General features: G+C 38.5%; 247 protein-coding genes, 3 pseudogenes, 1 riboswitch and 2 other annotated features (1 of these 253 cut by a window edge). Of the genes and pseudogenes, 229 read left to right on the plus strand and 21 right to left on the minus strand.

Annotated features, from left to right (window positions below; all coding sequences use genetic code 11):
• Positions 1 to 285 precede the first annotated feature (285 nt).
• The 3 genes from PV403_RS11075 (at position 286) to PV403_RS11085 (ending at position 2,764) form a co-directional block, all read left to right on the plus strand.
• Positions 286 to 963, plus strand: a complete 678-nt coding sequence (locus PV403_RS11075; protein WP_332084617.1) for an SDR family NAD(P)-dependent oxidoreductase — start codon at positions 286 to 288, stop codon at positions 961 to 963.
• 139 nt (positions 964 to 1,102) lie between these two features.
• The gene (locus PV403_RS11080) at positions 1,103 to 2,017 is read left to right on the plus strand and encodes a phosphotransferase (RefSeq protein WP_332084618.1); all 915 of its coding nucleotides are present in this window, start codon (positions 1,103 to 1,105) and stop codon (positions 2,015 to 2,017) included.
• A gap of 393 nt (positions 2,018 to 2,410) precedes the next feature.
• Positions 2,411 to 2,764 (plus strand): hypothetical protein, encoded by a 354-nt coding sequence (locus tag PV403_RS11085; RefSeq protein WP_332084619.1) that lies wholly within the window; start codon positions 2,411 to 2,413, stop codon positions 2,762 to 2,764.
• A gap of 252 nt (positions 2,765 to 3,016) precedes the next feature.
• Here PV403_RS11085 and PV403_RS11090 read toward each other — a convergent pair whose 3' ends face one another.
• Positions 3,017 to 3,142 carry a hypothetical protein gene (locus PV403_RS11090; RefSeq protein WP_332084620.1) on the minus strand — a complete coding sequence of 42 codons (126 nt, stop codon included), beginning with the start codon at positions 3,140 to 3,142 and terminating at the stop codon, positions 3,017 to 3,019.
• Positions 3,143 to 3,472: 330 nt separating this feature from the next.
• A riboswitch (cyclic di-AMP (ydaO/yuaA leader) is annotated at positions 3,473 to 3,616 on the plus strand.
• Between the two features lie 348 nt (positions 3,617 to 3,964).
• On the opposite strand from PV403_RS11090, the gene ehuB reads away from it, so the two are divergent.
• From ehuB to thpD, 8 genes are all read left to right on the plus strand, one after another.
• Positions 3,965 to 4,819: an ectoine/hydroxyectoine ABC transporter substrate-binding protein EhuB gene (gene ehuB / locus PV403_RS11095; RefSeq protein ID WP_407082973.1), complete on the plus strand. Its 855-nt coding sequence runs from the start codon at positions 3,965 to 3,967 to the stop codon at positions 4,817 to 4,819.
• Position 4,820: 1 nt separating this feature from the next.
• Positions 4,821 to 5,474, plus strand: a complete 654-nt coding sequence (ehuC, locus tag PV403_RS11100; protein WP_213535112.1) for an ectoine/hydroxyectoine ABC transporter permease subunit EhuC — start codon at positions 4,821 to 4,823, stop codon at positions 5,472 to 5,474.
• A gap of 3 nt (positions 5,475 to 5,477) precedes the next feature.
• Positions 5,478 to 6,140 carry an ectoine/hydroxyectoine ABC transporter permease subunit EhuD gene (gene ehuD, locus PV403_RS11105; protein WP_285748455.1) on the plus strand — a complete coding sequence of 221 codons (663 nt, stop codon included), beginning with the start codon at positions 5,478 to 5,480 and terminating at the stop codon, positions 6,138 to 6,140.
• A gap of 75 nt (positions 6,141 to 6,215) precedes the next feature.
• Positions 6,216 to 7,001, plus strand: coding sequence for an ectoine/hydroxyectoine ABC transporter ATP-binding protein EhuA (gene ehuA, locus PV403_RS11110; RefSeq protein ID WP_332084984.1), 786 nt, complete (start codon positions 6,216 to 6,218; stop codon positions 6,999 to 7,001).
• A 43-nt stretch (positions 7,002 to 7,044) separates the two neighbouring features.
• Positions 7,045 to 7,578, plus strand: coding sequence for a diaminobutyrate acetyltransferase (ectA, locus tag PV403_RS11115; RefSeq protein ID WP_213535109.1), 534 nt, complete (start codon positions 7,045 to 7,047; stop codon positions 7,576 to 7,578).
• Positions 7,575 to 8,861 carry a diaminobutyrate--2-oxoglutarate transaminase gene (gene ectB / locus PV403_RS11120; RefSeq protein WP_213535108.1) on the plus strand — a complete coding sequence of 429 codons (1,287 nt, stop codon included), beginning with the start codon at positions 7,575 to 7,577 and terminating at the stop codon, positions 8,859 to 8,861. Before ectA ends, ectB begins: the two co-directional genes overlap by 4 nt.
• 3 nt (positions 8,862 to 8,864) lie before the next feature.
• The gene (locus tag PV403_RS11125) at positions 8,865 to 9,257 is read left to right on the plus strand and encodes an ectoine synthase (protein WP_285748462.1); all 393 of its coding nucleotides are present in this window, start codon (positions 8,865 to 8,867) and stop codon (positions 9,255 to 9,257) included.
• 13 nt (positions 9,258 to 9,270) lie between these two features.
• Entirely contained in the window at positions 9,271 to 10,179 is a 909-nt protein-coding gene (thpD, locus tag PV403_RS11130; RefSeq protein WP_332084621.1) for an ectoine hydroxylase, read from the plus strand.
• Between the two features lie 155 nt (positions 10,180 to 10,334).
• Here thpD and PV403_RS11135 read toward each other — a convergent pair whose 3' ends face one another.
• The 6 genes from PV403_RS11135 to PV403_RS11160 form a co-directional block, all read right to left on the minus strand.
• Positions 10,335 to 11,570, minus strand: coding sequence for a cytochrome P450 (locus tag PV403_RS11135; RefSeq protein ID WP_332084622.1), 1,236 nt, complete (start codon positions 11,568 to 11,570; stop codon positions 10,335 to 10,337).
• 3 nt (positions 11,571 to 11,573) lie between these two features.
• The gene (locus PV403_RS11140) at positions 11,574 to 12,197 is read right to left on the minus strand and encodes a DedA family protein (RefSeq protein ID WP_213535102.1); all 624 of its coding nucleotides are present in this window, start codon (positions 12,195 to 12,197) and stop codon (positions 11,574 to 11,576) included.
• A gap of 45 nt (positions 12,198 to 12,242) precedes the next feature.
• Positions 12,243 to 12,839 (minus strand): hypothetical protein, encoded by a 597-nt coding sequence (locus PV403_RS11145; protein ID WP_213535100.1) that lies wholly within the window; start codon positions 12,837 to 12,839, stop codon positions 12,243 to 12,245.
• A gap of 440 nt (positions 12,840 to 13,279) precedes the next feature.
• Positions 13,280 to 15,100 carry an ABC transporter substrate-binding protein gene (locus PV403_RS11150; RefSeq protein ID WP_332084623.1) on the minus strand — a complete coding sequence of 607 codons (1,821 nt, stop codon included), beginning with the start codon at positions 15,098 to 15,100 and terminating at the stop codon, positions 13,280 to 13,282.
• 43 nt (positions 15,101 to 15,143) lie between these two features.
• Entirely contained in the window at positions 15,144 to 16,661 is a 1,518-nt protein-coding gene (locus tag PV403_RS11155) for an ABC transporter permease (protein ID WP_332084624.1), read from the minus strand.
• 13 nt (positions 16,662 to 16,674) lie between these two features.
• Positions 16,675 to 18,129: an ABC transporter permease gene (locus PV403_RS11160; protein WP_332084985.1), complete on the minus strand. Its 1,455-nt coding sequence runs from the start codon at positions 18,127 to 18,129 to the stop codon at positions 16,675 to 16,677.
• Between the two features lie 143 nt (positions 18,130 to 18,272).
• On the opposite strand from PV403_RS11160, the gene PV403_RS11165 reads away from it, so the two are divergent.
• From PV403_RS11165 to PV403_RS11200, 8 genes are all read left to right on the plus strand, one after another.
• Positions 18,273 to 20,009, plus strand: coding sequence for an ABC transporter ATP-binding protein (locus PV403_RS11165; RefSeq protein ID WP_213535097.1), 1,737 nt, complete (start codon positions 18,273 to 18,275; stop codon positions 20,007 to 20,009).
• A gap of 159 nt (positions 20,010 to 20,168) precedes the next feature.
• Positions 20,169 to 22,985, plus strand: coding sequence for a DUF5689 domain-containing protein (locus PV403_RS11170; RefSeq protein ID WP_332084625.1), 2,817 nt, complete (start codon positions 20,169 to 20,171; stop codon positions 22,983 to 22,985).
• 305 nt (positions 22,986 to 23,290) lie between these two features.
• The gene (locus tag PV403_RS11175; RefSeq protein WP_213535095.1) at positions 23,291 to 24,067 is read left to right on the plus strand and encodes an ABC transporter ATP-binding protein; all 777 of its coding nucleotides are present in this window, start codon (positions 23,291 to 23,293) and stop codon (positions 24,065 to 24,067) included.
• Between the two features lie 35 nt (positions 24,068 to 24,102).
• On the plus strand, positions 24,103 to 25,104 hold the full coding sequence (locus PV403_RS11180) for an aliphatic sulfonate ABC transporter substrate-binding protein (protein WP_332084626.1): 1,002 nt from the start codon (positions 24,103 to 24,105) through the stop codon (positions 25,102 to 25,104).
• Between the two features lie 31 nt (positions 25,105 to 25,135).
• Positions 25,136 to 25,990: an ABC transporter permease gene (locus tag PV403_RS11185; RefSeq protein WP_332084627.1), complete on the plus strand. Its 855-nt coding sequence runs from the start codon at positions 25,136 to 25,138 to the stop codon at positions 25,988 to 25,990.
• Positions 25,957 to 26,802 (plus strand): ABC transporter permease, encoded by an 846-nt coding sequence (locus PV403_RS11190; protein ID WP_442951755.1) that lies wholly within the window; start codon positions 25,957 to 25,959, stop codon positions 26,800 to 26,802. The genes PV403_RS11185 and PV403_RS11190 overlap by 34 nt, the downstream gene beginning before the upstream one ends.
• Before the next feature lie 39 nt (positions 26,803 to 26,841).
• A complete protein-coding gene (locus PV403_RS11195; protein WP_332084628.1) occupies positions 26,842 to 28,200 on the plus strand; it encodes an LLM class flavin-dependent oxidoreductase in 1,359 nt (452 codons plus the stop codon).
• Positions 28,201 to 28,459: 259 nt separating this feature from the next.
• A complete protein-coding gene (locus PV403_RS11200) occupies positions 28,460 to 29,380 on the plus strand; it encodes an EamA family transporter (RefSeq protein ID WP_332084629.1) in 921 nt (306 codons plus the stop codon).
• Positions 29,381 to 29,503: 123 nt separating this feature from the next.
• On the opposite strand, the gene PV403_RS11205 is transcribed toward PV403_RS11200, so the two are convergent.
• Positions 29,504 to 30,496, minus strand: coding sequence for an iron-hydroxamate ABC transporter substrate-binding protein (locus PV403_RS11205; RefSeq protein WP_213535087.1), 993 nt, complete (start codon positions 30,494 to 30,496; stop codon positions 29,504 to 29,506).
• A gap of 197 nt (positions 30,497 to 30,693) precedes the next feature.
• Here PV403_RS11205 and PV403_RS11210 point away from each other — a divergent pair, with 197 nt between their 5' ends.
• The 10 genes from PV403_RS11210 to PV403_RS11255 all read left to right on the plus strand — a co-directional run bounded on the left by PV403_RS11210 (position 30,694) and on the right by PV403_RS11255 (position 46,645).
• Positions 30,694 to 31,137: an NUDIX hydrolase gene (locus PV403_RS11210; protein WP_249717658.1), complete on the plus strand. Its 444-nt coding sequence runs from the start codon at positions 30,694 to 30,696 to the stop codon at positions 31,135 to 31,137.
• Positions 31,138 to 31,294: 157 nt separating this feature from the next.
• Positions 31,295 to 32,056, plus strand: a complete 762-nt coding sequence (locus PV403_RS11215; protein WP_213535085.1) for an AAA family ATPase — start codon at positions 31,295 to 31,297, stop codon at positions 32,054 to 32,056.
• 201 nt (positions 32,057 to 32,257) lie between these two features.
• Positions 32,258 to 33,043: a 2,3-dihydro-2,3-dihydroxybenzoate dehydrogenase gene (locus PV403_RS11220; protein WP_213535083.1), complete on the plus strand. Its 786-nt coding sequence runs from the start codon at positions 32,258 to 32,260 to the stop codon at positions 33,041 to 33,043.
• Positions 33,044 to 33,081: 38 nt separating this feature from the next.
• Positions 33,082 to 34,401, plus strand: a complete 1,320-nt coding sequence (dhbC, locus tag PV403_RS11225; protein ID WP_213535081.1) for an isochorismate synthase DhbC — start codon at positions 33,082 to 33,084, stop codon at positions 34,399 to 34,401.
• Complete coding sequence (locus tag PV403_RS11230) at positions 34,401 to 36,044, plus strand: (2,3-dihydroxybenzoyl)adenylate synthase (RefSeq protein ID WP_332084630.1); 1,644 nt, start codon at positions 34,401 to 34,403, stop codon at positions 36,042 to 36,044. The genes dhbC and PV403_RS11230 overlap by 1 nt, the downstream gene beginning before the upstream one ends.
• A 29-nt stretch (positions 36,045 to 36,073) precedes the next feature.
• Complete coding sequence (locus PV403_RS11235; RefSeq protein WP_332084631.1) at positions 36,074 to 37,054, plus strand: isochorismatase family protein; 981 nt, start codon at positions 36,074 to 36,076, stop codon at positions 37,052 to 37,054.
• Positions 37,055 to 37,067: 13 nt separating this feature from the next.
• The gene (locus PV403_RS11240; protein WP_332084632.1) at positions 37,068 to 44,273 is read left to right on the plus strand and encodes an amino acid adenylation domain-containing protein; all 7,206 of its coding nucleotides are present in this window, start codon (positions 37,068 to 37,070) and stop codon (positions 44,271 to 44,273) included.
• 32 nt (positions 44,274 to 44,305) lie between these two features.
• A complete protein-coding gene (locus PV403_RS11245; RefSeq protein WP_332084633.1) occupies positions 44,306 to 44,512 on the plus strand; it encodes an MbtH family protein in 207 nt (68 codons plus the stop codon).
• Between the two features lie 412 nt (positions 44,513 to 44,924).
• On the plus strand, positions 44,925 to 45,365 hold the full coding sequence (locus PV403_RS11250) for a MarR family winged helix-turn-helix transcriptional regulator (RefSeq protein WP_249717657.1): 441 nt from the start codon (positions 44,925 to 44,927) through the stop codon (positions 45,363 to 45,365).
• A gap of 65 nt (positions 45,366 to 45,430) precedes the next feature.
• Positions 45,431 to 46,645, plus strand: a complete 1,215-nt coding sequence (locus PV403_RS11255; RefSeq protein ID WP_332084634.1) for an MFS transporter — start codon at positions 45,431 to 45,433, stop codon at positions 46,643 to 46,645.
• A gap of 181 nt (positions 46,646 to 46,826) precedes the next feature.
• On the opposite strand, the gene PV403_RS11260 is transcribed toward PV403_RS11255, so the two are convergent.
• Entirely contained in the window at positions 46,827 to 47,366 is a 540-nt protein-coding gene (locus PV403_RS11260; protein WP_332084635.1) for a helix-turn-helix domain-containing protein, read from the minus strand.
• Positions 47,367 to 47,499: 133 nt separating this feature from the next.
• Here PV403_RS11260 and PV403_RS11265 point away from each other — a divergent pair, with 133 nt between their 5' ends.
• The 9 genes from PV403_RS11265 to PV403_RS11305 all read left to right on the plus strand — a co-directional run bounded on the left by PV403_RS11265 (position 47,500) and on the right by PV403_RS11305 (position 56,703).
• Positions 47,500 to 47,739: a PLD nuclease N-terminal domain-containing protein gene (locus PV403_RS11265; RefSeq protein WP_213535142.1), complete on the plus strand. Its 240-nt coding sequence runs from the start codon at positions 47,500 to 47,502 to the stop codon at positions 47,737 to 47,739.
• Complete coding sequence (locus tag PV403_RS11270) at positions 47,736 to 48,641, plus strand: ABC transporter ATP-binding protein (RefSeq protein WP_332084636.1); 906 nt, start codon at positions 47,736 to 47,738, stop codon at positions 48,639 to 48,641. Before PV403_RS11265 ends, PV403_RS11270 begins: the two co-directional genes overlap by 4 nt.
• Positions 48,638 to 49,426 (plus strand): ABC transporter permease subunit, encoded by a 789-nt coding sequence (locus PV403_RS11275; protein ID WP_332084637.1) that lies wholly within the window; start codon positions 48,638 to 48,640, stop codon positions 49,424 to 49,426. The genes PV403_RS11270 and PV403_RS11275 overlap by 4 nt, the downstream gene beginning before the upstream one ends.
• A 114-nt stretch (positions 49,427 to 49,540) precedes the next feature.
• The gene (locus PV403_RS11280) at positions 49,541 to 50,125 is read left to right on the plus strand and encodes a hypothetical protein (protein WP_332084638.1); all 585 of its coding nucleotides are present in this window, start codon (positions 49,541 to 49,543) and stop codon (positions 50,123 to 50,125) included.
• A gap of 91 nt (positions 50,126 to 50,216) precedes the next feature.
• A complete protein-coding gene (locus tag PV403_RS11285; RefSeq protein ID WP_332084639.1) occupies positions 50,217 to 51,326 on the plus strand; it encodes a phosphotransferase in 1,110 nt (369 codons plus the stop codon).
• Positions 51,327 to 51,530: 204 nt separating this feature from the next.
• Entirely contained in the window at positions 51,531 to 52,214 is a 684-nt protein-coding gene (locus PV403_RS11290; RefSeq protein WP_332084640.1) for a response regulator transcription factor, read from the plus strand.
• A gap of 1 nt (position 52,215) precedes the next feature.
• Complete coding sequence (locus PV403_RS11295; protein ID WP_332084641.1) at positions 52,216 to 53,217, plus strand: sensor histidine kinase; 1,002 nt, start codon at positions 52,216 to 52,218, stop codon at positions 53,215 to 53,217.
• Positions 53,218 to 53,416: 199 nt separating this feature from the next.
• Positions 53,417 to 54,100, plus strand: a complete 684-nt coding sequence (locus PV403_RS11300; protein ID WP_332084642.1) for an ABC transporter ATP-binding protein — start codon at positions 53,417 to 53,419, stop codon at positions 54,098 to 54,100.
• Positions 54,097 to 56,703 (plus strand): FtsX-like permease family protein, encoded by a 2,607-nt coding sequence (locus PV403_RS11305; protein WP_332084643.1) that lies wholly within the window; start codon positions 54,097 to 54,099, stop codon positions 56,701 to 56,703. Before PV403_RS11300 ends, PV403_RS11305 begins: the two co-directional genes overlap by 4 nt.
• A 141-nt stretch (positions 56,704 to 56,844) precedes the next feature.
• On the opposite strand, the gene glsA is transcribed toward PV403_RS11305, so the two are convergent.
• Positions 56,845 to 57,783 carry a glutaminase A gene (gene glsA, locus PV403_RS11310; RefSeq protein WP_332084987.1) on the minus strand — a complete coding sequence of 313 codons (939 nt, stop codon included), beginning with the start codon at positions 57,781 to 57,783 and terminating at the stop codon, positions 56,845 to 56,847.
• Between the two features lie 125 nt (positions 57,784 to 57,908).
• Between glsA and PV403_RS11315 the strand changes: the two genes are divergently transcribed.
• Positions 57,909 to 58,808, plus strand: a complete 900-nt coding sequence (locus PV403_RS11315; RefSeq protein WP_332084644.1) for an alpha/beta fold hydrolase — start codon at positions 57,909 to 57,911, stop codon at positions 58,806 to 58,808.
• A gap of 117 nt (positions 58,809 to 58,925) precedes the next feature.
• Here the strand turns inward: PV403_RS11315 and PV403_RS11320 are convergent, their stop codons facing one another.
• Entirely contained in the window at positions 58,926 to 60,575 is a 1,650-nt protein-coding gene (locus tag PV403_RS11320; protein ID WP_332084645.1) for a diguanylate cyclase domain-containing protein, read from the minus strand.
• Between the two features lie 324 nt (positions 60,576 to 60,899).
• Here PV403_RS11320 and PV403_RS11325 point away from each other — a divergent pair, with 324 nt between their 5' ends.
• From PV403_RS11325 to PV403_RS11345, 5 genes are all read left to right on the plus strand, one after another.
• Positions 60,900 to 61,817, plus strand: a complete 918-nt coding sequence (locus PV403_RS11325; protein WP_332084988.1) for a methyl-accepting chemotaxis protein — start codon at positions 60,900 to 60,902, stop codon at positions 61,815 to 61,817.
• 299 nt (positions 61,818 to 62,116) lie between these two features.
• Positions 62,117 to 62,692: a GNAT family N-acetyltransferase gene (locus PV403_RS11330; protein WP_332084646.1), complete on the plus strand. Its 576-nt coding sequence runs from the start codon at positions 62,117 to 62,119 to the stop codon at positions 62,690 to 62,692.
• 84 nt (positions 62,693 to 62,776) lie between these two features.
• Complete coding sequence (locus tag PV403_RS11335) at positions 62,777 to 63,295, plus strand: NUDIX domain-containing protein (RefSeq protein ID WP_332084647.1); 519 nt, start codon at positions 62,777 to 62,779, stop codon at positions 63,293 to 63,295.
• Positions 63,296 to 63,494: 199 nt separating this feature from the next.
• Positions 63,495 to 64,295, plus strand: coding sequence for an SDR family NAD(P)-dependent oxidoreductase (locus tag PV403_RS11340; RefSeq protein WP_332084648.1), 801 nt, complete (start codon positions 63,495 to 63,497; stop codon positions 64,293 to 64,295).
• Between the two features lie 216 nt (positions 64,296 to 64,511).
• Positions 64,512 to 65,063 (plus strand): histidine phosphatase family protein, encoded by a 552-nt coding sequence (locus PV403_RS11345; RefSeq protein ID WP_332084649.1) that lies wholly within the window; start codon positions 64,512 to 64,514, stop codon positions 65,061 to 65,063.
• A gap of 5 nt (positions 65,064 to 65,068) precedes the next feature.
• Here PV403_RS11345 and PV403_RS11350 read toward each other — a convergent pair whose 3' ends face one another.
• Positions 65,069 to 65,962 (minus strand): LysR family transcriptional regulator, encoded by an 894-nt coding sequence (locus tag PV403_RS11350; protein ID WP_213535035.1) that lies wholly within the window; start codon positions 65,960 to 65,962, stop codon positions 65,069 to 65,071.
• A 122-nt stretch (positions 65,963 to 66,084) separates the two neighbouring features.
• Here PV403_RS11350 and PV403_RS11355 point away from each other — a divergent pair, with 122 nt between their 5' ends.
• A complete protein-coding gene (locus tag PV403_RS11355) occupies positions 66,085 to 67,161 on the plus strand; it encodes a branched-chain amino acid aminotransferase (RefSeq protein WP_332084989.1) in 1,077 nt (358 codons plus the stop codon).
• A gap of 81 nt (positions 67,162 to 67,242) precedes the next feature.
• On the opposite strand, the gene PV403_RS11360 is transcribed toward PV403_RS11355, so the two are convergent.
• Complete coding sequence (locus PV403_RS11360) at positions 67,243 to 68,229, minus strand: diaminopimelate dehydrogenase (RefSeq protein WP_332084652.1); 987 nt, start codon at positions 68,227 to 68,229, stop codon at positions 67,243 to 67,245.
• A 329-nt stretch (positions 68,230 to 68,558) separates the two neighbouring features.
• Here PV403_RS11360 and PV403_RS11365 point away from each other — a divergent pair, with 329 nt between their 5' ends.
• The 7 genes from PV403_RS11365 to PV403_RS11395 all read left to right on the plus strand — a co-directional run bounded on the left by PV403_RS11365 (position 68,559) and on the right by PV403_RS11395 (position 75,757).
• A complete protein-coding gene (locus tag PV403_RS11365; RefSeq protein WP_332084653.1) occupies positions 68,559 to 69,461 on the plus strand; it encodes an SDR family oxidoreductase in 903 nt (300 codons plus the stop codon).
• A 316-nt stretch (positions 69,462 to 69,777) separates the two neighbouring features.
• A complete protein-coding gene (locus PV403_RS11370) occupies positions 69,778 to 70,716 on the plus strand; it encodes an NAD-dependent epimerase/dehydratase family protein (RefSeq protein WP_332084654.1) in 939 nt (312 codons plus the stop codon).
• Positions 70,717 to 70,739: 23 nt separating this feature from the next.
• The gene (locus PV403_RS11375; RefSeq protein WP_332084655.1) at positions 70,740 to 71,756 is read left to right on the plus strand and encodes a phosphotransferase enzyme family protein; all 1,017 of its coding nucleotides are present in this window, start codon (positions 70,740 to 70,742) and stop codon (positions 71,754 to 71,756) included.
• A gap of 1 nt (position 71,757) precedes the next feature.
• The gene (locus tag PV403_RS11380) at positions 71,758 to 72,189 is read left to right on the plus strand and encodes an NUDIX domain-containing protein (protein ID WP_332084656.1); all 432 of its coding nucleotides are present in this window, start codon (positions 71,758 to 71,760) and stop codon (positions 72,187 to 72,189) included.
• Positions 72,190 to 72,441: 252 nt separating this feature from the next.
• Positions 72,442 to 74,826 (plus strand): polyprenyl synthetase family protein, encoded by a 2,385-nt coding sequence (locus PV403_RS11385; protein WP_332084657.1) that lies wholly within the window; start codon positions 72,442 to 72,444, stop codon positions 74,824 to 74,826.
• Between the two features lie 191 nt (positions 74,827 to 75,017).
• Positions 75,018 to 75,335 (plus strand): hypothetical protein, encoded by a 318-nt coding sequence (locus tag PV403_RS11390; protein ID WP_332084658.1) that lies wholly within the window; start codon positions 75,018 to 75,020, stop codon positions 75,333 to 75,335.
• Between the two features lie 224 nt (positions 75,336 to 75,559).
• Positions 75,560 to 75,757: a hypothetical protein gene (locus PV403_RS11395; RefSeq protein ID WP_160035332.1), complete on the plus strand. Its 198-nt coding sequence runs from the start codon at positions 75,560 to 75,562 to the stop codon at positions 75,755 to 75,757.
• A gap of 396 nt (positions 75,758 to 76,153) precedes the next feature.
• Here PV403_RS11395 and PV403_RS11400 read toward each other — a convergent pair whose 3' ends face one another.
• Positions 76,154 to 76,699, minus strand: a complete 546-nt coding sequence (locus PV403_RS11400) for an NADPH-dependent FMN reductase (RefSeq protein ID WP_332084659.1) — start codon at positions 76,697 to 76,699, stop codon at positions 76,154 to 76,156.
• Positions 76,700 to 77,102: 403 nt separating this feature from the next.
• Here PV403_RS11400 and nhaC point away from each other — a divergent pair, with 403 nt between their 5' ends.
• From nhaC to PV403_RS11455, 11 genes are all read left to right on the plus strand, one after another.
• Positions 77,103 to 78,470: a Na+/H+ antiporter NhaC gene (gene nhaC, locus PV403_RS11405; protein WP_332084660.1), complete on the plus strand. Its 1,368-nt coding sequence runs from the start codon at positions 77,103 to 77,105 to the stop codon at positions 78,468 to 78,470.
• 253 nt (positions 78,471 to 78,723) lie between these two features.
• The gene (locus tag PV403_RS11410; protein ID WP_332084661.1) at positions 78,724 to 79,305 is read left to right on the plus strand and encodes a GNAT family N-acetyltransferase; all 582 of its coding nucleotides are present in this window, start codon (positions 78,724 to 78,726) and stop codon (positions 79,303 to 79,305) included.
• Positions 79,302 to 80,309, plus strand: coding sequence for a phosphotransferase (locus PV403_RS11415; protein WP_332084662.1), 1,008 nt, complete (start codon positions 79,302 to 79,304; stop codon positions 80,307 to 80,309). Before PV403_RS11410 ends, PV403_RS11415 begins: the two co-directional genes overlap by 4 nt.
• 78 nt (positions 80,310 to 80,387) lie before the next feature.
• Positions 80,388 to 80,816, plus strand: coding sequence for a GNAT family N-acetyltransferase (locus PV403_RS11420; protein WP_332084663.1), 429 nt, complete (start codon positions 80,388 to 80,390; stop codon positions 80,814 to 80,816).
• Between the two features lie 69 nt (positions 80,817 to 80,885).
• Positions 80,886 to 81,356 carry an NUDIX hydrolase gene (locus PV403_RS11425; protein WP_213533583.1) on the plus strand — a complete coding sequence of 157 codons (471 nt, stop codon included), beginning with the start codon at positions 80,886 to 80,888 and terminating at the stop codon, positions 81,354 to 81,356.
• Between the two features lie 98 nt (positions 81,357 to 81,454).
• Positions 81,455 to 81,973 (plus strand): GNAT family N-acetyltransferase, encoded by a 519-nt coding sequence (locus PV403_RS11430; protein WP_332084664.1) that lies wholly within the window; start codon positions 81,455 to 81,457, stop codon positions 81,971 to 81,973.
• Positions 81,974 to 82,046: 73 nt separating this feature from the next.
• Entirely contained in the window at positions 82,047 to 82,907 is an 861-nt protein-coding gene (locus PV403_RS11435) for a GNAT family N-acetyltransferase (RefSeq protein WP_332084665.1), read from the plus strand.
• Positions 82,908 to 82,962: 55 nt separating this feature from the next.
• The gene (locus PV403_RS11440; protein ID WP_332084666.1) at positions 82,963 to 83,469 is read left to right on the plus strand and encodes a DUF6886 family protein; all 507 of its coding nucleotides are present in this window, start codon (positions 82,963 to 82,965) and stop codon (positions 83,467 to 83,469) included.
• Between the two features lie 6 nt (positions 83,470 to 83,475).
• Positions 83,476 to 83,934, plus strand: coding sequence for an NUDIX domain-containing protein (locus tag PV403_RS11445; protein WP_332084667.1), 459 nt, complete (start codon positions 83,476 to 83,478; stop codon positions 83,932 to 83,934).
• A 200-nt stretch (positions 83,935 to 84,134) separates the two neighbouring features.
• Positions 84,135 to 84,674: a GNAT family N-acetyltransferase gene (locus tag PV403_RS11450; RefSeq protein ID WP_332084668.1), complete on the plus strand. Its 540-nt coding sequence runs from the start codon at positions 84,135 to 84,137 to the stop codon at positions 84,672 to 84,674.
• 298 nt (positions 84,675 to 84,972) lie between these two features.
• A complete protein-coding gene (locus PV403_RS11455) occupies positions 84,973 to 85,872 on the plus strand; it encodes an alpha/beta hydrolase (protein WP_332084669.1) in 900 nt (299 codons plus the stop codon).
• Between the two features lie 78 nt (positions 85,873 to 85,950).
• On the opposite strand, the gene PV403_RS11460 is transcribed toward PV403_RS11455, so the two are convergent.
• Positions 85,951 to 87,975 carry an ATP-dependent DNA helicase gene (locus PV403_RS11460; protein WP_332084670.1) on the minus strand — a complete coding sequence of 675 codons (2,025 nt, stop codon included), beginning with the start codon at positions 87,973 to 87,975 and terminating at the stop codon, positions 85,951 to 85,953.
• 324 nt (positions 87,976 to 88,299) lie between these two features.
• On the opposite strand from PV403_RS11460, the gene PV403_RS11465 reads away from it, so the two are divergent.
• The 26 genes and pseudogenes from PV403_RS11465 (at position 88,300) to PV403_RS11595 (ending at position 112,918) form a co-directional block, all read left to right on the plus strand.
• A complete protein-coding gene (locus PV403_RS11465) occupies positions 88,300 to 89,064 on the plus strand; it encodes a creatininase family protein (RefSeq protein ID WP_332084671.1) in 765 nt (254 codons plus the stop codon).
• Positions 89,065 to 89,090: 26 nt separating this feature from the next.
• Positions 89,091 to 89,600 carry a 2,4'-dihydroxyacetophenone dioxygenase family protein gene (locus tag PV403_RS11470; RefSeq protein WP_332084672.1) on the plus strand — a complete coding sequence of 170 codons (510 nt, stop codon included), beginning with the start codon at positions 89,091 to 89,093 and terminating at the stop codon, positions 89,598 to 89,600.
• A 96-nt stretch (positions 89,601 to 89,696) separates the two neighbouring features.
• A complete protein-coding gene (locus tag PV403_RS11475; RefSeq protein ID WP_332084673.1) occupies positions 89,697 to 90,476 on the plus strand; it encodes an alpha/beta fold hydrolase in 780 nt (259 codons plus the stop codon).
• Positions 90,477 to 90,567: 91 nt separating this feature from the next.
• Complete coding sequence (locus tag PV403_RS11480) at positions 90,568 to 91,038, plus strand: DUF4871 domain-containing protein (RefSeq protein ID WP_213533600.1); 471 nt, start codon at positions 90,568 to 90,570, stop codon at positions 91,036 to 91,038.
• A 14-nt stretch (positions 91,039 to 91,052) separates the two neighbouring features.
• Positions 91,053 to 91,853: a phosphotransferase gene (locus PV403_RS11485; protein ID WP_332084674.1), complete on the plus strand. Its 801-nt coding sequence runs from the start codon at positions 91,053 to 91,055 to the stop codon at positions 91,851 to 91,853.
• Positions 91,854 to 91,899: 46 nt separating this feature from the next.
• The gene (locus tag PV403_RS11490; protein ID WP_332084990.1) at positions 91,900 to 92,352 is read left to right on the plus strand and encodes a DUF5662 family protein; all 453 of its coding nucleotides are present in this window, start codon (positions 91,900 to 91,902) and stop codon (positions 92,350 to 92,352) included.
• A gap of 52 nt (positions 92,353 to 92,404) precedes the next feature.
• On the plus strand, positions 92,405 to 92,887 hold the full coding sequence (locus PV403_RS11495) for a hypothetical protein (RefSeq protein ID WP_332084675.1): 483 nt from the start codon (positions 92,405 to 92,407) through the stop codon (positions 92,885 to 92,887).
• Between the two features lie 9 nt (positions 92,888 to 92,896).
• Complete coding sequence (locus PV403_RS11500) at positions 92,897 to 93,193, plus strand: GNAT family N-acetyltransferase (protein ID WP_332084991.1); 297 nt, start codon at positions 92,897 to 92,899, stop codon at positions 93,191 to 93,193.
• A 47-nt stretch (positions 93,194 to 93,240) separates the two neighbouring features.
• Positions 93,241 to 93,678 (plus strand): NUDIX hydrolase, encoded by a 438-nt coding sequence (locus tag PV403_RS11505; protein WP_332084676.1) that lies wholly within the window; start codon positions 93,241 to 93,243, stop codon positions 93,676 to 93,678.
• A 58-nt stretch (positions 93,679 to 93,736) separates the two neighbouring features.
• Complete coding sequence (locus PV403_RS11510; protein WP_332084677.1) at positions 93,737 to 94,192, plus strand: NUDIX hydrolase; 456 nt, start codon at positions 93,737 to 93,739, stop codon at positions 94,190 to 94,192.
• A 72-nt stretch (positions 94,193 to 94,264) separates the two neighbouring features.
• Positions 94,265 to 94,636 (plus strand): hypothetical protein, encoded by a 372-nt coding sequence (locus PV403_RS11515; RefSeq protein ID WP_332084678.1) that lies wholly within the window; start codon positions 94,265 to 94,267, stop codon positions 94,634 to 94,636.
• A 31-nt stretch (positions 94,637 to 94,667) separates the two neighbouring features.
• On the plus strand, positions 94,668 to 96,134 hold the full coding sequence (locus PV403_RS11520; protein WP_213533613.1) for an amidase family protein: 1,467 nt from the start codon (positions 94,668 to 94,670) through the stop codon (positions 96,132 to 96,134).
• A 42-nt stretch (positions 96,135 to 96,176) separates the two neighbouring features.
• Positions 96,177 to 96,740, plus strand: coding sequence for a hypothetical protein (locus PV403_RS11525; protein WP_332084679.1), 564 nt, complete (start codon positions 96,177 to 96,179; stop codon positions 96,738 to 96,740).
• Between the two features lie 97 nt (positions 96,741 to 96,837).
• Positions 96,838 to 98,619 (plus strand): histidine kinase, encoded by a 1,782-nt coding sequence (locus PV403_RS11530; protein ID WP_332084680.1) that lies wholly within the window; start codon positions 96,838 to 96,840, stop codon positions 98,617 to 98,619.
• On the plus strand, positions 98,594 to 100,231 hold the full coding sequence (locus tag PV403_RS11535) for a response regulator transcription factor (protein WP_332084681.1): 1,638 nt from the start codon (positions 98,594 to 98,596) through the stop codon (positions 100,229 to 100,231). Before PV403_RS11530 ends, PV403_RS11535 begins: the two co-directional genes overlap by 26 nt.
• 156 nt (positions 100,232 to 100,387) lie before the next feature.
• Positions 100,388 to 101,326: an ABC transporter permease gene (locus PV403_RS11540; RefSeq protein ID WP_332084682.1), complete on the plus strand. Its 939-nt coding sequence runs from the start codon at positions 100,388 to 100,390 to the stop codon at positions 101,324 to 101,326.
• 21 nt (positions 101,327 to 101,347) lie between these two features.
• Positions 101,348 to 102,259 (plus strand): carbohydrate ABC transporter permease, encoded by a 912-nt coding sequence (locus tag PV403_RS11545; RefSeq protein WP_213533891.1) that lies wholly within the window; start codon positions 101,348 to 101,350, stop codon positions 102,257 to 102,259.
• Between the two features lie 128 nt (positions 102,260 to 102,387).
• Positions 102,388 to 103,938, plus strand: a complete 1,551-nt coding sequence (locus PV403_RS11550; RefSeq protein WP_332084683.1) for an ABC transporter substrate-binding protein — start codon at positions 102,388 to 102,390, stop codon at positions 103,936 to 103,938.
• A 215-nt stretch (positions 103,939 to 104,153) separates the two neighbouring features.
• A pseudogene (locus tag PV403_RS25300) lies at positions 104,154 to 106,702 on the plus strand (beta-mannosidase).
• A gap of 12 nt (positions 106,703 to 106,714) precedes the next feature.
• Positions 106,715 to 107,557 (plus strand): pentapeptide repeat-containing protein, encoded by an 843-nt coding sequence (locus PV403_RS11565; protein WP_332084686.1) that lies wholly within the window; start codon positions 106,715 to 106,717, stop codon positions 107,555 to 107,557.
• A gap of 394 nt (positions 107,558 to 107,951) precedes the next feature.
• Positions 107,952 to 109,055, plus strand: coding sequence for a hypothetical protein (locus PV403_RS11570; protein ID WP_213533627.1), 1,104 nt, complete (start codon positions 107,952 to 107,954; stop codon positions 109,053 to 109,055).
• Positions 109,056 to 109,328: 273 nt separating this feature from the next.
• Entirely contained in the window at positions 109,329 to 109,910 is a 582-nt protein-coding gene (locus PV403_RS11575) for a hypothetical protein (RefSeq protein WP_332084687.1), read from the plus strand.
• A 273-nt stretch (positions 109,911 to 110,183) separates the two neighbouring features.
• The gene (locus tag PV403_RS11580) at positions 110,184 to 110,357 is read left to right on the plus strand and encodes a DUF2281 domain-containing protein (protein ID WP_213533631.1); all 174 of its coding nucleotides are present in this window, start codon (positions 110,184 to 110,186) and stop codon (positions 110,355 to 110,357) included.
• A complete protein-coding gene (locus tag PV403_RS11585; RefSeq protein ID WP_213533633.1) occupies positions 110,354 to 110,731 on the plus strand; it encodes a type II toxin-antitoxin system death-on-curing family toxin in 378 nt (125 codons plus the stop codon). Before PV403_RS11580 ends, PV403_RS11585 begins: the two co-directional genes overlap by 4 nt.
• Positions 110,732 to 111,024: 293 nt before the next feature.
• A complete protein-coding gene (locus PV403_RS11590) occupies positions 111,025 to 111,753 on the plus strand; it encodes a DinB family protein (RefSeq protein WP_213533635.1) in 729 nt (242 codons plus the stop codon).
• Between the two features lie 325 nt (positions 111,754 to 112,078).
• Positions 112,079 to 112,918, plus strand: a complete 840-nt coding sequence (locus PV403_RS11595) for a phosphotransferase family protein (RefSeq protein ID WP_213533637.1) — start codon at positions 112,079 to 112,081, stop codon at positions 112,916 to 112,918.
• Between the two features lie 609 nt (positions 112,919 to 113,527).
• Here PV403_RS11595 and PV403_RS11600 read toward each other — a convergent pair.
• Positions 113,528 to 113,788 carry a hypothetical protein gene (locus tag PV403_RS11600; protein WP_213533639.1) on the minus strand — a complete coding sequence of 87 codons (261 nt, stop codon included), beginning with the start codon at positions 113,786 to 113,788 and terminating at the stop codon, positions 113,528 to 113,530.
• A 308-nt stretch (positions 113,789 to 114,096) separates the two neighbouring features.
• Here PV403_RS11600 and PV403_RS11605 point away from each other — a divergent pair, with 308 nt between their 5' ends.
• The 45 genes and pseudogenes from PV403_RS11605 to PV403_RS11825 all read left to right on the plus strand — a co-directional run bounded on the left by PV403_RS11605 (position 114,097) and on the right by PV403_RS11825 (position 148,177).
• Positions 114,097 to 114,516, plus strand: a complete 420-nt coding sequence (locus tag PV403_RS11605) for a hypothetical protein (RefSeq protein ID WP_213533641.1) — start codon at positions 114,097 to 114,099, stop codon at positions 114,514 to 114,516.
• 225 nt (positions 114,517 to 114,741) lie between these two features.
• Complete coding sequence (locus tag PV403_RS11610) at positions 114,742 to 115,242, plus strand: HEAT repeat domain-containing protein (protein WP_213533643.1); 501 nt, start codon at positions 114,742 to 114,744, stop codon at positions 115,240 to 115,242.
• A gap of 225 nt (positions 115,243 to 115,467) precedes the next feature.
• Positions 115,468 to 116,049, plus strand: a complete 582-nt coding sequence (locus PV403_RS11615) for a DJ-1/PfpI family protein (RefSeq protein WP_213533645.1) — start codon at positions 115,468 to 115,470, stop codon at positions 116,047 to 116,049.
• Between the two features lie 274 nt (positions 116,050 to 116,323).
• Positions 116,324 to 116,668 (plus strand): annotated as a pseudogene (locus PV403_RS11620) (cupin domain-containing protein).
• 228 nt (positions 116,669 to 116,896) lie between these two features.
• The gene (locus PV403_RS11625; protein ID WP_213533895.1) at positions 116,897 to 117,442 is read left to right on the plus strand and encodes a GNAT family N-acetyltransferase; all 546 of its coding nucleotides are present in this window, start codon (positions 116,897 to 116,899) and stop codon (positions 117,440 to 117,442) included.
• A gap of 165 nt (positions 117,443 to 117,607) precedes the next feature.
• Positions 117,608 to 117,991 carry a hypothetical protein gene (locus tag PV403_RS11630; protein WP_213533647.1) on the plus strand — a complete coding sequence of 128 codons (384 nt, stop codon included), beginning with the start codon at positions 117,608 to 117,610 and terminating at the stop codon, positions 117,989 to 117,991.
• A gap of 193 nt (positions 117,992 to 118,184) precedes the next feature.
• Positions 118,185 to 118,319, plus strand: a complete 135-nt coding sequence (locus tag PV403_RS11635) for a hypothetical protein (protein ID WP_283771291.1) — start codon at positions 118,185 to 118,187, stop codon at positions 118,317 to 118,319.
• A gap of 98 nt (positions 118,320 to 118,417) precedes the next feature.
• Positions 118,418 to 118,873: a hypothetical protein gene (locus tag PV403_RS11640; protein ID WP_332084688.1), complete on the plus strand. Its 456-nt coding sequence runs from the start codon at positions 118,418 to 118,420 to the stop codon at positions 118,871 to 118,873.
• A 239-nt stretch (positions 118,874 to 119,112) separates the two neighbouring features.
• On the plus strand, positions 119,113 to 119,361 hold the full coding sequence (locus tag PV403_RS11645) for a hypothetical protein (RefSeq protein WP_332084689.1): 249 nt from the start codon (positions 119,113 to 119,115) through the stop codon (positions 119,359 to 119,361).
• A gap of 363 nt (positions 119,362 to 119,724) precedes the next feature.
• Positions 119,725 to 120,120 carry an ASCH domain-containing protein gene (locus tag PV403_RS11650; protein WP_332084690.1) on the plus strand — a complete coding sequence of 132 codons (396 nt, stop codon included), beginning with the start codon at positions 119,725 to 119,727 and terminating at the stop codon, positions 120,118 to 120,120.
• 208 nt (positions 120,121 to 120,328) lie between these two features.
• Complete coding sequence (locus tag PV403_RS11655; RefSeq protein WP_332084691.1) at positions 120,329 to 120,712, plus strand: hypothetical protein; 384 nt, start codon at positions 120,329 to 120,331, stop codon at positions 120,710 to 120,712.
• Between the two features lie 265 nt (positions 120,713 to 120,977).
• Positions 120,978 to 121,604 (plus strand): Type 1 glutamine amidotransferase-like domain-containing protein, encoded by a 627-nt coding sequence (locus tag PV403_RS11660; RefSeq protein ID WP_332084692.1) that lies wholly within the window; start codon positions 120,978 to 120,980, stop codon positions 121,602 to 121,604.
• Positions 121,605 to 122,454: 850 nt separating this feature from the next.
• Entirely contained in the window at positions 122,455 to 123,006 is a 552-nt protein-coding gene (locus PV403_RS11665) for a hypothetical protein (RefSeq protein ID WP_332084693.1), read from the plus strand.
• A gap of 98 nt (positions 123,007 to 123,104) precedes the next feature.
• Positions 123,105 to 123,872 carry a nucleotidyltransferase gene (locus PV403_RS11670; RefSeq protein WP_332084694.1) on the plus strand — a complete coding sequence of 256 codons (768 nt, stop codon included), beginning with the start codon at positions 123,105 to 123,107 and terminating at the stop codon, positions 123,870 to 123,872.
• Between the two features lie 190 nt (positions 123,873 to 124,062).
• Positions 124,063 to 124,875 carry a DUF2785 domain-containing protein gene (locus PV403_RS11675; protein WP_332084695.1) on the plus strand — a complete coding sequence of 271 codons (813 nt, stop codon included), beginning with the start codon at positions 124,063 to 124,065 and terminating at the stop codon, positions 124,873 to 124,875.
• Positions 124,876 to 125,108: 233 nt separating this feature from the next.
• Positions 125,109 to 125,666 (plus strand): shikimate kinase, encoded by a 558-nt coding sequence (locus PV403_RS11680; RefSeq protein WP_332084992.1) that lies wholly within the window; start codon positions 125,109 to 125,111, stop codon positions 125,664 to 125,666.
• Between the two features lie 164 nt (positions 125,667 to 125,830).
• A complete protein-coding gene (locus PV403_RS11685) occupies positions 125,831 to 126,541 on the plus strand; it encodes a nucleoside deaminase (protein WP_332084696.1) in 711 nt (236 codons plus the stop codon).
• A gap of 488 nt (positions 126,542 to 127,029) precedes the next feature.
• Positions 127,030 to 127,161 (plus strand): VOC family protein, encoded by a 132-nt coding sequence (locus tag PV403_RS11690; protein WP_332084698.1) that lies wholly within the window; start codon positions 127,030 to 127,032, stop codon positions 127,159 to 127,161.
• A gap of 30 nt (positions 127,162 to 127,191) precedes the next feature.
• Positions 127,192 to 127,416: a VOC family protein gene (locus PV403_RS11695; protein WP_332084699.1), complete on the plus strand. Its 225-nt coding sequence runs from the start codon at positions 127,192 to 127,194 to the stop codon at positions 127,414 to 127,416.
• 27 nt (positions 127,417 to 127,443) lie between these two features.
• A complete protein-coding gene (locus tag PV403_RS11700; protein WP_332084701.1) occupies positions 127,444 to 127,935 on the plus strand; it encodes a GNAT family N-acetyltransferase in 492 nt (163 codons plus the stop codon).
• A gap of 209 nt (positions 127,936 to 128,144) precedes the next feature.
• Positions 128,145 to 128,735 (plus strand): hypothetical protein, encoded by a 591-nt coding sequence (locus tag PV403_RS11705; protein ID WP_332084702.1) that lies wholly within the window; start codon positions 128,145 to 128,147, stop codon positions 128,733 to 128,735.
• Positions 128,736 to 129,094: 359 nt separating this feature from the next.
• Positions 129,095 to 129,400, plus strand: a complete 306-nt coding sequence (locus PV403_RS11710; protein ID WP_332084703.1) for a hypothetical protein — start codon at positions 129,095 to 129,097, stop codon at positions 129,398 to 129,400.
• 129 nt (positions 129,401 to 129,529) lie between these two features.
• Complete coding sequence (locus tag PV403_RS11715; protein ID WP_332084704.1) at positions 129,530 to 129,769, plus strand: hypothetical protein; 240 nt, start codon at positions 129,530 to 129,532, stop codon at positions 129,767 to 129,769.
• Positions 129,770 to 129,978: 209 nt separating this feature from the next.
• Positions 129,979 to 130,620 carry an HAD family hydrolase gene (locus PV403_RS11720; RefSeq protein ID WP_332084705.1) on the plus strand — a complete coding sequence of 214 codons (642 nt, stop codon included), beginning with the start codon at positions 129,979 to 129,981 and terminating at the stop codon, positions 130,618 to 130,620.
• 1,097 nt (positions 130,621 to 131,717) lie between these two features.
• Complete coding sequence (locus tag PV403_RS11725) at positions 131,718 to 132,329, plus strand: lysozyme inhibitor LprI family protein (protein WP_332084706.1); 612 nt, start codon at positions 131,718 to 131,720, stop codon at positions 132,327 to 132,329.
• A gap of 237 nt (positions 132,330 to 132,566) precedes the next feature.
• Complete coding sequence (locus PV403_RS11730) at positions 132,567 to 133,100, plus strand: DinB family protein (protein ID WP_332084707.1); 534 nt, start codon at positions 132,567 to 132,569, stop codon at positions 133,098 to 133,100.
• 158 nt (positions 133,101 to 133,258) lie between these two features.
• Positions 133,259 to 134,254, plus strand: a complete 996-nt coding sequence (locus PV403_RS11735) for a phosphotransferase enzyme family protein (protein WP_332084709.1) — start codon at positions 133,259 to 133,261, stop codon at positions 134,252 to 134,254.
• A 221-nt stretch (positions 134,255 to 134,475) separates the two neighbouring features.
• On the plus strand, positions 134,476 to 135,108 hold the full coding sequence (locus tag PV403_RS11740; protein WP_332084711.1) for a hypothetical protein: 633 nt from the start codon (positions 134,476 to 134,478) through the stop codon (positions 135,106 to 135,108).
• Positions 135,109 to 135,276: 168 nt separating this feature from the next.
• Positions 135,277 to 135,669: a hypothetical protein gene (locus PV403_RS11745; protein ID WP_332084713.1), complete on the plus strand. Its 393-nt coding sequence runs from the start codon at positions 135,277 to 135,279 to the stop codon at positions 135,667 to 135,669.
• Between the two features lie 244 nt (positions 135,670 to 135,913).
• Complete coding sequence (locus tag PV403_RS11750; RefSeq protein ID WP_332084715.1) at positions 135,914 to 136,333, plus strand: GNAT family N-acetyltransferase; 420 nt, start codon at positions 135,914 to 135,916, stop codon at positions 136,331 to 136,333.
• A 252-nt stretch (positions 136,334 to 136,585) separates the two neighbouring features.
• Positions 136,586 to 137,401: a histidinol-phosphatase HisJ gene (gene hisJ / locus PV403_RS11755; protein WP_332084716.1), complete on the plus strand. Its 816-nt coding sequence runs from the start codon at positions 136,586 to 136,588 to the stop codon at positions 137,399 to 137,401.
• 271 nt (positions 137,402 to 137,672) lie between these two features.
• Complete coding sequence (locus PV403_RS11760) at positions 137,673 to 138,392, plus strand: metallophosphoesterase family protein (RefSeq protein WP_332084718.1); 720 nt, start codon at positions 137,673 to 137,675, stop codon at positions 138,390 to 138,392.
• A 231-nt stretch (positions 138,393 to 138,623) separates the two neighbouring features.
• On the plus strand, positions 138,624 to 139,118 hold the full coding sequence (locus PV403_RS11765; protein WP_332084719.1) for a DinB family protein: 495 nt from the start codon (positions 138,624 to 138,626) through the stop codon (positions 139,116 to 139,118).
• A 245-nt stretch (positions 139,119 to 139,363) separates the two neighbouring features.
• Positions 139,364 to 140,140, plus strand: a complete 777-nt coding sequence (locus PV403_RS11770) for a class I SAM-dependent methyltransferase (protein WP_332084720.1) — start codon at positions 139,364 to 139,366, stop codon at positions 140,138 to 140,140.
• A 177-nt stretch (positions 140,141 to 140,317) separates the two neighbouring features.
• A complete protein-coding gene (locus tag PV403_RS11775) occupies positions 140,318 to 140,950 on the plus strand; it encodes a CPBP family intramembrane glutamic endopeptidase (RefSeq protein ID WP_332084721.1) in 633 nt (210 codons plus the stop codon).
• Between the two features lie 25 nt (positions 140,951 to 140,975).
• The gene (locus tag PV403_RS11780) at positions 140,976 to 141,437 is read left to right on the plus strand and encodes a DinB family protein (protein WP_332084723.1); all 462 of its coding nucleotides are present in this window, start codon (positions 140,976 to 140,978) and stop codon (positions 141,435 to 141,437) included.
• 205 nt (positions 141,438 to 141,642) lie between these two features.
• Positions 141,643 to 142,662, plus strand: a complete 1,020-nt coding sequence (locus tag PV403_RS11785) for a serine hydrolase domain-containing protein (protein WP_332084725.1) — start codon at positions 141,643 to 141,645, stop codon at positions 142,660 to 142,662.
• Positions 142,663 to 142,812: 150 nt separating this feature from the next.
• Positions 142,813 to 143,235, plus strand: coding sequence for an NUDIX domain-containing protein (locus PV403_RS11790; protein WP_332084727.1), 423 nt, complete (start codon positions 142,813 to 142,815; stop codon positions 143,233 to 143,235).
• A gap of 34 nt (positions 143,236 to 143,269) precedes the next feature.
• The gene (locus PV403_RS11795) at positions 143,270 to 143,836 is read left to right on the plus strand and encodes a histidine phosphatase family protein (protein ID WP_332084728.1); all 567 of its coding nucleotides are present in this window, start codon (positions 143,270 to 143,272) and stop codon (positions 143,834 to 143,836) included.
• A gap of 99 nt (positions 143,837 to 143,935) precedes the next feature.
• On the plus strand, positions 143,936 to 144,607 hold the full coding sequence (locus tag PV403_RS11800; RefSeq protein WP_332084729.1) for a hypothetical protein: 672 nt from the start codon (positions 143,936 to 143,938) through the stop codon (positions 144,605 to 144,607).
• 203 nt (positions 144,608 to 144,810) lie between these two features.
• Positions 144,811 to 145,380, plus strand: a complete 570-nt coding sequence (locus tag PV403_RS11805) for a 2'-5' RNA ligase family protein (RefSeq protein ID WP_332084730.1) — start codon at positions 144,811 to 144,813, stop codon at positions 145,378 to 145,380.
• Between the two features lie 213 nt (positions 145,381 to 145,593).
• The gene (locus PV403_RS11810) at positions 145,594 to 145,728 is read left to right on the plus strand and encodes a hypothetical protein (RefSeq protein WP_332084732.1); all 135 of its coding nucleotides are present in this window, start codon (positions 145,594 to 145,596) and stop codon (positions 145,726 to 145,728) included.
• Positions 145,729 to 145,926: 198 nt separating this feature from the next.
• On the plus strand, positions 145,927 to 146,433 hold the full coding sequence (locus PV403_RS11815; protein ID WP_332084733.1) for a GNAT family N-acetyltransferase: 507 nt from the start codon (positions 145,927 to 145,929) through the stop codon (positions 146,431 to 146,433).
• Positions 146,434 to 146,666: 233 nt separating this feature from the next.
• Positions 146,667 to 147,509, plus strand: coding sequence for a CPBP family intramembrane glutamic endopeptidase (locus tag PV403_RS11820; protein ID WP_332084736.1), 843 nt, complete (start codon positions 146,667 to 146,669; stop codon positions 147,507 to 147,509).
• Between the two features lie 326 nt (positions 147,510 to 147,835).
• Positions 147,836 to 148,177 carry a cytoplasmic protein gene (locus PV403_RS11825; protein ID WP_332084738.1) on the plus strand — a complete coding sequence of 114 codons (342 nt, stop codon included), beginning with the start codon at positions 147,836 to 147,838 and terminating at the stop codon, positions 148,175 to 148,177.
• A 150-nt stretch (positions 148,178 to 148,327) separates the two neighbouring features.
• Here PV403_RS11825 and PV403_RS11830 read toward each other — a convergent pair whose 3' ends face one another.
• Positions 148,328 to 149,020, minus strand: a complete 693-nt coding sequence (locus tag PV403_RS11830; protein WP_332084740.1) for a class I SAM-dependent methyltransferase — start codon at positions 149,018 to 149,020, stop codon at positions 148,328 to 148,330.
• A 163-nt stretch (positions 149,021 to 149,183) separates the two neighbouring features.
• Here PV403_RS11830 and PV403_RS11835 point away from each other — a divergent pair, with 163 nt between their 5' ends.
• From PV403_RS11835 to PV403_RS12075, 50 genes are all read left to right on the plus strand, one after another.
• Positions 149,184 to 149,723 (plus strand): GNAT family N-acetyltransferase, encoded by a 540-nt coding sequence (locus tag PV403_RS11835; protein WP_332084741.1) that lies wholly within the window; start codon positions 149,184 to 149,186, stop codon positions 149,721 to 149,723.
• A 67-nt stretch (positions 149,724 to 149,790) separates the two neighbouring features.
• A complete protein-coding gene (locus tag PV403_RS11840; protein ID WP_332084743.1) occupies positions 149,791 to 150,381 on the plus strand; it encodes a hypothetical protein in 591 nt (196 codons plus the stop codon).
• Positions 150,382 to 150,688: 307 nt separating this feature from the next.
• Entirely contained in the window at positions 150,689 to 151,162 is a 474-nt protein-coding gene (locus tag PV403_RS11845; RefSeq protein ID WP_332084744.1) for a GNAT family N-acetyltransferase, read from the plus strand.
• A gap of 73 nt (positions 151,163 to 151,235) precedes the next feature.
• Positions 151,236 to 151,511 (plus strand): SunI/YnzG family protein, encoded by a 276-nt coding sequence (locus tag PV403_RS11850; protein ID WP_332084993.1) that lies wholly within the window; start codon positions 151,236 to 151,238, stop codon positions 151,509 to 151,511.
• 142 nt (positions 151,512 to 151,653) lie between these two features.
• Positions 151,654 to 152,199: a DUF6933 domain-containing protein gene (locus PV403_RS11855; protein WP_332084745.1), complete on the plus strand. Its 546-nt coding sequence runs from the start codon at positions 151,654 to 151,656 to the stop codon at positions 152,197 to 152,199.
• 324 nt (positions 152,200 to 152,523) lie between these two features.
• Entirely contained in the window at positions 152,524 to 153,270 is a 747-nt protein-coding gene (locus tag PV403_RS11860) for a class I SAM-dependent methyltransferase (protein WP_332084746.1), read from the plus strand.
• A gap of 450 nt (positions 153,271 to 153,720) precedes the next feature.
• On the plus strand, positions 153,721 to 154,050 hold the full coding sequence (locus PV403_RS25305) for a DUF5694 domain-containing protein (protein ID WP_442951756.1): 330 nt from the start codon (positions 153,721 to 153,723) through the stop codon (positions 154,048 to 154,050).
• A gap of 245 nt (positions 154,051 to 154,295) precedes the next feature.
• On the plus strand, positions 154,296 to 154,955 hold the full coding sequence (locus PV403_RS11865) for a class I SAM-dependent methyltransferase (protein WP_332084747.1): 660 nt from the start codon (positions 154,296 to 154,298) through the stop codon (positions 154,953 to 154,955).
• A gap of 292 nt (positions 154,956 to 155,247) precedes the next feature.
• Positions 155,248 to 156,285 carry an alpha/beta fold hydrolase gene (locus tag PV403_RS11870; protein WP_332084749.1) on the plus strand — a complete coding sequence of 346 codons (1,038 nt, stop codon included), beginning with the start codon at positions 155,248 to 155,250 and terminating at the stop codon, positions 156,283 to 156,285.
• 236 nt (positions 156,286 to 156,521) lie between these two features.
• The gene (locus tag PV403_RS11875; RefSeq protein ID WP_332084751.1) at positions 156,522 to 157,130 is read left to right on the plus strand and encodes a rhomboid family intramembrane serine protease; all 609 of its coding nucleotides are present in this window, start codon (positions 156,522 to 156,524) and stop codon (positions 157,128 to 157,130) included.
• A 239-nt stretch (positions 157,131 to 157,369) separates the two neighbouring features.
• A complete protein-coding gene (locus tag PV403_RS11880) occupies positions 157,370 to 157,903 on the plus strand; it encodes a GNAT family N-acetyltransferase (protein ID WP_332084752.1) in 534 nt (177 codons plus the stop codon).
• Positions 157,904 to 157,975: 72 nt separating this feature from the next.
• Positions 157,976 to 158,500: a GNAT family N-acetyltransferase gene (locus tag PV403_RS11885; protein ID WP_332084754.1), complete on the plus strand. Its 525-nt coding sequence runs from the start codon at positions 157,976 to 157,978 to the stop codon at positions 158,498 to 158,500.
• A gap of 324 nt (positions 158,501 to 158,824) precedes the next feature.
• Complete coding sequence (locus tag PV403_RS11890; protein ID WP_332084756.1) at positions 158,825 to 159,733, plus strand: AraC family transcriptional regulator; 909 nt, start codon at positions 158,825 to 158,827, stop codon at positions 159,731 to 159,733.
• Positions 159,734 to 160,127: 394 nt separating this feature from the next.
• Entirely contained in the window at positions 160,128 to 160,664 is a 537-nt protein-coding gene (locus PV403_RS11895; RefSeq protein ID WP_332084757.1) for an AAA family ATPase, read from the plus strand.
• A 115-nt stretch (positions 160,665 to 160,779) separates the two neighbouring features.
• Positions 160,780 to 161,526: a class I SAM-dependent methyltransferase gene (locus PV403_RS11900; RefSeq protein ID WP_332084758.1), complete on the plus strand. Its 747-nt coding sequence runs from the start codon at positions 160,780 to 160,782 to the stop codon at positions 161,524 to 161,526.
• 233 nt (positions 161,527 to 161,759) lie between these two features.
• Positions 161,760 to 162,116, plus strand: coding sequence for a VOC family protein (locus PV403_RS11905; protein ID WP_332084759.1), 357 nt, complete (start codon positions 161,760 to 161,762; stop codon positions 162,114 to 162,116).
• Positions 162,117 to 162,312: 196 nt separating this feature from the next.
• Positions 162,313 to 163,188, plus strand: a complete 876-nt coding sequence (locus PV403_RS11910) for an alpha/beta fold hydrolase (RefSeq protein ID WP_332084760.1) — start codon at positions 162,313 to 162,315, stop codon at positions 163,186 to 163,188.
• A 59-nt stretch (positions 163,189 to 163,247) separates the two neighbouring features.
• On the plus strand, positions 163,248 to 163,706 hold the full coding sequence (locus tag PV403_RS11915) for an NUDIX hydrolase (RefSeq protein WP_332084761.1): 459 nt from the start codon (positions 163,248 to 163,250) through the stop codon (positions 163,704 to 163,706).
• A gap of 97 nt (positions 163,707 to 163,803) precedes the next feature.
• Positions 163,804 to 164,421, plus strand: a complete 618-nt coding sequence (locus tag PV403_RS11920; RefSeq protein ID WP_332084762.1) for a nucleotidyltransferase domain-containing protein — start codon at positions 163,804 to 163,806, stop codon at positions 164,419 to 164,421.
• 47 nt (positions 164,422 to 164,468) lie between these two features.
• The gene (locus PV403_RS11925) at positions 164,469 to 165,359 is read left to right on the plus strand and encodes a GNAT family N-acetyltransferase (protein WP_332084763.1); all 891 of its coding nucleotides are present in this window, start codon (positions 164,469 to 164,471) and stop codon (positions 165,357 to 165,359) included.
• Positions 165,360 to 165,410: 51 nt separating this feature from the next.
• The gene (locus PV403_RS11930; protein ID WP_332084764.1) at positions 165,411 to 165,842 is read left to right on the plus strand and encodes an HIT family protein; all 432 of its coding nucleotides are present in this window, start codon (positions 165,411 to 165,413) and stop codon (positions 165,840 to 165,842) included.
• Between the two features lie 78 nt (positions 165,843 to 165,920).
• Entirely contained in the window at positions 165,921 to 166,382 is a 462-nt protein-coding gene (locus tag PV403_RS11935) for a GNAT family N-acetyltransferase (RefSeq protein ID WP_332084765.1), read from the plus strand.
• A gap of 173 nt (positions 166,383 to 166,555) precedes the next feature.
• Entirely contained in the window at positions 166,556 to 167,062 is a 507-nt protein-coding gene (locus tag PV403_RS11940) for a GNAT family N-acetyltransferase (RefSeq protein ID WP_332084766.1), read from the plus strand.
• A 21-nt stretch (positions 167,063 to 167,083) separates the two neighbouring features.
• Positions 167,084 to 167,497 carry a 3-hydroxyacyl-ACP dehydratase FabZ family protein gene (locus tag PV403_RS11945; RefSeq protein ID WP_332084994.1) on the plus strand — a complete coding sequence of 138 codons (414 nt, stop codon included), beginning with the start codon at positions 167,084 to 167,086 and terminating at the stop codon, positions 167,495 to 167,497.
• Positions 167,498 to 167,681: 184 nt separating this feature from the next.
• On the plus strand, positions 167,682 to 168,047 hold the full coding sequence (locus PV403_RS11950) for a WapI family immunity protein (RefSeq protein WP_332084767.1): 366 nt from the start codon (positions 167,682 to 167,684) through the stop codon (positions 168,045 to 168,047).
• A gap of 71 nt (positions 168,048 to 168,118) precedes the next feature.
• Complete coding sequence (locus PV403_RS11955) at positions 168,119 to 168,649, plus strand: AAA family ATPase (RefSeq protein ID WP_332084769.1); 531 nt, start codon at positions 168,119 to 168,121, stop codon at positions 168,647 to 168,649.
• A gap of 198 nt (positions 168,650 to 168,847) precedes the next feature.
• The gene (locus PV403_RS11960; RefSeq protein ID WP_332084770.1) at positions 168,848 to 169,021 is read left to right on the plus strand and encodes a hypothetical protein; all 174 of its coding nucleotides are present in this window, start codon (positions 168,848 to 168,850) and stop codon (positions 169,019 to 169,021) included.
• A 124-nt stretch (positions 169,022 to 169,145) separates the two neighbouring features.
• Positions 169,146 to 169,346: a YrvL family regulatory protein gene (locus tag PV403_RS11965; RefSeq protein ID WP_332084995.1), complete on the plus strand. Its 201-nt coding sequence runs from the start codon at positions 169,146 to 169,148 to the stop codon at positions 169,344 to 169,346.
• Positions 169,347 to 169,394: 48 nt separating this feature from the next.
• Positions 169,395 to 169,604, plus strand: a complete 210-nt coding sequence (locus tag PV403_RS11970) for a hypothetical protein (RefSeq protein WP_332084771.1) — start codon at positions 169,395 to 169,397, stop codon at positions 169,602 to 169,604.
• Positions 169,605 to 170,243: 639 nt separating this feature from the next.
• Positions 170,244 to 170,549, plus strand: coding sequence for a MerR family transcriptional regulator (locus PV403_RS11975; protein WP_332084772.1), 306 nt, complete (start codon positions 170,244 to 170,246; stop codon positions 170,547 to 170,549).
• 105 nt (positions 170,550 to 170,654) lie between these two features.
• On the plus strand, positions 170,655 to 172,310 hold the full coding sequence (locus tag PV403_RS11980) for an amidohydrolase (protein WP_332084773.1): 1,656 nt from the start codon (positions 170,655 to 170,657) through the stop codon (positions 172,308 to 172,310).
• A gap of 39 nt (positions 172,311 to 172,349) precedes the next feature.
• A complete protein-coding gene (locus PV403_RS11985) occupies positions 172,350 to 173,612 on the plus strand; it encodes an MFS transporter (protein ID WP_332084774.1) in 1,263 nt (420 codons plus the stop codon).
• Positions 173,609 to 174,388: a GntR family transcriptional regulator gene (locus PV403_RS11990; RefSeq protein WP_332084775.1), complete on the plus strand. Its 780-nt coding sequence runs from the start codon at positions 173,609 to 173,611 to the stop codon at positions 174,386 to 174,388. The genes PV403_RS11985 and PV403_RS11990 overlap by 4 nt, the downstream gene beginning before the upstream one ends.
• Positions 174,389 to 174,547: 159 nt before the next feature.
• Positions 174,548 to 175,966 carry an aldehyde dehydrogenase family protein gene (locus PV403_RS11995; protein WP_332084776.1) on the plus strand — a complete coding sequence of 473 codons (1,419 nt, stop codon included), beginning with the start codon at positions 174,548 to 174,550 and terminating at the stop codon, positions 175,964 to 175,966.
• Positions 175,967 to 175,997: 31 nt separating this feature from the next.
• Positions 175,998 to 176,753, plus strand: coding sequence for a sulfite exporter TauE/SafE family protein (locus PV403_RS12000; protein WP_332084777.1), 756 nt, complete (start codon positions 175,998 to 176,000; stop codon positions 176,751 to 176,753).
• A 29-nt stretch (positions 176,754 to 176,782) separates the two neighbouring features.
• Positions 176,783 to 177,919 carry an alanine dehydrogenase gene (ald, locus tag PV403_RS12005; protein ID WP_332084778.1) on the plus strand — a complete coding sequence of 379 codons (1,137 nt, stop codon included), beginning with the start codon at positions 176,783 to 176,785 and terminating at the stop codon, positions 177,917 to 177,919.
• A gap of 23 nt (positions 177,920 to 177,942) precedes the next feature.
• A complete protein-coding gene (locus PV403_RS12010; protein ID WP_332084779.1) occupies positions 177,943 to 179,298 on the plus strand; it encodes an aminotransferase in 1,356 nt (451 codons plus the stop codon).
• A 711-nt stretch (positions 179,299 to 180,009) separates the two neighbouring features.
• Positions 180,010 to 180,513, plus strand: coding sequence for a GNAT family N-acetyltransferase (locus tag PV403_RS12015; protein ID WP_332084780.1), 504 nt, complete (start codon positions 180,010 to 180,012; stop codon positions 180,511 to 180,513).
• Between the two features lie 300 nt (positions 180,514 to 180,813).
• Entirely contained in the window at positions 180,814 to 181,623 is an 810-nt protein-coding gene (locus tag PV403_RS12020) for a GNAT family N-acetyltransferase (RefSeq protein ID WP_332084781.1), read from the plus strand.
• 153 nt (positions 181,624 to 181,776) lie between these two features.
• Positions 181,777 to 182,721 carry a phosphotransferase enzyme family protein gene (locus PV403_RS12025; RefSeq protein ID WP_332084783.1) on the plus strand — a complete coding sequence of 315 codons (945 nt, stop codon included), beginning with the start codon at positions 181,777 to 181,779 and terminating at the stop codon, positions 182,719 to 182,721.
• 853 nt (positions 182,722 to 183,574) lie between these two features.
• On the plus strand, positions 183,575 to 184,915 hold the full coding sequence (locus tag PV403_RS12030) for an MBL fold metallo-hydrolase (protein ID WP_332084784.1): 1,341 nt from the start codon (positions 183,575 to 183,577) through the stop codon (positions 184,913 to 184,915).
• A 15-nt stretch (positions 184,916 to 184,930) separates the two neighbouring features.
• Complete coding sequence (locus PV403_RS12035; protein ID WP_332084785.1) at positions 184,931 to 185,143, plus strand: DUF3006 domain-containing protein; 213 nt, start codon at positions 184,931 to 184,933, stop codon at positions 185,141 to 185,143.
• Positions 185,144 to 185,523: 380 nt separating this feature from the next.
• Entirely contained in the window at positions 185,524 to 186,426 is a 903-nt protein-coding gene (locus PV403_RS12040; protein ID WP_332084786.1) for a serine hydrolase domain-containing protein, read from the plus strand.
• Between the two features lie 218 nt (positions 186,427 to 186,644).
• Complete coding sequence (locus PV403_RS12045) at positions 186,645 to 187,244, plus strand: dienelactone hydrolase family protein (protein WP_332084788.1); 600 nt, start codon at positions 186,645 to 186,647, stop codon at positions 187,242 to 187,244.
• A 431-nt stretch (positions 187,245 to 187,675) separates the two neighbouring features.
• Complete coding sequence (locus tag PV403_RS12050; RefSeq protein WP_332084996.1) at positions 187,676 to 188,485, plus strand: serine hydrolase domain-containing protein; 810 nt, start codon at positions 187,676 to 187,678, stop codon at positions 188,483 to 188,485.
• Between the two features lie 109 nt (positions 188,486 to 188,594).
• Positions 188,595 to 189,491 (plus strand): phosphotransferase, encoded by an 897-nt coding sequence (locus PV403_RS12055; RefSeq protein ID WP_332084789.1) that lies wholly within the window; start codon positions 188,595 to 188,597, stop codon positions 189,489 to 189,491.
• A gap of 501 nt (positions 189,492 to 189,992) precedes the next feature.
• Positions 189,993 to 190,388 (plus strand): YobA family protein, encoded by a 396-nt coding sequence (locus PV403_RS12060; RefSeq protein WP_213533654.1) that lies wholly within the window; start codon positions 189,993 to 189,995, stop codon positions 190,386 to 190,388.
• Positions 190,389 to 190,462: 74 nt separating this feature from the next.
• Positions 190,463 to 191,359 carry an effector binding domain-containing protein gene (locus tag PV403_RS12065; protein WP_213533656.1) on the plus strand — a complete coding sequence of 299 codons (897 nt, stop codon included), beginning with the start codon at positions 190,463 to 190,465 and terminating at the stop codon, positions 191,357 to 191,359.
• Positions 191,360 to 191,576: 217 nt separating this feature from the next.
• Complete coding sequence (locus PV403_RS12070; RefSeq protein WP_332084790.1) at positions 191,577 to 192,410, plus strand: inositol monophosphatase family protein; 834 nt, start codon at positions 191,577 to 191,579, stop codon at positions 192,408 to 192,410.
• Positions 192,411 to 192,478: 68 nt separating this feature from the next.
• Positions 192,479 to 192,949: an NUDIX hydrolase gene (locus tag PV403_RS12075; RefSeq protein ID WP_213533659.1), complete on the plus strand. Its 471-nt coding sequence runs from the start codon at positions 192,479 to 192,481 to the stop codon at positions 192,947 to 192,949.
• Here the strand turns inward: PV403_RS12075 and PV403_RS12080 are convergent.
• Positions 192,946 to 193,503, minus strand: coding sequence for a 2'-5' RNA ligase family protein (locus tag PV403_RS12080; protein ID WP_213533661.1), 558 nt, complete (start codon positions 193,501 to 193,503; stop codon positions 192,946 to 192,948). The two genes, PV403_RS12075 and PV403_RS12080, sit on opposite strands and share 4 nt — an antisense overlap.
• A gap of 288 nt (positions 193,504 to 193,791) precedes the next feature.
• On the opposite strand from PV403_RS12080, the gene PV403_RS12085 reads away from it, so the two are divergent.
• From PV403_RS12085 to asd, 36 genes and pseudogenes are all read left to right on the plus strand, one after another.
• Positions 193,792 to 194,262, plus strand: a complete 471-nt coding sequence (locus PV403_RS12085) for a hypothetical protein (RefSeq protein ID WP_213533663.1) — start codon at positions 193,792 to 193,794, stop codon at positions 194,260 to 194,262.
• Positions 194,263 to 194,419: 157 nt separating this feature from the next.
• Positions 194,420 to 194,986: a GrpB family protein gene (locus PV403_RS12090; protein WP_249717403.1), complete on the plus strand. Its 567-nt coding sequence runs from the start codon at positions 194,420 to 194,422 to the stop codon at positions 194,984 to 194,986.
• A 42-nt stretch (positions 194,987 to 195,028) separates the two neighbouring features.
• Positions 195,029 to 195,301: pseudogene (locus tag PV403_RS12095) on the plus strand (HAD family hydrolase); the annotation flags it as partial.
• Positions 195,302 to 195,323: 22 nt separating this feature from the next.
• Positions 195,324 to 196,082, plus strand: coding sequence for a methyltransferase domain-containing protein (locus PV403_RS12100; protein ID WP_213533664.1), 759 nt, complete (start codon positions 195,324 to 195,326; stop codon positions 196,080 to 196,082).
• Between the two features lie 146 nt (positions 196,083 to 196,228).
• Positions 196,229 to 196,441, plus strand: a complete 213-nt coding sequence (locus PV403_RS12105) for a hypothetical protein (RefSeq protein WP_213533665.1) — start codon at positions 196,229 to 196,231, stop codon at positions 196,439 to 196,441.
• A gap of 184 nt (positions 196,442 to 196,625) precedes the next feature.
• On the plus strand, positions 196,626 to 197,171 hold the full coding sequence (locus tag PV403_RS12110; protein WP_213533667.1) for a GrpB family protein: 546 nt from the start codon (positions 196,626 to 196,628) through the stop codon (positions 197,169 to 197,171).
• A gap of 28 nt (positions 197,172 to 197,199) precedes the next feature.
• Positions 197,200 to 197,697 (plus strand): GNAT family N-acetyltransferase, encoded by a 498-nt coding sequence (locus PV403_RS12115; RefSeq protein WP_332084793.1) that lies wholly within the window; start codon positions 197,200 to 197,202, stop codon positions 197,695 to 197,697.
• A gap of 157 nt (positions 197,698 to 197,854) precedes the next feature.
• Positions 197,855 to 198,340 carry a GNAT family N-acetyltransferase gene (locus tag PV403_RS12120; protein WP_332084794.1) on the plus strand — a complete coding sequence of 162 codons (486 nt, stop codon included), beginning with the start codon at positions 197,855 to 197,857 and terminating at the stop codon, positions 198,338 to 198,340.
• Between the two features lie 310 nt (positions 198,341 to 198,650).
• Positions 198,651 to 199,217 carry a hypothetical protein gene (locus PV403_RS12125; protein WP_332084795.1) on the plus strand — a complete coding sequence of 189 codons (567 nt, stop codon included), beginning with the start codon at positions 198,651 to 198,653 and terminating at the stop codon, positions 199,215 to 199,217.
• 44 nt (positions 199,218 to 199,261) lie between these two features.
• Positions 199,262 to 199,654, plus strand: a complete 393-nt coding sequence (locus PV403_RS12130; protein WP_332084796.1) for a group-specific protein — start codon at positions 199,262 to 199,264, stop codon at positions 199,652 to 199,654.
• A gap of 239 nt (positions 199,655 to 199,893) precedes the next feature.
• Positions 199,894 to 200,877, plus strand: a complete 984-nt coding sequence (locus tag PV403_RS12135) for a LacI family DNA-binding transcriptional regulator (RefSeq protein WP_332084797.1) — start codon at positions 199,894 to 199,896, stop codon at positions 200,875 to 200,877.
• 203 nt (positions 200,878 to 201,080) lie between these two features.
• Positions 201,081 to 202,331 (plus strand): MFS transporter, encoded by a 1,251-nt coding sequence (locus PV403_RS12140; protein ID WP_332084798.1) that lies wholly within the window; start codon positions 201,081 to 201,083, stop codon positions 202,329 to 202,331.
• An 11-nt stretch (positions 202,332 to 202,342) separates the two neighbouring features.
• Positions 202,343 to 203,824 carry a glycoside hydrolase family 32 protein gene (locus PV403_RS12145; RefSeq protein WP_332084799.1) on the plus strand — a complete coding sequence of 494 codons (1,482 nt, stop codon included), beginning with the start codon at positions 202,343 to 202,345 and terminating at the stop codon, positions 203,822 to 203,824.
• Positions 203,825 to 204,034: 210 nt separating this feature from the next.
• Entirely contained in the window at positions 204,035 to 204,757 is a 723-nt protein-coding gene (locus PV403_RS12150) for a metallophosphoesterase family protein (protein WP_332084800.1), read from the plus strand.
• An 83-nt stretch (positions 204,758 to 204,840) separates the two neighbouring features.
• Positions 204,841 to 205,332 (plus strand): hypothetical protein, encoded by a 492-nt coding sequence (locus tag PV403_RS12155; RefSeq protein WP_332084801.1) that lies wholly within the window; start codon positions 204,841 to 204,843, stop codon positions 205,330 to 205,332.
• Positions 205,333 to 205,361: 29 nt separating this feature from the next.
• On the plus strand, positions 205,362 to 205,817 hold the full coding sequence (locus PV403_RS12160) for a hypothetical protein (protein WP_332084802.1): 456 nt from the start codon (positions 205,362 to 205,364) through the stop codon (positions 205,815 to 205,817).
• A gap of 45 nt (positions 205,818 to 205,862) precedes the next feature.
• Positions 205,863 to 206,264: a hypothetical protein gene (locus PV403_RS12165; protein WP_332084803.1), complete on the plus strand. Its 402-nt coding sequence runs from the start codon at positions 205,863 to 205,865 to the stop codon at positions 206,262 to 206,264.
• Positions 206,261 to 206,764: a DUF4275 family protein gene (locus PV403_RS12170; protein WP_332084804.1), complete on the plus strand. Its 504-nt coding sequence runs from the start codon at positions 206,261 to 206,263 to the stop codon at positions 206,762 to 206,764. Before PV403_RS12165 ends, PV403_RS12170 begins: the two co-directional genes overlap by 4 nt.
• A 336-nt stretch (positions 206,765 to 207,100) precedes the next feature.
• Entirely contained in the window at positions 207,101 to 207,247 is a 147-nt protein-coding gene (locus PV403_RS12175) for a hypothetical protein (protein ID WP_332084805.1), read from the plus strand.
• 138 nt (positions 207,248 to 207,385) lie between these two features.
• Positions 207,386 to 207,943 (plus strand): orotate phosphoribosyltransferase, encoded by a 558-nt coding sequence (gene pyrE, locus PV403_RS12180; protein ID WP_332084806.1) that lies wholly within the window; start codon positions 207,386 to 207,388, stop codon positions 207,941 to 207,943.
• On the plus strand, positions 207,944 to 208,426 hold the full coding sequence (locus PV403_RS12185) for a GNAT family N-acetyltransferase (protein WP_332084807.1): 483 nt from the start codon (positions 207,944 to 207,946) through the stop codon (positions 208,424 to 208,426). It abuts the gene before it with no gap.
• A gap of 19 nt (positions 208,427 to 208,445) precedes the next feature.
• On the plus strand, positions 208,446 to 209,018 hold the full coding sequence (locus PV403_RS12190) for a GNAT family N-acetyltransferase (protein WP_332084808.1): 573 nt from the start codon (positions 208,446 to 208,448) through the stop codon (positions 209,016 to 209,018).
• 76 nt (positions 209,019 to 209,094) lie between these two features.
• Positions 209,095 to 209,667 carry a GNAT family N-acetyltransferase gene (locus PV403_RS12195; protein WP_332084809.1) on the plus strand — a complete coding sequence of 191 codons (573 nt, stop codon included), beginning with the start codon at positions 209,095 to 209,097 and terminating at the stop codon, positions 209,665 to 209,667.
• A 109-nt stretch (positions 209,668 to 209,776) separates the two neighbouring features.
• Complete coding sequence (locus PV403_RS12200; RefSeq protein ID WP_332084810.1) at positions 209,777 to 210,241, plus strand: GNAT family N-acetyltransferase; 465 nt, start codon at positions 209,777 to 209,779, stop codon at positions 210,239 to 210,241.
• 56 nt (positions 210,242 to 210,297) lie between these two features.
• Positions 210,298 to 210,816, plus strand: a complete 519-nt coding sequence (locus PV403_RS12205; RefSeq protein WP_332084811.1) for a DinB family protein — start codon at positions 210,298 to 210,300, stop codon at positions 210,814 to 210,816.
• A 12-nt stretch (positions 210,817 to 210,828) separates the two neighbouring features.
• Positions 210,829 to 211,362, plus strand: a complete 534-nt coding sequence (locus PV403_RS12210; protein ID WP_213533695.1) for an HAD-IIIA family hydrolase — start codon at positions 210,829 to 210,831, stop codon at positions 211,360 to 211,362.
• Positions 211,363 to 211,386: 24 nt separating this feature from the next.
• Positions 211,387 to 211,626, plus strand: a complete 240-nt coding sequence (locus tag PV403_RS12215; RefSeq protein ID WP_213533697.1) for a DUF3977 family protein — start codon at positions 211,387 to 211,389, stop codon at positions 211,624 to 211,626.
• Positions 211,627 to 211,660: 34 nt separating this feature from the next.
• Positions 211,661 to 212,206, plus strand: a complete 546-nt coding sequence (locus PV403_RS12220) for a DUF402 domain-containing protein (protein WP_213533699.1) — start codon at positions 211,661 to 211,663, stop codon at positions 212,204 to 212,206.
• Positions 212,207 to 212,280: 74 nt separating this feature from the next.
• Complete coding sequence (locus PV403_RS12225; RefSeq protein WP_213533701.1) at positions 212,281 to 212,628, plus strand: hypothetical protein; 348 nt, start codon at positions 212,281 to 212,283, stop codon at positions 212,626 to 212,628.
• Positions 212,629 to 212,775: 147 nt separating this feature from the next.
• Positions 212,776 to 213,282 (plus strand): hypothetical protein, encoded by a 507-nt coding sequence (locus tag PV403_RS12230; RefSeq protein ID WP_213533703.1) that lies wholly within the window; start codon positions 212,776 to 212,778, stop codon positions 213,280 to 213,282.
• Positions 213,283 to 213,316: 34 nt separating this feature from the next.
• Positions 213,317 to 213,811 carry a shikimate kinase gene (locus PV403_RS12235; protein WP_213533705.1) on the plus strand — a complete coding sequence of 165 codons (495 nt, stop codon included), beginning with the start codon at positions 213,317 to 213,319 and terminating at the stop codon, positions 213,809 to 213,811.
• Between the two features lie 53 nt (positions 213,812 to 213,864).
• Positions 213,865 to 214,725, plus strand: coding sequence for an ornithine carbamoyltransferase (locus PV403_RS12240; RefSeq protein ID WP_213533707.1), 861 nt, complete (start codon positions 213,865 to 213,867; stop codon positions 214,723 to 214,725).
• Positions 214,726 to 214,775: 50 nt separating this feature from the next.
• Positions 214,776 to 215,237, plus strand: coding sequence for an arsenate reductase/protein-tyrosine-phosphatase family protein (locus PV403_RS12245; RefSeq protein ID WP_213533709.1), 462 nt, complete (start codon positions 214,776 to 214,778; stop codon positions 215,235 to 215,237).
• A gap of 12 nt (positions 215,238 to 215,249) precedes the next feature.
• On the plus strand, positions 215,250 to 215,873 hold the full coding sequence (locus PV403_RS12250; RefSeq protein ID WP_213533711.1) for a zinc dependent phospholipase C family protein: 624 nt from the start codon (positions 215,250 to 215,252) through the stop codon (positions 215,871 to 215,873).
• Positions 215,874 to 215,935: 62 nt separating this feature from the next.
• Positions 215,936 to 216,403, plus strand: a complete 468-nt coding sequence (locus tag PV403_RS12255; protein ID WP_213533713.1) for a hypothetical protein — start codon at positions 215,936 to 215,938, stop codon at positions 216,401 to 216,403.
• Between the two features lie 74 nt (positions 216,404 to 216,477).
• Positions 216,478 to 216,740 (plus strand) — a binding site (T-box leader).
• A gap of 130 nt (positions 216,741 to 216,870) precedes the next feature.
• Positions 216,871 to 217,956, plus strand: a complete 1,086-nt coding sequence (asd, locus tag PV403_RS12260; protein WP_213533714.1) for an aspartate-semialdehyde dehydrogenase — start codon at positions 216,871 to 216,873, stop codon at positions 217,954 to 217,956.
• 98 nt (positions 217,957 to 218,054) lie between these two features.
• Here the strand turns inward: asd and PV403_RS12265 are convergent, their stop codons facing one another.
• Positions 218,055 to 219,830, minus strand: coding sequence for an acid phosphatase (locus tag PV403_RS12265; protein WP_332084812.1), 1,776 nt, complete (start codon positions 219,828 to 219,830; stop codon positions 218,055 to 218,057).
• A gap of 374 nt (positions 219,831 to 220,204) precedes the next feature.
• Between PV403_RS12265 and PV403_RS12270 the strand changes: the two genes are divergently transcribed.
• Positions 220,205 to 220,816, plus strand: coding sequence for a helix-turn-helix domain-containing protein (locus tag PV403_RS12270; protein WP_332084813.1), 612 nt, complete (start codon positions 220,205 to 220,207; stop codon positions 220,814 to 220,816).
• A gap of 1 nt (position 220,817) precedes the next feature.
• Positions 220,818 to 221,348: a cysteine hydrolase family protein gene (locus PV403_RS12275; protein ID WP_332084814.1), complete on the plus strand. Its 531-nt coding sequence runs from the start codon at positions 220,818 to 220,820 to the stop codon at positions 221,346 to 221,348.
• A gap of 223 nt (positions 221,349 to 221,571) precedes the next feature.
• On the opposite strand, the gene PV403_RS12280 is transcribed toward PV403_RS12275, so the two are convergent.
• Positions 221,572 to 222,933: a sodium-dependent transporter gene (locus PV403_RS12280; RefSeq protein WP_332084815.1), complete on the minus strand. Its 1,362-nt coding sequence runs from the start codon at positions 222,931 to 222,933 to the stop codon at positions 221,572 to 221,574.
• Positions 222,934 to 223,015: 82 nt separating this feature from the next.
• Positions 223,016 to 223,242 (minus strand) — a binding site (T-box leader).
• A 156-nt stretch (positions 223,243 to 223,398) separates the two neighbouring features.
• On the opposite strand from PV403_RS12280, the gene PV403_RS12285 reads away from it, so the two are divergent.
• The 3 genes from PV403_RS12285 to PV403_RS12295 all read left to right on the plus strand — a co-directional run bounded on the left by PV403_RS12285 (position 223,399) and on the right by PV403_RS12295 (position 226,264).
• Complete coding sequence (locus tag PV403_RS12285; protein ID WP_332084816.1) at positions 223,399 to 224,013, plus strand: YdhK family protein; 615 nt, start codon at positions 223,399 to 223,401, stop codon at positions 224,011 to 224,013.
• Between the two features lie 265 nt (positions 224,014 to 224,278).
• The gene (locus tag PV403_RS12290) at positions 224,279 to 224,788 is read left to right on the plus strand and encodes an RNA polymerase sigma factor (protein ID WP_332084817.1); all 510 of its coding nucleotides are present in this window, start codon (positions 224,279 to 224,281) and stop codon (positions 224,786 to 224,788) included.
• A gap of 21 nt (positions 224,789 to 224,809) precedes the next feature.
• Positions 224,810 to 226,264 (plus strand): DUF4179 domain-containing protein, encoded by a 1,455-nt coding sequence (locus PV403_RS12295; RefSeq protein ID WP_332084818.1) that lies wholly within the window; start codon positions 224,810 to 224,812, stop codon positions 226,262 to 226,264.
• Between the two features lie 77 nt (positions 226,265 to 226,341).
• Here PV403_RS12295 and PV403_RS12300 read toward each other — a convergent pair whose 3' ends face one another.
• Entirely contained in the window at positions 226,342 to 227,250 is a 909-nt protein-coding gene (locus PV403_RS12300) for a LysR family transcriptional regulator (RefSeq protein ID WP_332084819.1), read from the minus strand.
• 130 nt (positions 227,251 to 227,380) lie between these two features.
• On the opposite strand from PV403_RS12300, the gene PV403_RS12305 reads away from it, so the two are divergent.
• The 4 genes from PV403_RS12305 to PV403_RS12320 form a co-directional block, all read left to right on the plus strand.
• Positions 227,381 to 228,421, plus strand: a complete 1,041-nt coding sequence (locus tag PV403_RS12305; RefSeq protein WP_332084820.1) for an NAD(P)-dependent alcohol dehydrogenase — start codon at positions 227,381 to 227,383, stop codon at positions 228,419 to 228,421.
• Between the two features lie 124 nt (positions 228,422 to 228,545).
• A complete protein-coding gene (locus tag PV403_RS12310; RefSeq protein WP_442951757.1) occupies positions 228,546 to 229,715 on the plus strand; it encodes an MFS transporter in 1,170 nt (389 codons plus the stop codon).
• A 120-nt stretch (positions 229,716 to 229,835) separates the two neighbouring features.
• Entirely contained in the window at positions 229,836 to 230,513 is a 678-nt protein-coding gene (locus PV403_RS12315; protein WP_332084822.1) for an HAD family hydrolase, read from the plus strand.
• A gap of 85 nt (positions 230,514 to 230,598) precedes the next feature.
• On the plus strand, positions 230,599 to 230,686 hold the 5' end (the start) of the coding sequence (locus PV403_RS12320) for a hypothetical protein (protein WP_332084823.1). 119 nt of this gene lie beyond the right edge of the window; only the first 88 of its 207 coding nucleotides appear in the window; its start codon is at positions 230,599 to 230,601; its stop codon lies beyond the right edge, outside the window.

Below are 230,686 nucleotides of genomic sequence, written 5' to 3' on the forward strand. Positions count from 1 at the left end.
GAGCGACCTCCTAGATGGGCTTTTTGAGGCAATGACCTCGTGCGTAACCCCATCTTACTGAGGTGCTCTTTTTTATTCAAACTCCAAATTTTTCGTTTTACAGGAATTCTAACGGAAAAACGATAGTACCATGACAACAGGCTGCCGGATCTTCTGCAGCCTGTTCGGCTAACCGGCAGGATAGTTCTATAGAAGGTAAGAAAAAATAAGTGTGGAATAACAAAAAGAGAATATTTGATAAGTTTTTTGATTTTTGAAGAATGGATTAGGTTGGGGGGATCGGAAGTGAAGTACATAATCTTGACGGGAGCTTCACGTGGGATAGGCGAAGCCCTTTGTAGAAAACTTTTATCAAAAAATCATCATCTGCTATGTGTTTCAAGAAAAAAGAATGAATCACTGATTGCTTTTGCTCACTCCCAAAAGCATAAGATGGATTATTTCGAATTCGATTTGAACAACGTAAACGAAATTGATGAATTTATGAAAAAAGTAATCGAGAAGATAGATTCATCAAATGTTAGATCAATGTATCTAATCAATAATGCTGGTATTGTTTTTAATCAGCTTATAGAGGAGACAGATCCTACTTCAATAATTCAAATGATGAACATCAATTTGGTTTCACCGATGATTTTGACATCTTGTTTCATAAAATACTCGGAGCAATTTAATGTTGAGAAAAAAATATTAAATGTTTCGTCTGGGTCATCCTATAATTTGTCATCAGGCGGAAGTTGTTACTCTACATCAAAAGCTGGCCTAGAGACATTTACGAAAAGTATTGGTATAGAAAAATTGAACGTTAAAATAATGGCGATTAGGTTAGGTATGGTTGATACTGACATGCATGGAGCCACTGAAAATAAGAAGATGTTAAAAACACCTGAGTATGCAGCCGATAGAATACTTACTTTTCTTATGCATAAATTTGAACACGGAAAAACGGTAAAAGCATGGTAAAAAAATTGATCTGTGATTTTATAGGCGTACGCATGAGGTCATTTTTCCAAAATTGTCGTTAAGCTAACGAGCAACTATGCGTAACTTCCAGGGAATGTAAACATCTAAATAACGTAAGGAACGAGGAGGTAGACAATTCATGGGGGAAACGAATGTATGGGATGCGGAGTGGGAGGTTAACGAAGAGCAGGCGCGAATGCTGATAGGCAGACAATTCCCTCAGCTGTCATCGAAGCAAGTGAAGCGATTGGGCTGGGGCTGGGACAATACGGTTTTTCTCATCGGTGACGAGTACGTGTTCCGGTTTCCAAGAAGAACGATTGCAGTTGGCTCGATTCGTATGGAAGGGAAGCTGCTGCCGAAGCTGGAGGCATATATGACCATCCCCTATCCGAAACCGTTGTTTTATGGCGAAGCAAGTGACGAATACCCGGCACCATTTCTTGGCTATGCTTACGTGCCAGGAGATTTCCCGATCGGCTTGACGGAAGAACGCCGGGTATTATCGGCAGAGACGTTGGCGAAATTTTTGCGGAGATTGCATGAGTTTCCGGTGCAGGCGGCGCTGAAGTGCGGAGTTCAGCAAGATCATAGAAACTTGACGGACATAGCATCGCGCAAAGTGAAACTGGAGGGCTTTCTATCGAAGGTGGTTGAACACTTGTCGCCGGAGGAGTCCGGTGTGATCGAAGCGTATATTAGTAGGCTGCAAAAGGACCGTGTCGAGGCGGTGAATGCACTGCTACATGGCGATCTTCATTTCAAAAATATGCTTGTGAATGAGAACGGGATCGTTTCCGGCATCATTGATTGGGGCGATCTGAGCGTAGGCCATCCGGCTTGCGATTTGAGCGTTGCTTATAGCTTTTTACCCCCTTACGCTCGCGGCGTGTTTTTCGAAACGTACGGAGGAGCGGACGAGGAAACGAAGCTGCTGGCGCGGCTGATCGCGGTATACATCCCCATACTGATCTTAATGCAAGCGGTCGATGACGGGAATGAAGCGATCGCGGCAGAGGCGAAATCCAACATCATGCGGGCACTGTCGGATTAGGCTCATTATTTCGTTGCAGCTACGGGGCTATGGCTATCGGCACCATTTTGTCGTTTAAAGGTCGCGAAAAGGTACGATCCGCCTTCTCTGATGCCGCTTTATGTTGAGGAACACGAAATTCAACCGAGTAAGTCGTTGCGCTAACAGGAAACGATAGTTGAACATAAAGGGTTTCACATATTAGTCATGACTAATATGTGAAACCCTTTAATATATCTATCTTTCTTAAATTAAGGTCTTGATAAACTGAGAAAATAAAGTTGTAGACTGGCGGCGTGCGTTAAGCAAACGGGCAGAGCTTAGACTTTTAAGGATAAAAGAGGTTTTTGTGGTATTATATGTAATTATGGGTTGTAAAATAAATGGATTAATTGAAAATGGAGGATTCAAAATATGGAACGTAAAATTCAATTAATGGAAACCTACATAAATATCGACCTTGGAAACTCACCCTTTTTAAAATTAGATAAAGGGTTGCAAATTCCATACTCTTCAATTAAGGGAATAACAACAGGTAGACCGATACCAAATGCTTTTAAACTATATGGTGCTTTATTAGGAGGAATGAGAAACGGGTTATTTAGAGCAAAGGGTGGTTATCAACTGCACTTTTTTGAAAATGAGCTTAAAACTCTTCATTTAGATTTGAATAGCTTTCAAGTTGGTAAGTTCAAAATATCAAAGTTGATCATTGGTGTTGAAAATCCTGAAGAAATAAGTGAAAATATTTCCGAAAGAGTGAAGTGATAATTTGTTGATGAACTGTTCTTTGAACTAACGGAGAAACGATAGTTCAAGAAGAAAAAGTAAGCAACCGGTCAATAGACCGGTTGCTTTTTCTTTAAGATATTGGGCAGTTCAACATGATTTTACATCACTTCTTGTTTGCAACCATTCTTCTCTCAACTCGTTCATATTTATATAATACTTAACATGGAGGAAGTCATTTTGAAAAAAATGTTTGTTTTACTTGTGTTCCTACCCTACAGTTTTCATTTATTATGGAGAAGGCTTAATCATAATTAGTTTTGAACCCCAGATCGGATGAGATGAAAATGTACTTCTGATCAGCTGCTCGGCTTCTTCACATGCACGTTGTATGAGCAGTTCACCAAAAAGCATCATCCTCTTTCATTGAGGAAACGTTCCTCTGAACAGCAATAAACAGTTTTTAAAAAGAAATTTATTAGGCTGAATTTTCGTCTTCTTGACCCGAATTCTAAAGTGAATAAAAAGACGTAAAGTAGAGTCTCCTTTTATTATTCTCCTCCTTCAATAAATGCTTGCTATATAGCTGAATTCTCTCTGTTTATAGTTTGTCTAATACAACGTTTAAAATGACGTAAAAGCACATGAAAAATTCAGTGATTATCCAATATTTAAACCTAGTTAAAACAATTGATAATCACCAAAAATACTCATAACTGGTTTGACATTTCCAAAATATCCCTTTATTATGGACTCACGCTTAGTTTTCAGGAAGCACTTTCTGGAGAGCGGGGGAACCAGTTTTCAGGGGCGAGTCACATGAATCCATGTGTAGGGTACCATCTTACCCGAGTCCGTCAGCTAACCTCGTCAGCAGTGGATGGGTCCTTTAATACATACATAATAAATTCACATAACAAAGGCCCTTTATTCATTAATTATAGGGGCCTTTGTCTTTGTTTACTGACCCCCCTGCTGGCGGAGCTATGTCTTCATCCCCTGTTTGGAGGTCTTTTTTCGTTTACTGAGGCAATGCTTTCCAAGGGTACTTATTTTGACAAGTGAAGATGTGCTTGAGTTGGAGGGGAGGTACGGAGCACACTTGGGTCAAGTTTTCTGTTTCAAGTAAGCAGATAAAGACATTTTCGAGCATTAAATCCAAGTAAAAATGTATGTTTACTTGGTGTATTAGTTGTGTCATTTTTTAAAATCTAGAAACGGAGAAAGGTTGTGGAATGCTTGAGAAAAGTTTTTGTTCTAGTGATGTCCTTGATCTTCGTAATATCTCTAGCGGCATGTAGTGGAAGTGGAAGTCCGCTGGACGAGGCGATCGAGAGAGGTTATATCACCGTAGGATTTGCAAATGAAAAGCCATACGCATACAAAGAGGCTGATGGAACACTAACAGGAGAAGCCGTTGAAATAGCCCGTGTAATTCTAGAGCGGCTCGGCGTGAAGGAGATGAGAGGTGAGCTGACAGAGTTTGGTTCATTAGTAGCCGGCTTGCAAGCTAAAAGGTTTGATCTTATTACAGCGGGAATGTTTATTAATCCTAATCGCTGTTCTGCAGTCTTATTCGCGGACCCGGAGTATAGCATTGGAGAAGCACTTGCAGTTAAGCAGGGGAATCCGCTAGAACTTGTAAGTTACGAAGGTATCGCGAGTAACGGGGAAGCAAAAGTCGCTGTCATGACTGGTGCCGTTGAAATCGAGTATTTAGAAAAGTCTGGTATTCCCTCGGATCGCATTATTCAAGTTCCTGACCAAGCTTCAGCTATAAGCGCACTTCAAGCTGACCGGGTGCAGGCTATAACGATGACGGGGCCATCACTTCAGGCAATGCTCGAATCGGCCAATGATAATAAAATTGAGCGTGTTGCTGACTTCACCCAACCTACAGTTGATGGTGAGAGTGTTCGCGGATATGGGGCGACAGCTTTTCGTCAAGCAGACACTGAATTTCAAGAGGCATATAATGCAGAGCTTCAAAAAATGAAAGACTCAGGCGAGTTACTCGAAATATTGCAAAAGTTTGGATTCACAGAGGATGAGCTTCCAGGCGATATGACAGCTGCTGCGCTTTGCGGAGAATAACATGCCGAATTCATGGATTGATTTTCTTCCTTCGTTATTAAAAGGAGCGGAAATCACGATCTTGGTTGCTTTTTTCTCATCCATATTAGCAATCATCGTGTCCTTTATTGCCGGTTTACTCAGGCTATCGAAACTTTGGATTCTACGTACCATTTCAGCGATTTATGTTGAGGTCTTTCGCGGAACTTCCCTGCTGGTTCAATTATTCTGGTTATACTTTGCTCTTCCATTTATCGGTATTGAACTTCCGAAGATGTTAGCAGCTATTCTTGCCATAGGACTTAACTTCGGAGCATACGGATCAGAAATCGTCCGAAGCGCAGTGCTTGCAGTTCCGAAAGGACAGACGGAGGCTGCTATAGCACTAAATATGAAACCCTGGCAAAGGTTATCTCATGTCATTCTTCCTCAAGCTTCACTACAAATGCTGCCGTCTTTCGGGAACCAGATGGTGGAATTGATTAAGTCAACCTCTCTCGTCTATTTCATTACGATGGCAGATCTCACCTATCAGGCGATGGTGCTTCGCAATAACTATATCTCCTTTACAACGGAGATCTTGGTGCTGCTTCTGCTGATGTATTTTGTTATAGCTACACTTGTTTCTATTGCTGTTCGGTTACTTGAACGGAAATTGACAACGGGGAGGCTATAACAAATGTGGAATTGGGATTATGTATTTGATATTTTGCCGCAGTTACTTGGGGCATTAAAAATGACGGTGTTGATTACGATCTGTGCCTTTGTACTGGCATTATTCGTAGGTTTACTTCTCGCATTTATGGCACGAAGTCGATTTAAACCTCTATCGTTAGTGACAAAAGGAGTTATAGAGTTCATACGTAACACACCTCTGCTTGTTCAAGTGTTCTTTCTTTATTACAGTCTGCCGTTACTTATGGGTATTTCCATTCCGGCTTTTTATACGGGGGTCATAGCACTCGGACTTCATTACAGCACGTACCTCTCAGAGGTATATCGTTCTGGCATCGAGGCTGTTCCAAAAGGTCAATGGGAAGCGGCAAAAGCACTGAATTATACGAAATCTCAAACTTGGAAGAAAATTATTCTACCTCAAGCGATTCCACCAATCATACCCGTACTTGGGAATTATCTAATTGTTATGTTCAAAGAGACACCTATTCTATGTGCAATTACGTTGGTTGAGCTTATGCTCACAGCCAAGAATATCGTATCTTTATCCTTCCGAGCTTTTGAGCCGTATACATTAGTCGGTGTATTGTTCTTCATTATTAGTTACATCGCTTCATTACTCGTGCAACAGCTGGAGAAGCGCATGAATTTACAAAGGGGAAGATAAGGAGGGATCGATATGAACACGGTATTTGAACGTGAGGAAACGGAAGTTTCTGCACAAGAAAAGAAGAATCAGGCGATGCCGGATACATCTCCTATTGTGAAATACACAGGTGTGACGAAATCATTCGGAAATGTAGAAGTGCTAAATGGTATTGATTTGGAGATGCAGCCGGGAGAAAAGGTCGCTGTTATTGGTCCAAGCGGATCAGGCAAAACAACCATGGGACGCATGCTGATGACACTTGAAGAACCGACCAGTGGAACAATTGAAGTAGATGGAGAACTACTGTGGCATATGGAGTATAAGGGGGAAATTGTTCGCGCAAACGAAAAGCATCTGCACCGGATGCGGTGCAATGTAGGTATGGTGTTCCAGCATTTTAATCTATTTCCTCATATGAATGTGATGCGCAATGTGACAGAGGCTCCACGTAAAGTGCTTGGCTTAAGCAAAGAAGAAGCAGAGGAACGCGCAGTTACGATGCTTACTAAGGTTGGTCTGGAAGATAAGCTCAAGATGTATCCATCCAAGTTATCCGGTGGACAGAAACAACGTGTTGCCATTGCAAGGGCTCTTGTAATGCGACCCAAAGTGATGGTGTTTGACGAGGTAACTTCAGCCCTTGATCCTGAGCTCGTGGGTGAGGTGCTAGAGGTAATCCGCGAAATCGCTGAAGAAGGAGAGATGGCGATGATGTTGATTACACACGAAATGGAATTTGCCAAAGAAATTGCAGACCGAGTGATTTTCGGTGCTGATGGAAAAATCGTGGAACAAGGAACACCGGAAGAGATATTCGATAACCCACAAAGTGATCGATTACAGAGCTTTCTGCAGCGTTTTCGTTCTTCAGGAAATTAACATGAACCAAAAAAATGATTATAGAAGGGGGGACATCATTAAGATGGCAGTGAACACGGAAACCGAGATCATATACCGTAATCCGGTAGCAAAAGACGGAGCCAGCGTATGGGAACTCATCCGAGATACAGAAACGCTCGATCTAAACTCACCCTACTGTTACATGCTGCTCGGGGATTATTTTAATGATACCTGTATGATTGCGGAACATGAGGGAGACATCATCGGATTTATTTCAGCATTTCGATCACCACGTAATCAAGATCGGCTGTTTGTATGGCAGGTCGCAGTAGCTCGGACACACCAAAGGCAAGGGATAGCAAAGAACATGCTGACCTATCTTTTGAAACAAAAAGCGTGCCACGGCGTGCGTTTTATTGAAGCGACCATCTCACCTTCGAATAAGGCATCGCACCGGTTATTCCTGAGCTTTGCTGAGGAGAGATCAATTCCGAGTACCGTTACTGCAGGGTATGGTGCAGATATGTTCCCAGATCGTTCGAATCATGAGGATGAGCCATTGTTTGTTATCGGACCAATCATCAATGAAATGGAAACAATTGGAGGGGTATTATGAATAATCAACTTTTAGAATTGCCAGAACTTAATGTGTTTAACGATCTTGAATCTGAAGTGAGAAGTTATTGCCGAAACTTTCAAACGGTATTCGAGAAGGCAAAAAACGCTCAATTGTGGGATCGAAATGGAAATAAATATATTGATTTCTTTGCAGGTGCAGGTGCTTTGAACTACGGCCATAATAATGAGCAGATTCGTGAAAAGCTGATTGACTATATGATGCAAGATGGCATTACACATAGTCTTGATATGGCAACAAACGCGAAAGAAACATTTCTAACTCAATTTCAGGAGGTGATCCTGAAGCCGCGTGGCTGGAATCATAAGGTGATGTTCCCAGGACCAACGGGAACGAATGCTGTAGAAGCTGCGCTGAAGATAGCAAGGAAAGTTACAGGACGTTCCACTATTCTTTCGTTTACAAATGCGTTTCACGGTATGACGCTTGGATCGCTCGCTGTGACAGGAAACTCATTCAAGCGGGAAGGAGCGGGTATAGCTCTTACTCACTCAGTATTTATGCCCTATGACGGCTACTATGGAGATGACGTAGATACACTCGCATATATCAAGAAACTACTTGATGATCCTGGAAGCGGTGTTCCTATTCCAGCAGCTGTTATTGTAGAAGCTCTGCAAGGAGAGGGGGGCCTGAATTCTGCGAGTCGAGATTGGTTAAAGGGTCTAGAGCAGCTCTGTAAGGAAAGAGATATTTTACTCATTCTTGATGATGTTCAGATGGGCTGTGGTAGGACGGGGCCATTCTTCAGCTTCGATGATGCCGGTATCGAGCCGGATATTATATGTCTATCGAAATCTATTGGTGGCTTTGGTCTTCCGATGGCTATTACATTATTGAAACCAGAGATCGATGTGTGGGAACCAGGTGAGCATAACGGAACTTTCCGAGGTAATAATCTAGGATTCATTGCTGCTACGGAAGCACTTAATTATTGGAAGACGAAGGACTTTCAGCTTGATGTAGAGATTAGAGCGAAGATTATTCGCAAAGTTTTGGAGGATATTCCAGTGAAGTATCCGGAGTTTCGTGGTGAAACTCGAGGCAGAGGTCTAATACAAGGTTTTGCATTTGAAAGACAGGAGCTCGCTGGAAGACTCTCTGAAATCGCTTTCGATCATGGGCTGATTATGGAAACATCAGGTCCGCATAGTGAAGTAGCGAAGCTAATGCCACCACTGACCATTGAACTCGATACATTAAAAGAAGGATTGAAAGTACTGGAGCGTAGTTTGGAACAATTATCTGTAGAGGAGAGATGAATCATGATTGTTAAACATTTAGAAGAGATTATTCATACGAAGGATGATATTGACACGACGACATGGAACTCGAGAAGATTGCTCCTAACCAAAGATGAGATGGGTTTTTCCTTGAATGACACACTTATTAAAGCGGGAACTGAAACACTGATCTGGTACAAAAACCATGTTGAAGCTGTGTATTGTATTGAAGGAGAAGGTGAGATTGAAATCGTCGGCGGGAAAACATATCAAATCTCTCCAGGGATGATGTATGCCCTTGATGGACATGAAAAGCATTATCTGAGGGCTCGGTCTCAAATGCGAATGATATGTGTGTTTAATCCGCCACTAACAGGTGCGGAAGTTCATGATGAAGAAGGAACATACCCGCTGCTTTCCCAAATTTCGAAGTAAAGGAGAGATAACGATGAGTAATAATCATATATCCACACTGCAAGAAAAAGAGGTAGACGTCTATCCTTCAAGAATTCATACCGAGCCTCGAATTTTGAAGAGACAGGACCCAGTTGTTCACTCTGAATGGAATACGAGTTCACCCGTAACGAAAGAACAATCCGATTTCTATGAGCATCATGGATATCTGTTTCTAGAAGGGTTTTTAAATCAGGAAGAACTAATCCATTACCAAAAAGAAGCACGAGATTTGCAGATTACAGCTAGGCAATCGGAGAGCGACCAGATTATTCGGGAACCTGAGGGCAGCGAAGTGCGATCTGTTTTTGCCATCCATGAGACTAAGCCCGTATTTCAGAAGCTATCTCAAGACCCGAAACTACTTCGCATCGTGGAGTACTTGCTTGGAAGCAAGACGTATATCCATCAATCGCGCATTAATTATAAGCCGGGTTTTACGGGCAAAGAATTTTACTGGCATTCGGATTTTGAAACTTGGCATGTGGAGGATGGTATGCCTCGAATGAGAGCATTAAGCTGTTCTATTGCACTCGAAGATAACTTTCATTTCAATGGACCTCTTATGGTTGTCCCGGGGTCACATAAAGAGTTCGTGGCTTGTGTAGGTAAGACGCCAGATAATCATTTCAAAGATTCCTTGCGTAAGCAAGAATATGGAGTCCCTGACCATGACAACCTGACTCGTATGGTAAAGGAAGGCGGAATTGATACACCTGTCGGTAGGGCGGGTTCGATCGTATTATTCGATTGCAACATTATGCATGGTTCAAATAGTAATATCACGCCTTTCCCTCGCAGCAACATATTTATGGTATATAACAGTGTTGAGAATAAGTTGGTTCAGCCATATTCTGGTCAACAGGCAAGACCAAGTTATATCGCTAACCGAGAAAATAAATAGATTTCATTAAAAAGATAGGTATCCATATAATAGGACCTATCTTTTTTATATATTGTGATCAACAGAATATCTTGATCATCGCCTAAAACAATCGTTGTTTTCAAATAACAAAAAAGCTGAGAGCCCTTATATAATAGGCTTTCAGCTTTTTACGATTACAGTTTCACATGAAGTGCTTCAAGTCCGCGGAACAAAATTTGATTTCGCCATATTGGAGTAGGCCCGGAGAAACTAAGGGCAGGGTACTGCTTCAACAATACCTGGAAAGCTGTGATCGCTTCGAGTCTTGCTAGCGGAGCACCAATACAGAAATGGGGTCCAGCGGCAAATGAGAGATGCCGATTTTTCTTTCTCGTAATATCGAAATGATTCGGAACACTAAAGACGTCAGGATCTCGGTTAGCTGCACCTAGGGATACGAATACTTCTTGTCCCCGTCTAATTAGCGTATCGCCAAGCAGAATATCTTCACCAGCTGTTCGATTGGTAAACTGGACAGGACTTTCATATCTTAGGATTTCTTCTACCGCAGATGGAATTAATTCTTGCTGATCATGCAAAAGCGTGTAAGATTCAGGGTGTTCGATAAAGAGTTTCATTCCGTTACCGATGAGATTGACCGTTGTTTCATGACCAGCCACGAGAAGTAAAATACAGTTATTGATGAGTTCCTCTTCCGACAATAAGTGTTCTTTATTTTCCACATGAATGAGTTCGCTTATGATATCTTCTTTTGGATTTCGCGCGCGCACTCTTACCTGTTGACGGAAATAGTCTCGAATCTCTGCCGCAGCAAGATCGCCTTCATTAAGCTGTTCTTCAGATAAGAAGGAAACATCAAGGAGTCTCGCTAAAGAATTGGACCATCTTTTAAAAATATTCCGATCTTCTTGCGGAACACCCAGCATATCTGCAATGACCATAACGGGAAGAGGAAAAGCAAAATCATGAATAAATTCGGGATTCGTTTCTTTCAGCATATCTGCTGCCAAGTTTTCAGCAATAGATCGAATTCGAGGTTTGCTCTGTTCCAGTGTCTTTGGAGTAAACGCGTAAGCAACGTGACTCCGAAGCCGGGTATGGGTCGGAGGATCACGGAATAACATCCAGTCTTGCACCAGCTCATTTATATTTCGCCACCTAGAATCCATAACCACCGGTTCTGCTTCAAGCCTGCTTCGCTCCCGAATAAACGTTGGACTTTTTAGAATGAACTGAACATGTTCATGTTTTGAGATAATCCAAGTGTTTCGCTCTTTCATATAATAAGCCGGATGATATTGAAGCATTTTCGTGTAAAAAGGGTACGGATCTTGATGGATTAATGGGTCATAGGCATTGAAAAAAGCGGTAATCTCCTGTTCAGTGAGATCTTGACTGGAATTTTTCAAGCGTTATTTCCTCCCAGAAATGGTTTTATGATGCTGTTTGCTGCGAGATGATCGGTATAGTAAATAAAGCAATAAGCATACAATGAGGGCAACAACAAGGATCGTTCCATAATGCTCAATCATCGTACCAATTTCCATAATCTGATCTTTCACGACAATACCTAATAGAAAATAGACCAGTGTCCATAAAAAAGCAGAAGGGTAGGCGTATAGAGCAAATTTTCGATAAGACATCTTGTTCATTCCTGCAACGTACATCGTAATATGCCGAAGAAAAGGTAAACACAGACTCATACCGATGGCATAACCACCGTATTTATCAAACCATTTTTCCGAGATTGTAAAATAACGCTCGGTTTTGGGTGACTTCTGCATACTTCGGAATAATCTTGTCTTGATAAAAAAACGACCTACCACATAACTGAAGGTCATGGCTGAACAGATTCCAAGGCTCACGGCGAGATAAGCGAAAGGGTAATAGAGGATTCCTGCAGCAGATAACGTACCCGCCGTCATGAGAACAACCTCATTAGGAATCGGAAGACCGATCAGCCCCAAACACAATACTAAAAACAAAGCAATGTAGCCGAAATGATCAATAAATTCTAGTAAAAAATCATAAACCATCGTTAATTGACATCCTATCCGCCCATATTGCAAAATACAACACGGCTATGAAATAATATGCGCCTTTACTCGATCCATCGATGTTGTCATCGTTCGAACAGATCGTTCACTGGACTCGCATGTATAATCCCATAAACTGCCTCGATACACTTCTTTCAGAATTTCTGTTTTCTCAAAATCACCGGGTGTAACGAGATGGGCCGGCTTACGTACCGGCAGAGCTCCTCCGTGTCCTAGAACAGTAGAGACAAATTGGGAGCAAAAATAAGCATTCTCCCTGCGGAGTTCAACGTTGAGCATAACCCCAATCAGGCCAAGAAGATGATATTTATATGTATGCTGTCTCTTCATCATGTCCCGAACAAGATGGTGCATCTGATTATACTGCTCAGAGGTCACGGTTAAAGTGTATATAGCGCAGTGAGATGAATGAAAAAATGGTGAGCTATAATCTTCCCGGACAAGTCCTGCCAGAAAAGGATTCGCTGCATTTTTACGTCCAAAACTATATACCTCTTTTAGCTCTGGGTCAAATGCAATGGATGCATGATTAAGAGACGCTTTCGTATAAAATTGTATCAGTTTCGATAAATACGTACCTGTCGAAGTCAGAACGATATAAACAACTCTATTCGCTGACATGTTTCTTTTCCCCTCCAAAAACAACGTTACCTTATTCTATCTTGCTAGCTAACTAAATAAAACATGCTAGGGTAGTAATCTACATCTTGACTATAGTCTATATGAAACCTGGTCTTAGGACTAGGAAGGTGACAAGATTGTGTTTTTATCCCACATTCTGTAATATTTATCGCTTTGATTCTTACTACCATGTATACGTGAATGTTAACAATCATATGCTGGGCAGGAATTTACATTTTTCAGCAGACGGAGGGTATCTTTTCACCAATCAATAATAATTACTTTATTGAAATATTACTAGTACTATTTTCTTATCAAAAAAGCGCCTCCCGTGTTTGACTTATGTCAACTAACGGAAGACGCAGCTTTTTGAACATGTGAATGATGTAAGTTCATCTACAATAATGAACAGGGCCTTTTTTTGAATTAAAACATAGGTATTACTTACTTTCCTGGTATTTAGCCAGATATTGTTTTACTTTTGCGGGATCAGAAACGAGTTCATTACCCGTTTTAACGATAGGACTAACCGTGGATACAGCTTTAAATTTATTATTATTGTAGAATGACAAAATTTCATCTTGATTAATGGAGTAAAGGATCGCTTTTCTTAAATCTTCGCTTTCAGCAACATCACGGCCCTTTGTATTAAACAATAAATAGCTGACTCCATTGCTTTCGAGGGTTTGCAATTGCAGTTTACTGTCTTGTTTAACCAAATCATATTTGGTTTCAGGAACACCGTAGTACATATGAATTTCTCCGCTACGCAGGGCAGATAAAGCATTGTCAGCATCTTTAATGAATTTTACTTTAATCTCAGAAATCTTCGGCTCATTCTCTGTACCTGTCATATAACCTGGGTTTTTATAAAATACAGCTTCATAATCATTTTTGGAAGACAAAATGTACGGACCGCTTGCATACAGCGTATTATTGTAAGAACTTCCTTCGGTTACTGTATTTTGATCTCCGTAAGGGATATCTTTATTCACGTCAAAGTTTGCTACATCATACGTATTAATGCTTTCTACCTGTTTTTTAGAAACAATTCCAGCAGACTGGTGAGCCAAATAGTTCAATACTTGCGGGAAAGGTTCGGTTGTTGTGACTTTCACAACTTGATATTTACCTGATTTATGATCTGCTTGTGTCTTATCACTAACGAGCTGTGTAATTCCTTGATCTAAACCTTGATTCAGCACATCAATAATGGGATTCCCTGATCCCGCTTGTTTGATGGATTCAAGTGAGCTTAGATCCGTAACGATTTCAGCATCTTTAATATGTTCATGCAAGGAGTAGGTACGGTGATCTGGTACCGAATTTTGATCTTTAGCACGGTTTAAAGAGAAGATGACATCCTCAGCACCAACACGCTCACCGGAGTCTTCCGCTTTTTTATCGGTAATTTTCGCAAAATTAATGTCATCACGCAGAACAAAGTAATAGTCTGAATTGCCAGCAGCAATTCCATGATTCAATGAAAGAGATCCTTCAGAAGTAATCTGGTCATCATCCGTTAGATTAACAAGACGAACATACATATTGGTATTGATTGCGTTAATCGAACCATCATTACCTTTAATCGGATCGAGTGAAGTTAGAGTCGAAGCTGCCTGAGTCAGAAGAAGCGGTTCTATCGTATTTTTGGAAGCATCGTTAAACTCTATAGATTCCCATACTTGGGAACGAGATTTAGACAAGCGAATCGTATCTGGATTCAGTACATCCTTGTTAAATCCTTGGCTTTTTAGAGAAATATAGAGTGGAGCGATATAAGCTTTATCAAAAACAAGATAGTCTTCGAGTTTTTTATACGTTTCTGTATACTCTTCAGGTGTTTCTGTCGCAGCCTGGTCGATGAGTTTATCGACCTCAGGATCAGCTAGTTTACTGTAATCACCGCCCGTTTTAAAAAGAGAACGGACCGCGTAGTCCGGGTTACCCGTTACAGTAGTCCAGCCTGAGAGTGAAATATCATAGTTGCCTGCATCTTCTTGCGCTTTAAAACTTCCATAATCTGGCTGGAGATTCAGTTTCACATTAAAACCGTTTTTAATGAGCTGATCTCGAATGATATTTACATCGGATTCGTTACTGCTCATGGCTAACAGTTCAATATCGACAGGCTTAAGATCAGTGGTAGTCGTATTCTCAGCAGGTTCACTTTCTCCTGCTACATCCGATTTCGTATTCACATTGCAGCCGGATATAACCAGGATCAGGACAAGGAATAGGGGTAAAAGTGCTTTTTTCAAGTGAAATCCTCCTTAAGTTTGATATCAAGTTGTATTTTGTGAATTAATCAATTTTTGGATCGAGTGCATCTCGAAGTCCATCACCTAGAAAGTTAAAAGATAATACAAGTGCTACAATCGCAAGACCTGGGTAGATTGCCAGGTAGGAATGCGATTCCAGATAGGTGCTGCCGACTTTGAGGATATTCCCCCATTCAGGAATATGCGGTTCAACACCAAGCCCCAAATAACTCAGACTGCTGGTCGCAATAACGGCACCGCCAATAGTTAAGGTAGATTTGACAATCATCGGTGCAAAGGAATTCGGTACGATGTGTCTGAAAATAATGGATAGATTACTTGATCCAAAAGCCCGAGCCGCATCAACGTATTCATAATTGGAGACCATGAGGACATTCGCTCGCATGGTTCTCGCATAAGTAGGAATGGAGCCTACGCTGAGAGCAAGGATAAGATTCGTTGTATTTGCGCCAAATGCTGCAATGATCGCAATCGCAAGCAGTATACCTGGGATGGCATACAGCACATCTAGCAGTCGCATGATGATGTTGTCGGTATAGCGCCCATAGTAACCGGCAAATGCTCCAAGTATTCCGCCTATAATAACCGGAATTAAGGTGGAGATAAAGCCAACCACGAGAGAGATCCTTGCTCCAAATACAATACGAGAAAATAGATCTCGACCGAAATGATCTGTACCCAGCGGGTAAGCAAGATTCGGTGTTTGGAGGATCGCACTGTAGTTATTCTGGACTGCCATATCGTAGTCAAACGTAAAGTAGCTGGATACGGATATGGCGAACATAAATACGATGAAAAAAAGTCCGAACATGGAGCTGTAATTCCTCGTAATTTTGCCCCAGATTCGTTCCCAGTTACCAGACCCTGGTTTCAGTGTTTGGCGTATTTTGAAGATCAAGTCAAGACCAAGTAATAAAGCAAACAGGTTTCCTGTAATACTTGTCAGCATCAGCGGAATCGCCATGTAGATCATCCATTTAGGAGCCTGACGGCGGTCCACAAACACAGCCACAAGGATTAAGGTGATTAAATAAAACACGGTCATGCCGATCAAAACAAACATGGATGGTAAAAAGGTATCCGTCACATAAGGTTTAAACAAGTTTAGTGAGGATACAGCGATGACACAAATCTGGGTTACAAGCAAGTAGATCGCGAGCGTATACTCGCTTGTTATTTTCTTTTTAATGAAATGTAAGCCAAAAATCGCAGTAAAGAGATTACCGGTGACGATCGATAACACTTGCACATAACCGAGCCGTCTTGTCGTAGATCTAATCTCGCCATACGTCAGTACATCCCGCCGAATAAACCAAGTAATCAGAACTTGAATTATCGTAAACAGCGCGTAGACGGCAAATACAGTGAATAGAGCAGGCTTAATGGTTCTATTTGCAAAATCATAACTGCTTCCAAGGAAAACCAAAGTTATCAATAAAGAGACAACCCATATAAATTGAGACTGCATATACTCGGGTGACCATTTTAACTGCTGACTCTTTTCGATTCTAGGAGTCTTTTGTTCAGTAAGAGTAGACATGTCAGCACCTGCTTTAATATTGTTTCATCTTGGACCTGATTCGAGGATCGAAAAAAGCATACAAGATGTCGATGAAAACATTGACAATGGAGATGGTAATCGCCGTGTATACAACACCGCCCAGTATACCGGGAATATCGGGAATAAACTGTTTATCAACAATGTAACTTCCAATCCCGCTAATGTTGAATACCTTCTCTGTGACCGCTGCTCCCCCAAGCATCCCGCCGAATTGAAGACCAATCACCGTAATAATAGGAATGATGGCGTTGCCTACTGCATGTCTCCACAGTACAACCCGGCGACTAAGACCTTTTGCTTTGGCTGTAATAATATAATCTTCGTGAATGACTTCGAGGGTAGATGATCTCGTCATCCGCGCTACAGCAGCCGTAAGTCCTGTACCGAGTACAACGACCGGCATAATGATGGAAGCCGCATTTTCTGGACTATAGGTGGCGGGCAGCCAGCCCAGTTTAATGGAAAAGTTCAGAATAAAGATGAGCCCTTGCCAGAAGTTCGGAATGGATAGTCCGAGCAGTGCGATAAACATGAACGTATAATCAAAAAATGAATTTGGTTTTGTTGCCGAGATGATACCAACAGGTATCGCAATAAGTACAGAAAAGAAGAGCGAGATGAGCGTAAGTGTCAGCGTAATCGGAAACTTACGTGCAATGCTTGCGGCAACATCTTCATTCCCTGTATAGGAAGTTCCGAGATCAAACAAAGCAATCCCTTTCATGTTGTTCCACAGCTGGCTAAGATAGCCTTGATCCAGTCCATAAATATGGTTGAAGTTCGCTATCTGCTCTTTTGTTGCACCTTCTCCAAGAATGTTGGCAGCGGGATCAAAAGGTGACATGTAAAGGAGAGTGAAGACAATAACGACAACACCCATAATAACGAAGATCGTCATTACGAAACGTTCCATTACATATTTGGTATACGGATTACTGTAAAGCAGAATCACCATATACATCAGAATTCCGGGAAGAAAAGATAAGATAAGAAACAGCGGGTTATGTACTAGTGTTTGAAAAGTTTGATCGTAGGAAGGTTTCTCAAGTCCTCGTTCCTCAAGGCGGAGTCGTATAAGTTCTTCCTGTTTCTCTAGACGCGCATCGTTCGCCCACTTCTCTGCTGTTTCTTGAATCTGTTTAGCGGACCCTGATTGATCGAAAAAGGCATGTTTACGTTCTAATTGCAAAGTGTACCGCTCTACTAACTCATTATAGAAATTGGCTTCATTCAATTCCTGTTGCACTTGTGTGCTGATTTCAGTGGAGATAGATCGATTACGATAGAATAAATAGTAAAACAAAACAAATAAATGAACCGGAAATCCAACAACAAAGAGGAAGAACGAATAGGCAGGACGAACCCTTATCTTCTTGTAAGTTTCACTAATGATGTCTGATAGACGGAAAAGCTCTGTTGAAGGACTTGGTTGTTTTTTTCTCGCAATCTCCACGGTTTGGCCTCCTTTCGGTTTAAATTGCTTAATTCCGATCAATATAGTATATTTTATTTACCACTGTTTAAAAAGTCAATCTTTCCAAGTATAAATTTTACATAGTTTCAAGAAAACATCATTGGTAGGTGAACATTATGGATGCTAGTATTTTAAAAGTAAAAGACTTAAGAGTCTCTTTTTTGAATCAGGAAAGAGAGTTTGAAGCCGTTAAAGGGGTTAGTTTTGAACTAAAAAAAGGAGAGACACTTGGCATTGTTGGGGAGTCAGGGAGCGGTAAGAGTGTGACTGCTCGTTCCATTATGCGATTGCTTCCCACACCTCCTGCTCAGATGAAAGATGGCGAGATCCTATTTATGGGTCAAAATTTGGCTCATAAAACAGAAAAAGAGATGGAATCCATTCGGGGAAGAGATATAGGAATGATATTTCAAGATCCGATGACTTCACTTAACCCTACCTTAAAAGTAGGAAAACAAATTGCTGAAAGTTTAAAAAAACATCGCAAATTATCGAGAAAAGAAGCGAAGCAAGAAGCGATTGAAATGTTGAAGTTAGTCGGTATAAGGGATAGTGAGACTAGGTATAACCAGTATCCGCATGAATTTTCTGGGGGGATGAGACAGCGTGCGATGATTGCTATTGCGCTTGCGTGCCGTCCTACTTTGCTGATTGCTGATGAGCCGACTACGGCTCTCGATGTAACGATTCAAGCTCAAATTCTGAATGTCATGAAACATATGCAAGAGAAATTTGGAACCTCTATCATACTCATCACCCACGATCTTGGAGTCGTAGCCGGGATGTGTGATCGCGTTGTGGTCATGAAGAATGGGGAAGTAGTAGAGACAGGTACGACGGAAGAAATTTTCGAGGAAGCGAAGCATCCTTATACTCAAAAACTTTTACATGCACTCCCTCGTTTAGATGAGAAGAAGAAACCGAAGCCCGCTTCCCTTATTCTTAATACAAGCAAGGAACCGCTGCTCGAAGTAACGGGACTCAAACAATATTTTAATATGGGCAGAGGACAGATCGTTAAGGCTGTAGATAATATTAGTTTTCATATTGCACCTGGGGAAACACTAGGCGTAGTAGGTGAATCCGGTTCTGGTAAGTCGACGACCGGAAGATCCATTTTACGGCTGCATGAACCTACGGCAGGAGAAGTATTATATCAAGGCATGCCGATCCATCGTTTAAATGGAAAAGAAATGAAGATGATGCGCAGACATATGCAGATGATATTCCAAGATCCCTATGCTTCGCTCAACCCCAGATTCAAGATCATGGACATTATTGGTGAATCCATGGATGTTCATCATATGAGCGGAAGTAAAGAGGCTCGTAAAAAGCGAGTCGAAGAGCTGCTGGATCTTGTAGGTCTGGAGCCTTCTTTTGCAGAGCGTTATCCTCATGAATTCTCTGGCGGACAAAGACAGCGTATTGGTATTGCCCGTGCGTTAGCTGTGGAACCTAAATTTCTAGTATGTGATGAACCCTTATCTGCACTCGATGTATCCATTCAGTCTCAAGTCGTGGAACTGCTTGAAGATTTGCAGCATAAGCTGGGACTCACCTATTTATTCATCGCGCATGATCTGTCGATGGTTAAACATATCAGTGACCGGGTGGCTGTGATGTATGCAGGGAAAATTGTGGAACTTGCGGAAAGTGAAGAACTATATGCTAATCCGCAGCATGAATATACGAAATCTCTACTTGCAGCCATTCCGGTGCCTGACCCCAAAATTGAATCTAAAAAAACTCGCAAACTATTAGAAGAACAAACAAGTGCCGATAAATATAATCTATTACAGTCGGAACTTGTGGAAGTATCCAAAGGTCATTTTGTTGCAGTTCCTAAGGGATAAGAAGCTTATAACGAATTGTAGAAAAAACAGAAGGAATGAGCATGCAATAGCGCTCACTTTTTCTGTTTTTTTTATTTTACATAAAGTAGCAATATTTTTAATGTATAGTTGCTAGAATAATAGGGTATATACAAATATTAACATTATAGGAGGGAAAAGATGGGGACAATACGGAAGAAGATTCGAGGCAATCGTTTGTTTAAATATGTGGTGACAGCCGCATTAGCGCTATCTGTTCAGACAGGATGGTCAGCTGACATTACGCCTATTGTTCAAGCAGAGAGCGCACAAGATCCCGCACCTTATATTCATGCAAAAGTAGTTAATGAAAATGCGGGTAAGAAGGTATTGTTCGACAATACCCATGCACAGACGGCAGGAGCGGCGGATTGGGTCATTGATGGAGGATTCTCCGATTTCGGCAATGCGCTTGCTTCGGATGGTTATTATGTAAAAGAGCTCCGTAAGTCTACACCACTCACCCTGGCAGATCTCTCCGATTATGATGTTTTTGTCGTTGCAGAGCCGAATATACCCTTTAAACAAAGCGAACAAATTGCAATGGAACAATATGTGGATCAAGGTGGAAGTATCTTTTTCATTGGTGATCACTATAATGCGGATCGGAACAAAAACCGCTGGGACGGTTCTGAGTCCATTAATGGATACCGCAGGGGGGCCTTTACAGACCCAACAAAAGGAATGAGTATAGAGGAGAAAAATTCAGCAGCGATGCAGGGCGTAGTCAGTTCGGACTGGCTTGCTGAGAACTTTGGTGTAAGATTCCGTTACAATGCGCTAGGTGATGTCACGGCGAACAATATCGTTGCTCCAAGTCAATCATTTGGGATAACCGAAGGGGTATCGACAGTAGCCATGCATGCAGGCTCGACACTAGCCATTATAGATCCAACAAAAGCCAAAGGAATTGTATATTTACCGAAGACAAATGCGGCTTGGGGCAATGCCGTTGACCAAGGTGTATATAACGGTGGCGGAATAGAAGAAGGACCTTATGTGGCTGTATCTAAAGCAGGGCTTGGTAAAGCAGCCTTCATTGGAGATTCTTCGCCAGTCGAGGATGCCACTCCTAAATACGTTCGTGAGGAAAATGGGAGTAAAAAAACGACATATGATGGTTTTAAAGAGCAAGATGATGCGACTCTCTTAGTTAATCTAGTAAACTGGCTTTCCGAAGATGAGGCTTATTCTGATTTTACGGAAGTAGACGGTCTTGCACTCGATCAGCCAACAGCCGTGTTGCCGTTTGAGGTTCCCGCTGCTTCTACAGAACCACAATCAGAACCGTGGTCTCAGCCTGCTGCCGGATATAAATGGTGGGATCCATCTACTTTTAAAGCGGGGTCTTACGGAAGTAACGTAGCAGCTCCTTCCAACCCGTTATATAGTTTTGTGCATCAAAGTCAGCTTCCTAACAGCGAAGTTTTCCAAATCCGTGTAGTGGTGAATAATCTTGCGCCAAACAGCACGGTATCTGGGTATAGTGCAGGTATCTATACGACAGGCGGAACACAAGTTGCGAAAGTTCAAAATGCAGACCTGTCCTGGCCAAGTGCTTATGGTTATAGTCAGACATTCAGCTTGACGGCGAATAGTAAAGGCATAGCGACAAAGGACATTACTGTACAGATCAAACCAGGTACAACCGGAGCAGCGAATTTGAGGCTCAGATTGAACGGTTCCAATCTGGTGACAACGCCGGTTACGATTGCGAATGTTCCTGCAGAGGCGCTTCCTGATGGCGGGGGTCAGGCTCCTGAGATTACACTGTCAACGATTAGTGAAGCAAGAACGAAAAGCGAGGGAACTCAGGTCATGGTCGAAGGGGTAGTGACGACGCAGCCGGGTACCTTTGGAGGACAAGCCTTTTATTTACAGGATGATACCGCTGGTATATATGTGTATCAAACGCAAAGCGGATTTAATATTGGGGATAAGGTGAAGATAAAGGCGAAATTAACCTTATATAATACAGAGCTAGAACTAGATGAAATTGAATCCATTGAAAAAATAGGTGACGGTAATGTTCCTAGTGCGAAACCGGTGGTTACTTTAGGGGAAGACACACAAGGTCAGTTAGTACAACTGAATGGAGTTACGATTGAAAACATGGTTAGTGCATCTCCTGCAGGATCATTTGAATTTGATGCGGTAGGGGAGCAAACGAATCATGTGAGAATTGACGCTCGTACGGGGATCACGATGGACAAATTTCCGTATCAAGCGGGAGATAAAGTGAACTTGACGGGGGTATCAGCTATTTTTCGCGGAGTATATCAGTTAAAACCTAGAGGACTCAGCGATATTACACTTGCGGAAAGTACGGAACCTGAAACACCTGAAGTACCAGAAGAACCGGAAGAACCTGTTCTCGCTGAAGGAGTACCAGGACAAGCTATACTTTCGAGCAATAACGGACATGACAATGGACTAAATGATGGAAGTTATGAGATTACGATGAATTTGTGGTGGGGAAACAACGGGACAGAATACAAATTATACGAGAATGGCATTCTTATTGATACACAGAAAATCAGTGATCGTACGCCAGAAAGACAGTCTGCTGTAACATCGATTACTGGAAAATCAAACGGAACTTATACCTATACGAGCGAACTGACGAACAGCTACGGTACTAGGGCATCCACTTCCATTGTCGTTATAGTTACCGATGCAAATCCAGGAAAGGCCGTACTTTCTCATGATAACTGGGATCATGACGGTAACTATAAGGTAGAGATGAATCTATGGTGGGGCACAAATGCAACTTCTTACCGTTTATATGAGAATGGCGAGCTTATCGATACCCAATCATTAAGCGTGCAGACGCCGAATGCCCAGCGTGCAGTGTCTGCTATTACGAATCGTCCGGAAGGAACATATGAGTATTATGCAGAGCTTAGTAACGAGTCCGGAAATACGGTAACGGATAAAGTGATTGTTGTTGTAAAATAAAATAAAGGTGCTGATGCCCTGATCGAGGTATCAGCACTTTTTATATGTAAAAAAAAGGATTGACAACCATTTTTACTGTTGATAAAATAAACGACAGATCAGACAGAATGAAGGATGTTTCATTTTGTGAAATGACAATAGAATAGCGAATCGACCAGACAACTGGAGATATCACGCTTTTTTTATTTTTTTGAGGTGCTTTTTTCGTCATGCACCTATAATGCGATGTGTCTCTCTTTTTTTTACCCTTTTATCCTACTAAACAGGTAAGATTAATTTATATACTCGAGTTAGGGGGTTCTTCGATGACAACCAGTACACTGCGGATCGAGCAGCTGAATAAGGTCTTTCGTGCACCAGCAGGAGATGTAGTAGCGCTCCATCAGATTGATCTACAAGTCCGCAAAGGAGAATTCCTAACCATGATCGGCCCAAGCGGATGCGGTAAAAGTACACTGCTCAAAATCATTGCAGGACTCGACACTTCATATGAAGGAAAAGTCTTGCTCAATGAAGAGCCCATTAAGGGACCAAGTATTCAAAAAGGATTTATTTTTCAGGAGCCGCGCTTATTTCCGTGGCTGAATGTAGAGAAGAACATTGCCGGAAATTTATCACTGAAAAAACCGGATGTTCGCAAGAAGGTATCTGAACTAATTGAACTGGTTCGTTTGGAAGGTTTTGAACAATCTTACCCTAGGGAGCTATCCGGAGGCATGGCGCAGCGTGTGGCGATTGCAAGAGCACTGCTTCGTGAGCCAGACGTGCTTTTGCTTGATGAACCTTTTGGAGCACTGGATGCATTTACAAGATCTCATATGCAGGAAGTACTTTTAGATATCTGGCAGAGAAATCGCACAACCATGATATTCGTTACTCATGATCTCGATGAAGCTGTTTTCCTGGGAGAAAGAGTTGTCATTATGAATCCGAGACCGGGCCAGATTCGGTCCATTCAGCCGATTGATTTACCTTTCCCTCGGAAAAGAACCGGGTCTTCATTTCAAGAGCTTAGAGCAAAAGTGCTGCGAGAATTTGAAAAAGGGGAAGAACCTGAACTCGATGCGGGAGCAGGGATATAACCCGGTAAAGTCACTATTGAACCTAGGGGAGAGGAATGAACATGAAAAAGAGAGTCTGGACTTTTACATTATTATTGGTGGCTTTACTCGTGATTGCGGGCTGTGCAAAAGATACAAAACAGAGCAGCGGAGCAGGAGGAACACAAGATTCGGTCGTTCGGATCGGAGTTCAAGGCAGCGGAGGTTTATTTGGAAAGGCACGCGAAGAACAGTGGTTTGAGAAAGAATTTGCTAAGCATGGAGTTACCGTAGAATGGGCTGAATTTCAAAGCGGTCCCCCGATGACAGAGGCAATGGCCTCGAATCGACTTGATTTTGCGGGACTTGGGAATATGCCGATTATTGCAGCACAAGCAGCCGATATTTCTTTTAAAGTAATCTCTCAAAGCCTGGAAGGAAAAAACAACGTGGCTATTATTGTACCAGCAGATAGTCCGGCGCAGTCGATCAGTGACCTCAAAGGTAAGAAAGTGGCAGTTACCAAAGGAAGCAATGCATTTAACTTTTTATATAGAGGACTGAATGCAGAAGGCATCGGCGCCTCTGATGTGGAGGTCATTCAGCTTCAGCCAGATGAGACTCAGCCCGCTTTTGAATCGGGAAGCGTTGACGCTTGGGCAACTTGGGATCCTTATATCACGCTGAACACACTGACGGGCAAAGCGAAAATTCTAACCGATGGTGAAAAGCTTGGGATTTTATCTCCTTCTTTTAATATCGTACGCAAAGAATTTGCTGACAAAAATCCAGACCTCGTCACCCTTTACTTAAAAGTACTGAATGATGCACTCGCTTGGGAGAACGAACATGAAGACGAGGCGATTCAAAGATATGCGGATGAGCGGGGCATTCCTGTGGATGTGATCAAAGGTACTTTTGATCGAGCTAGACAAATTAATATTCCGGTCAGTGATGCGATTATAGAAGAACAGCAGAAAACAGCGGACTTCCAATATGAGCTAAAAACGATTCGTAAAAAAATTGAGGTAAAAAGCGTATTTGATAATCAGTATATCGAAAAAGCACTTCAGCCATAAAAGGCAGATGTGAAGAAATGGGGCGTTTTTCATGCTTCAAAACAGTGTTAGTAAAGTAGCGAAGAAGCGGGAGGGCCCCCGCGAGTGGCTTCAGAAGAAAGACCAAAGGTGGAAAATAAGGTGGATAAACATCGCTTTGGGTTGGTCTGTACCCTTACTTCTGATTGCAATATGGCAGATTGCAGGTTCACTAGGCTTACTTAATCCCGTGCTTCTCCCTACACCAAGTGTCATCTGGAATGAACTGGTTGCTATGACTCTTTCCGGTGAATTAGCTTCAAACCTCGGCATTTCAGCAGGGAGAGCCTTTCTTGGATTTATTCTTGGAGGAGGGCTAGGACTTGCAGCAGGAGTATGGGTCGGCTTTTCCTACCGGGCAGAGCGGCTTGTTGATCCTTCTCTGCAGATGTTGCGGACGTTGCCACATTTAGCGATCGCCCCTCTGTTTATTTTATGGTTTGGTTTTGGGGAAACTTCCAAAATTTTATTGATCGCAAAGGGAGCGTTTTTCCCGCTTTACGTTAATACGTTTCTTGGAATCCGTTCCGTAGACAATAAACTATTTGATGTTGCCCGAGTCCTGGAGTTCAGCAGATGGGAGCTGATTTGGAAGTTAATTGTGCCGGCGGCACTGCCTAATATTTTTCTCGGTATCCGTTTATCCATAGGTGTTGCATGGCTTGGACTCGTTGTGGCCGAACTCATGGGTTCAAGTTCCGGTATTGGATACATCATCAATGATGCTCGGTCATTTTCTTTAACATCGGTTGTGTTCGTCGGTATTATCGTATTTGCAGTCGTTGGAAAATTGTCTGATTCCTTAATCAGATGGCTGGAACATCGCATGCTTTCATGGCAAGACAGTTACAAGGGAGGTGGGCGCTAGTGAAAGCTGATTCCACTCCGAGTAAACAGATCCGCTCTAAGGACTGGCTCGAGTACATTCCCGCTCCTCTTCATGCATGGGTGCTTCCCATCCTGCTTGTAGCGGTATGGCAGACTGCGGGCAGTCTCCAACTCATTGCTCCCAATCTGCTTCCAACTCCGGTTGCGATAAGTAAGCAGTTTTTAAGTCTGGTACAAAGCGGCACGCTGTGGGAACATTTTGCAATCAGTACATTTCGAGCGTTGTCAGGCTTCTTATTAGGAGGACTTACGGGGTTATTTCTTGGACTATTTACGGGACTCGGAAAAATGGCAGAACGAACACTAGACCCTACCGTTCAGATGCTGCGGACCATCCCGCTGTTATCACTCATTCCGCTATTCATCCTGTGGTTTGGGATTGGGGAGTTTTCAAAAATATTAATGATTTCTTTGGGCGCTTTTTTCCCGGTGTATGTGAATACGTTTCTTGGGATTCGAAGTGTTGATGTAAAGCTGTATGATGTATCCCGAATTTTTCAGTACTCTAAAATTCAGTTGCTGACTAGATTAATCCTGCCGGCAGCACTTCCTAACATTCTGTTAGGTGTACGATTGGCACTTGGCGTAGCGTGGCTGGTGCTGGTGGTTGCAGAGATGATGGGAACGAGCAGCGGGATCGGATATATGATTCAGGATGCTAGAGCGTACTCGCAAACAGATATCGTTTTTGTAGGCATTATCATTTTCGCCATTATCGGAAAACTCTCTGATTCCATCGTCCGTATGCTGGAGTCAAGACTTCTTCGCTGGAGAGAGACTTATAAAGGCTAAGTAACATTCCAAATAAATAGCAGAAGGGTTGTTTAACACATGGGACAAAGAAATGAACAGATGCATCTAGGCGCTTTTATTTATTATACAGGACATCATCATGCAGGCTGGAGACATCCAGATTCTGGTGTGGAACAACTGTTTGATATTGAAATGTACAAAAGAATAGCACAGACAGCCGAAAGAGGAAAGTTTGATATGATGTTTTTTGCTGATTTACTCTACGTACGTGAAGTGGAGTATGCCGCTTCAGGTATGCTCGATCCGATTACTTTACTGTCTGCGTTATCCATGGTTACAGAACGCATTGGTCTCACGGCAACCGTATCAACGACTTATAATGAACCTTATAATGTAGCACGTAAATTTGCTTCCCTTGATTATATCAGCGGAGGGCGAGCAGGCTGGAATATCGTGACCTCGCAGCTGGATATAGAAGCGCATAATTATGGCAAACCCGAACATCCGGAGCATGGATTACGCTACGAAATGGCAAGCGAGTTTGCTGGTGCGGTTACTTCTCTATGGGATACATGGGAAGATGGAGCGCTTGTGCTCGACCGTGAGAATGGAAAATTTGCCGATGGATCAAAAGTGAAAGAAGCTGATTTTAAAGGGAAATTCTATTCGACCAAAGGACCGCTCAATGTACCTCGTCCACCGCAAGGTTATCCAGTACTCATTCAGGCAGGTTCTTCAGAACCAGGACAAGAATTTGCTGCTCAGTATGGAGAAGTGATCTTTACAGCGCAGCAATCAATTAAGGCAGCAAGGCGTTTCTATGAGCAACTAAATGAGAAATTGGTGCAGAGCGGACGTAAAAAAGGTACGCTGAAAATTATGCCGGGCCTTTCACCTATTCTCGGAGCAACAGAAGAAGAAGCTCAAAGAAAATATCAGGAACTTCAAAACCTGATCCCTGCAGAAACAGCGATTATGGCGCTATCTGGTTTCCTTCAACATGATCTGAGCGGCTATCCAGCAGATGGTCCACTACCCACTGATATTCCTGATCCGGTAGCTGCTTCAAATGGAATGAAGAGCCGAGTGAAATTGTTCTTGGAAATGGCTTATGAGGATAATTTATCTATCCTTGATTTGGGAAGAAAGATACTGAGTACACGCGGACATATGCAATTTGTAGGAACACCTGAGCAGCTGGCAGATCTGATGGAAGAATGGTTTGATTCCTATGCTTGCGATGGCTTTAATATTATGCCGCCAGTACTTCCAGGAGATCTAGAAGATTTCGTTAATCTGGCTATTCCGGTTCTGCAAAAACGAGGTTTATTTAGAGAAGAATATACAGGTTCTACGCTGAGAGACCATCTTGGTCTTGAACGCCCTGAACTTGGACATTTTAAGCCAAAGCAAGAGCTGAGTGCAGGTGTGAATTAAAAGAAGATCTTCATTCGTAGTTTACTTTTTGTGCAATTTCCCTTAAAATGAAATCAATTTCATAATACCTTTAGTTACTTTAATTAGGAGTATATATAGATCGAAATGGTTCTGTTTGTCTATATATAGTTACAAATTTATCGTTTAATGAGTTATGAAATTGATTTATCAATTTTATATATTAAATTTAAGACCCCACTTTTAATGTTTTCGTGTTCCTAAAACATTAAAAGTGGGGTTTTTGCGTGGGGGGAAAGGTTTGTTTCAGTTATTGAAGAATTCAATGTATGTATTTTTAGGAGCGTGTTCATTTGGGATCTTGTCCACCGTCATTAAACTGGGATATGAGAAAGGATTCACGTTTCAACAATTGACACTTGGACAATTTGGGACCGGATGGATTTTACTGCTTATACTGATGCTTTTATTTGCTAGGCAGAAAGTGAGTTTCAAGCAGTTTATCCGTCTAGCTGGGGTTGGTGCCTGCACCTGTCTGACAGGGATCACTTATTATTTGTCACTGCAAAGCATACCCGCGTCGATTGCGGTCGTACTACTATTTCAATTTACATGGATTGGTGTCCTCATTGAGGCGATCGTAACTAGGAAACGGCCTTCAAGGGCTACCATGGTGTCTGTGTTTCTATTACTTATTGGAACTATCTTGGCAGGAGGAATCATTGGCGTTGAATCACTTGAGTTAAATCTAAAGGGTACATTATTTGGTTTAGCAGCTGCCGTGATGATGGCACTATTTGTCTTCTTTAGCGGTAGAATAGAGGTTCAAATGTCACCGATCACAAGAAGTTTTTACACATCGACTGGGAGCTTACTTTTGCTTCTCACGATTCTGACACCCAAAGTAGTACTCGAAGTGTCGTTAGCTGATGGGTATTGGTTATTTGGGCTTATATTGGGAACCTTTGGGGTGGTGTTACCGGTATTGCTGTTTGCACTTGGAGCACCGAAAATTAGTACGGGGCTTGCCACCATTCTAGGAGCAGGAGAATTGCCCGTTGCTGTTATTGCCTCCGTCTGGGTATTGCAGGAGTATGTATCCATTGTTCAGTGGATCGGAATTATCATTATATTATTTGGAATTATTTATCCTCAAATTTTCGGAAGAAATCAGAATCAGAATCAAAATCAGAATCAGAAAGAACATACGGCAGTCCAATAGATAAGATGAGAAGCGACGTGGATTGAATGCGGTATTGATCTGAAAATACATCATATGAAAAAGGACCCTTCGTAGATGAGGGTCCTTTTCATATAAACAATCCATTTAAAAGATCGATCTACCTTACTTAACAAGGCTGTTAAGTATATCATCAATCATTTGGGAGTTTGCAACAGCGCCTGTGTACAGCCAGCTGGTATCTCTACCAAATTCATATACATTTCCGTTTTTCACAGCCGGAATATTCTTCCATAGATCATCTTTTAGCGCCTCACTACCAGTGTCGGAGTCACTGTTGATCAGGAAGAGGTGGTCAGCATCAAGTTCTGCAAGTTTCTCTAGGGAAACCGGAAGCCAGTTACCTGTACCTGTAGTTGAAATCTCTTTTACTACTTCTGGAACAGCAAGTCCTAGGTCATCATACATTACTGTACCGCTGGATAGATCTTGGCTAACCATATAGAACTGTTTTTGTACAAGCCAGATTGCAGCAGCAGATTCACCCGGTACAGCTTCTGCGAGTTTCTCTTTAGCTTCAGCTGCTTTCGCATCATAATCATCGAGTACTTGCTGTGCTTCTTTATCTTTACCTAGAACCTCTCCGATTTTCAGAAGTTCTTCTCTCCAGTCATTGTTCTCTTCACTACCGATTACATAAGTGGGAGCAATCTTGGAGTACTGTTCGTATTTATCTCCAGCGGCCAGATCCGCAGAATCCATAATGATCAGGTCTGGTTCAAAGCTTGCCACTTCTTCAAATGGCAGATCATAAGAGATGGTTGGAACCTCTTCAAGTTCCGTTTGGAGATATTCTTGGATTCCGTTTGCAACGGACCATTGTGCAACTGGTTTTACACCGAGCGCAACGAGATGATCTTCAAGGTAAGAAGCAATAATTCGCTGCGGGTTAGCAGGAATAACGACTTCATTTCCCACTCCATCCGTTACGGTACGTTCTTGAGATGTATTTTGTGCATCGGTTGCAGGAGTTTCTGCATTTGTATTCGTATTCGATGTAGTATTATTAGTAGTATCTTCGTTCGTTCCGCAAGCTGATAAAAATGCGGATACGACGAGCAAGCTCGACAGTAAAGTCATTAGTTTTTTCTTTCTCATGATTGTAGTTCCCCCTAGTTGTCTATCTATTTACATATGAATGATAACAATTCTCATTATCAAAATCAATTCTTTTTTTGCAGTATTTTTGTATATAAGGTGACGATTAATAGAGCTGTGATAAATTATAGGATTACGTGTTCGCTCATTTATTATACAGATCCATTTTGAGATAGACATAGAAAGGAAGAAAAAGAATGATGCCTCATTTTGTATTGGTAGCAAGTGTGTCGATTGTAAGTCAGGGTTCATTGCTAATGATCGAAGAGAAAAAGCCAGGTGAAGTAGGAAAATGGAACTTTCCATCGGGAAGAGCAGAACAAGGTGAATCTATACTCGGTGCTGCACTGCGTGAAGTAAAAGAGGAAACAGGTATCGATGTAAAACTTACTTCCACAACAGGTGTTTATAACTTTATAAGTCCAACGAATGACCAAGTGATCGTGTTTCATTTTATGGGAGAGATCATTGGTGGCTCGCTAAAACTTGAAGAAGAGTGTATTACAGATTATAAGTGGATTGAACCAAGTCATCTTTTAGAGATGGATCTTAGTCGGTTACGAAATGGGCAGATTTTGAAACAAATTACACAAAATATAATCAAGGAGCACTTTTATCCGCTTTCGATCGTACATGAATAAGTAAATAAGTGGTGATCTATGTTCGAGAAATGAGTGATAGAATCTAAACGAAAGGATCTAAACGAAAGGATCTAAACGATAGAATCTATTCCATACAGCATCGTCTACTTGCGATAACCAAACTACTTGCTTGCCCTAAAGGAGGATAAATAGGAATATGAATGATTTATTGAATACATATTTTTTAAGAGAACTCCAGCTATCGCCTGCAAGTCACCACGATCGTTTAACTTACCCGTTTAACATCGCAGCGATTCGTAACCTGAAAACATTGACATTCCACCCTAAAGTGACTTATATCGTAGGGGAAAATGGGATGGGAAAATCGACTTTACTTGAAGCCATCGCCATTGCATCTGGATTTAATCCCGAAGGCGGAACCCGTAATTTTCAGTTTGCTACAAGAGAAACACATTCTAATCTGCATGAACGAATCAGACTCATTAGAGGAGGGGCTAAACCAAGAGATGGTTTTTTCTTTCGAGCTGAAAGCTACTATAATGTGGCTTCTTACATAGATACTTTAGACGAAGAGGGGAGCTTTGGTCCTCCTCTCAAAAATTCGTATGGCGGAAAATCATTACATGAGCAGTCGCATGGGGAATCGTTTTTTTCTGCTTTTCTGAATCGATTTGGTGGACATGGTCTTTATATTTTGGACGAGCCAGAAGCAGCATTGTCACCAATCCGGCAAATGTCCATGCTTGCCCGTATTCATGAGCTTGTAAAAAGCAGAAGTCAGCTCATTATCTCCACCCATTCTCCTATTCTAATGGCTTATCCAGACAGTATCATCTATCAACTAACCGAGCAGGGTACCTACAAGGTTAGGCTAGAAGAGACAGATCATTATGTCGTGATGAAACAGTTTATGAATCACAAAGAAAGTATGCTGAGTGAGTTGTTTGACGAAGAGTAACGAAGAGTTTCTTTACATCCAAGAAGGATCACTCTGCTGCTTAGAATAATCAAGACATTCCTTTCATTTACAAAGGGGGATGTCTTTTTTTATTGGTAAATACCGGATAACATCCATGGTAAATGAGTATTTCGTTCTCTATAATGAGAAACGTTATCAATCAAATGATAATCATTATCAATATTTAGAGGTGAAATAAATATGGAAACTTCCGATTGGGGAGGACGGGTGGCAATTGTTACAGGTGCTGCCCAAGGCATCGGGAAAGCAGTGGCGAAAGAACTCGCTAAACAACAAATAAAGGTGGCTATGGTTGATCAAAATGCAAGGTTGCTGTACACCGTAACGAAGGAACTACGAGAGGAAGGATTACTCGTTACGGCATTTCCGGCAGATGTAAGCAAAAGTAGTTCTGTAGATCATGTACTTAGCCAGATCCAAGGGGAACTATCAGATCCTGATATTTTGGTGAACGTGGCAGGGGTACTTGAAACCGGACCGGTTGCTTTTTTCAGCGACGAAGACTGGAACCGCATTTTTGATGTAAATACACATGGCGTTTTTTATATGAGCAGGGCGGCAGCCCGTATTATGATTCCCCGTAAAGCAGGAGTCATTATTACTGTCGGTTCTAATGCAGCGGCGATGCCCCGGATGAATATGTCCGCGTATGCCGCATCCAAGGCAGCTGCAGTCCATTTTACTAAATGTTTGGGTCTAGAGCTTGCCCAGCACGGCATTCGTTGTAATGTGGTTTCACCAGGATCTACGGATACTGCGATGCAGCGCCACATGTGGACAGAAGACCTTACGGTAGATTCAATCCTATCCGGGTCGCTAGAAAGTTATCGTCTTGGAATTCCTCTTGGCAGGCTTGGTGAGGCAGAGGACGTGGCAGAAGCTGTCTCGTTCCTCGTATCGGATCGGGCAAAACAAATTACAATGTGTGATCTGCGGGTAGATGGCGGAGCAACACTCGGTGTATAAGCGAAGTTCAGTTCGTAGAAGAGATAAGGAGGAAGATTATGAGTATAGATATAGATAGTACAAACGTGCGCCAATTGCAAAACCAAGCAGCGAAATTACTGCAGAGATATCATCCGTCTACGTCTTTCTTTTATGCAACTCCAAAATATACCATGCTTGCACAAGGCCCCTTAACTCGACTAGAGACCCTAGAGGGAGTAACTGAGAGAGAGGAGATTCTCTCTCTAATACGTAAGGAGTGGGCGAAACCGATGAGTGACTATGGGAGTACGTCAGAAGAAAGAAATCATCGGAAGAGACGAATTGTTGGAGCGATTCCTTTTGATATGAATGTTCAGACTCAGCTCTATGTATGTGAAAATGTTCATATTTCATCCTCTCTCCGTAAGGAAGAGATTCCATACGAGACGAACAGGGGACTGGATCCAGCTGAAATTGTAATGAGATCTGAACCAAATGAAGAGCAATACAAAGCGGATGTAAGCGAGGCGGTTCGTCTCATTAATAGAGGCCATTTAGATAAGGTAGTGCTGGCTAGAAAACTTCATATCAAATCGAGCAAAACAGTACAAGCTGAACCGATATTGTCGGCCCTTCTCCGTCTCAATCCAGAGGGATATACGTTCAGTGTTCCTCTTACGAAGATGAAGAAAGCAGGCAATAACAGCATGTCTGCATCTATAGATTTACAAACACAGTCCACTGTAACACTACTAGGAGCTAGTCCTGAACTGCTTATTCGGCGCACGGGAATGGAAGTTACTGCCAATCCGCTTGCTGGCTCAATCCCGAGGAGTGAAGACCCGGTAGAAGATCAGAAACGTGCGCAAAATCTCCTCATTTCATCTAAAGATCTTCATGAACATGAGTTGGTAGTTAAAGCAATTGCTACGGCTCTTCGGCCATTATGTAGAGAACTGCACGTTCCGCAGAAACCTTCGCTTATTGCTACGGAAACGATGTGGCATTTATCTACAGAAATGACGGGGGTGTTGGAAGATTCATCTACTACATCTTTGGAACTAGCTATGGCGATGCATCCGACACCTGCCGTATGTGGAACGCCAACAAAGGAGGCAAAAAAGACTATTGATCGTATAGAAGCGTTTGATAGAGATTACTATACCGGAATGATTGGATGGTGTGATGAGGAAGGCGATGGAGAGTGGGTTGTTACGATCCGCTGTGCAGAAATTGAAGAGAATGAACTGTGTTTATATGCAGGTGCGGGTATAGTGGCAGGTTCCAAGCCGGAAGATGAACTTGCGGAGACAGCAGCGAAGCTGGCCACATTTTTACAAGCGATTGGATTAAAAGAAGATAAAAGAGTGATGACTTTGAGCAGGGGGGATCAATGATGATGGAAGGCTGCACACCGTGGCCAGAGGAAGAAGCAAGAAGGTACCGAAATCTCGGTTACTGGCAGGGTATGACTTTTAGTGAATTACTTGCGGAGAGAACAAAAGTGCATCCGTTACAGACAGCAATCATCAGCGGTGAAAAAAGGTGGACCTATCAGGATCTTAAACAAGAGGCAGATCAATTGGCGGCTGGTCTGATTCAGCTAGGAATTCACAAGGAAGACCGGGTTGTGGTGCAGCTCCCGAACATTGGCGAGTTGTTGGTTGTTATCTTTGCCTTGTTTCGCATAGGTGCCTTGCCTGTATTCGCGCTTCCTTCCCATCGGAAAAGTGAGATCTTCTATATCAGTGAGTACTCGGAAGCGAAAGCTTACATCATTCAGGACATATATGGAGGTTACGACTATCGTAAAATGGCTGCTGAACTGCAGCATGCAGTTTCTTCTGTGCAGCATGTTCTTGTGGTAGGCGATCACGAGAATTTCCAATCTCTTCGGAGTTTATACAGCGACCCCGCTTCGGTTACGTTCCCGGTAACACGGGCGGAAGAGGCTGCGTTTCTCCAGCTCAGCGGAGGAAGTACAGGATTACCGAAACTGATCCCGAGAACGCATGATGATTACATCTATAGCCTGCATGGAAGTGCTGAAATATGCGGTTTAAGTGAAAAGAGTGTCTACATGGCTGTTCTGCCTGCTGCTCATAATTTTCCGCTTAGTTCGCCTGGGGTGCTCGGTACGATTTATGCAGGTGGAACGGTCGTCATGGCTGAAGGAGGAAGTCCGGAGAGGGCATTCGCTCTCATTGAGAAGGAAAAGGTAACCATTACGGCACTGGTTCCGCCGCTGGCGATGGTGTGGATCGAAGCGGCAAAGTCCCGCAAAGAGAACCTATCATCTCTTCAGGTGCTTCAGGTAGGCGGTGCCTCATTTTCGGAAGAAACAGCATCCAAATTGAACCAATCTTTTGATTGTGTTCTACAGCAGGTGTTTGGCATGGCAGAAGGCCTAGTGAACTATACAAGGTTAGATGATCCTGAGGAGGTTATTGTTCGTACTCAAGGAAGGCCCATATCTCCTGCTGATGAAATTCAAATAGTGGATGATGAAGATATAGTTGTAAACAGGGGGGAGACCGGACATCTACTGACGAGGGGACCTTATACCATTCGTGGATATTACAAGGCCGAAGAACATAATCGGAGGTCGTTTACACCTGACGGATTTTATCGAACGGGGGACCTCGCTAGGATGACAGCAGACGGAAATTTGATCGTTATGGGACGAGCCAAAGACCAGATTAACCGCGGGGGAGAAAAGATAGCCGCAGAAGAAGTCGAGAATCACTTACTTGCTCATGAAGATCTTTATGATGTTGCGGTGGTATCCATGCCGGATGAATTCCTCGGTGAGAGAGTATGTGCATTTATCATCCTAAGAGAAGAGCGGCAAGAGCGACCAAGTATACGAGAACTTCGCAGGTTTTTAGAAGAGAGAGGGCTAGCGGCTTATAAGATCCCGGATCGATTCGAATATGTAACCTCTTTTGAAGTGACAGCTGTTGGGAAGGTAAGTAAAAAGGGACTTCGTGCACGAATTGCTGACAAGCTCAATCTAGAAAAAAAGTTGCAAACCAAATAGATGATTTACCCAGAAAGGATGTTTTAAAAATGGCAATCCCAACCATCGGTTCCTACTCTATGCCTTTAAAGGCAGATTTACCTGATAATAAAGTAAACTGGCAAGCAGATCCATCCAGAATGGTATTGCTAATTCATGATATGCAGCAATATTTCATTGACGCCTATCAAGGACTTTCCCCTGTGAGTGAGTTAATAGAACATATTGATAAGCTTCGAGAAGCTGCTCATAAGCACTCCATTCCGGTTATTTATACGGCACAGCCGGGCGGACAGACCCGAGAAGAAAGAGGATTGCTTCTTGATTTCTGGGGAGATGGCATTGGGCATGATCCGGAGAAACAGCGTATTATCCCTTCGCTTGCTCCAGCAGAAGAGGACCTTTTACTCACCAAATGGAGATACAGTGCTTTTCAGAAAACGGATTTACTGTCCATCATTCGGAGTACAGGCAGAGATCAAATGATGGTATGCGGCGTATACGCTCATATTGGTTGTATGCTGACGGCAGCCGAAGCTTTTATGCAGGAAATTCAGCCTTTTTTTGTGGCAGACGCATTGGCTGATTTCACTAAAGACCATCATTTACAAGCATTAAAATATGCGTCTGAGCGGTGTGCTTATACGTTAACAACGGAAGAAATTGTAGCACAACTGAATTCCACATCTACCGTGACGACGGAAATAGATGATAAAAATCTCGATCCAATCGTGACACCAGAGTCTCTTCGAACTGTTGTAGCAAACCTGCTTTTTATCCCGGAAGTAGAGATATCGGTAGAGGAAGACGTAACTATGTTAGGACTTGATTCCATAAGAATCATGACTTTAGTAGAGAAATGGCGTGGACAAGGAATGGATATTGAGCTCATTGATTTGCTTGAGAAACCCACTTTGCTAGATTGGTCTGAGCTCTTAAATGCAAGTAAGAACCTATATAAGCATGGCTCCGATGCGATGATACAGTCTACTGCTGTGAATCTACCTAATCTGGATTATTTGCTGAAGTAAGGAGGCAACGTATATGACGAATCTTTCATCATTATCAAGCAATCCCCTGACTGAAGCCCAGTCAGGCTTATGGTATGCCCAACAGCTGGATCCTAAAAATCCAATATATAATACCGCTGAGTATGTTGATATTCGAGGGAATTTGGATTTGGATCTATTCAAAATAGCAATTTATCAAATGCTGTTAGAAGCAAAAACGGTCCATTTGCTCTTTGAAGAAAGAGAAGAAGGACCATACCAGACCCAGTATGAGATATCACAGCTTTCGGAAATAGAAATTATCGATGTATCAGGCCTTTCTGATCCGCACGAATCTGCACGAAACTGGATGCAGATGGACATCCGTACACCCGTTCAGCTTCAGGAGGGGCCCTTATATAAAGAAGCTTTATTCATAGTGGGACATGACAGATATTACTGGTATCAGCGAATACATCATATTGTGACAGATGGTTATGGTGTTGCTCTTCTCATGAGAAGAGCTGCCGAGATTTACACGGCATTATCTCAGGGAGGTCAAGTTCCTAATTGTAAATTCAGCTCCGTCCAAGATGTTCTTCTATCGGAAGATTTGTACCGAAGCAGTGGACGTAAAGAGATAGATCGTACCTTTTGGCTGAATCGCTGTACGAAAGACATGGACATACCTACGTTAGCTGATCGTACCTCAGGTGTGCCAAATTTCGTGATCCGCAGATCCTTGTCTTTCGAAGCATCTTTATGTGATGATTTGATACTTAGTGCGAAGAAAATGAAGGCGAACTGGGCTGAGGTACTCATCGCCGGAATAGCAGGGTATATGTACCGTTATACGGGAATAGAAAAGGTTAGTTTTGGGTTACCAGTAATGAATAGATCAGGTTCAGCTCTGTACAATTATCCAGGAATGATGATGAACATCATTCCTCTTCAAGTAAGGTTGCACCCGAAAATAAGCTTGCGTGAAATTGTACGAAAGGTATCGGAAGAAACGAAGGAAATCAAGAAACATCAATCCTACAGGCATGAAGAGCTAAGAAGAGAACTCGGTCTTGGATTTAATCAGAGAAAATTGTTTGGTCCGCTGCTTAATATTATGCCGTTTTCTTCTGTACTAACCTGGGGAAATGATGCCTCAGGCACCATTCATAATATAAACTCAGGCCCGTCAGAAGATCTTTCTTTTCATATTTATGGAACGGCAGATGGCAGAAATATTACACTGAATGTAGATGCGAATCCTAATTTATACAGTGAAGAAGAAATAGAGATTCATTTACAAAGACTTGCTGCATTTCTTGGACGAATGACCATCGAACCAGAGCAATTGATTTCAGAAGTGTCGTTGTTCCTTCCAGGTGAGCGCGAAAAGCTAGTAACCTCTTGGAATGATACATATAAAGAGGGGACTGATATACATCTAACAAGTTTGTGGGAAAGACAGGTGGTTCGCTGTGATAAGCGAACAGCGATTACTTATAACAACAAGAAAATGAGCTATATGGAGCTAAACCAGAAAGCAAACCGACTCGCCAGACATTTGATGAAATACGGCGCCGGACCGGAGCGGATTGTTGCCATTATGATGGGGAGGTCAGAGGAACTTCTAATTGCCTTGCTTGCAGTCATGAAATCGGGAGCTGCCTATTTACCGCTCGATCCTGATTTTCCTGAGGAACGACTTACGTATATGTTTGAGGATGCAAAGCCTATTATCGTTCTGACCGAAGAGGGCATGAAAGAACAAGCATTTATTCCTGATCCTATTGTCAAAATGACGATAAATGGAGCTGATCTCGGAAGAGCATTGAAACAATATTCTGACAGGGACATCTCCGATCAAGAAAGAACGGAGCCAATATCAACGTCTCACCCCGCTTATGTTATCTATACTTCTGGTTCTACAGGAAAGCCCAAAGGAGTGGTGATTCATCACCTAGCACTCACCAATTTTCTGATGTCGATGCAGGAACTTGTGCCCATGAAGGAAACCGACCGGCTATTGTCCGTCACGACCATTTCTTTTGACATCGCAGCATTAGAGCTTTATCTTCCTTTGTTGCAAGGTGCAAGTATTGTAATCGCACCACGAAGAACGGTTCAAGATCCTGAATTGTTTGATGAACTGATGTCATATTCAAATATAACAACGATACAGGCAACGCCGACTTTGTGGCAATCTTTAGTGCGTTTTAATTCAGCGGCGGTGCGAGGACTGAAAGTACTAACCGGAGGAGAAGCGTTATCGACGGAGTTGCTTCAGGAGTTAGACAGGCTGGATTGTGAAGTTGTGAATTTGTATGGACCTACGGAAACCACCATTTGGTCTACTGCAATACCACTTACCGTCTCGCAAAAAGCGATACCTGTTATCGGCAGACCGATCTGGAACACAGAAGTTTATGTATTAAATGAACGGTTCGAACCGGTCCCAGTGGGCATGATTGGGAATCTATATATTGCTGGAAAAGGACTTGCGAGAGGATATTTAAACCGTTATTCACTTACGGCAGAACGGTTTATAGCAAATCCCTTTTGTACAAAAGGATCGAGGATGTATGATACCGGAGATTTGGCAAGGTGGCTTCCAGATGGAACATTGCAATATGTCGGACGGAGTGATCACCAAGTCAAAATTCGCGGATACCGGATCGAGCTGGGGGAGATTGAGTCCATTCTTTTGCAGCATCCATCTTTAGTACAGGCAGCTGTTGTATCAAAAACAGACGAAGCAGGTGAGAGCAAGCTCGTTGCTTATGTTGTCATGGACCAAGAACCAGGCGAATGTCGTTCAGTAACGAACTCAGAGCTGCGCAGTTATGTTGGAGAACGACTGCCAGACTATATGATTCCTGCAGCGATCATGTTCATGGATGAACTCCCGCTTACACCCAATGCGAAGCTGGATCGTAAAGCGCTGCCTGAACCAGACTACGCTTCTCTGACAACATTACGTCAAGCCCGGACACCGCAGGAAGAGCTTTTGTGTGAATTGTTTGCCGACATCTTGCAACTGCCAAGAGTAGGAATTGATGATAATTTCTTTGATCTAGGTGGACATTCCTTACTCGCGGCACGTTTATCTATGCGCATACGCGGTATTTTTTCGAAGGACTTGTCACTGGCAGATCTGTTTGAGGCACCAACGGTAGCCAAGCTCGTTAAGAAATTAGATGATGTTGTGCATACTCGCCCAGCTATACAGCGAGAAGAAAGACCAAGTGAGATCCCGTTATCTTTTGCACAAAAAAGACTATGGTTTCTTGATCGTTTGGAGGGACCGAACAGTGCCTATAATATTCCCCTTGTTATTGAAATGAAGGGTCTTTTACAGGTAGATGCGCTGAAAATGGCCTTGAATGATTTGGCGCTTAGGCATGAGTCACTACGTACAATTTACCCTGAGAACGGTGGCACAGCTGAGCAGTTGATCCTTGGTCCAAACGAGGTTTCAATTCCGTTTACCGTGATAGAGATTTCACGCATTGAGCTGGACAACAAGGTGAAGGAAGCTATTCGTTATCCTTTTTCTCTATCCAAGGAACCTGCTATACGTGCTGATTTATTCGTCATTCATCCAGAAGAATATGTTCTCGTCCTATTACTGCATCATATTGCCGGAGACGGATGGTCATTAACACCGCTTAGTCAAGATTTGTCACTCGCTTATGAAGCTCGATGTAGAGACGCAGTTCCTGAATACAAACCTCTTCCCATTCAATATACGGATTATGCATTATGGCAGGAAAGATGGCTTGCATTGTCTGAACAAGCTGACGGTTATTTAGAAGAGCAGTTACAATACTGGACTCATCAACTAGCTGAGCTGCCCGAAGAACTTCCAATGATGAAAGACTTTCCAAGACCAGCTAATCCAAGCTTTAAAGGGGGAACCGTACAGCTAGAATTCAGCAGAGAGTTGCATGAACGACTTCAAAGACTGGCACAGGATTGCAGAAGCAGCCTATTTATGGTCTTGCAAGCTGGGTTTACAGCTTTGTTAAGCCGGTTAGGGGCGGGGCATGATATTCCGCTAGGGACACCGGTTGCGGGACGAAATGATGATCAGCTTAGCGATATGATAGGCTTATTTGTGAATACGCTTGTTGTCCGCACCAATACATCGGGAAATCCAACATTTCGGGAACTGATTGAGCGAGTTCGGGAGACAGACCTTGCGGCTTACAAGTATCAGGATATTCCGTTTGAGCGGCTCACACAACAATTGAATCCACCACGATTAAAATCAAGACATCCCTTGTTTCAAATCATGTTTGCTTTTCAAAATACACCGGAACCAGGACTATCGTTATCGGGTATTAAGACAAAGCTTGAACTTGCTCATACGGATTCGGCAAAATTTGATCTGACATTAGAACTCAGAGAATATCGAACGGACTCTGGTTCGCTAGACGGTATTCGCGGATTCCTGGAATACAGTAAAGACCTCTATCAAGAGGAAACCGTTCAAATAATAGCGAAACGATTCCTTTTTCTGCTAGAACGTGCAACGGAAAAACCTGACCAGTCCATTGAATATCTTCCTATTATGGATGAGGAGGAGAAACAATCACTGCTTCATCTAAGGGATAGAATTGAAGAGGATATGGAAGAGTCAACCCTTGTTAGGTGGTTCGAAACTCAGGTGCGTGAGACACCGCAAAACATAGCAGTATCATATGATGAAGATAAAGTTACTTATCAGGAACTGAATGAAAAGGCTAATCAATTGGCAGGTCTTCTGAATCGAGCTGGTGTAGGTCCTGAAAAGGTAGTCGCGCTTGGAATATCCAGATCAACTAACATGATTGTTTCTATTCTCGCGATCTTAAAGTGTGGCGGAGTCTATCTTCCTCTTGATCCAGCCTACCCTTCTGAGCGGATTGATTATATGATGCAAGACGCGAAGCCCGTATGCTTGGTTACAATGCAGGAGCATATGTCACAGTTTAGGAACGTAGCCAGCGATACATCGGTTCTTCTACTAGATGATCCGGCTACGATCGAGGAGTTATGCAATGAATCCAGGGCGAACTTAAATGTGGATAGGATTTCTGAAATGGCCGACAAGGACATGCTTCAACCACAGAATGGTGCCTACATTATTTATACTTCTGGGTCCACAGGTCAGCCGAAAGGGGTCATTATTCCTCATCAGAATGCAGTGAGGCTACTTCGAACAACAGAAAAAGACTATCAGTTCCGTGATACGGACGTATGGACACTATTTCACTCCTATGCTTTTGATTTTTCGGTATGGGAAATATGGGGGGCTTTGTTGTATGGTGGAAAACTCGTGATCGTACCAGATCTCGTTCGTCGTTCGCCTGACTCCTTCTTAGAACTGCTCGTTCGTGAGAAAGTGACGGTGCTCAATCAGACACCCTCTGCTTTTTACCAATTGATGCAAGCAGATCAGGATAAGCCCGAGCTGTCCGCTGATTTCCAGCTTCGATATGTTATTTTTGGCGGAGAAGCACTGGAAATTTCCAGACTGGATACTTGGTATGAAAGGCATACGGACAATGCCCCAACACTCGTTAACATGTATGGCATCACGGAAACAACTGTTCATGTCACTTATAAGGAACTACGTCATAGTGATACAGAGAAAGAAGTATCCAGTAACATTGGTGAGGCAATTGGAGATCTCATGGTATACGTTCTTGATGATTATTTACAGCCAGTACCTATTGGAGTTACGGGAGAGATGTACGTAGCCGGTGCTGGACTCGCACGAGGGTATTTGGGCAAACCCGTGCTTACAGCTGAGCGATTTATCGCAAATCCGTATGCTGAAGGCAGAATGTACCGCACCGGGGATCTTGCCAGATGGGCCAATAATGGAACACTTCATTATATGGGACGTGCAGATCAGCAGGTAAAAATACGCGGGTTCCGAATTGAACTTGGTGAGATTGAGAATGTTCTCATCCATCATCCTTTTATAGAACAAGCTGCCGTGATCGCTCGCGAAGATAATCCGGGTGATAAAAGACTTGTTGCTTATCTAGTTCCAAGCGCCGGTACTTATCCTGAATTGGCTGAATTGAAACGGCACGCAGCGTGCACCCTTCCGGACTATATGATTCCATCAGCCTGCGTGGTTATGAACGAATTTCCACTAACCAATAACGGCAAACTGGATCGAAACAAACTTCCTGCACCTGACTATGGAACATCGAATCTTTATCAAGGGCCGAGAAGCCCACAGGAAGAAGTATTGTGTGATCTGTTTGCTGAAATTCTCTCTGCCGAGAAAGTGGGTATCCATGATGGATTCTTCGATCTTGGGGGACATTCACTGCTCGCAGCTCAGCTCATGAGTCGTATTCGGGATTCCCTTGGAGTAGAGCTAAATATCGGTATTTTATTTGAAGCACCAACGGTTGCAGCTTTGTGTGAACGGCTGGAAGACGGGGGAGAGCAAAATGCACTGAATTCCTTGTTACCGCTTCGAAAAAAAGGAGAAGGGAATCCACTATTCTGCATTCATCCGGCAGGAGGGCTGAGTTGGTGTTACGCAGGGCTTATAAAATCACTTCCTTCCGAAGTTCCTCTTTATGGACTTCAAGCTAAAGGGATAGGGGAGAAAACAAAACTTCCTTCAACACTAGAAGAAATGGCAGAGGGATATATCCAGCTTATTCGGGAGGTTAGACCGCACGGGCCTTATCATCTGCTTGGTTGGTCACTCGGAGGAAATGTGGCTCACGCTATGGCAGTCTTACTGGAAGAACAAGGGGAAGAAGTCGACTTATTGTGTATGTTTGATGCATATCCAGGACATTTCCTGCCTTTAGGGAAAGGCCCGGATGAGGAGGAAGCGCTAATCGCCCTTTTGGCACTGGGCGGGTACGACCCTGACATGATCGATGAGAAGCTGACAATGGCCGGAGCAATGGAGATTCTTCAAAGAGACGGCAGTGCACTAGCTAGTCTTACGGAAGAAACGATCTTGAACCTGAAAGAAACTTATGTGAATTCTGTGCGAATTCTTGGGGAGTACAAGCCAGGTAAATATCAGGGAGATGTGTTATTTTTCAGATCCACAATTACGCCAGATTGGTTTGATCCTATTTCCCCGGATACGTGGAAGCCTTACATCAAAGGAAATATGGATAAGCACGATATTCATTGCCGGCATAAAGATATGTGTCAGCCCATTCCTTTGTCGGAGATGGGACCGATTGTTGCCGAAAAACTTCGTTTTCATCTTGAGCCTAGTAAAGTGTACTGAATCTTATGAATCATAGTGAAAGAGGAGTGAACATGATGGCAAATCTACTTGATCATCCCGATGGTAATTTTATTGTCTTAATGAATGATGAGGAGCAGTATTCGATGTGGCCAGAAGAGATTGATGTGCCCGGGGGATGGATGATTGTATATGGTACGGAAAGTCGAAGCTCATGTCAGCAGTATATCGAGGAAAACTGGACCGATTTACGTCCAAAAAGTCTACGAGAAAATAAATGATACATTAATATGATGAAAAATTCACAAAAGAAGAAACTCAACAGGTTTGCCATAGTGGCAAGCCTGTTTTTTACCTAAAAACGAAAGAGAAGCTAAGAAGATAAATGATAATTACTATACTATTTCAACATATGAAAAATTCAGAATAATAAAATCAAATTACCGTATCTATGTTACGTACCTCTTTCTAATTAACTTTCACTGAATCTATTCCAAACGTTTTGTATCAAAAGAAAAATACAGAAATACCAATCGAAAAGCAATCGAAAAACAACCGAAAATCAACTCGAATTCATAAAATAGGTCGGGAAAATATCACTGAAATAAAGTGTTTGACAACATACATAATGTCGATATATCATGGTTTAGTTAAGTAAACTAAACTAATGGGCGAAGGGAGTTGAGAAGGCGATTGGAGAATTATCGTAAAGTGATAAAGAGTATGAACCTTATACTGGATGAATTTAATGTACTCATCACCAAGGAGTTTAAAGAATTAGATGATTTTCATCTCACCTCACAGCAAGAAGTCGTCCTGATTTATATATCTCGCCGTGATCGGGTGACTGCAGCACAGATTGCTCAAGAATTTGATATTACGAAAAGCGCGGTGAGCCAAGTACTTACGAAGTTAGAACAGCAAGATTTGATTGCGAAGATTGTGAATCCTGACAACAGACGAGAGTCATTTATTGTGTTAGGTAAACAAGGTAAGAGATTTATGGATACGTTAGAAGAGATCGATGATCAAATGATTGAAAAGTATTACTCCAAGGTTAAAATTGATGATTTAATTCATATGACAAATACGATGGAAGAAATCAATCAAGTGATTAAAAGAAACAAGAAGTAAAAGAAACAAGAAGTAAAAGAAGTAGATAATAACAACATAGGTTACTACATGATGGAGGAAGAATTATGTCTTTAATGTTAAGGAATAGAGGCGCTATCCTGCTTCTAATGATAAACATCTTCTTAATATTTACGGGAATTGGACTTGTTGTTCCAATTATGCCGACTTATATGGACTTACTGCAAATCAGCGGAAGTATCGTTGGGCTTCTGGTAGCAGCATTTTCATTTACACAACTGATATTCTCACCGCTTGCGGGAAGATTATCAGACAACTGGGGACGCAAAAAAATAATTATTATCGGTATGGTTATATTTGCGGTATCGGAGCTTATCTTCGGTCTTAGCAGTACTGCATTTTTCCTATTTGCTGCACGTATGCTCGGGGGAATCGGGGCAGCACTCATTATGCCAGCCGTTATGGCTTATACGGCAGATGTAACATCAGGAGAAGAACGCGGCAAGGGAATGGGACTCATCAACGCTGCGATTACCACAGGTTTCATTATTGGACCTGGAATCGGCGGATTCATTGCTGAATATGGAATCAGGGTTCCGTTTTATGCAGCAGCTGTTGCAGGAACCATTGCAGCTATTGTGACCCTGATCGTATTGCCAGAATCAAAACCTCAAGTTGTTGATGATCAGGTGAAAGAAATCGTGAAACTTCCAAAACAAAATCTGCTCACTCAGCTCGCTAATTCTTACCGTGAACCCTATTTCCTAGCACTTGTTATTGTGCTTGTCGCATCTTTTGGCCTTGCCAATTATGAGACCGTATTTGGTCTATTCGTAGATCAGAAATTCGGCTTCACTGCAAAAGATATTGCAGTTATTATCACTTTTGGTTCGATCGCTGGTGCTGTCGTTCAGGTGACTGTATTTGGATGGATTTTGAACAAATTTGGTGAAAAGAATGTCGTCTCATTCTGTCTATTAATGGCAGCACTCTTTATTGTTCTTACCTTGTTTGTTCATCAGTATTGGATGATTCTGCTCGTTACCTTTATCGTATTCCTGGCTATTGATATCCTTAGACCAACCATCAGTACACAGATGTCTAAGATGGCAATGGAACAGCAAGGTTATGTGGCAGGTCTTAACTCTGCGTTTACAAGTATGGGTAACATTTTAGGACCAGTCATTGCCGGAGTTCTGTTTGACGTTAATCTGAACTTCCCATACGTTTCTGCTGGAATCGTATTGTTCTTATGTTTCCTTCTTTCACTGAAAGCAAGGAAAGATGAGCGGATTCCCGGGCTTAAAGAGTCAGGCGTTTAAAAAGGAAAACGATCATTAAATTATAAATATAATCTTAAGATCTAAGCTAAGCTTATGATAATATAAAATGAAAAAGACTGCAGGTAAACTAGTTTAAGCTAGTTTGTCTACAGTCTGGGGCACCGCATTTATATATGTGGTGCCTTTTTTTGTATTAAGAATAACTACTGCATTTTCAGTGCTACGCATCCGGAATAATAGTAACCGCAATGGTTCGTACGGGAGCATCGGTTTCATTATGCGCGCTATGGTAGTATTTTGTCACCAATTCATTTAACTCATTTTGAAATTCCGCGAATTGTTTATCATCGATTTTTAACTCAATTAGAGAAAAAGTAGAGCCATCTTCCTGTCGATCTAATTCTTTCAATTTCTTAAGATAGCTTTGATATTGAGTCAGTAGTGATAATTGATAATTGGACACATAATCAAGTTTCATCTCATCAGAAGCTTTTTTCCATTCTTCTGAATTTAAGCTAGCTTCCGTTTCATTCAGAGCGTAATATTTTTCGGAAACGGACTTGACCTTCTTTTCTCTAATCACACGAATAATTCCGGCATCAAACATAATTTGAATGTGACGATACAGGGTAGCTTGGGGTACGTCTTTGATTACCTTCACCATTTCTAAAGGGGTTAAACCTGTATCTTTATATCTCGCTAATACCTGCAAGATTTTTATGCGAACGGGATGCATCAGAATTTCTACTTTATTGACCATCGTGTTCTCCTTCACTTTGTCATGGATATTATTCTTATTATAAATAATGAGAATAGGTATTGCAATTGATGACTAACAAAGTTATATTATCATTATCAATAACGATAATGAAATGAATGAGGTGAATTTAAATATGAAACTACACTATGGCTTTGATGAACTGAAAGATATCGATTTTATGGCTTTTATCCCCATTATTTTACCGTTTATTCTCGTAGGTTCTTTATTAGTCCTCCTTGCTTTATTTGACTTATTCAGACACAAAAGTACGAGAAAAAACATTCTTATTTGGGCCCTGGTCATCATCTTTGTTAACACAATTGGGCCCATCCTCTATTTTGTAATTGGAAGAAAGGATCGTGAAAAATCATGAGGTTAGAAGTGAAGAATGTGACGAAAACATTCAAAAACAAAACGGCTGTGAACCATTTTTCAATGGAATTGCAGACAGGAGAATGTGTAGGTTTGATCGGACCCAATGGAGCTGGGAAATCGACGTTAATCAATGTGATTTCGGATATGATCGACCCAGATGATGGCATGGTGTTGCTGAATGGGAAAAAGATATCTAGGGTGAAGCAGGAGATTGGTTATTTACCACAGTATCCTAACTTTTTTCCTTGGATGACGGCCAAAGAAACACTTACTTTTATGGGGCAGCTTTCTGGACTGAAAAAACGAGATTTAACAACGGAAATCCCTGAAATTTTGGCCAAAGTAGGGTTATTAGGCGAGGAGGATACAAAAGTAGGGACCTTTTCAGGAGGAATGAAACAAAGGCTTGGTATTGCGCAAGCTTTACTTCATAAACCTTCACTTATTATTATGGATGAACCGGTATCCGCACTGGATCCGATCGGCCGAAGAGAAGTGTTAAACCTAATTAAAGAAATAAAAGAAGATACAACGATTCTGTTATCTACTCACATCCTCAGTGATGCGGAAGAAATATGTGAACGGTTTGTCATCATCAAGGATGGTACAAAAATGGTAGATACAACGATCACTGAATTAGTAAAACAGAATCAGGAAAATAAGCTGGTCCTAGAAATCACAGCGAAAGATCATTCATGGATAAATAAGGTGAAAAATCTTCCCTGTGTCAAAGAGATCGTGGTTACTGGCAATCGATTATACATAGAAGTAGAAAACATGGAACAGGACAAAAAAGAGCTATTAAAAAGTGCACTTACGAATGATGTGGACCTTGTTACGTTCCAAGAGGATCATGATACTTTGGAAGAGATTTTTTTAAAGTTGGTGGTGAAGAAATGAATCCGTTTATCGTGCTTATTAACAAAGAATTTGTTCAAATGATACGTGATTATAAAATTGTATGGCTGCCGATCGCGTTTATCCTTTTAGGGATCACTCAGCCTATCGTAACTTTTTATTTACCTTCTATTATAGGGTCATTAGGCAGTGGTCAGGGAATCACGATTGATCCAAGTATGACTCTTCAGCAAGGCGGAGAAGTATTAGCTAGTACCTTAGGATCTCAATTTGATCAACTGGGAATTATCATACTAGCCATTTCGATGATGGGAATGATTCAAGCAGACAAAGCAAATGGGATGTTGGCTTTTATTCTTACTAGACCCGTCAGCGTCATTTCATACCTATCTGGAAAAATAATATCGCATTACTTGATCGCAGCGGTTAGCATAACTATTGGTTATTTTGCATCTTACCTATATGTCAGCTATCTTTTTACGGATGTTCCGTTTCTACACTTGTGTATCGCTTTATTTTATTATCTTGTGTGGGTGCTCTTTATCGTTACCTTTATTGCAGTGGTGAGTACGATAGGTAACAGTCAGAGTATAATTGGACTCATTTCGATTGTTTTTCTGATTGGTTGCAGAATCATGGTTGGGTTTAGTCCCCTTACCGAATTTGTGAATTCAGCCAGCATGAGTAAGCATGCGATGGAGGTTCTAATTACAGGGTCCATAAATCTGAAAGCAATTGCCGCCACTATAGGCGCTCTATGTTGGATTATATTGATGATCTACGTTATGCATTATTGGATTGTTAGCAAAAGATATCATCCGAAATAAAAGTTAGAAAAATACTTGGACTTATTATTTATCTACTGCAGCCCAATCCGCTTACATATGGAAACATAAACTATAGATAAGAATCAACCTAGTATTTTTAGGAGGGTTACATCTATGGTAAAGAAGAAACTCCCCAAACGAGCGCAAGGATTTGTACCGGCACGAGTATTGCAAAATACAGCAAAAGTGATGTATCCATTTTACCGAGCAATTGCATTTCATAAGAGTTATTCGGATGGATGGAGTAAAGCAGTAATTGCACCAGATCTAGATAAGATGGTTCAGTTACTCACCAAAGTCTCGCCTAGAGCGAAAGGGCTTTCGCTTGGGTCCAATGGCATCGGTTATTTCATTGGATTTCCTGTTAAACATCCATATTTAGAATTTTCTAATGGTACGACGGTCATTCCCGGAACTGCCCAGTTTACATTTGACCCAAGAATTCACCAGGCCATCGCACGCGCTGTACTCCCTTTTTATTATAAACTTGCGAAGGATCGTTCATTTGCAGTGAGCTTATCGAACGCAGTACGGAGTGGGAATGAGAAAGTTGTTCGATGTTTAATTCGCTCTTTCGTACGTACACCGGCACTCATTTCTGTGAAAATGGATTTGGACGGACCCGGAATATCCCTTAATTTTAAATATAAATCTTCCAAATTCATTTACCGAAATCTGTTGTTTATAGATCAGGCGTAAGAAATGAAGAGATAGCAGGGTGAAGTAGCTCTCGAAACGAATATATTAGGTTATGACTTTATCCTATTCTTTTGGGAGGTAATACATAAAGATGATTCCAGTAGAGACTCCGATTCGCATCGATCAGGACAAGATCCATAAGATAACAAACCATATTCTTCAGATTGAACAAGGAAAAATCAAAGAATGGACATGTACGCCTATTTCGATAGATCAGCTTAATTTCGTTACTGGCGGTGTCTACCGTGTTGCTGGGGAAACGGAAATAGGCAGGAGAATTATGCGGCAATGGTCTTTGATTATTAAAATCGTCATTGCTGATTCAACGCGGGATGACCCAAGTCATTATAACTATTGGAAACGTGAAATTTTGGCATATGAATCGGGTTTACTTGATCAGTTACCCGGTAATTTAATAGCGCCAGAGTGTTATGAGATGGAAGAAAAATTCGATGGCACGGTTTGGTTATGGCTTGAAGATATGACGGGTGAGAGAGCGAATTGGAAGAAAGAGAATTATGCTTACGCAGCTGCCAAATTAGGAGAATTTCATGCCGCATATGTGAATGAGAAATCACTGCCGCAACACGCTTGGATCAATAAATATTGGATGCGTTCCTGGATACGTGAATGTGATAAATACCGAAATATGCCCTTAAGGCTAGAAATGAATCAGATGAATCTAAGCAATGAAGTAATGAACATTATTGATAAATATGAGCAGTTCGAAAGAAAACGCAATGAATACTTAATTGCTTTGGAAAGTCTTCCGAGAACATTATCACACCAAGATTTTGATGAGTTTAATGTCTTGTATCCTGATAAGTATCAAGACGAAGACAAGCTCGCTGTGATTGATTGGCAATTTATCAGTATTTCAGGTGTTGGAGAAGATCTAGGCCGTTTTCTAGGTCTATCGATGAGCCGAGGGAATGTGCCGATTGACAGGCTCAGCGAATATCGAGATCTAATTTTCACATCATACATAGGTGGACTTAGGAAGAATGGATGGAATGGGAACGAGGAAACTGCTAGACTCGGTTACTTACTTTCTTTTGCTTTCCGCTCTGTATGGGAAATTCCTCTTATGTTAAGACAGCTCCAGCAAGATAAGGATTCACCAGAGAGCAAGCGCTTGATATATATTACTAAGCTTCAGATGGACTCGGCAGAACAAGCAGAGCGACTTGGAAGTCTATAAATGGTATGCTAAGCCTGATGACTACATACGTATGCCGCGCAGCTCGCGGCTTTTTTTATGAGTCTGATTTTTTTACTAAAAAAGCTAAAGTGACGAAGCACAGTTTTAACGAGTTTGTAACAAAATTGAGTTTGGTATATGCGCTGATTATGAGAGAATAAACATCGAAAAAGGCTAATTATATTGAAGTTAGGATGAACGCTAATGAAGATTTTACTTGTTGAGGACGATAGAACAATAGCATCTGGGCTAGAATATTCCTTGCAGCAGGATCAGTATGAGACAGTACTCTGTTATGATGCGGCATCTGCAGTGCAGGTATTACAGCATCAGTTATCTGAGCTAACGTTATGTATTTTTGACCTATCCCTTCCCGACGGCAGCGGATATGATCTGTGCAATATCGTCAAAGAGCGAAGTGATATTCCTGTCATCTTTTTAACAGCCATTGATGATGAAGTCAATGTTGTAATGGGTCTAGATATGGGAGCCGATGATTACATAACAAAACCTTTCCGAATTCGGGAATTACTCTCGCGGATTAAATCTGTCTTACGGCGATATCAAAAACAAACGAAGCCGCAAACCTATATTGAACTAGGTAATGTGAGAATTAATACGCTCGAAGGAAAGGTGTATAAAAATGGAGAAGAGGTTCTGCTGACCGCACTGGAATATCGTTTACTACTTATATTTACGAATCATATTGGACAAGTTCTATCTAGAACTCAGCTCCTAGAACGGATATGGGATGTAGCAGGTGATTTCGTAAACGATAATACGTTATCCGTATATATTAAAAGGCTGCGAGAAAAGTTAGAGGATAATCCACAAGAACCGAAGCTGATTAAAACCGTGCGCGGTTTAGGATATAAGGTTGGTGATTAGGATGTTCCGAAATAAAGAAATTCGAATGTTACTACTGACCATGTCTTCGTTCAGTCTAATTGCTGTTATCACTTCACTAGTGATTTCAAGGGAAACCGCATGGATCACCATCGTTACTGCAGCAGTACTCATCACTTGTAGTATATTATATACTCGGTACCGGTACCGAGAGATTGCTAAGTTATCAAGCTATCTTCGTGAAATTACGAGCGGCAACTATTCACTGGATGTACGTGATAACCAGGAAGGCGAGCTCAGTATTCTTAAGAACGATATCTATAAAGTAACACTCATGTTATCGGAGCAACGGTCTCTTTTACAGGAAGATAAAATAAAACTGACCAATGCGATCTCTGACATATCTCATCAGCTCAAAACACCGCTTACCTCCATGACGGTCATGGCCGATTTATTAAGTGATCCAGATCTGGATCGAAGCAAACGAATAGAGTTCGTACGGAATATCAGTATCCAACTTGATCGAATCGGTTGGCTTATTTCTGCGTTACTGAAATTTTCGAAAATAGATGCAGGTACAGCTCAGTTTAAAAAGGATCGTGTTAAGGTAAGCGAGCTGATTCAAAAGTCAATTGAGCCTGTGCTCGTTCCGATGGATATTAAGGAACAAAAACTCATCATTAATGGAGAAGATTCAACTTCCTTTCTTGGTGACCTGAATTGGTCCTCAGAAGCGATGGTTAATATTTTGAAAAATGGAGTTGAACATACGCCAGCAGGCGGAGAAATCACCATATCATACGCTGAAAACGCCCTTTTCACGGAGATTATCATCTCGGATAACGGAAAAGGAATACCAAAGGATGAGATCCCTCATCTATTTAAGCGGTTCTTTAAAGGAAAACAGGCAAGTGAAGACAGTGTAGGAATTGGCCTTGCACTCGCACAAAGTATTATTACGAGTCAAAATGGAACGATTGATGTAAAAAGCGAGCCTGGAGCGGGAACCGAGTTTCACATCAAATTTTATAAACATGTCATTTGAATTAATTCCGTAATAACGATATTTACATGAGTTAAAAGTATACATTTTCAAATTCAACAATGTATGAGCTACACAATTGACTCAGGCATAACAGTTCTTCAGCTAGGTGACTCTTAAGTGACTAAAAAGTCACTTAAGAGTCACCGGAGAGTCATGGAAGGTAGATATACTGATCTCATGAACAGAGGGGGTCATCATTATGGAGATTTTAAAAGTAGAAAATCTAACTAAAATATACGGAAAAGGCGATACAGCAGTAAAGGCGCTGGATGATGTTTCTTTTTCGGTGAATAGGGGCGAGTTCGTCGCCATCATTGGGCCGTCAGGCTCGGGAAAATCAACCATTCTTCATCTGCTCGGAGGCGTAGATCAGCCAACGAGCGGTAAAATATATGTGGATAATACAGATATTTATGCTTTGAACGAAACACAGCTTGCGATATTTCGGCGCAGACAAATTGGACTGATTTATCAGTTCTATAATCTAATACCGGTATTAACAGTGGAAGAGAATATTACGCTTCCTCTCCTGCTCGATGGACATAAGGTGGATAAGAAACAATTTGCGGATACGGTGAAGCTGTTAAATTTAGAAAAGCGTCTAGGGCATCTACCTAATCAGTTGTCAGGAGGACAACAGCAGCGCGTGTCCATTGGCAGAGCGCTCATCAGTAACCCTTCCATTATGCTAGCAGATGAACCGACGGGGAATCTAGATAGCAAGAACAGCGCTGAAATCGTTGATCTTCTGAAAATGTTTAATAAAACTTACAATCAAACCCTTATTGTCATTACTCATGATGAACGAATCGCTCTTCAAGCAGATCGAATTATTACGATAGAAGATGGAAGGATCGCTAAAGATGAGGTGATTCGTCCGTGAATATCGTCAATAAATTAACATTACGGCATTTAAGATTAAACAAACGTAGAACGTTGGTTACCATTTTGGGCGTCATTATTTCAGTTGCCATGATTATTGCGGTAGCGTCTCTCGGTGTTTCCTTTATTGATCTTATGAAGAGACAGAGTATCGCAACGGAAGGGGAATGGCATGTACAATACCACAATGTAAATAAAGCTCAGCTTAATGTGATTGAAGCAGATGAGGCTACCAAAAAACTAGTCATCTCAAAAGATCTGGGATACGCCCCTTTAGAGGGAAGCCAGAATGACAATAAGCCATATCTATATATCAAGTCATATAATGAGAAAGGCTTTGAACAGTTTCCTATTGAACTAATGGAAGGACGCTTTCCACAAGCAAAGAATGAACTCATTATCTCGGAAGAAATAGCTTCAAATGCAAAAGTGGATTATAAAGTTGGTGACTCCATAACGTTACAAGTGGGGGAGCGAATTACTACTGGTGATGATGAAAGTGAAAACTATGACCTAAATCAGAATGAATCATTACGTAAAATGAATGATCGTATGGAAGAGCGTCTTCAAAACCAGACTACCCAGGAGTACACGGTGGTAGGGATTATAAAACGTCCTGAATGGGAACCCGCTCAAGCGCCTGGATATACGGCGATAAGTTATTTTGATGAAAATCTAATGTCAGCTGGAGATAAGGTTACGGCGACCGTTGTTCTAAACAAAGTGGATAACTCGCTGTACGCTCATGCTAAAGAATTGGCTAAGAACAATCATATTGAAAAAATCGTCTATAATAATTCTCTGCTGCGTTATTCTGGCGTTACAAGTAACAGTGATTTGCGAACTATGCTTTTTTCATTATCCGCTATCATCATGACTATTATTATGGTCGGTTCGATCGCCTTGATTTACAATGCGTTTGCAATTTCGGTTTCTGAACGAGCTAGACATTTAGGGATGCTAGCAAGTGTAGGGGCAACAAAAAGACAAAAAAGAAATTCGGTGTACTTTGAAGGATTCGTGATTGGAATCATTAGTATCCCTCTTGGTATCATTTTTGGACTTGCTGGTATTGCGATTACGTTTGTGTGTATAAATCCGTTAATTCAAGGTGTGTTAGGAGTTTCTGAAAAATTAACGGTAACAGTAACACCGTCTACTATTCTTATCACTTGTCTTGTTTCGATGCTGACGATCTTTATCTCAACGTATATACCTGCTAGGAAAGCTTCTAAGATTTCTGCTATAGATGCGATTCGTCAGACCCAGGATGTAAAGCTGACTCGAAAAGCGGTGAAAACCTCAAAGTTTGTTCGTAAGGTATTTGGCATGGAAGCAGAGATTGGTCTAAAGAACTTAAAAAGAAATAAACGCAGGTACCAAGCGACTGTTTTTTCACTTGTGATCAGTATTATTTTGTTTCTAAGCATTGCCTTTTTTACTTCCATGATGCAAAAGTCGATTGAACTATCTTCCAGCGGGTTGAATTATGATATTTTAGTTCAGATGGAACTGGACACGGAAGAAGAAACAGCTGAGCTGGTTAACTCGATTACTGCTCTTCCCAATGTCACAGATGCTAATTATATTCAATCGTTAGAAGCAAATTCTTTGATTGATAAAGCTTTCATTGCTGATGAACTAAAAGAGACTCTAAAGGAAGACGAAAGCATTCTAAAAGACGGAAAATATCCATATTATATTCAAATTTCTGCCCTGGATGATATCAATCTAAAGGCATACGCTGAAAAGGCAGGAGCCGATTACGATCAGTTAATAGATCTTGATGAACCGGCTGCGATTGTAATCAACCAAAATAGATATGAAGATTATGAAACAAGAAAAAATGTAGAAACAAAAGCGATCTATTTGGAAAAAGGAGATCAGATCGATCTTAATTATACCGACTGGGATACAGAAGAAGAAACAAGTATGGGGCCTATAAAAATTGCTGCATTAACTGAAGAGATGCCTTTAGGTATTACTCCTTCCTATCTGGGTAACCTGAATATCGTTGTTTCAGATCAGGTTTTTAAAACGCTGGTCACTGAGAGTATGAAAAAGAATATGAGAGACTCACTTTACCTATCGAGTTCAGATCCATTAGCACTGCAATATTCTATTGAAGAAATGAAACAGAACAATATTTATATTAATAATGTGTATAAGAACCGGCAAGGTGAAGAACAGATGGTTTTACTTATGTCCGTATTCACGTATGGATTTATCGCGTTAATTACGCTAATATCTGTTGCTAATATTTTTAATACGATCTCAACCAGCATATCGCTTCGGAAACGTGAATTTGCGATGCTGAAATCAATGGGAATGACGCCAAAAGGGTTTAGAAAAATGATCAATTACGAGAGTATCTTCTACGGGATCAAGTCCCTGTTATATGGTCTTCCTATAAGTATCCTGGCGATGTACCTCATTTACCGATCTATGATGAACAGCTTCACGTTCGGATTTTCACTACCTTGGCTTAGTATACTGTTTGTTATCTTAGCTGTGTTTTTGATTGTAAGTGCGGCTATGCTGTATTCCAGCTCCAAAGTGAAGAAAGAAAATATCATTGATGCGTTGAAACAGGAAAATATTTAATTCAGTTACTCTGCTCATCGGATTCAATCCATAAAAGAAGCTCTGCTATTCAAATTTAGTTCTAACGAATAGGCAGAGCTTCATTTTTTATATTTAAGTGAATTAATTTCATAACACCTTTAGCTGCTTTAAGCCGAAATGTTAGAAGATGCTCCATTTCATCTCTTGTGAGATTTTCTCAAGTAATTCGATCCCGGCTTGACTATTTCCCTTATCATTCAGTGAGGGTCCAATGACCCCAATCCCATAGCGGCCTGGAACCAGTGCTAGAATACCGCCAGACACCCCGCTCTTGGCAGGTAAGCCGACTTGTATTGCAAATTCACCAGATGCATTATACATTCCGCAAGTTGTCATGAATGTCTTTGCTATTTGTACAACCCTATGCGGAATTAGTTCTTTTCCAGTCAAAGGATCTGTCCCATCACAAGCTAGAACTAAAGCCATTCGTGCTAAGTCAGCGCAATTGACGAGAATAGAGCAGTGACAAAAGTAAATTTGCAGCACCTCTTCGACATCTCCATCAAGAACACCATTTCCTTTTAAAAAGTAAGCAATGGAACGATTCAAATGTCCTGATTCAAGCTCTGAGTGAAAAACATCTTCATCATGTTTTAGGTTATCATTATTCGCAAGTTCTTTGAAAAATTGAAGAATTCGTTCTGATTTCTCTTTTTGACTGCTCCCATGAATTAAAGAAGAGACCATAATGGCTCCTGCATTAATAAATGGATTGAAAGGAATACCGGGTCTAACGAGTTCAAGCTTAAGCATGGAGTTAAAGTTATCTCCTGTCGGCTCCATACCAACTTTACTAAATACTTTATCTTCTCCATTATCCATAAGGGCTAAAATCAGGGTGTACACTTTAGATATACTTTGCATCGTAAAACGCATTTCAAAGTTTCCAGCGGAAGCAAATTCTCCTTTTGTGTTCAAAAGTGTGATCCCTAAGGCATCATGAGAGGCTTTTGCTAATTCAGGTATATAAGAAGCGACTTTTCCAGCAGAGGAGTGAGGTACACTTGATTTAACCCATTCAGGAAGTTGCTTTCGTAACTTTTCAATCTCGATATTCATCATCGGGTGCTCCTTTTCATCAAACATGTAGGGGAGAAAATGATTCATCTTACTTTTCCCACATATCGGAAGGATTATAAGTGAAGGGGGATAATAATTAAGAGTGAAGAAAAAAGGAGGAGACAATGAAATCCTTACTACCCATTCGAGGTACTCGGTTATATGTTGAGGAATACAACAACACATGCGAAGAGGCATTATTATATTTACATGGAGGACCTGGAGCCAGTTGCGTCGATTTCTGTTATCATCAGGCATTGGAGTTATCGGAAACCGTAAGGGTGATTGCTTTTGATCAAAGAGGAGTATTGAGATCTGACCCTATATCAGAAGGAGAAACGTTTTGCATACAAAATATCATAGAAGATTGTGAGGCTTTACGGATTCATTTAGGGATTCGTCAGTGGACTGTGTTAGGGCATTCATTTGGTGGATATGTGGCATTTAACTATGCGATTCAGTATCCGAATACCGTAAAAAGAGTAATATTTGAAACCCCTTCTTTTGATATAAAAAGCTCAATGAGAAATTTTATTCAAAGTGCATTACCTATTTTTCAATCTTTAAACCATCAAGAAGGCATCCAGAAGTGTAATCAGTATGTAGAGGGAGATTTCTCAGCAAGTGATCTTTGGAATGCTTGGGGGGAGATTGGGCAACAATTAGGTGAACATCGTGATCATCTTTACTTCAAAGGCATGAACCCTGAAGTATATAATGAATTGGTAGATCGGTTGGTTCCACCGGGCGAACTTTGGGAAAGGGGTCAGATACATATCAATAAACTGCAGGAGGAGGGCGAATTTTTTAAAAGTTTACTTCCAAAGCTCCACAAACTTACTCAACCTTCACTGTTAATTACAGGTGTATTCGATCCCGTATGTACGGTAGAACAACAGGAAACATATAGACAACAAATACCTAATCATTCCATCGTATCTTTTGATAAAAGTGCTCACTTTCCAAGACTTGAAGAACCGGAGAAATATAAGCAGGTGATCATAAGTTTCATTAAACAAAACTAGAACATTTTGAGGAACGGATGGGTACACGATATAGGAACGATGTTCTGCATACTAATCTCATTGATATTAAAAAATGCGGCAATAGCAGAAATGTCTGCTACGCCGCATTTTATACTTTTATGAATCGTTTTGTTCTTCTTGATGTTCTTCATAAAATGTAACTCGATTTCTTCCAGACTGCTTCGATCGATATAAACATTCATCCGCTATTCGAATAATGTTACCGACATTCGGATCATGTAAAGGATAGAATGCCACGCCAATACTACAGCCTATGGAAACATGATTGAAATCAACAATAAATGGCTTGTTCATGAAAGTGATGATTTCCTCAGCTAAATCAAGAGACTCTTGATAAGAAACAGCCTGTGATGATCGAAGAATGAGCAGAAACTCATCTCCTCCCAATCGAACAGTAATGTTGCCGGGTTTCGTAACCACAAGAAGTCTTTGTGCAACTTTCTGTAGGAGCAAGTCGCCTACTTGGTGGCCTAGTGTGTCATTTACTTTTTTGAAACCATCCAAGTCAATGTACATAAATGCAAGTGTCTCGAAGGGGAGATCGAGATGTTCAATCGTTTCTTCTAGATAACGTTCAAGTGCGATACGGTTCGGAAGTCCGGTCAATTGATCTTTTTCAGCGAGAAGTTTCATATCTCCGAGTGCAGATTCAGAACGACTTAACGATTCAACTAAACTTCGCAGCGATGTAGAAAGACTGTGGATCTCAGCAAATCTCTTGTATTCAGGAATGGTAACATTACTACCTGAACGAAGCTGATTCGCTGCTGCTGTTATTCCGCGAATGGGTCTGGAAATCGTCTCCGCAAGAAACCAACCGATGGTGGCAAATACGATGGATGCTATAATACCAATAAAAATAAAACTGTTCATCATTTGGCTCATAGAAGAAAATGCGACATCGGTAGGTTGTCTAACCAGTACAGTCCAGCCGAGGCCTTCATAATTCAGATAACCATCCCCATAAGCATAACCCGTGAGGTAGCTTTTTCCATTGGGCCATTCCTCAACTTCCCAGTCGTTCTCTCCTTTTTGACTTTTTGTAACGCTGCTAATATTAAGTTTCTCACCCACCATATTCTTCGGGCCAAGCAGTACCGTGCTGTCTGCTTTACTGATAATGAATAATTCTAAGTCTTTTATATGGTCCTTCTGAGGTTCGAGAATCGTTCTCTGAACTTCCTTTGACCATTCCCAGCTTAAGTGAGCAGCAAGTACACCAATTGTAGTTCCGGATTTACCTTGTACGGGTAAACTGATATCGACGAACTGTAAGGGTTCTCCCGTGGGATTTGGAAGAAGTTTCGAGAGTAATACACCTTCATGTACATCTCCGATAAACTTTCCTTTGATTCCTTCTTTAAAAACAGGACGTTCAGCTATGTTGTTTCCTACTAATATTCCGTCAGTTGCAGCTAGCACTTCACCGTGGTCGTCCATAAATCCAACCCAGGAGAAAGAGGGAAAGCTCGCCTTTAATTGATTAAGTAACTTTTGGGTCTTATCTACATCTTGAGTTTGTTCCATTTCCATCATAGCTGCTAAAATCTCAACCTCACCTGCACGGGACCACATGAAACTATCGAGTTTGTCCGACATTTGATAAGCGATACTCGAAAGGGATTGACCGATCTCATTTTGTAATCTCACTGCTGAACGATTGCTTAGGAGTGTCCCAATGATTGCAGTTAATAAAATGACAAAAGATGTGAATGTAAGAACAAGAATCGTACGTAATTTAATCATGATAGCCTCCCACGTCTAATATGTTTTAAGACTCACAGAACGAGGCTTTTTCATATAAAGTGAACAGTGTGAATATAACATGAAAAGGAAAAATAATCCATAGAATTTGTCGGTTTTTATCGCTATTTGTTATATTTTGTATTACTATTGTAATTAATTAATTAATAACACATGAAATTAGTTGAAGAGTTAAGATGTGTGTATTAATACAGACAGACTACCATTTAGCCTGTATATTTCTTTGTTGACCCATTGGTACTGTGCGATTTTTATTTCTTATTTTAGTTAAGCCCGAGTAAAGAGTGTGGAGGAATGTAATTGAACATGATAAGTAATAACAGCACGGAGGATGGCGTGACATATCAATCCGTGATTTCGGCGATGGAGAAGAACTTAGCAATTATTCGATTTGATCTTGAACGCCGTGTAACGTATGTGAATGAAGGATTTGCAAGAAGCATGGGTTATTCGAGAGAAGAAATGTATGGAATGTTACATAAGGAATTATGCTTTACCAAATTTGTTAATAGTCCAGAATACGAAGAGTTCTGGAGCAATATCCTTTGTGGGAAAAGTTATCAGGATAAGATTGAACGTAAAGATGCTAAAGGGAATCAAATGTGGCTCGAAGCTACCTATATGCCAATTTTTGATGAGAAGGGCGAGAAAATTCTCGCTGTAACTAAGGTAGCCACCAACATAACGAATCGCCAAAATAATCTTACGGCTGTTGTAGATGAGCTCAAGGAAATGTCTACGGTCCTAAACAAACGTGCTGAAATGGGTATTGAACGCAGCGAAGAATTGTTGAAAAGTATCTTCTCCATTGCGAATGTATCTGCCATAAATACGCAAACGCTTACAGATTTACAGCAGGAAGCTAAATCCATACAAAACGTAGTGAAAACGATTCGTAACATTTCCTCCCAGACGCAGCTCCTTGCACTTAATGCTGCAATCGAAGCTGCCCATGCAGGTGAATATGGCAGAGGGTTTGATGTTGTGGCTAAAGAAGTGAAGAAACTGTCTTCGATGGTAGAGAATTCGATTGTTGAGATACGAGACAGTGTACAGGGCATAACGAAAGAGATTTCAAATATATCTCAAGGGACAATGGAAATTCAGAATTATATTGAGCAAAGTCAACAGCAGATTGAGGTTGCCATGAAGGATTTTACAGTGGTACTCTCCTCCGCACAGGAGCTGGATTCCAAAGCAAGACAAGTGATAACGATTGTATAAATGTAGATGAAGGGCATGAGGAATTTCTCATGCTCTTTTTAGTGTGGAATCCCAGTTCAAGAGATTGAAGTTGAACGAAAACCTTGTTATAATTTTATGGATATAAATGGAAGGAGGACGACACGATGCCAGTAACTTTGTAATAGGTTATCTAATAAGGATTATTACCATTACAAGGATGCAGAGCAAAGTGTTGATTTTATCGCATAATGCAGTGAATCCTTGAGGAGTTACTGTATTATTGGATATGTCTTTCCAGGTCATCGGCTTTGTACTCCTGCTATTTTGAGGAGGTTCACATGAAGCATGTCATCAATACAAGTGATGAGATATTAACGGTAGATTGCAAAGATATTATGCTGAGAGAGTATATGGCAGAGGACTTAGATGCCCTTCACGATCTTACTTGGCAACCACATTTTCATGAGTTTCTAGTAGATTGGAATGTGTCTAAGGAGCAGAGAGAAGAATGGTTTCATAATTACGAAATCCCGGAGAATAAACAATTCTTACAAGCTGTATCTACAGATGGGGATATAGGAGAAATTCGTTTGCGTCTTGGAATCATCTCGAAAGGGACAGGTAAGTTCATTGGGGTCTGCGGTACAGGAGTGCTAGACAAAATTACTCCACCCAAGAGAGAAATTTACTACGGGATAGCAAGCGAATATAGAAATAATGGGTATACTACGCAAGCAGTGAAGGGACTCATTCATTACTTGTTCTGTAATACAAATACCGAGCAACTCGTTGCTATTGCACAGATATGCAATTTTTCATCTAATCGGGTGATCAATAAATCCGGATTTGTGTTTGAACGTGATATAGAGATTGAGGAAAAGAAGTATCACTATTACACAACGAAAAAAGAATAAGAGAAAGACGAAAGGATTAAGGGTTGCCATAAGGCAGCCCTTTCCATGGTTAGAGGGGATAAATAGATTAAAGGAGCTGTAAGAGTGGAATTAATCGCTGAAATTTCTGACATAGATATAGGTTTAATGAGAAGTAACTTACCTGATCAGGTTCACATACGAAAGGCTGTAAGAGCAATCATCTTAAATGAATCTAATCAAATCGCTCTCCTTTATGTATCGGAAAATAACTATCATAAATTACCCGGGGGTGGTGTGGAGACTAATGAAACATGGTCAGAAGCTTTACTGCGTGAAGTAAAAGAAGAGGTTGGGGCGAAGATAGAAATGATCTCTAATCTTGGATCCATTATTGAACATAGAGGTCAGCATCATTTAATACAACAATCCTACTGTTTTCTGGCTAGAGCGGTAGAAATTAGCCATACGCCAACTTTTACAAAAGAAGAACAAGCAAATGGATTCCAATTGAAATGGATGGATTATGAGCAAGCTGTTTCATTAATAAAACATGATAAACCAAAAGATTATGTCGGTCGGTTTATTCAAAAAAGGGATTTTCTTTTTTTACAGGAAGTGAAGATGTATTGCAAGGATATGTAAATTCATTTATATCTAAACAATAAATCTTAATTTTAAAATATAAGAGAGACTTGATTTTATGATTCTCATAATGTTATACTTCTCTGTGCTAAAAATCACTGTTTACGAGATTTAATGTGAGAGATTACTAACATATAAGTAAACTTGTTCCCAGAAGCTCGTGTGACAGATCATTTTACATACAGGAGGAACATAAATCATGGAACGCGTACAAGGTAAAGTAGCTATTATCACAGGTGGAGCTTCAGGAATCGGGCTTGCAACAGCACAGATTCTTGCTAAAGAAGGTGCTAAAGTTGTTATTGCTGACTTCAATCAAAAAGGTGCAGAAGAGGCAGCTCAAGAAATCGTAAATCAAGGCGGCGAAGCATACGGAATATTCTTGGATGCTTCCAAATTAGAATCCATTAAAGAAACAGTTGATAAAACAGTTGAAAAATACGGAACAGTAAACATTCTTTTCAATAATGTTGGTTTGACAAACTTGAGAAAAGATCTGGATGTTGTAAACATGGATCTAGAAGAGTGGGATCACCTAGTTAACGTAAACCTGAAGAGTGTACTTGCTGGATGTAAATATGCGATTCCTCATATGGTTAAAGCTGGTGGAGGAGCGATCATTAACACAGCTTCGATGGCTGGATTCGCATCTGATATTATTCGTACAGCATATGGTACAACGAAAGCAGCTGTCGTACATTTGACTAAATATGTAGCAACACAATACGGTAAACAAAATATTCGTTGTAATGGTGTAGCACCAGGTCTTATCCTTACGCCAGCAGCTAAAAATAACTTGTCTCCTGAACTATTAGATACATTTATGAAATATAATGCGCTTCCTTACCACGGAGAGCCAGAAGATATCGCTAATACGGTTCTTTTCCTTGCTTCAGATGAATCTAAATTTATCACAGGACAAACGATTCAAGTAGAAGGCGGACATTATCTTGCTAACCCAACCGTTCCGGACTTCGTTGCAATGAGTAAAAATCAATAATAAATATAGTTAGATATCTATATCTGGTTAATAGCACTCTTCCACTTCTGTGGAGGAGTGCTTTTTGACCCTGATGAGTTCAACATTTTTAGTAGAATGATGTTATTTTGACTTTAAGTTAGAATCAATAAGATTGCATCTAACAACTGGAGAAGTGAACTGATAGTTGATATATGGTAGTCTAAATGTATATATTACGGGATAGGGGATACTTATATGATATACGTGATTAGACATGGACAAACCGATCTGAATAAAGAAGGCAGGCTCCAAGGAAGAAAAGGATTACCGCTTAACGAATATGGAATCAAACAGGCAGAAATATCAAAAGAAGAAATGAATAGTGTGAAATTCGACTACGTGTTTTCTTCCCCGCAGATCAGAGCAATCCAAACCGCTGAGATCGTGAGTGGAATGAAAGCAACCATAGATGCAAGACTAGATGTGTTTGATCTAGGAGATGCTGATCTACTACATAGAGAAGAAGTGATAATGAGCGGGTCAACGCCTGATCCGGCGATTTATCAAGGTGTGGAAGACGTAAACAGTTATATCAAGAGAGTATTTCAATTTATGAATGAACTTGAATCGATGTATGGTAACACTCAAGTGAATATTTTGTTGTCAGGTCACAGATGTACAACAGGATGTATTGGAGCATACTTCTTGGGTACTCCAGAGGACGGAAATTTATTAAAATTTGCTTCGGCGAATGGAAAATATAAAACATATCAATTCGCATCGAAGGAAACTATATATAATAGTTGATGTAGCTAAGCCTCTTGAAACATGGCAATAAAATGCCGGGCACTTTTAGAAAGATAGCGATCTTTTAACCAGACAATCCCTACATCAGATTCAGAGTTAATGTCCGCGATGGGGAGCATTTTGATAACAGGTAACGGGAAAGAGGCCATTACCGATCTTGGGAGAATCGTTCCTCCAATCCCTGATGCTACAAGCGCAATAATGATGGCTACACTCGAACACTCGCAAATGACAGCAGGTTCAAAGCCGTGTCGTTTACATTCATTCATCACCCGGTTATGCATGGCAGTCGTTTCATCTGTCTTTAATGTTAGAAAGGGAATATCGGCTAGTTCGTGCATCCTTATTGAATCATGAGATGAAGCTAGTCTCCAATCACTTGGGAGTACGGCAACAAATGGATCGGAAGGTAGATGTAAAACAGAATAGGGACTCATTTCGGAAGTCGCTTCAAATGGCAATCTAGCCACAATGAGTTCAATCGTTCTTTGTTCTAATTGTTTAGCTAACAGAAAATGATCGCCTTCACTGATTTTAAAGGTTACTTCAGGATATTGCTCACGAAACATCTTGATTTTTGGTGGAAGAAGGGAAATACATGATACAACTGCGCCGATGGAAAGAATCCCTAGAACGCCTTCATCCACCTCTTTCACTTCTTGAATCGTTTCATGAAACTGTTGAATGAGGAGTTCTGCTTTTTGCCGCAAAATCTCTCCTGCAGGGGTAAGGTAGAGTTTGTGTCCGCTGCGATCAAATAAGGTAACCTCTAACTCTTGCTCCATTTGTCTGAGTTGACGACTTAAGGGGGGCTGTTCCATATTCAACACTTTGGCAGCGCGAGTGATTTGCCCTTCGTTTGCTATGGCTAGAAAGTAGCGCAATTGCCGAATGTCCATGATTCTCTCTCCCAACAATCATACCTAAAAGGTATGCATAATCTATAAAAAAGATATTTACAATATACTTTAAGAGGTGCTACAATTCAACACAATAATAGTTTGGAGAAAGTATGGTGGTAATCGTGTCATTATCAATGGAAATTGAACTTACGAAGACAAAAAAACAGAAGCCGGCTGCAAATGAGCTTGGTTTCGGTAAGTATTATACAGACCATATGTTCATGATGGACTATGATAATCCGGAAGAAGGCTGGCATAACCCGCGGATCATCCCTTATCAACCGATCTCTCTAGATCCTGCGGCCAAAGTGTTTCACTATGGACAAACCGTATTTGAAGGAATGAAGGCATATCGTACTTCTGATGAAAGAATCCTATTATTCCGTCCGCATAAAAACTTTAAACGCCTGAATTTGTCGAATGATCGTATTGATATTCCGCAAATTGATGAAGAATTCGCCCTGGAAGCATTGAAGCAATTAATTCAAATTGATCAGGATTGGATTCCTACCGAAAAAGGAACATCTTTATATATCCGTCCATTTATCATTGCAACGGAAGCTTCGCTTGGAGCATCCACTTCAACGTCGTACCAATTTATTATCATTCTATCTCCTGTTGGTTCCTATTACCCTGAAGGAATTAAGCCAGTTAGAATCTATGTTGAATCTGAATATGTTCGTGCTGTAAAAGGCGGAACAGGTATGGCGAAAACGGCGGGTAATTATGCTTCCGGATTAAAAGCTCATTCCGGAGTTGCTGGCAACGGTTTTGCTCAGGTACTATGGTTAGATGGTATTGAGCGGAAGTATATTGAAGAAGTAGGCAGCATGAACGTTTTCTTCAAGATTGACGGGAAGGTAGTGACACCTGCTTTAACGGGAAGTATTTTGGATGGGGTTACTCGGAACTCTATTCTTCAGTTACTAAAACACTGGAATATTCCGACAGAAGAGCGCTTGATTTCTATCGATGAGTTGTATGAAGCGTACACTAACGGTACTTTGGAAGAATCCTTCGGTACAGGAACAGCAGCGGTGATCTCTCCAATTGGTGAACTGCAATGGCAAGATAAGAAGATGGTCATTAACGAGGGAAATACCGGTGAATTATCAGCTAGATTATATGATACACTTACGGGTATCCAGAATGGTGAGCAAGAGGATGTACTTGATTGGATGGTTGAAGTCAAATAATTCGTAAGCTTTTCAAAATAACTTGTAATCTAAATAAAAGAACCTTCATCTGCAGATGAAGGTTCTTTTTTATTTCGTATATTATAACAACTCACGACGAAGATCTGCTCCTGATTTAGGAGACAAGTAAGACAGTGGAATATCAAGAACAGTTTTAGCTCCATTTTGTCCTTCACTGCTGAGGCGATATGCAGCTCTTGCATAAGCGACAAGTACGCTTGCAGTAAACTCTGGATTGCTCTCGAGTTTCAGACTGAATTCCATGATTTGTTTTGTACCTTTGCCTGTTACACCGCTGCGAATAACAAACCCACCGTGAGGCATGCCTTGATGTTCAGCTTTCAACTCTTCTTCCGTAATGAAATGAACATTCGTGTTGTAATCAGCGAAATAGTTCGGCATAGTTACGATTGCTTCTTTAATCGCTTCAAGATCTGCGCCTTCTTCAGGGACAATAAAACATTCACGAAGATGTTTATCTCTTGTCGTAAGTTCTGGTGTTTCACCAGAACGAATGCTCTCAATGACTTCTTCAACAGGAACTGTGTATTGCACACCTGCTTTTACACCCGGAACACGGCGAACAGCATCGGAATGCCCTTGGCTTACGCCTTTACCCCAGAAAGTAAAATCTTTACCTTCAGGAAGGATAGATTCAGCGAGCAAACGATTTAGTGAGAATAAACCAGGATCCCATCCTGTAGAGATGACACTAAGGTTATTTCCTTTCACTGCTGCTTCGTTCACTTTGTCATAGAACTCAGGAATTTTCGCATGAGTATCATAGCTGTCCACTGTGTTGAACATACTTGCAATAGCAGGGGTTTGTTCAGGAAGATCGGTTGCGGAACCTCCGCACAAGATCATCACATCGATTTTACCTTTATACTGTTCTACTGTAGAAATATGTTCGAATTTCGCACTGCCATTAGCAGATGTTAATTGATCCGGCTGGCGACGAGTGAAGATGGCTACAAGCTCCATGTCTGGGTTTTGCTTGATGGCAAGTTCCACACCACGGCCCAAATTTCCGTATCCTACGATACCTATTTGAATAGTTTTACTCAAGAAAAAGTCCTCCTCTAGTTGAAAATAGCAAATGCATATTTATAAGTATAAAGATCAGATATCAAATGTAAACTAAAACTTCGAATCCTAATTAGATCTTCACGCAATATAACGAGAAATATAACATTTAGTGTAAACTTATGTACGATTAATGCAAACCTATGTTGGATTATACAAAGACTTTGAACTTGATAAGTATATCCGTTTTAAAGACATTCGACTTAGTACCCGTTTGAATTTAGTCAATCCCGGTTACTAGAAAAAGAGGAGTTAATAGATATCCAACACACTTAATGTAACACACATACAAGATAATGGAGGGATCAACGATGTCTGAACAAGATCAATACAAAGTGCAGGACCCAACTACTCAGTATCCGAAAGCAACGAGTGAGTGGAAACAAAAACAACCTGAACCTGGATTACAGAAGGAAATGACCCCCGTGCCGGATGCTGGGGAGACTAGTTATCGCGGAAGCGGACGTTTAGCTGGGCGTAAAGCAGTCGTAACCGGAGCAGACAGCGGGATTGGACGTGCTGCAGCCATTGCTTTTGCTCTTGAGGGTGCGGATGTTGTATTGTCATACTTACCTGAAGAAGAAGCTGATGCCAAAGAGGTGGTTCAGCGGATCGAAGAAGCAGGAAGAAAAGCGATTGCGATCCCTGGTGATTTGAAAGATGAGAAGTACTGCGAGCAGTTAATAGAAGATGCAGTCAAAGAACTTGGCGGTATTGATATACTTGCGAATGTTGCCGGTAAACAGCAATTTGTAGAAGACATCGCAGATCTTACAACCGAACAGTTTGATGCGACTTTTAAAACGAATGTATATTCCACGTTCTGGTTGTGTAAAGCGGCGATTAAACACATGAAACCGGGAAGTTCGATTATCAATACGTCTTCTATTCAGGCCTATACCCCAGCACCGATCTTACTAGATTATGCGACAACGAAAGCGGCCATTAATACGTTCAGTAAAGCTCTTGCACAGCAAGTCGCTAGCAAAGGAATTCGGGTGAACGTGGTGGCTCCAGGTCCGGTATGGACACCGCTTCAAGTGGTAGGAGGACAGCCTACAGAGAAATTAGCAGAGTTCGGTGCGGATGTACCGATGGGTCGTCCTGGTCAACCTGCTGAAATGGCACCAGCCTATGTATTCTTGGCAAGTCATGAATCAAGTTATGTGACAGGTGAAACACTCAATGCAAATGGCGGCGTTCCTTCCCCTTGATTTGATTTATATAAATGATATATAAAAAGGAGCTAGTTTCCAAAGTGGAAATTAGCTCCTTTTTAGTCGTTCTAAGGTCGCTTTCTTGTTCTTTTATGTATCTATTATGATGAATTTCTCGAATTCTGCGCTAGAGAAAAATGAGACTAATATCGCGATATAAGCAAACGAAATTCGTAATCGAATGGCAACCAATATGGATATATTTTTATCGTTGCAATTTCCCTATAGTTGATGTCAATATGTATTATATAATGTAAAAAAATTCAATTAAATGAAATTTTTAAAAAAATAAAAGGTGGTAAGGAGGATAATAATGTTATCGAAAAACGAACACGTTGTCGCAGGGACAGGTCCTTTGGGTCTAGCATTAATCAATGAATTATTAAAGCAAGGCAAGTCAGTAAAAGCTGTAAATCGAAGCGGGAAAGCGATAGTGCCTAAAGGTGTACCATGCATCAAAAGTGATATGACAGATTTGGAAAATACCCGAAATATCCTGAAAAATGCATCGGTTATTTATAATGCCACGGGTCTTCCATATCGGGAGTGGCCGACGGTATTGCCTGTCATCATGAATAATTTAATACAAGCATCTGCTGAGAATGATGTAAAGTTAGTATACGCTGATAATCTATACGCATACGGTCCTCAGAAAGAGCCCTTTCACGAGAACATGGCTTACCAGCCTGTTGGGGAAAAAACGAGGGTGCGCGCTCAGCTGGCTACCACTTTAATGGATGCTGTAAAGCAGGGAAAACTTAGAGCAACCATTGGAAGAGGATCTGATTTCTATGGTCCATATGCTTTAAACGCTATGCTGGGTCAGAGAGTTTTTCTACATTTGTTAGAAGGAAAGCCAGTTGAACTGATCGGCAACCCTGACACCTTACATTCCCACATCTTTATTAAAGATTTTGCGAGAGGTTTAACCATTCTAGGTGATGAGGATAGAGCTGTTGGTGAAGTATGGCACATTCCTCATGCAGCACCAATGACCACTCGGCAGTTAGTTGAACAAATATCATCTCGTTTATCTAAGGTGCCGAAATATCGAATTGCAAATAAGTTTATTGTCAATGTAACAGGCTTATTTAATCCGTTCATGAAAAATTTTAAAGAGTTAATGTATCAACAAGATCAGAATTTTATTGTCGATTCCAGCAAATTTAGTAATCATTTTGCTTTTGATACGACCTCACATGAACAGGCGATCAAAGAGACAAGTGATTGGTACATAAATCAACAAAAATAATGATAAGGAGGACAACGATTAATATGGAAAATGAAATCGCAGCGGTTTTTGATCACGTAAACAGGGAAGAGATTGTGAGCCGTTATGGTATAAAAACAGAAGACTTACATTATATTGGCGGTTTTCAAAACTTCATTTATGAATACCAGGTTGATAACAAAGAGTACATAATGAGATTCACCCCAAGTGCGCATCGTACCCTTAGTGAAGTGCAAGCAGAGCTAGAGTGGATTCTTTACTTGGCTGATCATGGAATATCTGTATCTGCACCAGTACCCTCCATTCACGGAAGGAGGACTGAAACTGCAGAATTAGAAGAGATGTATTTTACAGCAGCAGTCTTTGACAAAGCAAAGGGAAAGAAAATAGATTACCCCGACTGCCTTAAGGATCATGAACTGTACGAGAGATTAGGGAGATTAACGGGTAGAATGCATGCGTTATCGAAATCGTATAAACCTGCAGATGCTAAGATCAGAAGACATGAGTGGACTGAAAATTATTACTTGAAAAATATCGATATCTTGCCAGATTCTCATACTGGGGTAAGAGAACGTTATTTAGAATTGGTACATTCGATTCAGAAGCTGCCAATCAGTGAAGATGCTTACGGATTGATTCATGGGGATATTATTAATGCAAATTATTTAGTCAGAGAACAAGGCGAGATAACATTGTTTGATTTTGATGAAGCCCAGTATAGTTGGTTTGTGGAAGACATCGCTATACAGCTGTATTATCTTGTATATGTATATGGCGGGGAGGAAGGAAAGAACCTCAGAGAGTATCAAGCGAGTAGATTTATGGAACCTTTTCTAAAGGGATACCGCGAAGAGAATCAGCTTGAAGAGCAATGGTTAAAACAAATGCCTTTGTTCTTAAGGCTCAGAGAACTTATTGTATACATTGGAGCCTTTCGCAATTTTGAGGGCGATGAAACCTTCAGTCATTCGGATAACCAGTGGTTTAAAGATTGGATTAGAGAAAGCAAGATCCGTTTAGAAACAGGAGAACCAATTGTGAACATATGGGGGAATTGATATGACTACGAAGTACATGGGTGCAGCGGCTGTTATTTTGAATTCTAAAGGTCATATTTTGTTAGTAAAACACAGCTATGGCAAGAATAATTGGGATCTTCCTGGAGGGAAGTCCGAAGAGAAGGAGTCAGCAGAGGAAACAGTGATAAGAGAAGTGCAAGAAGAAGTTGGACTTACGGTACAAATGGAGCAGTTAACCGGTGTTTATTATGATCCTAACTTTGACATGCATCATTTTGTATTTATCGCAGATCATTCTTCTGATCAAAAACCTGAGCCATCTTCGCCCGAAATTCTAGAATGCGGATATTACGATATTACGGACTTGCCGAAACCCATTAGTGATTTTACCTACAGACGTATCCAGGATGCAATCCGAACCGAACGCAAACAATTATTCCATACCATCGGACCGAGACAGTGGATTGAATAATTCTTCGTCTAACAACAGTATAATAAATATAGATGGCCGCCTTATTACAGGCGGTTTTCTTATGGGGATTTTTGATAAACGAAGATTTATCACATTTCCGTAACCTAAACGCCCTTATTCCGTATTAATGCTATGAACATGTCTTAATGGCAGGACTGGGTATGATGTAGATCTGTTGATGTTTATGGAGAAATCTCTTACAAAGCATACGTAGACATGATGAACAATAAAGAAGTTGAGGTAATCCATTAGATGAATAAAGAAATGACAGTTCGTGCGGATCATTGGTATCAGGAAGCAGAACGAAAAGCAGCAGCGTATTATGAAACACTTTATAATCAGTTTATAGATAAAACGTATGTATCTTTATTAACAGAAGACATTTTGTTATGGAAAAAAGATCATGTTCATGAAAATTCCATTATTCAATTTCTAAAGCGCAGAAAGAAAACTCCAAATTCGAATGACTATTATCAGTACATGAAATGGCTGCATTATACGGGTAAATTAGATGATTATTTAGATCGCAGCGTCTCCTATATTTATATGAGGGATCTTGGTAAAGCGCTCGATGATCCGCATACGCAGATTCGTATTCAGCGTCTGATTACAGATATTAAAAAGTATCTGCTTACTCCTGGAACAGCGAGTGATCGTGAAGAGCCTGATTTCATTAACTTCGCTTCATTTTATAGATGGGCACAGAAAGAAAGAGTAGAGAATGCAACCATTTGGGTGATGAACAAACTGAAGCGTGTCTCTGCTCATATCCCTAAAGAGATGGACGCTGAACAAGCACAGCGTAAACTTATGAAGATCATTATCGGGGTTGTTCTTCACGTGATGGAAGAGATGGATGATGAGGTATCGCCTGAAGAACGAGCTGAGAGTTTAGATGCAGCCATTCGTTTGGGTTATTCTTATGGACTCACTTATCCATTTATAGACGACCTTTTAGATTCGGATGTACTGAGTAACGAGGAGAAAGAGCAATATTCGGAGATGATACGAATCTCGCTTCTTACCGGATCTGTTCCTGATCTGGAAGAATGGACTGGAACAAACTTGGAAATGATTCAGTATGTTCATTCTGAGCTTCGAGAAGCTTTTGAATTCATTAGGGATTATCAGCGAGCAGATACACAGGCTACATTCTTAGAACAATCGTATGTGTTTTTTCAATCTCAAGATCAAGATCGTATCAAGGATCTATCCAATGGGAGTTATACGAACGAAGAAATCTATCTACCGATCATTATCAAATCATCATCGTCGCGTCTTATCGTTAGATCCGTTATTAGTGAACCTATGGATGAAGGATTTGAAAATCGAACCTTTGCTTATGGAATCTACAATCAGTTGGCAGATGATTTTGCAGATATGTTTGATGATCTGCGGGATGGAGCAGTCACGCCTTATACTTATTACTTAACATACCGACACCAGCGGCCGGATTTAATTAATCCTTTTGAGCTGTACTGGGCCGTTATCTCCAATCTAATTCGTAATGTATACCATTCGGATGCGAAGACTCGTGAAGTGATCCTCGATCGTGCTATTAATGGATTAAAACGCTGCAAAAAACGTGTAGGTTCGAGCAAATACAATGAGATTATGGATATTTTCACATCTAGCATACCTGAATTTAACCGGCTAATTCAGCAGATGGTTGGAAAAGCAGAAGATGTGGATTTCTTTGATAAACTGCTTCGTGATCAGCTGCTGACCGTGATGAAAAAAGAGCGTCTTGAAAAGGAAGAATTCTTAAACACGATAAACACAGCGCAAACCGAGATTAACCGCCTGCTGAAAATATCGAAACCGGTTCAGGCTTCATCGCTGAAAGAACCGCTTACGGATGCTGCCAACTATAGTCTTGCAGGCGGCGGCAAACGAATCCGTCCCGTCATGGCTTGGGTTATGGCAGTGAAGGAATATGGCTTACATTCTTCCGCCATTGCACCGTTGCTGCGTTCCCTGGAATATATGCATACGGCATCCCTGATCTTCGATGATCTGCCCACACAGGATAATGCGGCAACCCGCAGAGGACACGCTACTTTACATGAAGTGTATAATAGTGCAACTGCAGAATTAACAGGGCTATTTCTGATTCAAAAGGCAACGCAGGAGCAATCTTCACTAGATGCATTTGACCCAAAATCTGTCCTGGCTTTGATGCAATATTCTTCACAAAAAGCAGGAGAGATGTGCATGGGTCAGGCGATGGATCTAGAGTCCAAAGGAAAAGAGCTCACGCTAGATGAACTGAATACCATTTGCTTTTACAAAACGGGAATTGCATTTGAAGCTTCCCTGATCATGCCGGCCATTCTTGCTAACGTGGAAGAAAAGGAAATCGCAACTTTGAAGAAATTTGCTTATCATGCGGGTATTGCTTTTCAGATTAAGGATGATCTGCTTGATCTGCAAGGAGATTTGAAATTGCTTGGGAAACCTACGGGGAAAGATGTTCAGAATAATAACTCAACATTCGTAACTGTACTTGGAGCGGACGGTGCAGCACAAGCCATGTGGGAACACTATTGTTATGCTGTAGATGCTCTAAAAGCGATGCCTCGGAATAGTGTTTTTCTAAAGCATATATTGGACTATATCATCCATCGAGATCATTAGCATGCTCGTAAAACTTATCAGATGAACAAAAGTGTTGGCATTCATGTCAGCACTTTTTCTCTTTGCATAATTCATACAAAACATAATTTGTTTTAATAATCACTCCCAAGTGGTAATGATATAGAAATAACCACACAATGAAGAATCATGAAGGAAGCTTACATAAATTAAACAACGAGAGGTATGAGACTATGGCGCTTGGCGTATTATTTATTATGTTTGTTATTGTATCAATACTGAGTCTCGTTAGTATCGCACTAATGTTTATAGTAAAAGATAGAAAGGTAAATAATATTGCTTTTTCTATTACAGTAATTCTTGGTTTAGTGATCGGATTTATGAATGTTACCGCACTCCCAAGCAATGAAACTACAGAGAAAATCACTGTAGGTGCTGTTGGAGCAATGGCCTTTGTTGCAGTTATTTGTAAAGTAATGGGAAAGAACGTCCTTGCTAGGATTTTGGCTGCTATTTCCGTTATATTAGGAATCTTGCTGCTCTTCTGGTAAAACGATAGCATCCACGCTTTTCTTGTTGAAGTAACAAGAAGCGCGGGTGTTTTTTTTGTTGTCACATCAAAGCCTGTTTAAGCAAATACCAATGCGTGGTGGAATTTCAAGTGAATGAATTCTGGGATAGGTTAATAAAAATGAAAACATTTACAATTATGATAACATCTATATAATCAAAACTAAGAAGCTAATGTAAAAAAGACGGAGGAAGGTGGGATTGTATGGCTATGTATATCATTGTGATTGTCGTAGCATTAATTGGAGGAGTGGGTACCGTACTTGTAGGTTTATCGAAAGAGAATGCAAAGCAAAACCACGAATATGAAAGCAAAGCTAAAGAAAATATAGGTAAAATTGTATTGTTTTATCTAGTTGCGATTATTGCTTTTATTATTTTGTGGGTGCTGTTAATGGATTAGCAAACCGACATTGTATGGATTTTATAAAATGACATATAGTTGTCAAGATTATAGCGCCATTTAGTGCTCTTTTTACTTTACAATAAATGAATTGGCAGATGAAAGGAGCAATCACATGGAATTCATTACGATGATGGCTGTAGTTATACTGTTATGTTGTTGGTGGGCGTTAGCTTTGTTCTTCAGACTTGCAAAAGATGACCATTAATAAATCAACACTCATGAACGTAATAACAACAAAATATTGGGTTTAACAAATACATAAGGAGCCGCGGATAACGCGGTTTTTTGTTTGGAATAAAATGCAGCCTTTGTCCGGTCATACGAACAAAGGCTGTATATTATTATATAAATCGTATGGATGGCGTTTCTTAGATGTAAATCTAACCTTTTTAATTAATTTTGGCGCAGTGGTTTCAGTGCTCCGCTCCAAGCGATTACCTGATCAAGCATACCGTTCACATTGACAAGATGCAGGTCTGCCGGTTTAAATACTGCTCCATTCTCAAAATCAGTGAAGAGGGAAAGGGCTGGGTGTACACGAACATCTGCCACAGATAACTCTCCCAAAATTCCACGTAAATGCTCAGCAGCACGAGCGCCACCAACCGAACCATAACTTACGATACCAGCAGCTTTATTGTTCCAAGCTTCGCGTGCATAATCGAGCGCATTCTTTAATGAAGCGGAGATACTGTGGTTGTATTCTTGAACGATAAAGACAAACCCATCTAAACTTGCAAGTTTCGTATTCCAAGCAGTTGCTTGTTCTGTAGCATCTTCTTCTCCGAGTAGTGGAAGTTTGTAATCAGCTATATCGATAATTTCATAATTAGCATCCCCGCGCTGATCAGCAATACTTTTCACCCATTCTCCAACTTGTGGACTTAAACGACCTTGACGAGTGCTTCCTAAAATAATTCCGATGTTTAGTTTTGACATTGTGATTTCCTCCTAATGGTTAATCATTTTTTTTGTTTGTTGTATGTAACTCTTTATGTATTTATTATAACTCCGTTTAATTACTAATGTCAAGATAATATATAAAAGTAAGTTTATATATTTATGAATGGAAATATTAACTCGATCTGGACATTTTTTTGGGGAGCTTGTTTGATGAAATGTTCATTATCACATGAAGATTAATTGTATTTACTATATAAACCTTATATGTATGTTTATTACGTTGACGTAATACGTTATTTTCGTTTATAGTACGATAGTACTTCAATGCACAAAAGCAAAAAAGCTTAAAAGTAAAAAAGTGAACTTGACTTACGTATTATAAATATTGAAAACGAGAAGATATGAAATCATATCCGAACATGTATAAGGAGCTTTCATCATGGACAGACAGCTTAGTTTTTCAAAAAGTTTGACGCTTATTATTTTTATTCTAGCATTATTATTTGTATCCATATTTCTATTAAAAGCAGAGCCGCATATCCCGCTTCTCTTCACCACAGTAGGTACAGCTGTATTGCTGCGTATATTCGGAGTTTCTTGGAAAAAACTTGAGTCCGCAATAATTCAAGGGATTCAAACGGCGATTATGCCCATTCTCATTCTCTCACTCATTGGTATTCTGATTGCCGTGTGGATGATGAGCGGCACCGTGCCGACTATTTTATACTATGGTATGGATTATATTAAACCTCATTATTTTGCAGTGAGCGCATTATATATCACAATTATGGTCTCGATGTTTACCGGCAGTTCTTTTACTACGGTGAGCACGGTAGGTGTCGCTCTGATGGGAATTGCTTTAACAACTGGTATTGCACCAACCATTGCTGCAGGAGCCGTTATTTGCGGCGCGTGTTTTGGAGATAAAATGTCACCGCTCTCGGATACGACGAATTTTGCTCCAGCAGTGGCGGGAATTTCTATTTTTACTCACATTCGTAATATGATGTTTACCACACTGCCGGCACTGATTCTTACAACTATATTTTTCCTATTTCTGCCAATGCCGAGCACGATTGATTTATCGTCTATTCAAGCAATCAAGTTAGCATTACAAGATGGATTTCATATTCATTGGTTAACCCTTTTGTCCCCGATTGCCGTTATTGTATGCTCAGTCAAGCGGGTGCCGATTCTTCCAACACTTGTTGTTGGGATCGTCAGCGGATTACTCATTACTGCACTTATTCAACAGCAGGCGTCTGTTAGTTTTTGGTTCAGCGTGATGCAGAGTGGTTACACCAGCTCGATTACGAATGAGACGGTAGCTTCTATCGTAAATAGGGGTGGACTTCAGTCGATGATGGGATCTGTATCCCTCATCTTAATCGCTTTATCGCTCGGTGGATTATTGCAGTATTGTGGTGTAATTGAAGCTTTTTTCCGTAAGTTGATTCAGCCGCTGAAGCGTAAGAGCAATATCGTTCTTATGACGGGTGCCTCATCCATCGCCGTAAACGGAATGACAGGAGAACAGTATTTATCTATTCTCTTACCAGGTCAGATGTTCAAGGATGAATATACACGCAGGGGAATTCCTACCAGAACCTTGTCGCGAACACTTGAGGATTGTGGGACGCTTGTTAACCCACTGATTCCTTGGGGGGTAAGCGGGGCCTTTTTCGCAGCAACCTTAGGGGTTCCTGTTATCGAATATATTCCATATGCAACATTTTTATGGTTAAGTCCGATAATTACGTTTGCTTATGTTCTGATTCCCAAGTTGCAGAAACAATCGTTAGAATAGTAAAAGTAAAAATAAATGTGTACAAACTAAATACTACCTAAGGGAAGTCGCGTAGATCGCGGCTTTTTTTCGTATAACTGGTGGGAAAGAATGAGTTTAAATCAAATAGTATTTTGTAAAATATTACATAAAAATAAAGGATATAGTATAATTCGGTATGCTCGTTAATCCGATGAAATACTTTTGCGAAGCGTTGAGATAAGTAGATTAGTTAGAGGTATCTATTCAAATACATAAAATCTTGGAGGTTATCATGAGAGAAATAGATTACACGGATTACTTTTGGCAGGATGAAAAGGTGAGGCTGCGTGCAATACAGGAAGAAGACTGGGAGAGTTGTTATATCAGTGATTTCGACACGCCTGCTCGTATTTTACTTGAATGTGCTGTGGAGTTACCGCCTACCATTTTGGGGGCAAAAAAATTCGTAGCAGATAATGCAAACTTTACATCCACAAATGGACGAATTATGTTCACTATTGAAAACCTGGATGGCGATAGCATTGGCGGTATTAATCTAAACAGCATCAACGAGAGAAATGGAACATTTAGTATCGGTATTGTAATAGATAAAGAGTATAGAGGTAAGGGTTACGGAACAAGTGCCATGAAAATTCTTTTGAAATATGCATTCCTAGAACGAAGACTTAATAAATTTAATGATTATGTTCTTGAAGGTAATGTCGGTTCGGCGCAGATGATGAGGAAACTCGGTTGTATTCAAGAAGGGGTCCGCCGTCAGGTGGTATATGTAAATGGTAAATACTTGGACTTTATTATGTTCGGGTTAACGAAAGATGAATTTATTGAAAAACTAAAGGAAGATGGAGCATGAATAACAGGAGGGAGAAATCTCAGGTGTATTTTCCAGTTTCTTATTCAACCTTATCTCATAAGGCACTACGAGAATTTATAGGAATGACTTATGGTCTGAATGATATAACTGAGTTCCGTTATTTGCTTCGCGGGATGAATGATACCTATCATATTAAAACAACAAAAAATAACTATGTGTTTAGAGTTTACAGGGCGGTTCGAAGATCTGAGTATTCCGAAGTTGCTTTTGAAATTGAATTGTTAACCTACTTAGATGGGAAAGAGATCCCGGTATCTCTACCCATAGCTGATCAGAGCGGGAATTTCATTCAAACGCTGAACGCTCCAGAGGGCAACAGATTCGGCGTGCTCTTTTCATTTGCAGAAGGGACCGAAAGGTCTATTGATGATGAAGAAATAAGTCATCTTTTTGGTAAAGCAGTAGCTGATATTCATATGAAAACAGATGGTTTTCAGTCTGAATTTACAAGACAGCCATTAGACTTGGAGTATCTTATCCACCAATCACTCGTCTCGATCGAACCCTATATGACTCATCGAAGTGTGGATTTTGAATGGCTTAGAACGTTTGCAAAACAATTAGAAGAAAGACTACTTGAATTCCCACTAGAAGAGTTGGACTGGGGAATCTGTCATGGTGATCTTCATGGAAATACAAATATTAGCTTCAAAGAAGATATGTCATACACTCATTATGATTTCGATCTATGTGGATTTGGATGGAGAGCATACGATATTGCGGAATTTCGACTAGCCAGGGAAGTACGACTTCGTCATGATCCGGACAAATTAGAGCGACTATGGAATGCATTTATTGAGGGCTATGAATCGGTAAGAAGACTCAGCAAAAAGGATTTGCAGGCAGTACCGATCTTTGTGGGAATAAGGCAGCTATGGTTAATGGGGTTATGTCTAGGAGATTCTCATATTCATGGGAGTATTGATTTTGACGATGATTTTATTAGCGATAAACTAGACTTTTTTATAAACTTGCAAGTTTAAAATAAAGTTGAATGCGATTACATCAAATGCAATTAAAGGAGCAGCAATATTCATTTTACTTAAGGAGTGAAAAACTTGATGGAATCAAATATTCATCTTCGATGGGCAACCGCAAAAGATGCACTAGACCTTGTTAAACTTAATAACGAATTTAATGGAGTGGGAATTACAGAAGAAGAAGTTATTGAAAACTTATCTTATTCTAATGAGCTTGTTGCATTAGCTTTAATGAATAATGTACCCGTAGGATTCGCTTGCGCGCAATTTTACAAATCTATATGTTATCCAAATCCTCATGCTGAAATTACAGAAATGTTCATTAAAGAAGATGTACGAAGAAAAGGGATAGCGACATCATTGTTGGCTTTTATTGAGGCAGAACTTAAATTACGAGGTGTTTCTTCAGTGAAATTATTAACAGGTAAAAAGAATGAAGCTGCTATACAAACATATGAAAGATCAAGTTATATAAAGCAAAAGGAACAGGTTCTACAGAAGAAATTATGAGACGTTGTTCTCTAGAGAACACTTTCGAATTAAGATGTGAAAATACGAATAGACGGAGGAGTTAATCTTATGAAGATTAGATCTGTTTCACTAGGGATCATTAGAAAAGAAGAAAACATTTTAGTTGAAGTCATTAATTATCCTGGGATCAGCACAACTTTCTACCGACCAATTGGTGGAACCATTGAGTTTGGCGAAAATAGTAAACAAACATTAATAAGAGAAATTAGGGAAGAACTGAATCATGAAATTGAAGAAGCGCAATTAATCTCTGTCATAGAGAACATTTTTGGTGTTTTGGATGATATAGGACATGAAATAGATTTTATTTATGAAGTGAATTTGAAAGATAAGACCTTTTATGATCTTGATGAAATCGACGGAATCGAAGGGGATATTCATTATAAAGCTCAATGGAAACCACTAGATTTTTTCGAATCGGATTCTGACGTAAAGTTGGTTCCAGATGGACTGCTAGATTTACTCTCACAACGAGATAACAACAATGTAAGTGTAATTAAGCATGTGAAAACGAACTAAAGACTTGAGAGTAGCGAAAGATTTGGCGCGGAACAAGCTGTATATTTTTTGCAAAAGCTTGAAAGTAATTCAAAGTAATTCAAAGGACGTGGAAACGTATGATTAGGTTAGTAAAGCCTAATTTAAAGTTGAAGGAAGAATACTTATCTTTTTATGAAGAATGGAAGCGATCTGGTGAGGATATGGTTCCATGGGTCATAAGCAAAGATCCAAGTGACTTTCCAAAAATGCTGAAATCACTGTCAGATAATGAGGAAGGTGTTGGTCTACCAGAAGGTATCGTATCAGATTCAACTTTTTGGTTGGTTGACAAAAGTAATAGAGTATTAGGGGCGGTAAATATTAGGCATCAATTAACACAACATTTGTACAATACAGGAGGGCATATTGGTTATGGTATTCGCCCGTCTGAAAGATTAAAAGGTTATGCAACCAAACTATTAGAACTATCCTTAAGTGAAGCTAAGAAAATCGGAATTAAAGAGGTATTAGTTGTCTGTGATGCTGATAATGTGGGATCGGAAAGAACCATTATTAAGAACGGTGGGAGAGCCGATGCAGATTACATAGAAGACGACGGGAATATAATTAAACGATATTGGATTGAAATTGTCTAACTCGAATAAGCCATAGACATCTGATAAGAGCGATTTCTTAAAATACTTAAGAGATGGGGAGGGACAACACAAGATGAAGCAATATAGATTAGAACAAGCAGATAAAAATAAGTTTGCAGTTCATCAAGTAATCTATTCTAACTCCGATATTGAGATGTGGTATGACTGGAATACTCGCTTACATGACACAAAATTTACAGACCAAAGTTTTTGGATCATGTGCGGCGAGGATAGAATTGGAGGGGTGATAAAGATGAACGATACGGCAATGTATCCGTTTATGATCCCGCCTTTTTCTGATCGACAACAACTGTGGAATATATTATTAACATGTTGCCATGATCTAAGGCATATCAACGGAGTTCTGCAAGACGATGTAAATATACTGCACTCATATGGCTTTAAAGTAAATGTAATTAGGCAGGTCATGTGCTGTCCGACAGGTTCGCTTAAGGAGCCGGTACCTCCAAGTGGATTATCCTTGTACTTATTAGATGATTCTTTTGATACAACAAGAATTAAGAATGTAATAAAAGAAGGATACAGCGGTGGAATAGACTACGAGATCTTTGGTGCTCGAAGTGACGAGAAGATCATAGAGGATATTTCGTATCTTATGCAAGTTTATAAACATAGGAATCTTTCCGTATATGTCGTAGATGAACAAAACCAAGAAATTGTCGGACTTTGTATCTCTGGTATCAGTGAAAAAATGCCCTTAGGTTTTGCAGAAATCGGGGAGTTGTGTGTAGTCCCTCAGTATAGGCATAAAGGAATTGCCGAGTTCATGCTTAACTACATAAAACAATCAGCTAGTGCGTATACGGAAGTAATAAAATTATGTGTTACTGTGGGAAATAATGCAGAATTACTATATAAGAAAACAGGATTCCAAGCAGGACCACGATTTACAAGGATGACCAAAAGAAATTAAATCGATCTTAAAACAGTATGCGAAACTACTAATCTTTTTAATAGAGAGGTGTGTAATGAAGCTATTTCATTTTAGTGAAAATCCGGATATTAAAATCTTTAACCCCCGAACAATTTACGATCAAACTGATGCAAAAGTATGGACCATTGATAAGTATCATGCGCCACATTACTATTTTCCAAGGGACTGCCCAAGAGTCTGCGTTTGGCCAAAAGAAGATACAAAAGAACTAGATATAACTCGTTTTTTTGGAATGTCTCAGGTGAACCGGATGATTGCAATTGAAACAGGTTGGTATGATCGAGTCAGAAAAGGATCTATTTATCGCTACGTTTTTGATTCAGCAGACTTTGAGTTAGAAGAAGAAAATGCGGGATATTATGTAGCAAGACGCCCAGTAACTCCAATCGAAGTTGAAAAAATGGATGACTTGGTCACAGCTATTTTGGATGAAGGGATAGAACTTAGGATCACTCCCTCTTTAATGCCTATGAAAGAATATGTACTAGAGTCTACAATCAACTTCTCCATGATCCGGATGAGAAATGCAAAACAGGAATAACCTAATATGAAGATCATCGTTACGGGCGGAGCTATTATAAGAGACAACGAAGGACGAATATTACTTCAAAAAAGATCAGATTATGGCAATTGGGGACTTCCGGGTGGTGGGATGGATGCAGGTGAGTCTATTGAAGATACTATGATACGAGAAGTATTGGAAGAAACCGGTCTTGAAGTTAGACAGTACGAACTTTATTCAGTTTATAGCGGACCACGCATGAAATATAGGTATCCAGACGGAAATGAAGTCGTTTTTGTCATGTTCATTTTTAATGCAAAAGTGGATTTAGAGGGGAGAATTGCTGAAGACAATAATACGCTAATATATAACGATGATAATCAAGAATCATTAAAGCTAGAATTTAAATTTATTGAAGATATTTATATAGAAGATATAAGCACTGTACAAAGACCCGTATTTGAAGATTTAAAGAGAGAAGTAAGAACCATATTGAGAACGTAAACCTGTAAGTGAATTTATGGAGGACTAAGAACGGTATACGAAAGGACTGAAGAGATTGAAGTATAAAATACTTGTCGCATCAGTCTGGTATGACACTCAGGGCAATGAAATAATAAGAATTGGTATATCTAATAATGATATCTTATGAGAAATTCATCAAGATGACAAAGCCTACACATTATTATCTAAGGAGCGAATTCATGAATATCAAAGTGCAATTAACCAGTAAAGAGGAATCACACATTATAAAAAACATATATCCTTTATATCTGTATGATCTATCAGAACACTATGTCAGGTATCCAAATGTTCATGGGATTTATGAAGAAAGTGATGATTTTAAAACACTAAGTGACCAATATGAAGTTCAAAATATTTGGTGGGAAAAACCAGACAGTTTGTATCCCTTTTTAATTTTAGCAGATGATTGTCCGGCGGGATTTATCCTCATTGCTACTTCCCCGTATTGTGCAGAGAATGTTGATTATTTTGTGCATGAGTTCTTCTTACTACGTCCTTATAGAGGTCGAGGTATCGCGGAACAGGCTGCTACCAAAGTGTTTGAGCAATTGAAGGGGAAATGGGAACTGTTTACTAATCCTTCTGAAAGAAACCAAACAGGACAAAGATTTTGGCGGAAGACCGTTTCTAATTATAGGAAAGGCAATTATGTTGAGTTGAATGATGATACCTTTGACGGACAGAAACTAATATTTCGGTTTGATAATACAGAGAAGTAAGTTTTCAAATAGGATTCTCTAGAAGGAGGAACTCGAATCTTGATTGTATTTGCGTACATCGCTGTTTATATAATGCCAATATTAGGTTTTTTGTTCATAGTCGCATTATTAAGAGCAATCAAAAAAATTGTGAAAAACAAGTCATAAGCTGAAGTATTTTGGAGTGGGCTTCTATTTGGCATTATTGTGTGGTGTATTGCTATAGTTGCTATATTTAATGAATGGTGATGACGACTCGAACTCGGACACTCATCTTCACCACAATGAATCTACTATTCATATAGAAGGAGTTGTTAAAGTGGATCAGAAAGCAGCGGGTATTGCAGCCAACGAAACACCAGAAGGAACACAGATTATATATGGGGAGTTTGCTGGGGGAGAATCCTATTATTCTTGCAGCTATCGCCCTGATGTAGTTTATGCCAAATACGGCGATGTGGAACGAAGATTGCAGATCATAACGCCCTCCCGAAGCGGATACAAGTTTCCTCTTATCGTATATGTACAAGGATCCGCATGGAGAAAACAGGATATATACTCTTCCATTCCTAATCTTGTTCAGATGGCGGCTAAGGGATATGTGATTGCCAGTGTAGAAATACGGGACACGGATGTTGCGCGTTTTCCAGCTGCTGTTGAGGATGTGAAGTGCGCGATTCGGTATATGCGCAAGAATGCAGAGGAGTATGGAATAGATCCGGAAAGCGTAGCGGTATGGGGCGATTCGTCAGGTGGACATCTCTCCTTAATGACGGGTCTAACGGTGGGCGAGTATGATAACGGCCTTTACAGTGAGGAGTCAGACGAAGTTAGTGCGATCATCGATTATTATGGGGTTACGGACTTGCTGACCTTAGGGAAGTACAATAATATTCTTGACCATGATGCGGCTGATTCTCCTGAAGGCTTGTTTATTGGCGGAAAGGTACAGGAACATACAGAATTGGCGAAGAAGGCAAGTCCTCTTCATCAAGATCTAGATAAGTCGCTTCCACCGATTCTTATTGTTCATGGAGACAGTGACCATGTTGTACATATAAACCAGAGCATAGAGATGTATAAAGCTTTGAAAGAGCATGGACAGAGAGCATTCTTCTATAAAGTAGTAGGCGCAGATCATGGACCCGGCTTTTGGAATTCACAAGTGCTTGACGTCACGGCGAAGTTCTTATCTACTCACTTACATCGACCTCGATGAAGAGGGAACGTATGAATTAGAAGAGGTGCTCACTGTACATGTTAAAATAAGACATCATATCATGTCGATAATTTCTCATTATCTAATGGTTATCCCTTTTTCTTTTACAAACTGTTCTAAAATTTTATAATCTTCCGTAACCCTTTTAAAGGGTAAAGTTTCTAGTACCTTCTCCCTGTAATCCTTTTTGGCAGCAATGGAAAGACGGGAATCGAGTATGCTGAGTACACCAAGGTCAGTTTCACTACGAATCAGACGTCCGGTTCCTTGTCTTAACCGGAGAAGCATGTCCGGTACAAATACTTCTTTCAAGGGATTCTCTACCAGAGAGGTCTTATATTCATAGACAGGATCCGAAGGAACAGGGAAAGGAAGACGGAAGATAATTAACTGCGACAAATCGGAACCTTCAATATTTACGCCTTCCCAGAACACACCGGTACTTAGAAGGACGCCTTTACTGCCTCGGAATTCAGCAATCACTCCGTCCTGAGACGAGCCTTCTCTTTGAACATGTAACGTCCATGCAAGCTTCTCAGCATTTAACTTCTTATGAACGTACTTCATATCCTCCTTAGCTGAAAAAAGGACCAGTGTTCGTCCGCCCGTTAAATTACAAAGTCTTATCAGTTCCTTGTATGCCGCTTCAAGATAATGTTCCCTGTTCTTATGGTTATAGTAGGGGACATCTTTGGCAATATACATCATGGTATGGTAGTCATAATTAAACGGTGAAGCTTGGCGCTCCATATAATCTCCCCTGTATCCAAGGGACTGTGTAAGATATGAGTATTGTTCCTCCAGTGTTTCACCACTTTGGCAAAGCGTTGCTGACGTTAAAATAACCGAAGTCTTGCCGTTAAATAAGGAGTATTTTAAAAATTGACTAATGCCTTTTGGACAGATACTTAGGGTGGCATCACGCTGAGTTTTACTTGCCCAGATGAGATAGTTGTCCTCCACACCAGCGAGCACCTCAAAGAGATCGATAAGTCCGTTCATGGCTTCAAAAATATGATCGATTTCCCGCTCATGCCGGGAAGTTAGGACAGAAAGGCTGAGATGAAACTCTTTCAGGATCTGCACTCCATGTTTTAAGGGAATGCCTGTGATCTCTGAAACTTTGATCCGGTCATTGTCCTGCTTGGCTGTCTGCAGCAGATCTGTCTCTACCTGTTTGAAAATGTGACTAACACACTTTTTTAACCACTTAAATTGCGTAAAAAGACTCTTATCTGCGGATTGCTTGTAGAGAAGTTGTAGAGCGTCATCCAGAATACGGCACGTTCCCCGGAATGTGAACTCGAGCGTTCTTGCATCTCTAACCTTTGCTTCTAGATTATGAGCTTCATCAATAACGATCAGAGCCGGACGTTCAGTGATTAATCCCTTTGATCCTTCTTTTTTCTTAATTAAATCACGAATGAGCAGGTCCTGATTTACGATAATAAAATCCATGGCGTTCGTGCTGGCGTTAATTTTAGCTCGCATCTCGTAAAATGAACATGTGCTTTTATACTGGCAACGTTCAAATGTACAATCATTCACACAGACATTGGTCCATAGTGTGTCACTAACTCCGCCCTTAATATCTGCTCTTTCATCAATATCATAATTCACAATACGCTGAGCAAGCGTAGACAGAGGGGAGTTTGAATCACCCGACTTACCTGACTTAATCAGGTCTGCTGCTCTATAACGGCAAGCATACTGCCCCATGCCTTTTCCAACTACAGAGCGAACGGATGTAAATCCGAGCCGGCTTCCGATGAATCTTAAATCTTTATGGATCTGTTCTGAGAGCTGTATGGAGGAGGTTGCAATAATGATCGGCTGCTGCGAGATAAGGTTAATGAGCAGACTAGGAATGAGATAAGCGAAGGACTTACCAATGCCGACTCCAGCTTCAATCATCGCATTACGGCTATGTATATAAGCATCAGCGATATCCAGAGACATATCTTGCTGGCCAATCCGCTCATTAAGGCCTAGTCTTGGGAATTTATCATACATCCGGAAGATGGCATTGACTAAAGGGGTTTCGATATCCTTTTTTGTTCCCTGCTTCTGTAATTTATAGAGATCACTTAACCCGCTAATCACGATCGCCCCTTTTCAAAATCAATCATCTAAATGCTACAATTTTTGGTGTGGTTGTAATTATCTTCGATGCTATCTTAACCGTCAAGTGTCAGTATATAATATGGCACCTTACTAGTTTCTTTTTCGGCCCTTGCTAATCAGTCTATTTATGGTTCGCTCTATCTTTCAGGACTGAGGTAAAGTAAATCTTCGGTTCTGGAATTTTGTATAAAATAGATTATAATCATATATATTTTTCCCTGAATTTAACAAATATTCATGGTTTAATGATATAACAGTATGAAACAGGGGAAACGGATTCATTCTCTGAAAGGTTGTGATTTCATGTTGAATTATACGAATACCACCAAAGAACTCTTTGAAAGCGGTATCGATACAGCAATTATCTCGATCGGCGCTACCGAACAGTTTGGTCCTTATTTGCCTATGCATTTAGATAATTTAATAGCTGAAAGATATGCTGAAGTATATGGCAGAGCGTTAGATGCATATGTACTTCCTACTCTACCTTTTAATACTTCTGAGGAACATGCGAACTATAAAGGAACGGTAACCATTAGTCCGAACTTAATAACAACCATGATAGAAGAAATTATGACTGGGTTAATGAGGCAAGGATTCAAGAAGTTTGTTATATGCTCAGGTCATGGCGGTTCTTATTGGGAAGGGGCATTCATTAAGCACATTAATTATAAATATCCTGAAATAATAGTCATTCATCCTCATCATCATCATGATGCATGGTCAGTTGCCATTCAAGCAGCAGAATTTGAAGGATTAGATGAAATGCACGGTGGTTTATTGTCGGTATGTACTGCCATGTGGCTGTGCCCCGATAAGGTCAAATTAGAATCGATGGGATCGAATATACCTAGTGAAAATAAACAATACGCTGATTTTATGGGCTGGGATAAGTTAACCTCAGACGGGTGTTGGGGTAATTTTGATCCAGAATTATATACTCCGGAAGAGTTAGCTCTTAAGGGAAAGATATTCTGGAGTACCTTTATGGAGAGAAAAGCCGAAGGGCTTAAAGAACTTTTAGAAGATGCGTATAACAGAAAGACTCAAGGTGGAAAAAATCTGTAAAAAGTCAGAACTTAGGAGAAGACGATATGAACCAGTTAATTAATGAAGCTGTTATAAAACTAGCAGAAAACATTCAATTACCTGAAAGGGTATTTCATATTGATGATTTACCTTGGGTTCCTTTTGAAGAAGGAGATGAAGAGGAGATTAACTGTTATTTTAAACCGCTACGATTTGACCTTTCTACGGGGACTTGGACGTACCTTTTTAAAATAAAAAGCAATAAAGTGCTGTCCCGTCACCGTCATACGGGTGGTTCAGTTATTGGTTACAAAATACAGGGACAATGGAGATACGAAGGGCGTAACTGGACCGCGAAACCAGGAACTTTTATTTTTGAACCTCCTGGAGATATTCACACGCTGATTACTGAAGATGAAGAGGTCATTACATTATTTATCTTAGGTGGTTCACTCCAATATTTCGACGCAAATAATAGAGTTATTGGTCAGGATGATATCTATACCGTATTAAAGAAGTATAAGGACTATTGTAATGAAAAAGGAATAGCAATAGTGGATGATCTTATTTATTGAGTTGTATTTCGAAGGCTTAGACATCGTATAACAATGCAATTTCAATGTGGTCTAACTCTGGGGTGTACCTTTCAAGCAGTAGAGGTGGTGTTTCTTTTGCGGTTATTTTATAAAGAGTCAGGTGATTTGGAAAATCCTCTCATTGTTTTTTTACATGGGGGAGGAGTCAGCGGTTGGATGTGGGAGAAGCAATTGGAATACTTTCATGATTATCATTGCTTAGTTCCGGACTTACCTGGGCATGGTCTCAGTTCAAGAATGGACTTTTCTATCCATAGCAGTGCGGAAGAAATAGGGAGTTTAATTCAAGCAAAAGCGCAAGGTAAACAAGTGATTCTGGTTGGATTTTCTCTAGGTGCGCAGATTGCTATTAAAATACTCAGTCTGTACCCGGATCTCGTAGATTACGCAATAATCAACAGTGCACTTGTTAGGCCTATTCCGTTAGCTAATAAAGTTATTAAACCTACGGTCCGTTTAACTTATAGGTTAACTAAAAATCGTGCATTTTCGAAGATTCAAGCAAAACAGTTATATATCGAAGATCAAATGTTTGAGACGTATTATAAAGAAACAACGAACATGGAGCGGAACACTCTTATCAAGATTCTTGAAGAAAACATGTCTTTTCGTATACCGAAAGAATTCAGTAGGTCTAGAGCAAAGATTTTAATAACGGTTGGGAATCACGAAAAACAAATAATGAAAAAATCTGTATCAGACTTAGTAGACAAAAATATGAATTGTAAAGGGGTGATCATACCGAATGTTGGTCATGGAGTATCCCTAGCTTTACCTGATTTATTTAACAAGATGGTTGAAGCTTGGATTCATGACAGAGAATTACCGAGTGGTCTGATCCCTGTTATAAAGTAATGGAATAAACGAGTTGATGTTGAAGAAATTGAGAAGGAATTAGAACAATATGTAGAACCGAGAGACAATAATAAATAATGGAGATGAATGAATGCGGAACCGTGGTGTCCTATTCCTTATATTTCTTATTATTTTGGTTGGATGTAAATCAAATAACGAGACTGTGGTAGGACCAAGTCCAACATTTTACTCAAATCAGTTAGCTATGATTGGCGTGGAGGAGAAACTAGGAATACTTGGTCCTGATTTCGTTGTAAATACAGTTAACAAGTATATGTGGCATTTCTGGGATACTAATGAAGAACTTCAACTAAAATCTTTTAGAGTGGAAGCCATAAATGTTAAGACTCAGCAAAAAGTAAAAGCTTTGGTGAAAGATGCCAGTACCCCTCAAGAAACATTAGTTTGGGAATATGATTCTATTGGTGGTTCTAATAATGGAGCTGATGCACATACACCTTCCATTCTCATGCTCCCTTCAAGTGGACTTTGGCAATTGGATGTCTATCTTGGAGGAGAATATTTTGAAACTATTATTGTAAATGTTAAGGATCAGTCATAATGGAAGGAGTCGTAATGAACAATAACCAATTATCGATACCAAGTACCTTAGTGAATTTATCAGAATTAATTAAAATAACGAGAATCAATAAAGGAAGACATTATCAATCACTGTACATTTTAGAATTCAGTAATTCTGTAAAGTGCGTACTGAAAGTAAAGAACGTTGCTGAGTCTGGTAGTTTATTGCGTGAAGCAGAAAGACTAGAATGGGCACATAAAACCATTCCAACTCCTAAGGTTATTGGTTACCAGGTGGAGAATGGCAAGGAATATTTAGTTATGACTTATATAGCGGGATGTACCGCGGAAGATTATCAGCAAAAAGAAGGACAAAAAAGTCTAGGCTATCTTTTGGGAGAAGGCTTAAGAACAATACATAATGTTCCCATTAACCATTGTGAGTTTACTGATTTATTACCAGATAAATTAATCGATATGGTGAAAATGAATATTAAAGAAAGAGAGAGCGAAGCCAGAGTTGCTATTAACAATATATTTCCCAATCATACAATGGAGCAACTAATTGACTTTTTAGAGAAGAATAAAGCACCTGCAGATGAATTAGTTTTTACTCATGGTGATTATGGCTCTGGGAATGTGATGATCAATGATGGCCGCATTGAAGCATTTATAGATTTGGGGGATTCAGGTATATCAGATCCCTATTATGATATTTATTACTTGTTTAAAAGTCTTACTTATTATACGGATAGGAAAGAAGAATTTGGCAAGTTCTTGAAAGGATATGGGATATCTGAGTTGAATGAGAGCAGAATGAAATTTCATCTTATTATCGACACTTTATTATTGTAATTCTGTCGCAGGCGTCCTATAACCAATTACAAGGGAGAGGGTTGCTATATTTCTAGTTTATTGGCGATATTTTCTCTATGTCATCGATCATAAGTTAAATGTATTCATTGAATGCTGGAAAGAAGGATTATATATCGAGGGCATCGTACATGATATGTCTAAATTTTCACCTAAAGAGTTTGCTCCTTATGCACGTAAATTCTATTCAAATCAAAAAAATGAGAATATAGAATTAGCGTGGAGATATGCATGGCTGCATCATCAAAACCATAATAAACACCACTGGGAATACTGGATCGTAAATAAACAAACAAAAGAAGCTTTACCCATGCCAAAGAAATATATGATTGAAATGGTTTGTGATTGGAGGTCGTTCTCAAGAAAATGGGGACGTAAGGTTAAAGACTCTAATTTGGTGGAAAGAATGGTAAACTCTAACAACATCATATTACATCCAGATACTAGGGAAGAACTCGAAAGATTCATAAGGAAAAAATAACATCAAACAAAGTGCTGTATGTAACCGTTTAAAATATAAAAAGGAGCGTTTTATGAAACGAATATGTATCATCTTATTTAGTGTGATCTTACTAGCGGGATGTTCAAAATCGAAAACAGAAACATTAATTGATGAAGTTAAGCAATTAGATAATGAGAACTCTGTTGTAGATGTACTGGTAAGCAATCTGGATCCTTTAGGAAACAATGCTGAGTTTCAATTCTCAGTTCGAAATGATAAAGATGGTTTTGAGGGAGATTTAATATTTGATGTAATCGACGAGATATTTGATCTTGAAGAAGTTATTACTACAAAACCAGAAATACCTGAATATAACACCGGTTTAACTTTCTCGGCACAAAGAAAAGAAGACTTGAAGCTTTATGAAGTCCAAATGATGGTCGATTCTGAATTAAAATATGTAAAGTTGTTCAATGTTCAGTCTGAGAATGCAAAGGTAGATTACAACAAATTTTATTATTTAACTGATACGCTTAAAGCGAATATTCAAGAGATTATAAATTTTGAAAAATAAGCGTATGTTATTAAAGCAAAAGGTGAAATCGCAGGGTTTATGATGACGAAGGAAAAAGATGAGACTCAGAGCTGCCATGTTCTGTCTCATTTTTTTATACTTCGCAAGTTTCGAAGAATGGGAGTAGGCAGAAAAGCAGCTATATCCTTATTCAAAGGATCTAAAGGAGAATGGGAGTTATGTCAGCTGGAAGGTAATATTCCCGCACAGAAGTTCTGGGATCAGATCATAGACGAAGTATCTTACGGAGAAGTACAGGTAAAAACAGAAAACGGAAGAAGATATCAAAATTTTATTTGTAAGTAGAGCGTGTTGATGACTGAAAGATCAACCTGACTTAGGAGGCTAATATATTGCAGGGTTACAATGTTCTCATGGTATATAGTAATGATTTACATAAAGTTCTTATGTGCAGACGTTTAAAAGAACCTTATAAAGGTCTTAGTAATTTTGTTGGCGGCAAGATTGAATCTGGAGAAAGCGGTATGGAAGCGGCATATAGAGAGTTATTAGAAGAGACAGGGATACCTCAGGAAGCTATTGTATTACATCATTTAATGGATTATAAGTACTATTTTCAGGATTGTTATGTGGAAGTTTATGTTGGTCAATTAAAGTACGATGTAGAAATCCTTGGTGACGAGAATGATCTATATTGGTCTGGTTTAGATGAAGATTTTTTTGATATGTCGTTATTCGCAGGTGAAGGAAATATAGGACATATGATTGAACAAGTGAAAATGTATGAAGATAAAATATTCAATGTACATATTGATAAATTGCATATGTAAGAAAAGGGCTAATTAAAAATAACAAGAAAAAATCAAACACAAAGGGAGTTATAAAAAGATGCCAATTTGTATAAATCAAAAAGGTGATATTTTTGAAGAGATTATTGATCTGTCCGAAGATAGAATTGATCAATTGACATTAAATCACCCGATAACTCATGCATTAGTAGTAGCAAGAAATAGAGATGGTTTTTTACTACTATTTAATCACTGGAAACAAAACTGGGAACTCCCGGGTGGGGTTCGTGAAGCAGGAGAAAGTCTTAGAGCTTGTGCATTACGAGAGATGCTGGAGGAAACGAATCAAATACCAGGGAGAATAGATTTCAGAGGGTTAATGAAATTCAAATTAAAGAATGGAAAAACAGAATACGGCGGTCTTTTTAGTGCAGAAATTGATAACGAAAGACCATTTTTAGATAACGAAGAAGCGGAGAAGATGATCTACTGGGATTTACATACGGACATAGGATACATAGATGAAATTGACAAGGAACTATTGAAATACTACTAGGCCGAATGGAACCTTATATTGGGTTTGATACTAATAACGCTTTGTAGACTCAGTGAGGAAAAGGTGGATGATATGAAAAATAACAAAATCATACTTTGTTGTTTGTTTTTATTGATCCTGGTTTCGGCTTGCAGTTCTAAGGTGTCTCCAAACTCACAAGAGAGTTCAGCTGACTGGGCATTTCCTTTTGTTGTATGGAATGAAGACATATATCAAATTCAGAATGAAGAAGTGAATAAAAGTGAGATTGAGGATGAGATTGGTGAAGTGAAACAATACTACGATTTTGAGGGCATCTACTCTAATGGGTTCTCAAATAAATATGCCGTAGGAACGAAACTATATAAAATAAAAGGAATAGATACAGCAGAGAATATTGCAATTGAATCAGAGCAAGGACAGTACATAAACGCTAAAAACAACGGCAAATACAAGGGTAAATGAACCTGATCACGAATCGAAGAGAGTGAACGATATGAGGGATTGTTATGAACTGCATCATGTTAATATTGAAGAATCTACGATTGGCAACTTACAAGTTGCCATTGAGAAGGGGGAAGTTAGTTCTAGAGACCTTGTTATGTATTACTTGCACCGTATTGCAGCCTATGACCAAGACGGACCAAACATAAATTCTGTTATGGAAATAAATCCTGACGCCATTTTTATTGCGGAGGCATTAGATTATGAAAGAAAAACCGTGGGGGTTAGAGGACCATTACACGGAATTCCAGTCCTGCTTAAGGATAATATAGAAACAAACGATAAAATGCGTACAAGTGCTGGGGCAATTGCTTTGGAGAATCATATCAGTTCAAGAGATTCTTTTCTTGTACAGAAGTTAAGAGAAGCGGGCGCTGTTATTCTAGGAAAGACGAACATGACAGAATGGGCTAATGGGATGTCTACGGAGATGTGGGCGGGATACAGTTCAAGAGGAGGACAAGTCTTAAACCCCTATGGTGACTTTTTTGCGGGAGGTTCAAGCACAGGTTCTGCTGCTGCGGTAGCAGCGAATTTCACTACAGTTTCAATAGGGACCGAAACTTCTGCATCCATATTAAGTCCGGCTATTCAGAATTCGATCGTGGGTATAAAGCCGACAGTTGGACTGATCAGCCGCTCGGGGATCATCCCTTTTTCTTATTCACAAGATACCGCGGGTCCTATGGCGAGAACGGTTACGGATGCAGCCATCTTACTGGGTGCACTCGCAGGGAAAGATGAGAATGACTCCGCAACCTGGAAAAATCCAAATTCGAATCTAGACTATACAACGTTTTTAGATGGTGATGGATTAAAGAATGCAACCATCGGAATCTTTAGAAATGCAACTATAGATCGGTATCGTGATACAGATGAATATGATGCGGAATTGTTTGAAGATGCGGTAATAAAGTTACAACAAGCGGGCGCCAATATTGTAGAAGATATAGAAATCCCATCGTTTCATAGAGAGTGGGGATGGAACAAGATAAATTACGAGTTTAAGCATAGTGTTGAAAATTACCTGCAGAGTCTTCCACCTCATATTCCGGTCCATTCTCTTCGTGAACTGATTGATTGGAACGAACAGAACGCTGAAAGGGCACTCAAGTATGGACAAAATCTTTTAGAGCATAAAGAACAATTAGACAATCCACTCAAGAATTCAAAATACATAGTAGAAGTGATATCTGATTTATACCAATCACAAAATAACGGTATTGATTACGCAGTAAATAAGTATGGTCTAGATGCAATCCTTTTTCCATCTTATGTAGGTGCAGATATCAGCGCTAGAGCAGGCTATCCTTCGATCGCAGTTCCTGCAGGTTATAAAGATAGCGGAAGACCATTTGGAATTACATTTGCAGGAACCGCTTTTAGCGAACCAACTCTGATACGTATCGCATTTGCATTTGAGCAATTTACTGCATGTAGAAAAAAACCGAACCTGTAGGCTCTATCCCGAATCTCCATCTTCATAAAAAGGAGGAAGTCTATGATAAAGCGTATATTATCAATCATACTAATCATATCATTGGTACTAATTCAGCTAACAACATTTTATTCTTCAAAAGCTTATGCTTGTAGTTGTGCCTTTCTTGAGACAAAGGAGAAATTAGAACTCTATTCTGCAGTTTTTGAAGGAACAGTCATTGAAATTGGTGAAACGAAAAGTTTATCCCCGTATAGTCAGGTGCGTGAATATACTTTTGCGGTGGAGAGAGCATGGAAGGGTGTTAAGGATAAAGAGGTTATCATCACCAGTCTAGATGGAGGTTCAAATTCATGTGGTTATCAGTTCAGTAAAGATCGAACCTATCTTGTGTACGCGAGTCTGGATAAAGATGATACGCTGCTTACGAGTCTTTGCAGTAACAACCTTCTAAGTTCGGAAGCAGGAGAAGATCTAAAGCAATTAGGAACCGGACAGCTTATAAATAGTAACAATGAAGAAGGTATTCCATCTTCAGGCATCCTATATAGTATTTTCTCTCTCATATTATTATTAATCATCGTAGCGGTATGGAGGTTTAGAACAAGAACAAGGACAAGGAAATGAGGTTATCTATTACCGCTAGAAGGATCCGTTCCATCTCCAGCGAATTACAGATTGTTGATAACGTTTTCAAATTGAGTGGATATGGTGAGGATGATTTATGAAAAATCGTTTTCGATTTTCTTTGCGATTTAAATTTATTACCGGATTCTCGCTGATTATGGTGCCACTTGTCTTGTTCCTATACTTCAACAACGTCTATGCTATGGGTGTCGTGCGGGATCAGGTCTCTCTGACGAATCGCAATTATGTTGTTAAGAATGTGGAAGAAAATGAACGGATTCTGAAGGAAACGAATCGATATTTATACAGTCTGGGAGAACAGGACCCCGATATCATTTCGCTATTTTTCTTATCGTATGGAAGCGGCGATTACACGATTGCCAAGCAGCGGATTGTCAATAAGTTCAGAACGGATCTCGGATTTTATGATCTGCTAGATGGTTTATTTCTATATGATATCGTCCATCAGGACACCGTCCTGGCTACGCAAAATGGATATGATGAAAAAATTACAGCGATTGAAGAACTGATGCCGGAGGCTTCTCGTAGAAGCGCTAATGTTCCTACGTATAAGTGGGAGATTGTTCAAATCAAAGACAGTTATCATCTCGTGAAAACGGTGCGAATTAATGAGCAGTTTATTGCCGGAGCATGGGTGCCGATAGACAGTCTCAATCAGCGGGTCCACAGCACAGAATGGGGAGAAGGCGGCGGCTCGGTGATTTTATCAAATCGGGGAACTCCATTATCCAGTACGGAAATACCAGGGGAAATCGTACGACTGGCTTCACAAAATAAATCAGCCCTCACTTCGTTATATCAGGTCGTGGAACAAGGTGAAGAACATGATCGTTATCTAATGATCGGCGTACCTGCTCATGAGGCAGTCATTAACTATGTGGTCATGTTGCCAGAGTCGAGCATTATGCGAAACTTGCCTGCATTCCAGCAAATTATCCGCCTGCTCCCCTTTGCCGCATCCATTTTACTTCTTCTCACGCTCTTCTTTCTAAGGCAAGTTCTTTTCAAACCAATGAATACACTGATTCGAGGGATGAAAAAGGTCAGCCGAGGGGAACTGGATGTGAAACTCGGTCCATCGTCTTCTCCTGAATTCACCTTTGTAACGGAAACCTTCAATCAGATGACCGCAGAGGTACAGGACTTAAAAATTGGTATGTATGAAGAGCAACTCCGTGTTCAAGAGGCGGAACTGAAACAGCTGCAGATGCAAATCAATCCTCATTTTTATTTAAATTCACTTCATATTATTCACAGTTTAGCAGCCTTGCATAAAAATGATCTAGTTCAGAAAATGGCAGAACACCTAGCTGGTTATTTTCGCTTCAGTATGCAGGCCGACCGCAGCTTAATTCCGATCAAAGACGAACTAAAACATGTAGAGAACTATCTTGAAATTCAAAAACTGCGATTTCCGCATCGACTACAGTACGAGTGGGAACTAGACCCAAGGTGTGAAGAGATCCTTCTTCCTCCTTTAACCCTTCAGCCCTTTGTTGAGAATAGCGTGCTCTATGGTTTCAAGAAGGGAAGAGATATACTCTGCATTACGATAAGGGTCGTCTATTTACCAGAAGAGGAACAGCTTCTGATACGGATTCAGGATAATGGTCCGGGTTTCCCAGAAGATGTGCTTGCTAGGCTGCAGGAGGGGGAATATACGCCCGAGGAAAAAACGGAGAAAAGTATTGGCATCTGGAATGTACAGCATCGTCTACGGAAAATGAAAGAGGCGAATGCAGAGCTTTATTTTGATAATGAGATCGGCGGCGGAGCGGATGTACAGATAAAAATGAACTATCATCGTCAATTACCAGGGGAGGAGATAACGAATGTACAGCTTGCTCATCGTGGATGATGAATATTATGCAGTTGAGGCTATGCTGCATGCTGTGGATTGGAAAGGAATCGGTATTGATCATCTCTATACAGCGATGTCAGCGGATGAAGCTCGAAGCGTACTCATCAACAATCAGGTTGATATTATGATCTGTGATATTGAAATGCCGGAAGAAGACGGATTATCTCTTCAGATCTGGGTTCAGCAGCATGCTGCTCAGGTGGAGACCATTTTTCTGACGGGTCACGCCGAGTTTTCGTATGCACAAAAAGCGATTCAGCTGCACAGCTTCGATTATCTCTTGAAGCCTATTGCTTCAGCCAGCTTAATGGAAACCGTCAAACGAGCATTAGAAAAACGAATGCAGAACCTCGAGTTCACTAAATTAACGGAAACTTATGAGGCTTATGCAAAAGAAGATCAATCCTGGAAACCAAAGCGAATGACCCGATTCTGGAAAGATCTCTGTTCTTCTCGTTATCCCATGAATGAAGCGAAAATTAAGGAATTAAAGTTAATCTATCATGTGGATATCGACCCAGGGACCTTCATTCTGCCAATATTGTTTCGCGTGGAAGAATGGCTGCGAAAGTTCCCTGATCAAGACCTTGATATTATGGAGTTTGGACTGTGTAATGCCGCGGAAGAATTCGTTCTAAATGGGTGTATGGGTGATGCGATAGCGGATCAGCGTGGTTATGTTCTTGTCTTGTTATATGCTTCTGATTCGCCTCCGCAAGTTCCAGATACACTGGAACTCACTTGTAAGGATTATATGGCTAGGTGCACTGCATATTTGTCATGCCGTTTGTCCTGCTACATTGGGGAATGGACGTTGCTAACGAATATGCCGGAGTCTTACCGAAAGTTGAAGCAGGTCCACAGGCATAACGTGGCAGGCAGTGACGGAGTTCATTACATGCTGCCGAGTTTGGAGAAACAAGCATCTACATCTGAGCTTATCCCTCTGCCGTGGGCATCTGACATATCACTACTTATGGAGACAGGAAAGATAAAGGAAGTACTATATAAAGCAGACGAACTCATCGATTGGATCGAGAGTCAAAAGTATGTATCAGCAGAGCTTTTGCAATCGTACTATCATGCAATGCTCCATTCCATTTACCCTTTACTTCATAAGAAAGGCATTTCGCTTCATCGTATTTATCCTGCAGAAGAACCACTGGAAGCAGATGTAACGAGATCCTTAGCCGCACTTCGGGAGTGGGCGCATGATCTCATCTCTCGCGCGGGCCTGCTGCTTCATCCGGACGGAGAGGGCACGCACTCAGTAGTAAAACAGGTATGTCTATATATTGATGCGAGGCTGGAATATGATCTGGGGAGAGAAGAAATCGCGGAATTCGCCCGGTTTCACCCAGCTTATCTATCGAGACTGTTTAAGAAGGAAACAGGGATCTCCCTTAGTGACTATATTCTTCAAGCAAGGATAAAAAAAGCACAGGAACTGCTGGTAAACACAAGTTCCACAGTTACTGAAATAGCAAGCAAGGCTGGGTATGTAAACTATACTCATTTTACAAAGATGTTTAAGAAATATACGGGTCTTACTCCCCAGCAATATCGTAAACAGAATGGGAATAAGACAGATCAAGAGCGGACGCTGTGAGCGTTTCGCTTTTTTTATTCTAGAAGTCATCAAATGACACAATAAGAGGTTACGATACCGAGTATTTGGTTGGCGGCTTGAATCTTATAATGAAGTTAACCACTGAAGTGAGAGGGTGAACAGTGAACTTATACAAAGAGGGAAAGGTGTAGAGCAATGCCAAAGCCGATAAAGAAAAAGAAAACCATGCTGTACAATCTGGGCAAATACAAAGTACTGTATCTGATGTTTTTGCCAGGGGTTGTGTTTCTGCTGATTAATAACTATTTGCCGATGTTTGGAGTCATTATCGCATTTAAAAATGTGAACTACACGGATGGGATTCTCGGAAGTCCTTGGGCTGGACTGGAAAATTTTAAGTATCTGTTCGGCACATCGGATGCGTGGGAAATTACACGGAACACACTGGCATACAATGTGGTGTTTATTCTGCTGAATCTGGTGCTTGGCGCAGGTCTTGCTATTTTGCTGAGTGAAGTAAAAGGAAGATTCACTTCCAAGTTTTATCAGTCGGTCATGCTGCTTCCATACTTTCTATCCATGATCGTGATTAGTTATCTGGTACTCGCTTTTCTAGGAAAAGACTCGGGATTCATGAACACAAGCCTTCTGCCGTTCTTTGGCAAGGAACCTATAGACTGGTATTCTGAGCCGGAATACTGGCCGTATATTTTACCCTTTGTGAACACTTGGAAAAACATTGGTTACTATGTGGTCATCTATCTGGCAGCCGTCATCGGAATCAGTGAAGAGTATTATGAGGCAGCCGTACTTGATGGTGCAAGTAAGTGGAATCAGGTTCGCTTTATTACGGTTCCGTTCCTATATCCTCTAATGATCGTCATGACGTTACTGCAGATCGGCCGTATTTTTTATGCGGATTTTGGTTTGTTCTATCAGGTTCCACTCGAATCCGGCGCTCTGTTCCCAGTAACGAATGTACTTGATACCTATGTCTATCGTACGTTCCTCATCGGTGGTGACATTGGTATGTCTTCAGCAGCGGGGCTGTACCAAGCGGTTGTCGGTTTTGCACTTGTGCTGCTGTCCAATTCCATTGTTCGTCGTATCAATAAGGATAACGCACTATTTTAGAAGGAGGAGAGTTCTTTGCATATGGGTCCCACCGATAATCCGCTTCATGTCTCCAAACGATCAGGAGTTGTCATTCATGCTTTTTTCATCTTCTATGCAGCTCTGTGTATCTTGCCACTCATACTTGTGCTCTCTATCTCGTTATCCGATGAAACGACGGTCATTGCGAATGGATACCGGTTTATTCCAGAGACATTTAGTGTAAGCGCTTATGAATTTTTGTTCAAAGATATGGATCAGATTATTCGATCGTATGGAGTATCTATTTTTGTTACTGTCGTAGGTACAATCATTAGCGTCGCCCTAACGGCTTGTTATGCTTACCCGCTTTCAAGAAGTGATCTGCCGTATCGCGGATTCTTCGCATTCTTTATTTTCTTCACGATGTTGTTTAATGGCGGTTTGGTACCTTGGTACCTGGTCTATGTGAACTTGCTGGATCTTAAAAATACCATATGGGTATTGATTATGCCGATGCTCATGTCACCGTTTTTTGTGCTCGTCATGCGTACATTCTTTTCAAGTTCGATTCCGATGTCGATTCTGGAGTCGGCCCGTGTGGACGGCGCAGGGGAATTTCGTACCTTTGTAAGGATTGTTCTTCCGCTGTCTCTGCCTGTACTCGCTACGGTTGCCTTATTCAGCACACTGAATTATTGGAACGATTGGTATCTCAGCATGATCTTTATTTCGGACAATAAAACGATCAGTCTTCAGTATCTCATGTACCGAACACTGCTTGATATCCAGTACCTTACTTCGAACTCCAATGTGGCTTCACAGATTTCTTCACAGGGAGGTATGCTGGACCTGCCGAATAAGACTTTGCAGATGGCTATGGCTGTTGTTGGGATCGGACCGATTGTCCTCGCATATCCTTTCTTCCAGCGTTATTTCATCAAAGGGCTGACCGTGGGTGCGGTAAAAGGCTAGATCATGAAACAGAAGTCCGTACGTACGGAAAATGATAAAAAGAAAGTCTGGTCAGAATGAGTAATAAGAAAGTTGTGAAAAAAAGAAATCATTATTAAATGCGTAAATTATATAAGGGAGGTCATGTCATGACCGGGTTTCAAGTCGGACGATTAGTCAAACGGAAAAGATCCATTATTTTGGCAACATTCACTGCATTTGCACTGGTTCTCAGCGCATGTTCGGGGAGTGGAAGTACTGCACCAACGGATGAGCCAAAGACGGGTGGAAATACAGAAGTGAAAACGGAGAAGTCCTATGAAGTATCTTTGTTCTACCCAGGGACACCGCAGAAAGATGTAGAGAAGGTACAGGCCGAGATTAATAAATATATAGAACCTAAAATCGGAGCCACACTGAAAATTAACGCGATTGACTGGGGACAATGGGACAACAAGCTGAATCTCATGATCTCGTCTGGTGAGAAATCAGATATTATTTTTACGGCAGCATGGCAGAATTACACCGTGAACGTTGCTAAAGGCGCCTTCTTACCATTAAACGATCTGCTGGATAAAGCCGGTCCGGACATCATTAAGAACCTTGACCCTGCATTTTTGGAAGGATCGAAGGTAGACGGAAAGAATTACGGTGTTCCTACCAATAAGGAACTAGCAGCAACCCGCGGTGTACTCGTTAGAAAAGATTTGCTCGAAAAGTATAACCTCGATATCACGAATGTGAAGACTTGGGCAGATCTTGAACCGCTGCTCAAAACGATTAAGGAAAACGAACCTAGCGTAACTCCGTTTTATATGTCCAATTCTACAGGCAACGGACTATTAGATAACCTGGATTGGGACTATCTTGGCGATGCATCCGTTCCTGGCGTCATTCGTAAAATCGGTTCTGACACGACGGTGATGAACGAAGTGGAGACCCCTGAATTTAAAGAAGCAGCTGCACTTGCTCGCAAGTGGTATGAAGCTGGATATATTAATAGTGACTCTGCAACTTCTACCGTATTCCCGAAAGATCAGGCGAAAGCCGGCAAAGTCTTCATGTGGACAGACGGGATGAAACCCGGAAAAGACAAGGAAGAAGAGAGTTATGTTGGCTTCCCGCTGACTCAGATCGAACTTACACAGCCTACGATTACCACAGGAGATGCATCGGGAGCGATGCTTGCCCTGTCTCGTACTTCGGAGAATCCAGAAAAAGCAATGGCAGTCATTAACCTTCTTCATTCTGATCCGTATGTGAATAATCTGCTCAACTTTGGTATTGAGGGCGAACACTATGTAAAAAAAGAAGGCAACGAAAATATCATCAGCCTGCCGGAAGGCACAGATCCAAATAACCGGACCTATAACCCAGGAGCTCAGTGGCAGCTTGGCAATCAGTTCCTGAACTATCTATGGGACAATGAAGATCCTGAAAAATGGGCAAAATTCAAAGATTTTAATGCAAGAGGTGTTAAATCCCCAGCACTTGGATTTACGTTTAACAGCCAGTCTGTTAAAAATGAAATTGCCGCGGTGAATAACGTCAACAAGCAGTTTAAACCAGCACTTACTTCCGGAGCAGTAAACCCGGATGAAATGATCCCAAAATATGCAGAGAAATTGAAAGCTGCCGGTATTGATAAAATTATTGCTGAGAAGCAAAAACAGCTGGATGCTTTTTTGGCAGGCAACTAGTTTTAAACTGTGATTTCCTTAGAAGAACTGTACCCGAGAATGTGGGTACAGTTCTTTTTTTATCAAACTTACCAGGGGATGTAAAATCATAGTCTGGCCGAATTATTTTCACAAATATCGTGTTATCGCTTCCATATTTACAGCATGGGTTGTAAACTATTACATGTTTACCAATGACTCGCATTAGGGAGTGGCATAAACAGATGGAATTATCTATGGAATTATCAGGCATATGGAAGCTGATGCATTATGATGTAGGAGAAAAGAAACCGATGGAACTTGCTGCGCCAGGTTTTGATGATAGGTTCTGGGTAGGCGCAAGTGTTCCGGGAGATGTGCATACAGCGTTAATCGAGCGGGGAATCATTGATCCCCCGTATTATGGTCATAACGATATCAAGAGTCGCTGGGTTGAACAAAAAGAATGGTGGTACCGAACGACTTTTACGCTAAGTGAAATTAGCGGTGAAGGCGAGCGAACGGAGATTCATTTTGAAGGATTGGATACGTTTGCGAGCGTGTATGTGAATGGACATGAAATAGGAAAAACCGAAAATATGCTGAGATCCTACCGTTTTGATATTACAAGGGTCATACGTAAAGGCTGGAACTCCATCGCTATTCGGTTTGATCCGCTGTCTATTCATTATCAAGACAAAGAATTATTTGATTGGTCTTCGTACACGAAGGAGCGACCATGGATTCGCAAAGCGGCAATGAACTATGGCTGGGATTGGGGTCCACGTATGGTCACTGCCGGTATATGGGGAAAGGTCCATGTTAACCAGTACCGTAAGGCGCGGATTGAGAATGTGCATGCAAGTACGATTCAAGCGGATCAAGATCTCGCGATTGTTCATCTTACGGCAAATGTAAAGAAATATCATAAAGAAGCAAATTGCTCCGTAATCATTGCACTAAAGGATCAAGATGGTAAGGTAGTGGATCAAGCTACAACCCCGGTGGACAGCGGCAATGCTCATCTGGAACTTCGAATTTCGTCCCCGCAATTGTGGTGGACTCATGATCTGGGAACACCTTATTTATATCAACTTGAGGTTCGACTTTTTGCCGAAGAAGAGATTCTTGATTCCTATGAAGAAACCATCGGGATTCGCACTGTGGAGCTTGCGCTGCAAGATGCCGAAGGCCGTGATGCTTTTGCTTTTATATTGAATGGGGTAAAAGTGTATGCCAAAGGCGCCAACTGGATTCCAGCTGACCACCTGATTGGCTCCATACCGGATCAGAAATATAAAGATCTGATTGATCTTGCTGCCTCCGGGCAGATGAATATGCTGCGAGTGTGGGCCGGCGGCATATACGAGAAAGATGTATTTTATGAGGAATGTGATCGCAGGGGAATTCTTGTGTGGCAGGATTTTGCTTTTGCTAACGCACTCTTTCCCGATTTCAACCATGATTTTATGGAAAATGTCCGCGGTGAAGTGGTCGATAATGTGATCCGTTTGAGAAATCATGCTTCCTTAGCGCTGTGGTGCGGCAATAATGAAATCGATTGGCTCTACGATATGAAGACCGCAAGCGGTGATATCACAAGTCCATTTTACGGAGAGAGGATCTATCACGAACTAATCCCGGAAGTGCTTGAAGAATTGGATCCACTCCGTCCCTATTGGCCGTCCTCTCCGTATGGAGCTAAAGGGGGTTATGATGCAAACGATCCAGGCAGCGGAGATCGCACAACTGGCAAGTGTGGCATGGATCTGTGTATCCGCGAATATCAGGGGAAGTTCCTGTACTGGATTACAGTATTCAGGGCGTGAGTTTTAAAAATTATAAACAAGATGATGCGCTGTTCAGCAGCGAATTCGGAATGCATGCCTCGGCGAATCGGTACACGTTAGAGAAGAATATCCCGGAAGGCCAGTTTTACTGGGGAAGTCCAGAAATGGCGTACCGAAACAAAGACACGAATCATCAAAAAGGGATTCTGCTGATGGAAGGGTATACGGGGATTCCTAAGGATATCGAGGAATATATGGATTTTTCCATGCTGACCCAAGCGGAAGGATTAAAATATGGAATCGAACATTTTCGGCGTAATCAAGTACGAAACAGGGGTGCGCTGGTATGGCAGCTAAATGATAGCTGGCCTGGGACAAGCTGGTCGATGATCGACTATGAGCTATTGCCGAAAGCTTCCTTTTATTATGGGAAACGTTTTTTTGCTCCGATACTGTTGTCACTCGATTACGAACCAGGGGAAGCGCTAAAGCTCTGGCTGATTAATGATACGCTGGAGATGTGCCAGGGAACTCTAGAGCTGAAAGTATTAACTTTTTCCGGGGAAGAAGTCTATTCGTCTTCGATCGATGCAGTGGCGGAGGCTCAGTCTGCCAATTGTTATATCACGATAGAAGAGGCCGAAGTACTCCGGGGTAGACGGGCAGAAGAGGTTATAATTGAGCTGTCTTCGTCTACCATTGAGGTTCCAGTGAATCGTTATTATCTACGTGATCCAAAAGAGTTAGTTCTGTCAGATACAAACTTGCTAGTACAGGTGGATGAAGCTAACTCCGAGGTGGTAGTAACCGCAGTTGGCACGTTGGCTCGTTTTGTAAAACTTGAATTGCCGCTAGGAAATGTGATTTACAGTGATAATTATTTTGACCTGCTGCCTGGGGAACAAAAAGTAGTCGAGATCGATCATCGGCATGGTGCCGAAATACCTTGGTCTGCATTACGAGTCAGTGCGCTAAATGCTGGGGTCTCGACCTTAAAAGATGGTTTAAAAATATAAGGGGTGTGCCGTGTGTCACATACGTTAGCTATAAGTGATTATGATTCTTTGGATTCTGTGAGAGCCGACTGTAATCAATGTTTTGGATTATGCTGCACGGCTTTGCCTTTTGCGAAATCTGCCGATTTTGCTTTTGATAAAGACGGTGGTACGCCTTGCACGAACTTACGCGCGGACTATCGATGCGGGATTCATCAGGATCTTAGAGAAAAGGGATTAAAAGGTTGTACCGTGTATGATTGTTTTGGTGCAGGTCAGAAAGTCTCACAAGTCATATATAACGGCAAGGACTGGAGGAGTCATCCGGCAACAGCCGAGGAAATGTTTGCTGTATTCCCCATCGTGCAGCAAATACAAGAAATGTTATGGTATTTACACGAAGCTCTTGCTCTTGAAGTGACCACTCCTTTTCATAATGAACTTCGGGTTCAAATTGAAGAATGTGAAAGACTGACTCGGGAAAGTCCGGAGAACATACTTCGAATAAATGTACCCGAGCTAAGAGCAAACGTGAATAAGCTGCTTATACTAACGAGTGAACGTGTCCGTTCCCAGATACAGAAGAAAAAGAGTCCGAAAAAGACGCGGAGAAGTGATTTTATCGGCGCGAATCTAAAAGGTGCTAACCTTTCAGGATCTGACCTCAGAGGCGCACTACTCATTGCCGCTGATCTAAGAGGAGCTGATATGAGAGTTACCGATCTGATCGGCGCAGATCTGAGAGATGCCGACGTAAGTGGTGCAGATCTGACAGGCTGTATCTTTCTTACACAGGTCCAAGTGAATGCTGCTAAAGGAGATTCATCTACTAAGCTTCCATCTTATCTAAAGATTCCGGCGCATTGGGTGGAGTAAGATGGAAAAGTTTTTTTTGAAAAAAGGATACCGAATGAAGAACCCTGGAGGTATAGCTTTGGGGTTCTTTGTGTTTTTGTTATGTAAGGCATAAATAGATCGTTTTTGTAGTGTGATAGAGGGGATGGAAGAAAGTTTATAACAAATATCCCAAATTAAGTTATAATTTAATGGTACATGTATGTTCGTGAGTAGTCGATATGTGTGAAGTTCATAGATATTTGTTATTACAGTTTATTTACGAAGTTCGTAGATAAAGAAGTTAGATGCAAGAATGCCTTAAATCCTTGGAATAGATTTCATTCTCAACATCCTGTTGCTTGACGAGAAAATATGTAATAACTACATGATGGCTTTCCAATATTTGCGACTTGTAAGTGAATGAGGTGCTAAAGTGAAAGAAGATAATATTAAGAATAAAGAGAAGGAACAGAGATTAGAAAATATATCAAAATTTATGGAACAGTATCAAGAGCAACAAGAATATCTTAATAAACGTTATCCTACTGATGTCCCTAATGAAGTTTGCAATCATGTATTTATTCAAGGAATTAAGTTTGAGAATAGTTTTATGCCACAAGTCTATGATTTTGTTCAGATAATGAAATGTAATGATGAAGAATTATTCATATGGACTCATTCAAAGGATACAGATACTGCGTTAGTCTCGTTGGTCTCGAGTAATGTGAAGAACATTAACTTCTGGAAGAATGTTGGGGTTATTATTCAACTTGCGTATTCTTACTCAAGAGATTTTGAGCACACAATGGAATTAGAATATAGATGGTGCTATTATTTTGATCCTAATAAATCAATATTTGATCAGGAATTATATCGTAACTCTGATAAATATGGATTACTAAATGGTACTATTTTGAAGCTTACTGAACTTTGTCTTCTCTCCCCAATTATGGAGCTGTTATTACGAGATGATAAGGCATTTACTGCAATGAGTATTTTTTATTCTTCAATGCAAATTCACTATTGTTGTTTAATATGTGAGTTGGATAGATATCCGTACAAGAAGCATACAAGTCATGAACCAGATATATGGGAGCAAGCTAATGTAATTTCTGTATATGAAACCGCAATCGTACAGGCGTGTAGATGTGTTGAAGCCCTGATTGGAAAACCGCCAGGAAGGGAAAATAGAGGACGGTTATTAGAACATAAACAAAAGTGGGTTGATCAGTTTGGTATAAATGCAGATGATACTTTTCGAAAGTCTGGTACTACATATATTGATTTCTACTATTATTTATTTGAGCTTAGAAACTCTGCAGCACATAGTTATGGAACAATACCTTTTGGCCTTGAAAGGAAGCAAGCTGTTGATGCACAGTGTTTTGCTTCAATATTACTTGATGGATACGTAATGAAGAATGCAATTAAAGAGGAAGATGCAATTAATAAACTATGTATCAATCAAAATATTATTGAGAAAGTAAATGAGGCAATGAGTACCTCTAAAACGTCTGAATTATTAAAATCTGAATAATAAAATATACAAAGTAAAAAGATTATGAGGGTCGACGTCCTGTCTTTATTCGAGGAAGAAAGGCATTCCATCATCAAACATCATATCCACGGATCGGGCCTGTCGGCCTTCGGTCCGCAAGTAGCGATCGACATGGAAGCGGGTTCAGCGGACACATCCGCACCGACTAAGCGCATCGCGCCCGGCTACATTCGCAGCCTTAAGTCGGTGGGACGTCGTGGATACGCGAACGTTATCAGAAATCATATGCAAGTGACGATGGAAGGTGGTTCTATGAAGCAATATATTAGACTCGTATTGTTATTAGTATTCCTTGTTTCAATAGTTGGATGTAACGATAACGATAATGATAAGAATTTGCAATCACTATTAATTGATAATGAGAGATTGATTTCTGAAAATCAAGAACTAGTAACTGAAATTAAAGCTCTAAAAGAACAATTAAATGAACAAACTCTAATTACAACTCAATTGACTGAAGAAAATCAAGAATTGCAAAGATATAAACGTGAATTATCGATTCAAGAAAACCAAATTAAATATGACGTGAGAATACCTCTTGATGTGTTCGAAGTAATTCAAATCTATTTTTCTTCAATGAATAGCAAAGATCTTATAAAACTTAAGAAAATCACTGCAACTCATCTTTATGAGAGTAGGGCTGAGTTTATTCAATCTGATAGATTCAAGGAATTGTCAATTGAAGAAATGAACTACCAAACAGAGTACGACTATGTATCTAAGGATAAAATAACTGAAACCATAATAGTAAGAGTTAAATATCAAGAATATGACAATAATTTTGCTTTGCAAAATACTAACAAAACCGGTTGGAAAATAGTTGATATAGATTAATGTAAGTTGATTCAGAGAGGGCATATAACATCTGATAACAATGTGTTCACGCATCGGCGGGCAAGCCGCCTCGCTCCCGGAAGAAAAGTCGATGAAGCTGTTGCCGGGACACATCCGCACCACCTAACCGCATCGCGGCCTGTCCTACGGACCTTAAGGTGGTGGGACGTCGTGAACATGGAAACGTTGGATGAAATACCGGCAATTATAAGGTAAGATGTTAAGGATAATCACGCCATGGTATATAATGAAGACAAAGAGGAGGTTATTGTGATGAGCATTGAAGAAAAACTAATTCAAGATTTTTTAGCATTGCCTGAAGATAAGAAGATTGAGGTGATTGATTTTGTTGAATTTCTAAAGAACCGAAGTAATCAGCAAATGGAGTCACTTATGGATGATATTATTAATGAAAACAATGAAGCGCTTAGGGAATTAGCCAAATGAAGAATATTAGTCTAGAACAGCTTATTCAATTCCATGCAAAGATTGTTATGGCAACAGGTGGTTCGGACGGAGTTAGGGATCGTGGTATAATTGAAAGTGCTTTAAGAAAAGCAGAAGCAACTTATGATGGTCAGGAGCTCTATGAAGGCACTATAAGGAAAATATCTGTGATTGGATATGCATTAATAAAGAACCATGGATTTATTGACGGGAATAAACGTATAGGAGTAGCGACAATATTGCTTTTATTACGTTTAAATGGAGTTACTTTAAAATACGAGCAAAAAGAATTAATTAAATTAGGATTAGAGACTGCAGAAGGTAAAATTAAAGAAGAAAATATTGAACAATGGATAGAAGAACATCGAGTATAGAAAGTACTTGATGTTTTTTTACATAATCGTGAATTCTGTAAGTACACCAAAGAAGGCCAGTACATCATCTAACATAGTATCTACGCTGCGGGCCGTTCGGCCCTTGGTTCGCGGAAGTGGTAGGCAGAGAAGCCGAATCAGCTCACAACCCTGCGAGGCTAAGTCCGTCGGACCCGCCGCGATGCGCCTTAAGCCTCTCGGGTTCGTAGATACAGCAACGTTATAGGAAATCAGCATAAAGCATTATAACAGAAAATCTCAACAAAGAAATCTTAATAAAGGGACGGATTATTTTGGACTTGAGCCAAAGAAAGCAATGGAATGAAAATCATAAGAAACTAACCAATATTATTCTAAAACCAAGTGAACATCAAAATTCAAAAGAACTTTTCTTGAGTCAACATAGTCTGTTACATTCATCAAAAATGAGCAATTCACCAGTTGCTACTCTTGAAGATGATTTATTAAAGGATTTACTGGAGGAATCATACCGTAAGTATCCTATTACAGCACCTGATACACGGAACTCTATTGTATGGCATGTGTGGCATGTTACACGTATTGAAGATATGACAATGAATATTCTCGTAGCTGAAGGTGATCAAGTATTATACACCGATAATTGGGCTAAGAAACTTAAAGTAGATTATCCGCATTCGGGAAACGAAATGACAGAAATTGAAATTGCTGATCTAAGTGAGAATATTGATATTAATGCATTATTGGAATATAGAATCGAAGTAGGACAAAAAACTCGAGAAATTGTATCTAATTTATTGCCAGGTGAATTTAGAAACAAAGTAGATACGAGAAGAATTAATATTCTTAAAGAGCAAAATGCAGTAAAGAAAGAAGCCTCTTGGTTGCTTGAATATTGGGGGAATAAGACTACAGCTGGATTAATACTAATGCCTGCGACAAGGCATATATTTCTACATTTGAATAAATCGATCAGAATCAAACAAAGAATTCAAAAAAATAAGGGTTATCAGAATTTCGAAGAAGACGCTGGCATCCTATAACAAAGTATTCACGCATCGGGCCATTCGGCCCTCGGTCCGACAGAAGTAGAAGTCAATTCGTGGGAGTAAACACAGATACAGGGGAGCAGAATCAGCCGGACACATCCAACTCCCTAACCGCGTGGCGGCCGCCCCTATGGGGCTTAAGTTGGTGAGGCGTCGGGAACACAACAACGTTATAGGGAATCAGCGTAAAAGTTCAAAAACACCATTTTATTCTTAGTTGTTTTTCTAATCGAGGAAAGGGCAGTTACGTTAAATGAAATAAATTTACATAACAATACAACTCAATTGTGAAATCGCATGACGTGGAGGCATATAAACGATGATTGGAAAATTTATAGCAACAGGGTCGAGTTGTGAAGTGTATGAATGGGATGGCGACGATAAAGTCGTTAAATTGTTTCATGTAAACACACCGTTGAAATCCGTACAGCTTGAATATAACAAAAGCTCCGTGGCTTGGAAGAGCGGACTGCCAGTTCCCCGACCGTTCGAACAAGTAATTTGGGAAGGCCGTCACGGAATTGTTTTTGAAAAGATAGTTGGGGAAACGCTCGTCAATCGTATATTTGAAAGGTTATATACTTTCCAAAAGGTGGACAACGAATTACGATTATTCGCTAGATTGCTCAATGATATTCATAAGACAATCACCCATGACATTGAAACCGATCAAAAGAAGAATTTAAAAACTATTATTGGCCATCCTGCATTGTTTACCAAAGAAGAAATAAGGGCCATCCATGAATATCTTGACCGTTTACCTGCTAAACGACAGCTTTGTCAAGGGGATACGAATCTGAGCAATCTGATTTTGAGAGACGGAGACAACAAACCAGTTATGATCGATTGGATGCATGCCTCGCTTGGAAACCCAGCAGCGGATGTTGCGGAAGTTTGCGTGATAATCGAATATGCTGTCTTGCCACTGGAAACTCCTGCTGCTGTCGATATGTTCTTCCGGACTTCACGGCAAGAAGCTTATCACATTTTTATGGACGAGTATTGTAAGTTGTCAGGAGTAACAGAGGAAGAAATAAGATCATGGTATGTTCCGGCCGCCGCACGATCCATCGCGTCAGGTGCCTTACCGAACGAACAAGTTGCCAGATTAGCTACAATGATCCGTAATATGTTGGCCAATTCCTTGCGTGAAATATAAGTTGACGAAGAATGATAGTTGAATAATGTTAGTACTTCGAAGAATACGCTGGCATCCTTTAACTATGCATTAACGCATTCGGGGCTGTCGCCCCTCGGTCCACAGGAAGTAATCGGCAGGAAGCATATTAAGTGGACACATCCGCAACGGCTAAGTGCATCGCGCCCCACTGCATTCGCAGCCTTAAGTCGGTGGGACGTTGTGGATACGAATACGTTATACGCAAGTTCGTTAAACCTTTATGAGATAACTAAATTTTCAAAATCGATTTTCAACCCATATTTATAAAAAAAGTCGACACCCAATATTGCATCGAAACCATAAGGTTCTTTTGTAAGTCCTAGTTGGATAGTAAATTGGATGCTATCAGTAGAGAGGTCTGAGACAATCTGTTGGTAACACAACTCACTTGAGCCACCTACACCATACATCCGAACCGACTTTCCGTTGATAAAGTCTATATCCAGGCAATAGGTTCAACAAGATTATCAGTATCAAAGATAGTTGTGGAGCATCCAGTATCCAGTAAGACATTATTGAGAAGCGTTGATTTATTCTTGTAAGATAGAGGAAGAGAAACATTAGGCAGACCATTTACAAGATGTATTTTCATCGAAGACCTCTAATTCCTGTAAAGGGTTGCTCAATAACTTCAATGAATTCATTTCCAGTGTGGAATATATAGAGTTCCCTAACAGGCTCTGACAAATGAAGTTCTTTATAAGAGGCCCATGCATGTTTAGGGTCGTCATATTCAGAAAAAACTGACATTTCTTCAATAGTTCTTTTGTTATTATTAGAATGAATGGTAAGTGCTTCAACTAATACCAAACGATTAGGATGTATCTTACGGATATGACTCCATTTCATACATAAACACCTCCGAAAACCTCCGAAAAGACTTATAAATTCCCTATGTAAGAACAAGCAATGATAGTGAGTTCGAAGAATAACGAACCAGCGTATAACACCGTTTTCCTGCTGAGTCGCATTCGCTCCTTGGTCTGCCCGAAGGTATCCAAAAGGAGATCATCAGGCAGACAACCCTGCGAGGCTAAGTGGCGGAGCCACCCAGTCGCTACGCTCCTTTAAACCTCTCGGGTTCAGGAACACAAGAACGTTAGATGGAACATTAGAGGATATATGAAACAAAATTTAGCTATATCATCGGAGGTAATATGAAAAAGAGGTTATTTATCTTTTTAGTTATTATGATCTTCGTCGTAGGTGGTCTTACTTTTTATATTTACATCAATAATGCAACGGTAAAAACGGTAAACACATTAATAGAGAATGTAGACAAGGGAAATATAAAAGGAATAGGGTTGAGTAACGAACAGTTGAATTCAATAAAAAAGATGATTACTTTTTCTAATGAAAATAATCTTAGTGAACCTAAAATAAATATAAATAAAATTTCTAATGACGGAAATAAAGAAGAATTGTTAGTGCAATTTGAGATATTTCAATATAGAAACGATAACCAAATCGAGAATATATATGTAGGCTCATTACTTTTTACATTAGTTAAAAAGTCAATCTTAAAATGGGAGGTATTAGATGTCAAAACTATGAATGTGATGGAAATGCAATTGTGAAAGTTTCTCAGGCATGCTTCGTCTAACACTACATACCTACTGCGTGCAATTCGCCCTTGATTGCCTAGAAGGATTTTCAAGAAGATTACTTAGGCGATACATTCAATCAGCTAAGTCTGAAGACCCGTTCCCTACGGTCACTTAAGCTGCTTGAACGTCAGGAATGCACAAACGTTATGTGAAATTCCTGCTATGAAAATTAGACCCAAAGTAGAAGGTGAGATTTTGAATTACTACAATGCCATTAATTTCTTAAAAGAACATCAACCTCTACCTGATGATGAACTGTTGGATGAAGAGACTGTTAGTAAATATGAAGAAGTACGACGTTACTTTTTAAACAACCCATCCCCAGATTGTATTCCACTTTTTCTCAATTCATTCGGTATGGGCAGTGGTTTTGGAGTATACCAACTTATTGAAGATGTTCTATTGAAATGTAGTGAGGAACAAGTGTTGCGACATTTAATAGATGCTTTAGAGAGCCGTAATATAGGAGTTATATATTGGTCGGTACAAGTAGCTTCTTATTATCCAAATGATGATCTGGTTCTCCCTCTCTCAGTCCTTTTAAATAATCAAAACGCCGATATAAGGTACCATGCTGTTGTGGCACTCAGCGAAATAAACAGTGCAATAGCTCAAAAAATGTTAAGGGATCGCCAACATATTGAAACGGATCAAGAGATAATTGAATTAATTAACAATATAAATGAAAGTGATTAGTATATTAACTCAGGGTGGCATAAACTTCACATAACATAGAATTTAAGCAATAGACAATTCGGCCCTTGGATCGCCTAACGAAGAATAAACGAGAAGAGGATTCAAGCGATAAACCCTGCGAGGCTAAGTCTACGACCTGGCGCGAGCGCCTTAAGCCTCTCTGGTTCATGAATGCGAAAACGTGATAGGAAATACCTGCAATCATATTAAATTGGGAGTGATTCAATGAAGATAGCATTCATTCTATTCGATGGAATTACATTTTTAGATTTAATAGGATTCTATGATGTCATTACTAGACTTAAACATTTTGAAGCTACTAAGGATTCCTGTTGGGATATGTGTGGGCTTAAAGAAGAGATAACGGATGAACTTGGAGTGACGGTAAAAGTAAATCGAGTGAACCCAGATTTATCGGAATATGATATGTTGTTTGTTCCTGGTGGATTAGGAACTAGAGCACTAAGATATGATGAAGAATTTATTAATTGGTTAAAGAAAGCACAGAATGTCGAATACAAAATTTCAGTATGTACTGGCTCTTTACTACTTGGAGCTGCGGGGTTCTTACACAACAGAAAGGCCACAACACATCCATTTTCTTATGAATTATTGGAACCGTATTGTAAAGAAGTGATTAAAACAAGAATAGTTCGTGATGGCAATGTAATAACCGGCGGTGGTGTTTCTACGTCTATAGATCTGGGGTTATATGTCATTGAACATTTTTTAGGGAGCGAACAAATAGAGAATATTAAGAAACAAATGGATTATCCGTATGTTCATGTAGGCATTATTGAAGTTTAGTATATCGAAGAATGCAGATGCTTCCTATAACATACTATTCACGTATCGGGCATTCGCCCTCAATCCGAAACGGAGTTTTAAGAGGAAACAATTAGGCATCTGAATAGCAGTGAAGCAGAATTAGTCGGACACATCCCGCCACCAACCGAGTCGCGACCGGTTCCTACGGAGCCTTAAGGTGGTGGGACGTCGTGAGCACGGAACGTTAGACGTAATTCCTATAGGATCATTTAAGTACTATAACCAAACAAACATGAAAGAAATAAACCTAAAGATGAAGATAAGTAAACAAACAGGCGAACATTATAGCTGGGGAATTAATTGTGATGGTTGGCACCTTGTGAGAAAAGGAGATTTAAGTATTATTCATGAAAGAATGCCTCCAAGTGCAAGAGAAATTAGACATTATCATAATAGATCAAGACTATTCTTTTTTATCCTATCAGGTAAAGCAACTAATGAGATCAATGGACTAGTATTTGAATTATTATGTTAGGAAGGAATCGAAGTTCCACCCATGACAGCACATCAAGTATTAAATAATTCTGAAGATACAATAGAATTCTTAGTAATTTCTCAGCCAACAACTACAGGTGATAGAATAATATCAGAAGAATGATCTTGTTTTATGCAATTTCGAAGATGCCAGAAACTACGTCTAACAGAATATTCACGCTTCAGGGCTATCGCCCCTCGGTTATCAGATGTATAATCATGGAAGAATCTCAGACAACAAACGCCCTGCCTAAGATAAGAGCTATCTAAGGCTAGGGCGTTTGTTGAATATAAGAACGTTAGATGAAATCATATGACAAAATCAATCAAAGAAAACGAGGAGAAAATAATTATGTTTACATACAAAATTGATGATCTTTCTTATTTATCACTTTTAGAGATTCAAGATGCAGACAAGTTATATAAATTGATTAATAGAAATAGGGAGCATATTGGGGAATGGTTGAAATTTCCGAGTATGACTTTAAAAGTAGAAGATTCTCAAGCGTTCATTGAAAGAACACGAATCAGTTACGCCAAAGAGGAAGGGTACTGGTTAGGTATATGGAATGAAGATCAATTAGTTGGATCTATCGGATACCTATACATAGATAAAGAGAATAAGAAGACGGAAATTGGATATTGGTTAGGTAAAGAATACGAGGGAAAAGGACTCATTACGAAGTCAGTTATAGAACTTATCAATCATGCTTTCGACAAATATAAATTAAATAAAATTGAAATAGGAGCAGCAACAGAAAATAGAAGAAGTCGTGCAATTCCTGAGAAATTAGGATTTAAACAAGAAGGTGAATTGAGAGATTATGAATATATTCAAGGTAGGAATCTAAACCGAATAATCTACGGATTAAAAGCAAGTGAATGGAGAAGTAAATAAGATTAAATAAGGCATATGACATCATCTAATAAAATATTAGCGCTGCGGGCATACGCCCTTGGACCGGCATTTGCCAGACACCCACCATTCACTGGGTCTTGAATACAGGAACGTTATCTGAAACCATCCAGCTAACATTCAAAACTAACTAAAGGAGTGACCTAAATGATAAAGTCGCCCGGAGGTTCACTTTTTCCATATTATTATAAGGGTGGAGAAATCCATTGTCTTAAATATGGAAGTAAGTATAAAAAATATGAAGAACTTTTTGAATTAATGAGATTGGAAGAAGAATTTATTTTTAAAGCGAATAAAAAACTGAGAATATGGATTGATCTGTATGAAACATCTACAACAGATATAGTTCTTCAAGAGCTTGTGAACAATCTAAATAATTTAAATGGCTATGTAACGAAAATCTCATTTGTTGGACTTTCAAGTATAGGTAAATGGAAGTTAAAGCGCAAAATAAAGAATTTAAAGCTAGCATACCCTGTATCATATTTCTCAGATCCAGAGGAAGCAAAGACTTGGTTGATAAGTGATTGATAGTGAATGTAGCTAAAGAAGGCAATGACATCTGTTAACAGATCATTCACACAGCGGGTCATACGACCCTTAGTCCGCAGAGATGTTTCGTGGAAACATGTTCAGCGGATAACCGCCTGCGGAGGTTCGTGAATGCAAGAACGTTAGGTGAAATTCCTAAGAGAGTGAGTTTAATCAAACTAGGAGGACTAATATGGTATTTATGATTGTCGTTGTAGTAATAGGATTTGCTGGTGTTATTGGAAATCAAAATTCAGCATTAAGAAGAATGGAATCGATTCAAAGATCTTTGGATGAAATAAATCAGAAAATACGAGATGAAAATTAAGTGAATGTGGAAGTTGAAGTAGACCGGACAAATTCGACTGCGTCGGACGTCGTGAATACAGAACGTTAGCCAAAATTAACGGAAAGGTAAAAATAATTATGAGTCATAGACTACTAAATTATATATTACTTACCATAATTCTTGTTCTGATAATTGCATTAATAATTACAAATAAAGATAAAAGTACTACAGAAGAATCAAGGAATGAATTTTTCTTGGTCAACTTTGATAGAAAAGATTTTAAACGACTAGAAGTTCTGGCTAATAGATTCAAAGAGGGAAAGGGAGATAATTTGATGTTAATTCCTCCAGTAATTGATGGAGGTTATTGGATACATGATGTGATGTCAAACGGAAGAGAAATATACTGGACGGTGGATAATACAAGGGATGGAATGAGCTCTAATACGGGAAAGAAGGAATATATTTGTAAAGGAATAGATATTAGAGAATTGGAAGATCATTATACTTTTGAACTGAGTAAATGCAATAACTATAAGGAAGATGAAAAATTGGTAATCGTTTCTTTCTTAAAGGAGAGATTACAAGAATAATAATTGTGGTTCGAGGAAGACGTTAACACCAGCTAACAGTGTATTCACGCATTGGCGGGACAAGCTGTCCTCGGTCCCGGGAGTTACGTCGTGAAGAGATTTCCAATTAGTAGAATTCATACTGGCTAAGCCCGTCGAACCCGGAGCATTCGCGCCTTAAGCCTCTCGGGTTCGTAGATACAAAAACGTTATGTGCAGTTGAGACAAGAGCTAATAAAGTTCAAGACAGGAGGAATTTAATGTTCGATTCGTTTAAGAAAGCCTATGCTATATCCATTTTATTTATAGTATTTGGAAGTCTATTGTTCTTATATCATTCATTGAATTCTTTATCCTTTTCGGTAAAAGGAATAATCATAATGGTAATAGGCTTAGGGCTTTTATTTGTAATAAAGGCATCAAAATTTGAATTAAATAAGTTAAGACTTGAGGACATAGAAATGAGAAAAAGAATAGAGGAAATTGCAAAATATAAGAGTCACGAATGATATGCAAAATTATTGTATAGGTTAATAAAATCAGGTTGATCTCTGAATGGAAAGATATAAAAAGCTTAATGGAAATGTAAATGACGTAGAATAATTTGTGTAAGTGAATCGAGAAGACTTCGACAATCATTACACAATATACACACAGCGGATCGGCTTAATCCGATCCTTGATCCGTCAGAGGAAGCGAATCAGGAGAATACATCCGCACCGACTAACCGCACGCGGACGGCTGCTTAGAAGTATTAAATCGGTGGGGACGATGTGAATACGAGAATGCTATCTGAAATACTCAAACTTATTAAAACAATCAGTAATTGAAAAATTGATTAATTGTTATAGGAAAAATAATGAGGTGAAAAAATGAAAAAAATAATATTCTGGGGTAAGGACGAGAACGACGATAGACTTATAAGTGAAGTGATTTTAGGGGCGAAAACCGTTACCTGTACACCAAAAGTCTGGTACTATGATGATCCAATAGAGGAGCCAACTGTTATTGGTGATTTAGTAGCAGTATTTGATAGAAGAGGGAATCAAAGATGTACTATAGAGATTACAGAAAACTATGAAATTCCTTATGGCTTAGTTGATGATAGAATTGCTAAGGGCGAAAATTGTTTATCTATAGAAGAGTTTTATAATGATCATAATTTTTGCTGGGAAGAGCCTTTGAGCAATGAAGGCCTAAGTTTAACAAATGAAACCATAATTGTTGTAGAACATTTTAAACTAATATCGATAGTGGAGAAACAGTAATAATAAATTTAAAATAAAAATTTCAACGCGAATTCATGAGGTAAAGCACTACAGATAACAAAGCATTCACACACCATTTGTATTTTTGTTTTGATAAACAATACATTCACTGGTGGTTCACTTCTTCTAGAAGATTTTCATGGTCTCAACCTTGGCTTTAGGTTACAGGCTTCAATAATAGAAATAAAAAAAAGAGGGTGGTTAGAATATGTTTTCATTGGAATCTGCATTATTATTTTCTACATTAATTGGGGTTGTGATTATATTCCAACTAATGTTAGCAGCGGGAATGCCTTGGGGAAGGTATGCAATGGGGGGGAAGTATCCTGGTAAATATCCACCCGCTATGCGTGTAGCTTCTATAATTCAGGCTATTATTCTAACATTCATTGCCTTTATTGTACTAAGTAAAGCAGATCTAATATTTCCTGGATGGAACACTTTCACAAAAACAGCTATCTGGTTGGTTGTTTGTTTTTCGATAGTCGCAACAATACTGAACTTTATTACAAGGAGCGTATGGGAAAGGAGAATTTGGGGGCCTGTATCTTTGTTACTGCTCATAACAAGTATTATTGTAGCAATTGGATAACCAATATTTGTAGGTGTACTCTAAGAGGTCATCGACATCTTCTAACAATGTGTTCAAGCATCGGGGCATACGCCTCTCGGTCCCTGAAGGAAAGTCGGAAAAGTAGCTGCCAGGACACATCCGAACCACCCAACCGCATCGCGACCAGTCACTTCGTTCTTTAGGGTGGTAGGACGTCGTGAACACGGAAACGTTAACATAAATCAGAGGAATGCTTAATATTAATTATAAAGATTAGATAAACTATCTAAGGACGGGGATTTCAATGAGTAGCTTATTACTAACCTCTTGTGGTTTTTATACTGAAGATATTAAAAATCAATTTCTGGATTTTATTGATAGAGATATTTCTCAATTAAAGGTCGCTATTATTACAACAGGATCCCCTATGAAAGAAAATAATAGATATGCACAAAGGGCAATGCAAGATTTCAAGGACATGAGATTTCAGCATATTAATTTTGTAGATATAGAATTTGATGACCCGAAAATTCTCATACATAGAGATGTTATATATATCAATGGTGGAAATCCATTTACATTATTGTATTACGCTAAGAAAAGTGGTGCAGATGAAATTATTAAAACACTGGCTGAACAGAATGTAATTATAGTTGGAGTAAGTGCTGGAGCGTTATTACTGGGACCGAATATTAACATTGTCGATTTCTTTACTCCACAGATGAACACAATAGATTTAACGGATTTTAAGGCATTAGGTGTAACCGACAAGCTTATTTTTCCTCACTATGATAGAGAGGACATATTTAAAGATAATACTAATAAAAAAATTGAAGAGAGAATAGTAGAATTTGAATCCAATGAGAACTGTAAGGTGACAAGGCTTAAAGAAGAAGAATATATCTCAATCTTAATGAACCAAGCACATTGAAAGTCGTAAATTCATTGAAAGCAGCTCAAAGAAGACCATAACTGCTAACAACATATTCACGTTGGGGGGATACGCCCCTAAGTCTGCAGAAGGATTTCGAGGAAGTAGTATCCAGCAGACAACCTCTGCGAGGCTAAGTCTTCGACCCAGTCGCTACGCACCTTTAAGCCTCTCGGATCATGAAAATCTTTGAAAAAGACAGATGCAAATCTTCGTTCAAAAATAATACTCAAAAGAAAAAATATCGAGAAAGGTGATGCTACGATGCAAAAGATCAAATTTTTGTTCCGATTATGGATGAACGAGCCTGTATGGTTTAAGTGTCTGACTGTTTCAACATTAATAATTTCAATTGTATTTAGTAGTTCATTTTTTTCCTATAATACTAATTTTCAAAGTCTGGCTAAAATGGCTACCGCAATTTTTTTCTGTGCATTTGGCATTATTTTTCGTAGAAATCTAAAGGTTTCTATAATCTTTTTTTCCGTTGTAGTAATTTGTATCTTTTTAGCATGGAACAGTTTTGATTACGAGAGGTTATAGATTAAGAGCAAGTTAGTATAGAAGAAAATTAGAAAATATCAGAAAAACCAAGCCTAAATCAATTTTAGTTTATCTTTGTAGTCAATGACAGCGCCTAACAACATCTTCACGCATATAGCGGTCGCCATCGGTCGCCGAGAGGAATTTCGGAGAGATTGAGCCAGGCGACAACCCTGCACTGGCTAAGTCCGTCGAACCTGCGCTGCGCGCTTAAGCCAGTGAGAGTTCGTGAATACTTGAACGTTATGTGAAATTCCCAAAGTCGATATTGACTGAGGAGATAGAAACGAAAAGAAATGTTGAATTCTTGTTAGAACATATTGAAGAGATATTCGGTAGTGATTATAAGATCAACAAGTTTGACGCAATTGATGGCAGTTTTACTGAAATAAATGGTTATAGGGTAGAAGTCTTTAGTATAATAAAATACAAAGAATCAAAATGGTGGGAGATATTAATGAAAGAAATATTAGCAACAATAGAATTGATGTCAAAGAATAATAGACGTATAATACTTTCAATTGTGATATTTTTCTTGATTTTTGAAGCAATATCCTTATTTCCATTAAGTTATGAATTATCAATATTAAACGTTGTTATAATTTATTGTTACTTCATACTTGGATTTGCTTTATGTGCTACAACAAGAAGAAAATCAATAGTTATACTTTTTGGAATCGGTTTTACCAATATGATAGGACTTGGATTGCGTATTTGGTTAGAATGGGGAGAATATTCGATGATTAGAGATTTAACGTATAAAAATGTACTGCTTACGTATATACCAATTGTCACAACAATCTTCATCGGTTATCTATACACAAAAAATGTTATTCAAAGAAAATCTAAAACTGTGTAACAGTATGATAATAAGTACCTTATCTCTGGGTGCTTATTATTTTTATAAATAACAACACTATAATCTAACAGTGCCAACTTAGTTTAGGAGGAGTCTATATGATATTAGAAAAAGTTATAAGTAAAGTTGTAATACAAAGTGAATATAAGGATTTGGTTGATAAGTATATAGATAATATACTTACCGAATTTAAAGGTAAGATTCATAGCATTTATATGTGTGGCTCGATTCCAAAAGGAATTGCTGTACCTTTTAAGTCAGATGCAGACTTTACTATTGTATGTGTAAATCCCAAAGATATTGATTACGAAAGATTATCAAATATTAAAGACAGGCTATTGGAAGAATATCCAGTAGTAACTAAGATTGATACGATAATTTGCTCGATTGACGATGTATTAAATAAACCAAATGAGTGGGGTTTTTGGGTTAAGATCATTTGTGTTTGCATGTATGGTCATGACATTGGTGAAAACGTACCGCCGATCGTTATTTCTCCAGAGTTCATTTTAGACTTAAATAGAGAGACCAAGGAGGAAGTAAATCGTATACATAGTGCACTTTCTAATGCTAGTGATAACATGTTGAAAACTAGATATATCAAAGGTCACTCTAAGAGATTAATTCGAGCATTATACTCTTTGGTTTTGGAAGATACAGGTGAATGGCAAGATGACATTAGTACGATGAAGAATACAATATTAAACTATTGCGAGATTGACTCCGCTTTAGTTGAGTATCTGTATGCTTGTTACTTGGATAGTAATGTACTTGTTGAAGAGTTTCTGGGAATTGCAGATGAAGTATATAGCTATTTTGAGAACGCCTTAAATACAATGGCTGCTTCCAGAAAATCCTTCGAGTAACAATGGATTTACGCCCAAAGTTACTCTGAGAAACGATTGACTACAGTCAGCCCCCTAAGCCCGTTGGGACTTCACTGCATTAGGTGTTCGGTTAGCCTAAGCTTTAAGCAGCGACTCTTAGGGGACAAGACATTCTTCAATACAAAACGTTATCGGAAATTCGTGTGAAATTTATAAGAAGGAGAGGTACATGAACAAAATAAAAGATCTTCTAAGAGATGTACAAAATAATAATTTTAAAACACCTAAAGGAACAGACATGAAACATCTAGTCCAAGAAATGATTCAACACATTGGGTCGATTGATGATGAATTAAGAGATAAGCTCATTTATGGAACTTTATATAGATGGATAATGGATCAAGAACTAAGTATAGATTTAGTAAGACAATTGTTATATGTGACTTTGGATGATGATCATTTATTCCATGGAATAGGTGATATCGATCAAGATACAGTATTTACACGTTCCTTTTCAGCCCTGTTTATACCACTAGCTTTACATTATAACGATATCTTCAATTATTTAACTGAATCTGATTATGAATATATATACTCGAGAGTAACCTTGTATTTCGAACGTGAGAAGGATTTTAGAGGATATATATTAGATAAGGGATGGGCACATTCGATTGCACATGCAGCTGATGCTTTAGTTTCGATTACGGCTGCGTCCTATTATTCTTCTGAACATTTATTGTGTATTTTAGAGTTGATAGGAGAAAAGGGTTGTGTTAATAACTATTATTTTATAAACGGTGAAGATGAAAGGATGGCAGAAGTAGTCATTCAAATTGTAAAGCGTAATATTCTAAAGAAGGATATTTTACTTAATTGGGTGCAACAACTTGGTGGCTTTAAAAGATTAGACATATATCCTCAAGATGATATAAAGAGAGGAAATACAAAAAATCTTTTGCGTAGTGTCTATTTTAAATTACTGGATGTTAGTGGGTCTGAGGTTATAACAAATGAAATAGTAAAAACATTAAAACAAATCTAAATCTAGCTAAATCGAAGAACTTTCGTACATCCGATAAGACCCTCATTCGCGCCGCGTCGCTTCTTCTCCTTGATTCGCCCGTAGGGGATAGTGCCAGGAAATAAACACAGGCGATAACCCTGCGAGGTTAAGTCAACGACCCAGTAGCGTTGCTGCCTTAATCCTCACGGGTACGTGAATACAACAACGTTATATGTAATTGGGGCAAGATCTTAAGAGAAGGAGTGATTATTATTAAGTTCATATTGTTATTTGGACCCCAAGCCGTCGGTAAGATGACTGTTGGTCATGAATTAACGAAAATAACCGAATTGAAGTTATTTCACAATCACATGTCGATCGAGTTGTTCCATCCCTTCTTTGGTTTCAGTAGCGACACATGGAGACTATCTGAAATCGTAAGAAGAGAGTTCTTTGAATCGTTCTCAAATAGTAATCAATATGGGCTTATTTTTACTTACGTATGGGGATTCGATCTTCAAGCAGATTGGGAATTTGTTAAACAAACGTGTGATATTTTTGAATCGAAAGGTGCCGAAATCTATCTCGTTGAATTAGAGGCAAATATAGAAGAAAGAATAACACGAAATGCAACGGCTTTTAGACTCGATCAAAAAGCAACAAAAAGAAATGTTGAACAATCTGAAATGGACTTGATCAACACGATGAAAAAACATAGACTCAACTCCCATAAAGGAGAAATCACAAGAGAAAACTATTTGAGAATTGATAATACTAATTTAAGTGCTGATGAAGTCGCAGGAATTATTAAGAACAAATTCCATTTATAAGTGCGTGTGTAAGTAATTCAAGTGGATGCTATATCTCATAACAACATGTTCACGCATCGGACCATTCGGTCCCCGGTCTCGCTTGAGGATTTCGGAGAAGTGGGGCAGCCGTCCAACTCTGAACTGGCTAAGTTGTCGTACCCGGCTTAAGCCAGTGAGGGTTCTTGAATACAAGAACGTTATATGAAAGAACCGAATACGGTAATTATGGGGTGTTAAATGTGTGGGAAACACTATCAGATTCTTGGAAAGCTAGTTTTGAAGAAGCGTGGGAAGCATATGCTCACGGTTCATTTCCCATTGGTGCAGTTATAGTTAATTCAAATAATGAAGTAATTAGTCGAGGTAGAAATAGAATCAACGAAGCAAGTGCTCCTATCAAGCAAACCTGCTCAAACAGGCTCGCCCATGCAGAGATCAATGCATTATTACAACTAGATATTTTAGAGTCGAATGATTTTAAGGGGTATACACTTTATACAACTACAGAACCATGTGTACTTTGCTTTGGCGCAATAATTATGTCGGGAGTTAGGAAAGTAAGATTTGCTGCAACAGATCCGATCGCAGGTGGGGTAAATTTGATTTATTCTGAAAACTCATTTATAAAGTCAAGAAATCTTGATATAAAGTGCGACAGGAAATATTTAGGGGAGATACAACGCGTATTAAGAACTGATCATGTAATAAGGACTTTAGGGAGAGATCAAGCAATCAGATTTTTGGATAAGTACAGAATAAACTACCCCGAAGCTACCGAACTAGGAATAAAGTGGTATAAAGAAGGTAGATTACAAGAAGCATTGAGAAATAAAGTTCCGATAGGTGTGATTATTAATGAGATATTAAAAGAAATTAAGACTCTAGATAGTTAACTAAAAGGACTCGGTTCCTTCATATAACAATGTATTTACGCTGTGGCTTACGCCCCTTGGTCGTCAGATGTATAATCATGGTAGATAATCGGACGACATACGAGCCGGCCTAAGATAGGAGCTATCTAAGGCCGGCTCGCGTCGTATATACAGGAACGTTATATGAAACCACCCGAAAACCCATAAGAGCTAAACAGGTCGGTCTCTTTATGGTTACTGTTGCGGGATGTAGTTTAAGCTCTAGCGGAACTGTTTTTTCAAGAGTGGGATCAAAAAAGCGGATTTATTATAGATCATTTTGATTCGGCCTTCGGTTTGGCAAAGGGATTTAGGGGAAGGGAAGTAGCCTGACAACCCTGCACTGGCATAAGTCCGTCGGACCCGACGCGTTGCGCCTTAAGCCTCTCGGGTTATTGATACAAAAACGTTATAATAAACTGGCCCAAAACCTGTAAATCGTAAATATCAAATCGTATGGAGGAATAATTATGAAAAGTCCAATTCATAGTAAGTTCGGAACAGTCTTTGTTCATGTCACTGATCTTGAAAGATCGATCGAATGGTATAGTAAACTGTTAAACATAGAAGTACATACCGAAAACCATTCAGGACCTGTATAAACATTTAGTATGGGTGATTCACTTCCAGGGTTGACACTGGATAACCATTGTTGGGATGAGGTTTATGAATTTCAACCATCTAATCAGCCCTTGTTTAACTTGAATACCAAAGATATTTATAAAGAATACCAATTTGTGAAAGAAGAGTTAAAAGCCGAAATTACAACAGAAATTGAAGAGTTTCCTGACTTAGCTTCTTTTTGTTTTAGTGATCCGGACGGGAATATTCTTATGGCCTGTATGCAAGTGCATTGAAAAAACAAAAAGGAGTTAGATGCGAACATGCAGTTAAAACTTGTACCAGTAAATCCTGAAAATAAAAGTATACTAATTAATTTATATGAACTGTATGAGTATGACTTCAGTAAATATACAGGTCGAGATGTAAATAGAAACGGAAAATTTGAAGTAAACATAGATTATTATTGGGAAGGTGACGAAAGGTGGAATCCATTTTTTATAGAAGTAGCAGGTATAATCGTTGGTTTTATAGTAGTCCTTTTCGAGAATATGGATACCGATCCAGATCCGACTCATGTGATATACGATTTTATGGTTTTACAGAAATACAGAAGATCGGGTATAGGTCGTAAAGCAGCAATAGAAGCATTTAAGATGTACAAAGCAAATTGGAAGATTTCGCAAATGGAGAACAATCTTCCGGCAAGGATATTTTGGAAAAATGTAATAGAAGGTTTTAAAGGAACTAATTACACTGAACAATATGTACAAGACCGGAAAAAATATATACAAGAATTTAGCACAAGAAATTAAAGGCATTTATTGAGGGCTAATTCAGTACGGCATCGCCTAACATCATATTCACGCTTAGGTCCGGCTAGTGCGAAAGTGGCATCGGCGGACAACCTTGCGCGCCTTAAGGTGAGACGTAGCGGTGGCTCCACCACTTTAAGTCTCTCGGGTTCGTGAATACGAAATAGTTATAAGAAATCCCTGCAAACCCATAAATGAAGGGAGTATATATGTACCGTAAAATCATACGAAGATCGATCCTACTAATCGTTTTATTATTACTGATTAATTATTTATTTAATAATTCTGGGTTTTATATTACAGAGAGTAAGGCTATTAGGGACTCATATCCTTATAAAAACGGTGATGTAATATATGAAAAAGAATACGAAAACAAGAAAATAATTATCTTGAAGACTAGCGATGTTAACTATGTAAAACTAATAGGATTTAAATTGGGTATGTTTTATCACGTATCTAATATTGCTGAGTTATATTTCATGACACCTCTGATTGGAAAAGAGGGAGACATTAAACGGACATGGTCGGCGAGTTTAAATTCAAATGAGCTTTACGAAACAATGATTGCGGTCGAGTCAGAAAACCCTGAAATTAAGAGAGTAATTGTAAGTAATGATAATATCGATAACGTAATATTAGATGATCTTGAAGAAATAAAAGAAAACTCAACGGTATTTCTCGAATTAAAATTAGAAGATGGTTTCGCTGCATCATACTTAGAATTATATTCAAAGGATGTTGGAGGATTTATATTTAGAGGAGTAAACGAAAAAGGAGAAATAATAACATTAGGTAGATAGAAATTCATTATGTGGGTTCGAGAAAGGCGAGGACATCTTATAACATAGTATCTACGCTGAAGGCCGTTCAGCCCTTGGTCTGATGTGATTCGGGCAAACGATATCAGCAGACAACCCTGCGAGGTTAAGTCCGCCGGACCCGGCGCTTACGCGCATAAGCCTCTCGGATTCGTAGATACAATAATGTTATAAGAAATCGGTGCAAGTAATAAATATTCAATAAGAAAGTATCAAGATCTATTCGCATCAATGTTGAACAGGCGGGATAAACCTCTTGATTTATTTATTATGTAGAAAGTATAATTTTATATGGAAAATAGATACATAATAGTAAATTTACTTAGGAAAGGATGAACGTAATGATTTTTTGGCGAGGATGGGGAATTATCGGTATCATTTTTCCTGTACTAATAGTTGGTCTACTTGCTTCATTAGGATTTAATGATGAAAATTTCCAATGGTTTTACTTTATCGGATTAACCTTATCCGCTATACTTATATGGTTTATCGGTAAGCGTTTGAATAGAGATAAAGATGAAATTTTCATGAATGAAAGAACAGGAGAGCGGTTCAAAATAGGAAATCGACATACACTATTTTTTATCCCCCTACAATACTATGCAATAGTTTATCCGATTTTAGGCATCATTCCTTTTTTTGCATAAAATAAATAAAAAACACGTTTATTTTGCTTTGTCAAAGATAACGTGTTTTTTTATTAGTTAAATGGTCTACGCTCGTTAAGCTAAAGGGTAACGATTAGTGAATATAACTGATAATGAGGGTATCGAAGAATGCACAGACACCCTATAACAGATCGTATCTACGCTGCAGGCTATGCCCCTTGGTTAGCAAGAAGTGGCAGTCCCGCAGATATGAATCATTCAGTTATTTCTACACTTGAAGATGAACTAGTTAAAGAAATTAATGAAGAGACATTTCGTAGGTATCCTGTGGTAGTTCTGGATACGAAAAACTCTATTGCTTGGCATGTATGGCATATTACAAGAATAGAAGGAGCTGGCATCCTGTAACAACATGTTCATGCTTCAGTCCGTTCGACCTTCGGTCCGCCCGAGGCATTTCGTAGTAGCAGATTCAGGCTGAAACATCCGCACCGGCTAACTTTGCAAGCGCAGCTGGACCCTTCAGTCCATAAGCCGGTGGGACGTCGTGAACAATAGAATCTTATATGAAACGTGATGGCCGCATGGTTGCCGCAACTAACAAAGGAGACGAAACAATGAAAAAGTATATACTCTTCGATCATGATGGTGTTTTGGTTGATACTGAATTTTGGTATTACAAAGCGGGAGAACGCGCTCTGGCCGATATTGGATTTACCTTGGACAAAGATCAATACCTCCGTGACATGACCCAGTCATTGGGCACTTGGTCCCAGGCTAGGGCGGCAGATATTGATGAACAGACCATCAGCAAGCAGCGTGATGTCCGTAACGTCTATTATCAGGAATATCTAAGAACAGAAGCTATAGAGATTGAGGGTGTAATTGAAACTCTAGCCGAACTGTCAAAGTACGTCCGCATGGCCATTGTTACTACTGCAAAACATGCTGATTTTCAACTTATCCACGAAAAGCGCCAAATCAGACAATTCATGGAATTCGTCCTTGTTCGCGAAGATTACGAGCACACCAAGCCACACCCGGAACCATACTTGACCGGCCTAAAGCGTTTCGGTGCTACTAAAGAAGAGACTCTGGTTGTAGAGGATTCGAACAGAGGGCTGAACTCTGCCATAGCGGCTGGTATCGACTGTGCTATTGTCCATAACGATTTCACAAAAACACATGACTTCTCCCAGGCCAGTTACCGAATTAAGACACTGATTGAACTAAAGGATATTATCCTGAGTCAAATCTGAGCAGGTTTGTGACGAGGCAGGATATTTCATTTTCAAGCATGGGAATCAAGAAGGCGTATTTATTTTTAGATCATCTTATTGATCATTAAAGCTCTCGGGTTTATACCCTGATGGTAGATGCGATCAAGAAATGAATTTGTGTGTTGTTTGAGGAAGTTAAGTGAAATATCGTATAACACTTCATTCACGCATCCGGCTGACCCCCTCGGTCGCAGACGTGAATTCGAAGAAGCAGATGCTGCGACAACTCCTATGTTAGTTCGTGAATACAAGAACGTTATATGAAACAACTGCAAATAATGTTACTCGGGTTATCAGGGAGGATCTATGAAAAATAAAGCATTATTTGCTACTCTAATCATTATTTTTCTTATCTTTATGTTTGGAAATTCAATGACCACAACTCCAGGTCGAAGTTCTGGTAATGGAAATCCTGCAATATTGTTATTAGTTCCATTGTCCACATTTTTCATAGTCTTGACCTTTCAATGGTTCATAGTCTTTAAGGATAAGATGATAAGCAAAAAAACAGTCATTATATTATCACTGCTAGTAATCTGTCATCATGTGATCGGAGTATATTATCAAATAATGAGTTTTCGAAGTCACCGCGTTTTTTTGGCAGAAGTATATAAAGGGCAGTTTAGAACAATTGATTGGGATTATATTAATTCGATTACTTCAGGACTATCCATTCACATTAACAATCAATATTTCAATATAAATACATATTTTTTGTTTTTGAGTCTTTCACTTTTTATTTGGTTGTTGAGCCAAATGATAATAAGTTGGCGGAGAAAGATGGGAGAAAAAAGTGGGAATAAGATATAAACTTTAAGTTTTTTCCAGGAGGTCAGTTGCATCTCTGATACAAGAAATTCATGCTACGGGATGCACCCGTGATTGGAGAAGAAAAATAGCGATAAGTACAAAATAGGACTTCATCGAAAGCCTCTAATTCCGATAAAGGGTTGCTCAATGGCTTCAATAAATTCAGTCGCTCTGCTCCTTTAAGCCTCTCGGGTGGGTTCAGGAACACACAAACGATATAGGAGATTACTGGTAATTTTTTAAGATAATATTTAAGGAGATAATTCATGAAAGGTAAAATATTCTTATTATTTTTTGTTACGATAATGTTTTCATCTTGTCAAAATAATAGTCAATCGACTACGTTGAACAGCGAAACTAATTCAATAATGAATCCTGAACTGGAAATAACGGAAGGTCAATCAGAACCTTCTAATAATGAAGTGTTATCTATGAGCATTGGGAACTATGAATTGAAAGGAGAATTTTATGATGAAATGCTTCGAAATCCTATAGATCATGATTATGAAGTGGAATTTAATGAATTTCAAAATTCCAAAGAGATTATCACAACATTGGAATGGGGGGCGTTGGAAAGCAAATATACAGAGATTTGGGATAAAGAGTTGAATCAAATATATAAAAAGCTTCTTTCTAAGTTGGATAGAGAACCAAGAGAATCACTAATTGAATCGCAGAAAGATTGGTTACAGTATCACTTAAGGGAAACAAAATTTGTAGAGAAGACATTTATTACTAATGGTTACCTTGGATCCAAAGGATCGGTAAGCCTAGCCACGGTTATACGGGAGAGAATTAGGGAAAGAACAATGCAATTATTTGAATATCGATATTTACTAGATGGTGAAGTTGAGTTTGTATACCAAAGTGAAAAATAGAGTTGTAATCTTGATCAAAGTTTTTAGGCGATGCCTCGATGATAATAACAGCGCATAACAATGTATTCACACAGCGTAGCTACCATCCCTTGGTTTTCAGATGTATAATCATGGAAGAAGACTCAGACAACAAACGACCTAGCCTAATATAAGAGCTATCTAAAGCTGGGTTGTTTCGTGAATACAAGAACGTTATGTGCATTTCGGGGAAAAAACATATATCTAAGGAGAATTTTTATGCATGGAAACAATCAATTTAAGATTATGGATATTACAGGAATGAATCATCAAATTAGTCAACTCGTATCAATGATGAACTATGCAAGATTTACAACAATTAATGCAGTTCAAGGGCTAACGATTGATGAACTTGATTATTTAGAAGATCCAAATAGTAATACGATTGGTGCTTTATTGCTTCATATAGCTGCGGTTGAGATCGGTTTTCAAATTGAGATTTTCGATAATAGAACACCAAATGAGGAAGAATTAAAAGAATGGCTTGCAGCTTATGAACTAGGCGAAAAGGGACGGAATGAAATTAGAGGTAATTCTCTTGATTACTATGTAAACAAGCTTGAACAAGTACGCCTTAGAACTCTAAAAGAATTCAGACAAAAAGATGATAATTGGTTATATGAAGAGCGGAAATGGTCTGGATTACCTTCAAATAATTATTTCATTTGGTTTCATGTATTTGAGGATGAAATAAATCATCGGGGACAAATCAGATGGTTAAGACAGAGACTTCCTAGGCCAACTATAAAATGAATAGTAAATCAATGAAGTGAATTCAGGCCAGACACACTTTCGAGGATAAATCCTGGCGGACCCGGTTGCTGAGCGACCTTAAGCCTCTCGACGTTGTGAACACGGGAACGTTATATAGGAAATCGGCACAAATACATAAAAAGAGGTGATAAATTCAATTGCCAAATGCTAATTATGTTGAAATCTCTAAGAAAGCTTTGAAAGAATATGATCTCATTGATTATGAGATTGAGTATATAGGTCATAGTGGCAATGTCATATATCGTGTTAATGAAACGGATAGTGCCAAAAAATTCTCTCTTAGAATTCATGAATCACGATCCCAGGGATTTGAAGAGATTTGGAGTACAAAGGAGTCTATTCATTCTGAAGTAACATGGTTAGATGCTCTTTCTGAAGCAAGTGATATAGTAGTTCCAAAACCAATATATAACCAAAATAATAATCTTATAACCGAAGTTAATCATTGTGACAAGGTTATGTATTGTACTTTATTAACTTGGGTTGATGGGGAACAAAAGCCATATGTTCCGACTGCTGAAGATGCAGGTAAAGTCGGGACGATGATTGGAAAGCTCCATTTTGAATCTAGTAAATGGATCGTTCCATATGGATTTTCACGACCGACTTTCGATGAACATAAACTTGATAAATCATTGGAACGAATTCAAATTGCCATTGAGAATGGTACTCTTATTAAGAGTGGAGAAACACTTATTTTAGCAGGACAAAAAGCTAAGAACATTATAATAAATCTTGAAAAAACAAATATTAATTGGGGAGTAATCCATGCTGATTTAATACCTTCTAACTATATATTTCACAATGATAAAGTTAGTCCTATTGATTTCGGTGCTTGTGGTTTTGGATTTTATTTATTCGATCTTGGATGGACATTTTCATATATTCATCCTTCATTTAGAGAAACTCTATTGAAATGTTATTTAAACGTATTCCCATTACCGTCAAACTATGAATCGTTACTTGAAACATTTTTTATTGCAGGTCAATTAGATACCTTAGGTTTTTGGTTAGGGATGCCTGATTCTAATGAATGGTTGGAAGGACACATAAATAGTCTAGTAAGTAGAGAATTTAGTAGATATTTAAGTAATAAGTCTTTTCTATATACAGGCACACCCTATTGGGAATAGATTATTGAGGTAACTCAATGGAGGTGCAAACATCCGATAACACAGCATTCTTACTGCGGGCATTCACCCTTGATCGGCCAAGAGGGATATCAGGAAGTCATTTCAGGGGATACATTCAATCAGCTAAGTAAATGCCCCCGACCAAGGGTCCCTTAAGCTGCTTGAACGTCAGGAATGTCAAACGCTATATGAAATGATTGTATGGAGGAGAATTTTTGAAAATGAATATTAGAGGAATCATCCTTGAGGGGTACTCAAATGCAGGAAAAACATCTCTTCTTAAAGCAATAAAACAATATCAAGCACAAGATGAAACATCGGAAATAAGCGTAGTTATACTCGGAGAACATTACTCGCAAATATTGAATAACGTCCATGGAAAGCTAGTTCAGTTATCTCGAGAACAACATATTGAATTATTAAGAAACCGAGTAGATATGATAAAGCAATTAAATGACTGGGCAACTTTTTTAGGACCGGGTAGAAGAAAATCGAGAGGTCTCTTTTTTATATTTGAAAGATTTCATTTAAATCATCGAGTTGCATTCCCCGATTCGAATGATATTGAAATACAAGAATTAGAAAGACAATTATATGAGCTTGGTGCTAAATGTATTTTACTCACTATTTCGAACGATAAGGTAGAAGAAAGAATTAAAAGCAGAAATCCAGAAGAATGGATTAATAAGTCTGATGAGTATATCGAGCAGTCTTGTAATGAATTAATTGAAACCCAAAACAGTCTTAGAATACAAGCAACAAAATCAGTAGTACCAACCGATGAAATTAACACAGATAATAAGGATTGGAATTCATATGCAAGATTAATCATGGAAGACAATGTCTCCGCTTAACATTCACGCATCAGCATGCCTTCGGTCTGTCAGAAGGGGTTGTGGGGAAGTAGAAGCAACCGGACAGACCTGCATTAGCCAGGCATCATGAATATAAAAACGTTATACGAAACCACGATGTGAAATTAATAAGAACACGAACAGACTTTTGAATTGAGGTGAAGTGAGTTGAGATTTTTGATTTTAATCTTGTCATCACTTTTGCTTACAATAGGTTGCTCCAACACTGTCAAACAAAACCAGAAACCATTTCTATTTTCGTATGAATTAAATAAAGTCGAACCTAAACATCAAAAAGAGATAGATCCATGGCTGCAATCAGCTAAAAATGATCCGGAAGTAAAAATATATTCATATGAAACCAAAGATGGATATAAATACAGCTACGTTAAAGGATATAAAGATGTAGAGGTTTCATATATTTATTCAAATAATGAAGGGAAATTAAAGCAAAGATTTATTAAAGGATCAAATGACGATGAAATTCTTGTAGAAGTAAAATATAATAAATCAATTTGTTGTAGCACAAATATTTATGAAACCGACGATAATAATATTTAATAGCAATGTAGTCCGGACCATGTTGCTTCGTATAACTGTGTACTCATGCATCGGTTCGTTCGTAATCGGTCCGCCCGAAGAAAGAATGGCAAGGTAGCGAATTCAGCTCGGACAATCCCGCGAGGCTAACTGCGCAAGCGCAGCCGGCGACGTAGTCGCCTTAAGCCTCTCGGGTTCGTAGATACAAGAACGTTAGACGAAACCGTGGAGTTATATTCTATAAATACATTATGTGAGGTAATTAATGGAATTTCTATATATTGAAAAAGCACCCTTTGCAGAAGATTTTATTAAATTAGTAGAAAGTACAGGGTGGCAAGGAATAGTTTCAAAAGAGTTAAGTAAACTTAGAGAATCATTAATAAATAGCTGGTATTTAATCTCGGTTTATGATGGTAAAGATCTAATTGGTTCAGGTCGAATCATATCCGATGGTATCTTGCATGCGTTGATTTGTGATCTTATTGTATTGCCTGAATATCATGGAAGAGGAGTAGGAACAGAAATATTGAAACGGTTATTGAATAAATGTAAAGCACACGATATAGTGATGGTCCAACTCTTTGCAGCAAAGGATAAATTTAATTATTATAAGAAATTTGGATTTGAAGAGCGTCCATTCGATGCGCCTGGGATGAGATGGATACATAAAGATATGATTTGAGATTCAATTCAAGAGGACTTTGTCTAACTTAACATTTCCGCAGTATGTCAACTAACGCTGTCCCTTGGTTCGCAGATGCATTTTCGAGGAAGTGGAATTAGGCGGACAACCCTGTGAACCTAACCGCAGACGCGGCCACCCACGTGGAAGCTTAAGGTTCTCGGTTCGTGAATACGGAAGCGTTATATGAAACCGTCGAAATATAAATTTTAGAGATATCAAAAATCAAAAATTATCTGCAGGGGAGTGGAAGTGCAATTGAAATGGGACGGACATACTCATACCCAATATTGTTACCATGGGAGTAGTGAACGACAAGAAATGTATATAGATCGGGCGATAGATTTGGGATTTGAAAGATATACACTTAGCGAACACTCTCCATTGCCTGTAGGTTTGTTTAAAGACACTAATTTATTTAAGAGACTAGCTATGCCAATTGAAGAATTACCATTATATTTTCAGTATGCGAAGAAGATGAAGTTACTATATGCAAGCAAGCTAGATATTACTGTTGGTCTCGAACTTGATTATTTACCGGCTCACTTGTCATTTACTGAGCGTATCGTAAATGACTGGCATGCGGACTTGCAGGATATTATTTACTCAGTGCACTATTTGCCAGGTGTTGAAGGTATTCATTGTATAGATTATACAGCAGAAAGTTTTAGAGAAGATATCTTGGCTTTTTACGGTTCAATGGAGAATGTTGTGAACGAATACTATGATCACGTGGAAGCAGCCATTACTTGGGTAGCTCAACTTCCTATTAGAAAACGGATTGGACATATTAATTTAATAGAGAAATTTGCTAGTGAATTGCCTTCTATTGATGAGAAGCAAGTTCGAACTCGTCTTGAAGGAATTATTCCACTTTTGATTAAGTCAAATGTAGGACTTGATGTGAACACAGCAGGGCTTCGAGTCAAATCATGTGGAAAACCCTACGTTCTTGAATGGTTTTTAGCAGAATGTATGAAACAAGGAATTGCATGTGTCTATGGCTCAGATTCTCACAAACCGGAGCACGTAGGTACAGGCTGGGATTGGTTTGTGAAACATATTTGACATTTTGTTGCTTAATTGACAGATTAGAGCAGAACATTGTAGAGCTTATTCTATGAAGCTTCAGCATCATATAACAAGTTTTCAGCATCGTCGCTACCGCTCCTTGGTCGCCAAGAGGGATTGTCGAAGTAGTGTAATCAGGACACATCCAACCGGCTAAGTGGCAAGGCCGTATGGACTCTTGGTCCTTAAGCCGTTGTGACGTCATAAAACGCATCGTTAGGTGAAATTACCCAAGAGCTTAAAAACATTTATAGTTAGGAGAGATTCGATGAAGCGAACAATTATGATTAGCGATATTCATGGATGTATCGATCAGTTAAATCAGATGTTGCACCTTATCCAATTTAATTCGATAGATGACCAATTGATTTTTCTTGGAGATTATGTAGATAGAGGGCCTAATAGTAAAGCAGTAGTTGATAAAGTAATCGAATTAGTAAATATGCATAATGCTATTGCTTTACGAGGCAATCATGACCAACGATTGGTTGATTTAATAAATAATGATAGCGCATTGATTAGATCTAATTTTATTGAACATGGGGGAATACAAACCCTCCAAAGTTATTGTGATATTAATATCATTAATAACGAAATCTCTAATGAGATATTGAACCAGGCGAAGGATACAATTAATACTTTTTTTGGTCACCACCTAGACTTTTTAAGTGAATTACCTTTATTTCACGAAGATGATGATCACATTTATGTTCATGCAGGATTGAATCCCAATTTTATTGATTGGAAGAACCAACTAGAACATGATTTTATGTATATTAAGGATGAATTCATTCGACACACTTTTAAGGATCTAGGTAAAAAAGTTATTTTCGGACATACAAGAACTAATGATATCCATGGCACATCAGATATTTGGTTTAGTAAAGACAAGATAGGAATTGATGGTGGATGTGCATATGGAATGCAGTTGAATTGTTTAATTTTTCAAGAAGGATCATATATAACGGAACAGATAAAGAATTGTTGAAAGTAAATCTAGGGAGCGGGAGACATCTCCTAGCATCACATCCACGCATCGAGCCTGACAGCTCCTCAGACTGCTAGAAGCGATTGGCAGGAAGAAGATTCAGCAGACTCATTCGTAGCGACTAACCGTATCGCTATCGCTCCAGTTGGTCGCTTAAGTCGGTTGGACGTTATGGATACGTAAACGTTATGCTACATTTCTATCAAATCTGATATAGACAGGAGTGAATCCATGGATATTAATACATTAATATTTGCTCAATTAGTAAGAAAATTTGAAGAAATTAGAGATATTCTGAAGAAAGGAATAGATCAATTAGATGATGATGAAGTAAATTATCGTCCTAATTATGAGAGTAATACAATAGCAAATTTGGTTGTTCATATAGAAGGGAATATTCTTCAAAGAATTGGAACAGGTCTACATGGATATCAGGATGAGAGATCTAGAGAAAATGAATTTAGCATAGAATTGTATGTTTCAAAGGACGAGTTATTAAATAGAATTGATCATTCGTTTACGTTATTAATTGAAAGTATAAAAAAATTGCAAAATGAAGATCTATTAAGAGAAATAGAAGTGCGAGGAAAACCAAGAACAATATATGAGGTTTTACAGCAGTGTGCATCTCATTATTCCGAACACCTTGGTCAAATTCTTTATATATCGAAGATATGTTTAGGATCATCATATAAAACAACTTCAATTTATAAGAAGACATTATGATATTGGGTTGAGATAATGAAAGTTGATATGAGAGCGTATTCGAAGATGCTATTAACATCGCATAACAACCTAATCATGCTTCAGGCATCTGGCCCTCGGTCCGGCAGAGGCAAGGAAGCGGGAGCAGCCGGACAATCCTGGCTAAGTCGATCGGACCGGCACATTCGCACTTTAAGCCAGTAAGGGTTCGTGGATACAAAGACGGTATTGGAAGTAACCGAAATTAGAATATTGGAGGGTACTATATGGAAAACAAAGAAACTTTCAATTTCATTGCCAGGGAATATGAACGATATAGACCCACATATCCTAATGAAATGTTTGATGATATTTTAAATTACTCGAATATTATGAATGATGAAAAGATACTTGAAATTGGTTGTGGAACAGGACAAGCAACTGGGGGATTTGTACACAAAGATTTTAAAAATATTACCTGTATTGAACTAGGTGATAAATTAGCTCAATTTACCTCGGAAAAATTTAAATCAGTAAATACGATTAAAGTAGTAAATACATCATTTGAAGATTGGGACGGTTCAGGCAGTCCTTATAAACTTGCTGTGTCAGGCACCGCATTCCATTTTATTGAACCTGAATTCGGATACAGAAAAGTGTGGGAACTCCTTGAAGATACAGGATCCATTGCTTTCTTTTGGACAGTACATGTCCCACTTTTCGATGATGTAAACAATGAAATTAGATCACATTATCAAGAACTAGCACCGCATTTAGATGATTCAAAGTATCAATCGCCAGAAGAAACAGTATATGAGAGAAAAATGATTACTGAGAAAACTGGACTTTTTACAAACATTATCGTGAAAGAATATAGTCAAACCCAATCACATACCAGTAATGACTTTGTCTCATTATTAAATACAAATTCAAGACACAGACAACTATCTAAACCAGTAAAAAGCACTTTGCTAGAGAAGATAAAAGAGACTATTGATAAAGCAGGTGGATATGTAAATAAAGAACATAGAGTTGCACTATTTTTGGGTAAGAAGTTGACATGAGTGTATTTTAAGATGTCCGTTGCATCCGATAACACCATATCACGCTGGGGGCTGCGTCTTTGGTTCGCAAGAAGAGAGGGGAAGACACGTCGCGAATACGCAAACGTTAGGTGAAATTCCTGAAAATAAACAAGAGTAATACTTTCTAAGGAAAGTTTGATTCTCTAGGGGGCAAATATGTATCTAATGTTAGGCATTTCCTTGTTGTTGACATTTTCATATAAGCTAGTGGAGACCTGTGTAAGAATAACCCCTTTAAGAAAAATCGGGAAATATACTGTATTCGTTTGGGCTATGATCATATTGATCTCTGTACCTTTTTTTAATGATAAGTATATTTTTAAGATGCCTATTCATTATGAGAAGGGACTACCCATATTCGGATTTCTTATCTTGGTGTATATCGTATCATCTCGCTTCTCAGGATATAATCCGATTGGAAAGTATAATATAGTAAATTTTATCATTACTTATCCAATAATAGAGGAAATTATTTTTAGAGGATTGATATTGCCAAACTTAGAGCAGGTCTTTGTCACATCCGATATTATACAAATTCTTTATATGCCTGTAACAACTCCAGTTATTGTTTCTGCGATTCTCTTCGCAATCTGTCACTTGCAGTATTATAAATTATCAGCGCAAAGTATCAGATTTATAATTATTGCTTTCTTGGGTGGGATTTTGTTAGGAGCCATGACTGTGATGACACAATCGATTTTGTTTGCGCTCATATTACATATTGTATTTAATTCATTTTCAGTGATTTTTGCAAAGAGGATGTTGGAAAACGCTATACGAAATTCATGAAATTACATATTGGAGGAGATCTAAGATGTCAAAAACGATGAAAGAATTTGAAGAGTTTGTATTTTATGTAGACTCAATTGACGATGAGTTATTATCAATACCTATTGCCGAAGGGAAATGGACTGTAAAGGAAGTTATAAGTCATTTGACTAATTGGGATGCATATAGTATTGAAAAGATGGTTCCTTACATGAAAGATAATGCTATATTACCTGAATTTATAGACCATGATACACATAATATAGTGGCTATTGAGTTAGCTAAGAACTATAAAGATAGTGAGGCACTGAAGAACGGTTTTCGCGAAACAAGAAAAAAACTAGTATCTTTGCTTAACAGCGTCAGTTCGGATATATCGTTTACGATTGGGAAGGGAAAGAGGAAATATACAATCGATTCGTATGCAAAGATATTTGTTCATCATGATAAACAGCATCAAGAACAGATAGAAAATTTAAGATTTTCATATAAAGCAAATCAGAGATGACTTGGAAATTATCTAACATAGCGTTCACTCTACGGACAATGGTCCTTGGGTCAAGTAACGAGTATAGATATTGATCAGGAGATATGTGAGGTATTTGGATATAAGCAGCGAAGTGAAGGTCACACTAATGCATCTGTTGTAAGGCAGTGAGGGTTGATAGATACAAGATCATGAAACCACTAGAAGAAAAGAGGGGAAGATCTATATGAATTTCTCTATTATTGAGAAGATTATTGAAGAAAAGGGTAAGACGTCGCATTTTTCAGGATCCATTTTATTCGGGAATCAAGAACAAGAATATACGAAAGTATATGACTATGCTAATCGTAGTGATGGAATTAAGAATACGGTGAATACGAAATTCGGTATAGCATCTGGATGTAAAATTTTTACTGCCGTAGCAATTTGTCAGCTTGTCCAAGAAGGTAAAATATCACTCGATTCATTACTTAAAGAGTGTGTGGATTTTGAATTCCCTAATTTTGATCCAAACATCACTATCCACCAATTGTTAACGCATAGTTCGGGCATTCCGGATTATTTTGATGAAGAAGTCATGAATGATTTTGAGGGTCTATGGAGAGAAAAACCAATGTATCACGTCCGTGCTCCAAAGGATTTCCTGCCACTATTTCAATACAATCATATGAAGTTTAAACCGGGAGAACAATTTTTATATAACAATGCTGGCTACATTTTGCTAGGTCTAGTTGTAGAAAAGATTTCAGGAATGGAATTCACAACCTATGTGGAGAACAACATTTTTCGAAAATGTGGGATGCATGAATCAGGGTATTATCGAATGGATCAACTGCCTGCAGGTACAGCACTAGGGTATATTGATGATGATCAATGTTGGAGAACGAATATCTATTCAGTTCCAATTAATGGCGGGCCAGATGGAGGAGCTTTTACGACAGTTAAAGACATGAAAATCTTCTGGAATGCATTATTGGAAAGTAATTTACTAAATACGCATTATACTAAACTTTTACTAACTCCTCATGCTCAGGAAAATGAATTTATTCATTACGGTTATGGTGTATGGATTTTGAAGATTAATAATGAAATATTTAAGTATTTCGTTATGGGAAGCGATCCTGGTGTATCCATGCAATCTTCTGTTTATATTAACGGGCTGCATGCCCATATTCTCGGTAATACAAATGTAAATACAGGAGAGATCGCAAGGAAAATCGATGAAGAGATTTATAAAGAACTTTGAGGGCTAATCAGCAAAGATGGATTGTTTAATCCTAATACTTTACAAGGATTAAACCCTGAAAATTTAAAGTGATATGATATCGATACTTTATTGAAAATTCTTACAGAAGATAATAATAAAGAACAAGAAAAATTATGGAGGTGATTACTATTGAAGTTAAGAAATTCAACAAAAGCAATCATAATAGAAGACAATCGTGTGCTTGTTACGAAGCTACATGACGAGAATGGGATTTTTTATTTGTTGCCTGGCGGAGGACAAGAACCCAGTGAGAAGCTAACGGATTGCTTGGTAAGAGAATGTATTGAGGAAACTGGTTATGTGATTAAAGTACAAGAGTTATTAAGAGAATGCTTTAAGGACAAAGATATTCATAGAGTTGAATTTATATTTAAAGGCAATATCGTAAGAGAAACCGAAGTGATGGGAATGGATAAGGATCAGTTAGGAATTGAATGGATAGTACTTGATAATATCCTGAATGAACCATTATTCCCTACAGAACTCAGTACATTAATTAAGTCTTATCACAATGGCTATCATAAAAACACTTATATAGGAGAAATAAATTAGAGTGATTTAGAGAAGCTGATTCAGGGAGGGTTATATGAAGACCATTATTTATATGGTTAGACATACCGAGTCACCATATACAGAAGGAAATGAAAGAACTAGGGGGCTTACCTTAGAGGGGAAGATGAAGGCAGAGAAAATAACGGAAATATTAAAGGACGAAGGAATAAACATTATTATTTCAAGTCCTTATGCTCGAGCAATTCTAACACTGGAGGGGTTGGCCAAAGAGTTAGAGTTAGATATTCAGATATTCGAGGATCTTAGGGAAAGGCATTTTTCAGACTATATGATTTCTCACGAAGAATTTATGCCCGCTATGAAGAAAATGTTTGATGAACCTGACTATGCATTGCCAGGAGGAGAATCGAACACGGTCTGTCAGAATAGATCAGTTGTAGTGTTGAAAAATATCTTAGAAGTACATAAGGGAAAGAAAGTGGCTATTGGAACACACGGGAATGTAATGACATTGATGATGAATTACTTTAATACGAATTACGGCTTTGATTTCATGAATCAAACAAAGAAACCAGACATCTATAAATTACAATTTAAAGACCTGGAATTAGAAGTAGTAACAAGACTATGGAAAGACTAATTAATTTGATGTTGATAAAAGAGAGTTTCGATTTCGTGTAACATGTTATTCTCGTATCTGAATTTTTGCCGGCTTTTAGGAGAGGGTGAGTTCAAGTAGATGATTTCTTTTCTGATATCGATATTGATGTATCAATCTCCCACAGTTGTTTTTACTAAAGAAGAAATCGAGAAATATGAAGAACTATCGAAATCAGTTAACGAAGGACGACTAATTGATTATTCCTTACAGTACCCCAAGTACCGTTTTCTACAGTATTTAGCGTTGAAAGGAAACTATGTGTTTCACGGCTCAAATTATCGCAATATTGAAAGATTCGAACCACGTAAACAGACTTTGTATAACAATGAACTAACTACAGCTGTTTTTGCAACGACTGAACCAATATGGTCTATTTTTTATGCTGTATTTAATCGAAGTGCATTAATCGGGAGTTTTCGTAATGGATGTATTATAGGACGAAACAAAAAGTACCATTATTATTCACTTAATGAATCAACAATAAAAAACAATCCTTGGACAGATGGCATGGTTTATATACTACCTAAAGATAAATTCCATATGTCTGGACTAGAGAAAGTGCAATTTGATGAGTGGATTTGCAATGAGTATGTAATCCCAATAGGCAAGATAAGCGTATCCTTATCAGATTTTTATTTCTTGAATAAAGTAGCAGTTCACAAAGATAAAGAGTCGTTGTTTAGTACCTGGATTTTATATAAAGCACGAACTTTATTGGCGAATTCAAACAGGGCAAGTAACAGGTCATAACAATGTATCTACGATGCGGACTGCCCCCTTGGTTCGGCAGATGCCTTAGGCAGAGAAGATGAATCAGCTTACAACTCTGTGAGGCTAAGTCCGTCGGACCGGCATATTGGCGCCTTAAGCCTCTCGGGGTTCGTAGATATAAGACTGCAATTAGTTGTTAGGAATGTGGATTAAAGAAGAACCTGATAAAGTGAGATGATAGAATGTATGCTGTTGAATTGTTTTTTGAAGAGGAATTCGAGAAATGGGTTAGGAATATCTGGAAGGGATTAAAAGACCAAAACATAAGTTCAAACATGTATGACATCAGTAATTTAAAACCACATATTACTCTGGCGGTATATCGTGATATTCCGTCTATGGAATCCATTTGTAGACGATTAAGCACTTATTTTGATAGTGTTATGGAACTTGAATTGAAGTTTGATGTGCTGGCCTCATTTCCTGCAACAGGGACATTATTTATAGATCCAACAGTTACGGAAGACTTGCTTAAGATGCATAAGATGTATCATGCGGAATTTAGTGACTTGTTTGAATTTTCTAACCCCTATTATATTCCTAATAATTGGGTTCCACATTGTACTCTTGCTATAAGACTTTCTCCGGAACAGATACTAGATGCAATGAAATATTGCTATAAAGATTTTGTGCCTTTACGAAGTAAGATCATAGAAGTTGGGATCGTGAAATTAGAGTATGATACAAATAATATATGTATAAGTAGTTCAACCATTGCTTCAAACAAATTAAAGGTGAAGACTAATTTATAGGTTATCAAAGAGGGCAGCAACCTCACTTAACAAAGCATTCTTACCCTTTTCGCTAAGAGGGATATCTAAGAAGCGGATTCAGGCGACAGATTCAACCGGCTATGTCTGACGACTCGGTGGATATGCTATCTTAAGTCGCTTGAACGTAATGAAGACCAAACGTTAGGTGAAATTCCTCGAGAGAGTGAGATTAATCAAACCAGGAGGACTAGTATGGGATTTCTTATTGTCGTTATAGTAATAGGATTTGCTGGTGTTATTGGAAATCAAAAATCAGTATTAAGAAGAATGGAATCGATTCAAAGATCTTTGGATGAAATAAATCAGAAAATGCATGATGAAAATTAAGTCAATATGGACTAATAAATAAAGAGAGTCGATAGTATATGGGAAGAAGTCGGGCGCATCATCTAACAATATATGATTCATGTTTCTAGCCATTCGCCGTTCGGTCCGGACTGATGAAATTGGCAGGGAAATTGAAGTTTCCTGTCAAATCCGATTAACATTGTAGAAAACCAAATAAACTTAAGGTGGATCAAGAAATTGAATTATCCACATATTGAAACAGATCGACTGATCATGAGAGAACTAACGTTAAAAGACGCAGAAGCAATATATAGACATTTTTCAATACCTGACGTTATAAGATTTATGGATATTGATGTATGTAAAGATTTAAGAGAAGCAGAAGAAATTATTGCATTTCATATTGATGATTCAGGTTGTAGATATGGCTTGTATAGTAAAGAAGATAATGATTTGATTGGAACATGCGGGTTCCATTGTTGGATAACTGAAAACGAGGAAACCAGAGCTGAAATAGGATTTGATTTGTCACCAAGATATTGGGGAATGGGATTTATGCAAGAAGCTTTGAATGAGATGCTTGATATTGGATTTGGATTGATGAAGTTAGACTATATAGAGGCAACAACTGAGATCCAAAATGTTCAATCTCAGAAGCTATTGAAGAAAATGAATTTTACACAAGAGGGATTAAAGAATGATTTGATGTATTTTACATTGAGAAATCGAAAAAACAACGATTAAGTACCTAATAGAGGACAATAACTACGCATAACAGAGTATTCACGTTGCGGGGTCAAGCCCCTCTTGATTCACCCGAGACCATAAAGCCGGAAGTAACACAGACGTATAACATTGCGAGGCTGAGTCTTCGACTCGGCACGATACGCCTTATGCCTCTCGGATCCGTTAATGCAAGAAAGTTAGGTGAAATTAATGCAAACTATTTAGAAAGTTAAATCAGAGGAGAGTAAAGGGTGAATCAAACTATTCGTAATATTTTTGTTTTTACTATCATTGTTGTTCTTTGTGGATGGTTAGGTGTTTTTGTTGATTCATTTCTCACAGAGCAGCCAGAAGGAAATACGCTTGGTATGGGGATATGGCTAGTGTTCCCAATGTTGACGGTAATTGTGCTTATATTTTATTCAAAGATCAGTTGGAAAGAAATTGGGATTAAACCGAATTTCAAAGGGAATCTAAAATGGTACTTGATTTCTGTTTTGATTTTTCCTGCTGTAACAGTAACTATATTAGTCATCGGTAATACATTTAAATGGATTGACTTGTCAGAACTTAATCTTAGGACTTTTACTGGAGTGTTCTTCAGTACAATATTAATAGGTTTTATTAAAAATATCTTTGAAGAGACGGTTTGGCGTGGTTTCCTAACCTCGCAACTTGTGAAGTTAAATCTTACTGATTGGAAGATCTATTTATTAGTTGGTTCTGTGTGGGGGATATGGCATGTCCCATACTACATGATGTTTCTACCGGAGACGGATATGCAGGTTGTGTTACCTGTAAGTCGAATTATTTTTACAGTTGTTGCAATTTTGACAATGATATGTTGGTCCATCATGTTTATCGAGCTTTATAGGATAACGAATTCAATTTGGCCTTGTGTTCTATTACACACAGTAGAAGATTCATTGATTAATCCTTTAGTAATCTCAGGATTCATTAGTATCTCTTCCGGGAAAGAAATTGTTATTTCTCCTATCTGTGGAGTCATTACTTCTCTTCTCTACTTAATTGTTGGGCTAGCGATAAAAGCTAGTAGAAGAAGACAAATCAAAGTACAAACGACTGCCTGTTGATGTTTAGTATAAATTATCCAAGTTCTAAAGTAACTTAATATTTAGATTATGAATATAACTTTATTGACCAATCGAGGAATCCCGGCTGAAGAGTTTTATAAGAAAAACGGATTTAATGAAATAGATAGAATCATATTTTTGCATAAGAAAATTAAGTGATATTCATGCCTGAGGAATTTCAAGGGAGTAGTGGGAGAAAATTGACTCCCTAAGACAAGAGCTATCTAAGGGAATCGACGTTAGAAACACAATGACGTTACCAGAAAAAATTCGAAGCGAGAAAGATCATGAACGAGAGATAATTTAAATTAATGGAGGTTGAGTTTATGTTTTATAGAAGAAAATTTTATATAGTTAACAATGATTTCGTGGATATCCTTAATAAACATTTCATAGAAACCAATTTACCGAATCAATTGAGCAATGGAGCTCGTTTAGTCGGGAGATGGATGGCTCCAAATTCAGAGACAACAACTGAAATATTCGCTATTTGGGAATATGACAGCTATGAAAAATATCAAGAAATCGAACGGAATGTTAGAAGCAATAGTGAACATCTGAAGAAAATTAACGATTGGTATGAACTCCATGGCGGCAGAGAACGCATATATAAAGAATACGTCATTGAAGTAAAAAACGAAGAACTCATTTCAACATTATTAGACTGAGGTGATTAGTGTCGGATATCGCTGGCATGACTTCAGATTTTAAGATCAAGAAGCTATTTATTATTACGTCATGAAAGGTTTTTAAGTAGTTATAGAATTTCGAATGTACCAGATAACAACATATTATCGCTCTGGTCGATTCTGTCCTCTTTAAATTTCTGTTTTTCTAGCGAACATTACAACAAAATTATAGTATTTGTATATACAATCTACATCTGAAAATCCAGCTTCGGTCAGCCATTGTAACTGATGATCAAGAGTAGACATTCTATCAAGTTTTGTTCTCTCCATCGCGGATGATATTTCAGCCAGGTCTAGTCCTGAATTTTCAATGTGCTTTTTCCAATCTGATTTGTAAAGGCTTTCTAAATAGTCAGTATTCCCAAGGACTTGATCCACGTTAATAAAAATGCTGCCGGGGGTCATTATGGAATACAGTTTTTGGAACAACTCCTGCTTTTCAGAATCAATCATGTGATGTATAGAAAGTGAAGATATTACTAAATCGTATGGTTCACTGTAGTCGAATTTAGTGTAGTCACTTGCGATGTATGCAATGTTGGAATGGTTGCTGAATCTTGCTCTAGCAATCTCAAGCATACCATCAGAAAGATCAATTAGTGTTAGCTTTGACTTGGGGTATTTCTCAAGAATAAAACTAGACATGAGTCCAGTCCCTGCACCCAAATCTAAGACTGAGGGAGTATCATTTTCTAAAACTGCTAGTGCAGCAGCGATCCTATAAAGATCTTCAAAGCAAGGAATAAGTTTCTTTCTTTGTTCGTCATACCTGTGGGATACCTTGTTAAACTGTGTTCTTATATCGGCCCTGTCATTATTCATCTAATCACTCCTCCATTCTCCATACCATGTTATAGTGTAATTCAACCCGCATCCAATATATGTAACTAATAAATCTGATAGACAGTACCTATAAAGGCGTTCGGGTTCGTAGATATTAGAATCTTTGTCTATATACTGAAATATCGAAATAGGGGATGTACATATGAAACTCAAAGGAAATAGGGTTACTCTTTCAAGTGTTACGAAGGAAGATTTAGACTTCTTATGTGAGTTAGAATGCAACAAAGACGTTTGGCTATATGAAGAGTTTGTGGAGAACGATCATAATGTTATCAAGTCAAAGTATCTAGAACAAATGAATTCAAACACACACGTTGATTTTATCATGACAATAGAAACAGACAATGAAATAAAGCGAATTGGATTGGTTCAGATTTGGAGTTATGTAGCTCATAGAAGCAGCTGGGAACTTGGTTTTGGCATCCTACCAGAGTATCAAGGACATGGGTATGGATATGAAGCGGTTAAGCTCTTAGTTGATTATGTATTTAAGGAACTAGAAGCTCGTAAAATAGTAGGAATGTGTAATAGTCTCAATCATAAATCGATCAACCTCATGGAGAAATTAAAAATGACGAGAGAGGGTATATTCAAACAAGAATTAAAATGGAATGATGAGTGGCATGATCAGCATTTTTATTCGATTTTGGTTAGTGAATGGACTAACGTTATAAGAAATTAACACAAAAGCAATCCATAAATATTCAGAACACAACTGCTATGTGAACTTGAATTATAGGGGTGGGAGAGTGGAAACGGATATTGCATTGAAATACTCTGATAAGTTCAAAGCATTACTAAAACTACAGAATGAAGTAAAAGGCATTCATCCATTGCTAAAAGATCATTTCCCAATTGCTATTGTTGAGGATAAACAACTACACATCTTTGAATATAAAAATGCAAAATACAGTTTAGCTCATATTGTACCTGATACCATGAATTTACCAGAAGGAATCAGAGCTGCTTTTCCACTGGAGTGTCTGCAGAATCAAGTAGTTGTCGTTGTAACAGGAGAGGTATTTGACACTGTTAGTGAACAAGTCATTATTTTTCATGAGTTTGTGCATTGTTACCAGTACCAAACATGTGAAATTCAATTGAGGGAACATATTGATTTAGCTAAACGATCAGTAAAAACAAACGATTCATGGGAACTAAACTACCCGTTTCCTTATTCGGACAATCAATACATTGAACTTACAAGATCTTTATTTGCAAGTGTAGATAAAAAAGATGCTAGGTTAATTGGCAGGGAAAGAAGAAAACTTAAAGAAAACTTGACCACTGAGCAAGTCGAATATATGGTTTGGCAGGAATGGAAAGAAGGATTTGCGTGATATATTGAAAATCAGATCAAGTCTTTCTTAGGAATTAGCTTGAATCATGGAGGGAGAAATGAACCTTACAGTCGTTCTACTTTTTACGAGATGGGTTCTCAATTGATTGAACTAATCGTTCAAGCTTCGCCTGATTCACTTTATAGAATTGAAGAGCTCTATTACGCATTGAAAAATGATTTGTATTTTGGGCTAAGTGAAGAGATGTAAGGAATTGTGTATGTATATCAAATGCATCAAATCATACACCCATTAGAATCAAATGATTTAAACAGAAAATCAATAATTATAAAAGGGAGTTAGGCATATGAAACTTACAATCCGGAAAAGAACAGAAGACGATATCAATCAGTTCATTACTTGGACTTATGATGGGATATATTCTTTTTATGATAACAATATCCAACAAGAAAAGATGGATGGATTTAAACATAGTATCAATTCAGAAAGAGCATTTTCAGTATTTGATGATAAAGAAAATTTAATCGGAAATTGTGAGTTTTTTGATATTAGCGATGATGAGGTAGAAATATTAGCAGTTGGAGTTCAAATGAAACCTTCAATGACAGGACAGGGTTACGGTTCGATATTTTTTAAAGCAGTCATTGAACAAGGAAGGGAATTATTAAAGTTTAATCATTTGGAATTGTGTGTAGTAGATTTTAATAAAAGGGCAATAAGAACATATGAAAAAGAAGGTTTTAAAAAGAAAGGTGAATTTCAAAATGTAATCAGAGACAATACTTATAACTTTATAATTATGGAAAAAGATTGGAAATAAAATTCAAACATCTATAAATAAGGATTTTAAGGGAATGAGATTAACTATTATAATAGAGTCTGGAGTGAAAGCTATGCTTGGAATAAAAGTAGATAAAATCAATGATAATCTAGTTATTAAGTGGCAATTATCTAAAATAGAAATCCCCATATCTGAAATTGTAAACATATCGCATGATGATACTTATGGAGGGGAACAAAAGGATGCTATTAGAATTGGTACTCCATATGGTACCACCGATCGAATTATAATAAAGACTAATTCACAAACCTATATTTTATTTACAACAAATGTAATCTCTTTAGATAAAGAACTGAATTCGATTATGAACACGTTTGGCGGTCATTAATCCTAAAAAGCGTATAACTCAATTCATGGAGTTGTTAGAAATACATAGGGTTAAAATTAATTTCAGAAAAATAATATGATATGATTAGAAGATTGTATTATCAAAATTATAAGTTAATTAAACTGAAGAAGAGGCGATATTTTTGCTTGTTATCCGTTCAACTAAGAAACTACTAAAAGACATGAAAATTGATAAAATCATAACTCCGATTGCTATTTCTGATCCGTTCTTTAGTTGGCATGCTAATCTCGTTTTAGTGAACAGACGAAAGCATGTAGTTTTTGTAAATGACCTTACGAGATTAAGTTTGACTATACCAGGAATTAGAAGTAACCAGTATAAAAACCTAGAGAATATTTTCAAGGAACATTTAAAGAGCTATCTACTTTTTGAAAACATTGATGATTCAAAAATTAATGAATATCTAAACGGATGTCACGAAGCTATATACACAACAACTAATAACAGAAGTATACTTGGAACATTAAATGATATTGTTTTTATTATGAAGGACATAGGTAAGGAATTTAATGATTGTAATGATCTGAATAGATGGAATAACTATAGAATATTTAAAACAATAGATTCAAATAATACACTAAGATATCTTAAGCCAATAGAATTATTTAATAAGGAATTAGATGAACAATATAAAGTTTTGGATAATGATGTTTATAATAAGACATGATTAGAAACCTATCTACATCGAAACGGCTCCCGAGGGAGCCATAATTCGGTGGCAACATGCATATTCGTAATTTATCTGATCATTTTGATCATTAAGCCAAAATAAACGTGATGGCATAACTAAGTGAAGATGAAGTCATAAGTACAGAGATTATTAGACTTCAACTAACATAGAGTAAACATGTGATTTGAAAGTATTTCAGATACTTCAGATACTTCAGGTAACAATTGGTTTGTATTCTTGGGCATTCAACCTGGATCACTTCGCTTAAAATCAAAAAGTGCAACGTTATACAAAATACTGAACCCAGTGGGAGGTAACAGGATGCAAAAAGAAATGAGTGCTATAAATCGAGAGCAATGGAATCATGAAAGGTATCAAGCTTGGATAAATCGATTTGGTTCCATTGAGCAAGAAGCTCAAAGAATTATAGATAATCCAAAGAAGAGAATAAAGATTTTAGCTGACTATATTGGTGATGTCAGAGGAAAACGTGTACTAAATCTCCTCGGATCAAACGGGACAAAGGCAATATCGATTGCATTGATGGGCGCTAAAGAAGTAAAGGTTGTTGATATCGCACCAGAAAACGCAAGATTTGGAATGGACCTGGCAAGAGCTTGTAACGTTGAAATAAACTATATAGTATCTGATGTAATGGATCTAAAAGTCGAAGAACTTGGAGAGTTTGATCTTATTTTCATAGAAATGGGAGTACTCCATTACATTTATAATATTGAAGAATTATTCAAGATAGTAAATAGATTGTTGTGCAAGGGCGGTAGGTTTGTACTTAGAGAATATCACCCGGTACTTTGGAAATTGCTAAAAGAAGTAGACGGGCAATACATCGCTAGTGGTAATTATTTTGAACAAGATGTGGTCGGAGAAGAGATGAAGCTAAGACGCTGGATACTTGGAGAAGTAATAACCTCGATCGTAAATGCGGGTTTGACAATCAAGGCTTTACATGAGGAATCTGGAGAGATACAGCGATGGATTTTTAAGGATTCACCAGAAGGAATAGAAGATAGAGTCCCCGGAATCTATGCTGTAATTGCGACTAAATAATAGTGGGTATTTCGAAGAATACGATTCGCCTAACAAGGGATTTTCGCTTCAATACTAGTTACTAACGTTATAGGATATCAGCTATTCATTCAACCAGATGAAGTGAGTTCAAATTGGAGGTTATCCATGGAATACTCTGATAAATGTAGTATTCTACTTCTTGGTACATTTCAAAGGGCAATTCTAGACTGGATATGCACAATTATGAATCGGATGATGTCTTAGCTCATAATAGGCAACAAGAAATCGAAGATGTTGTCGAACAATTGAAATTATATAATCCAACAAAGATAATGGTCGAAGCATTGACTGATACTCACGAAACTCTTAATGAAGAGTATGTCTCATATGTGAATCGGGATTTTCCTCTTACTGCAAACGAAATTCATCAATTAGGTTTCCGTACTGCAGCTTAGCTTGGTCATCGTGACATACACCTAATCGATTGGAATGAAAGGCAATTATAATTCTACGACAACACCAACGATAAGAGAAATGCTACTTGCACTTAATAATCCGAAAACTATACAGGCTGATCACAAAGCGTATATGACTATTGCACGAGTTGGTGATGGTAACAACAATATAGGGATCCGTTGGCTTTGTAATTACTGGTACCGTAGGAATATGATTATTTACGCTAATATTTGCCGACTTGCATTGCCCGAGGATAGAATTCTTGTAATATACGGTGCTGGACATATCCATTTACTTTCCCAATTTATTAAAGAAAGTGATCTGTTTTCGTTGGAATCTGTAGAACAATATTTGGGTGGATGATTTGAGGTAGCTTATTAAAGGGATTGTAAGTAATTGTAATTCTAAGAGATCCTAGGCATCCTATAACAACGATATACTCGCTTCAGGTGTTCTCCTTTTTTGGTTGGAAGAAGAGTAAGCGGAGAAGCATGCTCACCAACACAGACGATCACCTAAGATAAGAGCTATCTTAGGGAGAATGACGTCTTGAATACGGAAACGTTATATGAAAGTCGAGCAAAATATTATACAAAGCGAGGATAAACATGGAAGCAATAAAAAATAAGCTTTCTTTGCATAAAGCAGGCAATGTATTAGAAGTTGGTACTGGAACAGGGGAATTCATCCCAACACTATTAAATATATTTAATGGAATTGATCAGATTATAGGCGTTGATATGGATCCTAATTCAGTACTCCAAGCGAAGAATACATATATAGACAACACAAAACTCGAATTTATTGTTATGAATGCCGAACGATTAGGCTACGGAGATAATACTTTCGATACAGTGTGTATATCAAATGCATTACATCATACACCCTTAGAATCAAAAGTCTTAAACGAAATGAAACGAGTATTGAAAAGTAATGGTTTGTTCTTCATTAACGAATTATTTTGTGATAATCAAAATGAAGCACAAATATCTCATGTAATGTATCATCATTTTAGTTCTGAAATTGATCGACGACTAGGGATATATCATCGTCAAACCTATACCAAACAAGAAATTTTGGATCTTATTAATCACAGAGGTATAAGGATAGAAAGTATATATGAACACAATGAGTTAAAGAAATGTGTAAGATCTAAACAAGACATTTACTTAGTTTCAAAGGCATGTCGGAAACATATAGAGAGAACTAAAGACTTTTTTGATCATATCGATTTCAAAAAGCGTGGAAAAAAATTATTGAACGGTTAGATCATGTCGGTATTCAGAGACCTACACAGCTTATGGTATTAGGTAAAGTAAAAGAATGAAGGCTATTCGAAGAATCGGCCATCACCCATCATATAACAATACATCTACACTAGGGGCTGAAGCTCCCAGTGTAGATGTATTTCGGAGGTGTTACTTCAAGTAGACAAACCTGCATTAGTTAAGCGCAGTTGTATCTAGCTTCCCCTTAAGCCTCTCGGGTTCGTAGATACAGAAACGAAAATACCATGTGAATGATTAAGTGCTAGAAGAATTGGTGGAGGAGGAATATAATGTGGCAGTTCTATTTCCCAAGAAAGATTTTATTATATCAGAGACAGGGATAAGTAAAGTAGAGAAAGTGAAAATAGGCGGAATTGATCAGTATCTATTAATACAAACTGAAGATATTAATAATCCAGTATTACTTATTATACATGGAGGCCCGGGGTTACCTATACCTGGTGTATCGAGTCGCTCAAGGGATTACGTTGTGGCAACAACAACAAAAGAACTGATCAAACATTATACAGTAGTTTTTTGGGATCAGAGGGGAGCAGGAAAAACATTTAATAGCAATATATCCAACGATTCATTCCATGTTGATCAATACATATTGGATTCTAAGGAAGTAGTTATGTTCTTAAAAAAAGAATTTAACAAAAATAAAATATATATTGCAGGCTATTCTTGGGGAACTATTCTAGGATTGCGATTAGTTTACGAGAACCCTGAAAATTATCATGCTTATATTGGAATTTCTCAAATCGTAAACTGGGCGGATAATGACGCTCTATGTTTACAATGGACATTGGATAAAGCAAAAGACAAAAATAATCAGAAAGCAATAGATGAATTAACGAATTGTGGATACCCACCATATATAAAAAGCGTGAAGCAATGGGGTACATTAAGAAAGTGGATGGGTAGATATAATTCAATGGTTTACTCAGATCATAAAGTGAAACACCCGGGAATGAAACTTGCAATAGATCTTATGTTAAGGTCACCTGACTACTCAATAAAAGACATAGTTAACACAATTAGAGGATTCCAAAGGAGTTATACACAAAGAATAATCGAGGATTTTGCAGAGATAGATTTTAATAAAACGGTTGATAAGATTGATATTCCCATTGTATTTATTCACGGAAGAAAAGATGTTCATGTTTATGGAGAACTAACGGATAAATACTATAATATGCTAGTAGCACCTGCTGGAAAACAACTCTTTTGGATGGAAAAATCATCCCATATGTTCCATCCGGATGATGCTAAAGAGATTGAAAATATATTAATAAATATATTAAATCCAAATAAGTGTGTGTTGTAAGTATTTTCATGAATGTATGTTACACCACTAACAATATATTTCCGTATAGTCGCTATCGCTCCTTGGGGCCAAGAAGGGTTTTGAAACAATTGATTCAGACGACTCATCCAACCAGCTAAGTGGCGTAGCCACCTAACCTACAGTCCTTAAGTCGTTTGGAAGTCAGAAATACGAAACGTTATAGGAAATCAACCAAAAACCGTAGAACCCTACCATAAATCTTAGAGGTGAGATTTTTGAAATATCCCAAAATGGCACTATTCCTTATAATCGTATTTTTTGCAATTTTCTTTGTGGATACTTTCTTCCTTAATGGGCTTTTGCTTCAATGGGGGACATTGAATAATGAGAAAGTGTTATTGAATAATCAATGGTGGAGAGTAATAACAGCGCCATTTTTTCATTTTGGAATTATACATATTTTGGCTAACAGTTTAGCAACATATTTTACGGGGATACTTATTGAATCAAAAATTAAGAGCACCTGGTTTTTGTTTATCTTTATGGTTAGTAACATATTAGAACGAATTATATTTGTCTTTATTTTTTCACCTGGTTCGTCTGTTGGCAGTTCCCCTGGAATTTTTGGACTAATCGGTGTAATAGTAATATATTGCATAAGGAATAAAGCTTTTTTTATAGAGCATATAAAAAGTCGGGAAATCGGGTACCTGATAGGTTATGGTATACTCGGGAATATTTTATATGTTGATAGTTTGGTTGATGTTATCGGGAGACTTTTTGTACATGGAGTAGGATTAATTATCGGAGTTATGCTTGGTGTAATCTTGAACTTAACAGCTAAAGATAAAACATTAAAGAACACTTCGGTGAAGCATTTTTAGCTAAAGATGATTTGATGATGGTAACTAGAAGAAGTGGCTGACATCATATAACAGCGTTTTTACTCTTCGTGGATTATGCCCCTGGGTCGCTAGGAGATAAGTCGAGGGAGCGAATTTAGGCGGACAGATCCATTCACTCAACCGCTGTGGCTCCCTAAAGGCAGTGAGGGTTCGTAAGATACAAGAACGTTATGCGAAACTGATGCAATTTAATTAAAACATAAAGGTGAATTGTACATATGAAAATTATTGATCTATTGAAAGATGACAAAGATAAAATTAATCAAACAGCTTCTCTATTACAGGAAAGTTTTGAAGCCTGGTCCACATTTGAATTGGCAATTAATGAAGTTATTGAATCATTACAAGATAATAAAATAAGTCGTGTATTAATTAATGATGAAGATGTTGTCATAGGGTGGATTGGCGGTCAAAGTCAATATAACGGGAATGTATGGGAACTACATCCTTTAGTAATTAAAAAACCTTTTAGAAGAAATGGTTTTGGGAAAATGCTTGTTGAAGATCTTGAGAAACAAGTTGAACAACGTGGTGGAGTAACAATATTGCTCGGTTCGGACGATGAAAACAATCAAACTAATGTATCTAACCAAAACCTATACAGTGAACTTCCTTCATTTATCAAGAACTTCTATAGTAAAGATCATCCAGTTAATTTTTATATGAAATTGGGGTTCGTTATTATTGGAATTATCCCAAATGCAAACGGAATTGGTAAACCAGACATATTAATGGCAAAGCAAGTATACTGAGATCGGAGAAGGTATCAAAATCATAACGCTGCGGGGCGTCCGCCCCTTGGTCTGCTTGAGGCATTTCCTGAAGTGGAAATACATATCCAAACTATAAAAGGAAATGATGAAATGGATATATCGCTTGAAAGAGTTTCGGAAGGTCAATTGATCTCATTAAAGAATTTGTTTGTACTAGCTGCATATGACCTAACTGAGTTTAATAACACTGACATCGGGGAAGATGGACTATTCCAAGTTACATTTAATTTTATGGATTGGTATAGTGACCCGAATTACCATATGTATTTTATCCGATCAGATCGATCGTTGGCTGGATTCGTAATCGTTAAGAGGATACAAGAAGAAAAATTATATTATTTAAATCATTTCTTTATACTTCGAAAATACCGGACGATGAAGATCGGGCAGCAGGCAGCATTTATGGCATTTGACTCATTCAAAGGACATTGGAGAGTGAGTGAATTTGATTGGAATAGACCAGCACAGATTTTCTGGAAGAAAGTTGTGAGTCGTTATACGAGTAATCAATTTATAGAAACAAGAAGGAAAGATAATAAGGGACCTGCTCAAGAATTTACTAACCATGTGGGTTAGTCATGTTATTTGAAGGTGAGTAAATTACTTATATAGCAGGGGTGACAAGAAGTGTTGATTAAGTGGTTTAGAGACTCTTTTTGAGAGGAGATTACCGTAAATCTTTACAAATCTGGAGCCGTCGCTGCGGGAGTTGTCGAACCTTTAAGTTAGCGATATGAATACGTTATAGAAAATCAGCGAGAAGAAATAGAGCAGGAAAATCGAAAGATGCAAAGAATTATTATAAAGCAAAACTTCTCAATGATCTGACATTTTTCTGCACGCAAAATCAGGCGACTTGATCTACCGCATGATATGCTCCTTTTGAAAGGAGGAATCGCCGTGGATTGGCTCCAGCGTATGAACCATGCTATTGACTACATTGAAGAGAACTTAGAAAGCAACATTGATTATGATCAGATTGCTACAATTGCTTTATGTTCTGTTTATCAATTTCAACGTATGTTTTCATTTGTACTTGAAGTTCCATTAGCAGAATACATTAGGCGCAGAAGACTTACACTTGCTGCCTTAGATTTACAAAACAGACAGAATAAAGTGACAGATGTGGCTTTAAAATATGGATACAAAACGCCAGAATCATTTTCTCGAGCATTTCAAAATATGCATAACTTGACTCCTACATCAGCACGCAATACCGGTTGTCAGTTAAAAGCCTATCCTCGACTCTCCTTTCAACTTATATTAAAAGGAGCTGTTGGGATGAATTATCGGATTGAGAAACGAGATGATTTTCAAGTTTATGGGTTAGAAGATATATACAACTATGATAATATTGCGAATCAACAAGGAGTATCGATCCCTGAGGTTTGGCAAAACATAGACAAGAATGGTGAGCTCGATAGATTACTCCAGACGGTAACTGGGGATTGGTGGCGCGAAGGCAATTTCAACAAAGAACTTGGAGCTGTTTTTGCATTCGATTCCTATAAGTTCACAAGCAATACGACTTTCCCTTATCTTATCGGGTGTTACCGATCGGAGAATAGCAAAGTCAATGGATATACAATTGTTGATGTTCCAGCATCTACTTGGGTAATATTTTCAACCTTAAGTGATGAGAATGATAGTAGAAGCTATGATTTGAGTACTTTAAAAAACAGAATATTTTCTGAGTGGTTACAAACATCAAAGCTTAACATTTTAGATGGTGGGAATTTCGAGATGTATTGTACTAACAAAGACGGTTATGAGTATTGTGAACTATGGTATCGAATTGAGGAAAAGTAAATAGGATAAGAAACAAATAGTTCGCTCCGCTAATAAGCACACTTGTATAATTTAGATTAAAACCTCCCAAAAGAAGCAATTAGATTGAATAGCTTTTATGGGAGGTTTATTTATAATTCATGTGTCCGAGCTTGGCGACTTTTTAAAGCTGATAAACGGATCTAGGAATTTAATTCACTAGTGAGATTCCAGGTGACACATGCATGTCAAAAGTAGTAAAAGTAGTCCGACATGCCTAAGTGATAGAGTATAAGTGGAGATAATTCAAAGGCAATTCCCTATAACCCTATTCATGCCGCGGGCAATGCCCTTGGATCACAAAAAGAGGAAAGTAGAGAAGTGGATTCTGCTAACTAGCCCTGCGAGTTTAAGTAAGTGGAGGGATGAGGACGACATGAAGAATCGTATACATATTTTTGGTGCATCTGGGTCAGGAGCATCAACATTAGGACAAGAGTTATCAAAGCGGCTTCCGCATGTCAACTTTGATGGTGATGACTATTTTTGGGTCAAGAAATTTACTGAACAGAGAGTATCATTGGAAAGACTACACTTACTAACTAAAGATCTATCTGAGTATAATCAGTGGAGTTTATCAGGTGCGATATGTGGTTGGGGAAATGCCTTGAAATCAAATTTCGATTTAGTGATTTTTCTCTATGCGCCTAAAGAAATCAGACTTCAAAGACTAAAGGAAAGAGAAATACATAGGTATGGTGAAGATGTCTTACCCGGAGGATGTATGTATGAACAATCAAAGACTTTCTTAGAGTGGGCCTCATTATATGATGAGGCTGGGTTGGAGGTAAGAAGTAAGAAGCTACATGAACAGTGGATGTCGGATTTAACTTGCCCAGTTCTAAGGATAGAAGGTAATAACTCTATTAGTGAGAGAGTGAACCTTGTTTTAGAATATTTGAATAATACGTAGAACTGATTGAAGTTACCGGAATAGATGAAGACGATGATATAACTAACCTACTAAATGATTAATAGGGTAAACAAATGAGCAGCGAACAAAATTTGTATTAGAGGAGACCATCGGGATGAATAAGCATAGTGTTTATGAAACAAACAGCTCCTATTGGGATACAAGAGGAAATAATTTTTTAGGAGCAATAGTGCTTCCTTTTTATGGAGCATTTATCTCAGAAGAAAAATGTCAACTTTTTGGCGATGTATCAGGAAAAAAGATGTTAGAGATAGGCTGTGGTAATGGTCATTCTTTGCAATATCAGGGGGAACGCAAAGCATCTGAACTATGGGGGATGGATATATCAGAAAAACAAATTGAAAAAGCTAGGCAACATTTGACGGTATGTGGTCTTTCAGCAAAATTAATCTGTTCTCCCATGGAAGAAGAATGTAACATACCTATGGATTATTTTGACTTTGTTTATTCGATTTACGCGATTGGCTGGACAACCGACCTTGAGGGTACTTTTCTCCGGATCGCTTCTTATTTAAAAAAAGATGGCATATTTATTTTCAGTTGGTCTCATCCCATACACAAATGTGTTGTTGAAGAAAATAATAGGTTTGTTTTTAACAAGTGTTATTACGATGAATCTTGGTATTCGGTATCTCCTGATTCTTGTCAAGGTGCGCTAACCTTATCTGATCGTAAATTATCAACCTATATAAATGCGTTGGCAAAAGCAGGTTTTGTTATTGAACAAATGATCGAAGAAACTGACAATGAAATAATACAATTGCACGATGAAAATAATGATTTTGTAAAAAGAGCAAAGATGTTTCCTGTAACTTTCGTTATCAAAGCAAGAAAACTATAAAATATTGAAGAAGTGGTCCTAGAGTAAGTTACTTAGTGGTTTAGGAAGGTTGGCATCAAATAACAATACATTCATGACGTTGGTTTGCCAGAAAGTTTACGGGGAGCAGAGGACGGACATACACGAATTCATTCACTCTTCGTCGTGAATACGGAATGCTTTAAAATATCAGTGCTAAGACGGAAAACAAAACTTCTATCAACAAAAGCTAAGTTATTGAGGAGAGTGAAGATATGAGTGCTATCTTAAGTATGGCTGGCGCAATATTTATTCCTGTAAGTAACATCATAAATGCACGAGAATGGTACTGTTCCATACTTAATCTTGAACCTGATTATGAAATAATCGCAGGTCATCTTTGTTGTATACCCTTCGATAACAATGGATTGAACCTTGTTCTTGACAGCCAAATATACAATGATGAATCTATCTATAGGAACCCTGCTTTCCATTTCAATACAAACGATATACAAAAAGCTTACCAATTCTTGAGAGAACGCAAAGTTGAGTTTGTAACAGAAATAGAAAACGGCCATTGGTTTAATTTTAAAGATCCTGATGGGAATTTATTAATGGTTTGTAAATGCTAGAGTTGCAATCTGTTTTCACAGATAATAAATGAATAGAGTATCTTGAAGAAGTTAGTATCTTATAACATCATATTCACGCGTGTGTAAACGAAATATCGAAGAAGCTTGTGCTACGCACAACCTACTTCGGAGATTCGTAATACGAGGAAACCTATAAGATATGGTTGTAGATCATTAAATATTAGGGGATGCGAACATGAAGAGATATAAGAGTACTTCAGGGAGGCAATTAATCTATGATTCATACGATACATTGTTAAAGTCTTGGAAAACCGATTTTGAAGAGAAAGATATAGAGACTTCATATGGGCAAACTCATGTTATTGCAGCTGGTGAGCCTCAAAATCCACCATTATTACTTTTTCATGGTACCGCTGATAATTCAGCTATGATGTGGGTGTATAACATTAAAGAGTTGTCTGAGCGATTCTATGTCGTTGCAGTTGATGCCATTGGAGGTTCAGGAAAAAGTGAACCCAATGCAGATTATTATAAACAGTTTGACCAGATTACCTGGATCGACGAGATTTTAGCTGGATTAGGTATTCAGCAGACCAACATATGTGGAGTTTCTTACGGCGCATACTTATCTTACTATTATGCTCTGGAGAGACCGTCAAGAGTACATAAAATTGTTTGTTTGGCTGGAGGCATCCCTTCAAGTCAATTCGAGGTAATGTCAAGAATGATGGCAGCCTTTTTACCTGAAGCATTGTTTCCCACAGAGAAAAATTGTAGAAAGTTATTAAAGAAATTGAGCGGCCCATACTATTCAAGATTGGAAGTGAATGAAATATTGATGAAGCATTGGTACTATTTATTGAAATATTTCAATAATAGATCAATGATGCAACATAAAATTCAAATACATAAGGACTCAGAATTAACAATATTAAATGACAGGGTAATATTTCTGATTGGACAATTTGACAGATTGTCCAATCATTCTAAAGCGATCAAGAGATTACAGGATAACAAGATAAATTATAAAATCATTAAGGATGCAGGGCATGCAATAAACCATGAGCAATCGGATGTTATTAACAAAGAAATTATTGAGTTTTTATCATAAGAGTTCATTAGTATATTCGATTTTCATGATATTTGAGCTTCATAGAAGAGAGGGAAACAATGGATTATATAAAGTGGATTAGAAGTAAGGTTGGTAGCGAGATGATAATTCTTAATTTTGCTGGAGCTATTATAACTAATGAAGAAGGGCAAATTTTATTGCAGCGAAGAAGAGACAAAGATGCATGGGGATTTCCAGGTGGGGCTATGGAGATTGGTGAATCTGCAGATGAAACGGCAAAAAGAGAAGTAGAAGAAGAGACAGGATTAAAAATTAATATCGAAGAACTCATTGGCATCTATACTAAGTACTTTGATGAATATCCCAACGGAGATCGTGCGCAAACAATTGCATTTTTCTATAAAGGGAGTATTTGTGGCGGAGAAATAATTAATGAAAATGAAGAAAGCATAGAACTTAGATTTTTTTATAAAGCTGAAGTGCCAGAACTATTTAATCAACAACATAATGATGTATTCAATGATTTTATTAATAAGAGAACAGGAGTTTATAGGTAGTTTGGTTTTATCTTTTTTAAAATTAATTTAAAGATGGTCAGTCTATTAGATATCCCCGTATTTACACTTCGGGCTACAAAGAGAGCAGGAAACCACTATGAAAGATAAGCTTTTCTTAGAAATTAAAGAGTACTTAATATCTAAATATCAATGCCATACAGTTATCTTGTATGGGTCGTATGCTACTGAAAACTATAATGATGAAAGTGATGTTGACTTGGTTTGTTTTTATGATGGAGTAGAAAACAAGAATGATAATTCCTATATTCTTAATAAACAATTAGATACATGGATTTATAATACAGAGGAAGTGAATCACTCGGAGCAATTTTTGCATATTAGAAATGGAATTCTTTTAATAGATGAGAGAGGACTAGGAAGGAAATTATTAGGAGAAATTGAACAACTCTATATGAAAGGACCTGACCCCATAAGAACTGATGAAATCGAATTCTTAAAAAATTGGTTAGATAAAATGGTAAAACGCTCACTTAGAGGAGATTCTGAGGGGGATTATAGATTACATTGGTTGCTGAAGGACAGCCTTGAAATATATTTCAAGTTACAAAACATATGGTATTTTGGCCCTAAGAAATCAATTCAATGGTTACAAGAACACGACCAAAGAGCGTATACACTGTTTTCTAATGCATTACATAGAAACGCTAGCAACAAAGACATCGAAATCTTAATTGATTATATTATTAAGAACTAAATTCAGCGTATCTGTTATTAACATAACTGTTGAAGGGGAGAACTTAGGTGGAAGATTTGGTAATTGAACTCTACAATCCTGAAAGGGACAGAAATTTGATAAAAACTATGTTGTATGGAAATGAACAGTATGACGAAATTTTCAGAGCTAATGAAGGGGATTTTCAGGGGAATATACATGTTGCTCGTTACAAAGGTGTAACTGTAGGTTTTCTTTCATTCGGTCCTTTTAGAAGACAAACTGTGACGACGATCTTTATCAGGAATGAATGTAGAAGAATGGGTATAGGCAGTGAACTTATGAAGAGAGCGAATCAATTGCTTTCAAAAAATGAGGAAGTAGAGCGTTCCATTGGAGTAAGTATGGATGGTGATCGTTCTTCCCTGCAATTTATTTATAAGAATGGTTATTACATAAGTTATTCATCTTATATCATGGAACTAGAGGAAGAAATCCCCACCGAAAGTCAAGCTTTTATCAGACACTATGAAGAAGATGACTACATTACATGTCATAATATTAGCGAATTAGCTTTTTACAAAATGCATGAACATATAAATATGCTTCCGTCCTATTATTATCCTCCAAATGAAAGGGAGCGCCAGCGTTTTGCGGAAGACAGAACGAATAGATTCGTTATGTTGGTGGACGATGAAATTGTGGCAGTTGGGATCATTGACGGCAGTGAACTGAGTCATGTCTCCGTTCGTCCTGATCTTCAAGGGTGTGGATATGGTAGGGCTTTTGTATCCTTTCTTGTATACGAAATCAGGCGTCGCGGCGCAAAAAGCGTGAAGCTATGGGTGGTTAAAGGCAACCCTGCGAAAAAATTATATGAAAGTCTTGGTTTTAGAGAAAAATCATTAAACCATTGGGTAACAAAATATTATAGACCCGACACACGATTAAGTAGACCTCCTAGCCACTTGTTGAACTAGTATAGTGTAAATAATTGAATACGCGTAAGTATTCCAAAGAAGGTATTTTAAGTGGAGAGGAGATCAATGATGAGTTGTCTTGGATGCAAACTTGCAAATAATGTAATGGAAACAAATGTTGTCTATGAAGATGATCTAATTACATGTATTTTGGACATTGACCCATTGAATGAAGGACATACGCTGATTTTACCAAAGAGACATTATAAAGATCTCGAAGAGATCGATAAGGCAACTATTAGTTCAATCATGAACGCAGCAGTAATAATGTCTAAAGCTCTAAAAGAAATTTATCAACCAGATGGAATATCGACCATTCAAAATGGTGGGGAATTTAACGATTTAGATCATTATCACATGCATGTATTTCCAAGATACACGAATGATGGATTTGGATGGGTAGAACCAATAAATAAGTCTCAAACTCCATTGGAACAAGTAAAGGCAAGAATAGTTGATAAATTAAATAAAATTAGTAAGTAACTTAAGAAGTAACTCTTTCACATAATACTGTATCTACGCAGTGGTCTTTGTAATGGCAAATCGAAAGGAATATAAAAAATGAATCTTATCCGCATAGAACCAATTGGTAAGAATAACTGGGAAGAAGCTTATTCGATATCTTTACTCAAATCACAAGAGAAACTTGTACCTTCTGTTATCGAATCGTTAGCATGGGCTTATATAAAACCTTGGGATGAAGCGTTTGATCCATATATTTTGTACAAGGATGATAAAACGATTGGGTTTTTCTATCTTTCCTATACACCTAATAGTACGAATAATTACTGGATCGGCGGTTTTCAAATAGACAAGGAATATCAAGGGAGAGGATTAGGAACACAATCTCTTAAAAGAATAGTAGAAATCATTCAGGAAACGCATAGACAATGCGAAGAAATTTCTCTAACAATCGAAATAAGTAATAATCATGCCAGAAAGCTTTATGAGAAATTAGGATTTGTTAATCAAAATATAGAGAACCAAGATGGCGAGATTATATATAAACTAAAGTTAAAATAAACTATTAAGCATCTGACACCATGTTCTTGAACGACCTATACTTTAGAAAGTTAATGCAGTTAAATATTGCTTCAATAAAGATTTATGAAGCAGTAATCAATCGCAACATTGAAGATTTCGATGAATTTATAACTTGATATTGTGAATGCGAATATAAGTCAAAGGAGAAATAAATGAGATATTCAATCAGACCTATAACAGAGCAAGATGTTCCTTTTTTATGGGATATGTTGTATGAATCTTTATATGTTCCAAAAGGAAAAGAACCTTTTAATAGAAATGTGATTAAGGAACCTTTCCTATCTAAGTATGTGGAAGATTGGGGTAGAGAAGGAGATCTAGGATACATTGCAGTAAATGACGAAGGATTGTCTCTAGGATCGATCACTGCTCGATTTTTTAACGAAGATAATAAAGGGTTTGGATTTGCAGGTAGTGATGTACCAGAGCTTGGTATAGCTTTGAAAGAGGAATATAGAGGAATAGGAATTGGAAAAGCGCTGTTACAAATGTTGATTGACGGGCTAAAGGAGAAGGGAGTAAAGAAAGTATCATTAAGTGTAGCCCCTGATAATATGGCAGCAATGAAGTTATATCAGCGATTCGGGTTTAAAGAAGTTGGAATGGTGGATACATCAATTACTATGGTTTTAGAGCTATACAAAGAACGAAACAAATAACATATAAGGAGCATACAGATGATCGATATTCAAAGCGTAATTCCACATCGATATCCATTTTTAATGATAGATCAAATTTTAGAGATAGAGCAGAAAAAATGGGCTAAAGGATATAAGAATGTGACGGGGAATGAATGGTTTATTACTAAACCAAGTAATCGTATGCCAAGCATGATGATTGTGGAGGCATTAGCTCAATTAGGAGCATTTGCCTTAACCAGTAAAGAGAAAAATTTGGGTTTTCTTTCATCATTGAACGGTATAGAGTTCTTAGGTGATGCTTATCCAGGGGATAGAATTGAATTGTATTATGAAGTTGTAAAGAGTAGAAAAGGGTTTGTTTTGGGTAAAGGAGTGGCCACTGTTGGAGACCAAGTAATTATCAAGGCCAAAGAAATTATGATTTATATACAAGCGGATAGTAACATCTCATAACAATGTATTCATGCAATAGGTCTATGCCCCTGTGGTTGTTAGAACTATAATAATGAAAGCATTCTATATAATAATAAACGCCCCTACTTTGGATAAGAGTTATCTAAGGTGGGGCGTTCAAAGATTCAAGAACGTTATAATTAAACCGAGTTAAAACTTTTCTTCAAGTGAAAGGAAGCATTGAATGAACGGATTCAGAATTTATGGTGAGAATAACCAGCACCTGAGTATACAATTGAATAAAATTCATGATTTTCCGGATAGCATACGTTATTCAGGTGGCTATAATGCAGAAGGTACAATAATAAAGAGCGGAAGTTACTCTGCCTCCGGTTCCTTATGGATTTCCGCGGGAGAAATATTAATGTTTAGTAATCAACTCGAAGAAATTTATGATAATTGTTGTGGAGTAGCAAAACTAGGTAGTAGCGAAGTTGATTTTGAAATGAGTATTACAATAAAGAGTAGAGGAAGAGCAGTAGTTGAAGGTACATATAAAGAATACCCAACAATTGACAATGAATTAATATTCTACTTTGAATCAGATTAAAGTTATATATTAAAAGCTCTTGAAGAACTAAAAGTAATTATTGATTGTTATTCAGGAAAGGCATGAACATTATGAAAAATACAGTGTATGTAATCTCTGGACCAGCCGGGGTAGGTAAATCTACAACATCTCGAAGACTTGTGGAAGCATTGGCTAGAAGTGCATATATATCTGGAGATGCGATAAGTCATCTTCCAGTTAACGGCCGTGGGAAACCGTGGCTTGACAAAAGCACGCTAGATTTAACATGGAAAAATATATTAAATATAACTATGAATCTATTAGATTATGAATACGATGTTGTGATTGATTACGTATCATTCCCTAAAGAAGTAAAATGGCTTGCACAACAATTGAATAATAGAGAAGTCAAAATTGTATATGTTGTACTTTTAGTAGATAAAGAAACAATAATTCTTAGGGATCAGTTAAGACCAGAAGAAGAGCGAATGGGAGAGCGTAGTTTGATTCTTTTAGATGAGTTTGAGAATGATTCTGAATTAATGGATGTTAATAAGCTCTATACAGACGAATATAAAATAGAGCAATTATCTGAAATTATAGAAGGGATTTTACAGGATGATAAATATATCCTTAGATAATTTGAAAAAGTAGATGTAAACAAGTTTGATATATGGATACAAAAACTTAGCAACAGCTATATTACGGTAGCCGATCAAAACGATCGGTTGTTTTTTTTGAAGCCAATAGGCAGTTTGAAGTAATTGAAAGAGTGAATTATGTTATAATATTCCAAATGATGTAAAAGGTAATATTTCTGAGCGAAGGGAGATGAATTAATGGAACACGAAAAAGAAATTCAAGAGATTAAAGAGCGATTAAAAAGTGTCGAAAGTCAACTTAAACAAAAATCACGATTTTCTGGATTTTCAATCATTGTGCTAATCGGCATTATTTTTTTTGTGCTGTTTTTAATTGTAGTAGGCTTATATCAAATTGTATCTGGAGGCTAAACTTTACATTGATAAAGTTCTTGTTATATAAGGCTTGGAAAGTCGTCAATAGGCGGCTTTTTTGTTTGATATTCCCCATTTGTATCAATGATTGATAAGTAAGGAAGGTAAGGACGTGGGAAAAATGAACAAGTTGAAAAGAATAATTATTCCTTTAGTTATTGTTCTCATTATCTTAGTAGGGTTAACTATATTAGAATTTTTCGTTTTGCACTTGCTAGGTTTGCAGTATAAATCAGCTGGTGCTTTAATATTATTCTTTGTTCTGTATCTAATCCTTGAAATACCTCTCTCATTGATTACAGATGCACTGCCTAAAGCATGAAAATCTGTGGGTATTATTAAATCAAGCAAAGGATGGTTACCCCTAATTTTGGATACAGGGCTGCCATTTATTTTAATCCTATTACTTGATGCCTTCATCAGCGATATAACGATAACATGGCAAGGAGCTATTATATTCTCATTAATTACCGGACTCATTAGTAGGAAGATAAAAGAGAGTGAAAAAGAGCCGCCAGTCCTGGATAGTAGTATTGAAATCGAAAAAATGAGAAGTGAAATAGCTTCTAAGGAAAAATGAGCAACGAATTAGATCTTAATGTTAGATATAGAAATCTCTCCATCGCCCCCGGGTACTGAGGAAATAGCTAAGTAGATTACTAAAGGGCAAGAACAACTCGGGCTTCAAGCGGGAGGACGATTTGATTGGAGCATTTAAATTAAAATTAAATGATAAATAAACACTTATATTTTGATATTACCCGGTCATAGACAGCATTGGATTTCCTCCAATATGCCGTAATTGATTTGAGGATCTTGTTTTTTATGTAAAATTAGGCGTTCTTGTGATTCATTAAAGAGTTTGCCTACAGTCTGAAGCACCCTATACAAAGGGTGCTTTTGTTTTATGAATAAAGCCTTATTTTCTAGGGCTTTATTTTTTTGTTATTTAAATGAATTTAAATGTTACGGATGAGGATCAAATTTAAGTTGCTATAAGAAGAGAAATGGATTATTTGGCCGCATAAATACTCTGGTTAACATTACAGGCTATGACATGGTCATCTCGGTGTATTTAAATTTATTACCGGGTCATGAATATTTTTTCTTCGTTTTCTTATCAAAGCTATGTACATCACATTTATTTCCATGTAATAATAAACAACAAATTGACGTTATCTTAAATAACATTAGTAGAAGAAGGAGAGGGTTTTTAATCATGGGAAATGATAAAGATAACGAGAATTATAAAGATAAAAAGGTTATTACCATTGGAACGGTTTGTGATTTGACTGGTTTGTCTGCCAGAAAAATTCGTTACTACGAAGAACGAGGGTTGATATTTCCCGATAGATCAACAAAAGGAAATCGAAAATACTCATTTAAGGACATTGAGGTACTTATGGATATTGCCAATCATTTAGAAGATGGAGTCAGGACGTTCGACATCAAGCAAGAGCAGAAAAACAAAAACAATGTAAGATTATATAACACAATTACGGACAACAAGAGAGATTTTTTTTAATATAGTTTTAGCACTAGTTGTAAAGACATCACTATGTAATGACATTAATGCTGTACTAATGAAGTTGGGAACAATCACAACTATCCATTCACAGGGGGGATCTAAATGAGAAGCGTGGATTTACTTATTATCAATGCAAATGTTATCACGTTGGACGGTGCTAATCGGATTGCAGGGTCGGTGGCTATGAAAAATGGCAGAATCGTCGGAATTTGGAGCCAGCTGGACCCGCCTAGTAATGAGGTGAACATTACAGCACAGACCAAAGTCTTGAATGTGGAAGGTGCAACGGTAATTCCAGGATTTATTGAAACGCATAATCACATCTTGGCATGTGCCTACTTGAAGGGAAGCGTGGATTGCAGTAGTCCCAAAAACACTTGCATCCAGGATATCCTACATGAGATTGAAAAGAAAAGAGTTACCACACCTCCAGGAGAATGGATACAAGGTCATAGTTACGATGATACATCGTTAGCCGAAAAGCGCCATCCAACCCGGATGGATCTGGACCAGGTTGCTCCGCATCATCCCGTCTACATTACGCATATAAGCGGTCATCTTGCTGTAGCAAATTCCAAGGCGTTGGAACTCGCAGGCATTGATGACGAACAGTTTGGAGAAAATCCCCACTTTGGCAGAGATGGCTTAAACAGATTAAACGGGGTTCTTTATGAAGCTCCAGCGATGACCGCTATTCAAGCGGTACTTCCAGTAATGGATAAAGATACTTTTCTCCAACGATTGGGGGAAGTATCTCAAGATTATGTTGCGCAAGGCATTACAACCAACACGGATGCCGGAGTATGGGATGAAGACAGTTTAAACATCATGCTTGAAGCTGCAAAAAGCGGGATTATCCCTATGCGTTCACAGCTTATGTTGATGCACTCTATGTTAACGGGGCAAGGCATATTTTCAAATTACACAGCAAGCGAATTAGATCAGAAAATTCAGCAACTATCCAATGGCAGAGCGCGCCTGGACAGTGCGAAATTGTTTCAGGATGGTTCGATTCAAGGATTAACTGGCGCTTTGCGAGAGCCCTATTACTGTAATGATGATACATGTGGCGAACTATTTTATGAACAGAATGCTTTAAACGAGGAAATTGCCAGTTTGCATAAACGTGGGTTTCGAATTGCCATCCACGGCAATGGAGATCGGGCGATTGGCTCGATTCTAGAAGGTTTTAAATATGCACTGAATGAATCCCCTCGATTGGACCACCGTCACCGGATCGAGCATGTGCAGATGGCGACAAGAGAGGACTTAAACAAAATGGCGGAGTTGAACGTTGCAGGTTCATTTTTTATCAATCATGTCTATTATTGGGGAAAGCGTCATGAACAAATGTTTTTAGGTCCGGAACGAGCGAAGAGGATCAGTCCTTTGAGAGATGCAGTAGATCGAAATCTTTTGATCACCCTTCATTCGGATTGTCCTGTGACGCCGGTTTCTCCCTTATTTTTAATCTGGGCTGCTGTGAACCGTCAAACAAGAGAAGGTGATGTATTGGGGCCCGAGCAAAAAATCGATGTGATCACCGCTTTAAGAGCAATGACAATAGACGGTGCAATATTGAATTTTCAGGCGCAAACTTCCGGAAGTATTGAATTTGGTAAGTTTGCTGATGTCGTGGTATTGGATAAAGATCTTACGGATGTCAATCCACTAGAGATTAAAGACATTAAGGTTCTATACACGATCATTGATGGAGAAATAAAATATGAGAATATGAATGTGGAAGTTTGGAAGTAACAATGTAAATGAAACAGCTAATAGAAGGAGGAATTGCGGTTGAACAGAGCTGGGGCGTTGAAACATACGAGAAAGATCATCTTTCTGCTATTTATCGGGAATTTATTTTCTGCATTTGACCGTTTTGTTATAAACTTCGGAGTTGTCCAAATTTCTGAAGAATTCCAGCTGAGCGCTTCAGCCAGCGGCCTTATATTGAGCATCTTCTTCTTAGGGTATGCGATAATGCAGATCCCTGGTGGTTGGCTTTCAGACCGATTTGGCGAAAAAATCGTCCTTTTTATTTCAATTGTTGGTTTTTCTATATTTACAGGTCTAACTGCCATAGCCTGGTCTTTCTCCTCACTACTTGTCATCCGTTTTCTTTTTGGTTTGGCAGAAGGAAGCTTCTTCCCGGCAGGTTCCAAGTTGATCTCTACTAGTATCGAAGAGAATAAACGTTCACGGGCTATGTCGGTATTTTTATCCGCGCTAACCGTGGCCGGTGTGATTGCGCCTATCCTTACGACGACGATGTTAGTGCAATTTGGATGGCGAACTATGTTTTTAATTATCGGGATGATCGGTCTCTTTATTGCCGTATTATATTGGGTTTTCTTGAAACCAAACATCTTGAAACAACGAGTTGAGAACAATAACTTTATCACCAGACAAGGGGAACTTCCAGCTAAGGGGAATATCAAAGTTTTATTACGAACGCACATGATTTGGAGCCTGATGATTGCTTCTTTTGGTTATGGCTTTATCAGTTGGGGTATATCTTCGTGGATGCCAACTTATTTGGTTAATGAACGTGGTATCAGTTTGTCTTCACTGGGAATTTTGCAAATGATACCGGCAGTTTCAGGTATCATCTTCTTCCTGATCGCCGGAGCTGTTATGGATAAAGTGAAAAGTGGACAGGAAAAGTGGTTCGGTGCTTTTAGCGGAATTGCTCTCGCCATTACCGTTTATTTAATGTTCCACGCTTCGTCCATTACAGGAGTTATCATTTTCCAATCTCTTATTCCCGTATTTTCTGCCTTCTTATCCGTCATTATCTATAGTCTTCCCATTAAACGTTTACCTGAAGAGACAAGTGGTTCGGCTGTTGGGTTAGTTAATCTAGGTGCACAAATCGCAGGATTTGCAGCACCTGTAGGAATGGGACTTATCATTGATTTCTTTAACGGATCATATAACGGCGTCGTCTGGTTATTAAGTGCATTTGGTATCCTTATTTTCTTAGCTTTCCTGAGTCTACAATCCAGTAAGAAACGATTGATAATTCCAGAACTAGCGAGAGGAGTGAGTGATAGATGATCGATAACAAAAGTAAACTCCCTTATTATACACAATTAAAAGAATGGATCTTGCAGCAGGTTGATAATGAAATACTAAAAAAAGGGGAGAAAATCCCCTCGGAAATGGATTTGGCTCAGCAACATGGCATTAGTCGGCCTACGGTGCGTCAAGCTATTGGAGAACTCGTACAGGAAGGGTATTTAATTAAAAAGAGAGGTTTGGGAACGTTCGTTTCTTCGCCAATCATCACAGGGAATGCGAATGTGTTTACGACATTTGCTGAAGGAATGAGAGCAAGTGGTTTAGCGGATCAAGCAAAATTAATAGATGGCCGGATTATTCAGGCATCAGACAAACTGGCTGAGGATCTTTCGATATCTTCAGGAAGTGATGTTTTCAAAATCGTTCGCCTTCGACTGGCCAATGATGAACCACTTGCCATTCGAACCTCTTTCATTCCATGTAAGCTATATCCAGAATTGTTAGAAGAAGATCTAGAAGGTGTTCCTCTATATGATTTATTTCAGCGAAAAGGCCATACCGCCATGGGTTCATCCCAATCCTTTCAGGCTGTTGGAGCATTAACGGATGAGGCTGAGCTTTTACAAGTGGATACAGGAACTCCAATGATTCTGTGGAATGGTGTAGCATATAACGAGAAAAATATCCCAATAGAGAAGTATAAAGCCCTGTATTTAGGTTCAAGGTTTCGATTTACGATTGAGCAAGTAAAGAAAAATCAGGTTGGATCGATGCATGAGGAATTGATGCCCATCGGACCTATACATTTTTAGATAAAACAGTGAGGAGTGACTCTACTCTTCACTGTTTTATTTTCCAATGAAAAAAGTGTGTCAGATAATCTGACGTAATTAAACAAAAGTTATTCTACATGTTTTATGATTGCTTCATGAAGTAGTTGTAAATACATCCTTACAAGTAGGAGAGATGACATGACGAGTACATTCACTCAACAGGAAAAACTGGTTTCGATTAATCCATCAACCAAACAAGTGTTAGCTGAATTTCCAATGATGAGCAAGTTAGAAATTGAGGAATCCATATCGAGAGCCTCAGCAGCACAAAAAAGTTGGAGTAAAGTACCTGCACCCGTGCGAGGAGAGCTTTTACTAAAAATAGCTCAACTGATGGAAGAACGAGCAGAAGAGTGGGGCCGATTGGTAACCACAGAAGTGGGCAAATGCTTGCGGGATGGCGTAGCCGAAATCCATCGAAGCGTTTCATTTCTCCGCTTCTTTGCTGGAGAGGGCTATCGCATGACGGGCGAGACCATCCCTTCCAGGCAATCTGGTGTTTTCGCTTACACTAAACAACAACCCCTGGGGACCGTGGGAGTCATTACACCTTGGAATGTCCCACTGGCCATTCCGATTTGGAAAATCGCTCCGGCATTGGTTGCAGGCAATAGTATTGTATGGAAACCTGCCCCGCAATCTCTACTGATATCACAAAAATTAATGTCCTTATTGCAAGAAGCAGGTTTGCCGAAAAATGTAGTCACCATGCTGATTGCAGATGGCCCCTTAGTCAGTGAAGTGTTTGCAGCTCATGAGCAGATCAAAGCGGTTACGTTTACAGGCTCGACGAAGACAGGACAAACGATTCACCAGGTATTGGCGTCCCGAGGCATCCGGTTTCAAGCGGAGATGGGCGGTAAGAATCCGTTTATCATAATGCCCGATGCTGATATTGAACAGGCTTGTCAGGATATCGTGTCCGGTGGTTTGTTGGATGCGGGACAGCGCTGTACTGCAACCAGTCGTATTTTTGTCCATGACTCCATTTATGATACATTCCGAGATCACATGGTTGCCACGTTGAACAAGATCACCCTGGGCCTGCCGACAGATGAAACAGCGATGATTGGCCCGGTGGTGGATCAACGTCAATATGATACCATTCGCTCGTATATTGAAATAGCCAAGTCAGAAGGAGCGTCCCTGATATACGGTGATAATGAGCCTGAAGAAGAGTGGGCACAAAGTGGTTTTTTCATCAAGCCCAAGCTGTTTGAGCATGTGACACAACAGATGACGATTGCGAGTGAAGAGATTTTCGGGCCGATATTAGCGCTGATTCAATTCTCCGATTTTGAAGAATGCCTGAAGCAGTCTAATGCCACTCAATACGGTTTGTCGTCGACAATATACACAAAAGACATTGCTGCTGCCATGAAGTATGCAGAGGAGATTGAATCTGGGCTCGTGCATATCAATATGCCATCGACTTATAGTGAACCGCACATGCCTTTCGGTGGCATTAAAGCAACAGGCATTGGAGGATTCCGTGAACAAGGAAGTCATGCCATCAAGTTCTTTACAGAATGGAAAACCGTATATGTCCGTACTTGATTTGAAGGAACGCTTAAGGAGCTGAGAAGGAATGGGCGTTGGTTTAGCAGGGATTCTCATTCTTTTCGCGGTACTTAGCGGTCTTGCGAAAGTAGGCTTTGGGTTTGGATCCGGCATGATTTTGAATCCGATTCTTACCCTGTTCGTTTCCTCTGCTACAGCGACGACGCTATTAGCTCCTATACTCTGGTTTAGTAATTTCACGGGAGCAAGAGTACACCGCACATCAATTCAGTGGAAGCTGATTGCTAGAATGCTGCCGATGGCAATCGTAGGTACCATCTTCGGAAGTGTGATACTTGCCTATGTAGATGATCATATTCTAAAACCGGCCATTGGTATCAGCGCAATCTTCATGGGAGTTATGCTCATTGCAATCCGTAAAAAGAAAGATACCTTAACTTACGGGGAGCCTGCCAATAAAAGAAAGAATAAAGGTGTTCTTTATCAGCTAGGAGCTTTTGCATCCGGGTTTGTTGGGGCAACAGCGAACTCGGGTGGTTTACCCTTAATCGTATTATTTCTACATGTTTCATCTTTTTCCAAAAAACAGTTTACTGCAAATATCGCGATGCTGCTGGCTGTTACGGACTCCATTAAAATCATATCTTATTTACTTCTCGGAACGCTGCCGATTCAAAATCTGTTGCTTGTCCTGTTATTTATTCCGTTTATTTATGCAGGCGGGTTTGTAGGGAAACGACTAAATGAAAAAATTTCCGAAAAATCATTTTTGATCGTCGTTCATTCCATAATTTTTATCACAGGCATTTTATTATTATATTAAATACAAATCAGATCGGGAGTGTGTGAGACATGATTATAGGTGTACCTAAAGAAATCAAAAATAACGAAAACCGAGTAGCGATAACCCCAGCAGGTGTTTTGTCATTTGTTAATGCTGGACACGAGGTATTGATCGAGGATGGCGCTGGCCTGGGTAGTGGGATTAGCAATGACGCATATATTCAGGCGGGAGCAACAATTGTTTCTACAGCAGAGGAAGCCTGGTCTGCAAAGATGGTCATGAAGGTGAAAGAGCCTCAGCATGAGGAATTCATTTACTTCCGAGAAGATTTGATTTTATTTACTTATTTGCATCTCGCAGCGGAACCAGAATTGACTCATGAGCTCATGAAGAAAAAAGTGACGGCTATCGCTTATGAAACAATTCAGCTAGATAATGGATCTTTGCCACTCTTAACACCAATGAGTGAAGTCGCTGGAAGAATGTCCGTTCAAGTTGGCGTTCATTTCCTGGAGAAGTTCCAAGGTGGAAAAGGCGTGCTGATTAGCGGCGTTCCCGGAGTAAAACCAGCCAGTGTGGTCATCATTGGCGGCGGTGTTGTAGGAACGAATGCAGCGAAGATGGCGGTTGGGCTTGGCGCTAACGTAACGATTCTTGATGTCAATCCAGATCGTCTCAGACAGCTTGACGATCTGTTCGAAGGGCGTGTGCAAACCGTCATTTCAGATCGTTTTCACATTGCCGAGGAAGTAAAGAAAGCCGATCTGCTTATAGGTGCTGTACTGATTCCAGGCGCCAGAGCCCCTCAACTCGTAACGGAAAGCATGATTAAGGAGATGGAACCCGGCTCTGTCGTCGTCGATGTTGCCATTGATCAGGGAGGTTCTATTGAAACCGTTGACCATACAACAACCCACGATCAACCAACCTATGTAAAACATGGAGTCATTCATTATTCTGTTGCCAACATGCCGGGAGCTGTCGCAAGAACAGCCACATACGCTTTAACAAATGCAACAAGCCAATATGGAATTTTTATTGCAAACCATGGATTTGAACAATCCGTATCAAACAATCCAGCGATAGCCAAAGGGGTTAACACGTATAAGGGTGAGGTTACATTCAAAGCTATAGCACAAGCTATGAATTTGCCATTCACACCACTTGAAACGTTAATCACGAAGGAAGTCATTACAGTATCTTAATTTATCTCGTGGGAGGAAATGACTTGAAAACAAAAGAAGAGACACGTACTCTGATTGAGAAAGATCAACAACATTTATGGCATGCGCTTTACAAAGACCTAGAAGGATCGAGTCCAATGATTGCGGCATCCGGCGAAGGTTCCTGGTTTAACGATATGGATGGCAATCGCTATTTTGATGGTGTCTCAGGATTATGGTGCTTAAATTTGGGACACGGACGCAAGGAAATTGCGGATGCTGCAGCAGCGCAAATGATGAAATTATCGTATTCTCCTCTAACGATAAGTCACGAACCCGCGATCGAGCTGGCATCTAAGATCAGTGATTTATTGGGTGGGGGAGATTATAAAACCTTTTTCTCCAATAGTGGATCGGAAGCGAATGAAACAGCGTTCAAAATCGCACGCCAATACCATGCGCAAAACGGTAACCCGGGGAAATATAAATTCATTTCCAGATATCGGGCATATCATGGCAATACCTTAGGCGCGTTAAGTGCAACTGCTCAGGCCAATCGTCGTCATCGTTACGACCCTCCCGCACCTGGCTTCCTGCATGTACAGCCACCTTATCGCTATCGATCTCCGTTCGGAGATACACCAGAAGCGGATATCATTGCTGCAAACATGCTGGAGGAAATGATTGTGTGGGAAGGTGCAGATAGCGTGGCAGGGGTCATCATGGAGCCGTTCATTTCTGGCGGTGGGGTCATTATTCCGTCTGATGGTTACTTACAACGTGTAGCTGAAATTTGCGAGAAATACGATGTACTGCTCATCATGGACGAGGTGGTCTCGGGATATGGACGCACAGGCAAAATGTTTGGCTTCATGCATTACGACGGCGTGCAACCGGACATCGTTACGATGGCGAAGGGACTAACAAGCGGCTATCTACCACTCGGGGCAACGGCAGTGAAAGCGGAAATCTACGAGAGTTTCAAAGGCACTGGTCATAACAATCAGTTTAGGCACGTTTCCACTTATGGTGGACATCCGGCTTCCTGTGCAGTAGCGCTCAAAAATATAGAAATTATCGAACGGGAAAATATTGTAGCTAAGGTTAAATACCAGAGTGAGGTAATCTTGAGTAAATTGCATGAACTTGTTGCTCATGCCCATGTGGGTGAAGTTCGCGGGGTAGGCTTCCTGTATGGTATCGAACTTGTAGAAGACAAGGAAACAAAAGTTCCGGTCTCAGATGCTTTTGTCAGTTCAATCATCACGGCTTGCAAACAAAAAGGGGTGATTATCGGTAGAAATGGAGACACCATTCCTGGCTTCAGTAACGTCCTAATCATTGCTCCACCACTCTCCTCAACAGAAAGTGATTTGGCATTTTTGGTGAATACGGTGAAAGAGGCGTTTGAGATTTATTAATTTATAGTTATTTTTCAATGAAGCAGTATCTCAGTATGCTGGTCTACAATTCGAAGCTCTAGAATTCTCAACCTTGCTTTCTACTCCATCCTTTTTGTTTTCCATATGATTATGCTTAAAAATGTAATAAGAAATATACAGGCTAAAGCTAAATATAGGAATGAAAAGTCCCTGTTTATAAAGTAACGAAATAAAAGCCCGCCTCCGAATATTACAATACCCACAACACTAACATGCATTAAATTATCGATTTTTTTCAATCTTTTACACTCTCCCATATTTATTTGTTCAATTTATCCATTTATCTTATAAGATACTTTAAAATAGAAAGGTCGGATACCTTAGAAATTAAGGAATTCGACTTTTTTGTTTGGATTTTTTGTAGGCCACACAGATTTTTTTATAGAGAAAATCCACAATACACTATTAATTTTTATTCAACATATGAAAAATTCACATTAGTATTATCCGAACCTAGAAATCTTCTCACATATTCAAAATTTTGCGAGTATCTTGATATGTATAAAATACGATTTTGACAAAACCAAATATTGTAAAAATACTGAAATGTAGTAAAATACTTATCAATACCTAGAGACACAAACGTTTCAGCTCCCAAGATACGAGCGTTTCTAACACAACTATTTACTTCGATGATCATCATCTAGTAGCTGCAGTGTAAATACTATAAAACGAAAGAAGGATAACTGTATGCTTACAATTAGATTTGTCTCAAATGATGATATCCCACATATTCAAGCGATCGCACGTGAAACATGGATTTTTACTTATGGAGACATTTACCCAATGGAATATATTCATCATTTTCTAAGTAAAGCTTATTCTTATGGGAATTTAAGTCGATCGGTAGAGAGAGATCTTCAAAGTGCGAAACGGAATTTTTTAATAGCTGAATTTAATAATGAAGTCGTTGGGTATGCTCAAACAAGACAAGTGAATGAAGAAGATTATGAACTACTAAGAATCTATATACGACCTGGATATCATAAACAAGGAATAGGAAATGAATTCATTCAAGAATTTGTTCAGGTTTTAAAGCCGATTAAAAAAATGTTTGCTTGGGTAGCGAAAGACAATCATATAGGAAGAGCATTTTATGAGAAAAGAGGATTTAAAGAAGTCGAAGAAAAGGTGGAAACAATAGATGGAAACAGTAAAATACAAATTAAATATGAATTGGAGATTACAAATTAATAGTATGCAAATAGTTCAACACACGGCGGATAGTAGTTGATATGGAAAACTATTCAGTAAATCAAATTAATCCTAATAAGCTGGAGGAATTTATGATTCCTAGAGTTAAGATCATATAAGAAAAGGAAGAAGTGAACAACATAAACGTGATTACTAGAGGCGGTACACAGTGCACATCTTGAGTCTTTGAAGATCCCAGAAGACGATCGAATACAAACTCTATATGAGCATGACGAATTAACTTTTGAATTTCCACCATATAAGTGCAAAGAGGAATACGACAAGGGAGGGTTTGTTAAAATGCTAGAATTACATCTTGATAACTTTAGAGTTGTAGAATCTTTCTTTATTAATAAGAAGAGCTGTGTCCCAGCATTGTCAGTTATCCATGGAAACTATCCTGGTAGAATATTTGTTGATAACGAACAAAAACCTAATGTGGCAATCGTATGGGCAATTGGTAGATGGATGTATTTAGAGGGTTATTTGGTATCGAATAAAAACAAACTAGATATGAGTAGTTTTCTACAGAATATAGTAGTGCCTGATTGTAGAGAAAATAATACAAATTGGTTTGAGATTTATACTTCCGATGATGACCCATGGGATCATCTATTTTTAGAGGAAACGAAATTCTTAAAAGGGATTAAGCATTTTGAATCCGTGTATACGTTAAATTTAAATGAATTTAATAAGGTCAAAAAATCAATTACTTCAATAGAAGATGGAATAGAAATAAACATCAAGGATTTTAATATTTTACCTGAATCTTTCCGTCATTCTCCGTACATTAGTGATGAGTTAAAAACCAAAAAAAGTCTAGGCGTAGAATTAAAAAAAGACAATCAAGTAATTACAATCTGTAAAAGTAATGGCTTTATATTAGGGAATGAATATTTTATTGATGTCGATACGTTTGTAAAAGAGGAGCGGGGAAAAGGAAGAGCAACCATTGCCGCAATTAAATTAATTGATTTTTTACTTAAAAGCGATATGTACCCCTTATGGGAGACGACGCATGAAAATATTCCATCGCATAAACTAGCTTTAAAGCTAGGATTTGAAGCAGTTGAACACTATCCTGTCTATGCATTTATAATTGAACCTTAAAAAAGATCCTACAATGTGATATTTCGAAGGAGGACATCTTATAACATTACTTTCCTATGACTTTACATTCACTCGAATGGATAGCAAAGACATCAACGCGAACATATTTACACATTTACACTAGCAGAAATCACTTAAAGGAGGCCTTTCCTCGTGGTTGAAAATTCTGTATTAAATCAGATCCTTGATGGATTAGGTTACACTTCTTACACTTCATCAGAGATCCGTTTAATTGGTGGATATTTCGGTAATGTGTATGAAATTGATGTTGAAGTTCCCCTCGTTATTAAGATCTTTAATAGAGAGCTGGATAGCGAAGAAGATGTTTTATCAGAGATTGAATGGACTCAGTTTTTGAGTGAACATGGTCTTAGTGTAATTGAACCTATATTAGTAAAAGGCCTTTACATAAACAATTTGTCTGAAAAAATGTTTTTCGTTGCTTATAAAAGGGCAAGGGGAAAACACATTGATATAAATAATAAAGAAGTATGGAATAGTAAATTATTTAACCTGTGGGGACAGGGAATGGGAACGATGCATTCTCTATCAAAGCTTTATAAAGGAAAGAGACCTGAATGGCACAAGCAAGAAATTTACCAAGTGAATTTGAAGGATCTAGATCCTAAGATTAATGATCTATGGGACAACTATCTTGCTGAATTAAAAACGATGAGTACTTCTAAGGATATCTATGGAATCATACATGGCGACCTTCACCAACAAAATTTGCTATATGATAATGGGGAGGTAACATTTATTGATTGTGGAGATAGTGAATGTGGATGGTTTGCTTATGACATAGCAATCTCCATATATCATGCTTCACAATCTATTGAAGAAAAAGAAAATAGATGTAAGTTTGCAACTTCATTTTGTCAATCATTTATGGATGGATATGCAAAGGCAAATCCTACTAGTGAAATAATCAATAATATAGACTTTTTTATTAATTTTAGACATCTGTACTCATATGTCTATCACAATCAATATCTAGATAAAACGAATGTAACCAAGAAACAGTTAGATTATTTAGATGAAATGAAAAAGTCGTTAATTAATCAGACTTCATATTTTGAAAAATCGTTAATATCGTAGGCAGCAAAACGAGATTTAGAAGTCATTGAATTCTGATAACAATGATATTACCTTTTAGGTTTGTCCTTGTTTTATTGAAATTGCTACAAATAAAGTAATATTACAAAAGCAATAAAATTAGAGACAACCTTCAGCGGATTAATTCATGTACCAAAAGGGTTATTTCTATACTAATAGGAATTGCGATAAAAGAAGGATTATACCTTATTTCAATAACGATGGAGCACTATTTTCCTGATATAGTGAACAATCAAGCAGTTCATGGAAAAAAATACACAATTCATGATTTTTGTTTTTTTATCGTTATTAGCGGATCGTCTACTATTTACAACTCATATATTTATGAAATATCAGACGTAGTGCTTATGTCTCTTTCCCCGAGATATAGGCACTTTTTTTATGCAATGTCACTTTTATAATACAAACTAACACAGCTATTACTGAAAATGTTTTTGTAAATGATTATGCAACTCCTGCTGTTCCTGTCTGGATGAATCAAAATTTAAGCGAGTTCTGTAAAATATCAAATTCAAGAGAATGAGGACTATAGCTTCGCCAAGGGTAAATCTAATCCATGAAATGTAGAAGGTATTCCAGCTTTATCTCTAAAGAAATTTTACGAAGCCAATAAAAAAAGTGGAGGATACATGCATTTTATATTTTATAAAAAATAAGTTTTAGTGAAAGACTCTTCAAATTTTGAAGGGTCTATTTTATTTATAAATATCTCTTTGATGTGAAGTTATAAAATAACTACTTATTACAAACAGGTATGTAAATATTTAACTTACTTTTTTAAATTAAATATATAATAATCAGAATGTAACAAGTCAATAAAGTATGGGGGATTTTTATGAGGAACATTGTATCAATTTTTAGGAAGAGTAATTTTTATGTGTTAATTGTGTGTGCTGTCTTTCTATTTATTATCAGCGGTTGTGGATCAACAACACCATCAGCAGATAATAGCGAATCTATTTCACAGACAACTGATACACCAACAAGCATTGACGAGAATAGTGAGCAAGTTAAAGATGATGATAAGAAAAAAGAAGAGACAGTTAACAATAAGGAACCGAGTTCTTCTTTAACAACATTAACAGAGAAAGATACTACAACGAAGAAGGAAACAACAAAAACGGAGACGACTACGACTACAGAAGCCGTTAAACCTACTTTAACTACTCCTAATGGTAAGCTAACGGTTCACTATATAGATGTTGGACAAGGGGCATCACAACTTATTCAAACACCTAGCGGCAAAACAATGCTTATCGATGGAGGCAATAACGATGATGAACAGCGTATGGTTAGCTACTTAAATAAACAGGGAGTAAAAAAAGTAGATGTTCTAATTGGAACACATCCAGATGCCGATCATATTGGGGGATTAGATGCAGTAGTAGATTCTTTTGATATTGGAAAAATTTATATGCCAAGGGTATCTTCTAACACGAAAACATATGAATCTTTACTGACTTCGATCAAAAATAAGAACCTAAAAGTTACAACGGCGAAAGCAGGAATAAACATTGATTTGGATAATCAGCTTGATATTAAAATGATTGCTCCTGTTAAAACTTATGATGATAAAAATGAAATGAGCGCAGTTGTTAAACTTACCTATGGAAATAACTCCTTTTTATTCACAGGAGACGCTGAGTCAGGCAGCGAAAGTGATATGATAAATAGCGGTGCAAACCTAAAATCAGATGTCTTGCTTATTGGTCACCACGGTTCGAACTCATCGACTAGCCAAACGTTCCTAAATGCTGTTGATCCTACGTATGCTGTCATTCAAGTGGGTAATAATAGTTATGGTCATCCTACAGATAATATCTTAAAGAGACTTAATAGTGAAAATATAAAAATATATCGGAATGATCTGCAAGGAACCATTATTTTTACGTCTGATGGGACGAACATTAAACCATCAGTAAGTGCATGGAAATATACAGCAACAACTAATAAAGAAGAAACTTCTAGTGAAAGTACAAGTACTACAATAACTAAAAAGGAACCTGCAGCATCATCAGACACGAAGAATGAAACAAAAACAGAATCGAATACAAGTGTTTACTATAAAAATTGTGATGCAGTAAGAGCGGCTGGTAAAGATCCGTTATACAAAGGTGACCCAGGATATAGTACAAAGCTTGATAGGGATAAAGATGGTATAGCTTGTGAGAGATAGATAGGAGGTTTTTACATGAAAGGTATCGTTGATCGGTTTGAAGGTGATTACGCGGTAATTGAGATAGATGGACAGACACATGATGTTTCTAAGTCAATTGTTGATGCTTCTGTAAAAGTGGGGGATGTAGTTACTTTGGTAGAAGGAGTATGGAAACCTAACCATACGGAAACAAAGCAACGAGAGAAGCAAATTAAGATGCTTATGGACGATGTTTGGGAAGATTAAACAGATATCAATTACAAATACTAACCCGATTTCATTTAGAAGTCGGGTTATTTGCTTTCAATGTTATCTGTAAAGAAATTATGTTTTAAATAAGATTTTAAGAAAACCAAATATTGTCAAAACGTCAAACTGTAGTAAAATATTTATAAGTACCTAGAGACATGATGTGCCAGTTTACGACTCGAGTCATTATCTATGCGATCTGATTAGAAGAGGACACGCTGGAGAATGATTGATTAGAGCAGAAAACAAAACCTAATTCGGACGAAGTTATTGATTTAGAAAAGTATATGAGTATGACATCGTCTAACTTGATCTTCCCGATTCGGACCTCTGGGTTGTCCGATGTAGAAATAAAACAATAATTGGGGGTCGAAATTATGGTAGCACTAACGGATAACAAGTTTTCACCTTTAATTTCATATACAGAAGAAGCAAAAGCAAGGTTTGGGGCTTCAGCAGCATCAGTTGTGATTGTCCAGGACAACAAAATTATAACTGAGTGGTATACTGGAAAACATCATTTTAAAAATGGAGCTCTCGTAGTAACAACGGATTCTATGTTTAACTTGTATTCCCTAAGGAAGACGTACGTCGGACTTGCTACAGCAATAGCTGTCGTAGAAAGTAAATTGTCTATTGACAGCAAAGTTTCTGACATTCTCATAAACATGACTGAATACGAGTTGGGTAACATCACAATAAGAGATTTAGCAACAAAATCAGGTGCTAAATATTTTGGATCGAATCGCATTGAACGCGAGAAAGTAGCGTGCGACCTAATAAAAGAACTTACAGGATCTAATATTGCAGAACTAATTACAGAACGAATATGTAAACCAGCAGAGTTAACAAATACGGAATGGGTTTCGATACCTAAAGAAAAATTAGTTTGTGATTTTCAAGCTGCAGACGGCTATGCATCCGTTAGAATTGAGTCAAATGAAGGTCATGAAAGAAATCTGTATTCTAGTGCGAGAGACCTGGCACGGTGGGGGAATTTGCATCTAAATAAAGGCTTTATAAATTCAAGTCGATTAGTACCTGCCACCGTATTTACACTCATTGAACAATTGCGAATCGATACTGGAGATAAGAACCGGATTTTTGGATGGTACTATCAAGATCAGTGTTATTATGCATCAGGTGCAGCAGGTTGTCACTGTGTAATTGTGCCAGAGTTTAATGCGGTAGCAGTTCGAATGTTAAATAAATATACAGAAAACTACACTGAAGATCAGAATTCTTTTAATAAAATCTTCTATAATTGCCTTCAAGCATAAACTAGGTTATTTAGAAACAATCAGAGCCCATTTAGGAAGGTAATATATAAAATATTCGACGGAACGAGAAATAAAAGTCTAATATATTTATATATTACCTTTGCATAGAATCTTTGTCATAGTAACATATGTTTACTGATTCATATAACAATGAATAAACGGTATTAACTATACTTTATTGAAACCCTTTTCAAAACCTCGAGAAAGATGTGAAAACAATGAGCAAAGAAACATCGTCAAGCAGAGCCTTAGTCATTGTGCTTCATGAGATTTATGGAGTTAACGATCATATCAATTTTTTTAGTGAGATATTAATAAATGAAGGTTTTGATGTACTCGTTCCAAACCTAATTCATAGGGATTCATTTTCTTATGATCATGAGGATATTGCTTATCAATATTTTATGAACGAGATTGGATTCGAGAAATCATTAAGAGAAGTAGAGGAAATAATAAAAATAAATAAAGCGGAGTATGATCAGGTATTTATCATTGGATTTAGTATTGGAGCAACAATCGCTTGGATGTGTAGTGAATATGATATTAACGGAATAATCGGATATTACGGATCCAGAATTCGAGATCATAAAGAGATAGAGCCTAGATGTCCTGCCTTATTGTTCTTTCCAGCTAGAGAGAGATCATTTAATGTAAAGAATTTAGAAATGGATCTGAAGAAAAAGAAGAATACGCTGATAAAGATCATTGAAGCTGAGCATGGGTTTATGAATCCATTCTACAGAACTTATGATTCCAATGAATGTAAGAATTGTGTTGAAATTAGTTTAGAATTTCTTAAGGCAAATGTAATTAGATAAAGGGAATCTATTAAGAAAGTAAATCTAGTAAGAGTATACATATAACGAAATCATAAATATCATTGGAGAAATTAAGAAGTCAGTATATAGATTGTTTAATTGTATTGGAGACTACAAATAAAAATTTTCCTGAAGATGGAGTGATGCTGTACATGGAATGTTTGGGATGTAGGATCGCTAATAACATTGAACCTAATTTGAATATTGTTTATGAAAACCAACTTATTACTTGTGTGCTTGATATTACGAAACACGATTAAGCTTAACCAAAGAAAAGATACTGAAGACATTAAGTGAGGAAGGATAAAATTCTATTCCTTTAAAAGACAATCAATGTAGAAGTAAAGGAAAGTAGACAGAAGGAAGGTATCATCATTATTAACTTAGGTGAATTTGAAAAAGCGATAAAGAAAAATAAAATTGAAAGTTGTATTGTCTACAAAGATAACTCCATATTATTTGAATATTATAGAAATCGAAAAATGAAAGATAAACAACACAAAGTAAATTCAATTACAAAGAGTGTTATGTCTGCTTTGTTTGGAATAGCAATTCAACAGGGTTATATCGAGAATGAAAACGTCCCAATATCGAATTACTTCCCAAACATTGATGATACAAAAAAAAGAATTACAATTAAACATCTGTTAACGATGTCCTCGGGGCTCAGGTGGCCTGGAAATGAAGCTATGATTCCAACAAAGAATTGGGTGAAGTTCATTCTTGAACAACCTGTTGAATCAGAGCCTGGAACGAAAATGAAATATAGCTGCGGAAATTCCCATCTACTTAGCGCTATATTACAGAAGGCAACCCAAATGAACACTGTGGATTTTGCAAATAGAAACTTGTTTTTACCTTTAGGTATTTACGGCTTTAATTGGTATGAAGATGCTCAAGGGATTGCAAAAGGCGGATTTGGTTTGACGATGAAGATCGAAGATATGTTGAAATTCGGGGTCTTGTATATGCAAAATGGAAAATGGAATTCGGAACAATTGATTCCTACTGAATGGATAGAAAAATCAATAACGCATAATTCTATTGCAGAATCATTGTACGGATATCATTGGTGGACAATGAACAGTAAGGAAGTCGATGGTGAAGAAGACAAAACGTTCTATGCTATGGGTATGGGAGGGCAATATATATTTGTTAATCAAAAAAAACGATTAGTTACCATATTTATAAGTAACTTATCTGATCATACCTCAAACCCATTACAATATTTTGAAAATTAAATTTTGAATAAATAAGAGATTGATAAGTAAGTCAAAGAAGGCATGACCATTATATAACTCTAGAATGGATAGTTTTAGTTTATAACCTTTTAATTAAGGAGTTGTTGTATTGTCATATATAGATAAACTAGTTTCTCAAGTTTTATTGGTTGTTAAAACTTTTGGATTAGATGAAATTACACCTGTAATTTTAAGTAATGGAGGCAATCTGATTATTCATTTGGCTCCCTATCCTATTGTTGCCCGATTAGCCAATGTCATTACACAGGAAGATTCAGTTATCGCATACAAGAGACTAAATCGGGAATTACAAATAGCACGACACCTTCAAAGCAAGAACGTTCCCGTGTTACTACCTACTGATCTTATTGATGCAGGACCCCACATTGTTGATAACACATGGATGACGCTTTGGAACTATGTACCTCCTATAGAGTTACAACGACCATCACCGAGTGAAAGCGTTGAACTCGTAAGTAACCTTTCCATAGCAATGAAGGAATTTTCTGAAGAACTTCCCGTGCTTGGTGTTTGGGAACGGACTAGTCGATCGGCTGCGAGATTGATGAAGAACTCGGACCCACGTATACAATCCTTACTTGAAATGTTTCATGAAGTAGATAAAAAGATGCGATTAGAAACAAGTGTTTTAATACCATCCCATGGAGATGCCCACGCTCGAAATTTAGTTCCAAGTACGGAAGGCTGGATTTGGACGGACTTTGAGGATGTATCATTGATGCCCGCTTACTGGGACCTAGCATCATTCGTTGGTAATCTCGCCTTGTTTAATGGATTTAAAGATCCGACTTTTAGTTACATCTTGAGCAATAAAGAGGTCATCGTAGATCCAAAAGCGTTTAGTTTTGCCCTGACCGCCCGCATATTGATGTCTACACTCGGTAATTTAGATTACGCTTATGAAGGTTATGGTGACTTGGAATTTGCTACTCAACAACTAGAGCTCGCGGGTGATTTTATTAGACAATTAAACCAAGTTACTTAAATTTTTATGAAAAATGGAACGATTGAAAATACGCTCCAGTAATTAAATCTCCAAAAAGTTTTACTTTAATCCCAATTTCGAAAAACCATTGATAGTATTTTTAATTTTTTGTAATCATTATTATTGCCATCGACCATATTGTCAAACTAAAACTAAGAGAAATAAATATTCTCCTTGCTTGTGGCTGTTTTCCATCAAGTAAAAAGTAAAAAGAAATGTAAAGAAAAACAGGCAAAAGACATGATGCAAAAACGACTGCTGCGTCTACCAAAAAAATCATCCTCATCCATTAGAATCAAAAGGTAATAGTACAGGAATTCCCTGTAAGAGTCCATGATAAATATGGAAAGTTAATTATAAAATAGATTACATAAGGAAACGAACCAGATGGAGTCGCTGCAACATTGGCGCTGATTAATCAATTAGTAATTATATATATGGAGAAATGCAGGAAATTGGTAGTGTTCTAGTAAAAAGTAAGAGAAGGTGGTGATTTTACGTATGAAGAAATTAGTTGTTACTTTTTTATTAGTACCACTAATATTAAGTGGATGTTCATTAAATGAAGAATCCAGCAGTGAAGGCAGGCCAGACTCAACCAATGAGGAGGCTATTAATCCTACAAACAATACGATTATAACAGGATATATTATTGATAAGGAAAAAGAGCGGCTACTTGTTGTTGAAGGATTAGATGAATCAGAATTTAATATCACTCAGCAGACAGTTGATGAAATATTAAAAATTGCTGATCCAAATGCAACTTGGGTTTCTATCGGAGATAATAAATACAATGATTTTAACGTTGGTGAACAAGTTAAGGTCACAGTAGATGGGGGAGTAAACACATCGTTTCCTGCGCAAGCATCTGCTAAGAAAATTGAATTAGTCAAATAAACTATTTGGGACATAAATTGTTGCGAAGTCGTTTTTCGCCCGGTCTATGATTGTATTCGAGAGGAGGGAATGAGATGGAGTGGCTTGAGCGGATGAATCGTGCGGTAGACTACATTGAAGCAAATCTGGCAGGAGAGATCGAAATGAGCGAGGTGGCTCGCGTGGCCTGTAGCTCATCTTACCAGTTCCAGAGAATGTTTTCATTCATTACAGAAGTTACATTAGCGGAATACATTCGACGGAGACGGTTGACGCTTGCAGCGCTGGAACTTCAGCAGGGCAGATCAGTAAAGGTGATCGATATCGCGATGAAATATGGATATGAATCACCAGTCTCATTTGCGAGAGCTTTTCAATCACTACATGGTATCACACCTGCAATGGCACGTCACGATGGGATTGAGATGAAAGCCTATCCCCGTCTCTCCTTCCTTATCACAATTAAAGGGGCAGAGGCAATGAATTATCGGATAGAGACGAAAGAAAGTTTTGAAGTGTTTGGCATTGAAGGTGTTTTCCGTATCGAAGGGGATGGGGAGGCACCGCAGACTCCGGCTAAGTTATGGGAGCAGAGCCATGCGAACGGAGATGTAAAGCGATTAGAAGCATGTGCGGGAGAATTACCGTTGTTTGTTAGTAGAGATCTTCATTCGGTGCATGCCTTATGTAGTTACCGAAAGACGGGACCGGACACTTTTCCATACATGTTGTGCGCATTTAAAGACGAATCTAGCAACACGGAAGGGTATACCTCAGTAACTATTCCCGCGCTGACTTGGGCCATCTTTCCGTCAGATCCACATCCGTGGGACCAGTTTAATGAAACGATTGAGAAACTGTACCACCGTTTTTACACTGAATGGCTGCCGTCCGCAGGCTATGAGCAAGTGGAGGGAATGGAGTTTGAAATGTACGGTGAAAAAAATGGCCTTAACTATATCGAGCTATGGTTTGCGGTTCGTAAGGTGTAATTGAGGAACAGATGAAATGAGAAGGATCATTCGTAGGATACTTTGCCTAGAAAGTTTCGAGCAGCCGTCTATTGGTAGTCACTAAATGATCCGCTGCGGGGATGGATTTGCAAAAATGGATTTCGAAGAGGGATTAAGGACTAAATCCCCTTCGGGGTCCACAAATACTCAAATAATAGGGAAATCAGCAGTAAAATTAAAATGAATGAGGTGCATAATGGACTACAAGATTATTCAAAGTGCAAAAGAATTGTCAGAAAGAGTAATTCGCCAAGCGGGCCTGATTTCGAAAGAGAAATTTGATAATTTTGTAGAGCTAAGATCTAAAGATGAATTTGGAGATGTGGTTACTGAAGTAGACTACATAACGGAAGAAATTATAATCAAACAAATTCTTGCTGAATTTCCAAAACATCAGATTCGCAGTGAAGAAGCAGGGTTCATGGGTTCGGATAGCGATTGGTTATGGTCAATTGATCCATTAGATGGAACTAATAATTTTGCAATTGGACTGCCAATCTTTACAACATCAATTACGTTGATGTATAGAAGAGAACCTGTTCTTGGAGTGGTTTATGAACCGTTAACAGATCGATTGTTTGTATCCGTCATAGGTAAAGGAACAACTTGCAATAATCGTCCGATCCAAATGAGTCGTAACTCAAATATATCTAAAGGAAATATAGGCTGGATTCAAGGTCATAAAGTGCAAAACGAGAGTAGGGCAGTTCATTTAAGACAATTCATTGATGTCAGGTTTAAGAGGATGATGAGGTTGTGGGCACCCACACTTCAATGGTGCATGCTTGCAAAGGGAGACATAGATGGAATCGTTCTTTACAATTCAGAAGGGGACGATCTGTATTCCGGAATCTTAATGGTAAAGGAAGCTGGAGGAATCGTAGTCGATTTTGAAGGTAATCCATTTGTCGGTATGAATGAAGAACCATATATCATTGCTTGTCACCCAGACCATAAACAAGAACTATTAAGAACTGTAAGGGATGGGTTAAATTCATTCGAAAAAGGAACTAGTAGCATGCTTGGATAAGACAGCTTAATCAAAAGGATTAACTACATTAAGTCATATTAATCTAAAAAGAGGAGGCTTCATATAATATGGGATATGTTGAATCGCTGAGAGAAATCGTTGGTAATACACCGTTAATTTTGGTTAGACCGAGTATACTGATTCTGAATAAGACGGGTGAGATTTTACTTGTCCGGTATCAAGATAACACATGGGGTGTGCCGGGAGGTTTAATGGAACTTGGGGAATCAGTGGAGGAGTGCGCCAAGAGAGAAGTGAAAGAAGAAATCGGATTACAAATAAAGAATCTTACATTATTCGGTGTATTTTCAGGGAAGGAATTATATACAAAGCTAAGAAATGGACATGAATATTACAATATTATTATTGGATATATCTGTACGGACTATGAAGGGGAAATCAAACCCGACGGAGCTGAAGTAGTAGAAGCGAAATTCTATAACCTAGCCGCATTGCCTGAGAGAATAGACCCATTTATAAAGAGCAAGATGAGTGAGTACGTAGAAGAAATTCAAAATATATTGAAAACGAAATTTTAGACAATGTCCAAAGCTTTCGTATGAATAGATGGTGACTTTATACATTTGTTATTCTCGTATATAGCCTTGGTTACTGATACTTCAACGATCATAGCACTTATGCTTTCGATTTTTGTAGTGCAGTAAGACATCGCTTCTTTTAATTTCTCATCGCTTAATCTGTTTGCTATTGTACAGTGAGGTACCCAGTTATTAGGAAGATATGGAGACTCAGCATTCATACGATATTTTTCAAAGAAACGGTGATGATTAGCATGGAACGTTAAAAGTTCTTTGGAAGGAACAGGGGCAAGGAATAAAATCCCTGTATTCAAAAAGGTCCCTATTGAGTTCATAGTGATTGAAAATTGTTTTTTAGATTCATAAAAAAAGTCAAAATCGCTTATAAATTGATCGATATCTACGTCAGAGTCATAACCTGCTATCGTAATATGAGGTCGTCTATCTTGTACTTCTTCTGCATATTTGGAAACGGCATGATCACTCAACTCTTTCCAAACCTGCTTTATATAGAGCTCTGTATCCTGGTCAAAATGAGCAACTACTCCGTACATCTCTATACCCCCTCAATAACTATAACTCCTGCAATGAAGGAGTATTCAACGGCTCCACTTAGCAATCCTGCCCGTTTAACAATGATAAGCAGAAAGCCGAAGTTTGGCGTTCGTGTCGGTCTCATTACCGGGAGAATAAAATCAAACTAAATCAAAAAACCAACCGTTAATCTTAATAAGAACGAAAACTTTCCTTAAGCATCCAAGGTATTTGAAATACAGAAAGATATGGTGAAATTACAAGGGATCAATCTAAATTGAAAGTCTAGACGGGAGACATAGATATCAATGACTGAAGAATTAAACCAGAACATAAATAAAAAATATGAAATCAAAGTACTTAAAGCGGAGTATATACAAGTGACCTATTGTATTTATTTAACTATTATAGTCGTGTTCACTTTTGGAATAGATAGTTTATTAAATGCTTTTTTTGTTATTTTCGTACCTTTATATACCTTATTAAATATAGTGATGCTGTTAATGAAGATTTTAAGAAAAAATAATGAGCTGCAAATCAAAGAAAATGGAATTCAGATCAATCATATTGAAGTACCAAAACAGAAAATCGAAAAGATTATTATCCAAGGCTATTTTGTACAGAGTGTCGGCATTAAGTTGTATGGCAAAAAATTTGTTTCAATGAAGTTACGTTTTAGATTCAAGAATAATGAAGAAGTTAACATAGAAGAATTAAAACAGTGGGCGAATATGAACCAGATAAAAGTAACTAGTGGGAAAATCTATAGATTGATATAAATATCACTGGCATAAGATAACACAGCATTTCTACATCGGCAATTGGCCCCTTGATCGCCAATAGGAGAGTAGAATGACTTTCTAACTAATTTAGAAGCCGTGATTACGGAAAAGAAATAAGAAATCTTCGCAGATACTTATGTAAAGGAGAATTTCGATGCTGAATCCAAAACCAGTAATTATAGAAGAATACAATGCAGAATGGCCAAAAGCATTTAAAGTAATAGAAGCCGGTTTATCTAACGAACTTGATGGTCTAGCAATACGAATCGAACATGTTGGAAGTACTTCAGTACCGGGTCTAGCAGCCAAGCCAATTATTGATATTGACGTAGTTATTAAATCTATGGATTATCTGCCAAAAGCAATCAAAAAGTTAGATGTACTAGGATATCTACATGAAGGTGATCTAGGTATTAAGAATAGAGAAGCATTTGCAAGAAGAGACATTTATGTACCCTACAGTAGTGAAGGTAATGAGAAGTATGAACATCATTTATATGTATGCGATGAAGAAAGTGAAGAACTAAATAGGCATATTATATTTCGAGATATATTAAAAAATAATCCTCTACTAGTATCTGAGTATGCAAATTTAAAAATCGAACTGTCCAATAAATTTACGAATAATCGCAAAGCTTATACCGAAGGTAAGACAGAGTTTGTTACGAAGGTAATGAATGAATATATTACGCCATATACCAAAGGAAGATTCAATGATTAAAGGAATCTTATTTGATTTAGATGGAACTCTGCTGGATCGGGCCATTATTTTGATGAGATATTAATTTCTGAAACCGAAGGACTAAGAAAACCGGAAATTAAGATTTTCAAGACAGCATTAGACCGCTTAGGTTTAGAACCTAAGGAATCAATATTTTTAGGAGATCATCCAATTATCGATGTAGAAGCCAGTAATAACGCTGGTATGCTAGGTATATGGAAAGAAGATAATTTTTATGAAAGACCAGCAAATGAATATAGATCAATAAAAAGCTTGTTAGAATTAAAAGATATCCTCGCAACCATTTCTAATTGACTAATATAATAGGAGGGATTATATGAAAACCACAGATGCATTTTCGAAATCAGTAAATCAATATATGGACTACACTAAGATGCCATGGGGACGACTATTTTATCAAACAGCGTGGCACCAGATAGATAAATTCTTTATTGAACAACCACAATCCATTTTAGATATTGGTTGTGGTTTTGGGATATCTTCTAATGAGTATGCCCTTAGGGGCAATGATGTAACTGGAATTGAACCTACCATGCATATGATTGAAATCGCAAAGCAAAACTCACAGTCAGTCAATTATATATGTGATTCGTACGAGAATATGGTTGGTAAAATCGGAAAATTCAACTGGATCTTTTGTCACAATGTACTTGAATACGTTGAACAGCCGAGTCAATTTTTTCAGCTTATAAGTAATTGTCAGAGTGAAAATGGATTGCTATCATTAATAGCTCATAATCCAACAGCTAAAGTAATGAAAAAAGCAATTATCAATAAAGATCCTGAGAGTGCATTAGCTACTATTGGGAATGACAAGGATTACAGTAATGTTATACAGACGGATATAACGATATATACTTATGATCAGCTTTCATCGTGGTTATCCGAATCAGGATATGAAATTGTAGGTCATTTTGGAATACATAACCTCTATGGATATATTAAAGATAATGATATAAAACAAAGTGAAGAATGGCATAACAAAATGATAACCCTGGAATTTGAACTTGGGTGTCACGGACCGTATAGAGATATTGCCATATTTACACACATAATCGCAAAAAAGATAGTTTGAATTATTTCTTAGATATAAGTAACTCTTACTAAGACCTTATATTCGCACTTTGAGTCATTTGACCTAAAGCCTGAGGGAGTCTTCGGTGAAGTTTACACTACTATTGTGTTGAAGGATGTTTTTTGAATAAAGGAGGGATCGAGATTGTGTTAAGAGACGGCGAGAAAATAGTGGAGGTAGGGGAAGTCATCTCGACGAATGTATTCAAGGTAAGTCCGGAACAGAAGGAAATACTCGAACGTCAGTCAGAAGTAAAGGTCGAAAAGGCTTGTAATGAAGCATTGACGAAAATACGTGAGAGATACAATCAACGTGTGAATGAAATTCAGAAAAACAATAAGTCTCAGAACATAGAATGAATAAACGATGGATAAAAAAGGAGAAATAGACGGTCCTTAAAGGCCGTTTTTTGATTTGATTAGACCTGTCGCATTTCTCCATAAGCCTTAAGAGTTTCGTAGATACAGAAACGTTAGCGGAAATTAACACAAACTTGGCTTGTAGAGTTATTTCAAAAAGCTAATACTAAAGGAGCATGTGTTTATGGAAGATCAATGGAGAATCGCGAAATATAATTCGGAGTGGAAGACGTCATTCCTAACGCTTGCGATGAAATTAAGAAATGTACTTGGCGAAGCGGCAGATCGTATTGATCATGTTGGTTCAACTTCGATTGAAGGAATGGATGCAAAACCTATAGTCGATATTCAGATCTCAGTCACAGATTTTGATAATGAGTCATTATACCGGGAACAGATTGAGAGTTTAGGGTTTAAATTGAGAGGAGAGAATCCAGACAAGACGAAGAAATACTTTCGTGAAATTCCTGGTAATAGAAGAATTCATATTCATGTAAGACGAACAGGCAGTGTTTCTGAACAAATGACGTTATTGTTTAGAGACTATTTGCGTACTCATCCTTTTGATTGCATCAAGTATGCTGAAGAGAAACATCGTTTAATGAAGTTACATAGTAAAGAACGTAGCAAGTATGTAGAAGGTAAAGGACCTATAGTATGGGAGATAATGCAAAAAGCACATGCATGGTCAATGGAGGTAGGCTGGAAACCTGACGAGTCAGATATGTAGGTGATTCAAGTAAAAAGGAGGATGGATTATGCCAACCACTTCAATAAATCTAAGACCCTTAACTATAGACGATTATAATATTGTTTTAAAGTGGAGTAAGGACGATGTTTTCTGTTCATCAAATGGCTGGGAAAAGAATAGAGATCCTGAAGAACTATTTAGATGGTGGAACAAGTGCATAAATATAGCGATGGATGATTTTATACGAATAGGAATAGAAATGAACAAACAATTAATTGGTTATGCAGACTTAGCTTATATTAAAGATAATTCTGCTGAATTAGGCATAGCCATCGGAGAAAGTAAACTGTGGGGGAAGGGAATAGGATACAATGCTGCTCTAAGTATGATGAGATATGGAGCGAAGGAATTAGGAATTACTATTTTTTACGCAGAAACACACGAAACAAATATACGAAGTAAAAAAATGCTCGAAAAGTTAGGATTTAAAGAAATAAGTAGAATCGGTTTTGAAGAATACTTAGGTAAGAATGAGCAACTTATACAGTATCGATATGATATTTAAGAACATAGGGATCAATTTTGAAAATTCCAAAAATATGAGAAAAGCAATGACCTGACTCCATTATTTTAGTGGCGCTATTTACAGTTATAAAAACAACAAACAATTAACGTTTTATCTATCTATGTGATATATAACTTAGAGCGAAAGAAGGAACAATATGATATCAATACATAGAGCTCTATATCATCAAAAAGCAACGTTACGAAACTTAATTGAATTATATAAATATGATTTTAGTGAATTTGATCCTGATGATGTCAATGAGAATGGACTTTATGATTATATGTATTTAGATCACTACTGGACAGAAGAAGATAGACACCCTTATTTTATTCGAGTTGAAGGACTGCTTGCTGGATTTGTTTTGATAAGAGAAGTAGGACAGATTGACAGTACGATAATTTATTCAGTTGCTGAATTCTTTGTAATGAAGAAATATAGAAAACAAGGGGTTGGGCAATATGCGGCAGTTGAATTATTCAATAAGTACAGAGGGTTTTGGAAGGTAGCTCAGATTGAATCAAATATTCCCGCTCAAATATTCTGGAGAAAGACAATTGAGAGATATACGAATAATAATTATCAAGAAATTAGAGAAGATGATTGGGAAGGTCCGATCCAAACCTTTTCAACAGTAACTTGATACAAGAATGTCTTGGACAATACGGCTAAATTTATTACAAAATCAAATAACGGACGATTGGTAACTGCAGGATTTGAGAATGAAAAAAGAACAAAGTTGGTGGGGATTAACGAAGAGCTTGTTCACCCAGAGTTATTGAGTGACCAAGCACTAGCTTTAATGCAGGATGTCGAAAATCAAATTCCCATTCATTATGGTATACGGATCATAAATAATGAAACAATTCAAAACGTAACGATAAAGTACAAGTATTATGGCATGACAAAGGTCGCTAGTCTTGAGTTGGAACCTTCATTAGGGAGATATTAAGATGATAGAAATTCAAGTGTTAATTGAAAGAACAGGAAGACAAATCGAGAAGAAGTTTTGCGTTAGCGACTGGTTAATGCATATAAACTCAAATCCAGAAAGCAGATATGTTAATATAGATGATCGTTTGGATGTGTTTGAATTGATAAACAATAATGATTTCTCTGGAAAGCATCTACAATTGCTTTTTCTGATTAAACACAATCAAGAATACATTTTAGGTTATAACGTTCCAAGTGGGTATAATTTATGGTCTGATTTTCTTAATGTTGCTGAAGATTATGCTAATTACGGAAGGTCAAAACGTTCCTATGGGGCTGATCCATTGATGATGGAAATTAGATCTGTAGGGAAGGAAGAATTGAATTTTTCTATTTATTATGAATTGGATCGTTCAAAGAAGTATATAGACGTGATGCTACCATCACAAGAATTTATGATTTCGTTAGCAAGTTCACTTAGAGATTTTTTGGTGAAAATGATTCATGAATATAAGATTGATATCGGAGACGAAGGTACAATAATGCGGGTAGAAAATCTGATAAAGAGATTTGATAAAGAAATTTGATAGATAGGTCATTTCATTCATTTATTAGAAATGGGGGAGTGAAGATGAAAAGTTTTTATATTGCATCAAGCTTCAAAAATATAGAAACCGTACGCAAGGTAAGCGAACGATTAAGACAAGAGGGATTTACTCATACATACGACTGGACTACTAATAACAATATTACTTCCATCGATGAACTAAAAGACATAGGGAAGAAGGAAATAGACGCAGTCATGTGTTCTGATTTTATTATAGTTTTATTTCCGGCAGGTAAAGGAAGTCACGTCGAACTCGGCATTGCAATTGGAAATGGGATTCAAGCATATCTATACTCACAGAATGATGAAATTAACGACTTGGAAACGACGAGTACTTTTTATCATGTAGACGGAGTTAGTAAATGCAAAGGTACCGTAGAGGAATTAATACAAACCATATTAGAAGAGCAAAAATGAGGCAGGGTTGTTCGCCATGGATTCCAACACCTTCGAGGAATATATTCTAATTAAATCGTGATCATCATCTAATCGTTTTACACTCTTCAAAAACTAAAGACATGGGTATCCATACGCTTATCTTTATCTGGTTTAGTAGGAGTCACACGCAGAGCATGAATGTCCTTTCATGTTTAAGCATGTTAGAATAGAAAGGATAATGAGTACATAAGGCATGGAGAAAAGGCAGGGAGCAATCTATGAAACCTAAACTTAATGATGTTGCAAAATTAGCTGGAGTTTCACCGACGACGGTTTCTCGGGTGCTTAATAATCGGGGTTATATTAGTCAGGAGACGAAGGACCGAGTTCAGGAAGCGATGCAACAACTGAATTATTTTCCTAATGATGTTGCCAGATCACTATTTAGTAAACGAACAAATTTGATTGGTTTAATCATACCGACAACAAGTAACCCTTTCTTCGGGGAGCTAACTTTTCATATTGAGAATATCTGTGCGTCACTCGGCTATAAACTGCTGATTTGTAACAGCTTAAATCAGCTGGATAAAGAAGAAGCTTATGTAGATATGCTGATGCGCAATCAAGTGGACGGTATTATCGTAGGAACACATAACCGAGGTATTGTAAATTATGATCAGAAAAATATAGCGGTTGTTGCGATTGATCGCTTCTTATCGGATACCATACCTGTAGTTGGATCAGATAATTATATGGGCGGAAAAATGGCTTCAGAGCTGCTAATTGATAAGGGATGCCAACATATCTTGCACATTAATGGACCTGTAGAATTGGAAACGCCGGCAAGCTTAAGAAGAAAAGCTTATGAAGATGTGATGGCGCAGCATGGTAGAGAGGCAATTACCTATGAAGTTCATGATCCTTTCAATCAACAAAACCATTATGAACCCATCCAGCGCTTGCTGAGTGAGCACCCTGAAGTCGATGGGCTGTTTGCGAGTAATGATTTGGTGGCAGCATCATTTATTGCTGAGGCAAGGAAACGTGGCAAACGCGTTCCTGAAGACATTAGGGTAATTGGATATGACGGTACAGAAACGACACGCAACCTACTCCCTGAACTAACAACGATTCAGCAACCTATTCAGGAGATTGGAAGATCTGCAGTCGAGCTGCTTATCAAAGAAATTGAAGGTCAATTCAATGACGTCCCACGAGAAACTTATCTACCTGTGAAACTTATTGAAGCTAGTACAGCATAGAACGAAGTTGACACCTAGCAGTAAACAGGCTGTTATAAGAAGTTATATCATTAGTGAAATTAAGATAAAAGGAGAGCACTCCTTTTTCTTTTTTAAATAGTATGTCAATCGGTTGACATATGAAAGCGGTTGACATATAATCAATTTGTAAGCGTTAACGTGTTTACATCACATTAAATGGTCAACTTAGAGGAGCGTTCGATATGAGACATTCAAAGAGCATGTACTGGAAACTAAGCGCCTATTTCTTCTTTTTCTTCTTTACATGGTCAGCAAGTTATTCATTGTTTTCAATTTGGCTCGGGCAAGAAATCAATCTGAATGGTGCTGAAACAGGTATTATCTTTACTGTAAACGCTATCTTTGCATTATGTATGCAACCGCTTTATGGATTTATCTCCGATAAAATTGGACTTAAGAAACATATTTTATTTTTAATTAGCGGTTTGCTCTTAATTGTAGGTCCATTCTATATTTTTGTTTACGGACCATTGCTTCAGTACAATGTATTTCTTGGCGCCATAGTAGGCGGATTATACTTAGGTGTTGCTTTCTTGGCGGGGATCGGTGCTATCGAATCTTATGTTGAGAAAGTCAGTCGCAAATATGACTTTGAATACGGCAAATCTCGTATGTGGGGCTCGCTAGGTTGGGCAGCAGCAACCTTCTTTGCTGGACAGTTCTTTAACATCAACCCAAACATTAACTTCTGGATTGCATCGATATCAGCTGTCATTTTATTCTTCATCATGATGTCAATTAAAGTTGAGATAACAGAATCCGAGATGGAACAGGCTGAGTCTATAAACTTTAGACAAGTCGGAAATTTGTTTACAGATAAGCATTTTTGGTTCTTTATTGTATATGTCCTTGGTGTTACGTGTATCTACAATGTGTATGATCAGCAGTTTCCGATTTTCTTTTCATCGGCATTCGCTAGCATTGCATTAGGCAATCAGGTGTATGGTTACTTAAATTCCTTCCAAGTGTTCTTGGAAGCTGGAATGATGTTCTTAGCTCCGTTTGTTGTTAATAAAATTGGTGCTAAAAAAGGCCTAATATTGGCAGGGTTTTTAATGTCATTCCGTATCATGGGCTCGGGATTAGTAATTGGACCTTATGGCATCTCAGCTATGAAATTGATACACGCATTGGAACTGCCTATCATGCTGATCTCTGTATTTAAGTATTTGGCTGCTAATTTTGACTCGCGTTTGTCATCAATCTTGTATCTGGTAGGATATCAGTTTACGAGTCAGGTAGGAGCTTCGATTCTCTCACCAATTGCCGGCGTGCTTTATGACATCAGAGGGTTTGCGAACACATACTTGTTTATGGGTATAGTCGTACTTGCATTTACAACAATCTCAATCTTCACCTTAAAGAGAGATCCAAAAAAACCTAATCATCTAGATTCTCAAACTCAAACTAGTTCGAATATGGAAATAGCATAGGAGGAAAACACATGAACACATATCACAACAATACGAAGCAAGCGGAGAAGGCCTTGAAAGAGGCAGAAGTGAAAATGAACAAGCGTTACCGTTTAGGGTATCATATTATGGCGCCAGCAAACTGGATTAACGATCCAAACGGACTGATTCAATATAAAGGTGAATATCACGCTTTTTATCAGCATCATCCTTATGATGAGAACTGGGGACCCATGCACTGGGGCCACGTTAAAAGTAAAGATCTTGTACACTGGGAGCATTGCCCGATTGCATTAGCGCCGGGAGATACATGTGATCTTGATGGCTGCTTCTCCGGAAGCGCTGTAGATAATAACGGCGAACTGACACTCATCTATACAGGACATCACTATATTGATGAACCAAATAATATCTTTTTCCAGAATCAAAATGTGGCCGTAAGCACGGATGGTATTCATTTTACAAAAATAGAACAGAATCCTGTAATCGCTGAGCCTCCGGCAGATAGCTCCCAGCATTTCCGTGATCCAAAGGTATGGAAACATGAGGATACCTGGTACATGATTCTAGGGAATAGCACAAAAGAAGAAGTGCCGCGTGTTATTCTGTATACTTCGCCTGATCTTAGAAAGTGGACTTATCACGGTGTGCTTCTGCAAGGAGACAAGGATATGGGCTTCATGTGGGAGTGCCCAGACTTCTTTGAACTAGACGGCAAACATGTATTTATGTTCTCCCCGCAAGGTATTGATGCTGAGGGAGATAAGTACAATAACTTATTCCAGACGGGGTACTATGTCGGCGAGTATGATTATGACACGAATGAATATAAACATGGCGAGTTTATAGAGCTTGATAACGGTCATGACTTTTATGCAGTTCAAACCTTCCTTGATGATCAAGGTCGCCGTATTGCGATCGGTTGGATGGATATGTGGGAATCTGAGATGCCGACAAAAGCAGATGGTTGGTGCGGTGCGTTGACGATTCCACGTGTACTTACACTCGGTGAGAATAACAAGGTTCTCATGAACCCTGTTGATGAAATGAAGCTGCTTCGTCAAAGTGAACATGTTGTACTTCAAGATCAAGCTATTTCTGTGAGCTCATTGACGGAAGTTGAAGCCGATCTGCTAGAAGTGAAGGTTGTGTTTGACCTTACGAAAACAAGTGCGGATATCGTAGGCTTGAAGCTTCGTGGTACTGATCATGAGGAAACAGTAATCACTTATTCAATCCCGGATCAGAAGCTTATGCTTGATTGTTCCAAATCAGGCAAGAAAACAGATGGCGTTCGCCGTACAGCTTTAAGTGCTGAAGGTCAGCTGACATTGCATGTATATGTGGATCGCTCATCGATTGAATTGTTTGCGAATGAAGGACAAGCTACGATGACGAGCCGCATCTATCCGAGTGAGAAGCTATTAGGCATTGAACTCGTAACTGAAGGCGGAGAGGCTAAGGTAAATGAATTAACCTATTGGAATTTGAAAGATATCTGGCAAGCTGAATAACGATGAAACAAAAGACTGCTTTTATGAGCCATTACAGTGACTCGAAAGCAGTCTTTTTTGTTTAGCGAAGTAGTTATCAGCATGTTCTTTTATAGAACTAAACCATAAATAATGGAGAGTTTTAAAACTTTTATCGAGGGAACACGTTTAAAGCTATGTAAGGATAAATAATGCTAGTGAAATTTGAAATGGACAGAAAGTAGTGATCAAATGAAATCTTATGCCATTATTACAGACATCCATGGAAATGCCTCTGCTTTAGCAGCAGTTCTAGAAGATATAAAACATCGAAAAGTAGATCATATTTTTTGCCTAGGAGATATGGTAGGAATAGGACCGGACAGTAATGAAGTGATGTCAATGTTATTAGAAACTCAAAACGTCTCGTATGTTCTAGGAAATCATGAACTCGCTGTGGCGGCAGCCTTTAGAGGCGAAGATCCACCTCTCGGGCATCATAATGAAAGAGCACATCATCAATGGTTGGCTGATCGAATAGATAAGCACTATATTGAATTTATAACCGATCTTCCTAAGAAGATAATATATGAAGTTTTAGGGTATACGTTTTATTTTGCTCATTATCATTTAGATATGACAGACCATTACCTTCCAATTGAGAAAAATCCAGAAATAGAACAACTGGATTCTTTTTATTCAAGTTCTGATTATGACCTCGTTTGTTTTGGACATCATCATGTTATTCACCATTTAACGTCAGATCGAAGAGTATATTTTAATCCTGGCTCTTTAGGTTGTAATCATAAACCTATTGCAAGATATGGTTTAGTAGATGTAAGTGAATCAGGCATAAATGTGGAGAGCATTCAAATTCCATATGATAATACTGATTTTTTGAATTCATACGAAAAACTTAAAGTTCCAGACAGGGAATTTATATTGAAGATATTTCATGGAGCTTACATATTCTGAATCTAATTTTTTAAACATAGAATTGATGATGACTTTATAAGTAAATGGTCGTGAAAGTGAAGATATAATTGGGGGTGTTCCATATGAATTGGGTAAAACATCAAGATCCAAATAATAAGTATGGGGCCAGGTTTACTTTTGGAGATAAAGATATACCCCTTCCAGAGACAGCAATTATATCAGTAACACGCGGAGAGAAGTTTAATGTTTTCAGAATTATTATTAATGGAATTGTGAATGAGTCTATAAAGAAGCAGCTGATTAAGAATGATAATTTATTATATGCTGAACTCTCAGGACAACTTCAGGGGGGAATTGGGCAAACCGTTACGGTATGGAAAGATGGAAAATCAATGAATAATTTCAGAACTAGAGGTTCTCATAAATTTGCGGAGAGATTTTTTTCATGGGTTTTTTATAGTGGTAAGGTTCAAGCCTATTTTTTAACTTGGAGAATCAAACACATTCCTACTGATCATGAAATTGAAGGAAATTTAAAGAAATTCGGAAAACATTTCATCGGAGGAAAATTGGTTAGACAAGCTCAAAAACCTCCCAAAACACCTAATGAGTAAATCCATCCATTATGTTTTTAAGTTAAGTATTGTCCGGATTAAAAGGAGGCGAGATTCTGTATAACGTAAAACGACTACTGTTCGTTGTCATTGTATTCATTGTGACTTTATTAAATACAGGAGAGGCATTCGCCGAAAGTTATCCTCGTGCAATCGCTTTGAATAACTACGTGTACCTAGTTTCTGGTGTAGAGATAGATATAAACAACATTGGCAAGGAAATTGGGAAGATTGAACGCCAAAGAACTCCCATGCCAAAGAAGAACGGTGAATCGAATGATACACCCGTTGGAAGTCTGATTTTTGAAATAAAGGATATCAATACTCAAGATGCAGTAGCAGTTAAGCTGAATAATAAGTATTTCTTTGCATCTCAAATAAGTTCAATACAAAGGATCAGCGGAAAGACGTTACTAACGGTTTCAATTATTAGTCTTACGGTTCTTATAGTCGTTGTGTTTTGGATAAGAAGTAGAAAGCATTAATTAGAGGCTGAAATATTAATACTGCCCATAAGAGAGGGTTATTCTATGAAACGAAAAATACTCATTAGTATAACGACAGTTCTATATTTATCCATTCTCATAGCATGTCAATCAAGTCAAAATGCCAAGCCAAATGATATAGGTAATCAAATAGAGAGAAACTTGGTGTCGATCATGGATAACAACAGTGTACTTGCATCAAGTAATCCCGCCACCTTTATTCAGGACAATCAAAATTTATATGATGAGATATTAGCATCCGGAGATAAAGGTTTGAAATTTTTACTTAACGAGCTCAAGAATAGTAAGGAAGATGGATTAAAGGAATGGATCATGGCGAAAGCATGTGAAGACATATTAAAGGATGAAAGCCAGATTGAAGGCTGGAGCACAGGGAAAGAATGGTTTAGCAAATACGAAAGTCAAGATGAGGGAGAAGAACATTGATTAGAAACAAAATTCAATTAATTCTAGATAGTCTACCGGATGAAGAATTAGAAAGAGTTTATTATTCTCTTCAATTTGTTCAAAAGAACTATCTGTTCAGAAAAAGTGTGATTGAAAAAGGTGTGAAAATATCAGAATTATTTTTAGAAGAGGCTGGATGTATTATTGACCTTTGGGATAAGACATTTACTCAAAACATCCCTGATGAGCTAAAAGAAGTAATACATTATAGTCAGTATAAATGGCATATTTTCAGTTATGAACAACAAGACTGTTTGAAAGATGCAGCAGCAAGAAGAGCTTTTAATCATGAAGTGAAAGATGAATTATACGTGATGTATCAAAATATACCTGACGTGCTGGTTTACAGTAATGCAGGAAGTGTAGTCGCAGAGGATTTTGACAATGAACAAGATATATATATTTTCGATAGAAATTTGTCTTGGACATATGTAAATACTCATGAATCTATGTGTGGACCATACTTTTACAAATTGTAATGATCTTGTGAAACAAACACGGGCATATCAAGTGTACCCAATTGAGGCTGAAGGAAAAGCAGACTAAATGAAAGAGGCAGTATGGAGCTTAATCGTTCTATACTGCCTCTTAATACTGCGCTGAAAAAAAATTAAGGCAGTCGGATGGTAGGATTGACCCGTAAAATTATCGTCCCCATTTGGAGTAACAATCATCTATTTACAATGTAAGCTCGTTGAAAGGCTATCGCCTTTTAACAGAAAACTGTATAATATTGGAATGAGAATGCCAAATGAATGATACCTTTGTGAATCTCAAACATTTATTAGAAATATTTCATACAAAAGGTGGCCAGCGTGAAGAAACTGACTGTTATAGGTATCCTCTCATGGAATAATGAAAATGGGTACATGATAACGGCCCCAGCAAGTAACCGGGTAGAAGCCATTCGTCTATCAAATGATCTAATGGAACAGTTTTTACAAGGATTAGTATTAAAGTGATGGGCTATCATCGGTATGAGGAATCACGAGCACACAAACATCTGATAACAACAGTTTGAGCAAATGTTAAGTGTCCTAAATGTACAAACGAAAGATAAAATAACGAGAACTATCAAAACAATACTTGGAGGTCATTTTATGAAGGAACTAGCCAAAGAAATTTATGAAGTATCGCATTTAACGGGAGAATTTCTATTAAGATCAGGGAAAGTATCTAACGAATATTTCGATAAGTATTTATTCGAGGCAAAACCTCATTTGTTATCCAAAATCGCATCAGAGCTTGAAAAATTAATACCCCAAGGCACTGAAGTACTTGCAGGTCTTGAACTGGGCGGTGTACCGGTAGCAACGGCACTTTCTTTGAAATCAGGTATCCCCGCAGCATTTGTAAGAAAAAAGGCCAAAGCATATGGTACTTGTAAATTAGCTGAGGGTATCGATGTGAAGGGAAAGCGAATTTGTATTGTTGAAGATGTGGTAACAACAGGCGGACAAGTGATATTAAGTGCTAAAGACTTAAGAGAAGCCGGGGCAATTGTAACAGATGTTGTAATTGTAATAGAAAGAGACATAGAAGGCAGAAAGAGATTAGAAGCAGAAGGACTTACATTACATTCATTATTTAAGATGGAAGAATTAATGGAGGCAGCTCAAGATGGCAGTAACTTGAATTTGATAAAGGAGAAGGCATGAATGTATGTCTACAGAAGTCTTGAAGAGAAAGACTTGAAAGTGATCTCTACATTTCCACAATCGGAAGAAGAATTGAAATATATTAGTCCTGGGTTTAATTACCCCTTAACACCCAATCAAATAATGGATTTATTGAAGGATCGGTTAGAACCAACTGTGATCATAGAACAAGCAACGGATGAGGTGATTGCTTACGCGAATATATATGGATATGACTTAGAAAAAAGTATCTGTTGGCTCGGTAATGTAATTGTCTCCCCTAAGTATAGGGGCCAAGGTGCATCCGCATATCTACTAAATGTCATGTTTGAAAAAGCTAAACATCATTTAGGAGTGAGAACGATACGATTAGCTTGTCATAATACAAATTCAAGAGGGTTAGCATTTTATTCGAAGTATGGATTCAAACCCTATGATTTAAAAATCACCAATATAGACAATAAGAGAATAATCTCGATCCATATGAGCAGGGAACTTATTTAAAAGTGAATCATAGTAAAGGGTGATTTCAATAGAAACAATACAGATAAAACCGATACATAAATACACGAATGAAGAACAGAAGAACCTTGGGGAATTTGGATATGTTACAGACTCTAAATATAGAGTAAGCAAAACGGAAACGAAAGAAAGAACTATGATCGCAATTGAATTAATTGAACTTGAAAGCATGATTCATAAATCATATAGAAATAGTGAAGAGGATTACGAGCGTTATAGTAAGATCGCTTCAACGGGATATTCATTAGGGGCATACATAGGTCGTGATTTGGTCGGGGTAGTGATAGCTGAGGAGATGCAATGGAATAATACATTATTGATTTGGCACTTCCAAGTCGCAGAAGGCTGGAGAAGGAAGTCTATTGGAAAGCAGCTAATGAATGAATTAACGTGTCTTGCTAAGGCAAACAGAATTAGAGCTATCAATTTGGAAACGCAGAATACCAATGCGAATGCTATAAGCTTCTATAGAAAATGCGGATTTGAAATAGAAGGGGTTGATTTGTCTTATTATACAAACAATGACGTTTTAGATGGAGAAGTCGCAATATTTATGAAGAAAAAAACAGGATGAACATAGGAAGATATAACATGAAATAGTAGCATTTTAGAGTATCGATTACTTAATTTGCTGACTAGGAGGAAATAACATGTTGAACCACAAAGGTACTGTACCACTACAAACAAAACATTTATTGTTACGCCGGTTTGCAGAGGATGATCTGGAATCCGTGTATAAAAACATGACCAGTGATCCTGAGATGACAAAATATTTAGCGTGGGATGCACATCATTCACCTGACGAAACAGAAATATTGCTACAGAAATGGGTGTCTGGATATACCAATCCTGAATTCTATCGATGGGCTATAGTGTTTGATAACGAAGTGATTGGATCAATCCATTTTCCTGAGTTATCTAATAAACATTCGAAGTGTGAGATTGGCTATTATATCGGATCAAAGTGGTGGGGGAAAGGATTTACTAGTGAAGCTGCAAAAGAAATCGCAAGGTATGCTTTCGAAGATATAAACGCCCATAAGTTAAAAGCATGGCACCATTCAGATAATATCGCTTCAGGTCTTGTGCTGCAAAAGCTCGGAATGATTATAGAGGGTGAATTTAAACAGGAGATGATACTTAAAGACGGTACGTATAGTGATATTAAAGAATATGGGTTGCTTAAAGATACTTGGGATCATCTTATCGATAACGATCACTAGGGTGTATTAGATAATCTTAAAAGTTGTGGGTGAGATTTAATCCAACCTTCTCTTCTAACAACTTATCTTCGCTTACGAGATATTGCTGCATATTCTAGGGGGATTATTGATGATAAGAACAGCTAATAAGGAAGACATTGATCAACTCATTCAGTTGAGATGGGATTTTACAATGGAATACGATGTTGAAGGCAAACTCAAAAATGTAAATTATGATGTCTTCTACAATGAATGTAGCGCTTTTTTAATAGAAATATTTCAAAGTCGCAAGTGGTATGTTTGGATTGCTGAGGAAGCCGGAATTATTGTATCAAATATATACATAGAGCTTATACATAAAGTCCCTAGACCAGGTAGAACGACAAACCCTTTTGCTTATATGACCAATGTCTATACAAAACCAGATTATCGAGGAAAAGGCATCGGTAGTAACTTATTATCGCAAATCAATGATTGGGCTAAAGAAAGTAAATATGAATTTATTATCGTATGGCCAAGTGATGAAGGTGTAGATTTTTATAAAAGGAATGGATATGAGCATTGTAAGGAACCAATGGAAAATATGTTGTGCTGAAATCGTACCCTTTTCAATTATCAGATATGAATTAAGCAATAAGGGGGAGTCTGCGAGTGATCTATGATTTACAAGGGCAAGCCAATATGTCACCTGTTGTGGGTATGTTATATTCCGCTGTAAAAGAGAACAGCCACCGACTTAAGAGTATTACAGATGGGATGTCACAAGAAGAAGTAGATTACAAAGGACCCGATAATAAATCGAACAGTACTGCTCAGTTAATAAAACATATCACCTATGTTGATCTGAACTGGGTTTATAGAATAAAGGAGCAACCACTTCCTAAGTCATTATCAGAACAATATGGTCCCATGATTGATGAAAATAATAGGCTCCCCATGGTCGATGGGATCTCATTGAGCACACTAATGTATAACTATGAACAAGTATTAAATATGTTGGAAGCTGCATGTACGCAGTTAATCGATGCGGATCTAGACAGAGTTGTTAATTTTGGACATGACAATGAAAAACAAGCAACTATACGATGGGGGATATGGCATATGGCTGACCATAGTCGCTATCATCAAGCTCATATTAATCAGCTTCGAAAAATGGTCAACGTTAAATAGGGGAGGGATTAGATGAAGGATTTTCAAGCTGTATTTATCGACCGTGACGGGACTATAGGTGGCACAGGTCATTTTATACATCCAAGTAACTTTAAGCAATATGAGGGTGCTCAGGATGCGATTAACCGGTTGAAGCAAGCAGGGTACAAGGTGTTTGCTTTTACGAATCAGCATAGAATCTCACGCAGTGAAGCAACAATAGAAGATTTTAGACATGAATTCGAGAAATATGGGTTTGATGGTTCTTATATCTGTCCTCATAGTGAACAAGATCATTGTAACTGTAGGAAGCCTAAACCTGGTATGTTGCAAGAAGCAGCCTCAAAGCATCAATTAGACTTATCTAAGTGTGTGGTAATTGGTGATGTAGGGGAAACAGATATGCTAGCAGCTCATGCAGTGGGTGCAACTAAAATTCTGGTGAGAACCGGATGGGGCGCATCATCTCTGTCAGATTACAGACATAAATGGCAAGAAGCCGAACCTGATTATATAGCGGAGCATATCAATGATGCAGTGGAATGGATACTTAATACACATATCTAATAAACTCTTGAAGGAGTTATTTCTTTGAAGAAATATACCGAAATCGGAATCGGGAATACTTGGTTTGTTAGAACAGAGATTGAACACGACGATGGGTCGGAAAGTGAAATGAAAGGTTTTATAAAGCCATTCAAAATGGAATCGTTATATATCCGGGTATGGATAGGTACGAATGTTTTGATCATTGATACCAAGGAAGGCATAAAGTTCATTAAGAAGGATAGAAGGAAATTCAAACTAATGATTGGATTCTCTGGGTTATAAGAAGGATTCAAGGGATCTCGGTGGAGGTGCTGAAGTGAAAAGAAAGTATGCAGACCGATTAGACTGGCATCGAGTGCTTGATCGAAATTTTGTATGCAAGTATTTTCAAGATAATGAGTTTGAAGGTTATGCTACCTTAATTACGATTCATCAAGTGAAGGAACCACTAACTACCGTAATCAACGGGGAAGAAGTTCTTATTGTTGATGATGGTTACTATTGGATGCAACATTTTCCCTGGAAATCGAATTACTGTGTTACAACGATGTTTAATGACAAGAAAGAGATTATTCAGTGGTATTTTGATATATCTAAGCAAAACGGGATCAGCGATCAAGGTATTCCTTTTTGGGATGATCTTTATTTAGATGTGATGGTTCTTCCAAATGGAAAATTTCAAATGAAGGATGAAGATGAACTGGAAGACGCATTGAATAGAAATGCAATTGAATTAGATGATTATTACCTAGCAAAGAATACAATGAAAGACTTAATAAAAAGCATAAAATCCATGAGTCTGCCTGTTATGCAGAGTAGTGAACATTATTTTAATCTTTTATTAAAACATGTGAAATATTGAAAAGCACTTAATTCAAATTAAATTATGTTATTATGGAATTTATATCCATACCTTCTTGCGATGGAGGAGATTGTTTGTTTAAACGAGAAAGTCAAGTGTCTATGGGTTGGTTATGGATAGTTGTATTGTTTATGGTCCTAATCCTAGGTTGCAATCACATCTACGGATACTCATTGTTAGACAGTTTTTTGAACTACATTGGGATTGGAAGTTGGTCTAAAGATGAACAGCTAGGCTGGCACATCACATCATTTTTTACAATTCCTCTTATCCTGATAAGTATGATTCAATCAACACGGCATCTTAAGAAAAAATGCCCGTATATCTTCATGACTTTGTTTATTTCTACAATGGTATGGAGTGCGGTATACCCTGATCTAACTGAATGGATCGTTAGTTCAACAGAAGTATTGATTAGATAACAAATACAAAGCGCCCTCTGCAAGGATATAAGTTATCTAAGGCAGGGGCGCTTCATTATACATATCGAAATAGGGATCCAGAAGACCGAAACAAGAAAAGTAATATATCGAAACGATAAAACTAGGAACAACTAGGAGCCGAAATGTATGAGGAAGATTTTTATCGTAGGAACTGTAGCTAGCAGCAAAACAACTCTAGCAATGCAATTATCAAAGGACATGAATATATGTTGGTATGAACTGGATTCTATCGTATATCATCAGATCGGAGACCAAAGAATTAAACGTACACCAGACGAGCAGGTTAAGGTGATTATGGATATTGACCAAAAGGGACCCTGGATATTGGAAGGTACTGATAGGGAATCATATCGCTGTTTATATGAAATGGCTGATACTATTATTTTTCTTGATCCTCCGTTATGGAAGCGTAGAATCCGGATTTTTACTAGGTTCTTAAAACAAAAACTACATATTGAACAGTGCCATTACAAAGCAGATTTAACCATGTTAGAGATGATGTATAAATGGACAAGCGATTTTGAGAAGGATAGAGAAGCTTTTGAAGCAAACTTGAGCTTATATCATCAAAAACTTATCAGATTAACTGATAATAAACGTTATAAACAGCTTATAACAATGGGTTTGTGTTAGGTGTTAGGTGATCTTGCTAAGTGGGAGTTGGCTTATGAATATTGTTCTTATAGGCATGTCTGGAGCTGGTAAAAGCACCTTAGGTGTGTTGCTCGCAAAAGCATTAGGAATGAGTTATGTAGATACCGATATTGTCATACAAAATCATGAAGACAGGTTATTACAAGATATCCTTGCTGAAGATGGTGTCTTTAAGTTTATGGAGATCGAAGAGAGGGTAGTGTCTGGGTTAGAACTGGAAAACTGCATCATATCTACAGGTGGGAGTGTCATATATTCCGAAAAAGCGATGAACTTCCTTAAACAAGAGGGGCAGATTATTTATTTACAACTTCCTTATGAAGAACTGGAAAGAAGACTAAGTGATATAACAACTAGAGGAATTGTGATAAAGGAAGGGCAAAGTCTAAAGGATGTTTTTGAAGAAAGGGTTCCTTTATACATCAGGTATAGTGATACCATTCTAGATTGCTCTAATAAAAGTATAGAAGAGTGTGTAAGTGAATTGATTGGGATCATTCATGAATGATACTGTAATTAATTAATGGAGCAACTTTAATCCATTCACGGGGGAGTAAGCGAATGAATCATTTTTTATCGTTAAAGGATTTAACTCAAGAAGATATCTCAGAACTATTTAACATGACAGACCAAATAAAAAACGGGGATTTCACGAGGGTTTTAGAAGGGAAGACGTTCGCTTTATTTTTTCCGAATACGAGTATAAGGACCAGGATAACGTTTGAAAAAGGAATCAAAGAGCTTGGCGGGGAATGTATTCTTTTCCCTCCGGAGTCCCTGAATAAAAAGGAGAAACTCTCGGATGTAGTGGGATATCTGAATCAGTGGATTGATGGAGTGATCATCCGTCACCCTAGTTTTGAGGTAATGAATGATTTAGCGGAACATGCAGAAATCCCTATTATTAATGCCATGTCATCAGAGAATCATCCATGTGAAATAGTCGCTGACCTATACACGATCCGAACGATGAAGCCTAACTTTCAAGAACTCACCTACACCTTTGTCGGTCCGCCGGGGAATATTCTAAACTCATGGATAGAAATAGCTAAGGTACTGGGTCTCACGTTACAACACGTTTGCAGCCCAGGAAATAGGGTCTGTATGGACGGACAGAATTATCAATTTTGGGCGGAGCTTGAAGATAAACTCGTGGGTAGCGATGTTGTGCTCACAGATTCCCTTCCTCCCGAATACCAAACCGATGATTATATTAAAAAATATCAAATAAATCTAGAGAGAATGCGGCTAACGAATCCAGGTGCCATTCTCAATCCTTGTCCCCCCTTCGATCGAAATCAAGAAGTAAGTGAAAATGTAATGCAGTCTGATTACTTTGTCGGGCATTATTTTAAAAAGAATTTGTTATATGTTCAGCAAGCCATTATCATTCGATCTTTAGGTTTATCAATTGAAAACTAAGAGATAGTTACGGGGAAGGACAATGCCAATAAAGAAAGAAGTGAGATTATATGAATGTTTTATTTCTGTGTACTGACAACTATACTCGCAGCGTAATTGCAGAGTTCTGCGCGAAAGATTACCTGAAAACGAACCATATCACGGATATCACCGTTGCTTCAGCGGGAATTAGGGCTAGTAGTGATATCAGCAGCTATTCAGATCTTCATTTTCAGGTGATGAGGGACATGGACATTGATGTTTCGCAGTTTAAGAGAACACAATTCGGAGAAAGGTCATTTGAGGATTATGATTTTATTATTGGAATGAGTGAATTACATAGGGACTTTGTAAGAAAAGAGTACAATCGGGACATTTATCTATTTAATGAAGTTTATAAAAGTCAAAATACTCCTGTAAACATAGGGGCTCCTGATGAGGAAGGTTTTGATCAGAAGATGAGGGAATTAATCCAATATTTCAATAATGCCATACCTGTTGTGATAAAAAATATAAAGAATTATCAAAATTAGGGAGGGCGAACTATGGGTTCGAGAATAATGCATTTGGTTATTGCGAATCGAATAGCAGAGAATCTGTCTATGAAAGACAGAACCTTATTTTTACTAGGGAGTATTGCTCCGGATGCAGTTTCATCTAAAGATTTATCACATTTCTTTATTGGTGATGTGCAAGATTTTTCTAGAAGTGTTGATTATCAAAGCTTTTTAGAAAAATATAGATCGCAAGCAGATTCTCCTTATATTAGGGGATATTACACTCATTTAATCGCCGATGATGTATGGCTGAGAGGTTTTAATCTTCCTTGGCTGAGGAACAGAATGGAAGCAGATAAGGAACTTTCCAATTTATATTACCATGATTTTTGGTTATTGAACGGGAAATTACTAGAGTACTATAGCTTTACGGATGAACTGAGAAAAGTGCTGAGTGTTGTTCCAGAAGTCTTGGAATTAGAAGAAGTTACATCCAAAGAAGTACATGAATTCCTTCCTTGTGTATTAGATGATATGAATTATGACACAGAAATGATGAAAGAGAATCTGAATGTGTTTACGTTTACTCAGATGGTTGGTTATATAGAGACATGTGTTGAACTTGGGACATTTCATATACAACGTATTAATGAAGCAAAGCGAGTCAGATAACAACATATTAGCATGCGCGTTAATTAACCTCTAAGCCTGGGGAAAAGAAAGGGGTTTGCTGATTGAGTAAACGCTCACAGATGATTATTTTATCCATTGTCGCGCTGCTCATCCTTAGCGGTCTTATTATCTCAGAGGTCAATTCCCGAACATCATTTAAAGAACTAGTTATAGATCAGATCGGTGACTCACATGGTTCACAAGAAATCTTTTCAATAAGTATTTCAGAGTGGGACGATAATTCATTTAAGAAATCAACTGAAATAACTGACCTAGAAACCATAAATAAAGTAATGAATGTTTTTGAGGATCTCAAATTGAAGAGAACCAACAGCGAAAACCCCATTTTCCAGGATGAATATTATAGAGTCACGATTCAACCAGATAACGGTCCAACACTTAGTGTGGTTTTTGCGGATGATAAAATAATGAATATAAGTAGTAGTTTCAATTCTAAAAAGAAACACTATTGGACCTATGAAGCTGTGGGTGGTTTTGACCTATCGACTATACAGGAATTGTTAAAATAATTAACAATCCTCTCAGAAATTTGATAAAAATGTTTACCCATGAAAAGGTTTTATATATAATGATCATAATCATAATAAATGCGATGAAGAGAAGAGTAGATAAATGAATTCTTGTACAGAGAACTCCGGCAGCTGAAAAGGAGGAAAGGATTCCTTATTGAACAAAGACTCAGAGCAGCTCATCGGAAACTTTACTTCGTAGTGGATGGTGTGCCAGGAGCTCCTGTTATAGAGCTAGAGTATACGTATTTTATAATACCGTACTCGATGAGGCTGATATGGCGACATATTAGCAAATTTGGGGTGGTACCGCGAGTATAATAATCTCGTCCCTAAGACTTGCCGTCTTGGGGGTGGGATTTTTTTATTGTTATACACTGTTATATAGAGATAAGATGTTAGAAAACACACAAATCGTATGGTTTGAATAGTTAACTAGAAGACCATTTGAAAGGATTGAATAACGTATGTCAGAGAAACTTAAAGTAGGTATTGTCGGTGGAACAGGTATGGTGGGTCAGCGCTTTGTCCAATTGCTGGATGGTCATCCTTGGTTTGAAGTAACTTCGATTGCAGCAAGCAGCAACTCTGCAGGAAAAACCTATGAGGAATCGGTAAACGGAAGATGGAAGCTTGCAACACCCATTCCGGAGAACGTAAAACAGATTGTCGTTCAAGACGCATCGAAAGTGGAGCAAGTTGCTCAGGATGTAGATTTTATTTTCTGCGCAGTAGATATGAAGAAAGATGAGATTCAAGCGTTAGAAGAAGCATATGCAAAAACAGGTACGCCTGTTATTTCAAACAATTCAGCTCATCGCTGGACGCCGGACATTCCTATGGTTGTTCCTGAACTCAATCCAGAACATATCGAGGTAATCGCAGCGCAAAGAAAACGCCTGGGAACTTCCACAGGATTTATTGCAGTGAAACCAAACTGTTCTATTCAAAGTTATGTTCCTGCACTCCATGCTTTGCTTGATTTCAAACCAACGAATGTGGTTGCTTCTACTTATCAAGCGATTTCGGGAGCAGGCAAAAACTTCACGGATTGGCCGGATATGCTGGATAACGTAATTCCGTATATCGGCGGTGAAGAAGAAAAAAGCGAGCAAGAACCGCTTCGCATATGGGGCAGTGTTCAGAATGGAGAGATTGTGAAAGCAAGCTCACCACTGATCACGACTCAGTGTATTCGCGTTCCTGTAACAGACGGCCATTTAGCTACTGTATTTGCTTCGTTCGAGAATAAGCCATCGAAAGAGGAAATTCTGAACCGCTGGAAAAACTTCAAAGGTCGTCCGCAAGAGCTAGGTCTTCCAAGTGCGCCAAAACAGTTTATCACTTATTTTGAAGAAGATAACAGACCACAGACGAAGCTTGATCGTGATATTGAACGCGGTATGGGTGTCTCCGTCGGAAGATTACGCGAAGACTCAATTTATGACTTTAAATTTGTCGGACTGTCACATAATACACTGCGCGGAGCTGCAGGTGGTGCTGTTCTGATCGCGGAACTGTTGAAAGCAGAAGGATACATTCAAGCAAAATAGGAATCATTCTAACCTATGCTTTTCATCTGTTTATAAAATTGATAGAGAAAAGAAGCCCGAAGTCATGGGGCTTCTTTTTTTGCAAACTCTTATGAGGTTTACTTCACTTTCAATTGAATGCTTTTAGCGGTATAGACTAATTGCACTTTGCTCTTACTTGGCAAGCCTTTGATTTCTACGGAAGAGAATGAACCCTTCCGTTTGTCATAAGTGATAATAGCATCCCCGTTTTTTGGAACATAATTGTTTGTGAAGGTAAGGCTCAATTTCCCGCCAAGCACAGCTTCTTTCTTTATTTTAAGCAAATCTTTCTTACTGCCAATCGTGAGTTCCGTTGTACCTTTATCAGATTGTCTGTAACTGCCGCCAATCTTCCATTGACCGTCTACATTTTCACTAAGAATCCCGCCGTTATTGGTCACACTTGCTGTCCCAAATGCGGTCTTGGATGTACCTTCAAGCGTGCCCTGTTCAATAAGAGTCCCGCCGGAATATGTATTGTTACCTTCGAGTTTTAATGTTCCTGTCCCTTTTTTAGTCAGTTTACCTTTGCCGGAGATATCATTGCTCCAGCTGTCTTCTGCATGAAAACCTCCTTTTTTTGCGTCCATCGTTACCGTTACATCTGTATCAAATGCACCATATCCATCCGCTGCTGCAAAGAGATTTAGTCGTCCCCAGCCCTCGGGATCGTCCAGTACGGGGTAGCCGGAAGCAAGTCCAGTTGTTGCTAATACCCAGCGGCGCTGCGTATCATTTAGATAAGGAAGTCTCGTTTCGAGCAGTACTTCAGCACCTTTTGGAACTACGACCGGTGTAGTTGCTTTATTCGATTTTTTAAATCCATAGGTTAGCCGTTCCGTGTATTTTTTCTTATTTGCAGCAAAATTGCGATCATTTTCTGTTCCCGTTCCTTCTTGTGTTAACAGCAGGTCATGTGCTTCCTTATACGCTGCTTTTTTGAGCTCACTATTTGCTGGATCTGATAAGATAGCCGCCGCGGTTGCTGTGGCCATAACACGTCCTCCCATTACATCGAGTGGAGAATGCATTCCTGCAACAATACGGTTATTCCCAAGCTCTGATGCACGGGTAAGCAGCTCCTGATAACGTTCTGGTACCGCATAGGCTAGAGCAAAGGCACTAAGATAGGCAGCGTTGGTATGACCACTAGGAAAACCGCCGTCTTTCGTGGGGTCCGCATTTTGCACTGGGATTAGAGTGGGAAGGACTACTGAATTATTAACCCAGCGGAAGGGACGAGGATAACTAAAATAGCTTTTTGCCGGGTTGGTCGAAGAATATTGCCCCCGAAGTGTATTCACCAAGTTCACCATATTACCGAGTTCCGATTCGGGATCTCCTGCATTATTTCCTTCATCACTGTACTTCTTAGTCGTGGCATCTGCGGCTACATCTTGTATGGTTGTCGTCGCCTTCGCTTTTGAACGGTAGTCATCAGCTAGTGATCCAAGACCGTCAATCACACTGTAGCTCTGATTCCTGCGATCATCTAAATAGGCCTCTTTTTCCTCATTTGCTGTGCGGTGAATTGACGTATGTAACACCTTTTGAATATTCAGTCCCAGCACTTTATGGTCCAGTATGGTCCCTGTGTTCCAAGAATCACCGGGAGTCCAAAGTTTATTAAATTCAGATAGGAGACCTATCGTTGGATTATTTCTCACGCTTTGGTTATCCGCCACATTATTTTTATATTGATCTACAAAATGGCCCCAAGCAGGAGCTGCGGGGGGATTTACATTCGTAATAGCTGTATTAGCACTGGCGCTGGCGTAACTACCGCCAAGGGAACTTAGAAGTATGCTCATAGATAAAATTACGGCAGATACAGGTGCCTTTTTCTTGTTCATTTTATATACCGATCCTCTCTTCATTCCATTTTGTTGTAATATCGTACTTTTATAATGGTATCTTTGGTTTGTTAACTAAAGTAAGCATGTATGTAATTTTATTGTTAGGAAAAGAAACTTTCTCATTATATAGAAAAAAGTGCGGAAGTAGGCAGGGTGGTTCTGCTTACATTCAGCACTTTCATTTACGATCCACTCTTATGACTTGAGTGTCGGTCACTGTGATATGTGCCCTGTATCGAATTTTTCTGAATAGACCTTAGATACAACCTTCCAATGTCATTAAGCAATTGTGTAGGTTAGTAAGCTCTACGGAGCGTTTATTGTAAGGGGCTAATAAACTTGATATTGTAAAATTATAGGAGGTGGGCAATATGGATTGCATCAAGGTAGGAAGGCTTATTCGGGGTATTCGTAAAGAGAAAAGAATGACTCAAAAAGGATTAGCCCAGTTTATGAATATTAGTGATAAGACGATATCAAAATGGGAACGCGGTTTAGGGTGTCCGGATGTGTCCTTGCTTGGAGAGCTATCCAACGTATTAGGAGTAAATATTGAGAAGATTTTATCTGGGGATTTAAATCCGAATGAGCAGGACGGAGGAAATATGAAAAACGTGAAATTTTACGTGTGTCAAAGCTGTGGCAATGTTATGACTAGTACGGGGGCAACGAGCATTTCATGCTGCGGTAGGATACTGGAGCCACTGCTTTCCAAATTGGAGAACGATCAGCACCAAATAACCGTTCACGATATTGAAGAGGATTGCTTTGTTACCATAAAGCACGAAATGAGCAGAGAACATTACATATCTTTTGTAGCCTATATTTCTTATGACAGGGTGATGCTCATCAAATTGTATCCGGAACAACTCGCAGAAGTACGCTTTCCCAAAATGTACGGAGGAACATTGTATACGTATTGTAACCGACATGGATTATGGAAGTATGAGGAAGAGAAATTGGGATCAAGGAGGGTCACCTGAGATGAAAAAGGCACTACTAATTATTGACATGCAGGTTATGCCCTTTGTATGGAAAGATTATGGTGGAAAATCTCTTTATCAGGAAGAGAAACTGCTAGAAAATACAAGGCGATTAATTGATAGAGCTCGAAAAGGAAATTCACCCATATTCTATGTCATGTTTACTGAGCCGCATGGTTCTCTAAGATCGGAGAATCAACTGCTATGGCAAGTACATGAACAGATCGCTCCCCTTGCACATGATCATATCGTTATTAAACACTACGCGGATTCGTTTCTAGATTCCGAGCTCCATCTCCGGTTACGGGATCAAGGTATCGACAATTTAGTGATATGCGGCGTACAAACCGAATATTGCGTGGACACAACGGTGAAGAGCGGTTATTCCCGTGGCTACAATATAGATTTGGTGGAGGATTGCCACAGCACTTACGATTCAGATAGATTAACGGCAGAACAAATTATAAACCATCATAATAGCATTCTTGCCCAATTTGCTACATTAGTTCGCTCGAGCGAAGTCCAGTTTTAAAATCCAACTATTTATGAAAAGGTGAGAAGAGTGACTTCTCCTCTCATAGAGCAACTATTAGCAGATCAAGCACTTGTGGTTACGAAAAACGATAGTTCATCGGATAAAAGAAAAAAGAGGGGAGTTCCCCCTCTTTACTATAACCGCCAATATATCTCAACTATTATTCTTGTCGTTCCTGACTAACAGTGATCTACACTTCATATGATGGGTAGTATTTAAATTAAAATAATGAAATGAACTTATCCAGTATTCCTGTAATATCAAGAAAGACGATGAAGATCACGATCGGAATAATATATCTCATAATAAAGAACCAAATTTGAAATGCTTTTCCGCCTAAACGCGAATGCTGTAATAATTCTTCGCGGAGCGTGCTTTTCTTAATCTTTTGGGTCACGAAAATGGAGATTAAAAATACACCAAGCGGCATTAAGATATTACTAACTAGATAGTCCGCAGAATCAAATATCGTTTTTGAAAAAATCAAGAGATCTGAAAGCACACTATACGATAAAGCGGAAGGAACCCCTACGATTAGAATGAGAGCACCAACAAGATAGGCATACTTCGCTCTATTTTCTTCCTTTCCTTTCACAACAGAGGCAACGATAATTTCTAACATGGAAAAGGCTGAAGTTAAGGTAGCGAATAGAAATAATGCTAAGAAACCAATTAAGAATGCTTCTCCAAAAATAATCTGATCAAAAACCGCCGGTAAGACAACAAAAAGGAGTCCTGGCCCCTCAGCAGGCTCTAATCCCAGAGAAAATACCGCTGGGAAAATAGCTAATCCTGCCAATACCGCAATTAGTAAATTCATCGATACAATCGAAATGGCAGGCTGAATTAAGCTTTCTTTTTTAGAGAGATATGAACTGTAGGTAACCATTACCGATACACCGACACTTAAGGAGAAGAATGCCTGTCCCATCGCGAATAGAATGCTTTCTGAAGTAATATTCGAGAAATCAGGTGCTAGAAAGAACTTTACACCTTCTACTGCGTTAGGTAGGGTAAGCGAGCGAATGATCAGGACCAAGAATAATACAAATAAAGCAGGCATCAATATTTTACTAACTTTTTCGATTCCATTTTGAATTCCTTTTGCGACGACAAGAACAGTAAACGCGAGGAATACGAACTGAGCAGCGATAACGAGAGCAGGATTTCCAATCGTCTGATCAAAAACAGAAGTATAATCTGCACCCTCGCTTATAATGCCGCCAAACAATCCTTTTACAAAGTAGATCACGATCCAGCCGCCAATTACACTATAAAAAGATAATAATAGGAAACAAGTAAATACCCCTAATTTTCCAATCCAATGCCATTTCGTGTGGGGAGCGATACTACGATAGGCACTGATGGCTTCTTTTTGCGTGCTGCGTCCAATCACAAACTCCGCCAGCAATAAGGGGAAACCCATGAATAAAGAAAATAGAATGAAAAGAAGAAAAAATGCGCCTCCTCCGCTTATGCCCGTGACATAAGGGAGTTTCCATATCGCGCCTACTCCAATGGCTGACCCTGCTGCTGATAAAATAAAACCGATCTTCGATGACCACTGCTCAGATGTTTGCATGTTAATCCATCCAATCTATTATTATTAGGTCCTCTACAGAATAAAGTAGAAAACAAAAAAAGCCACGTCTCTATCTATAATAGATAGGGACGTGGCTATTCACGCGGTACCACCCTAATTGGAAGCAAAGGATACTGCTTCCCACTTGAGAAAATAACGGTTTCCTCCGTTTTTACACTGCTACTTATGATGCAGCATAAAAAAGCTCCAAGAATGAAATTCACCAAATCTATGTATCAGTTTCCACCAACCACTGATTCTCTGTAAACAGGGAGACCGGCTTAATAAAGTTCTCTTCGTTGCTTATGTCGTATTTATGATAATAGTCGAAATTATAGTATGGGAATTCCCAGCGGTCAAGTATTTTTTGATCCCCTTGTGAGATGAGCATCTGTTTAATTTTCAACTTAATGGGTAATTTCATTGTACGAGCAAGAAAATACAAAAGAATGAGGTATCAAAACAATGAAAAAACAACTAGTATTACTGAGTGCAGCAGCGATTATTGTCTTAGGTGGATGTGGAAGTGAGTCAACTGAACAATCAGATCCGAACACGAACCAGACTCAAACGGAGCAAAGTGGGACGGAGCAAAATCAAACGGCTCAGGACCAAACGGAACAAAATAATACGGACCAAATGGATATGAATCATTCCAGTTCAGGAGAAGTACCCAATGGTTTAAAAGAAGCAGATAACCCAACCTATCCGGTTGGTAGTGAAGTCATCCTGAAAACCGACCACATGGAAGGTATGAATGGAGCAGAAGCAACCATTGTAGGTGCTTATGAAACGACAGCTTACGAAGTTTCTTATACCCCAACTACAGGCGGAGAACCTGTGAAAAATCATAAATGGGTCGTTCATGAGGAAATTAAAGATATGACGAACCAAACGTTGAAAGATGGAACTGAAGTTACTTTAGAGGCTGATCACATGCCTGGAATGAAGGATGCACCTGCAGTCATTGATTCTTCAGAGATGACTACCGTGTATATGGTGGATTATACCCCAACAACGGGTGGAGAACCGGTAAAAAACCATAAATGGGTAACGGACGACGAGCTTTCCGCGAAATAAATAGGGTGTAATATATATGAGATAGCTTGAATAATAAGCAACCTCTTTTTGGTATCCAAACGCCAAATAGGGGGTTGCTTTTTTGTATGGAATAAACAAAAGTTTGAGAGATTTGATCATCCTAATGAATAACTAGTTTATTATTTCGGAAATAAATATATAAATTCCAATCGTTTTCCTGTTCTATACCGTCTTAGTAATGTGAGAATAGGATATAAGGTTTTCCTAGTACATAAATTTTTATGAAAAGGAGGGGCGATAAACTGTGGAGGAAGCAATAAATAATAGCTCGAGAGCAACAGATTTTGATCTACTAGATGAAGAACATTTCAGTAATTATCTATCTGATCAGCAACGAAAACTATACTCGGTCGCATACAGTTATATGCGAAATGAAGCAGATGCGATAGAAATCGTACAGGAAGCCACTTGCAAGGCTTGGATGAAGCGAAAGAAATTGAATAGCGAAGAATCCTTCACCCCCTGGCTCATTCGAATCACGATTAACTGCTGTATGGACGAGCTGAGAAGAAAAAAACGTGTATTTCCTGTGGATCGTTGGGTGAAAGAACCATCAGATGAAATGAAAAGAAACGACCGAATGGATTTGGAGAGGGCAATGAATCGGCTCAAGAAGAAATATCGACATGTAGTTATGCTCAAATATTACCAAGACATGACGGTTCCTGAGATTGCAAAAATACTGCAGAAACCGGAAGGGACCATTAAAACTTGGCTTCGTGAAGGACTCATACAGCTTCGAAAGTACTTATAGGAATAGAGAGGAGGACAAAACATGTGGAATAAAGAAGAACGTATTCTTACTGACGATGCACAAGAAATAAAGGGAAAAAGTGAACAAGTTCGAGAAATGAAATTGACGAATGCGGTTCAGCGAGGGATTGAACAAGGGAAACGGCGGCAGAAGAAACGACTCTTCTCCTATGGAGGCGGTGCATTCATTACAGCGATTGTCGTACTGTTTATCCTGTCTTCCATTGTACAGCCGAATAAAGGAGAGAATGCTTTGACAGGACAGCAAATCACCCAGTCAGTCACGACTAAAAGTTGGAGCGATTCCGACTTATTTATGGAAGCTTCTGGGCTAGAAAAGGCACTTGGAAATGTGCTGAGTAATGACTTGATTCAGCCGGTATATCAGAGCACAGAGAAAAATGGATACCAGTTTGAGGTACTTGGTGCAGTTACAGATGGTCGAAAATTGTATATCATGTATAGTGTTGAAAACAAAACAGATGAAGTGATTTTTCATATTGGTGAACGTTTTCAATATGGAGGTTATGAAATATCCGGATTGGGTGCTTCAACAGAGTTAACTCAACCAGGTGACAATAACATCCAGCCAAATGCAACTAAAAACTTTATTTATGCTACGAATATTCCTGAGTCCATTATCTATAGTAGTAATCAGGCGATCTACGAAATCAATGTGTATAAAGAGAATCAGAGTCAAACTAGCATAGAAGTCGCTTTTGAATTAGACACAAATAGGTTTGCAAGCCAGACTGATTCTTTTGATATCAATAAAACAATGCAGATTGATGGTCAGAAAATTCATATCAATAAAATTGTCTATACACCGCTTCATACTTATTTGGACTTGGAATATGACTCCAAGAATACGAAAGATATCTCTCAGCTGATCAATCCCGTATTGATTGGGAAAGCAGGGGAGAAATCAGAAAAGTTATTTTATCCAAAGGTACTTACTCCTAGTAATTCGGGCCTGTTTTCAAAGGAGAACCAAAGGACTCTTGTATTCTACAGCAGTAAACTGAATCATTTTGATTCGATCGCACTGAACATTCAAGGGATCTCGGCACTTGAAGAGGAACAGAAGAAGATTGTAATTGATCTAAGCAAGAATGAGATTGTCCAAGCTCCGGACAACGATCTGCAAATGATAAAGTCATCGGAAGAAGCAGATGTCGGCGATGTATTGTTCCAACGTGAAATTGAAAATGCTGTTACTTTGAGAAGTAGTTCCATGTGGTTGGATTCACAATTTGAGGATGCAGATGGAGTAAGCCATGATCAAGAACCAAGTGGGGGCGTTAGGGCTAGTGGATTCTCCACGTCGTCAAAAGATGATATGGGAGAAGACCACTACTCTTATAATTTTGGAGCTGATGCTGTGAACTATCCGCAGCCCCTTACAATCAAGATCAAAAATTATTGGAACCCTATATTGGAAGATCAAACTATACAGTTGTATTCCTCATCTAAATAAAAAAAAGCAGTGGACTATGGTATTTACATGCCGTAGAACACTGCTTTTTATTGCTTATATAAACCATTCCAAATGCATTATTCATCCGATTTACACTTGGAAAATGTCTCCTTAATCTCTTCGAAAAAAATATTAGCGGCCTTGGAAAACACTTGATGTTTCTTCCAAACAATATTTAATCCAGATTCAAGTCTTGGTTCTAAGGGTCTAAAACATAGATTGCTGTCACTAGATGTATTTGCGATCTTGTCAAGGGTAACTGCATAACCGATACCTTCTTCAACCAGTATGGCAGCATTATAAACTAGATTATATGTCGTAATCGTATTTAATTTATCGTAATCTTCCCCAAACCACTCAGAAAATTCATTCCTAGATAGTCCTGTTTTAATAGCTTGTCTCGATAAAAGGAGAGGAACGCCTATTAAATCTGTCTTTTGTATGCTTTCTTTTACAGCTAGGGGGCTATCTTTTCTCATAACAACTCCCCACACATCTTTTGCCGGGATATTGATATAATTATATTTTGACAAATCGGCTGGTTGAATCAGAATTCCAAAATCAAGTAACCCCTTATCAAGTTGCTCTGTCACATCATCGGAGTTTCCACTATAAAAGTGGTATCTAATCGCTGGATATTTAATCTGCAAACTTTTTACGGTTCGCGCTATTAGCTTCATAGCATCTGTTTCTCCGCCGCCTATGTATACATCTCCCCCTATCGTTTCTTCCATCGAATGAAATTCTTCTTCCACTTTAACGACCATATTAATGATTTCTTCTGCTCTTTTTCTTAGGATCATGCCTTCTTCTGTAAGAACAACATGGTGACTTTTCCGAATAAATAATTTCTTTCCTAGCTCCTCCTCGAGCTCTTTTAATTGCCTCGACAAAGTTGGTTGTGTTACATGCAAAAAATTGGCTGCTCCTGTTATACTTCCTTCTCTTGCGACAGTAAGAAAATAACGTAGAACCCTTAATTCCATATCACATTCTCCTTTCTATATTTTAGTATATACATTTATGAAATGCTTATAAAGCATATGTTGATATAAGATATAGGTAATTGCTATGTGCAATAAACACGCTAGAATAAATTACAAGGAGGTTTTACTTATGATAATTGTTAAAGCTCGAGCTGTCGATGGTCCAGATAAACCATTTCGGCAAGCTGAAATTAAAAGACGTGATCTTGATTCACATGATGTTCTGATTGAAATTAAGTTTGCAGGCATCTGTCATTCTGACATCCATACGGCCCATGGTGATTGGGGTCCTGTGAATTACCCTTTAGTCCCTGGTCATGAGATTGCGGGTATTGTCACAGATGTGGGGCCCAGCGTTACGAAATACAAGGTTGGAGATCGGGTAGGGGTAGGATGTATGGTTGACTCCTGTGGTGAATGTGAAAATTGCCGTAAAGGAGAAGAACAATACTGCCTTAATGGAAAAATAGACACCTATGCTGCATTTGACAAGTACGGACAATATACGCAAGGTGGCTATTCTACTCATATCGTCGTACCTGAAAGTTTCGTGCTCAAGATACCTGATAATATAGCACTTGACGTTGCGGCACCCTTACTATGTGCAGGTATTACGACATTTTCCCCATTAAATCATTGGGGAGCCGGCCCAGGAAAGAAAATAGCAGTAGTTGGCATGGGCGGCCTTGGACATATGGCTGTAAAAATTGCGCACGCCATGGGTGCAGAAGTTACTGTGCTGTCACAAACATTAAATAAAAAGGAAGATGGCTTGCAATTTGGAGCTGACCACTACTATGCGAGTAGCGATCCAGAAACATTCAATACACTTTCAGGTTATTTTGACTTAATTATAAATACAGTAAGTGCAAAAATAGACATGGATGCTTACTTTTCACTGCTCACTCTTGACGGAACTCTAGTTAATGTAGGTGCTCCTGGTGAGCCGTTATCACTCAATGTGATGTCGCTGATCGGCCATCGTCGATCATTTGCTGGCTCAATGATTGGTGGAATTCGTGAAACCCAAGAGATGCTTGATTTCTGTGCTAGACATAACATTGTTCCCAAGATTGAAATAATTACAGCCGACCAAATTGACGAAGCCTATGAACGCGTCTTAGCTTCCGATGTGAAGTATCGATTCGTGATTGACATCAGTACAATGTGAGCTGACAAAATAAAAAGTAATTTTTAGCGTGACTAAATAGCCTAGTTTTTTAGTCATGCTAGACGTCAGGAGTAATATCTGGATGAAGTTGATTTCTTCATAGATGATTTTGGAGGTTAATATTTTGGCAAATCATAAAAAATTACTCGTATTTATTTTAACCATTGGCGTTTTCGGCATCTTGAATACTGAAATGGGGGTAATTGGGATCTTACCGGAGATCGCTGAGCGCTTTAATGTTAGTGTATCAGCGGCCGGATGGCTGGTGAGTATTTTTGCGATCGGTGTTGCCATATCCGGACCAATTATGCCATTACTATTTTCAAGGTTTGATAGGAAAAAAGTGATGGTATTTGTTCTTAGTGTTTTCGTAATTGCAAACCTTATATCTATCTTTACAACTAGCTTCGTTATTTTGCTAATTGCCCGAATAATTCCTGCTCTTTGCCATCCGGTGTACTGTTCTCTGGCTTTTTCTGTTGCTGCTGATTCAGTCAGTAAGGAAGAAGCTCCAAAAGCAGTAGCAAAAGTTTTTATTGGTGTATCAGCAGGAATGGTTGTCGGTGTACCCATCGTAAGCTTTATTGCTGGGATATCCAACTTACAGATGGCGATGGTGTTCTTTGCTATTGTTAATATTGCAGTACTCATAGCTACATTACTATTCGTACCGTCAATACCTGTTAAAGAAAAAATCTCCTATGGTAAACAGTTAAATGTATTAAAACATTCCAACACATGGATTGCGATTATCATTGTCATTTTAATTAATTCGGCTATATTTGGTGTTTATAGCTATCTAGCAGAATTTTTACAAACGATAACAAATGTATCATCTAATATAACCAGCCTTATGTTATTTATTTACGGTGCAGCTAATATTATAGGAAACATCCTAGCTGGAAGATTACTCATTGATAAACCTGTTAAAACGATCGTAGCTCTTCCTTTTCTGATGGGGGCTACCTATATCATATTGTTTTTCGCAGGACAGTTTACCTTACCAATGGCTCTTATTACATTGATTTGGGGAATATTAGCGGGACTAGCTGCTAACATCAATCAATATGTGGTTACAACAGCAGCAGCAGACGCTCCTGATTTCGCTAACGGTTTATTTTTATCAGCTTGTAATATAGGAACGACAATTGGCGCAGCGGTAGGCGGGATATTTATATCCGCAATGGGTACACAATACGTCGTGCTAGTAGGATTATTATCGCTGATATTAACAGTGGTGTTTATCCTACTCAGAAACTATCTGAATATAAAACAAATGAAAAGGTTCGGTTAATTTTGAGAAATAACCGGACAAGAAGGTCAAGGTCCTTTTATCATAGAATAATATAGAGGTCAGGGCTCTTTCTTAGACCGTAACGTATACCATAAAATAAAGAGAAGAGGGGAATTGCGAATGGGTTATAAGAATATATTATTTGATCTAGATGGAACTCTCACCGATCCGAAGATTGGAATTACAAAATCAATTAGCTATGCTCTAAACAAAATGGGAATAATGGTAGAAAGTTTAGATGAACTTGAGATATTTATTGGTCCACCGTTAGCTGTATCTTTCCAGGACTTTTATGGTTTTGATGAAGCGAAGACGAATACCGCAATTGAATATTACCGGGAATATTTTAGTATAACGGGTCTTTACGAAAACGAAGTGTATACAGGAATAAAAGAGCTATTGGAGCTGCTTACTAAGGATACGAGCAATCGTCTTTTTGTAGCTACTTCGAAGCCGCAGGTTTTTGCCCAGCAGATCATAGATCACTTTGAACTCAGTTCGTACTTTGAATATGTTTGCGGTAGTGAACTTGATGGAACAAGATCAGCCAAAGCGGAAATTATCGGTTATCTACTGGAGAATTTCAATCTGAATCCTGAAGAAACCGTCATGATTGGAGACCGCAAACATGACATCATAGGAGCACATCATCATGGAATTGCTTCAATTGCAGTTGGTTATGGGTTTGGCAGCAGAGAGGAACTTATTAATATTCAGCCTACGTATCTAGCACAGAGCATTCAAGAACTCGCTGAACTTCTCAGTGCAGATCAGATCGTACACAGCCAAAAAGGTTAGTAGAGTATACCTCTAAGGGAGGATTACCTTGATGATTACCTATCAAAGATGGACCGTGATCATTTAATCGAGATTTCTGCCAATCATGAGTGTCCGAATTGGAAAGGTACTGCTTCAAGAGATTGAACAACGTTACTTACTCGAGCTACATAGCGGGGGAGCAGCAATCGGAT

The organism is Paenibacillus sp. GYB006, from assembly GCF_036577645.1.
GTDB lineage: Bacteria > Bacillota > Bacilli > Paenibacillales > Paenibacillaceae > Paenibacillus.

Excerpts from the sequence above, each read along its gene's own strand:
- PV403_RS11715 (WP_332084704.1), top strand. The coding sequence starts at position 129,530 with ATGCACAGACACCCTATAACAGATCGTATCTACGCTGCAGGCTATGCC.
- PV403_RS12235 (WP_213533705.1), top strand. The coding sequence starts at position 213,317 with ATGAATATTGTTCTTATAGGCATGTCTGGAGCTGGTAAAAGCACCTTA.
- PV403_RS25305 (WP_442951756.1), top strand. The coding sequence starts at position 153,721 with ATGAAAGGCAATTATAATTCTACGACAACACCAACGATAAGAGAAATG.
- PV403_RS11080 (WP_332084618.1), top strand. The coding sequence starts at position 1,103 with ATGGGGGAAACGAATGTATGGGATGCGGAGTGGGAGGTTAACGAAGAG.
- PV403_RS11515 (WP_332084678.1), top strand. The coding sequence starts at position 94,265 with ATGAAAAATAACAAAATCATACTTTGTTGTTTGTTTTTATTGATCCTG.
- PV403_RS11440 (WP_332084666.1), top strand. The coding sequence starts at position 82,963 with ATGAAGCTATTTCATTTTAGTGAAAATCCGGATATTAAAATCTTTAAC.
- PV403_RS12115 (WP_332084793.1), top strand. The coding sequence starts at position 197,200 with ATGCCAACCACTTCAATAAATCTAAGACCCTTAACTATAGACGATTAT.
- PV403_RS11860 (WP_332084746.1), top strand. The coding sequence starts at position 152,524 with ATGCAAAAAGAAATGAGTGCTATAAATCGAGAGCAATGGAATCATGAA.
- PV403_RS12090 (WP_249717403.1), top strand. The coding sequence starts at position 194,420 with ATGCTGAATCCAAAACCAGTAATTATAGAAGAATACAATGCAGAATGG.
- PV403_RS11585 (WP_213533633.1), top strand. The coding sequence starts at position 110,354 with ATGAAGAATATTAGTCTAGAACAGCTTATTCAATTCCATGCAAAGATT.
- PV403_RS12200 (WP_332084810.1), top strand. The coding sequence starts at position 209,777 with ATGATAAGAACAGCTAATAAGGAAGACATTGATCAACTCATTCAGTTG.
- PV403_RS11625 (WP_213533895.1), top strand. The coding sequence starts at position 116,897 with ATGTTTACATACAAAATTGATGATCTTTCTTATTTATCACTTTTAGAG.
- PV403_RS11530 (WP_332084680.1), top strand. The coding sequence starts at position 96,838 with ATGAAAAATCGTTTTCGATTTTCTTTGCGATTTAAATTTATTACCGGA.
- PV403_RS11650 (WP_332084690.1), top strand. The coding sequence starts at position 119,725 with ATGAAAAAAATAATATTCTGGGGTAAGGACGAGAACGACGATAGACTT.
- PV403_RS11445 (WP_332084667.1), top strand. The coding sequence starts at position 83,476 with ATGAAGATCATCGTTACGGGCGGAGCTATTATAAGAGACAACGAAGGA.
- PV403_RS11280 (WP_332084638.1), top strand. The coding sequence starts at position 49,541 with ATGGTAAAGAAGAAACTCCCCAAACGAGCGCAAGGATTTGTACCGGCA.
- PV403_RS11595 (WP_213533637.1), top strand. The coding sequence starts at position 112,079 with ATGATTGGAAAATTTATAGCAACAGGGTCGAGTTGTGAAGTGTATGAA.
- PV403_RS12015 (WP_332084780.1), top strand. The coding sequence starts at position 180,010 with ATGCTTACAATTAGATTTGTCTCAAATGATGATATCCCACATATTCAA.
- PV403_RS11125 (WP_285748462.1), top strand. The coding sequence starts at position 8,865 with ATGATTGTTAAACATTTAGAAGAGATTATTCATACGAAGGATGATATT.
- PV403_RS11800 (WP_332084729.1), top strand. The coding sequence starts at position 143,936 with ATGATTTCTTTTCTGATATCGATATTGATGTATCAATCTCCCACAGTT.
- PV403_RS11920 (WP_332084762.1), top strand. The coding sequence starts at position 163,804 with ATGAAAGATAAGCTTTTCTTAGAAATTAAAGAGTACTTAATATCTAAA.
- PV403_RS11705 (WP_332084702.1), top strand. The coding sequence starts at position 128,145 with ATGTACCGTAAAATCATACGAAGATCGATCCTACTAATCGTTTTATTA.
- PV403_RS11495 (WP_332084675.1), top strand. The coding sequence starts at position 92,405 with ATGAAACGAATATGTATCATCTTATTTAGTGTGATCTTACTAGCGGGA.
- PV403_RS11765 (WP_332084719.1), top strand. The coding sequence starts at position 138,624 with ATGGATATTAATACATTAATATTTGCTCAATTAGTAAGAAAATTTGAA.
- PV403_RS11230 (WP_332084630.1), top strand. The coding sequence starts at position 34,401 with ATGATGGAAGGCTGCACACCGTGGCCAGAGGAAGAAGCAAGAAGGTAC.
- PV403_RS11430 (WP_332084664.1), top strand. The coding sequence starts at position 81,455 with ATGATTAGGTTAGTAAAGCCTAATTTAAAGTTGAAGGAAGAATACTTA.
- PV403_RS11670 (WP_332084694.1), top strand. The coding sequence starts at position 123,105 with ATGATATTAGAAAAAGTTATAAGTAAAGTTGTAATACAAAGTGAATAT.
- PV403_RS11395 (WP_160035332.1), top strand. The coding sequence starts at position 75,560 with ATGGCTATGTATATCATTGTGATTGTCGTAGCATTAATTGGAGGAGTG.
- PV403_RS11760 (WP_332084718.1), top strand. The coding sequence starts at position 137,673 with ATGAAGCGAACAATTATGATTAGCGATATTCATGGATGTATCGATCAG.
- PV403_RS11285 (WP_332084639.1), top strand. The coding sequence starts at position 50,217 with ATGATTCCAGTAGAGACTCCGATTCGCATCGATCAGGACAAGATCCAT.
- PV403_RS11240 (WP_332084632.1), top strand. The coding sequence starts at position 37,068 with ATGACGAATCTTTCATCATTATCAAGCAATCCCCTGACTGAAGCCCAG.
- PV403_RS11780 (WP_332084723.1), top strand. The coding sequence starts at position 140,976 with ATGTCAAAAACGATGAAAGAATTTGAAGAGTTTGTATTTTATGTAGAC.
- ehuA (WP_332084984.1), top strand. The coding sequence starts at position 6,216 with ATGCCGGATACATCTCCTATTGTGAAATACACAGGTGTGACGAAATCA.
- PV403_RS12165 (WP_332084803.1), top strand. The coding sequence starts at position 205,863 with ATGAAACGAAAAATACTCATTAGTATAACGACAGTTCTATATTTATCC.
- PV403_RS11265 (WP_213535142.1), top strand. The coding sequence starts at position 47,500 with ATGAAACTACACTATGGCTTTGATGAACTGAAAGATATCGATTTTATG.
- PV403_RS11915 (WP_332084761.1), top strand. The coding sequence starts at position 163,248 with ATGGATTATATAAAGTGGATTAGAAGTAAGGTTGGTAGCGAGATGATA.
- PV403_RS12135 (WP_332084797.1), top strand. The coding sequence starts at position 199,894 with ATGAAACCTAAACTTAATGATGTTGCAAAATTAGCTGGAGTTTCACCG.
- PV403_RS11390 (WP_332084658.1), top strand. The coding sequence starts at position 75,018 with ATGGCGCTTGGCGTATTATTTATTATGTTTGTTATTGTATCAATACTG.
- PV403_RS11865 (WP_332084747.1), top strand. The coding sequence starts at position 154,296 with ATGGAAGCAATAAAAAATAAGCTTTCTTTGCATAAAGCAGGCAATGTA.
- PV403_RS11895 (WP_332084757.1), top strand. The coding sequence starts at position 160,128 with ATGAAGAATCGTATACATATTTTTGGTGCATCTGGGTCAGGAGCATCA.
- PV403_RS11420 (WP_332084663.1), top strand. The coding sequence starts at position 80,388 with ATGGAATCAAATATTCATCTTCGATGGGCAACCGCAAAAGATGCACTA.
- PV403_RS11260 (WP_332084635.1), bottom strand. The coding sequence starts at position 47,366 with ATGGTCAATAAAGTAGAAATTCTGATGCATCCCGTTCGCATAAAAATC.
- PV403_RS11540 (WP_332084682.1), top strand. The coding sequence starts at position 100,388 with ATGCCAAAGCCGATAAAGAAAAAGAAAACCATGCTGTACAATCTGGGC.
- PV403_RS11205 (WP_213535087.1), bottom strand. The coding sequence starts at position 30,496 with ATGAGAAAGAAAAAACTAATGACTTTACTGTCGAGCTTGCTCGTCGTA.
- PV403_RS11575 (WP_332084687.1), top strand. The coding sequence starts at position 109,329 with ATGAAGCAATATATTAGACTCGTATTGTTATTAGTATTCCTTGTTTCA.
- nhaC (WP_332084660.1), top strand. The coding sequence starts at position 77,103 with ATGGACAGACAGCTTAGTTTTTCAAAAAGTTTGACGCTTATTATTTTT.
- PV403_RS11330 (WP_332084646.1), top strand. The coding sequence starts at position 62,117 with ATGAAGCATGTCATCAATACAAGTGATGAGATATTAACGGTAGATTGC.
- pyrE (WP_332084806.1), top strand. The coding sequence starts at position 207,386 with ATGAAGGAACTAGCCAAAGAAATTTATGAAGTATCGCATTTAACGGGA.
- PV403_RS11725 (WP_332084706.1), top strand. The coding sequence starts at position 131,718 with ATGAAAGGTAAAATATTCTTATTATTTTTTGTTACGATAATGTTTTCA.
- PV403_RS11960 (WP_332084770.1), top strand. The coding sequence starts at position 168,848 with ATGGAACACGAAAAAGAAATTCAAGAGATTAAAGAGCGATTAAAAAGT.
- PV403_RS11700 (WP_332084701.1), top strand. The coding sequence starts at position 127,444 with ATGCAGTTAAAACTTGTACCAGTAAATCCTGAAAATAAAAGTATACTA.
- ehuC (WP_213535112.1), top strand. The coding sequence starts at position 4,821 with ATGCCGAATTCATGGATTGATTTTCTTCCTTCGTTATTAAAAGGAGCG.
- PV403_RS11935 (WP_332084765.1), top strand. The coding sequence starts at position 165,921 with ATGAATCTTATCCGCATAGAACCAATTGGTAAGAATAACTGGGAAGAA.
- PV403_RS11980 (WP_332084773.1), top strand. The coding sequence starts at position 170,655 with ATGAGAAGCGTGGATTTACTTATTATCAATGCAAATGTTATCACGTTG.
- PV403_RS12185 (WP_332084807.1), top strand. The coding sequence starts at position 207,944 with ATGTATGTCTACAGAAGTCTTGAAGAGAAAGACTTGAAAGTGATCTCT.
- PV403_RS11750 (WP_332084715.1), top strand. The coding sequence starts at position 135,914 with ATGGAATTTCTATATATTGAAAAAGCACCCTTTGCAGAAGATTTTATT.
- PV403_RS11215 (WP_213535085.1), top strand. The coding sequence starts at position 31,295 with ATGAATGATTTATTGAATACATATTTTTTAAGAGAACTCCAGCTATCG.
- PV403_RS11255 (WP_332084634.1), top strand. The coding sequence starts at position 45,431 with ATGTCTTTAATGTTAAGGAATAGAGGCGCTATCCTGCTTCTAATGATA.
- PV403_RS12120 (WP_332084794.1), top strand. The coding sequence starts at position 197,855 with ATGATATCAATACATAGAGCTCTATATCATCAAAAAGCAACGTTACGA.
- PV403_RS12140 (WP_332084798.1), top strand. The coding sequence starts at position 201,081 with ATGAGACATTCAAAGAGCATGTACTGGAAACTAAGCGCCTATTTCTTC.
- PV403_RS11830 (WP_332084740.1), bottom strand. The coding sequence starts at position 149,020 with ATGAATAATGACAGGGCCGATATAAGAACACAGTTTAACAAGGTATCC.
- PV403_RS11145 (WP_213535100.1), bottom strand. The coding sequence starts at position 12,839 with ATGTCAGCGAATAGAGTTGTTTATATCGTTCTGACTTCGACAGGTACG.
- PV403_RS12130 (WP_332084796.1), top strand. The coding sequence starts at position 199,262 with ATGAAAAGTTTTTATATTGCATCAAGCTTCAAAAATATAGAAACCGTA.
- PV403_RS11245 (WP_332084633.1), top strand. The coding sequence starts at position 44,306 with ATGATGGCAAATCTACTTGATCATCCCGATGGTAATTTTATTGTCTTA.
- PV403_RS11090 (WP_332084620.1), bottom strand. The coding sequence starts at position 3,142 with ATGATGCTTTTTGGTGAACTGCTCATACAACGTGCATGTGAAGAAGCC.
- PV403_RS11645 (WP_332084689.1), top strand. The coding sequence starts at position 119,113 with ATGTTCGATTCGTTTAAGAAAGCCTATGCTATATCCATTTTATTTATA.
- PV403_RS11195 (WP_332084628.1), top strand. The coding sequence starts at position 26,842 with ATGGGACAAAGAAATGAACAGATGCATCTAGGCGCTTTTATTTATTAT.
- thpD (WP_332084621.1), top strand. The coding sequence starts at position 9,271 with ATGAGTAATAATCATATATCCACACTGCAAGAAAAAGAGGTAGACGTC.
- PV403_RS11185 (WP_332084627.1), top strand. The coding sequence starts at position 25,136 with ATGCTTCAAAACAGTGTTAGTAAAGTAGCGAAGAAGCGGGAGGGCCCC.
- PV403_RS12315 (WP_332084822.1), top strand. The coding sequence starts at position 229,836 with ATGGGTTATAAGAATATATTATTTGATCTAGATGGAACTCTCACCGAT.
- PV403_RS11955 (WP_332084769.1), top strand. The coding sequence starts at position 168,119 with ATGAAAAATACAGTGTATGTAATCTCTGGACCAGCCGGGGTAGGTAAA.
- PV403_RS11400 (WP_332084659.1), bottom strand. The coding sequence starts at position 76,699 with ATGTCAAAACTAAACATCGGAATTATTTTAGGAAGCACTCGTCAAGGT.
- PV403_RS11275 (WP_332084637.1), top strand. The coding sequence starts at position 48,638 with ATGAATCCGTTTATCGTGCTTATTAACAAAGAATTTGTTCAAATGATA.
- PV403_RS11660 (WP_332084692.1), top strand. The coding sequence starts at position 120,978 with ATGAGTAGCTTATTACTAACCTCTTGTGGTTTTTATACTGAAGATATT.
- PV403_RS12155 (WP_332084801.1), top strand. The coding sequence starts at position 204,841 with ATGAATTGGGTAAAACATCAAGATCCAAATAATAAGTATGGGGCCAGG.
- PV403_RS11600 (WP_213533639.1), bottom strand. The coding sequence starts at position 113,788 with ATGAAATGGAGTCATATCCGTAAGATACATCCTAATCGTTTGGTATTA.
- PV403_RS11175 (WP_213535095.1), top strand. The coding sequence starts at position 23,291 with ATGACAACCAGTACACTGCGGATCGAGCAGCTGAATAAGGTCTTTCGT.
- PV403_RS11235 (WP_332084631.1), top strand. The coding sequence starts at position 36,074 with ATGGCAATCCCAACCATCGGTTCCTACTCTATGCCTTTAAAGGCAGAT.
- PV403_RS11785 (WP_332084725.1), top strand. The coding sequence starts at position 141,643 with ATGAATTTCTCTATTATTGAGAAGATTATTGAAGAAAAGGGTAAGACG.
- PV403_RS11380 (WP_332084656.1), top strand. The coding sequence starts at position 71,758 with ATGACTACGAAGTACATGGGTGCAGCGGCTGTTATTTTGAATTCTAAA.
- PV403_RS11340 (WP_332084648.1), top strand. The coding sequence starts at position 63,495 with ATGGAACGCGTACAAGGTAAAGTAGCTATTATCACAGGTGGAGCTTCA.
- PV403_RS11635 (WP_283771291.1), top strand. The coding sequence starts at position 118,185 with ATGGTATTTATGATTGTCGTTGTAGTAATAGGATTTGCTGGTGTTATT.
- PV403_RS11550 (WP_332084683.1), top strand. The coding sequence starts at position 102,388 with ATGACCGGGTTTCAAGTCGGACGATTAGTCAAACGGAAAAGATCCATT.
- ehuD (WP_285748455.1), top strand. The coding sequence starts at position 5,478 with ATGTGGAATTGGGATTATGTATTTGATATTTTGCCGCAGTTACTTGGG.
- PV403_RS12065 (WP_213533656.1), top strand. The coding sequence starts at position 190,463 with ATGGAGTGGCTTGAGCGGATGAATCGTGCGGTAGACTACATTGAAGCA.
- PV403_RS11165 (WP_213535097.1), top strand. The coding sequence starts at position 18,273 with ATGGATGCTAGTATTTTAAAAGTAAAAGACTTAAGAGTCTCTTTTTTG.
- PV403_RS12250 (WP_213533711.1), top strand. The coding sequence starts at position 215,250 with ATGGGTTCGAGAATAATGCATTTGGTTATTGCGAATCGAATAGCAGAG.
- PV403_RS11325 (WP_332084988.1), top strand. The coding sequence starts at position 60,900 with ATGATAAGTAATAACAGCACGGAGGATGGCGTGACATATCAATCCGTG.
- PV403_RS11465 (WP_332084671.1), top strand. The coding sequence starts at position 88,300 with ATGTTGAATTATACGAATACCACCAAAGAACTCTTTGAAAGCGGTATC.
- PV403_RS12300 (WP_332084819.1), bottom strand. The coding sequence starts at position 227,250 with ATGGAATTAAGGGTTCTACGTTATTTTCTTACTGTCGCAAGAGAAGGA.
- PV403_RS11170 (WP_332084625.1), top strand. The coding sequence starts at position 20,169 with ATGGGGACAATACGGAAGAAGATTCGAGGCAATCGTTTGTTTAAATAT.
- PV403_RS12040 (WP_332084786.1), top strand. The coding sequence starts at position 185,524 with ATGGTAGCACTAACGGATAACAAGTTTTCACCTTTAATTTCATATACA.
- PV403_RS12110 (WP_213533667.1), top strand. The coding sequence starts at position 196,626 with ATGGAAGATCAATGGAGAATCGCGAAATATAATTCGGAGTGGAAGACG.
- PV403_RS11180 (WP_332084626.1), top strand. The coding sequence starts at position 24,103 with ATGAACATGAAAAAGAGAGTCTGGACTTTTACATTATTATTGGTGGCT.
- PV403_RS11995 (WP_332084776.1), top strand. The coding sequence starts at position 174,548 with ATGACGAGTACATTCACTCAACAGGAAAAACTGGTTTCGATTAATCCA.
- PV403_RS12230 (WP_213533703.1), top strand. The coding sequence starts at position 212,776 with ATGAGGAAGATTTTTATCGTAGGAACTGTAGCTAGCAGCAAAACAACT.
- PV403_RS11425 (WP_213533583.1), top strand. The coding sequence starts at position 80,886 with ATGAAGATTAGATCTGTTTCACTAGGGATCATTAGAAAAGAAGAAAAC.
- PV403_RS12295 (WP_332084818.1), top strand. The coding sequence starts at position 224,810 with ATGTGGAATAAAGAAGAACGTATTCTTACTGACGATGCACAAGAAATA.
- PV403_RS12265 (WP_332084812.1), bottom strand. The coding sequence starts at position 219,830 with ATGAACAAGAAAAAGGCACCTGTATCTGCCGTAATTTTATCTATGAGC.
- PV403_RS11435 (WP_332084665.1), top strand. The coding sequence starts at position 82,047 with ATGAAGCAATATAGATTAGAACAAGCAGATAAAAATAAGTTTGCAGTT.
- PV403_RS11545 (WP_213533891.1), top strand. The coding sequence starts at position 101,348 with ATGGGTCCCACCGATAATCCGCTTCATGTCTCCAAACGATCAGGAGTT.
- PV403_RS11810 (WP_332084732.1), top strand. The coding sequence starts at position 145,594 with ATGGGATTTCTTATTGTCGTTATAGTAATAGGATTTGCTGGTGTTATT.
- PV403_RS11155 (WP_332084624.1), bottom strand. The coding sequence starts at position 16,661 with ATGTCTACTCTTACTGAACAAAAGACTCCTAGAATCGAAAAGAGTCAG.
- PV403_RS11320 (WP_332084645.1), bottom strand. The coding sequence starts at position 60,575 with ATGATTAAATTACGTACGATTCTTGTTCTTACATTCACATCTTTTGTC.
- PV403_RS12275 (WP_332084814.1), top strand. The coding sequence starts at position 220,818 with ATGAAAAAGGCACTACTAATTATTGACATGCAGGTTATGCCCTTTGTA.
- PV403_RS11720 (WP_332084705.1), top strand. The coding sequence starts at position 129,979 with ATGAAAAAGTATATACTCTTCGATCATGATGGTGTTTTGGTTGATACT.
- PV403_RS11190 (WP_442951755.1), top strand. The coding sequence starts at position 25,957 with ATGGCAAGACAGTTACAAGGGAGGTGGGCGCTAGTGAAAGCTGATTCC.
- PV403_RS11450 (WP_332084668.1), top strand. The coding sequence starts at position 84,135 with ATGAATATCAAAGTGCAATTAACCAGTAAAGAGGAATCACACATTATA.
- PV403_RS11795 (WP_332084728.1), top strand. The coding sequence starts at position 143,270 with ATGAAGACCATTATTTATATGGTTAGACATACCGAGTCACCATATACA.
- PV403_RS11535 (WP_332084681.1), top strand. The coding sequence starts at position 98,594 with ATGTACAGCTTGCTCATCGTGGATGATGAATATTATGCAGTTGAGGCT.
- PV403_RS12145 (WP_332084799.1), top strand. The coding sequence starts at position 202,343 with ATGAACACATATCACAACAATACGAAGCAAGCGGAGAAGGCCTTGAAA.
- PV403_RS11845 (WP_332084744.1), top strand. The coding sequence starts at position 150,689 with ATGAAACTTACAATCCGGAAAAGAACAGAAGACGATATCAATCAGTTC.
- PV403_RS11655 (WP_332084691.1), top strand. The coding sequence starts at position 120,329 with ATGTTTTCATTGGAATCTGCATTATTATTTTCTACATTAATTGGGGTT.
- PV403_RS12075 (WP_213533659.1), top strand. The coding sequence starts at position 192,479 with ATGGGATATGTTGAATCGCTGAGAGAAATCGTTGGTAATACACCGTTA.
- PV403_RS12280 (WP_332084815.1), bottom strand. The coding sequence starts at position 222,933 with ATGCAAACATCTGAGCAGTGGTCATCGAAGATCGGTTTTATTTTATCA.
- PV403_RS11365 (WP_332084653.1), top strand. The coding sequence starts at position 68,559 with ATGTCTGAACAAGATCAATACAAAGTGCAGGACCCAACTACTCAGTAT.
- PV403_RS11605 (WP_213533641.1), top strand. The coding sequence starts at position 114,097 with ATGAAAAAGAGGTTATTTATCTTTTTAGTTATTATGATCTTCGTCGTA.
- PV403_RS11880 (WP_332084752.1), top strand. The coding sequence starts at position 157,370 with ATGAAAATTATTGATCTATTGAAAGATGACAAAGATAAAATTAATCAA.
- PV403_RS11345 (WP_332084649.1), top strand. The coding sequence starts at position 64,512 with ATGATATACGTGATTAGACATGGACAAACCGATCTGAATAAAGAAGGC.
- PV403_RS11375 (WP_332084655.1), top strand. The coding sequence starts at position 70,740 with ATGGAAAATGAAATCGCAGCGGTTTTTGATCACGTAAACAGGGAAGAG.
- PV403_RS11410 (WP_332084661.1), top strand. The coding sequence starts at position 78,724 with ATGAGAGAAATAGATTACACGGATTACTTTTGGCAGGATGAAAAGGTG.
- PV403_RS12150 (WP_332084800.1), top strand. The coding sequence starts at position 204,035 with ATGAAATCTTATGCCATTATTACAGACATCCATGGAAATGCCTCTGCT.
- PV403_RS12060 (WP_213533654.1), top strand. The coding sequence starts at position 189,993 with ATGAAGAAATTAGTTGTTACTTTTTTATTAGTACCACTAATATTAAGT.
- PV403_RS11615 (WP_213533645.1), top strand. The coding sequence starts at position 115,468 with ATGAAGATAGCATTCATTCTATTCGATGGAATTACATTTTTAGATTTA.
- PV403_RS11350 (WP_213535035.1), bottom strand. The coding sequence starts at position 65,962 with ATGGACATTCGGCAATTGCGCTACTTTCTAGCCATAGCAAACGAAGGG.
- PV403_RS11950 (WP_332084767.1), top strand. The coding sequence starts at position 167,682 with ATGAACGGATTCAGAATTTATGGTGAGAATAACCAGCACCTGAGTATA.
- dhbC (WP_213535081.1), top strand. The coding sequence starts at position 33,082 with ATGAGTATAGATATAGATAGTACAAACGTGCGCCAATTGCAAAACCAA.
- PV403_RS11210 (WP_249717658.1), top strand. The coding sequence starts at position 30,694 with ATGATGCCTCATTTTGTATTGGTAGCAAGTGTGTCGATTGTAAGTCAG.
- ectA (WP_213535109.1), top strand. The coding sequence starts at position 7,045 with ATGGCAGTGAACACGGAAACCGAGATCATATACCGTAATCCGGTAGCA.
- glsA (WP_332084987.1), bottom strand. The coding sequence starts at position 57,783 with ATGAATATCGAGATTGAAAAGTTACGAAAGCAACTTCCTGAATGGGTT.
- PV403_RS11905 (WP_332084759.1), top strand. The coding sequence starts at position 161,760 with ATGAGTGCTATCTTAAGTATGGCTGGCGCAATATTTATTCCTGTAAGT.
- PV403_RS11710 (WP_332084703.1), top strand. The coding sequence starts at position 129,095 with ATGATTTTTTGGCGAGGATGGGGAATTATCGGTATCATTTTTCCTGTA.
- PV403_RS11270 (WP_332084636.1), top strand. The coding sequence starts at position 47,736 with ATGAGGTTAGAAGTGAAGAATGTGACGAAAACATTCAAAAACAAAACG.
- PV403_RS11640 (WP_332084688.1), top strand. The coding sequence starts at position 118,418 with ATGAGTCATAGACTACTAAATTATATATTACTTACCATAATTCTTGTT.
- PV403_RS12210 (WP_213533695.1), top strand. The coding sequence starts at position 210,829 with ATGAAGGATTTTCAAGCTGTATTTATCGACCGTGACGGGACTATAGGT.
- PV403_RS11740 (WP_332084711.1), top strand. The coding sequence starts at position 134,476 with ATGAATATTAGAGGAATCATCCTTGAGGGGTACTCAAATGCAGGAAAA.
- PV403_RS11220 (WP_213535083.1), top strand. The coding sequence starts at position 32,258 with ATGGAAACTTCCGATTGGGGAGGACGGGTGGCAATTGTTACAGGTGCT.
- PV403_RS12305 (WP_332084820.1), top strand. The coding sequence starts at position 227,381 with ATGATAATTGTTAAAGCTCGAGCTGTCGATGGTCCAGATAAACCATTT.
- PV403_RS11370 (WP_332084654.1), top strand. The coding sequence starts at position 69,778 with ATGTTATCGAAAAACGAACACGTTGTCGCAGGGACAGGTCCTTTGGGT.
- PV403_RS11290 (WP_332084640.1), top strand. The coding sequence starts at position 51,531 with ATGAAGATTTTACTTGTTGAGGACGATAGAACAATAGCATCTGGGCTA.
- PV403_RS11525 (WP_332084679.1), top strand. The coding sequence starts at position 96,177 with ATGATAAAGCGTATATTATCAATCATACTAATCATATCATTGGTACTA.
- PV403_RS11770 (WP_332084720.1), top strand. The coding sequence starts at position 139,364 with ATGGAAAACAAAGAAACTTTCAATTTCATTGCCAGGGAATATGAACGA.
- PV403_RS12125 (WP_332084795.1), top strand. The coding sequence starts at position 198,651 with ATGATAGAAATTCAAGTGTTAATTGAAAGAACAGGAAGACAAATCGAG.
- PV403_RS11965 (WP_332084995.1), top strand. The coding sequence starts at position 169,146 with ATGAACAAGTTGAAAAGAATAATTATTCCTTTAGTTATTGTTCTCATT.
- PV403_RS11675 (WP_332084695.1), top strand. The coding sequence starts at position 124,063 with ATGAACAAAATAAAAGATCTTCTAAGAGATGTACAAAATAATAATTTT.
- PV403_RS11975 (WP_332084772.1), top strand. The coding sequence starts at position 170,244 with ATGGGAAATGATAAAGATAACGAGAATTATAAAGATAAAAAGGTTATT.
- PV403_RS12100 (WP_213533664.1), top strand. The coding sequence starts at position 195,324 with ATGAAAACCACAGATGCATTTTCGAAATCAGTAAATCAATATATGGAC.
- PV403_RS12020 (WP_332084781.1), top strand. The coding sequence starts at position 180,814 with ATGCTAGAATTACATCTTGATAACTTTAGAGTTGTAGAATCTTTCTTT.
- PV403_RS11085 (WP_332084619.1), top strand. The coding sequence starts at position 2,411 with ATGGAACGTAAAATTCAATTAATGGAAACCTACATAAATATCGACCTT.
- PV403_RS11140 (WP_213535102.1), bottom strand. The coding sequence starts at position 12,197 with ATGGTTTATGATTTTTTACTAGAATTTATTGATCATTTCGGCTACATT.
- PV403_RS11580 (WP_213533631.1), top strand. The coding sequence starts at position 110,184 with ATGAGCATTGAAGAAAAACTAATTCAAGATTTTTTAGCATTGCCTGAA.
- ald (WP_332084778.1), top strand. The coding sequence starts at position 176,783 with ATGATTATAGGTGTACCTAAAGAAATCAAAAATAACGAAAACCGAGTA.
- PV403_RS11520 (WP_213533613.1), top strand. The coding sequence starts at position 94,668 with ATGAGGGATTGTTATGAACTGCATCATGTTAATATTGAAGAATCTACG.
- PV403_RS12240 (WP_213533707.1), top strand. The coding sequence starts at position 213,865 with ATGAATCATTTTTTATCGTTAAAGGATTTAACTCAAGAAGATATCTCA.
- PV403_RS11940 (WP_332084766.1), top strand. The coding sequence starts at position 166,556 with ATGAGATATTCAATCAGACCTATAACAGAGCAAGATGTTCCTTTTTTA.
- PV403_RS11730 (WP_332084707.1), top strand. The coding sequence starts at position 132,567 with ATGCATGGAAACAATCAATTTAAGATTATGGATATTACAGGAATGAAT.
- PV403_RS12285 (WP_332084816.1), top strand. The coding sequence starts at position 223,399 with ATGAAAAAACAACTAGTATTACTGAGTGCAGCAGCGATTATTGTCTTA.
- PV403_RS12035 (WP_332084785.1), top strand. The coding sequence starts at position 184,931 with ATGAAAGGTATCGTTGATCGGTTTGAAGGTGATTACGCGGTAATTGAG.
- asd (WP_213533714.1), top strand. The coding sequence starts at position 216,871 with ATGTCAGAGAAACTTAAAGTAGGTATTGTCGGTGGAACAGGTATGGTG.
- PV403_RS12070 (WP_332084790.1), top strand. The coding sequence starts at position 191,577 with ATGGACTACAAGATTATTCAAAGTGCAAAAGAATTGTCAGAAAGAGTA.
- PV403_RS12195 (WP_332084809.1), top strand. The coding sequence starts at position 209,095 with ATGTTGAACCACAAAGGTACTGTACCACTACAAACAAAACATTTATTG.
- PV403_RS11850 (WP_332084993.1), top strand. The coding sequence starts at position 151,236 with ATGCTTGGAATAAAAGTAGATAAAATCAATGATAATCTAGTTATTAAG.
- PV403_RS11910 (WP_332084760.1), top strand. The coding sequence starts at position 162,313 with ATGAAGAGATATAAGAGTACTTCAGGGAGGCAATTAATCTATGATTCA.
- PV403_RS11805 (WP_332084730.1), top strand. The coding sequence starts at position 144,811 with ATGTATGCTGTTGAATTGTTTTTTGAAGAGGAATTCGAGAAATGGGTT.
- PV403_RS11900 (WP_332084758.1), top strand. The coding sequence starts at position 160,780 with ATGAATAAGCATAGTGTTTATGAAACAAACAGCTCCTATTGGGATACA.
- PV403_RS11300 (WP_332084642.1), top strand. The coding sequence starts at position 53,417 with ATGGAGATTTTAAAAGTAGAAAATCTAACTAAAATATACGGAAAAGGC.
- PV403_RS12085 (WP_213533663.1), top strand. The coding sequence starts at position 193,792 with ATGACTGAAGAATTAAACCAGAACATAAATAAAAAATATGAAATCAAA.
- PV403_RS11295 (WP_332084641.1), top strand. The coding sequence starts at position 52,216 with ATGTTCCGAAATAAAGAAATTCGAATGTTACTACTGACCATGTCTTCG.
- PV403_RS11485 (WP_332084674.1), top strand. The coding sequence starts at position 91,053 with ATGAACAATAACCAATTATCGATACCAAGTACCTTAGTGAATTTATCA.
- PV403_RS11690 (WP_332084698.1), top strand. The coding sequence starts at position 127,030 with ATGAAAAGTCCAATTCATAGTAAGTTCGGAACAGTCTTTGTTCATGTC.
- PV403_RS12000 (WP_332084777.1), top strand. The coding sequence starts at position 175,998 with ATGGGCGTTGGTTTAGCAGGGATTCTCATTCTTTTCGCGGTACTTAGC.
- PV403_RS11385 (WP_332084657.1), top strand. The coding sequence starts at position 72,442 with ATGAATAAAGAAATGACAGTTCGTGCGGATCATTGGTATCAGGAAGCA.
- PV403_RS11470 (WP_332084672.1), top strand. The coding sequence starts at position 89,091 with ATGAACCAGTTAATTAATGAAGCTGTTATAAAACTAGCAGAAAACATT.
- PV403_RS11825 (WP_332084738.1), top strand. The coding sequence starts at position 147,836 with ATGTTTTATAGAAGAAAATTTTATATAGTTAACAATGATTTCGTGGAT.
- ectB (WP_213535108.1), top strand. The coding sequence starts at position 7,575 with ATGAATAATCAACTTTTAGAATTGCCAGAACTTAATGTGTTTAACGAT.
- PV403_RS11480 (WP_213533600.1), top strand. The coding sequence starts at position 90,568 with ATGCGGAACCGTGGTGTCCTATTCCTTATATTTCTTATTATTTTGGTT.
- PV403_RS12270 (WP_332084813.1), top strand. The coding sequence starts at position 220,205 with ATGGATTGCATCAAGGTAGGAAGGCTTATTCGGGGTATTCGTAAAGAG.
- PV403_RS12045 (WP_332084788.1), top strand. The coding sequence starts at position 186,645 with ATGAGCAAAGAAACATCGTCAAGCAGAGCCTTAGTCATTGTGCTTCAT.
- PV403_RS12080 (WP_213533661.1), bottom strand. The coding sequence starts at position 193,503 with ATGTACGGAGTAGTTGCTCATTTTGACCAGGATACAGAGCTCTATATA.
- PV403_RS11775 (WP_332084721.1), top strand. The coding sequence starts at position 140,318 with ATGTATCTAATGTTAGGCATTTCCTTGTTGTTGACATTTTCATATAAG.
- PV403_RS11835 (WP_332084741.1), top strand. The coding sequence starts at position 149,184 with ATGAAACTCAAAGGAAATAGGGTTACTCTTTCAAGTGTTACGAAGGAA.
- PV403_RS12030 (WP_332084784.1), top strand. The coding sequence starts at position 183,575 with ATGAGGAACATTGTATCAATTTTTAGGAAGAGTAATTTTTATGTGTTA.
- PV403_RS11315 (WP_332084644.1), top strand. The coding sequence starts at position 57,909 with ATGAAATCCTTACTACCCATTCGAGGTACTCGGTTATATGTTGAGGAA.
- PV403_RS11510 (WP_332084677.1), top strand. The coding sequence starts at position 93,737 with ATGCCAATTTGTATAAATCAAAAAGGTGATATTTTTGAAGAGATTATT.
- PV403_RS11415 (WP_332084662.1), top strand. The coding sequence starts at position 79,302 with ATGAATAACAGGAGGGAGAAATCTCAGGTGTATTTTCCAGTTTCTTAT.
- PV403_RS11630 (WP_213533647.1), top strand. The coding sequence starts at position 117,608 with ATGATAAAGTCGCCCGGAGGTTCACTTTTTCCATATTATTATAAGGGT.
- PV403_RS12245 (WP_213533709.1), top strand. The coding sequence starts at position 214,776 with ATGAATGTTTTATTTCTGTGTACTGACAACTATACTCGCAGCGTAATT.
- PV403_RS11990 (WP_332084775.1), top strand. The coding sequence starts at position 173,609 with ATGATCGATAACAAAAGTAAACTCCCTTATTATACACAATTAAAAGAA.